This window comes from Aquibium pacificum, from assembly GCF_040839445.1.
Taxonomy (GTDB): Bacteria; Pseudomonadota; Alphaproteobacteria; order Rhizobiales; family Rhizobiaceae; genus Aquibium; species Aquibium pacificus.
The window spans coordinates 280,416-510,519 of record NZ_JBDPGJ010000003.1; the positions used below are offsets into that span (position 1 = coordinate 280,416).

Sequence of the window (230,104 nt, forward strand, 5' to 3'; positions counted from 1 at the left end):
TGGCGGGACTGTCGATCACCGGCGCGGCGATCGTCGGCTTCTTCTTCGGCGGCCTGGCGTCAGCCGCCCTCTACCTTCCCGTCATGGCCGGATTGCCATCGGCCGCCATCGACATCATCAACGCGTCGATTGCGCTCTTCATCACCGCGCGGTCGCGGTACATCGACGCGCTCACCAAGGCTTGGAGGCGACCTTGGAAGACATCGTGATCGCCATCATGCGGTCGGGAACGCCGCTTATCTACGTCACGCTGGCCGGGGTCATCGCGCAGCGGGCGGGCGTGTGGCACCTTGGTCTCGAAGGCCTGATGATCACCGGCGCCTGCGCCACCATCGTCGGCATCGTGCTCACCGGCTCGGTCGTGCTCGCGCTGCTGGCGGCGATCCTCATCTGCATCGTCGGTTCGGTGCTGTTCTGGTTCGTCGTCGAGAAGCTTAAGGCCAACCAGATCATCGCGGGCCTCGGCCTGACCGGTCTCGGCCTCGGCGGTACCTCGCTCGCCATCCAGTCGATCTTCGGCAGCCAGGCGGCCATCAGCGCGCCGTTCGGCCTGCCGCGGCTTGGGGCCGCCTTCGGCGCCTATGGCGTGCTGTCGGTGCTGGTGCTTGCAATGCCGATCCTCGTGTTCCTGTGCTGGCTGCTGTTGTGCCGAACCCGTTTTGGGCTTCGGCTGGCGGCATCCGGCGAGCATCCCTTCGCGGCGCGCAGCGTCGGCGCGAACCCCTCGGCCATCCGCCTCGCGGCGCTCGTGATCGGCGGCGCGCTGTGCGCGCTGGCGGGCGCGGAACTAGCCGCCGGAAGCCTGCAGATTTTCTCGCAGAACATGACGGCCGGGCGCGGTTTTATGGGCTTCGCTGCGGTCATCTTCGGAGCTGGCCATCCTCTGTGGGCGACGCTCGCCGCGATTTTCTTCGCGGTCGTCGGCGCGCTCGGCATCCGCGCGCAGCTCGTCTTCGGCGACCGCGTGCCGCATGATTTGCTGCTTGGCCTGCCCTACATCGCCACCGTCTTCGGAGTCTGGCTCTCTGCGCGGCTGCGCGGGGGAGCCAGGTCCGCGACAGGCGGCTTTGGCGAATTGCGGGATTCCTGAGCGATGAAGAGAAAGCTCATTGTCCTGACGGATCCCGGCCAGGACCAGGCCGCAGCGATCCTCATGATGCTGGGCGCGCCTGACGCGTTCGAGGTGCTGGGTCTCGTTGCGACCGCCGGTAACATCGACTTGCGCCACACAGTGGCGAACTGCCTGAAGCTCCTGGAGCTGGCCGGCCGGCCCGATATCCCTGTCGTTGCCGGATGCCCGCGTCCGATGACGCGCGACCTTGTGACGGCCGTCCATGTACACGGCCCGACCGGTCTCGACGGGCCTGATCTTCCCGAGCCAAGCATCCAAGCGTCGCCCGTCCATGGCGTTGATTTCATCATCGAGACGCTGCGGCGGGCGCAGCCCCATACGGTGACGATCTGCTCGCTGTCGCCGTTGACAAACCTCGCCATGGCGCTGGTCAAAGCGCCCGACATCGCGCCGCGCATCCACGAGATCGTCGCCATGGCTGGTGCCTATTTTGAGGTCGGCAACATCACGCCTTCGGCCGAGTTCAACGTGTATGTCGATCCCGAAGCGGCGCGGATCGTGCTTGACGCCGGCATTCCGACCACGCTGCTGCCGCTCGATGTCACCCACAAAATGCTTTCGACGCGGACGCGGCTCGAGGCCATGCGCGCACTCGGCAACCGATGCGGCCCGGCGACAGCCGAGATGCTCGAATTCTCCGAAAGCTTCGACCTGCAGAAGTACGGCTGGGAGGGCGCGCCGCTGCACGGCCCCTGCGTGCCGACCTTCATGCTCGACCAAACGATCTTCGGGGGCAGGCAGGTCAACGTTTCGGTCGAACTGGCCGGCACTCTGACGCAGGGCATGACCGTTGCCGACTGGTGGGGCATCACCGACCGGCCGAAGAACGCGTTCTGGATACGCGACGGTGATCCCTATCGTTATTACGCGCTGCTTCTCGATTGCCTGGGGCGCCTGCCATGAGCGGGCTGCTCATCCGCGGCGCGTCGATTATGACTATGGATGCGGAGCACGGGACCGAGCCGTTTGACGGCGATGTACTCGTCGAGGGAACGCGCATCGCGGCTGTCGGCGCGGGGCTGGAGGCCGAGCCGGACTCGGAGGTAATCGACGGACGCGGCAAGCTCGTGATGCCGGGGCTCGTCAACGCGCACACGCATTCGAGCGAGACCTTTTTTCGCGGGCGCTATGAGAAGATGCCGCTCGAGGTTTGGCTGCTCTACGCCTACCCGCTGCTAATGGGGCCGGTCATCGACAAGGAACTCCTGCACCTGCGTTCGCTCCTGCTGGCGACGGAATCACTCAAGGCCGGCGTCACCACGATGACCGACTGCTTCTTCGATCCACCGGATCACGATCTCGACCGGTTGGGCACAGTGTTCTCCGCCTACGAACTCGCCGGCATAAGGGCGACTGTGTCCAGCGACGTCATTAACATCCCAACGCTCGCTGCCCTACCGTTCGCACGCGACGTCTTCCCGCCGGATATCCAGCGGATGATCGACTTCGGGCCGATGATCGGTGCACCGGAATACCTTGATTTCTGCCGGGCCGCCATCGCGGCCTTCCACGGCCGCGTCGGGCGATTGAACTTCCAGATCGCACCGTCCGCGCCGCAGCGCTGCACGGCCGATCTCCTGACCGGCTGCTTTGACCTGGCGCGGGCGCACGGCATGCCGTTCCACTGCCATGTGTTGGAAACCGTGACACAGGCCGTGACTGGACAGGAACTCTACGGTGGCAGCCTCGTCCGCTACATGGACGATCTCGGCATACTCGGGCGCAATACCACCATTGCCCATTCGGTCTGGGTGGACGACGCCGACATGGCACTTATGGGGCAGGCCGGCGTCAGCGTGGTGCACAATGCGGTGTCGAACCTTAAGCTCGGCGCGGGCGTCGCGCCGGTTCGCCGGCTGATGGACGCGGGCGTCTCCCTCGCGCTAGGCACCGACGGCGTCTCCTCCAACGACACGGCGAGCATATTCGACGTCATGCGCGCCGCCGGTCTGCTTCATGGCGCGAGCGGGCCCGATTCCAGTACTTGGCTCTCGGCGGCCGAAATCCTGCGGGCGGCGACCCTCGGCGGGGCGCGCAGCGCCATGATCGAGGACGACTGCGGATCGCTGGAGCCGGGAAAGGCCGCTGACATGATCCTGATCGATCTCAACGACTGCGCCTTCATGCCTCTCAATGACGTTGCCAAGCATCTGGTCTACGCTGCCAACGGTTCGAACGTGCGGACAGCCATTGTGGCGGGCGAGGTGGTGATGCGTGATCGCCGTATGGCCCGCTTCGACGAGGACGCGTTATTCGACGAGATTCGGGACCGGGTGCCGGCATATCTGCAGGCACACACGCTAGTCGAGCGGCGCAATGGTCTCTTGGAGCCATATTTCGCCGAGATCCACCGACGTTCCGCGGCCAGCCATTCGGGAGTTTATCGGTACGCGGGTGATGCGCCGCTGCGCCTGCGAAACTGGCTCCCTGCCCGAGCATAGTGTTCTCTGACTTCCGCGCGTTCCCCGACAACCATTCGGGCCCGTTTCCGACTCAGTTTGGCTCAACGGGTTCCGTTCCCGCCAGCGACAATCCGCTCCCGCTCAACCGCATTGCACTCCCGCGCTAGCGAATAGGCGTCCCGAGAAACGGCAATGCCATCCCGCGCGAGAACAATCTGTTCCCATCTAGAGGCAGTCGTTTCCCACCTATCGACAGCGCATTCCCACCCAACGACAATGCGTTCCCGCCAAACCACAACGATCTGTCGCCGAATTCCCTGCTGATGTGGATGCCGCCGCTGCGTTGTATGGAGCGTCTAAGCCGTTGAAGAGGCAGCGCGAATACAGTTTCTGAGGCATGCTTGCCTGGAAAACGCAGAGTTCCCTGTTTTCCGCTGCGAAACAGGGAATATCAGGAGAGACCAGTTAGCGGCAGATTGTACTCGGCACCACCCACGCCTTCTTCCCTACCGGTGCGTTCCGGCGTGGAATAGGGGCTCTAACGCAATCTCGATGATCAGGCGGCGCCGATCAGCCTGGCTTGCAGGAGATCGAGCTTCCCGCGACCGTACATCTGGCGCCTCACCAGCGTGAGCCGTGTGATCTGCCCCTCGGTCTGGCCGTTCGACCACGGCTCCGTTATGGCGGCATGGACGGCGGCGCGGTCGCGCATGATGCCGTTGGCGAAAGACGCGACCAGGCTCTGGCCGGCCTCCGTGACCCAAGCGTCCAGGTCGCTCGCGGCCTTCGTCCGGATCATCGCCTGGAACCTGTCGATCAGACTTCGGGCCTCGACCAGCATGGGCACGCCCGCTTCAATGGCGGCCATGGTCACCGTGTCGGATCTGCTGAGGTGATCGCGGGCCGTCGTCATCAAATGAGCGATGGTCCGGGCTGACGGTACCATCCGAAGCTGCTGGTCGGATGCGCGCTCGGCGCGGCGGCGGCGGGTCGCCCACTCGCCGACCACACGCAGTGAGCCGCGAAAGCCCTTGACCTGCAGGCGTCGCCAGAGTTCGGCACCGTTGCGGCAACCCGCGTTCCACATGTCGTCGAGCATCGGCAGGTGCGCTTCGAGGGAACTCTGCCGGATGCGGAAGACATCCGTTCTCTCGCCGCGGATCACCTGACGGACCTATGGCCGGTGCGGCGCACGATCTCCTTGATGGGAATGCCGTCGTCGGCAAGCCGCGCCATGACGGCATTTATCTCTTCACGTCGCAGGTATCCCTCGTACTGCAGCTTCTCCGCACAGGTCAGAAGATCAGGATTGATCTTGGCTGCACCGATCGCAGTCCGGATCGACCGCATCGACTTGCGTACGGCGTCCAGGAAGGCGGAACTCGCATTCTCCATGAGATGCCAGCGGTCCGCGACCTGGACCGCATCGGGCAGCGCCTTCGTCGCCGCCTCGCCGTAGCCGCCGCCGCGGTCGCGCGACACGACGGTGATCTGCCGGCCAGCCAGGCTCGGACCGTCGCGATCTCGCGGTCGGGCAGGAGAGCGACGATCCGGCGCCGCTCCAGATCGCACACGATGCTGCCGTAGCGATGGTTTCGGCGCCACGCCCAGTCGTCGATGCCGATGACGTTCAGCGGCGCCTCAGGCAGCTTCGACCGCCTGCGGACGACGCGCAGGAGCGTGTCATTGCTGACCGGCACCATCAGCCTCTTGGCAAAGCCGGCGGCCGGTCTGCCACCCAGCGCCAGCCCAAGATGATGAACGAGACATTCGAGACGCGACGTCCGCCGGGAACGCTCGGCCACCACCTTGTCCTCAAACCGCTCCGCGAAGATGCGTCGCCGACAGAACGTCGCCTCGCAGGCGAACCGGCGGGCCGTAAGCCGAAGCCGGACTTTCCTGCCGGCACACGGAAGATCGGCGATGATCCTGACGTATCGGCTGTGGACGCGGCCGGAGAAGCGGCCGCAGAGCGGGCACGCTCGACGCTCGGCAGCCGACCGTGCAGAAACGACCATCATCCCCTCGTCCACGGCGGCACTCTCGACAACCAATCCGGCCGGGATCAGGGACGACAAACGCATGATGTTCGCCATGGCGCTGATTCCCTTTGTGAAAGAGCGCCAATCGGGCACGCAAAATCATCAGATGTGAGTCAGAGCCCTTTTTGGATGCCGATCACCCCTGAAACGAGGGCCTTATTCCACGCCGAAACACACAGCTCCAGCGAACGGCCGAAATGGTGAAGGGTTTCGGGTGCCGGCAGGCGTACGAAAGCCTCTCATGCAGGAACCCGCGGGCCACAGTCGATGGCTATGGGGATTTCGAACTGCGGCCGATTTCGGCGATGGCTCGACCGACGGTGGGAAGTGCGGTGATGGACGCGGACAGGCCGCTTCGTTACGCCTCGGCGCGGTATTGTCGGCCCCGCACGGTGCTCGTCGTAGGCCTGTCGGCGGCGACAGTCACCACGGGCCCGCGCTGGTCCGTTGCCGGAGGCGCAGCGCCTGCGGCTTGAAGCTAAAATACGCCATGCCAGGTCATGGGTCGTTTCCCCGGTTCGTCGACGACGCATCCGGCGGTCCTCGGGCTGCCTCCACCGTTCGAATACCTCGATGACGATGCGTCCGCCGCAGTAGGGGCATGGCGGGCGGAAGTCCTCCGGTTCGTCGGCGTCGCGGGGATCGACCCCCACCCGTCTGCTTGCGGCGGGCTCGCGGCGCGGCTCCCCCGCACCTGCGGGGATCGACCCTCGCATTGATGCTTGCCGCCACCTGGGCTGCCCATACAGCGCCCGCTGATTGCCCCCGAAGTCACTCGGTAATATACTTGGTTAGCGTGCGGGGCAGACCGCACAGTCCTACGACTGCAGCAATGGTCCGGGCGGCTACGACATTTCGCTGGCCTGAATAAGTAGCGACTACGAGGTCCGTCGTGGCTCGCGATTACCCACCCTTGTTTCTTGGACTTTGGATTTCAACCCAATCTAGAAAGCGTACTCGAAGTTCAAGGCCTTGCTGCGCAAGAAGGCCGGCAGAACTTTCGCCGCCATTGCCACGGCGATCGGCGACATTCGCGACTTATTCAATACTTAAGAGTGCAGAAACTTCTCAGTGTTGCCGGATATTAGGCATATCAAATAAATCGCATTCAGATTTAGCCACTAGGCAGAAAATATAGAAGGATATTGATTTCAACAACCACAATCAAAAAGAATATTATCCTTTTCGTATCTTCTTTGCAATCTCGACTGCTGCCTTTAGAAATTCAGCTATTTCGTTCTGGTGTATGTCAGGTGCCGCTTCTCCGTCGAAGGCGCTTCTGATGATCTTCATTCGTTCCTCGAGCGTCAGTTTGCCGTAGTTTTCCTGAGTGGTCGTCCATCTGTCATGACCGAGATTGGCGGCGATGGCTTTCGCGAGTCCCATCGATGCCGCCCGACTGTCGGCGAGTTTCGCGTGCATATGGCGGAAGCTGTGAGGTTTTCGGGGCGTCAACCCCGCAGCGATGAACGCCTTCTTTAAAACTCTGTTGATGATTTGAGCGTCCGACAGAAATTCCTTCGAGAGGGGCCGGAAACTTACTTTCGTCGCCTGGATCCCGCCTATGTCTGCTCTCGGGAACAGAGGATCGCTGTCGACAAAACCCTCAGTTCGTAGGAAGTCCACATACTCACGTATAAGTGAAATCCACCCGGGCTCAATCGGGATCATGACTGTGGTCAGGTTCTTACTGAATTTGGTGCTGACTTCGCGTCCTGGCTGATAGACAATTTCATGTTCGAGATCGATGTGCTTCAGTCTCAGCGTGACCAAGGCAGTCGAGCGGATTGCAGTGAGCCCGAACATAACCACGATCGCTTTGTCTCTTCGCTCCACCGGTGTCCGGACAGGCATCAACTTGAGGACCCGATCGACTTCACCAGGAGAGGGACAATCGACGATCCGTTCCATGCCAGCGCATGATCGGCGTTCCTTGGTTGTGAGGTTTAGGAACTCTATACTGGCAACCGAGATTGACCGCCGATATCCCGGCCGTTGACCAAGCCAAATCAGAAATCGCCGGACAATGGCCAGATTTGCGAGTATGACTGGCAAAGTGAGCCCCTTCTCCTTCAGACGAAGTTTAAAGGCGACCGCTTCTGCCTTCGAGATGCGGCCAAAATCTCGAAAATTGCAGAATTCCTCGAAGCGGAGGAGGCCTGCACGGTGGCTCTGGATCGTCTTGTGGTCATGGCCCATCGCATGCACTTCGTGATCGAAGAAGGCATGTTTTAGTCGTTCGTTGCCCGAATTGCGGGGGACTGTGGCGTTGCGACCATGACCCTTTCCCTGACTGCTTTGCGTTGATCCTGCGTGCCTATCAACCCGCAACCGGGAACTATTGGAGGAAGTATCAGACTCGATGAATCGTCCTAGTCCGTCCAATTGGGCGGCTACCGCATCCTGGAAGGAAGCCAGGTCGCACTGCTTGATACCCCTATTGAGGCGCGTTCCGCACCTGCTACAAAGCGCCTCGGCGTTGAGACCGCCAGTGCTGCGAGTGACGAATCTGACGCTATGAGGCTTCGGCTTGCAAACTTCTCGGCATCCGCAGCAGTAAAACTCTCCCGGCAAAGTACTATGTTTACGCTTCTCCCACCATGACGTGTGCCACGCATTGGCGACATGGCCGTAGATCATGGCGGGCTTCTTGTCGTCGATTGTTGTCAGTCCCGCTTTCAGCCACCCGGAAATCGTAGCCACCGAGCGATCAGAGGCTTCGGCCAGTTCGGCAATGGTGTAGGTTGTAGTATCGCTTACGCCCCACAGCTCGCGACGCTTGCTCGAACGGCTCATCGGGATCTCCCCTTCCGTCCGGATCGTACAAAGGGATCATCCCCGTGGGGATCACGCGAACTGGGGCGCGCATCGACAGCGGCTCCGCATGTGGCTTCGAATCGCTCGATGTCCGAGAGCCTCCACCGCGTACACCCGGAACCAAAGCGGACTGGCAGGGGGAAGGAAGGCACCGTCCCGCTCCACCGCCAGATCGTCGTCGGCGAAACGTCGAACCGTTCCGCGACATGGCGGACAGAAAGGAAAATACGTTGAGGATCTCGCTCAGGCATGATGTGCTCCGGGCTGCGGCGAGCGATAAAAAATCGCTGACCAAGGCCTGGCACTTCATGCGCGCGGCTGGTTCAAAGTCGCAGGCTTGCGCCTACTGTGAAATGCTGCCCGAAGTGGCGGGCTGCGTCGGTTCGCTCCGAATCGATACGAACTTTACAAATGCTGCCGCAGCAGAAGCGTCACGTCAATAGCCTCGATAACCCGAGCTACCAGCCTATGCGGAGCCGCAGAAGCTGGCCCAATCATTCATCATGTGTCTCCGCTTCTCCAACAGATCGCCACGTCTGTATGCAGCCTCAACTTTGTTGGAAATTGAATGCGCCAGCGCCATCTCGGCGACTTCGCCAGAGTAGTCGGTGTACTCGGCTGCCCAGTCGCGGAACGTGGAACGAAAACCATGCGGGACCGCAGCCACATCCATACGCCGCATGACCGCAGAGAGAGACATGTCGGACAACATCCCGCCTCGCGCCGCCGCGAAGATGAACTCCGAACCCTGAAACCGCGGAAGTTCTGATAGCAGCGACATAACCGTGGGCGCTAAGGGCACGCGATGTTCCTTTCCCGCCTTCATCCGCGAAGCAGGGATGGTCCAGATCTTTTGTTCCAGATCCGCTTCGCTCCAGCGCGCTCCGCGAACCTCCCCGGAGCGCGCCGCCGTCAGCACAAGAAACTCCAACGCACGAGCTGCCATCCCCTGCCTCAAGTGAAGCGCCGAGAAAAAGGTGGGCACTTCCTCGACCGGAAGCGCACTATGGTGCTTCACATTCATGACCCGACCGGGCTTGGGAAGAACCGCATCGAGATTGCCCTTCCATCGAGCAGGATTATGTGAAGATCGAAAGCCGGACACCGAAGCCCAGGTCAGCACGCTCTCCATTCGCCCTCGCAATCGGCTGGCAGTCTCGGTCTTGGCGAGCCAGAGCGGCTGAAGCACACCGACCACATTCTTGAGTTCGACATCCTCAACGGTCATTGACCCGATGGTTGGGAACGCGTAGGCCTCAAGTGTGCTGAGAACCTGCGCGGCATGCTTCTCGCTACGAAATTCGTGCCGCTTCGATGCATGCCAGATGCGCGCCGCCTTCTCGAAAGTCATTGCGTCCAACTTCGCTCGATCGCGGGTTCGCTCCTCGCGCCTTTCTTTTACCGGATCGACACCATCTCTGATGCGGATGCGAAGAGACCTGGCATGCTCCCGTGCCGCCGCCAGCGACACATCGGGGTATCCACCCAACCCGATCTCCCGCCGCCGCCCTCGGACCAACACCCGCAGTATCCAGGACTTGGCGCCACTTGGAGAAATCTGAAGACATAGACCAGGTACTCCGCCAACCGCGGTTAGTCCCGCGATTGCCAGACGCTTGATCTCGATCGCAGTCAGTTCGCGCGCGCGAGGCGGCAAGATAAATACCCCCCAAAAAACCCACCAACACATTGTGCGATGAGATGGGGCTGTTTGCAACAAGATGATGCTCAAATGTCCATTTTCTTATTAAGAACAGATGATTACTGCGACGACATGGAACGGCTTGAACACGTGCCATGGCAGACACTCCCTCCGCCAGACACCCTTACCAACTCATTCTCCTGCTCACGCGGAAGCGAAAATTTGTTGTTATTTCCGAGGGATATAGGGCAACGCCTGTTCACCTCCCAATCTTCGGAAGCCGCAATTCCGTTCTCTCCAGCCCCATTTTCTCCAACGCTGGCAACTACGCCGATTTGGTGGACAGCTTCTAAGTAACAGATTTAGCTAGCATTTTCGGATCCACGAACTCGCGTTGGATTTCAGTCGCTGGCGACGCGGAGGCGACCCAGAACGAACCAGAGACTTGCAACGACGGCAAGGGGGCCGACAGGAGACCGTCCAGTGTCCGGCGGCCTCGGCGAGATGGTGCGATGAAGCTTGATATCCATTGACGCTCTCGGAACGGGGTTGAGCTACGCGTCAGACGCTCGCTCCGGCGGGGAGTCACAACCTCAGAGATAAGTACAGCCTTATGGCGCAACCCACACGCCTCAACCATCCTAGGCGACGGCAAGTCCGTTGCGGGAACTTCGCGATCAAGTCGGCCTCCGAGAAATGGCCTCTCCTGAACTGGACACCCGCAAAAGCCTCGGCAGGTTTCATTTTGCTCCCGTCCAGACGTGAACATATCGGAATCGTTGCGGGAACGAATTCGAATCAAACGCGGCGAGCGAGCCGCTCAGTATTCGTGTTCGAGGGTTTTTGCGGGTGTCCTGCTACCCGGGGCATTTCACAACTGAGCATCCTTGATCAGATGGATCAGTGCCAGCTTGTCAGCAGTCCCTAGTGCTGGTGGCGCTGCGCATGGCACCTGAGGCATATCGTTCAAATAAACTCGTAGCAAGGCACCATCTTGCGGAACGATAAGCTGTTTCGAACAGGTGACGCGGCCGGACTGAACGAAGATCTCTCCCACCGACCGGACTTCGCGGTCTCACTTGATGCTCAAGCCGGCCATATCGATATTCGCCACTATCGCGCTCTTGAAAGTACGTCAGATCCCAAACTACGAATATCGCGACCTCTACGTTAACAATCATCGGGTGCTCGTCAATCCGCAGACTCGCTGGATCGTCTGTCTATCCCGCATTTGGTTCGAGCCGCCCGTTAAGCAGGCGGCTCGTCTCTCATATACATGTCTTACTCCCGTCTGCGACCGATCTGGCGGTTCTTGATGAGGATGCCTGCCAGGATCAAAGTGAAGGCAGCGAGCCTCAGCAGATAAAGCCAAGTTCTTTCCTCCAGCGGAATACGGGCGAACGCTGTGAGCGTCTGGTTGACCGCCAGCGCCCAGAACGCCAACGCGAAAAAGAGGAAGAGAGCGTCGGCGGTACGCCTCCAGAACTTAAAGAAGAAGACGCCTGCCACGAAGAACCCCATCGCGATCACGCCGGAAACAAACTCGAGCATGGCGCTACTCCGACTCCCAGACCAAGCCGAAGGTCAAAGACCCCACAGCCAAAAGAGACGCCAGATGGCGGAACACCTGCAGGTCCGAAGAGGGAAATATGATCAGTTCGATTATCACAACGGTGCTGTGGAGAGCGAGGAAGCCAAAGCAGACGGAACTCCACAACAGCAGGCGCGTACCGCTGCGGAAGTAGCCGCGCAACAGCAAGACAAAACAAGCGGCCGCAGTGAGGACACAAAGCAGATAGATGGATATTTTCAGAAGCTCGTTCACGACTACTGTCCTGGCTTCAGTTTGAATGCGTCCGAAAACGTCTTGAGTTTCTCGGCCGGCCCCTGGACGATCATGCGCCGTATCAAAGTCGGCCTTGCCCGGTATTCTTCGTCGAGCAGGCTTACCAGATTGTCGACTTCTGTGGAGGTCGGAGCATAGCGCGCCTTTCCGTTCTCCATGACGATCAGGCCGCTCGCGAGCAGGCGCTGCAGGCTCTCCTGGACCACGACGTCGCTGCTGCGCAGTTCGCCGACGAGTTCGTCATGCGACCAAGAGCGGTCGGGCTTCCGATGTAGCAGGAGGAGCAATTCCAACGCCCAGACCGAGCCGAAGGAATACTCGACCATTTCGATGAGGTCGATTTTCATGGCGCTCGAAGGACTATTTCCTGCCTGGCGGTGCGAAAGTAGCAGCGGTACACCGGGGCGGTTTACTCAGGACGTTCGGCTGTTGCAATCCTCATGGCCGATTTCCGGGAGCTGGAGCCTTATTTTCGCTGGTAGCCAATTCGGAAGGAACAATTCCGCATCCTGTGCGTTTCGAACGGTTCTGGCGGTGCTTGGTGGGTGGAGGGGTCGATGAACAGGATGCCATTCCGGATTCATCCCGACGAGACCGTTCGGGGTTGCGCGATCTAGATCCGGAGAACAGCAGTGAACATCGACGTCAAGCAGGAAAGCCTGGACCGCAGGCAGATTCTGACGGCTCTGAAAACCTTCCGTCGCGGCGACTTTTCGGTCCGGCTCCCGATGCATTTTGACGGTATCGACGGCGAGATCGCCGATGCGTTTAACGAGATCGTCGAACTCAACGACCAGATGACGAAGGAATTCGACCGCCTGTCTCGTGTCGTTGGCAAGGACGGTCGGATCGGCGAACGTGCCAATCTTAGCCGCGCATCGGGCAGCTGGGACTCGAGCGTCCGGTCGGTCAACGAACTCATCGAGGACATGGTGCAGCCGACCGCAGAGGTCGCGCGCGTCATCGGCGCAGTCGCGAAAGGCGACCTTTCGCAGACGATGATGGTGGAGATCGACGGCCGACCGTTGCGGGGCGAGTTCCTGCGCATTGGCAAGATCGTCAACACCATGGTGGGCCAGCTTGCCTCCTTCGCCTCCGAGGTAACACGCGTTGCACGCGAGGTCGGCACGGAAGGCAAGCTCGGCGGTCAGGCCCGCGTGAAGGGCGTGGCCGGCACGTGGAAGGATCTGACCGACAACGTCAACGCCATGGCGACGAACCTGACCAGTCAGGTGCGAAACATAGCTGAGGTCACTACGGCCGTGGCTTCGGGCGACCTGTCGAAGAAGATCACGGTGGACGTCAAGGGCGAGATCCTCGAGCTCAAGAACACCATCAACACGATGGTCGACCAGCTCAATTCTTTTGCATCCGAAGTTACCCGTGTCGCGCGCGAAGTGGGCACCGAAGGCAAACTTGGCGGCCAGGCACAGGTGCCGGGCGTCGCCGGCACTTGGAAGGACCTCACTGACAACGTCAATTCGATGGCGCAAAACCTGACGAGCCAAGTTCGCAATATAGCCGAGGTGACGACCGCCGTCGCTTCGGGCGACCTGTCGAAGAAGATCACCGTGGACGTCAAGGGTGAGATTCTTGAGCTCAAGAACACCATTAATACGATGGTGGACCAGCTCAACTCTTTTGCATCGGAAGTCACCCGCGTCGCGCGCGACGTGGGAACGGAGGGAAAGCTCGGCGGGCAGGCAAATGTGCGAGGCGTCGCTGGAACGTGGAAGGACCTGACCGACAACGTGAACCTGATGGCGGAAAACCTGACGAGCCAGGTCCGCAATATCGCAGAAGTGACGACCGCGGTGGCGTCTGGCGACCTGTCGAAGAAAATCACCGTCACGGTGAAAGGCGAAATGCTGGAATTGAAGGACACCATCAACACCATGGTGGACCAGCTCAACTCTTTCGCATCCGAAGTCACGCGTGTGGCGCGAGAGGTTGGCACCGAGGGCAAGCTCGGCGGTCAGGCGAATGTTCGAGGCGTCGCGGGGACGTGGAAGGATTTGACCGAGAACGTCAACTCGATGGCGCAGAACCTCACCGGTCAGGTGCGAAACATCGCCGAGGTAACCACGGCGGTGGCACGCGGCGATCTGTCGAAGAAGATCACGGTCGACGTGCAAGGCGAGATCCTCGAGCTGAAGAACACCGTCAACACGATGGTCGATCAGCTGAACTCCTTCGCATCGGAAGTCACCCGCGTTGCGCGTGAGGTGGGGTCAGAGGGGAAGCTTGGGGGTCAAGCTCGCGTTGAAGGCGTCGGTGGCACGTGGAAGGATCTAACCGACAACGTCAATGCCATGGCCGGCAATCTCACGGTCCAGCTTCGCGACGTTTCGAAAGTTGCTACCGCCATCGCTACCGGCGATCTTACGCAGAAGATCACAGTGGATGCCCTGGGCGAAATCCTGCAGATCAAGGACGTGATCAACACCATGGTTGATCAGTTGAACTCCTTCGCCTCCGAAGTTACGCGAGTCGCGCGCGAAGTCGGGTCGGAAGGCAAGCTCGGCGGTCAAGCGCAGGTTCCCGGTGTTGCAGGAACCTGGAAAGACCTGACCGACAATGTCAACGCGATGGCTGCGAACCTGACCGGACAGGTGCGAAACATCGCCGAGGTCACCACCGCGGTGGCCTCGGGTGATCTCTCGAAGAAGATCACGGTCGATGTGAAGGGTGAGATCCTCGAGCTGAAAGACACCATCAACACGATGGTGGACCAGCTCAATTCCTTCGCCTCCGAAGTGACGCGCGTTGCACGTGAGGTCGGAACGGAAGGAAAGCTCGGCGGCCAGGCGCAAGTGCGCGGCGTCGCTGGCACATGGAAAGATCTTACGGACAACGTCAATTCGATGGCGCAAAACCTGACGAGCCAGGTTCGCAATATCGCCGACGTCACCACCGCGGTCGCCCGTGGCGACCTGTCGAAAAAGATTACCGTCGACGTGAAGGGAGAAATCCTGGAGTTGAAGTCGACGATCAATACCATGGTCGACCAGTTGAACTCTTTCGCAGGCGAGGTGACCCGCGTCGCGCGCGAGGTGGGTACGCAAGGACGCCTCGGCGGGCAAGCGCGGGTGGAGGGTGTGGCCGGTACGTGGAAGGATCTCACCGACAACGTGAACCTGATGGCGACCAACCTCACGAACCAGGTGCGCGGGATCGCGGAGGTGGTCACTGCGGTTGCGCAGGGCGACCTCAAACGCAAACTTAGCCTCGATGCCAAGGGCGAAATAGCGGCGCTGGCAGACACCATCAACGGCATGATCGAAACTCTCGCTATCTTCGCGGATCAGGTAACGAACGTTGCGCGCGAGGTCGGTATCGAAGGGAAGCTGGGTGGCCAGGCACGCGTGCCCGGTGCCGCCGGGCTCTGGCGGGACCTTACGGACAACGTGAACCAGCTTGCCGCGAATCTTACGACCCAGGTTCGCGCCATTGCGGAGGTGTCAACCGCAGTGACAAAGGGCGACCTCACACGATCGATCGCGGTCGAGGCCTCCGGAGAAGTGGCGGCCTTGAAAGACAACATCAACGAGATGATCCGCAATCTGAAGGAGCAGACACTCAAAAATGCGGAACAGGATTGGCTCAAGACGAACCTCGCGCGCTTTTCCCGCATGCTCCAGGGCGAGCGCGACCTCGCGACGGTATCCAGGCTCATCATGTCGGAACTCGCGCCGCTGGTGAATGCGCAGTACGGAGTCTTCTATATAACCAACCGAGACCGGGACGATGCTTACCTTGAGCTCGCGGCGAGCTACGGTGCCGAGCCCGTTAAGACCACGAAACAACAGTTGGAGCTGCGCGAAGGGCTGCTCGGCCAAGCGGCTGCCGACAAGCGGCCCATCCTGCTCGAGAACATTCCAAGCGATTTCGTCAAAATTACATCGGGGCTAGGGCAGGCACGACCCAACAACGTCATCATCCTTCCCGCTCTGTTCGAGGACGACGTCAAGGCGGTCATCGAACTGGCTTCGCTCAACGAGTTCAGCGACACGCACCAATCGTTCCTCAATCAGCTTATGGAATCCGTCGGTATCGTTCTGAACACAATAGCGGCCACCATGCGAACCGAGGGATTGCTCAAGCAATCGCAGTTGTTGACGGCTGAGTTGCAGGCTCGTCAGTCCGAGCTCACCCGAAAGCAGGAAGAGCTTCACGCCACGAACGAGGAGCTTCAGGAGAAGGCCCAGCTCCTGCAGAACGAGAAGAAGCAGGTCGAGAACAAGAACCTCGAGATTGAAATGGCGCGCCGTGCGCTCGAGGAGAAAGCGGAACAGCTTGCGCTGACGTCGAAGTACAAGTCGGAGTTCCTGGCAAACATGAGCCACGAGTTGAGGACGCCGCTCAATTCGCTGCTGATCCTTTCGCGGTTGCTGGCCAGCAACCAGCACGGGAACCTCGACGACAAGCAAGTCGAGTTCGCGCATACGATCCATGCCGCCGGGACAGACCTGCTCAACTTGATCAACGATATTCTCGATCTCTCGAAGATCGAATCGGGTACGGTCTCGGTGGAGCTAGGCAACGTCGCTCTCAGCCAGTTGCGCCAGCATCTGGATCGGACTTTCCGCCAACTTGCTGCTGACAAGGGACTCGAATTCGTGATCGAAATCGATCCCAATCTACCCGAAACGATCCGCACGGACGAAAAGCGCCTGCAGCAGATCATTCTGAACCTTTTGTCCAATGCTTTTAAGTTTACGGCCAAGGGCCGCGTCAGTGTGCGCTTCGACGCACTGGCCGGGGACGCAGCGAAAAGCTGGGGCCTCCAAAGTGAATGTCTCGCAATATCGGTCGCAGATACGGGCATCGGCATACCGCAGGACAAGCAGAGGCTGATTTTCGAGGCCTTTCAGCAGGCTGACGGGACGACCAGTCGCAAGTACGGGGGGACCGGGCTCGGATTGTCGATCAGCCGTGAAATCGCCCGGTTGCTCGACGGCGAGCTGAAGGTGGAGAGTGAGCCCAATCGAGGCTCTATCTTTACTCTCACAATTCCAGTCCACGGTTCTCACAAGGTCACGCCTGTCGCGCGTACTTCGGATGACCTCGACCTGCTCAGGGCGCAGAGCAATGCAATTGCAGCACACGACGAGATCGGGGACGACCGCGCATCCATCGAGCCGCAGGACAGGGTAGTCCTCGTCGTCGAGGACGATCCTACATTCGGGCAATTGCTCGTGAATCTAGCGCGAAGTGCCGGTCTGAAGGCGGTGCTTTCCTCGACGGGTGCAGGGACCGTCGCACTTGCTCGAAAGATCCTGCCTGATGCGATAACACTCGACCTTGGCCTTGCTGACATCGATGGCTGGGTACTTTTCGACCTGCTGAGACACGATCCGATAACTGCGAGCATTCCTATTCATGTGATTTCCGGATCGGATGATACTGAAGCTCTTGTCGCCGAAGGCGCCGCCGGGGTTGCCATGAAGCCGGTAGACCACGGGGAACTCGTGAAGCTCTTCGAAGCAGTACGGCAGGCGCAAGCGCCTGCGCAGCGGAATGTCTGCGTCTACGAAGCCGATGCTGACAGACACGCAAACCTCCTGGAAGTGGTTAACGATCGTCGGACCGCCATCACCTCGATTAATACCCTCCCCCACGAGGCGGAGGACATCGAGCAGTACGATGCATACGTGCTAGGTCTGGGGGAAATCTCGGAAAGCAACATCGCGCTGCTGAGGGACGCTGTCTCCCGTCCTGGTCTGCGGGACCGACTAATCGTGTGGGGCGCCATGCCCCGGGAGTTGCCGGCCGCGCTCGGCGATCCAACGGAGCTTTCGGGAGTGACGTTCGTCGATAGCTTGCCGGATGTCGCTTCCGCGCTTCTCGATCTTCCCAACGGTGCCGCTGCATTCCCGACGCCTGGAGGAAGCGCTCTCGAAAGCATCTCCGGCGCCAAGATTCTGATTGTCGACGACGACATCCGCAACATCTTCACCCTGACCAGTGTGCTCGAGAGCTGGAACGTGGAGGTGATGCATGCCGAACGAGGTCGCGACGGCATCGATTTGCTGGAGCGGACACTGGACATCGATGTGGCCCTGATCGACATAATGATGCCCGAGATGGATGGCTACGAAACCATGCAGGAGATCAAGAAACGCGCCAGTATCGGACATGTGCCGCTCATTGCGGTCACGGCCAAGGCCATGCACGGAGACCGACAGAAGTGTATTCACGCCGGAGCTTCCGACTACATATCAAAGCCTGTCGATCTCGACCTGCTGTTGGCGCTGCTGCGGGTTTGGGTCGGTCGGTCCCGCGAACGGCGCGGCTTGCCCCCCGCCCTGCGAGAGACGGCGACGGCTCAGTGAGGAAGATGTGAGCCGAAGCCAGCCGGGGCCGATGAGCCGCGCTTTGATCAAACCCGATGATAACGCGACGCGTTCGACAAGTGCGCGCATTCTCGTGGTGGACGACGACGACCGAAACCTTCTGTCCATGGGGGAGGTTCTCTCCGGTCTGGGAGAGCTCGATTATGCTCGTTCCGGTGAGGAGGCGCTGAGATACCTCCTGCGACAGGATTATGCCGTCATCCTCCTCGACGTTATCATGCCGGGTCTCGACGGCTATCAGACGGCTCAGCTCCTCCGCCAGCGGGAATCCTCCAGGAGCACCCCGATCATCTTCCTCACCGCGATCAACAAGGAAGACGCGCACATGCTGCGCGGGTACGACGCCGGAGCCGTCGACTTCCTGTTCAAGCCTTTCGATCCGGTGATGCTTCGCTCGAAGGTATCCGTCTTCGTCGACCTCTACGAAAAGACACGCGAGATCAAGCAGAAGGCGGCCGTGGAGCAGCGCCTCCTCGAGGCGAACCTGCGCGCCAACGCCCAAAAGCTCGAGGCGGTACGTGCGCTGCGTCGCTCCGAGGAACGGCAAGAGGTCATCCTCAAATCTCTGCCCTTGTGCATCCGCTCGCGCGGGATCGAAGCACCTCATCCCACCCGGTTCATCTCCGGCGCCGTGGAGCGACTGACCGGGTTTCCGGCGGAGGCGTTTACTGCAGAGCCGGGTTTCGAAGCCAGCCGAATTCATCCGGAAGATCTGCCCCGGGTTACAGAGGCGCTGGAAGCGGCAGTGAGGACCGGTTCGTACGTGGCCGAGTTCCGTTGGAAGTGCGCCGACGGGAGCTATCGCCGCTTCCTCGATCAAGGGGTTGTCTCCACCGATGAAGACGGGCAGCCATCGGAAATTTCGGGAACGCTGCTGGACGTCACCGAGCGCAGACATCTTGAGGATCAGCTCATCCATGCCCAGAAACTAGACGCAATCGGCAAGCTGACGGGAGGCGTGGCGCACGACTTCAACAATCTGCTCGGATCGATCCTGAGCGGGCTCAGCCTGCTTCAACGGAAGGTCGACATGGGAGACGATGCCGTCCGAGTCTTTGAGATGACCCAGAAGGCCGCAAAGCAGGGCGCGGATCTCATAGCCAGGATGCTGACCTTCTCCCGCCGTCAGCATCTGAAGCCGGAAAACTACGACCTGCTGCGTCTTGCCGAAACCCTAAGCCCGCTACTCGAATCCGTTCTGGGAGGTCGTCTGAAACTCACCTGGGACTTTGAGCCCGACGTATGGTCCGCCTATGTGGATCCTGGCCAGTTGGAATTGGCGGTGATGAACCTCGTCATCAACGCCCGCGACGCTATGCCGGAAGGTGGATCGGTCGTGATCGAGGCTCGGAACCATAAACAGGCCGTGCCTGGGCCCGAGTTGCCGGCAGGGGAATATGCTGTCCTTCGTGTCGTGGATAATGGCAGCGGTATCGAGCCGGAGCACCTTGCCAAGGTGATCGAGCCGTTCTTCACCACCAAGGAGGTCGGGCGAGGCACGGGTCTCGGCCTCAGCACCGCCTACGGATTCGCCAAACAGTCGGGCGGCGCGCTTCGGGTGCAGAGCGTCGTGAACGAAGGCACAACGGTGGAACTGTGGTTTCCGCGTGCTCAGACGGGTAGCATGAATTCGGTGCTGCCGGAGAAAGGCCCGAGACGGTCCTCAACCGCAGGCACGCGTAAGCCTGCCATCCTGCTGGTGGACGATACGCCGGAACTGAGGGAGTTTACACGGGCTCAACTGGCAGAGCACGGTTTTGCCGTCACTGCAGCCGGAGGTGGCGCAGAAGCCTTGATGCTTCTCGAGAAGCATCCGCACAGTTTCGACGTGATCGTCACTGATTTCGCCATGCCGCTGGTATCAGGCCTGGAGGTGATCCGCTTTGCCCGCAACATGCGATCGGGTTTGCCTGCGATTATTATAACCGGTTATGTCGAGACTCAAGTGATCGGCGATCGCCCTTCGGACGTTCCGCTGATTAGGAAGCCTTTCGAGTTTGATGTACTCATCGAGGCGATAGAAAGGGTATGTGCTCGCGATATTGAAGACGCCTCGGAACTGACATGTGGGCGCAGTCGCGGTGATGGGTAGAACCGCCAGCGCTTCCGCGTGCACCGCTTAACCACGACCTACCTCGGCACCGCAAACCGAGACTTTCGAAGCGTGAATCGGTGTCCGCTTTCCGAGAGGTAGCCCGACGTTCGGCATTGTCAGACAAACTCGACCAAGTTTTCAGCAGCAATCGAGCCGCTCCTGCCTCAAGCCACGCAGAGCTGACGCCACTCGGCGAGAGCGGCGGCACGATTGAGTTTAAGGTTGTCTCGGCTGTTGAGGTGGCGCTCCTTGTCAAAGTGGTTGTGGATGGAGGAATGAACAGCGGCGAACTTCTGCAGACTGCCCATTCGCCGAAAGCGCTGCATCGCTCGCTCGCGTAGTCGGAAGGGAAGATGCGAGTTCTCCGCTCGGTTGTTTTCCCAGCGCCCGGTCTCGCGGCGCCTGGCGACGCCGAGCTCCTGGAGTGCGGCGCCGTAGGACCTGCAACGGTCGGTGACGATTACTTCGGGTGAAACGTGCCTGCGAAGAGCTTTCCGAAGGAATCTCAGCGCCGCCTTGCGATCCCGCGTCTTCGCGACAAGCGATTCCAGAACCTCGCCCTCATGATCCACTGCGCGCCAGAGGTAGTGCTGCTTGCCGTTGATCTTCACGAACATCTCGTCAAGATGCCAGCGCCAGAGCAAGTATGCCTTCATGCCCGCGACACGCTTGCGGCGGAGCTCGGCGGCGAAGATCGGTCCGAACCTGTTCCACCAGAAGCGGATCGTCTCATGGCTGACCGCGATACCGCGCTCATGCAGAAGGTCCTCTACGTTCCGCAGCGACAGTGGGAAGCGAACGTACAGCATCACCGCGAGACGGATGATTTCAGGGCTCGTCTTGAAGTAGCGGAATGAACCGGGCTTGCTCATCTGGCAAAGCTACGCGGGCCGCTCTGCCTCCTCAAGTCGGTTTCCTCTGACACCGCCCGAATAGCCCTTGACCGGCTGCACCGGAAGCCTGATCCAGAGCTCCTTAAGCGCGGCAGGGGAGCGGGTTCCGAGCGCGACCACGTACGCGTCAGCTATCCGCACCCCGGGATGTCGCGGCTGACGTCACGGCGCGGCTGTCGGTCACGAGCGAAAGAAGTTCCATGCTGTGGGAGAACGTTACGCCCAGTACTTCCGCCATGGCCGCGAGACGCTCGGTGAACAGCCGGCAGTCACCCGTCTCGTCGTCTGGCAGCCTCAGTCCTCCGACGAACTCGGCCGGAGCTTCGGCAAGCGCCGGTTCGACTTTGATGCAGCCCCTGCGGTCGAGCGCTTCATAGGGTACGTTCAGGTTCCTGAGTACCTCGACGTCTCTGGCAATGCACAGACGCGGTCTTCCACTTGTCCACTTCTGCTTCCTGATCCGACCAGAGGAGCGAGACAGGTTCGAGGAAGTCGATGCTTCCACCCCGGCGTTTGCTATCGAGTATGGCTTCTACAATTCTGGGCGAGAGCAGGGTCAGGCCAAGCTGGCGGGTGACGTAGGAGCGGCTGATCCCTTCCTGACGCGCCAGGTCGGCGATGGTGGCGAACTCCCCAGATTCGAGCATCCGTTTCCACCGGAACGCGCGGGCCAGCGCCTTGACCAGCGTGCTGTCCGTCCTGCGCGGCTGGGTGGCGCTGTCGGGCATCTCCATCTCCTTGCGACCGCCACGCTTCACCATGCGGAACGGGACGTGAAGCTTGATGGTCTCAGGCAAGGATGTACCGTGGTTCATGCGGCGCGCTCCAGGTCACTGCTCCGCATCTCGCGCGCGAGACCAGTCAGTCCGTCGATGCGGAGCCGGACATTCAGGCTCTCAGTGCCGATGTCGACCCGTTCGACCAGCAGCGCCACTATGCGCGCCTGCTCGGCGGGAAAGAGTTCCTCCCACAGCGGATCGAGTTGATGCAGCGCCGCGCTCGCGTCGGCTTCGGTGATGTCGTCGGGATGGATGCGGGCGGCCTTGCACGTACCAGCCACGATTTCGGGCTGGCGGAACACGGCGCAGAGCTGGTCGATGACGGCCGCCTCGATCTCGCCCGCCGGCGCGCGTCCTATCGGGCATGAGCCGGCGCCATGCTTCAGAACCGTCTGGCTGACGTAGTAGCGGTAGAGCCTGCCGCCCTTGCGGGTGTGGGTCGGAGAAAACGCCGCGCCGTCGGGGCCGAACAGCAGTCCCTTGAGGAGGGCAGGGGTATCGGCGCGCGTGCGGGCGGCGCGCTTGCGGGGGCTCTCCTGCAGGATGGAATGCACCTTGTCCCACACATCGTGGTCGATGATCGCATCGTGCTCGCCGGGATAGCTCTGACCCTTGTGAACGGCCTGACCGATGTAGGCGCGGTTGTTGAGCATCCGGTAGATCGACTTCTTGTCGATCACAGATCCGCGCGAGGTGCGGATGTTTCGCTCGGCAACTTCTCGCGCCAACTGCGTACCCGAGCCGATCTCCAGAAACCGGCCGAAGATCCAGCGGACCTGTTCGGCGTGATCCTCTTCGACGATGAGCTTCCGGCTCTCGACCCGGTACCCGAAGGGCGGGTAGCCACCCATCCACATGCCCTTCTGCCGTGAGGCGCGGAACTTGTCGCGGATGCGCTCGGCGGTGACTTCGCGCTCGAACTGGGCGAAGGACAGCAGGATGTTCAGCGTTAGCCGCCCCATCGACGTGGTGGTGTTGAACGATTGCGTCACCGAGACGAAGGTCACGCTGTTCCTGTCGAACACATCGACCAGCTTGGCAAAATCCATCAAGGAGCGGGAGAGGCGGTCGATCTTGTAGACGACCACCACGTCGACCAGCCCACCCTCGATGTCGGACAACAGCCGTTGCAGGGCAGGGCGCTCAAGTGTCCCGCCCGAGATGCCGCCGTCGTCGTACTGATCGCGGACAAGGACCCAGCCTTCCGAGCGCTGGCTGGCAATATACGCCTCGCAGGCCTCGCGCTGCGCATGCAGCGAATTGTACTCCTGCTCCAAACCCTCCTCAGAGGATTTCCGGGTGTAGACGGCGCAGCGCAGCTTGCGGAGCACCTTGGTCTGTTCCGGCGGCTTCGTCATGTCCGCCCCCTGTGGTTCTTCAGGCCGAAGAAGACCCATCCGTTCCAGCGCGTGCCGGTGATGGTGCGCGCGATGGCCGACAGCGACTTGTAGGGTCGTCCCTGCCACTCGAAACCTGTGGCGGTGACGGTGACGATCTGCTCGACGCCCTGCCACTCGCGCAACAGCCTGGTGCCGATGATTGGGCGGTCGCGGTCGAGGCGCATGGTGCGCTTCTTCCTGTCGCCGCCGTCGAGTTCCTCACCTAGCCTCTCCAGCCGCCGGACCGTCTCCGGCTTCAGCCCGCCATAGGTGAGTTCCTGAATTCGGTAGGCGAGGCGGCTTTCGAGATAGCGGCGGTTGAACACAGGCGGCTCCGCATGGAAGAGGTCGCGCCACTGCTGCTTCAGTTCCGGGGTCGAGATTGTCTTCAACGCCGCCAGCCGGGCCGGGATCATGTCGCTCATGGCATTCTCCGTTCGTCGTTTGCGAACGGACCACCGCTCTGGTGGAGGCTGAAGTCCAGCGAACTATTCTCCGGCAGCGCAACTACTCCGCTTGACTGTCGCGTCCGGAGACGAACCAGCCCGGCGGCCAGGATCGCGCAGAGCTCGCGGCGACGTTCACTAGGTGAAAGGCAATCCGCCGGAACGGGATTAGGCCCTGCTCGCACTCTTCTTGATCTCCAGTTCGCTTTCAGTCGCGTCCGAAGAATGTCAGAGCGTCACAACCCGATCCAACAGCTCGGGTACAGCAGAGCACCCGAACGAATTAGCGGGGGAGACCGCGAAAATCTGCTGTCAGTTGTCGGCGGTTCCTTTTATGTTCCGGTGAGTTGCTATTCACGCGGAAGGAACGACTCGCATGCCTTCAATTGCCAACTTTGTACGCAATCTACAGAAGCCAATCCTCAAGGCGTTTCTGTTGCGGTACGGCCTTGAACTCAGCCAGGATGAACTCGCAGCCGAACCCAAGCAGATGGCTGAGGCGATCGTGGCGCGATACGCAGAACACCCTCCGGGGTTCCGAAGCAGGTTCGAATACGAACTCGACAAGATATGCGCTCTGGCCAAAGGAGCCGGGCAGGTCGCGGTCGAGCAGGTCTTCCCACACAGCGAGACTTTAGATCTTCCGATCGGCCTCAATCGTGCTGTTTGGCTCTACCTTCATGATCCTGAAGGCTTCCGGCATGCGGAAGAAGTGCTTTACAATGATGAGCGCCGTGGAACGAAAAAGTGGACCCCATACAAGATCGAGCCAAGCCTCGTGGTCCGGCAGGATGAGGATGCGCTCGAACGGTTCCGACAGAGACTGATGAAGGAATGCGACACGAGCAACGTCCACCTTGATATTTTCGAGAGAGGCCTGGGGAGTGATGACGGGTCCGAAACTGATGAGGTGGAGGACCAACATGCCGGTAGCCGCGTTCTCCAGGTGACCATCTATCGCGAGGGAAAACCCACTGACGATCTCACGTTTGAAGACAGCAAACTGAAGGCAAGCGTTCGGCGACAGGTCATAGAGGCCTCGGTGACATACGAGCCTGCGACTGGCACCATCGAGTGTGTAGCCGGCAACCGCGATGTCCGAGAGCAGATCGTCGCAAACGTGGCGGTCGAACTGCTCGGGTGTGCGTCGGACCTTCAGCCAGTGGAGCAGCGCGCGTATGATCTTACGGTTCTTCGACAGCCGATAGAATTCGAGAGTGAGCCGCTCGATGGTATCGACAGCGTACGAGTAACCAAGATGGTGCTGTCGCCGATCGAAACTCGTGCGGAAAGGATCACTCTTGAGAGTAGACGGAAAGGTCCCGACATGTGGGCCATGGCCACCCAACGGTTGGGGGATGACGCGCTTACATCCAACTACACAATCGACCAGGCTGAACTGTCCATCCGTTATCGACCGCGGAATTCAAACAAGCCACGGATCCTTCGCGTTTCGATCACGCACCCGAGCAGTTCCAACGTGAAGGAGCACACCGACTTCGATTACATGATCTCTCGCAAATATCTGCCGAGGTGGGGGCTGGCGTCTCCTTGATCAGCTCACGCTCATCGGCCGAGCTTCTGCTGCTGCTTTTGGAGTCGCGTGAACTTGTCTACACGCATCACTCGCTGGTGAACCACTTCAGGTCCGCCGGCAAGGAGTTGCTGGACGCACGGCTGTTGGTGGCGCTCGACTACGAAGCTGTCGTCTCAGATGAAGTGGATGGGCCCGTCGAGGTGCGCCCGGGCAATCGCCCCCGCGAGTTGGGCTACCGCGACGCCGCGGGAGCTTGGACCGCGGTGAAACAGGAAGAACTTCGCCGATATCGGCCCGACCTGAAGGTGTTTTTTCAAACGTTGTTCGGGGGCGATCTCCATCACTCCGCTGGCGGCCCGGTGGAGTTGGTGCCGGAATTGTCGTGGGACCTCGGGACCGCCCGTCTCGGCCGGCGGGATCCAACAGAAGTCTGGTTCGTGCGTCGACTATCCCATGAGGGGGCGTGGTCGGAGATCTCTCAGGCAATCCAGCGACGTCCTGCAACATCACTACGACTTATCCTCACCAGCACACCTGGCAGCAAAGCGAAGGACCGAACAGCTCAGATGTGCTGCATCGTTTCGCTAAAGGATGTGCTCGAGACTGATAGGCTTCGGTTGAATGTGCGGACGCTCGGCGCGCGTCTGGCCGGCCGGGCCCCCGAGCAGGTGAGCAGTGATGTCCATCTGTCGGGCGACAACACTCTTCTTATCGTCGCCGGAAACGAAATCCGGTTCGCCGGATCGAAGCACAAGATTGCTATCAGATACATGGTCGACGCCCATTCGCGGGCAAAATCCTTCCGGGCAGCTGAGGTCGCCGACAGGGCGGGCTCGCGGGGGCTCTCACTCGACCAGATCTTCGGGAGGGTCAAATGGCCGCTGCTCCGGCCTCACCTCCACGAGGTTGATGGAAACTGGCGCTTCGCAGTCTGAGATCAACAAATCTGGTGAACGGTCTGGTGTGGAGCCGCATGACCGTCTGGCGACAATCGTTCGAAGGTCCTCCTCGTCGCAATCGCAACGTCGAGGAACTTCGAAATGTCTCCAAACTATCTCGATCAAGCAGAACTTGCCGCCCGGTTCCGCGTAAGTCCCCGCACGCTCGAACGTTGGAGATGGCAAAAGACTGGCCCCAACTACATCAAGCTCGGCGGCAAGATCGTCTACGCGCTCGAAGACGTCGAGACGTATGAACGCCGCCGCCGCGCCGAGACGCACTCGTCCATTCTCGGGTCGTGGAGGTGATCATGACGAGCGCGGAAAAGAAAAACCCGGTGAGGCTGCCAGGCGCACACCGGGTCGATGTCAAAAAGCTGGGGGGCTCAATTGACAGCAACAATGATACTCTCGCAGTGCGCCGTCGGCAAGCAGCCCACCTGCTGAACGCCTACAATCTGTCATTCGACTTGGCACTCGTCCTGGCCGAGCACGCCTTCCAGAGCGGGAGGTAGCCATGACCATCCCGCTATCTGGCATGCCCGATAAGAGATATCGGCGACCCAAAGTCCGCGTCCTGCAGGAGCCTGAGGCAAGCGAACGCGAGCAGTTGTGGATGTTCGCGAGGAGGGCTGCATGATGTCCTCCCGTTCGGAAATCCCGCTGGAGGGGCTGAAGCAGACCGAGATCGACTGGCTCGTGCGCCAGGGCGTGACGGTGCCGGCGATGGTCAAGCGGACCACCATCAGGTCGACGACCGGCGTGAAGGCGGCGGACGGCCGGTTCGAATTCGAGGAAGCCGGCGATCGGTGGCTCGCCTTCGAGCAGGAGGATGACGTGATCTTCTGGCAGCCGCGCGTCGGCGCAGTGGCGACCTATGCCGGACGCGACTTCGCATTAGGCGAGGACGTTCTCGACGACGCGGCGACCTACGCGTTCGACTACAGCCTGAATATTCTTGCCGATCCGCTCGACTGGCTGCGGGCGAACCGCAACGGCATTGTCGTGCTCGACTGGAGCCGAGCATTTGACCGACTGCGAGACGCGCCGAGGATCGCCCTGGCTGAGCAGCTTCTGCCGCTTTACCGCCGGCACATGAAGCCGCTGCGAATGCCCGATCTCATGATCATTCCCGATCGGAGGCGCGCGGCATGAACGACATCGTCTCGATCCCGATCGCCGAGTACGAGCGCGGGCGACGCAGCAGTGCTCGTTTCGTCCGCACCAACACGAACGCCATCATGGCGACCGAGTACCCGCCGATCCGCTGGGTGGTAGAGAACTATGTCCCGGAAGGCCTGTCGATACTCGCCGGGCGCCAGAAGCTCGGCAAGACCTGGCTGGCGCTCGACTGGGCCATTGCAGTTGCCTCTGGTGGGGCAGCCATGGGCTCCATCTTTTGCGAGGTGGGAGATGTCCTTTACATCGATCTGGAGAACGGTCCCCGCCGCATTCAGGGCCGCATCAACATGCTCTTTCCGGGAGAGCGCAATCGACCAGATCTCTCGCGGCTGGACTGGGTGAACGAGGCGCCTGATCTCAACAAGGGGTTCATTCCGGCCCTGGATGACTGGCGCATCTCCGTGTCGGACCCCAGGCTCGTCGTCATCGACGTGTTGCAGCGGATCAAACCCGCCGGCAAGGCCGGGCAGACGTCCTATGAGAGCGACTACGACGCGATGTCCGCGTTGCAGCGCTGGGCGACGGAACACCGGGTCGGGGTGCTGTGCCTCCATCATACGCGCAAGGGTGGCGCCGACGATCCGCTGGAGGCGCTGAGTGGTTCGAACGGCCTCTCCGCCTGCGCCGACACCACCCTGCTTCTCGACCGCGACGGCAACGGCATCACGCTCTATGTCCGCGGCCGCGATGTCGAGGAGAAGGAAAGCGCACTGAATTTCTTATCGGGTGCGTGGAATCTTATCGGTGAAGCCGCAGAGGTAAGGAGGACGGACGAACGCTCTCGAATCTTATCGGCACTTCTTACCGCCGATGCTCCGATAAGCCCCCGCGAGATAGCAGTGGCGACGGGCATGCCGCGGAATAACGTCGATCAGCTGCTGTTCAAGATGGGAAAGGCCGGAGAATTGCAGAAATCGGGCCGTGGGGGCTACGTCCATCCCGATCGCAGAGACCTAATCAAGAACCCCGATAAGATCGATAAGAAGGTAAGATTGGGATGGGGAGAGCCGGATGAATGAGGCATTTCTTATTTTCTTATCGATCTTACCATAGTTGGTTGATACCTTGGGGAACTGCGAAAGACACCCGCGACACGTCTAGATGCCGGCAACAGCATCGCCGTCCCGCGAGCGGTCGGGCCTAGGAATTTCCCTCGTATCAAAGCCCTGCTTCCAAGCCCTTCTGACCTACCGACTCGCTTGTCCGGAACGCCGAACGCCGCACCCACTACCACGCGCATGCTTCCCGCTCCCATGTTAGGCGCCGTCACTGTCGGCCGTACGCAGCGCCATGCCGACGGTTCCACCGCGGCCTGTGGCATCAGAGGTTGCCACGCCCCGGTTGCCCGCCGATCAGGACCGCTGGCAGCGCCACGGAAAAATTTTGGGGCGGCATCTTGAACGGAATTTTTCCCGTTCCCAAATCGATTTCCGTCGAGGCCAAGGAGGCTCGACAGAACAGGCACCGCAAGTGCCCGGTGCCCTTGTACCCATGTTGCTTCAAGGAGGATATGGCTATGAGAACTATCGACTTCGCACCCTTCTACCGCACCACGGTAGGTTTCGACCGCCTCTTCGATATGCTCGACAACAGTGCGCGCCCCGACTGGCCGCCCTACAACATCGAGAAGACGAGCGACAACGAGTATCGCATCTCCATGGCGGTCGCCGGCTTCGGTCCTGAGGAGATCGAACTGACGCAGCACGGCCCAGAGCTTCTGGTGACGGGCCAGAAGATGGTCGAACAGGACGAACGGCAGGTCCTTCACCAAGGCCTCGCGCTCCGGAACTTCAAGCAGACGTTCAAGCTCGCGGACCATGTAAAGGTGGCGGCCGCGCATCTGGAGAACGGCCTGCTTTCGGTCGACCTCGTGAGGGAGGTCCCCGAGGAGATGAAGCCGCGCAAGATCGAGATCGGCGCGTCCGTTGGCACCCTGAAGCAGGACAGCCAGCGCAAGCAGATCGATCACGAGACGGAGCGGCAGAAGGACGCCGCCTGACTGTTCCCTGGACTGCAGCCGCCTCCTTCCGGGGAGGCGGCGACAGCGGAGATCGGAGATGGAAAACGAACTTCATGTCCCGGAAGGGAATCGATGTGCGAGCCAGATGTCGGGTCTCGCTGCGCATCTGGACGACATTCTCAACCATCCTCACCTGACGAAGGCGGAAAAGCGCGCCGTCCTCGCTTCGTGGGCTTCCGACGCAAGAGCGGTTGAAGGAGCGCCTGCGCTGCGCCAGCTCGATAGCGGCGCGGTCGTCGATGTCAGAGATATCATTCAAGCGCTGAAATCTCTCGATGAACCGGAGCCGCTTCAGGCGCGGGAGTCGCGCTGGGCGCTGGCTGTCGTTCGCCAAAGGATGCAGCCTCGTCGGCCACGCGGCATGGACCGACTGCAGGGGAAGGACGCTCCGCCCTGCCCAGCTTTGGCGGCACTCCCGGTCAAGATGTCTTTCGTCCGGGCCTGCAGCGAGTATAGCAATAGAGGTGTCCGCCTGCGCGCAGCGGCCTGAGATCAGGTAGTGACTGCACGCGAGGTAGACCGCAGATAATTGCGGACTGCCGAAAGTGAAGGCGAAGGGCCGTGCGGCCGGCGGGAAGATCCAGTTCGACCGCGGATAGCATCGAGGAAGGATCCGCCCCCGCACCGGTCGACGGGCGTGCCGCGCGTAGTGGGCATTCGCCCCGCCGCCGTTTGCATCTTTCCCTCGATCGAACAGGCCCGTACAAGCGGGGATCGGCGCGACGAATATGATGAAAAACCCAGAGCTTCGTTGCCTTTCTTCGCCTTGTGAGCAAACTGCAAACGCTGGTTTGCAGTCTGAACAGCAGGGCCATTTCCATGTTGCAGCGCGCAATCGCCTACTACCGTGTCTCTACCCAACGGCAGGGCAGGTCCGGCCTCGGTGTTGAGGCGCAGCGCACTGCCGTCGAGCAGTTCGCCGCAGCACAGGACTATGAGATCCTCGATGCCTTCACCGAAGTGGAAACCGGCAAGGGCTCGGATGCGCTGGATAGGCGGCCTGTGTTGGCGGCAGCACTTGCCGCGGCTCGTCAGACACGATGCCCGGTGATCGTGGCAAAGCTCGACCGGTTGTCGCGCGACGTCGCTTTCATCGCCGGACTGATGACGAAGCGGGTCCCGTTCATCGTCACGGAGCTCGGCGTCGATGCCGACCCCTTCATGCTGCACCTCTATGCGGCTTTGGCGGAGAAGGAGCGCCGGCTGATATCGGAACGGACCCGGGCAGCGTTGGCGTCGCGCAAAGCCTCCGGCGCCAAATTGGGCAACAGGACGAATGCAGCGCAGGCTGCGGCACGGGGCAGGGTGGCGGCTGCGCAGTCTGCCGAAGACTTTGCCCGCTCGACCATGCCGTTTGTGCATGCCGTGCAGAAGGCGGGCATCACCAGCCTGCGCGGGATTGCGGCCGAGCTCAATACCCGTGGCGTGCATACGGCGCGTGGGGGCACATGGCAGGTCTCCAACGTCCGCAACCTGCTGGCTCGCCTTGGAGGAGAACGGAAGCGTGCTGATGAGGTGCCGGCCGCGCAAGGTCACTCGCGTTGAGCAAGCGCGGACGTGTTCGGATATGGCAAGGTAACCGGTTCAGCCGGAGGTGAATGGGGTTTGGTTAGATTCGACGTTGATCTGGCTGTCGGCGGCCGGCGTTCCAGCTTCTTGCTGTTGAGGAGCGCTGTTGGCTTCGCCGCAAACGGGCTTCAACTCCCGTGGTCGGCACCACCTTCGAGCAGGGCGGAGAGTTCCCGGCGCAGCTTCTTCTCGTCCACGGGCTTGCTCAGCAGCGGCGCGTCTCTGAGAACGCCGGTGAGATGCCTGGGCTGGTAGGCGGTCATGACGAGGAAGGGACGCTGGCAGGCCCGTAGCGCGTCGCCGACCGGCTCGGAGGTCTCGTCGTTCAGGTGGACGTCCAGGATGGCGGCATCCGGGCAGTCGCGTTCGATCAGTCCCAGCGCGGCAGTGGTGGTCGCGACCGGTCCGAGCACCGTGCAGCCCCACCCTTCGAGGATGTCCTGGATATCCAGCGCGATCAGCCGCTCGTCCTCGACGACGAGGATACGCCGTCCAGAAAGAGCGTGGTGGTGTACGTCTTTGGTCATCGTCGTTCCCCATCCACGGGAAAGGTCAGGTGGTAGCGAAGCCCATGCGTTTCATAAATGAGTTCCGCCTCACCGTTGAGTTCATGGGCGACAACGTCCTCCAGCAGACGCGTGCCAAAACCCTTTCGTTCCGGCGGGGTGATCTCGGGGCCGTCAGCCTCCTGCCAGGTCATCGCGAGGCGGCGGCTCTCGCCTTCGGCCTGCTCGAAATGCCAGGCGACGCGCACGGTCCCGCCGGCAACGCTGAGCGCGCCGTATTTCGCCGCGTTCGTTGCCAGTTCGTGGAGCGCGAGGCCGAACATGCGCGCCTGCCTGGCTGAGAGGCGGGCCGGCTTGCCCTCGATAGCGATCTTCGCCGGATCATCCTGTCGATGGGCCGCAAGGATCTCGTGCGCTAGCGTCAGTGGGTCCGCGCGCTCCTCGCTACTCTCGAACACGAGGCCCTCGGCTGCCGACAAGGCCCGCAACCGGTCGATGAAGGCGCCGCGGAATTCTTCTGCGGTTCGATCCTTCACCGATGTCTGGGAGGCAAGCGCCCGTACCAGGCCGAGCAGGTTCCGCACACGATGCCCCAGTTCTCGGGCGAGCACACCCTGCTCGCGGGCGGATCGTCGAAGTTCGTCGTGGGTTTGGACCCGCTCGATCGCCGCGGCGAGCAAGTTGGCGTAGGTGCGCAGGAATGCCACGTCGTCGTCGCTGAATTCCCGCAGCTCCTGTGCATCGACTTCGAGCACTCCGAAAGCTGCTCCCTGACCGACGATGATGACGTTGACCATGCTCCTGACACCATGGCGGCGAAGGACATCCGGAATAGCGAAGCGATCCTCCGCATCCACGTCCGGGGAGACGACGGCATGGTCGGCTCTTAGCGCATAGCCGCCCGGCGACTTCTCGTGGTCGCCAAAGGTTTCGTGGCCGACAACACCCGGCTGCCAGTTAACGCCTGCCCGAATGAGCATCTCGCCTCGCTCCGGAAGATGCTGGAGCACTTTCACTAGTGGTACCTCGAGTGCTCCCGAGACAAGTTCGGCGGCCCGGTGAAGCAGGCTGTCGATGTCGTCGCAACGGAAGGCAAACAGACCGAAGTCGGCAAGCGCCGCCTGCTGCAGCCTCAACTTTTCCTGCACTGCCTCAACCTGAACTTCGGCCAACCGTCACCTCGTTTCGGGTTGAAACGCTTGTTTCGTGGATGCGTTCCTGACCGAAGCGGAACGTCCACTGCCGATGCAGGGTAACCTGGGGGTGACCTGCTCCCAGTTCGCGAGCGGATGACCGGCCGCCGGCCAGTAAGGCTGGCCGTACGCAGAGCTACGCTATCTCCCGCAGCCTGTTTGCCTTCCGCGCCGATCAGCGGTTTCCTCGGTCATGACGTTCCGGGGATTGATCGAATGGAAACCGAGGCTCCTTCAGATGAGAACGCCGTCGCCACGCACCTCTCCGCGCGTCGATCGGGTGGGGAGTCCGAGCCGGGCTTCGCTAGTTGTCGCCTATCCGTGGAGTACCGTCCTGCTGCGGCACTGATCCCCTATGCCCGCAATGCCCGCACGCACTCGGATGCGCAGGTGGCGCAGATCGCGGCCTCGATCCGCGAGTTCGGCTGGACGAACCCGATTCTGGTCGATGGCGACAGCGGCATCATTGCAGGCCATGGACGCCTTCTGGCGGCGAGAAAGCTCGGCATGGCGGATGTGCCGGTGATCGAACTGGCAGGGCTCAGCGAGGCGCAGAAGCGGGCTTACGTCATTGCCGACAACAAGCTCGCCCTGAATGCCGGCTGGGATACCGATCTGCTGGCGGTCGAATTCGGCGACCTGGCGGACCTCGGCTTCGACCTGTCGTTCACCGGCTTCGGCGAGGAAGAGATCCTGGCGCTGACCAGCCGCGGTACCGAAGGTCTGACCGACCCGGACGATGTTCCCGAGGCCCCCGTCAATCCGGTTAGTCTTCCGGGCGACGTCTGGCTCATGGGCAATCACCGCCTCATCTGCGGCGACAGCACAAATGCCGCCGATGTCGAAAGGGTGCTGAACGGGGTGAAGCCGCATCTGCTCGTGTCCGATCCACCGTTCGGCGTGGAATACGATCCGGCCTGGCGCGAGCGGCTTGGCATCAAGGAAGGATTGGCGAAGGGCAGGGTGCTCAATGACGACCGATCCGACTGGCGCGAGGCGTGGGCGCTGTTTCCGGGCGACGTCATCTACATCTGGCATGCCGCCCTGCATTCGGTGGCATTTGCCCAGAGCCTCGTCGCTGCAGGGTTCGAGATCCGCACCCAGATCATCTGGGACAAGACGCGCCTGGTGATCGGGCGAGGGGACTACCATTGGCAACATGAGCCGTGCCAACCAGCCGGCACGATGGTCCAGAAAGTGGTCGAGCGCCGCACGGGCTCTCAACCAGCAAGGGTCGAAGAGGTGCCGATCGAGACCCTGCGGGCGGGCGACTTCGTGGTGTCCTATAATCCCTACGAGAGCGTCGTTCGCCGACGCGGCCGCGAGATCGCCAGGTTCGGCAAACGCCAGTTCGATGGCCTGATTCACTCGATCTCTGCCGCCGGACGGGTTACACGGGCTACCCCCGAACACCGCTTCTCGGTGCGCCTCAACCCCGAGGCGGCAGACAAGCAGGTTGTCTATCTCATGCGCCGGGGCGACTGGTGGCGCGTCGGGCGGGTCGGCCTTTTCAACACTCGCGGCTTCGGTCTCTCCACCCGCCTCGCCGGCAACAAGGCCGAGGAGGCATGGATTGTCTCGGTCCACGATAGCGTTTGCGAGGCGCAGTGCGCCGAACAGGTGCTCTCATGCCGATACGGGATTCCGACCACGCACTGGGAGGTCGACGAATGGGCGCTTGCACCCGAGCGCGTTCGCTCGCCTCAGATGATTGCGGACATCTATGCGAAGCTGGATCTGGGTGCACTTGCTTCACGGGCGATGCTGCTGCTGCGCGATCATCGTCTCGAGCGTGACCACCCATTCGTCACTGCAGGCGAGCGACTGATGTTCTGGCGCAAGGCAACCCGGCTTGTTAGAGCCTGCAACATATTCGCGCAGATAATGCAGATCCCGAAGCCGGCCGAGGGGGATGCGTTCTCGTGGGTCACCGTGACGGGCAATGATGCATCGCCGTTCAGCGGCCCCGTCTACTCGATGGACGTGGATCGGGACCTTCATTACGTCGCAGACGGTCTGGTCACCCACAACTGCTGGCATGCTGTCCGGAAAGGCAGGAAGGGGCACTGGGCGGGCGATCGCAAGCAGACCACCGTATGGGCCATTCCGCACCGGAAGAGCGAGAGCGGTCACTCCACGCAGAAGCCGGTCGAGTGCATGCGCCGGCCGATCGAGAACAATTCTTCCCCGGGGCAGGCGGTCTACGAGCCTTTCTGCGGATCGGGCACCACCATCATCGCCGCCGAGATGACGGGGCGTGTCTGCCATGCCATCGAGCTCAATCCGGCCTATGTCGACATGGCCGTGATGCGCTGGCAGGATTTTACCGGACAGGCTGCCACGCTCGAAGGCGACGGCAGGATCTTCTGCGAAGTAGCGGCCGAGCGGGCGGCGAGCGGGACATGAACCGCGCCGCCCTCGCTTCTGTGTGGCCGCCCGACGGGTCAGTTGCCGCCAGAGCCGGTCACCAGCGCATCAGTCCCATGCAGGCGATCCGGCGCAAGTGCCTGGACTGCTCCGGCCATCAGCTGGCGGAGGTCAAGCGTTGCGAGGCGGTCGACTGCGCCTTGTGGCCGTTCCGGGCCGGACGGCATCCCTACACCACAAACGCCCTCCAGGAGGCCAGTTCTGATCAGTCTCCCGCTGTAGGCGCTCCGGTACCCGAGAGCAGCTCGTGGTCGGGAATTGGCTTCCAGGGGCAGGATTCCGGCAAAGGCGGGGCATGTGATGGCGACCGGGTCGTTCTGGTCTGTCCGGGAGGATCAGCCTGATGCCCAGACCCCGCCATCAGCCCGATCCCCAGCAGTGCCGGCAAGTCGAAGCTCTCGCCGGCTACGGCACTCCCGAGCACGAGATCGCAGCGATGATCGGCATCGATCCAAAAACGCTGCGGCGACACTATCGGCAGGAGCTCGACCTCGGACACACGAAAGCCAATGCCAGGGTGGCGGAGAACCTCTTCCGCAAGGCGACCGGCGATGGCCGGGAGTCCGTCACGGCTGCGATCTTCTGGCTGAAGACACGAGCCCGGTGGAAGGAAGTCTCGATCCACGAGCTCGGCGGCGTTCCGGGCCAGCCCATCGAGCACGTCGACCAGATCGATCGCATTGTTCTGGTGCCCTTTGACGGGTCGGTGGCTGTGTCAGAACCGCTGTCGCTGCCGTCGACCCCGAGAGATGACGGCCGGACCATACGGCAGGGGCTGCCACGATGAAGAACCTCGTGTTCGATCCGGCCGACGAGAAGCCACACAGCGCGAAGGTCGAGTCGCTGGCCGGCTACGGCATCGCACCGGAGGACATCGCTGTGGTGCTCTCGATCGAGGAAGAGGACATGAGAACGACCTATGCCGAGGAACTGAAGGCGGGGCACATCAAGGCCAATGCCCGGGTGGCCGAGAACCTGTTCCGCAAGGCGACGGGAGAGGGCAGGGAGGCGGTCACCGCCGCCATCTTCTGGCTGAAGACGCGAGCCCGCTGGAAGGAGACATCCGTGCATGAGCTTGGCGCACATGAAGCTCCGACGACGTTCACGATCCGCATCGGTGACAGCGGTATGTGATCGAGCCGAGACAACCGCGGGGGGGGGGGGAGGTCGAATACCTGGGGCCTTCGAGGGTTAGACCGGCGCGATCCCTCATTTTGCACAACCGCGAAATTGGCAGGGGGGTAGCAACGGGATGAAGGCGACGGAAGCGGGCGCTGTTGCGGGCTTGTCGCAGGACAGCATCCGACACTCGGGGCCAACGAGGATCGACCGACCCCGGAGCCCATCTGGCCTGAAAGGGAATGAACCATGCGCGGACGCAAGCCTGTTCCGACGGTCCTCAAACTGATCAACGGCAATCCCGGCAAGCGGCCGTTGAACCGCAACGAGCCGAAGCCGGTGACCGCCATTCCGACCTGTCCGGCGCATCTGTCGCCGACGGGCAAGGCCGAGTGGAAGCGGTTGGCCCGATATCTGCACGATCTCGGCATCATCAGCGAACTCGATCGCGCCGCCCTTGCCGCCTACTGCCAGGCCTATGGCCGCTGGGTGGAGGCGGAGCGGAAGCTGAAGGAAACGCCGACGCTGCTCAGGACCCCGGCCGGATACGTGCAGCCTTCGCCCTGGCTGGCCATCTCCAACAAGAACCTGGAGCTGATGCACAAGTTCATGAGCGAACTCGGTCTTTCGCCGGTATCGCGCAGTCGCGTCGTGACGCGGTCGATCGGACCGAAGCCGTGGGAGACGGCGGCAGACGAGGACGATGAGTTCTTCGCGTGAGCGGACGCCGGCGAACTCTGGCACCGCTCAATCCGCAGGCGCAGCAAAGGAGAACCGCTTCGCGACAGGGCACCTTATTCGCGCAGAATCCGGTCTCCGCCCGGCGCCATGAACTGTTTTGGGCTCAGCCGACGTTCAGCCTCGGTCATGCATTTCCCCTTCGGATATGGGAAGAACATGACATCGCAGTAATGATAACCTTCGTCGCGACATGCCTCGCTTGAGCATTCCGCATCGACGCGCTGCATGCAATCGATGTAGCGAGCTTTGCAGTATTCCAGCCGGGTGTCCGAACCGGGTCCTCCCTTCGGAAGGCGTTCTGCTGCAGGGGAGTTGATCGACGTGATCGCCAATATAAGCAGTGTGCAATAGGAGGTTCGAAGAGGCTGCATGTTGAAATCTCCTTTTCCTCGATCTCTGCTTGAAGCGTCGGCGGTGCGTTCAGGAGGATGGCTTCGATGGCGAGGTTTTTCCCTGCAAAGCCAATGCATGCTATTATGTCGTTGTTCATTCGGGCATCAGGGAGATGAACGATGCGACTTCTGATCCACACAATCACTCCAATGGCGGCACTAGCGGTATTACTTTCGATCGCGGGAAGCACGGCCACGGCCCTTGACAACTCCAGCACGGATTTTGGCACCTGCAAGCCGGCCGCAGGATGCATCAATTCCATCGATGCCACCTGTTCCAAGATCGCCTGTGCCGCGAAGGAGTGTGACGGCAACTATGACTCGGGGCGCTGCAAGGATCTCAAGGAACTTCACGAGGCCGGACAGTGCGGCTTCGCCAAGAAGAAGTGCGGACGGGATCTTCCGAGACGAAGCCTCCTGAAAAACTTGCGGCCCCAAGCACCAGCTGCTGATCGCGCCGTCAAGTAGCCTAATCGTGGATCGCCTTGGGGCTCGTCTGGATCTGCCGGGCCGGGTTGATGGAGCGCGGCGGCTGCCGGCGGATCTTCGTGCATTTGTCGGAGTTCCCTGACCCTTCGCACGCCCAGATCTCACCTTTGCCGGCACATACATAGCCGCCCCCGGTTACGCCGCAGTCGTAACCCTTGTCCTTCAAGTCCTTGACTGTCACATCCTTTGGTTCCGAATCCTTCTGAGCGGCTAAGGCCCCGATGGGCAGGAGGATCACGCAGGCGGTCAAAATGATGCGCTTCATTGGAGTTCTCCCAGTTCTGCTGTTTCTCCTTCGAACGTATTCAAAGCAGAGAACATTAGCGCTTCTTTGAACGCTTCTGTCTTGTTCGAGCAAGATATGGGTTCCGACATGTACCTGGGATGAACACGTGAAGATCGGTGATGTCCCGCGCTACGGTGGAGGAGCGCCGACTTGTTGCCCGAGAGGCGCAGCCGGTCCACCATAGCGCGCTGATCAGTCGGCCGACGGAACCGCGAACAGATCGGCAGCTACACCTTGCTCCGCGATATCATCGACAGAACACCAGGACACTTCGAGGTCCTGATTCTGACAAATTCGCGTCCTGCGATCGACAGCGGGCGAGCCGGAAATATTCGATTGCCAAGTTTTCTCTCTGGGCGCATTCTGTAGTGAAATACGGGTGTGGATCTGTCGCAAGGAGGCAGATGCCCATGAGCGCTGATCGTTTGCGCACTACTTATATTCTCTTGCTGCTGAATCACGTCTTTTGCGATCTTTGGCTGCTTAGGCTGGGGTGAATAGATGACAATCTCGAAGTCGCTTGCCTGCATATTGATGTCGTTTGGCATGATCTCCTTCGCCGACTCGGCCCCCATTAAGAGTTCGAACGGAGAGACATGCACTAAGTCCGGTACAGTGAGAAGGGACGGTAAAGATGCTTCAACAGGCGAGAAGCTGAACTGCCAGTGGGATTTCTGCACCTATTGCGGTACAAAGGACGGCAAGATCGACTGCAGCATCCTGAAAACCGAATACTCCAACCCGACAGACTGTCGCGCTGCCGCCAGCCGGATTCCCAACAGATTAGGTACCACAATTCTGAACAACCCGCCGAAGTTGAAAGTTCGGTGAAGGCGAAGCAGATGCGCTACAGGGTCTCTCGATCTATCATCCTGATTTCAGCAACATTGTCACTGGGCTCGGTTTCGTCGGCGTTCGCGACGAATACGAGCAAAGCTCTTTCGATGTGCGTCTCGCGAGGAACCGATTGCTCGGTGACCAACACAAGGGCGGCTAGGCAATCTGCGTCAACAATACGGGTGGCAAACAATGTGTGCAGTGCCCGGCGCTGACCAGCAAGGATCAGACGTGCACCACGGCTCTGATGCGCGGCCGGAAGGCCGTTGCCGGCGTTGAGGGTATTCTCAAGGCGAAGAAGGACTAGTCTAGAAACACAGGTCGCGCTTTCAGGTCTGCAGTTGAACTGCGCATATCGCCTGCTTAACTGATTCTGAACGGGTCCTTCAGGGCCAGATCATCATCTTTATCCTAGAAGGACCTCAGTCGAGCGGATCGGAGCTCCGTTCGGCGGTCGACTTCGATCATGATTGAGGAGGAACGAATATGCTCACACACCAACGACTGATCGCTACCGGGTTGCTTGGAGGCCTGCTGGCCAACGTGCTGGCCATATCTCCAGCCCTTGCCGAGCAGAAGACGGGTTCGGGGCCAACCAACGAGGAGATCTATTGTCAGAACCGGGCCGTGAACGACTATTACGACAACGTCAAAGCCTGCGAAGCAAACCTCAGTGATCTCGCCGACCAGTTGGCATTGTGCAAGTCGGACGCTCGAGCCGATCTGGATCGTGCGAAGGCCTCGTGCATGGCTGCCCGATCAAGCCCTCTCGCTAAGCTGCCCCGTGCGCCGTTAGGCCGGAATCTCTCCAGACAGTGACTCGAAGAAGAATATTGACTGTGTCTCCGAGCCGGTCGGAACCTGAGGATCCCGGCCGTGGCGAACCGCTGCTGGCGATCTCTTCGCTGCCCGCCCTTGGTTCTGTGTTGATGTTCGCATATGTGGTACGGTAGGAGTTGCGAACGCAGCGTGAGCAGGTTGGTCTAATCCATCTCGGCAACGGTGTTGTAGAGACGTCTTCGCTCACGTCGGGATCTTATCTGGTGCGTGCCCGGACTTGCGGCGGTTAGCTTCCAGTATTTGCCCTGCCAGCACGCATCGAACGTCCGCGTCGCACCAACTAACAGCCGTTCCGACGCATAGTCGGCTACAATCGTTATCTCAACGGCAATCATATCGCCGGAGGACTTCAGCTGCTCGTGGTTGTGTCCGGTCCGCTTGGCCACCATTCCAATGAGGTCGTCGAATTTGCCCAGGGAGGAGTATTGCCCAGGCGAAAGGGTCCCCTGGAACGTCCGCTGCTTTGGATCCGCGTTCTCTACCTCGCCTTCGGCAATCGCGAAGTCCGTCACCGTGCAGGCGAGCGTGCATTCGCCAGCTTTGATACGGACGATGACGCGTTCAATGTAGATCGCTTCGGAGCTCATGTTGCTCACGAAGCATGCGGCGTCCAGGGAGGACCCGGCCGCACGGTTGATCACGATCTTCGGCAGCGTCTGCCGCCGAAAGTTTCGCAGGAACACTTGTAGGTAGACGAGCCAAATTCCCACCATGAGCCAGTTGGCGGCCAAGTTGAGTTCTTCGCTGTTGGTGGAAATCCAGTCGATCATTGTCATGCGCCCATCGGCAGTTCGGCGCCCAACGCCCGTGCCAGCCGTTTGTTGCCTTGAAGAATTCAGTGGATGGATGCTCGAAGCGGAACCATCTGCCTTGAACGAGTCTGATGCGGTGAGCCCTTGCAATCTCCCACGCCCGCCAAGGCTCGTTCACTGTGAAAACGGGCCCGGTCCGCGCGGTCGAACTTCGTTTTCTCCGGGCGGCAGTTGCAACGGCTTAGGCTTGCGCTACCCAGAATGGATCGGCACGTCGATTGTGCGGACCGTCTTTCCAGATTGGTGTTGAGGTTTCCCCGGTTCGGCTGCATTTGCAGCGGTTGACGGTTCGGCGACCATGAATGTACCGGCGCCGGACAAAAGTCTCGGAAACCACGGGAAGCGGGCTAAGAGCCCGCTTTTTTTGTTGCAGTGCACGGGGGGTGGCAACGGGATGAAGGCGACGGAACCGGGCGCTGTTGCGGGCTTGTCGACTGACAGCATCCGACGGTCGGGTCAACGAGGATCGACCGACTCCGGAGTTCATCTGGCCTGAAAGGGAATGAACCATGCGCGGACGCAAGCCTGTTCCGACGGTCCTCAAGCTGATCAACGGCAATCCCGGCAAGCGGCCGTTGAACCGCAACGAGCCGAAGCCGGTGACCGCCATCCCGACCTGTCCGGCGCATCTGTCGCCGACGGGCAAGGCCGAGTGGAAGCGGTTGGCCCGATATCTGCACGATCTCGGCATCATCAGCGAACTCGATCGCGCCGCCCTTGCCGCCTACTGCCAGGCCTACGGTCGCTGGGTGGAGGCCGAACGCAAGCTGAAGGAGACACCGACGCTGCTGAGGACCCGGCCGGCTATGTGCAGCCTTCGCCCTGGCTGGCCATCTCCAACAAGAACCTGGAGCTGATGCACAAGTTCATGAGCGAACTGGGCCTGTCGCCGGTATCGCGCAGCCGAGTGACGACACGACCGATGGGGCCGAAGCCGTGGGAGACGGCGGTAGACGAGGACGATAAGTTCTTCTCCTGAAGCTATTCAATCGCTCACACCCGCAACACATGTTCGTTCACATGGCGCATAAGTGTGCTCAGTCGATGGTTGGCGCAGAGACGCGCCTTCAGTCTACCAGCTTCAGCGGAACAACTTTCCGATTTCGGAGTTGATGCGATAGGAGCTTTGGCATCCCCCCCGCCTTCCTAGCTCCTTATTCGAAACTCGCCTGGCCTCGTGCCGGGCGTTTTTCCCACGGTTCCGCAGATGTTTGAATTCGTGATGGATACCGCAACCCCCTTGAGTTTGATTGTTTTCTGCATTGCCGTGGCGCTTATGATCCCGATCGTGTTGTGGATGGAGCGGAATTAGTCGCTACTCCAGCAGCCCCAAATCAGCCTTTCTGTAGTCCAGCTTTCGACCGGCCACAGTGGCGAGCGCCGCCTCCAGCGTCTCCCGTGCCGCGTCCAGCGCCTTGTACTGCTCCCCGTAGGGATCGAGCCCGGTATGAGCCTGGATGACCGCAGCGCGTAGGCGCAAAGCCCTGCGAAACAGTTCGGCGGCTTGTTCGGCTGAAAGCCTATCGGCGCGGCGTCGGCGAGGCATGAACAGGGATTAGGAACAAATGCCTCTTCGGTCAAGCAGCCGAGTATGTACTACTCGCGCGCTTCCCGGATTGCCTGAATAATTGGCGTGCGGTCTCCATCATCCGTGATGGGAGAGCCTATGGCAGGCGCGGCCCCGCTAGACTAGATCTGGACAATGGAGACAGGCTGGTTCGATGTTTCGATAACGATCTCGATTGAGGGTCTTGGCATTCAAAGCATTCGAAGCGCGAGGGAGGCCGCCGTCGTTCTCGGGGAAACCTGGCCGGCAGAACGCGGGCGAAAGCATGAAATTGCTCTGAAGGCATACCACAACGCGATCCATGGCAATGTGGCACCCGTACTTTGCCGGCGCGCGTTCGAAGCTGCAGCGCGGCAAGCAGGCATCTTACTGGCGTAGCGCCGCTAGTTCGTGGGGAAGAGGAAACATTCGATGCCGGCAGCAGCTCAGGCCGGCCAGAGAGTCGCCAGTCCCAACAATTCGTGCGATGCTTGACCATCGTCGGAAGTTGCGTTGCAGCCGGCGCCAGAGAGACGCCTTCATTCCGGTGCGCACTCCCGCCGATCGGCCAAAGGAGCATCCCTTGTTGGATATAAGGGTAACTTGCAGGATTGCGGGGCAAGCAATCATCTCATGGTGGAAGGCGCTATCCTTTCTAGGGAGGAAGTATGTTGTTCCAAGTGCCTAGCGCCCCTTGGATCGTGGGGAAGCCTGAAGAACGCTAGTCCTGACCCTGGGCTTCAGGTCCGTGGAGTTGCTACCGATCGCGTTTCGGCTTCCGCTTCGGTCAGTTCCAGTCGGGCGTTCTGAAGCCCTGCCGCGCCCGCGACTTCGGCGGTTCCGGTACCAGGATGCCGGCTTCGTCGGCGGCTTCCGCGAATGCCTTCCTCGCGCGCGCTAGTGTCGCGGCGGTGTACGCGCTTTCCATGGCCCTGAGAACGGCTTTGCGCACTGCTAGATGTTTCGCGGTCCAGTTCGTCGGCCAGTCTGTGAGCACTTCAGCGGCCTTTTCTGGCGACGTGACCGCGTGGGTAATATTGCCGGCTCGGCCGAGGGTCACGCGGACGGGAGGGGAGAAATAGCCGGGCAAAAACGCACCTCACTAGAACTGTCGATCTAACCCGCAGGCTTTCGGGTCGGTTCCCCTAACTTAGCGCGCGCCGGTTCCATAAATCCTACTTTCAACGCGGGTCGAAAGGTGAACAACCGCCGAACGCTCTTTGGCTTCTTCATCCGTTGTTCGGAAGTTAAGCAGCGAAAGGAGGGACGGTCATGTCAAGTCCCCACCGTCTAGGCCCCAATGCTCTCCTCCTGGAGGATGAGATGCTGATCGCACTGGATTTCGAGGATGCACTACTGGCCCAGGGATTTACTAGCGTCATGACGTTTGCGGAGGTACAGCACGCGCGCACTTGGCTTGAAACGGAGACGCCTGGTGTAGCCATCATCGATCTTCATTTGCGCGATGGCTCCAGTCTCGAGCTTGTGGGCACCTTGAAATCACGTGGCGTGCCGATAATCATTTGCTCGGGCGAAAGAGGTGACAATTTTCCCGTCGAAGTTCAGAACTTCCCCTCCTTCGAGAAACCGTGCGACTCGGAGAAGGTCGCGCAGATGGCCCTAAGCCTGGTTTTTCGTCCGGCAATCTCAGCGAAACCCGACGCCGACACGACCGACGTTGCCTAGTGCGGTTCAGCCAAATCCGTCGAATTAACCAACCGACCCCAAATTCCGCTACCATTCCGGAACCGAGACCACTGCCGATCGATTGAAGCCCCGCCATAGAGTATGGAACATGTCAGTGCTTATCGCCTTGTCGCTGTCGCTTGTCGTCGGCTTGGTAGTTACGTCGGTAGTTTTGGGCGTTCCATAGGAGTGGGGGAGTCCGCCTAAGGTAGGTCAATGCCGGCATCTGCCTTCCGGCAGAAAGTTGGTAAACCACCTGAGTGTCCCATCAACTGAAGGGGAGTGGCGGCCTGCCCTTCGGTACGCCGCTTGTCGCTTGATTTCGCCCTGCCCGCGCGCCACCTTGGCGCTATGTGCAACCTCTACAACCTCACCAAAGGCCCACAGGCGATCCTTGAGTTCACCAAGGCTTTTGAGAACAATGCCGGCAATCTCCAACCGGGCAACATCTTCCCCGACTACCCGGCGCCGATCGTCCGCAACGGTGCCTCCGGCCGCGAGCTTACGCGGGCGCGCTGGGGCATGCCATCATCCCAAAAAGCGATCTTCGACGCCGCGGCGACGCGGGCCGCCAAGATGGAGAAGAAGGGCGTATCGGTCGACTTCAAGGAGCTGTTGCGCAACGAGCCTGATCCCGGCACTACCAACATCCGCAACACCTCATCGATGCACTGGCGGCCATGGCTTGGCGTCGAGAGCCGCTGCCTCGTGCCGGCGACGTCCTTCTCCGAATACGGCAAGGTGCGCGACCCGGACACAGGGCGCCTGCCGCTGTCCTGGTTCGGTCTCGACGAAATGTGCCCGCTATTCGCTTTCGCCGGCATCTGGACGCACTGGAGCGGCGTCCGCAAGGCGAACGAAGGTCCGGTCAGTGCCGATATCTTCGCCTTCCTCACCTGCGATCCCAACGCGGTCGTGGCGCCGATCCACCCCAAAGCGATGCCTGTGATTCTCATAACGACGGAAGAGATGGATGTGTGGATGCGCGCACCATGGGAAGAGGCGAAGGCGTTGCAACGTCCGCTCCCGGACGACAGGCTGATGATCGTGCCGAAGCCGGAGAGCATCGGGGCAGGCTGACGAGCCGCCCGGCTCTTTCTCCCGTGCCAGCCGACTTGCGCCATTGTTGCGAACGTGGCGAAGGCGCTGGGCAATTCGTTGTATGGGGGCGTCGAGCCCCAGGGTCGATCATTCAGTAAATTTGCGCTGACTTCGTGAACCCAGCGTTATATCCCCTAGCGTAAGGATACGAGTGCTACTTCACGGGTGCTCACCATGATTGGTCTTGCGAGACATTTTTGGACTGAGACAGCCGGCAATTTCGCGATTGTGGGGGTGGTCGCCGCGGTTCCCATCGTCGGAGCCGCTGGTCTGGCGCTCACGTACGGCGGTGCGGTTCTCCAGAAAGGAGAGCTTCAAAACACTCTGGACAGCGCTGTGCTGGCCGCAACATCCCTTGGGTACAGCGCAACGGACAAGGATCGGCTTGCACTCGCCTATGCGCATGCGGGTGTCTTTCAACCAAAATTCGGGTCTGATGGGAAGACGTTTCTGTCCGTTAATTCGGATGCGCCGTCGTTTGTAACCCAGGGAACTATCGTGGCAGGAACTGCGGAACTGAAGATGCCCAACCTGTTCGCCGGGATAATCGGCGCTGACTACATAAGCATCGTCGCTCATGCACGCGCTGAGAAAAGAGAATCGGAGCCAATCTGCCTGCTTGCACTTGACGCCACGAGCGCTGGTTCTCTCTCCGTATATGGCAATGCGAGCGTGAACGCACCGAACTGCACGGCAATGGCGAACTCGAAAAACCGCCAGGCAGTCAAACAGGTTGGCAACAAGGCGGAACTCCGAGCGCTCCGGATCGGGATCACCGGCTCTTCCTCGGGGAAAAATATCTATCCGACTCCTATTGGCGACGTTCATCCAGTTGAAGATCCCTATGTGAACCTTCCCGATCCGAAGCTGGAATCTTGCGCAAGCCTGCCAGGCAAGCTGTCGAAGGGCGAATTCGAGCTGAAACCAGGCACTTATTGCGGCGGCTTATCGATCAGTCCGGGCGCTGCCGTGCGCCTCCTTCCGGGCACGTATGTGATGCTTGATGGGCCGCTCACGATAGGTGCAAACTCGGTCCTTACCGGTGATGAGGTCACCCTCGCATTCTTTGGACCGGGAAGCACATTAAACAGCAACTCCGGTTCTCAGATCACTCTTAGCTCGCCGAAATCCGGCACTTACAAGAATATCCAGTTTATGTCTGACGGCGTGAAATTGCCCGGGAAGATCGGTGAAGAGGTTTTCACACTTTCCAGCACCACCCTAACCTACGATGGCGCAATGTACCTCCCTGAACAGCGCGTCTGGGTAAAGGGAAAGAGCCATGTGAACGTTAGGACTTCGGAAGTCGCGATGGTTGCGGATCGGTTCCGTTTCCAGGACGCCAGCGAAGTGTCGATATTGCAGGAGGATGAAGTTGCCACGCCCTCGCGATTCCGCTACGCAGCACGCCTGACGCAGTGAGAGCAGGACTAAGAAGGGACCATCATCTGCTGTAGTACAGCGGCCCCGAGACCTCTGCTTCCCTGCCTCCGAGTTCCTCGGTGCAGTCGGAGCGCATGATGGAACTGCCCGTCATCTCGATGGTGTCGGCGACGATCCGCAGGCAGTTGCTGGTCGTGCCGTTGTTGCCGGCATAGGTGAGATCGCCTGAAGGAAAATAGAGGTACCCGTTCAGATCCGTCACACCATTGCCGTTGAAGAGGTGGGCCGAGGTGTTGAAGGGATGCGACATGAAGAGCATCCCGGCGTAGTCGCCACTCGTGGGTGCGCTGAGCGAAAGCGAGGCATCGCCGTTCACCGTGACCGAGCCGTCCTTCACGTAGAAGATCACGCCGTCCCCGGTGACCTCTCCTTTGATCGAGAGATCGTTCTCGACATAGTAGAGCCCGGGCTCCAGGTGCTTGGTGCCACTCAGGTCAAGGTTGGTGTAGCGTCCTGCATAGACGATCAGATCATTCCTTTGAGGCGACGTTCGAAGGAAAGGAGGGGTGGGTTCCAGCAGATCTGCGAAGGGGTCTGGAAGCGGCCATGCGTTTTCCCTGGGAGCGGCACAATCCAAAACGAGGCCGCCGGTTGCGACAATCCCGCCGGAACTCTGGAGGCAGTCAGCCTCGAATGAGGCGCTGCCGCCAACATAGATCGCATCCTCGGCCGAGGAGTTCGAGGCCACGACGCACCCGTCCATGATGATCGACGCGGCTCCGGATGCGTCTACTGCGCGCGGGGCGGTGCGGCTGAGTGCGTACACACAAGCCGTATCCCCGGTTCGGACGCTGATCTCGCTCTTAAGATTGAGAATTCGAACTGCACTTCGCTCGAACCCGAAAGGGACGAGGGCGTCTGCGAAGACGAGTTCGTACGGAAACGAGAGGCTGGTGGCGATCCGCTGGATACCGTTCGAGCCCATTGTAAGACCATGATAGCTGAAGTCGAGATATTCCTCTTCATCGAGCAAGTGAACGTCCACATGAGCGGCAAGGTGGTCGCGCCCGATCAGCGCCAGTTGGTCGTCTGAATATTCGTCCGGTACCCGCACCGCGATCGCCATCGTCGCTGCATCCAGCGCAGACTGCAGATCGCTTCGTGTCCGGACCATGTTGCCGACGTCGACGGCAGTGCCGACAGCTGCCATCAGCGGGAGAGCCGATACGGCAGTGACGACAGCTATGTTGGCCCGGCGGTCGCCGAGGAACCCAGAACCAGACATGCAAGCACCCCCATGATACGAGGTGATCTTGAAAGGTTCTCCCCCAAGGTTCGCTTGCGAAAACCGATAGATTCTTATCGATCGCACAAGGATGACGATAGCACTCGTGAGAGCCCGAGTATCCGACTCCTCCTCCAGCATCCCTCCAGGCGACGCGCAGCTAAGATTTGCCGCGGTCAGCTGAGGAAGAGACCACGTTGCGCGCCGGTGACGTTGCCTCCGAGAGTGCCTCGGTTTGAACTGGACTCCGTCGAAAGGAGACGGAGATGAAGAAGAGCCGGTTCACGGAAAACCAGATCATTGGCGTTCTGAACGAGCATCAGGCGGGAATCCCCACGGCCGAGCTGTGCCGCAAGCACGGGATCTCGGACGCGACTCTCTACAACTGGCGTAGCCGCTACGGCGGGATGGAGGTGTCGGACGCCCGGCGGCTTATGAGCCTTGAGGACGAGAACCGACGGTTGAAGAAGCTGCTGGCGGAATCGATGCTGGATGTCGCGACGCTGAAGGAGCGCTGGGAAAGTTCTGACGCCCAAGGCAAGGAAGCGCATCGTGACCTGGGCGATCGAAGAGAACTGCTACTCGGAGCGGCGCGCCTGCGGTCTGGTCGGGCTTGATACGACGACCTTCCGCTATGCGTCGCGGCGTGCGGACGACACTGCCGTGCGGGCGCGGCTGAAGGAACTTGCGCTTGAGCGGCGCCGGTTCGGCTATCGTCGGCTGCACATCCTGCTGCGGCGGGAAGGCATCGAGCTGAACCACAAGAAGCTGTTCCGGTTCTACCGGGAGGAACGGCTGACGGTGAAGAAGCGCGGTGGTCGCAAGCGGGCGCTCGCCACTCGGGCACCCATGACGCTGCCGCAGGGGCCAAACCAGCGGTGGAGGCTGGACTTTGTCTCCGACCACACTACACGACTCTGATTGTTCGATGGTCTGGGTTCGTGCGTCGTCTCCAGATTCGCTGCCACGTTTGGACCGCGATGTCGGGCTGGTAGGTGATCCATTGCCTGAGCGCGTCGAAGCCGGTTCGGAAGCAGGACTTTCGGCGGAAGCCGTGTTTGGCGCGGGGAATGTCGGAGCGGCCGATGAGGGCTGATGCGCATGCCAGGGACCAGGCCATGGCGATGGCGACGAGGGCGAGCAGCAGGGAGAGCTTGGCGGGATTGGTGAGCCTGGTGTCCTCCATGTTGAAGCCGCGCGTCTTGGTCTCGGCGAACAGGCATTCGATCTGCCAGCGGCCCTTGTAGGCGCTGATCGCCTTGCGCGGGTTTCGGTTGGTGGCGACGATGATGGGGTCCTCGGCACGGTTGACGACGCCGAAGCGCAACGCCGTGTCGAAGCGCTGATCCATGCCGGCGAAGCAGCCCCCCGCCGTCCTCAGGCGGCGGCGTCCGGTCGGCGTGCAGGCGAGCCGGCCGAGCGTGCCGCGAAAGCCGTCGGCGAGGCGCAGGTGCAGGCAAGCGGAGACCCTGATGGCGAAGGGGATGTCGTTTTCGACAAGGAATTCAAACCATTGGTTGCCGTCGAACTCGCGGTCGGCCGTGAGCAGCTTGATCGAACCCTCGCCGAACAGCGCGACGAAGCGGCCGATCAGCGCCATGCACTGGGCCATCGTCGAGCCGCCGCCACGGTCCAGCACCTCCCACAGCACCGGTAGTCGCGCACGCCGCGTGACGACCGCCAGCACCAGCAGGTTGACGTCGCGCGCACCGATCTTCCGGTTGGTCCGGTCGAGGATGAGTTCGTAGGGCGGCGCCAGCCTCGCCAGCGCCACCAGCGTGCGCGCTAACCAGTCCGCATCGAAGCGAACGTACTGGAAGAAGCGCTGCAGACGACGGTAGTTCGACGACAGCTTCGCCGGCCCGCAGAACGCGCCGGCAAGATGCGTCAGGTTGACGGTGCGGGCCTGAACGAACCCCAGGATCAGCACTGCCAGCGTCAGACGCCTGTCGTTGCTCAAGTCGGTGTGGCGCGCTAACGTCGCTGCGAGAGCGTCGGGAAGACGAGACATCGGAGGATCCTTCCTTGCAGGGATGAATCCTCCAGTTCAACTGATTCCCGGCCTCTCACCAAGCCACTGTCGTGTAGTGTGATCTCCGACATGCTGGCCGACGGGCGGCGGTTCCGCGTTCTGGTGGTGGTCGACGACTTCACCCGCGAGTGGCTGGCGCTCGTGGTCGACACGTCGCTGTCGGCATGCGGGTGGCGCGGGAGCTGGACGCCATTGCCCAAGCGCGTGGCCGGCCGCTGATGATCGTGTCCGATAACGGCACCGAACTGACGTCGCGCGCGATCCTGCAGTGGCAGGAGGACAATCGCGTCGACTGGCACTGCATCGCACCCGGCAAGCCCACCCAGAACGGTTTCGTCGAGAGCCTGAACGGCCGCTTCCGCGACGAATGCCTCAACGAGCACCTGTTCCGCGGCATGGCAGCTGAGCGCGCGGTGCGAAAACCTACCACGGTAGCGGCGGGATACACGTAGGCCATCTCGAAGGCCTTACCAACTGCGCTCGACAGAGCGATGATGATTGAGCCAACTGCAAGCGTCGGAATTTTCGGGCGCGGCAGCCAGCGCCGTGGCATTCGGATCGGGGCGGATAAGATGACACTGATCATGGGACTCCCTGACTCGCACATTACTGCGCTCTGCGCCGCATCGGACAGATAAGTTCGATTGCTAGTAATCTAGAAGTAGCGCAACCACATGCTCTCAAGCGTATTCTGCCTTTCTTTCAGGACTTTCTCGAGCGGCAGAGGGTGTGGAGGACGACAATCCATAAAGCCAATGTCATGCTGAAGATGCGGCGGAAGTTTCGAGGCGTCGCTTTCCTCTTTCGTTGCATTTGACAGAATGGAAAATTTTTTCCACCGGCCGTAGTAAATCTCCATAGCGAAGAACAAACCGCCAAATAAGCCCGATTTTATCGCTCCGTGATTGATAATCATTTCTCTGTACCTCCTGAATGTGAGGAGGATGGGGTTTCCGCTTGCCGAAGGGAAACGAGTTGCGTGAATGACCGCGATGAGCGAAGTTAATCGGTATGGGCGTCCCCGCGGGATTGGACCTGGACCTGCTGCGAAGCTTTATAGCCATCGCTGAGGAGGGAAGCTTTACGCGCGCGGCAGATCGCGTAGGTCGCACTCAATCGGCGGTCTCTCTTCAGATGCAGCGGCTGGAGGGGGTTCTCGGCCAAATCGTCATAATCCGGGGAAAGGGCGGAAACGTCGAACTGAACCAGCAGGGCTTCTACCTGCTTGGAAACGCGCGAGAACTTCTCGCTCTAAACGACCAGGTCATGCGGGCTATGCGCGCCGCTCCGGTGCATGGAACCATACGGTTCGGCGTTGCGACGGAGTTATCGGAGCAACATCTGCCGAGGATCCTTGATCGGTTTGCACAAGTATCCCCCGCCGTGGAAGTCAACGTCGAACTCGCAACCTCGTGCCTCCTTGCCGTGAAGCTCAAGAAGGATCTGGTGCTCCTGCGAGAAGGTCTAGAGCCGCGCCAGTGGCCCGCCGAGGAAGTCTGGCAAAGCTCCACCAGATGGATCACGTCTGAAACGCATGGCCAGCATTTACGCGATCCACTGCCACTCTCCACATCGCCGCCGGGCTGCCAGTGGCTACCGGACAACCGCGAATGTCCATGGCGCGGGATGGCCTTCAAGGCGTTGGAGCATGCCGGGCGCCGCTACCGGGTTGTTTCGACCTCGGCCACCACGCAAGGACAGACCGCCGCGGTACAGGCGGGACTGGCGGTGATGAGTGCCCTGGCAGACGAACGTCTTCCGCCTGGGCTGAGGCTTGTGCGCAGTGATGAAGGGCTTCCCGAACTGCCGGACTGGAAGTACCTAATGCTAATGGCCCGCGATCCGCGCCAGCCATTGACCGACATTATGGCGACCCAAGTACGGGACGTTTTTCAAGATCTGCCGTGATTAGCGAGCGGAAGAGCGCATGACAAAGGCTGAGCGGTGCTATCCCCGCCACTGGGGCGTTGGGGCGCTGCGGTTTGGCTGTCGTCACAGGCGGAGGAGCCGGCGCGGCGAACGACACCCCCGCACCGGCCTGTGGGAACAAGACAGTGTTGCCTAATTTAATGAACACCAGCACCAGCTAGACAAGGCCGGCCCGGGGTCGGTGAAGACCGTGCTAGGGGCCGTGCGGATCGAGCCGCGCCGCCAGCCTCGCAATACGAACCGGATGTAGTATGCTGTGAAAGTGTAATCTGGATCGAAGGCCAGCCGATGAACCTCGCCGACTCAGGAGCCAAGGGTTCGGGAGCAAGAGTTCCGACGGCTGGTGACGCCATCGCATCCCGCGTCTATGTGGTCCTTTTTGCCGATGCGGTTGATTTCAGCAAGCGCACGCACCGCGACGAACTGTCTGCGTCGCAGGCGATGCATGCGGCGTTCGGGCTGATCGAAAGGGAAGTCGACCGCTGCGGCGGTCGGATCCTAAACCGCACCGGCGACGGAGTGGTCGCCGCATTCGAGAGCGCCGTCACTGGAACACGCTGCGCCATCGAAATCCAGAAGAGGTTCGAGGACATACGCAGAGAGAAAAGCGGCGAATCCTTTGAGTTTCGGATTGGCATGAGCATGGGCGAGATCATCGAGATCGACGGCAACGCCTTCGGCGACAGCATCAACATCGCTGCGCGCATCGAACGGCTGACTCCGGCCGGTTCGGTTTGGATGAGCTCGACGCTCTACGAGGCGGTGCGCAGCCGCAGCGAGTTCGGGTTTGAGTATGTCGGGCCATTCTCGCTGAAGAACATCGCCGAGCCGGCCGACGTCTATCGCGTGTATGACGGCTCGGCGGCGGTGACGCTGCGGCCTGCCAATCGGGAACGGCTTGGCGAGGCCGCCATCGCTGGACGCGAGTATCCGGCGCCTGGCAAGAAGCCGTCCATTGCCGTTCTGCCCTTCCAGAATCAGTCGGGCGACGGCGAGCACGACTTTTTCGCCGACGGCGTAACTGAGGACATCATTCGGAACCTTACCCGCTTCCGCGGGCTCAATGTCATAGCCAGGGGGTCGAGCTTCGCGTTCCGCGGTTCTGCTTTGCCGCTTTCCGAACTGGGCATGCAGATCGGGGCCCGGTACATCGTCAGGGGCAGCATCAGGCCAGCTGGCAGCCGGGTACGGGTTTCCGTCGCCCTAGACGATACGCAGCTGCAGCACTCGGTATGGTCGGAGCGCTACGACAAACCGCTGGAGGACATCTTCGCCATCCAGGACGAGATCACCGAACTCGCCGTGGCGGCAATGGCTGTACGGGTGGAGGCGGCTGAGCGGGAACGCCTGACGGCACTGCCTCCCCGCAGCATCGACGCGTACGGCCTGGTGCTGCGCGGTCAGGCAAAGACGCTGGAATTTACCGCGCAGGCGAACGGCGAAGCGCTGCAACTCTATAGGCGCGCCTTGATACTGGCGCCCGACTACGCTCGCGCGCTGGCGGCCCTCTCACGAGCGCATTCGCTCAACTGGCGGTACGGATGGGGCGAAGATCCCCGGGCGGGTCTCGACCTTGCGACGCGCTACGCCATGGATGCCGTCGCTGCAGACCCCAACGATGCTCGAGGTCACGGCGAACTCGGGTTCGTTCAACTCTATCGCCATGAGCATTCGCGCTCTATCGCCTCGTATGAGCGGGCGCTGTTAATCAACCCCAACGACGCCAACATCATCGCTGAGTATGCCGACGTGCTGACGCATTCGGGACGAGCCGGAGACGCGCTCGCCCACTTCGATCGGGCCATGCGGCTCAATCCCCTCTATCCTGATCAGTATCTGTGGGACCGAGCCGGTGCGCTGATGCTGCTCAGGCGCTTCGAGGAGGCGATTCAGCAGATCCACGCAATGGTCAACCCTGCGCAGGGACGGCGCATACTTGCGGTGTGCTACGCGCATCTTGGACAGCTGGAGGCCGCGGAGCGCGAAGCCGCGCTCATCCGCGCCGAGCACCCCGGTTTTTCCGTGGACGAATGGGCGAGGGTCATCCCCGAGCAGACCGGCGAAGGCATGAGGCTTTTCGTCTCTGGTCTCAGACTTGCGGGACTTTAGGAGGAGGGGACGATGGCGGGCAACGACAACTTCGTGATTGATCGCAGGCAGTTCATCCTGGGAGCCTCCGCCGCGCTCGCTGCAGGCAGCTTCAGCCTCATTCCGACAAGCTTCGCGGAGGCAAAGTCGATCGGCGGGATAGCCGTGGGTGGAAGGCCTTCCGCTGTTGCCGCACAACCGAGCGCTCGGCTGCGCTTCACCGAGAGGCCAATGCCCATCCCGCCGGGCTCCCTCAGCGGTGGGGCGGCGAAGCTGCAGGAACTGAGCGAAGAGGCATTCTCACTCATCCGGTTACCCGAGGCGAACGAGCAATTTCCGGGGATCGATGGTTCGGGTATGGCGGCGGCTGTAATCGACACCGGCGTGCGGCCAACACACCAGATGTTTGTTTTGCAGGGCGATTCACGGATAATCAAGGAGCGGAATTTTTCATCGGAGAACGGCGGATGGGCCGATGATGCTTGGGACACCCACGGGCATGGCAGCCATGTCGCGGGCTTGATTGCCGGCCGGGAACTGGTGGTCGGGGGATTTTCTTCCGGTGGTGTCGCGCCGGGTGCCGGTCTGGTTTCGGTCAAGATACTCGACCGCAACGGCACAGGCGACCTTGCGGCGCTGGCGCGCTCCCTCGTATGGCTGCGCCGCTGGAACGGCGCAAACGGACGCACCGTGACGGCAGTCAATCTGTCGCTCGGAGACCCCGGCAACTACGTGTCGGAAGCGGACGCGCTGCGCCGCAACCAGATTTTCCGGACGATCTCCCGCGAAATCGACCGTATGATCCGGCAGGACGTGGTGGTGGTCTGCGCTGCTGGCAATGCGTATCACTACTACCAGGCCGAGGGCTTGGCCTTCCCAGCAATCATGCGCCAAACGGTATCGGTCGGGGCGGTGTTCGATTCCGATCTAGGTCCTTACACGCACCCGAGCGGCCTGTGGTCCGCCAACGCCGCGGCAAACAAGATCGTCCCCTATTCGCAGCGTCTGAGCCTAGCCAATCCCGGCGGAACTGCGGTCTTCGCGCCCGGAACCCACCTCATCTCGGCGAGCCACCTCTCCGATACCGGCCTCTCCACACTTCAGGGCACCAGTCAGTCCGCCCCGATCGTCACCGGCGCGGTACTGCGGGCGCAGCAGCTCTACAAGTCTATTACCAACCGCCTGCCGGCGCCGGCCGATGTCCGATCCTGGCTAGTTCAGTCCATGACGACACTTGATGATGGCGACGACAGTGTACAGAACACCGGAAAGCATTTCCCGGTACTCGACCTGCCGCAATTCCTCCGTACGGCGGAAATCGCCGCGCGCTTGCCGTAGCTTCTCAGGTGAGGAACAGTTCCGCTTCCTCTATTGCTGCACGCCAGTGTGTCGTCGCAATGAACCGAACGGCAGGCGGCGGCTGCAACGGCCGCAGCATTACGCGAAGCAGTTCCTCCGCGTCTAGCGCCTTCTGGTCCACCCAGTTGGCGCGGGCCCAATCAATCAGTCGCTGCGCATCGTCCCCTGTTCGGCCGTGGCTCGATGACTCCCTGACAATCTTCTCGAACTTGCGTTCGCGAAAGCACCTCGACCTGGCCAGCTGAATCAGGGCTGCTGCATCCTTCTGCCCTATCATGCCCGCTTTTTCGGCAGCCTTGAGGGTAGCCCGGATGTTGACCAGGACATCGACCAGCGGCGCGTATCCCAGTTCCTCCGGCGCATGCAGGATCGCGACCTCGTCGTCACCGGTCAATTCGCCGCTGCGGTAGCCTTCGAAGATCGCGCCAACTCCAACCATGCCGAAAGGGGCAAGCTCCGCGGCACGCACGGCGCCGATGCTGGCAGCGCCGCAAACCGGAATACCCCGCGAGAGCGCAAAGAGGATCTCGCGGTGCAGGACAGCCGGCACGGTGCCATAGTATCCGTCTATGAGTCCGATCGCGGACACTCCGTCCACGACGGCGGCGTGGATCTCGCCACGCCGGGCCGGCGGGCGGTAGTCAAAACCGGCTATTTTCTTAGCGTCCGCCTGCGCAAGAGACGGGCCGACAAAGATGCGGATCGAGTTCATTGCTTCCGCGCAGCAATTCGTGCGCGCACACCTCGCGCGTATTCCGAGTGGCCCGGCACTCCCTCAGCTCCCGGAACGATCACCCGGACCACATGCACGCCACAGATACCTAACGACAGATCGACTACCACAATCGAACAGCCAAGTGCCTCCTCAACCAGGCCTCCAAGCGCATCAATCGAAGCGTTGCAGGAGGAGGGAAGCACGGAGCCTGCGACACTCGTTTCCAGGAGGTGCAGTTTGGCCGACACCAACTGCGTGTCGATGTCTAGGTAGTGGTCAAAATAGAGGTCGTCGCGCGTTCCGGCGATGACGGTTGCGCGGGTCTGGATGGCTTCCAGCAAGGCCGCCAGCAGCGCCGCCTCGCCGCCTTCGCGGCAGGCGCTGCCGGAAACGAGCTTGACGGGTGAGTGCAGGGGCTCGCGTTTATCGACAAGCGTCACGTAGATCGCCGGCACGCCGAGATCGGAGGTGATGTTCCAGGCGTGCGGCTCGATGTCGACAGATCGTAGCCGCTCCACCACCCGGCTGGCGTCGCCCTCGGGAAGCGCATCAAAAGCAACTCGCCACTTCATATCAGTCCAAAGGCCGGCGGCCCGGAAAACCGCCTCCGCATCGCGTTCAAGCACCTCCAACAGGGCATGCAAACCGGAATCAGCAAAGCTACGACCGGCGCCGAGGCCGTTCGAAGAGCAAAGAAAGACGCCAGGTGACGCGCGGCTGGGCAGGCTGTAGTCGGTGTGGACGCACTCGAAGGGCACGAGGGCAGCATCGCCCGACAGGGTTTGTCCCCGGATCCAGAGAAAGCGTTCGTAGGCGCCCACGATACGGCCGCGAACGCGCGGCAGAAGTTGCGGGTCGACCGCACCTGCGTCCTTCAATTCTGCATAGGACGCGTAGTGCAGCGGCCGGTCGATGTTCTCGCCGTGATAGCCTTCCGCCGCTTCCATCAGAGCCGAGCTACGGGCGCCCGCGAAGGTCAGCGCCTTACCTTGGGCAACGCAGTAGCCTCGCGAGAGCGGCCGCACCGCCATGGCAACCGGTATGCCGATACGGTCATACCCCGTGAGGTCCCCGATGCGGGTGACGCCGATGGCGGCTTCGATGTCGATCATTGATCGCCGTCAACGTCGCCAAAATCGTCGTCGAAGTCGCGGATTTCTTCCATCAGGTTCCAGAAGCGGCCTTCTGTGAAGCTTGTAATCGTTCCCGAGAGGTTCGGATTGGTGTCGGTCGCCCCCGCCACATACGCCGGCGAGACACCATCGATATCGTCGCCGCCCATGTCCGTGCTGTCCCCGATCGAGCTTAGAATATTCTTCACGCCAATCAGCCTGGGCGATGGTGAAACCCGCACCCTCTTCGCTGCCGTTCCCGCTTGTTTCGGAGCGTGGCCAAACAGAGCCTTTTCGGCCTTCTGCTTTTTGGCTGGCATATTTTTGAAGACCTCGTACTTGTCCAGGTGCTTCTGCGGAATGAAGTACACGGCATTGTTTCGCGCTAACCGTACCAGCACGCCCGCAACAGACGTTGTAGTCGTTGGCTTGGAAGGCAAGTCGCCCTCGTCCCACTCGTTCTGCGTGTCGAGGTCGTTTTCGACCATGCCGAGATAGCCGAGGTCCGTGAAGCTGGCGATGGTGCCGGTCGGCAAGCTCGCGACCGGCGCGGGCTCTTCAAAGACTTCGCCGAACACCGCGCCGTGAATGCCGACGGTACGCCTGGAGCGGTTTAAGGCTGTTTGATACTTGCGCCAGGCCGCCATGTCGCCAGCGAGGTCACGCCAGGCATTTTCAGGGACTGAATAGTAGCTTCCAACCACTTCGGACCAAGCGAGACTATCGGTAATGAGCGTCTTCGTCCCGCCCGCGGCCGAAGTCACCTTTTCGGGGATCGAAAACACGCGAAAATCGCTGATTGGCCTTCGTCGATTGTTGCCGTTTCGGGATTTGACTTGAAGGAAAGTCAAGGCTTTCATTTCGTCACTCCGACTTGGCCAAGATTGCTGATCACATCCTTGCGGCTGGACTATGCTCAGTGTAGTCGATAGCCGGCTGTGACGCCAGCAGCGTAAGCGCAGTTCCGGTGCCACCTTTCGCGGGTGGTTGTGAGCCGCGATGTTCGAAGCCTTTGAGGACTTCGACAGGGATGACGATTTCAGAGCTTACGCTCAAATCCAGCGATCCCGAGCCCGCGCGGCGGTTTGAGGTGTTTACAGGTTCCGGCCGGCGGCGCGAATGGCTGCCGGAGGAGAAGGCGCGGATCGTGGCGGAAAGCCACGAAGCCGGCGAGAGCGTGAGCGCGGTGGCACGCCGATATGCACTTTCCCCGCAGCAGCTGTTCGCCTGGCGTCGGGCCGCTCGTATGCCGTTGGCGGAATCGCCGGCGCCCGAACCGTTGTTTTGTTCCGGCGGTGGTCGCGGAGCCGAAGTCGGAGTTGGCGGCCACGCGGCCGGCGAAGCAGCAGAAGCGGAAGGCCGCGCGCGACGCCGGCATGATCGAACTGGCTCGGTGACCTTAGATAACGACACCTCCTTCGCCCGCCACATGCTGCTGCGCGGCATGCTCTCCGCCATGACCCATTCCTGCGACGCCTACGCCAGCTGGCAGAAGGGCGGGGTCGAGAACGCCAACGGGCGCATTCGAAGATGGCTGCCCCGAGGCACCGACCTCGAGGAACTCGACGAAGCCGACATCCACGAGATCGCCATGACCATCAATCTCACCCCGCGCAAATGCCTCGGCTATCGGTCCCCGGTCGAGGCGTTCCTTTCGGAACTTGGCAGAGACGTCGAGATCCGCTTCGCTTAAGCCGTTGCGCTTCGCCAAGGAAGCCACCGCCACCTTCTCCGGCGAACATCATCGACTATCTTCCCGGCTGACATCCGCAGGAATTGTGGGGAACGTCTTCGATGCTATGGATGAAGATCGTCTCAAGCTTTATAGCCGTGAGGCGAGGGACCTCTCCGATCCGGATAGGAGCTCCGCACGCGTCGAGATCCTCGTACGGCTGCTGGATCGAAATTGCCGCTTGAGCTCACCAGCCGACTTCGTGCCCGCGGCCGAGCGTTTCGTTCGTGCCGCCTTGTTGGACCGCCTGATCGCCTGGACGGCACTTGAACGCCACGGCTCTGCTGTCCGGACCGGAATGCTGTCGCTCCGCTTCAACCCCTCTGCCCGGACGTTGAGCGATCCGGATCTGTGAACCGACATTGAAACCAAGGTCTGTCGTGCGGGAGCATGTTTCGACCGCTTTGCTTTCGAGATCACCGAGACCGTCGCCGTCACCAGCTTCGAGGTTGCCCAGCACATTGTGAATTGTCGCTCAGGTGCGCCGCGCAGGCTGCAGGATCAGTCTGGACGGTTTCGGCGCCCGACGGAGTTCGTTCGACTTACGCCGGGGGACAACAAGTCTCAATGAAGGTTGTCGGCGGCCACGTCACCGTAGCCGGGCGTTTCGATACGAACGCGATGCAGAGGCAGACGCGTCTTGTGGGTCCGTCCGCACGACCACGGTCTTGACTATCGCCTCGATGTCTTCGCCAGGCATTCCCACCCGTCGAGCATGGTCACGCAGAGACGCCATGTCCTTCGCCTCGGAGATGCAGATCGTCCCCAGCCGGCCGTCGCTCTCCGCGACGACATAGGAACGGATCCAGCGCACCTGATTGGCCATTTCCTCATCACCGATGCGGGCCGATTTCGCGGCTGTCTTCTCGAGTTCGGAAGTATCGGCCCAAGCGCTGCGACGGCGTATGGCAAACAACTCCATGTCCAGTTCCTCCACCTAGAAGCTCCGTTGTCGCGCATGTGGAGTGTAGCACCTTCTGCTGCGGAAGTACCCAGAGAATGAACCCGGCCACGTCTCGGCGGCCGGGTTCCACTGAACGAAGATTGCGGACGCCTCATTGAGGCCGTTCGGCGACCGGGACCATGATGTGCGCGTAGGGCGTTCCTTTCCACATTACATATGGGACTCCCGCGTCCGGATCCGTTGGAATCGCCTCGAGAGCTGCGGGATCAGGAAGGATCACCATCAGGTGTGGGCCTTCTGTCACCCACTCGTTGTCGGGTGTTGCCTCCATGGCGAATGGATCGATGTTGCTCGCGCCTCCGCCGGGCATGTCGCCTGCGAGCATGTAGGCCAATCCCACGCCATTCGGCTGGAAACTGTCCTTCTTGTTCATCCAGGCATCAGCCCATCGCATCCACTCGGAATCGAGGCACATCGGTCCTGGACCACCTTCAACTCCGGGGAAGCAGGTATACGCGCCATCTCCTTCCTTAAGCGTCTCACCCTCCATCGTCATGACTTTGGCGTTCGCCGCTATTTGTGGCGGCGCAGCGCTGAGGGCATCACCGATGATGGCTTGTGTGTCCTGTCCAAAGACCGGCAGAACCAACCCGGCCGAGAAAGCCGGTACCAACGATAGCGCCATTCTAATTCCGGACATCGCGATCTCCTCCCGCGAAGCCAAGGTGGGCTGCGGTCTCATTGCTAACCGCCGCCAGGGGTGAAGTCACCCGATGGATCGATCTCACAAGTCACCCTGGCCGTGATCAATCCGGTTCCATTCTACTCCTCCGGTCTGAAGATGAACAGCTTGCCGAAGCGTCATGTCTGGTCCGTGAACTTCTTCGCAGATGTCACCGCATGAGAGGAGTAAGTTTCCCCTGTGGGCGGATGATCCTTCTGAATGGAGGCTGCCGTGGAACAGAAGCTCGACCTAAACGAGAAGCAGATCGAAGCAAGATTTTTGTTCGCGGATCTGTCATTCTGCGCAGGCGTGCTGCTGGTGATGTTCATCGCCTCGCTCTTTTGAACCGCAGCCGCCCGGGTCGAGAGTTCGGTACCGAGCAAAGAAGGCGTCTGGACTGCCCCCTCACTGGGCTTGAAGTCCGGGCCACCTTCATCATGTCAAGAGCCGTGATGAGCGCGAAGGACTGGTCGAGCAGTTCGTTCATCCGCGGTGAAATAGTGTAGGGATCTTCCCCTCTTGCGGCGATAGTCCACCACACTGCAGTATCGCGATGAAAAACCCCTTCTACGATCTTGGCTTCACGGTCTATGAGATCGAGTCGCTACGCACACGACGATATCGGGCTGGTAGCTTTCGGCCGCAACGCCCTCGTCGCGTAAGCGGCCTTCTATGCGGCGCTCTGGCGGATGCCCGTTCCATGCTGATGATCCGCCGCCGTGCGTGGATTATCCGAGTGGAGACGGGAGCAGCCCTGAAGGAGAGCGGCATCTTCAGCCCAGGGAATCAGCACCGCCCCTTCTTGGCCTGTCCAGGAGGGCAAAAGCCTGGCTTTTTGGCTATCCCAGGAGGCAGCGCCTCCTGTGCGCGCGACGACCTCGGGACCTCCGTGGGATCCGATGAACCGTGATGCTCACCGTTTTGCCATCCTCCGTCTGACCAGCGGCGAACCCACCGGTCGCGTTCATCATACCAAGGTTGATCCTGGTAGTTCCGGTCCCAATAGCCGCTCAGATCAAATCGGATGACGGGAAGGCCGGTGGCGCTACGTCTCCCCTCGATCCGCGCCCGACGTCCGCCATAACGGGCCTCCAGATGTCGCCCGCTCACCCACCCCCTGACGCCAGACCAGTTGGTGTCGCACCATTCCCAGTCCCCTGTGCACCCATAGACAGAGACTGGTTCATCGACGGGAACGGTGACAATCTCTGGAAACTCGATCGATGGGCCAGCTCGGAGGCTCACATTAGCTGTTGTGTAGGCGTCCGCGGCCGCAGCGATCGACGACACAGAACTGGCTGCGAGTATGGCCCATATGACTTTGCGGAGAAAAACCATGAACCGGCTCCTTGTTGCCTATTCTGCAGGCAGTAATCTCCTGGAGCGTAGGGGGTTCCGTACCATTGCAGCTCTGCCTCCGCTGTTCGCAGCCGCGCTCCTAATGGTCGCCACATTCCCGCCTGTCTCCCTCGCAACCGCTGGAGAGATCGGATCGATTGCCGCTCGCTCTCTGCCGTCGACGGTGACACGATCTAGTGTAACGGCCAGAATATGAGGATCATCGGCGAGGGGCGCCGAACGTCTCTGGGATCGATACTCCGGAGATCGGCCGTGCCATTACACGACATACACGGCTGCTCGGGGAACAGGTCAAGCTCCGGCTGTCGGAGTTGATCAACCTGCCCGGTGCCGTGATCGAGGACTCTGGTGGCGAGATAGCCATCCTAGACGAGAGCGACCGCTACGCGGTGGTCATGGAGCCCTGCGGCAGTGGCGGACGGAGGAGGCGCGGTGATCCGGAAACGGCACTCCGAGCCGACTGGGACCGCCGTACGAATTCGGAACGACGAAGGAGGCGCACGACTGGAGCTGGAATCGTAAGGACGTTCTCTACTACTGCCTGCATTGCTGCCTCAACGAGAAGCTCGCCGCCGAATGGGGCGGACACCCGCCCTGCGTTACCGGCTACGATCCCGACGCATCGAAGCCCTGCGCGTGGTACTTCTACAAGCGCGCTGAGGATATTCCAGAATCTTACTACACGCGAATCGGCCGCACGAAACCCGCTCCCGGCACCGGCAGATACTGACCGCCGCCGCCGTCGCCGACTGTTCAATCGTCGATACGCGAGCTCGCAGATTCTACAAAAGTGGAGAAGGTTAGACGTCAGGCCCGTTCCCTCCGCCAGACACCCTTACCAACTCATTCTCCTGCTCACGCCGAAGCGAAAATTTGTTGTTGTTTCCGAGGGATATACGGCAAGGACTGTTCACCTCCCAATCTTCGGAAGCCGCAATTTCGTTCTCTCCAGCCCCATTTTCTCCAAAGCTGGCAACTACGCCGATTTGGTGGACAGCTTCTAAGTGACAGATTTAGCTAGCTTTTCCGGATCCACGAACTCGCGTTGGATCTCAGTCGCTGGTGACACGGAAGCGACCCAGAACGAACCAGAGACCGACTTGCAACGACGGCAAGAAGGCCGTGTCCGGACATTCCGGTCTTGCTGCCAAGGATCAAACAGCTACCGTCGAGCGGGGGTGACCCCACCGGCTAGTTCCGACCACATCATGGCCGCTATCCGCTCCGGTCTGCATTTCTGTGGTACGCTGAAATAGCGGACGCTACGGCTCGCTTCTGAGCACGAGTGCTGTCTTCGTCAGTCTAAACGACCGCCTTGAGGGCGCTTTTTTCCCGTTCGCCGGAGGAGTCTTGGAGCAACGCCGGGCAACAGTTTCCCGATCCGCACCTCTGGTTCATTGCTGATGGTTGAACCAAGATTGTGAAAGGCAGGAACGTTTGGGTTTCCTGCCTTCCAGATGCGTTCTTGAGAAAAGCGTCGCGTGGCCGGCGGCCTTCGCGGCCGCAGACGGCACGCTCACGTTCTCGAGCGCCTGCTTGCGTCCCGGCCATGAAAGCTGGTGATTGACATGATCTCCGAGCGGGTGATGCCGATATCCCGCAGCATGTGGTCGGGCAACTCGTTCAGGTGAGCCCGGTCGTTATGCAGGCGGACGCAGCGCTGTACCATTCGGGCGCCGGCTAGGATCGCGTTTGCGGTGGAGATCGTCGCTGGAGAGGCAGCAAACTGCTGGTAGGTGTTCATGATCGTGTTCATCATCTTTTCTCCGTGTCTGAGGCGCGACTGCCGCGCCTTTCACGGAGCTTTTCGCTCCCCATCGTGAGAACGACCGTGTGCATGAGCATCGAAACTCTCCGCAGGGAGGGACAATAAAAACGCCCCGCCAGTGGGCGGGGCAGGGAAAACGCTCAGTCGATGGGCGGGCGAGGCATCGAAACGGAATTGTACGCGTCAGGCGAGTGGCACGGTGTAGGTCATCGCCGTGCCCTGGAGGCAGACCTCGCCGGACCCGTTTACGATGGTCGTGGCGAGCATGCAGATCGGCTTGTCCTCGCGCACGCTGGTGACCTCGACGCGCGCGAAAATCTCCTCGCCGACGCCGACCGCCTTCACGAAGCGCCATTCGACGCCGAGGAACACCGTTCCCGGGCCGGGAAGATCTTCGGCGACGAGCGCGTTGAGCAGTCCGGACGTGACGCCGCCCTGAACGATCAGGCGCCCGAACACCGAGCGCTTCGCGAGTTCTCGGTCATAATGGAGCGGGTTCCGGTCCCCGGTCATTTCCGTGAAGGCGACGATGTCGGCCTCCCGGGTCACACGTCGGCGCTCGGCAGTGGCCCCGACATGCGGCTTGCCGAAACGAGTCTTCGTCCAGGGGGACAGGATGGTGGATTGGATCATCGTTCTCTCCTTTGAATGATCGGGATCATGCGGTCTGCGCAAGCGGCGTCTGATCCCCGGCCGATCGCGTGCACCGCTCACGAGCCGCCAGAACGGCGGTTTCCGGCTTCATCGCCTCGCTGAACCGCCTGTGCCGTCCCGGCAGTTCGTCCAGCGTTCCGTCGAATGTCGCGATCGCGTCCGTGGCCTCGAGGATCGGAAGCACAAGCTCGTTCCGTTCCTGCTGGAAGCGCCTCAGCGCCGCCTCGTTTCCGGCGAGGAACGCATCGGCTGCGCCTTCGGCGTCGCGCAAGGCATCCGAGATGCCGTGCGAGGTGATCGGATCCCGGAAGAAGCCGGCGTCGCCCACGAGAACCCATCCGGCGCCAAAGGCCTGGCGCAAGTGCCCCGGCGTGCCGCGAAACGCCCTGAGCGGCGTCCGGTCGTTTGTAGCGACGTGCTCGGCGAGTCCGGGGTCCAGGCTGCGCAAGATCTTCATGCGGTTGCCGGCAATGTCCAGGCGGATCTCCGCATCGTAACGCGCGGTCGGAACGGACACGCCGACACAGGCCAGGCCGCCGTCGGTCGGAATGAAAGCTGCCCCCATGCCGAGGTCGTAGTACCAGTGGTAGCCTTCCATGCGGGGCATTTCGGCGTAGCTGTAGATGTGCGCGGCGGACGTCCGACCGCGGACAAGTGTCTGCGCCCCGGCCTGCCGGGCAACGAGGGAACCGACGCCATCGGCGCCGACCACCCAGCCGGCCGAGACCGTCCGACTGTGGCCACCGACATCCTTCAGAACGACCTGCCGGATTCGACCGGAGCTGTCGGAAACGAGGTCCTGAACGACGACGTCATGCACAATTGTCGCGCCGGCGCTGCGCGCAGCGTCGACCAGCATGCGGTCGAGCAGCGTACGGCGTGGTGCGACGAGGCCGGGCAGGCCCGGCTCGGCACGGATGGGCACCTCGACTTTTTCGGGTCCGTAGTGGAAGGTCGTCGATGTGACGACCGGTGCGCCGGCGGCAATGATCCTGTCCAGCAATCCCCAGCGCTTCAGCTGGAGCACCGCCGGGCGCATCAGCGCGTGCGTGGAAAGCGTATCGGATCCATAGCCCTGCCGGTCGATGGCAAGGACCCGTGCACCGCCTTTCGCGAGCAGCATGGCGGTGGCCGCGCCGGCGCAGCGCGCACCGACGATGATGAAGTCGTAGTCGGACTTCAGCTCTGGAATGTAAGTCATTGTCGTCTCCTCAGGCGGCTTCTTCGCCGCGTTGTCCAAGAAAGGAAGAAATCTGTCCGGCGAGTACCGCCGCGTCGGTGCCGACGCCGCCGATGAAGTTGGAATCGCGCTTGCGTAAAAGCCGGTAGCCGAGCGCAAAGAGTCCCGGGACGGGTGTCACGCCCTCCCTGTGAACAAGCTCGCCGTCGGATCCGAGGACAGGTGCCATCAGCCATGGGAACGAGCGCCGGTAGCCGGTCGCCCAGACGACGGAGCGGATGTTCTCGGCCGCCAGCGAGAGGCGTCGCGGCGTGCTCTGCGGGAGCGAAACCGGCATCCGTGCCGATCCGCACCCGCCTTCTCCGACACCCGCGAATGTATCGATCCGCTCGAGCAGGCGATGCATCTTGGCTTCCGCCGCGATGACGTTCACCGGCAGGTCCGGGGCGAAGGCGACCGAACCGCCCTCGGCGGCGACGAGGCGGCCGGCCAGCCGAACACCCCTCGACTGAAGGGCGGCGAGATCGACGCTCGCCCGGTCGGGCCGGCCAGCAAGCTGCAGGGACGGCTGGCGCATGGCCGCAGCAGGATCGGCGATGTCACGCGTACGCTCGGCAAGCACCCCCATGCGATCGAGCCACCAGAAGATGTCGCAGCCGCGCCAGGTCCGGGGCAGCCGCGTGTGGCGGCCGACCGAAACCACCACCTCGCGCCCGGCGGCGCGCAGTTCGTTGGCGATCTGGACCCCGGATGCCGACGCGCCGACCACAAGCACGGCGCCGTCGGGCAAGGCCGCGGGACAGCGGTACTCTGAGGAATGGATGTTTGTGGCGACGCGCTCGGTCGCCCGCGCGATCGCGGGCACCAGGGGCTGATCGCACTGGCCCGTGGCCACGACGACGCAACGCGCGCGCCAGGTGCCGCGGTTCGTCGCAATGCGGAAACCGCCGCAGTGCGCGGCCACGGATTCGACCATGGTCCGCGTCAGGACCGGGGCGGCGAAGGAGGCGGCATATGCCGGCAAGGACGCCGCGAAGTCGCTGCACGGCATGAAACCGTCGGGCTCCGCGCCGCGATAGGGGCTTCCGGGAAGCGCGTTCATCCAGTTCGGCGTGAGCAGCCTGAGGCTGTCCCAGGCGTGGGTCTTCCAGCGGCTGCCGATCTCGTCGCGCTCGAAGACGAGGTGGTCGATGGCGCGGTCGCTCAGGCAGCGGCTCATGGCAAGCCCCGCCTGGCCGGCGCCGATGATGGCGACGTCGGTCGATAGCATCTTCATGTCTCCGGAGTTGGGGAGGCCCGCCGCGGTGGCGGACCTCCGTGGGAGTGTCGGGCTACTGCACCGACTTCATGCCGACCGAGACCGGCACTCCGTTGGTCAGCACGTCGAACACCGCCGACCGGGCGGTTGCCTGCTCGACGAGCTGTTCGAGCTTCTCGCGCGGTGCATCGCCTTCCACTTCGAAGCGGATCGAGATGTTCTGGAAGCCGTTGCGCACCTCGTCCGTGATACCGAGGATGCCGCGCAGGTCGATCTCGCCCTCGATGTGGGACTGCACCTTGGTGAGCTTGATGCCGCGGGCGGCGGCGATGTTGCCGATCCCCGCGGTGAGGCAGGTGGCGAGCGCGTGGAGCAGCCACTCGACCGGCGTCGGCCCGTTGTCGGCACCGCAGAGCACGGCCGGGTGGTCGCCGTCGGCAAAGAAGCTGCGTCCGTGGCTCTGTTCTCCGCCGGCGCCGTTGAAGCTCTTCATGGCGCTGCGGCTGTGCGTCCCCGAGATCCACTCGTTGTCGGCGCGGAACTGGAACTTCGCCAGTTCCGGCTGCCCGGCGACGACGTTGATGGTGGCGAGAAGGGTGGGCGTATCGACTCCGTTGAGCGGCGGGCGGGGAGCCTTGGTCTGGACCTGCATGGATGTTCTCCTGGTTCGAGGTTGATGCTCGGGAACGCGTCCCGTTCAGACGGAGACTGCTTGAGGGCCGACCGTGTGAGTGACAGTGGAAGCGATAGTTGAATTGCCAACGGCTTTGTGGAATACCGCAGCTAGGCGCCGTTTCGGCTGGCGGCCGGCACGCTCTGGCGAACATCGACGCGTTCATGAGGCCGGAAATGCTGACTTTGAACCTGCTCGGGGAGTTGGAAGTGCTGCGTGACGGAGACCGCGTCGCGCTGCCTCCGTCGCGCAAGACACGCGCGCTTCTTGCCTACCTCGCCTCGACCGGGCGCCAGCATCGCCGCGAGCGGCTCTGTTCCATGTTCTGGGAAGTCCCGGACGATCCGCGCGGTTCGCTGCGCTGGAGCATGAGCCGGCTGCGCCCGCTCGTGGACGAACCCGACAGCTCGCGCATCGTGGCCAATCGCGAGTCGGTCGCATTCCAGGCGAATGGCGCCGAGATCGATCTCCTTGCCTTGCGCTCGCTCGTGTCCTCGGGGCTGGAGAAGCTATCGACGGAACAGCTCGAGGCGGCAGCGGCGCGTTTCCGCGGCGAATTCCTCGAAGGCCTCGACCTGCCTGCCCAGCACGAGTTCCAGGCCTGGTGCGTGGCCGAACGCGAAGACCTGCGGCGTCTGCAGATACGCATTCTGGAGGAACTGAAGGAGCGGCATACAGGCAACCCGGAATCCGCCCTGGCCGCAGCAAGGCAGCTCGCGCAGGTCGACCCGTTCAACGAGGCGGCCCGGGCCGACCTCCTGCGCCTGCTTGCCAGGACCGGCCGTCAGCAGGAGGCTGAAAGCCATTTCGAGACTGCCGAGCGGCTCTTCCGGGAAATCGGCCCCGAAGCATCGCAGCGGCTAGCCGGCGCCTGGCGCACGATCCGCCGCGAAGCGGCGGGAGAGCGTGCCCGCGCTCCCTTGGCGATCCAGGGGCCGGAAAGGGTCGAGACACTCCCTCGGGACGGAACCGGAGCCGCCGAAGCCCCTCCGGCACCGTCGGCCCTCGCCGATGCCGCCCGGTTCGTCGGCCGCGAGCGCGAAATGGATGCGTTGAAGGCGGTGGCCGAAGCGGCGGCCAGCGGCGGCAGCGCGAAGGTGGTCGTGCTCATGGGCGAGGCCGGCATCGGAAAGAGCCGCCTGGTACAGGAATTCACGGCATCGATGCGCCGGCGCGGTGCCGGGCCGATGATCGGACGCGCCTACGATGCCCGCCTGTCGACCGCGCTCGGCCCCTGGGCGGAAGCGGTCGGCGAGCTTCCCCTGGCAGAGACGGACGAGGAGGCCGCCTCGGGTCGGGAGAAGCTGTTCGCGGAAGTCGCAAAGCGGGTCTTCGCCGGCGAAGGCCTGCCGATCCTGGTGCTGGACGATTTCCAGTGGATCAACGAGACTTCGGCGGAACTGCTTCACCACGTGGTGCGCAGTGCGCAGGACCGGGCGCTCCTCGTGGTCCTGACCGCGCGCGACGGGGAACTACCGGACAACATCCCCGCCAATTCGGTGCTGCGGTCCCTGCGCCGCTACCGGCTCGTCGAGGAGATGGTGCTCGACCCGCTTCCGCCCGAGGACATCGTGCGCTTGGTGCAGGGGGTGTCGAGCTTAGCCGATGCCGATGCGATCGTCAGGCTCAGCGCCGGGAATCCGCTCTACGCGGAAGAACTGGCGCAGAACGGCGCCGACCGCGCGGGCACTCTTCCCAGGACGCTGAAGGAACTCGTGCGGGACCGCATCGAACGCCTCGGGCCGGAGGCCTCGGATCTGCTGAACTGGGCCAGCGTGCTGGGCCCGGTGATGAAAGGCGACACGCTGCAGACGGTAGCCGGCTACGACCTCCAGGACTTCCTGGAGATTTCAGACAAGCTCGAGCGCCACCGCCTCCTCGTGCCCGTCGATCAGGTGAGCGGACAGGGCGCCTACACTTTCGCACACGAACTGCTGCGCGAGGCGATCTATACCGGCCTGTCGGAGCCTCGACGGCGCGTCATGCACCTGAAGATCGCCCGTGTCCTTCAGCAGGCCCCGGGCGGCGCATCGGCGCTCGACATCGCACGCCATGCGGCCGCGGGTGGCGACGGACGGATGGCGGCACGCGCCTGCGTGCTCGCAGGCCGCCACTGCATGAGGCTCTTCGCGCACGGCGAGGCGATGGCGCTGGTCCGCCACGGGCAGCATTACGCGGAGGCGCTGCCGGATCCGGACCGTCTGGACTGCCTGGTCGACCTCGCCGAAATCGAACTCCGGACAAGCCGCCCGGACGATCCGGCCAGGTTCATGGAACGCCTCGAGGCGCTGGCCGAAGCGGCGCTCAACCATGGCTGCGGCGACGCTGCCGGGCGCTGCTACCGGATGCTGGCGACGCTGCGCTGGGAGGGCGGCGCATGGTCGGACGCGCAGCGGGACACCCTGCGGGGCGAACTGGTGAGCCGGGGCGCCGACGAAAGGCAGCGCGCGGTGGCGCTCGGCGAAGCGGCGCGTTGCCTGGTGATGCTCGAACGCGACCTGCCGCTCGCGGAGGCCCTGGTTCTGGAAGCCGATGCCCTGGCGCGGCGCGCAGGCGTCGAGCCCAATGCAATCGCGGACGCGACGGCCCTGCTGAGGTGCCACCAGGGGGAATTCGAGAAGGGGCGCGACCTCCTGCGCAAGGCGCGGATGCTGGCGTGGCGCGAAGGCGATCGCGCCTGCGAGTTCCTGGCTCTCGAACATCTGCTGACGCTCGAGATCGAACTGGGCGAACTCGAAGCGGCCGCCAGCCTGTGCGAGGAGGCGGTGGAACTGGCCGCCCGCCTGCCGAGCGGCAGCGACCTTCCCTTCGCGAAGTCGCTCGCGGCGCTCTGCCGCTACGTGCATGGCAGGGAGACGACGCTCGCCGCCTTCGATGCCGCCATGGATGATCTTCGCGCGGCGGATGCGAAGCACCGGCTGGCCTTTGCCGCCATGACGGCCGCGCGCATCCTGTTCGGACAGAGCGAAAACCTTGGAGCGGAAAGGCTGGCGCTGGAGGCGCTCGCCGCCGCCACCCTCCTGGAGCGCCACAGCGACATGGTCTCGGCACTTGCAATTCTCGCCCGGATCGCCGGCGCGAAAGGCGATGGCGATGCGCGAACCGGCTACCTTGACCGGCTCGGAGAGGTGATGGCGCTCGGGGTCTCGGAGGCCGCCCTGCGCGCGGCGGAAGATGCCCTGGTGCTGCCGCACCAGGCGATGGCGGAGGCCTGACGGCGATGGCGGCGGTGGCGATGGAACGGACACACCGCAAGGCGCTGTCGATCGACGTTCTCCGGGATCTCGACCGGCAGGCCCGGTGGTGCCTCGACGTCCACCGGTGCAATCCGATCTTCCAGAGCATCACGCAGGACGGGCTGGACTCCATGTGCATCTACGATGCTCCGGACGCGGAGGCGATGCGCCGGGCGGCGACGGAACTCGACGCCGACCCGGCTCCCCGGATCTGGGGTGCGACGTCCCATTTTCCCGCCGGCGAAGCGGAAAACGCACGCCATCAGCTCCTCCAGGGCGAGGCAACCTTCGCCCTCGTCGACCGGTCCTTCGAGGACCCCATCGGGCCCGCAGCCTTCCAGGCCATGTTCGACGCGAAGTTCTCGTGCATGACCATCCACCGGGTCCGCTTCGTGGGCAGCTTCCTTTCGCTGGACAGGCGCCGGATGGCCTGCATCTATGCGGCGCCGGACCTCGAGGCGGTGCGCAGTGCCGTGAAGATCAGCGGACTGCCCTTCGATTCGGTACGCGCCGCGATCTCGCACGCGCCAGTGTCGGATAGGACCGGGCAGGCGCCAGGGTGACGCCCCTCGCCAGGAGGCAGAGAACGCCGATCACGAGGAGGTTGGCGACACCTGACGCGCCGGCTATCGCGAACGACAGGTCGTAGCTGCCCGTCAGGTCGAAGCACAGCCCGCCTTGGTAGCCGCCCGCGGCCATGCCGATCCATGCGAGCAGGCCCACCATGGCCATCGCGGTTCCCAGCCGGTTCGCCGGAACGGCATCGCGGACCGCACAGACCAGCGCAGTCATGACACCGCCAAATCCGAAGCCGTAGATCGCGGCGATCAGGTGCAGCGAAGCCTCGTCCCGCGCACCGGCAAAGGCCAGGACGGCCGCGGTCTGGACCGCCGAGACGAGAGCATAGGCTTGCAGCGAGCCAATGTGGTCGACGACCAGCCCTGTCACGACGCGCCCGGCGCAGGCGACGAGCATGGCCGTCGAAACGATCGCCGCCGCCGCGAGCGGTTCCAGGCCTTGCCCAGCAGCGAACGACATCAGATGCACGGTCGGCATTCCCATCAGGGCGCAGCAGAACAGCCCCGCCGCCGAAAGGAGGCCGATGCCGAGGACGGGATGCCCGGACATCGCCCGGTCTGCCGGAGCCGCATCCGGCGACGATGCGGGAAGGCCGGTCGTGCGCGGCTTGCGCATCAGCAGCATGGCCGGCGCGAAGAGCGCGACGTAGGCGGCTCCGAAAAGGGCGATCGCGTCGCGCCATCCGAAATCGCCGAGCAGCGACTGGAGAACCGGCGGAACCACCGCCTGCCCGACTGCGCCGCCGGCAGTGACGATACCCATCGCCAGACCGCCTTTGCCGCCGAACCAATGAGACACGGTGCTGAGCAGAGGCGAATAGAGGCACGAAAATCCGAGGAGACCTATGACGAGATAGACGGCCTGGATGACGCGGATCGAGGATTGGATGGAAAGCAGCATCATCCCCAGGCCGATGACAACGACGCCGGCGCAGGCGATCGGCCCGGTCGGGAATCTGTCTGCCAGGCGCCCGGCCAGGAGTCCGCCGGCTGCGGCGCCGAGCGACATGAGGGTGTAGGCGATCGAGATGTCCGCCTTCGGCCAGCCGAAGTCCGCCTGAAGCGGGACGACGAGGACGCTGATCGTGCCGATGCCGCCATAGGCGACCGCTAGGCCCAACGCGGCGAGGCAGAGCATGACCCAGCGGTCAGACGGATGATCCGCGCCCCGGTTCCGCATCGCGAACGGCTCCGGGTTTTCCTGAGTGGTCCATGGCGTAGCTCCGCTGTCCTGGAGCCCACGGTCGTCGCGGGCTGCAGCGGCGTTTCTCCCTTCCTCGTTTGAGCGAGCGTGTTAGGCAGGATGGTAAGTTCGGTTCGATGGATCAGTGGCGCCTCGACGGTCACCCGGAATCGCCGGTGGGGGGAATGCCGGAACCCCAATCGCCGACGCTACCACCTCGATCCCATGCTCTCGGGAAAGCACGCTTGATGGCGACGAACAAATGACCCCGATGGCCGACGCAACAAGCGATCCCGGTTTGTCAGGAGGGTCGCCAAGGGCTTCTCGGACGAATGTTTCCCAGACAGCGCCAAGTGATCCTACTGTGACCTTCGCACGCCTTCCGCGTCAGAACCGTCGTTGGCCACTCCAACGCGAGATCAATCCGCCGGAGACCCAAGCAGCACACCTCTGACCCATCTTTCCACGAGCGCGACCTTCTCTCGATCGTCGATCTGGCGATTGTCCAGATCCTCCCATGCGGCATAGGTGACGGCGTGTCCCAGCGTCGCCGCCAGGTGAGGATGATCCTCGCCGAGTGGGAAGCGGGCCGCAAGATCCTTCGAAACCGTCTCCAGAAAACCGAAGAACGCCTGCATCGGGGCCTGTAGTGCGGGAACGTCCGCTACATCGCGATGCGAGACCGACCACATGCGCCGCGTGCGGGAAAAGTAGGCATAAAGAGCACCAAGTGCGGTCCTGAACCGCTGCCACGGGTCCTCGATGGAGTTCCACGAAGCCGGATCGGGCGGGGGATTGAGACCCAGCCAATGCGATGTGCAGGCCTGGAATACGGCGGTCTCATCCGGAAAGTGGCGATAGACCGTGAGCCGCTGCACGCCGGCCTTCTCGGCGATCGCGCTGATGGTGGTGGCCCGGGGACCGATCTCTTCGTGGAGGTGCATGGTCGCTTCCACGATCTTGAGGCGGGTTTCCTCCTGCGATCGCGCGCGTTCAGACATTCGGTAGGATCGCTTCTTCTCCATTCGATGAACATAGGTGTTCAATCAACTGTTGACAAGTCAGATCGATGTGCGTATCGAGAATTCAGTGAACATATACGTTCACTGAATAAGGAGATTTCGATGCCTGCCCCTGAACACCCGACAATGCACCCCGCCCAGCGGGTCACCCCGCAATGGACGGCGTTGCCGTCCTGGCTGCCCGTGCCTGCAATGGGCGCGCTGCCCGTCAACAGCTTCCTCCTGAGGGCTCCGAGCCGGTCCTCGTCGACACCGGGCTTGCCGCGCTCGGTTCGGAGTTCATGGATGCGCTGGAGCAAGAGATCGATCCGGAAGACCTTCGGTGGATCTGGCTCTCCCACATGGATGCCGACCATGTCGGCAATCTCGGCGGCGTGCTGGAGCGGGCGCCGAACGCCAGGGTCGTCACGAACTTCCTCGGCATGGGCAAGATGAACCTCGCGGGATTGGACGTCTCGCGCGTCCATCTGCTGGAGCCGGGAGAGCGCCTCGACCTCGCCGACCGCAGTCTCGTGCCGCTGCGGCCGCCCTACTACGATGCGCCGGAGACGATCGGCTTCTTCGATGCCACGGACCAGGTCTTCTTCGCAGCCGACAGTTTTGGTGCGCTGCTGCCCGACACAGCCGACGAAATCGATGCCGTGGACGATGAAGCGCTTCGCGACGGCCTGGTCGGCTGGTCGTCGATCGACGCGCCATGGCTGACCACGGCCAACCAGGCAACGCTTGGCCGGACGCTCAGAAGCATCGAGCGCCTGGACCCCGAATTCGTGCTGTCCGGGCATTTGCCGCTCGCGCGCTGCGGGGTGCGGCGTCTGACCGGTCACATCGAGCGCGCCTACTGCCGCGGACCCAACAGCGCGATCGATCCGCTCGCCATCGAGCACCTCGAAGCCGCCTTTGCATAACGACACCATCAGGAAGAAAGGACAAGTCCCATGACCACGCTAGAACTCGTCCGGGCGTGTCGCCGAAGTCCGGTCTCGCGCGCGTCAGCCGCATTGCTGGCTGTCGGCTCCGCCATCGCCGGGACCGTTTTGAACGGCCTTGCCGCGCTGGACCGGCAGGCGGAACTGCGCCGTGCCGAGCGCGAACTCGCCGCGATGCCGGATCACATGCTGAAGGACATCGGCATCTCGCGTGGCGCGATCCACAACCGCGTCCACGGACTTCCGGACTGAACCGGAACTGCCGCCGTCGCACCTGGATGCGACGATAGAAACTGACCTCGCCATTGCCGACGCAAGCCAGTCGCCCTCGCGGGCGGCCTGGGACCACGTGCGCCGGAGCGGCCGGTGCGGCCCGGCCGTCGGCGACCTCCAACGCATGAAAGGACCAGAGAATGAGAAACGACAGCATCATCGACATCAACCGCCGCACCGTGGAGCGCTTCCTCGCCGGGACGCACTCGCGGAACATCGCGGACGTTAACATCATCGACGAGACGGTTGCGGAAAAGATCACCTGCCACGGCTTCCCGGGCTTCTCGATCGACGATCACGAGAGCTACAAGACGTTCTTCCGTGTGTTCCGGCAATCCTTCACCGACATGGACTGGACCGTCCATGCGCTGGTGGCGGACGAAACCCACGTGTCCGCGCGCTGGGAGATCCATGCGACCTTCAGCGGCGACTTCGCCGGCGTGAAGGCGGACGGACGGCGCATCCGCTTCGACGGCATGGTGCTCTACCGGATGGAGCGCGGCCTCATCGCCGAGACCTGGCTGCACATCAACGAGATGGTGCTCCTGTCGCAGATCGGCGCCGTTCCGGCGCTCGGCGCCTGAGCGCCAACGGAAAGCCGGTTCGCCCCGCGGACCGGCTCTCCTCTCCCGTTTGAAAGGTTTGAAAGATGTTCGAAACGCCCATCACGCGCGACTTCGGTCTCGCGACTCCCATCGTCAATGCCGGAATGGCCATGATCGCCCGGCCCGAGCTCGCCGCGGCGGTCAGCAACGCCGGAGGGCTGGGCACCATCGGCTGCGACATCAGCCCGCCGGACGTCCTGCGCGACCTCGTTCGCGAGACCCGCAGCCTCACCGACCGACCGTTCGGCGTCGATCTCATCGGCGACTTCGTCACCGGCGAACACATCGACGTCGTGATTGAGGAGCGGGTCGCGCTGGTGATCTTCTTCTGGACGCTGCCCGACGCGGAGCAGGTCCGGCGCATAAGGGCGAGCGGGACGAAGGTCTGGATCCAGGTGGGAAGCGTGGCCGAAGCCGACGACGCCGTCGCGCTCGGCATCGACGCGCTCATCGTCCAGGGTGCCGAGGCGGGCGGGCACAACCGTTCCGAAGCCTCCTCCATGACCCTGTTCCCGCGGCTGCGGCGGCTCCATCCGGACCTGCCGATGCTGCTGGCGGGAGGCGTGGTCGATGGTGTCACCATGGCGGCGGCGCTCGTGCTCGGGGCGGACGCCGTCTGGTGCGGCAGCCGCTTCCTCGCTGCCGCGGAATCCGCGGCTCACCCGGACTACAAGCACCACGCCCTCAAGGCCGACGTCGGCGACACGGTCCTGACGTCCATCTACGGACCCGAGTGGCCCGGCCAGCCGATGCGCGCGATCCTGAACGAGGGTGCGCGTGTGGCAATTGGCGGGCATGCCGACGATGTCCACGAGGCCTCGAGTGCGGCCGTCGGAACGACGCTGCTCCACGGTCAGCGAATTCCGCTGTCGCGATACAGCGCGATCCTCCCCACGCAGGACTTCGACGGAGACATCGAGCAGACTTGTCTGACCGCTGGACAGAGCGTGGGCAACATCGACCGGGTGATGCCCGCGGCGGAGATCCTGCGGACAATGACAGAGGAAGCGACTGAAGCGCTTGCAAGATTCGCAGAGCGGGCGATTGCGTTGTGATCGCAGGAGTCAGTTGGGAGGTTGGCGACTACACAAGTCACCACGGCTTCGGATACTTTATGGCTTCCAGTGGCCGAGTTGCCTCAATCCGCTCAGATTGTCCCATTCCGCCCATGCTTCGGCGATCCTGCCGTCTTCGATCCTGTAGATCGCGATGTAGTCGGCAGTCAGCCTCTTGCCAGATGGCGCAAGGTCGTCGAGGTAGCCAAACTGCGTTCCGGTAAACCGGTGCCGGACGGCCACCTTGTTGCCATCCACGAGCATTTCTTCGATCGTCTCGCGGCGTCGGGGAAGGTTTCGAACTCCCTCTGAAGGAACTCGATCAGGTCGGCGCGGCTGAGAACCGGCCGCTCCCCAGCGGCGGCGCTGTGTCGGGGGAAGTCCTCTGTCACGACATCGCCGACGGCACGCCAGTTCCTCTCGTTGATCGCGTCGACGAAAGCGCGCACCAGCATACGTGCGTCGGATGTGATCGCCATGCCGGACCTCCAAATGTTTCGAATTGCCGCGGGCGGAGGGCCTTGCCTCCGCCCGGAGTGACATTCTAGCCTTCGGCATCCACTCCATAAATCGCGTCGCGGAGTTCAGCCGGGAACTCGCCGATGACGCCTGCGACGGAGGTGTTGGTCAGGACGACGACCGTCAACTTCTCGGCCGGGTCCACGAACCAGTGGCTTCCCAGCGCCCCGCCCCACTGCCAGGTGCCTACCGTCTGCGGCGTTGCGGCCGCCTGCGGATCGAGAAGCACGGCGGCGCCGATGCTGTGACCCCAGCCTTCACCCTCCGTCCATGCCCGCAGTTCCCCGATCACGTGCTTTCCGAACGCCAGGGCGGAAGCCTCCTCAAGGATCGGCCCGCCGCCGGTCCGGATCGCCTCTAGGAACCGCAGGTAGTCGGCGGCCGTGCCGCTCATACCCCCGCCGCCTGATGGATGGGCGTCCGGATCGGTGGCGCGTCCGGGGTAGACCCTCACGCCGGTTCCGAGCGGAATTTCGTCTCCGGCGTCATTCATTCGCACCGCCCTGCCGTCTCCGTCGCGATAGGCCGCCGACAGCCGCACCGGGTCTTTCACGAGGAAGGTCGTATCCGTCATGCCGAGCGGTCCCATGAAGTAATGAGCCACCGCATCGGGAAGCGTCATCCCGGAGACTTCCTCGATAACCGCGCCGAGCACGTCGGTGGACAGCGAGTACCGCCATTCCGTTCCCGGCTCATACACCAGCGGGATTGAAGCGAGCCTGCGCATGCTCTCCTCAAGCGACAGCGCCCCTGTATCATCCAGCCCTTCCGAGATCAGGCCCGATCGGTAGGGGCTCTCGTCCGGCTCGAGGAAGCTGTAGCTCAGTCCGGACGTGTGCGTCATCAATTGGCGGATCGTGATGTCGGGTCGACGACCGTCTGGCAGTGCCGGCGTGAAGTAGGGCAGCCACTGCGCGACCGTGTCGTCCAGCGAGAGCCTTCCTTCCTCCATCAATGCCAAGGCCGTCGCCGAAACGATCGCCTTTGTCATGGACGCGTGCCGAAAGATCGTGTCCTCCGCCACGGGCTTGCCAGCCTCGCGGTCTGCGAACCCAGCGGCTCGGCGATAGATCACCTCGCCGTCTTTTGCGATCATGGCGACGGTTCCGACTATGCGCTCGGCATCGACCCAGCGGTCGATCACGGCATCCACGCGCCGGGTCAATGCGTCGTCCGCCAGCGCCGGAGCCTGCGAGGCCACCGCCGCCGCAATGCCTGCCGCAGCGATCGCGGTGAGATGCTTCCGATCTCGGAGTTCGGTCCAGGTCTTCATCTGTCTCTTCCTTCTCGTCTTGAGGATTGCCTCAGTACGAGAAGGCCTAGGTGTCGCGGCGTACGACCGCGAGTGACAAATTGGACAGAAACGGGGCTTTCGTGCCAGCTTGGCAGCATGAGCCCAGTCGCCCCGCCCCCGGTCGCCGTCAGTCTGCTGGCGCTGCCTGAGACAACGCCGGCGACCTTCTACGGCCTGCTCGAGGTCTTTCGGGCCGTAGGCTCGGCTTGGACTGAACTGACCGGCGAGCCAGCGGCTTGCCGCCGGTTGGAAGTCAGCATGGTTGCGCGCGACACTCAGCCCTATGCCTCGCCCGTCGGCCCGCCGATCGCCCCTGGGAAGGCGCTGGGAGAAGTCAGTAGGGCCGATGTCCTCATCGTTACCGATCTTGCTCTGGCGCCAGACTTCGACGGCTCCGCCTGGGCACGGGAAGCGGCCTTCCTTCGGGAACAATTCGACGCCGGTGCGATGATATGCTCCGTCTGTACCGGATCGCTGCTGCTGGCCGAGGCGGGTCTGCTGGACGGCATCGAAGCGACCACCCATTGGGGCGCCATCGAGCTCCTTCGATCGCGCTATCCGAAGGTGTTGCTGCGGCCAGAGCGCATCCTCTGCCCCGCGGGACCGGAGCATCGAATTGTCACAGGAGGGGGCCCGGCTGCCTGGGAGGACCTCGCGCTCTATCTGATCGCCCGCTTCTGCGGCGAGAAGGAGGCACGCAGGATCTGCAAGGTCTTCTTGCTTGGTGACCGTTCGAGCGGCCAGCTTCCCTTCGCCGCGATGGGTCGGTCGCGCAGCCATGAGGACGCCGTGATCGGCCGCTGCCAGGAATGGCTTGCCGACAACTACGCCCGACCGTCCCCCGTGGCGACGATGACGGCATCCTCCGGTCTCCCGGAGCGCAGTTTCAAGCGGCGGTTCAAGTCCGCCACCGGTTATACGCCGATCGACTATGTCCAGGCCCTCCGTGTCGAAGAGGCCAAACAGCTCCTCGAGACCACGCACGCTCCTGTGGAGGAAATCGCCCTTCTGGTCGGCTATGAGGACCCAACCTTCTTCCGAAGGCTCTTCAAGCGACGAACTGGTGTAACCCCGGCGCGGTACCGCCAGAAGTTCCAGTCGGTCACCCGCCCGCCGCCTCCTACACCATCAGCAGGGACACAGCCAAGCGACGTGACGGCTGGCGGAGTGCTCACTCCGAGCCCACCACCTCGATAGGGGTGCCGCCCCTCCGAAAGTCTGCCAAGGATCGGCGACATCTGAACCCCAGGGCCAATTCCATGTTGCAGCGCGCAATTGCCTACTACCGTGTCTCGACCCAGCGGCAGGGTCGCTCAGGACTGGGCCTTGAGTCGCAGCGTGCCGCCGTCCAGCAGTTCGCCGCAGCACAGGGCTGCGATATTCTCGACGCCTTCACCGAGGTGGAAACCGGCAAGGGATCCGATGTGCTCGAGCGGCGACCGGTACTGGCTGCTGCACTCGCCCCTGCTCATCGATTCGAATCTGCCCGTGGTGCAATCAAATCAATCCGTATCCCGCAGCAATGTCGGCTTCCACGCAGCGACCAAGTCAACCTGAAGGTCCGGAACGGAGGCGCAGTCTCGACGTTCTGCTATCGGACTACCTCGCGGGGGAGTTCTCGTTCTCGGGGACGATTGCCTGCTCAGAAATGGTCTTCCACGTGTCCACTTCTGCTTCCTGATCCGACCAGAGGAGTGAGACAGGTTCGAGGAAATCGATGCTTCCACCCTGGCGTTTGCCATCGAGTATGGCTTCCACAATTCTGGGCGAGAGCAGGGTCAGGCCGAGCAGGCGGGTGACGTAGGAGCGGCTGATCCCTTCCTGACGCGCCAGGTCGGCGATGGTGGCGAACTCCCCAGATTCGAGCATCCGTTTCCAGCGGAAGGCGCGGGCAAGCACCTTCACTAATGTGTTATCCGTCCGGCGCGGCTGGGTGGCGCCGTCGGGCATCTGCATCTCCTTGCGACCGCCACGCTTCACCATGCGGAACGGGACGTGGAGCGTGATGGTCTCAGGCAAGGATGTACCGTGGTTCATGCGGCGCACTCCAGGGCACTGCCCCGCATCTCGCGCGCGAGACCAGTCAGTCCGTCGATGCGGAGCCGGACATTCAGGCTCTCGGTGCCGATGTCGACCCGTTCGACCAGCAGCGCCACTATGCGCGCCTGCTCGGCAGGAAAGAGTTCCTCCCACAGCGGATCGAGTTGGTGCAGCGCGGCGCGGGCATCAGCCTCGGTGATGTCGTCGGCATGGATGCGAGCACCCTTCCACGTCCCGGCCACGATCTCGGGCTGGCGGAACACGGCGCGGAGCTGGTCGATGACTGCCGCCTCGATCTCGCCCGCCGGCATGCGGCCCACCGAACATGATCCGGCACCGTGCTTGAGCACGGTCTGGCTGACGTAGTAGCGGTAGAGCCTGCCGCCCTTGCGGGTGTGGGTCGGAGAAAACGCCGCGCCGTCGGGGCCAAACAGCAACCCCTTGAGGAGGGCAGGGGTATCGGCGCGCGTACGGGCGGCGCGCTTGCGGGGGCTCTCCCGCAGGATGGAATGCACCTTGTCCCACACATCGCGGTCGATGATCGCATCGTGCTCGCCGGGATAGCTGTTGCCTTTGTGGACGACCTCTCCGATGTAGGTGCGGTTGTTGAGCATCCGGTAGATCGACTTCTTGTCGATCACCGTTCCGCGCGAGGTGCGGATTTTTCGCTCCGCAACTTCTCGCGCCAACTGCGTACCTGAACCGATCTCCAGAAACCGGCCGAAGATCCAGCGGACCTGTTCGGCGTGATCCTCTTCGACCAGCAGCTTTCGGTTCTCAATCCTGTAGCCGAAGGGCGGGTAGCCGCCCATCCACATGCCTTTCATGCGTGAAGCCCGGAACTTGTCGCGGATGCGCTCGGCGGTGACTTCGCGCTCGAACTGGGCGAAGGACAGCAGGATGTTCAACGTTAGCCTGCCCATGGAGGTGGTGGTGTTGAACGATTGCGTCACCGAGACGAAGGTCACGCTGTTCCGGTCGAACACATCGACCAACTTGGCAAAATCCATCAGCGAGCGGGAGAGGCGGTCGATCTTGTAGACGACCACGACGTCGACCAGCCCTTCCTCGATATCCTGAAGAAGCCGCTGCAGGGCAGGGCGCTCAAGTGTCCCGCCCGAGATGCCGCCGTCGTCATACTGATCTCGGACGAGCACCCAGCCTTCGGACCGCTGGCTGACGATGTACGCTTCGCAGGCATCGCGCTGGGCGTGGAGCGAATTGAACTCCAGTTCCAGCCCCTCCTCGGAGGATTTCCGGGTGTAGACCGCGCAGCGGAGCTTTCGGACAACAGGGGCTGTCATGCTGTCCTCCGGTGGTTCTTCAGGCCGAAGAAGACCCATCCGTTCCAGCGCGTGCCGGTGATGGCGCGCGCGATGGCCGACAGGGACTTGTAGGGCCGCCCCTGCCACTCGAAACCTGTGGCTGTGACGGTGACGATCTGCTCGACGCCCTGCCACTCGCGCAACAGCCTGGTGCCGATGATTGGGCGGTCGCGATCGAGGCGCATGGTGCGCTTCTTCTTGCCGCCGCCGTCGAGTTCCTCGCCCAACCGCTCCAGCCGCCGGACCGCCTCCGGCTTCAGCCCGCCATAGGTGAGTTCCTGAATTCGATAGGCGAGGCGGCTTTCGAGATAGCGGCGGTTGAAGACGGGCGGTTCGGCTTGAAAGAGGTCGCGCCACTGCTGCTTCAATTCCGGCGTCGAACTCGTCTTCAGCGCCGCCAGCTGGGCCGGGATCATGTCGGTCATAGCATTCTCCGTTCGTCGTTTGCGAACGGACCACCGCTCTGGCGGAGGCTGAAGTCCAGCGAACTGTTCTCCGAACCGGCAACTACACCGCTTGACTGTCGCGCCCGGAGACGAACCAGACCCGCGGCGAGTATCGCGCAGAGTTCGTGGCGCCGTTCCGCGGGTGAAAGGCGATCCGGGGCGAGGGGGTTCGGACCGGACTTCCAACTGTTCGCGGAGTTGTACATGACGACACGCTTACCGAATGCCACCTCCAACTCCACTCTACCGCGAAGAGGCAGGTAGCGGTGCGTACGTGTGGGTAAGTCAGCGTGTAAGCGGTGGAAACTGCTCGCGAATCTAGCGACAAGGAAAGTGTTCCTCTATACTGTTGCCATGAATCGAAACAACGAACCTGCTTCGAAATTCGCGTTCCTCGATCAAACGGAACTGGCAGCCCGATGGCGGCTCAGCCCAAGGACGCTGGAGCGCTGGCGCTGCTTTAAAACCGGTCCCTGCTTTTTTAGGCTTGGGGGCAAGGTGCTCTACTCGACCGAAGATGTACTTGCCTTCGAGCGGCGCCGCCGCGCCGAGACACATTCCTCCATCATCGGCCGGTGGTGAGATCCATGGCCGATGTGAACCTAGATGCTCACGCTGACGACGCTGCACATCCGCGACTTTCGGCGGAACTCACCACGCTTATGACCCAGCTCTTCTCGGCGGGTTTTTCCCTACTGCCTCTGGGTGGTTCGAACGGCAAGAAGCCGATCGTGGAATTCAAGGGAAGAAAGCGGCTTCCGCTCGGGGTGATCGTGAACCGGATGGCGGCGGGGGGCAGCCTGACCTATGGCATCCGGCTGGATGGGCTTCTTGTGATCGATGTGGACACAGACACGCCCGAAGCGCGCGCTTACGTGGAGCACCGTTTCGCTGCATCCGGCGCCCGCACGCGGACGAAAAGAGGCTTTCATCTCTACTATCAGTTTATCGATGGCAAGCCGCCGAAGGCAGTCCGCCTCCCAAACATCGCCATCGACTTCAAGACAGGAAGGAATTCGGTGAACTCTGGGGCGCAGACTACTCGCGCTTCTCCGTGTCGCGGCAGGTCGTCGACTACATGTTGGCCGAAGGCCACATCGTCCCTTTGTCGCTGTGTCTGCTTCTGGAATCCAACCACCGACACAAAGGGGATGTCCGTTTTGCGGTCGTTCCCAATGCCCTTATCCTATCGGGCGCCCTGAAGATCGGACGCCGCCAGATCTATGACGCGATCGAGGTACTGCTGAAGTTCCGCCTGCTGGAGCGATGTGGTGATCGAGCGAGCAGGCGCCATCCTTATCAGTATCGCCTTACCGCATGCAGGAGGGGAGAGGAGGAGAGAGAGGTCTGTACTTACATTGGTGTCCTCTGGGGATACACAAAATCTGGCACGGCCGGGAGAGGCAGCTGCATGAAGAGGTTATCTGTCAAACTCACAACTGACGGGAATGAGGTGGCTCACGGAGTGGTCATCGACTGGTGCGTTCCGTTCGCGCGCAAGGTCCTTTCGAGGCTGCACGAGTACGATGACGCATGGCCGCGTTCTGCCAAGCCCGGAATTGTGATCAGTATGTCTACGGCCGCCGACGGCTCGATCGTCGGTGACGCCTCCGACGTCCGGCGGTCGGAAGAGCGCCGGGCCATCCTGGATGTCCTGCGCACCGGTCTGTGGCCGATGACACCCTCGGATGTCGCCGCCGCTCTGGGCAAATCATCCGGTTCCGTCAAGAAGATGATGTTCGTGATGGCGAACGCCGGTGAGATAAGGCGCCAGTCTCGCGGTCTCTATGTCCTGGCAATCCCCGGTAACCTTGGTAACAGCGGTAACCCATGCGAAAATTCTCATGAAAATCAGGTGGATGATGAGTGGCAGGGAGGTTACCGCCATGATCTGCCCCGGTAACTTCGGCTCCGTGCGGTAACCGGGAGCAGGGAACAGGTTACCAAGGTTACCGCTGCTCCAATGGTCGGTAACCTTCTCGACATGAACAAACTCAACAGGTTGGGCTACCCCAGTTACCAAGTTACCAAGGTTACCGGGGGTGGCGGAGGACCAACCCAGGGCTACTCGGGCCCAGCCAGGGCTACTTTGCTTCGGTGGGATCTTGTGGATGGGAGAATTCGCGAATTTCGCATCATCCGCATTCCCGCGCCGCCGTGCATCATTCCGCCGTGGTGCATTCCTTGCCTACGATCATGCATCCCTCCGCTGCGGTCCTTCATTCCTGCTCCGGCTCTGTCACCTCGATCTTGCCAACGGTCGCGTCCGCCGCGCAATTCCTGCAACGAGCTCTAAGTCGGCCCAGCCTGCCTGACGTCGCGCCGGCCGACCAGGAACCAGGTCAGCATCCGCCCCTTGCCCTTGATGTCGACCGCCCCCCGCGGCTCGAGGCGGAAGTACTGATCGAGCCGCGCGGCCATCGCCTTCGGCACTTGGATGCGGCCTGCTTCGCCGGTCGTTTCCATTCGCGCGGCGAGGTTCACCGCGTCGCCCCAGACGTCGCAGAAGATCTTCTTCGTGCCGACGACGCCGGCCACGACGGGGCCGCCGGCGATACCGATACGCATCGGCACGGCACGTCCGAGGGGGTCGCGCAGGTTTTGCGCCGCGTCTCGCATGGCCAGGGCGAAGTCGGCCAGCGCCTCTGCATGGTCGCCCCGCGCTGCTGGCACGCCGCTGACCACCATATATGCGTCGCCCGTCGTCTTGATCTTCTCCAGCCCGTGTCGTTCGACCAGCAGGTCGAATTCGGAATAGGTTCGGTTGAGGAAGGCGACCAGCTCGTCCGGCGAAAAGTCGCCGGTGAGCGTAGTGAAGCCGGCCATATCGGCGAACAGCACCGAGGCGTCGTCGAATCGGTCGGCGACGACGCCGTTGTCCTTGAGGCGAGCGGCGATTGGGGCCGGCAAGATGGAGAGAAGCAGCGATTCCGATCGCTGGAACTCGCGCTCCGCTGTCGCCTCGGCGCTCGCGAGTTGCCGCAGTACATAGACCATCACCGTGAAGAGCAGTACCGTGTTGATGACCGCGCTTGTGACGAAACTGCCCCAGAACTGGACTTCTGGCGAGACCAGCCCCGTGTCGTAGGGCGCGACAAGGCGCAGCATGATGAGCAGGCCGGCCGCAACAGCGCCGGCGAGGGCGGCAAGCACGATATGCTCGGTGCCGATCAGCAGCACAAAGAGCGCCGTCGCGGTCAAATAGAACATGTCGCTGCCGCCACCGGTGCCGATCTGGTAGGCAGAGCGGAAGATGGCCCAGTAGGCAAATGCGAGAAACACCAACGGGGCAGCCAGCGGGCTTAACCGGTGCAACAACGGCAGCGCGGCGAATGCGGCGGCGATGCCGGCGTTCGTCAGCCCGCGCGTGAACATCCCGGGCGCTGGATCGAGCATGCGCAGGATCGCAAAATATCCCGCCTGTGCTGCACAAATCCAAGCCGCGATGTTCATGGCGCGCAGCCGACGAGCGACCTTTTCCGGGTAGCCCTTGGTGCCGAACGCGATGTTCGGGACCCAACGCATCGATGCGTCTCCGCGACCTGCAAGGGCCAATTTCTCCATCGTCGGCCGGCGTTGGTCAAGCTGCCCGTTGCGGAGATCAGTGGGTCGCGTCGGAAGACGCAGGTGAGCTCGTGGGATCCGCCAAACGTTTCGGCCAGAACCCGGGAGAGCCGGAGCTTCCTGCTGCATCGAAAGCGGGATGGCCGCGAACATCTCGGACTGAACTTCGCCATCCCCAGCCGCTGAGTATCAGCGCCGAAGCAACCGGACTAAGCCGTGTGACGCACGTGAATGTCATGCCTGTCGTAGCTTGGCTGAGATGGTATCGTCTCGCTTGGCATGTGGAACCAGGGTGACCGCATGGCGGGTCAAAACTTCGGGCGACCTTCATCCCTGGACCGGTGCAGCCAGCATGCACAGATCTTTTTCCCGCCTATGAAGGAGCGCGGGGCCAGGAAGGCCATGACCCAGTGCGGCGGACCCTCCTACGAATCTTCCGACAAGGACCGGAGGGCAGTACCAGGTATTGTGCGGCAGCACGTCGCTGATAGTGCGACGCGCCCATGGTAGGCGCCGTCACTGTCGGCCGTGCGCAGCGCCATGCCGACGGTTCCACCGGCCTGTGGCATCAGAGGTTGCCACGCCCCGGTTGCCCGCCGATCAGGACCGCTGGCAGCGCCAAGGAAAAATTTTGGGGCGGCATCTTGAACGGAATTTTTCCCGTTCCCAAATCGATTTCCGTCGAGGCCAAGGAGGCTCGACAGAACAGGCACCGCAAGTGCCCGGTGCCCTTGTACCCATGTTGCTTCAAGGAGGATATGGCTATGAGAACTATCGACTTCGCACCCTTCTACCGCGCCACGGTAGGTTTCGACCGCCTCTTCGATATGCTCGACAACAGTGCGCGCCCCGACTGGCCGCCCTACAACATCGAGAAGAAGAGCGACAACGAGTATCGCATCTCCATGGCGGTCGCCGGCTTCGGTCCTGAGGAGATCGAACTGACGCAGCACGGCCCAGAGCTCCTGGTGACGGGCCAGAAGATGGTCGAACAGGACGAACGGCAGGTCCTTCACCAAGGCCTCGCGCTCCGGAACTTCAAGCAGACGTTCAAGCTCGCGGACCACGTAAAGGTGGCGGCCGCGCATCTGGAGAACGGCCTGCTTTCGGTCGACCTCGTGAGGGAGGTCCCCGAGGAGATGAAGCCGCGCAAGATCGAGATCGGCGCGTCCGTTGGCACCCTGAAGCAGGACAGCCAGCGCAAGCAGATCGATCACGAGCCGGAGCGGCAGAAGAACGCCGCCTGACTGTTCCCTGGACTGCAGCCGCCTTCTTCCGGGGAGGCGGCGACAGCGGAGATCGGAGATGGAAAACGAACTTCATGTCCCGGACGGGAATCGATGTGCGCGCCAGATGTCGGGTCTCGCTGCGCATCTGGACGACATTCTCAACCATCCTCACCTGACGAAGGCGGAAAAGCGCGCCGTCCTCGCTTCGTGGGCTTCCGACGCAAGAGCGGTTGAAGGAGCGCCTGCGCTGCGCCAGCTCGATAGCGGCGCGGTCGTCGATGTCAGAGATATCATTCAAGCGCTGAAATCTCTCGATGAACCGGAGCCGCTTCAGGCGCGGGAGTCGCGCTGGGCGCTGGCTGTCGTTCGCCAAAGGATGCAGCCTCGCCGGCCGCGCGGCATGAACCGACTGCAGGGGAAGGACGATGATGACGACCCTCCGCCCTGCCCAGCTTTGGCGGCACTCCCGGTCAAGATGTCTTTCGTCCGGGCCTGCAGCGAGTATAGCAATAGAGGTGTCCGCCTGCGCGCAGCGGCCTGAGATCAGGTAGTGACTGCACGCGAGGTAGACCGCAGATAATTGCGGACTGCCGAAAGTGAAGGCGAAGGGCCGTGCGGCCGGCGGGAAGGCCTACGCGGTACAAACTTCGATCAGGCACTTGCCCGCGGGCACCGACTCGAGCGTGACCGGACGAATGAGGCAGGAACCGGCAGCGGTCTCGCCATCGTGAAGGAAATTTCCGACGCTCAGGGTTGGAAGGTATTCTCATGCGACCACCGCCGCACCGGCTCGAGCATTTGCCTGCTCTTGCCGCGTTGCCCACGAGAGACCTGATATCGAGCGGTCATGCGAGAGACTGCGGATGACCGCTTCGACCGCAGACGCCTGGCCTTTTTACCGACCTCGAATATTGCTCCGGTTCGTCAGCTATCCGTCGAGGAGATCCAAGACCAAACCGTCCGCTGTCGGCCCCAGACCCGTCGGAAGATCAGTTGGCGAGGCTGCGTACGAAGGAACAGGTCGAGCGTGCAGTTCGCATTTTGCGTAAACCGAAGTGTCAGATCCTAGGCATTCCTCTTGGCCGCGTCGTACGTTTCTGCGCGGCGATGCGGAACGGAGCGTTCGGTCCGCCGTAGCCGCGATAGGGGCCCCGCCGCTCGACGATCTCGAAGAAGAAGCCCTCGCCAAAGTTCTGACTGTAGAACTGAAAGAACTCGCCGGTCTCGTCGCGGTCGTAGAGGATGTCGAACGCGCGCAGCCGCTCCGTCTGCTCCGGAGCGAGACCGAGGCGGGCCTCCAGGTCGTCGAAGTAGTTCGGCGATATCTTCAGCGGCATGAAGCCGTTCTCGCGCAGTCGCGCCGCGGTGGCGAAGATGTCATCGGTTGCGAAGGCGAGGTGCTGCACGCTCGACCCGAAGGTTTCCGCGATGAAATGGCCGGCCAAAGTCTTGCGGTTCTCGGCCCCGTTGAGGGTAAGCCGCAACGCACCGTCATCGCTCTCGATGACCTGGCTGCGCACAAGGCCGGACGGGTCGACGACGTCGACCATGGGCGATTTCCGCGTCCTGAAGATCGATGTGTAGAAGAGCAGCCAGGTCAGCATCTCCTCGTAGTTCATCGTCTGCGCGATGTGGTCGATGCGCGACAGCCTCGCGGACCCGTGCGGCGCTGGTGCGAGCGGCTCGAACTCGACGTCCCACACGTGCGCCGTCCGCCCGTCGATAAAGTAGATCACGCCGCCGCCGACGCCCCTGATGGCGGGGATGGCGAGTTCACCCGGCCCGTGGCGCTGTTCGAAGGTCTCCGCGCCCAGCGCGCGGGCACGCTCAACTGTCGCGACCGCGTCCGCGACACGCAAGCCGATCGCATAGGCCGACGTGCCGTGGACGATATAGGAGGAGTGGGCGAAGCCGTCGCGCTCGGTGTTGACGACGAGGTTGATGCCGCCCTGGCGGTAGAGCGTGACCTCCTTGTTGCGGTGACGGGCGACCGCGGCGAAGCCCATCGCCTCGAACAGCCTGCCCAGCTCCTCTGCCTCCTGCTCGTCGGCGGCGAACTCGACGAACTCCACGCCCTGCGCCTCGATGCGGTCCGGGATGTCCGGGACCTCGATGGCCATAGCCGGCTCCAGCCGGGCAACCTGGTCCATCAGGTAGATCAGCGACCGCCGCCCATCGACCGAGATCGACCGCGGCGAGCCGCCGCGAAACTGGTCGTTAAAGATTTCGAGCGACAGCGGCCCGTCATAGCCCGTCGCCGCAACGGCCCGCATGAAGTCCGTCACGGCCAGGTCGCCCTCGCCGGGCATGCTGCGGAAGTGGCGGGACCAGTAGAGCAGGTCCATGTCGATGCGGGGCGCGTCGGCGAGCTGGACGATGAAGATCCGGTCGCCGGGTATCGCTCGGATCGTGTCAGGATCGATTTTCTTCGCCAGGGTATGGAAGGAATCCAGGATGAGCCCGATGTTCGGGTGGTCGGCGCGTCGCACGATCTCCCAGGCGTCGCGGTGGTCGCTCACGTGCCGTCCCCAGGCGAGCGCCTCGTAGCCGACACGCATCCCCCGCCTGGCCGCCCGTTCTCCGAGCTCGCGAAAATCAGCCGCCGCGCGGTCGATGCCGCCGAGCGACAGCGGCGACACGTTCGAGCAGACCAGCATCAGGTCCGTACCGAGTTCCGCCATCAGGTCGAACTTGCGCTCGGCGCGATCGAAGGTCCGCGTGCGGTGCGGCTCCGGCATTCCCTCGAAATCGCGAAACGGCTGGAACAACGTGATTTCGAGGCCATGGTCGCGGACCATGCGGCCGACCTCGGCTGGCGTGCCGTCGAAGGCGAGGAAATCGTTCTCGAAGATTTCGACGCCATCGAAGCCGGCCGCGGCGATCGCCGCCAGCTTCTCGCGCAGGTCGCCGCTGATCGAGACGGTGGCGATCGAGGTTTTCAAGGTCCGCCGCCTTCGATCATGTCGACCAGCGCCCGCACCGCAACCGGATAGCCCCGCGGGCCGAGCCCGGCGATGACCGCCGTGGCTGCCTTCGAGACCAGCGAATGATGGTAGATCTCCTCGCGGCGGTGGATGTTGGAGATGTGCAGCTCGATGATCGGCCCGGAAAACATCTTCAGCGCATCGAGCAGCGGAATGGAGCGGAAGGACAGGCCGGCGGGATTGATGACGATGCCTGCGCCCTCGTCGATGGCCTCGTGCACCCAGTCGACCAGCTGGTGCTCCGCGTTCGTCTGAAGAAAACGGATCGGCCGATCCGCGGCTGCCTCCCGGCACATCGCCTCGATCTGGCCCAGCGTCGTCGTGCCGTATATCTCCGGTTCGCGCTTGCCGAGACGGTTGAGGTTCGGCCCGTTGAGGACGTAGATCGGCTTCATGGTCTATCCCTGGTATCCGAGGAGGCGAGGCAGCCAGAGCACGAGGTCCGGCACGAAGGTGATGAGTGCGAGCGCGACCAGCATCGACATCAGGAACGGCATCGTGTCCCGCACCAGATCGCGCAGCGGCACTTCGGCGATGCGGGTCATGATGAAGAGCAGGAGGCCGTAGGGCGGCGTGATCAGGCCGATCATGATGTTGACGACGACCATCACCCCGAAATGCACCATGTCGACGCCGAGCGCCTGTGCCGTCGGGATCAATACGGGAATGATGACCAGCAGGATTGTGGTGCCTTCCAGGAGGCAGCCCAGCAGCAGCAGCACGACGTTGACCAGGATCAGGAATCCGGTCGGCGACAGGTCCCAAGCCCGCAGCAGGACGGCGAGGGACTGCGGAATGTTCTCCACCGTCACGACGTAGTTGAAGACCAGCGCGCCGGCGATCAGCATGCCGATGGAGGCGGTGGTTCGGGCGCTATTGAGCACCGAGCGGTAGAACTCGCCGAAGCTGACGCTTCGGTAGAGCACCACCGAGATCAACAGGGCATAGGCGGCCGCGATGGCCGCAGCCTCGGTCGGCGTGGTCGCCCCCGAATAGATGCCGCCCAGAAGCACGACGGGCATCATGAGGGTGGGCAGCGCGCGCCAGGTCACGCGCGGCAGTTCGCGCAGCGGCGTTGGCCGTTCGACCGGAAACCCCTTCCGCCGCGCGTCGAAGACCACGATCACCATCTGGGCGAAGGCCATCAACAGGCCGGGAACGACGCCTGCCAGGAACAGGTAGCCGATCGAAGCGTCCGAAACGAGTGCGTAGATCACCATCGGGATCGAGGGCGGGATGATCGGTCCGATCACGGCGGTTGCGGCGGTCAGTGCGGCGGCATAGCTCGCCGGATACTTTCCGTCCTTGGTCATCAGCAACTGCATCATCTTCCCAGTGCCGGCGGCGTCGGCGATGGCCGAGCCCGACATGCCGGCGAAGATGATCGACTGCAGGATGTTGACGTGCGCCAGCCCGCCGCGGAACCGGCCGACGACCGCGTTGCAGAAGGTCATCAGCCGGTCGGTCATCGAGCCGATGTTCATCAGCTCCGCTGCGAGGATGAACAGCGGCACGGCCAGGATGATATAGTTGGAATACATCCCGTTGAGGAACTGCTCCGCAGCCGTTCCCATGTCGAGGCCCGCGAGCGCGAGGTAGAGGATCGAGCCCGCGATCATCGAATGGCCGATCGGCAGGCCGAGCAAGGCGAGCGCCGTGATGGCGATCAGCGACAGCGAGAAGGGGCTGGCCAGGTTCATACGCCGGAACTCGCCTTCGTCGGGTCGAGCCGGTCGGTTTCATCGCCTCTGAGCGCGTGGAAGCCGAGCCAGAGATAGCGGAGAATGCTGGCCACGACGAAGACGATGTAGATCGAGAAAAGCCAGTCGAAGCGTATCTTGAGATAGGCGGTGCTCTCGACCTTCATGAAGGTGACGTAATCGAGGACGGCCGGGAACGACATGCCATAGAGCACGATCAGTGCCGCGGCCGATACCAGCGTCATTGCGCGCCGCGTGCGGGGCCCGACCCCGCCATAGATCAGGTCGAAGCGGATCTCCTCCTCCTCGCGCACGACGAAGGCCGCGCCGAAGAGCACGATCCAGATCCACAGGACGACGCTGATCTCGTTGGTCCAGCCGATCGGCAGGTTGAGAACGTAGCGGAACGTGATCTGGAGCAGGAAGGCAGCGAACATCGCAACGAGCATCGCCGCGAGCAGGTTTTCGGCCCTCCGGTAGAGCCATGCGCCGAGGGGCGCCCATCCGCTGGCCATCAGGTCATCCTCCGGAGAAAGTGCCGCCGGAAGATCTGCTTCCGGCGGCGGCGGCCGCGTCGAACCTCAGAGGGCGTTTATCTTGTCGACCATGCCGGCAGGCCACGCCTTGGCCTGTTCGGAAGCGAGATACTTGTCCTGCACGTGCTTGCGGAAGGCGGCGACGTCCGGCTCGTAGATATTCAGGCCCTTGGACTTGAAACTTTCCGCCAGTTCCTTCTCGCGGGCGAGGTGCTTCTCGGTAGAGAAGTCGATGGCCTTGTCGGCGGCGGCCTGGAACGTCGCCTGCTTCTCCGCGCCCATGTCGTCCCACACCTTCTTGGAAACGGAGAGCAGGTCGTAGCCGACGAGGTGCGAGGTCAGCACGATCTGGCTCATCACCTCGTAGAACTTCATGTTCTCGACGTTCGGGAGCGGGTTGTCCTGTCCGTCGATCGCCCCGGTCTGCAGGCCGGTATAGACCTCTGCATAGGCCATCGGAGTGGGATTCGCCCCGAGCGCCTCGCCGAGGAACTGCCAAGCGTCGCCGCCGGGCATGCGCAGCTTGATGCCCGCCATGTCGGCCGGCGTCTTGATCTCCTTGTCGACCTTCAGGCCGACCTGGCGCACGCCGAAATAAGTCGGGCCGAGCACCTTCACGCCGAGCTGGTCTTCGGTCATCTGCTTCATCTCCGCACCGGCATCCGAGGCGAAGAAGGCCTTGAGGTGCGCCGCGTCGCGGAAGAGGTAGCCGGCGGTAAGGATCGACCAGGCCGGTATCTGCTTGGAGATATCCTGCGGGGCGATGTTGCCCATCTCCAGGTTGCCCCGCTGAAGGGCCACGAGCTCGGTTCCCTGCTTGAACAGGTTGCCGCCATAGTAGCCTTCGAACGCGAAGTCGTTGGCGATCGCGTCGGAGAACATCTTCATCATCTCGGCGCGGATGTCCTGCTCCGAGAAGACCGCCGAGAAGCGCAGCTTCGGCTTGTCCTGCGCAAACACCGGAATGGCTGCGGTAGCGCCGATCGCGGCGGCGCCGGCAAGAAACGTTCTGCGGTTGGTCATGATATTCATAGGTCTTCCTCCCTGGTTGATCGTCAAAAAGCGGTGATCCTCGCCTCGACCCTTTCCGGCAGCTTTGCGGAACGCGGGCATGCGAGATTCTTCGTACGCGGGCAGATGTGCCGGGCTTCCAGTGCGGGAGCCGAGAAGGGCGGTGGTGCCACGCGCGTCGTCATGCCGCCGCCTCGAAGTGTCTCTCCATGGCCGAAAGGTCCGCGGCGCGCCCGGTGAAGAGTTCGAAGGCGCGCGCGGCCTGCCCGATGGCCATGCCGATTCCGGGCAGGGTGCGACAACCCAGAGCCTGCGCCTGCCGCAGGAGCTCTGTCTCCTGCGGAAAATAGATGACGTCCGACACCCACTGCGACGAATGAAGATGCCGCGTGTCGAACGGCGTTCCGGGGAACTTCGCCATACCGACGGGGGTGGTGTTGACGACGCCGTCGGCGTCGGCCAGTGCGGTCCCGATGTCGGCGACGGCGAGCGCGGAGATGCCGGCGCCCCCGAGACGCGCGGCGAGGGTCCGTGCCCGGGAGACGTCGGCATCCACTATCGAGATGCGGCGCGCGCCGAGCGCCACCAGCGCGTAGGAGACCGCGGATCCGGCGCCGCCCGCGCCGACCAACACCACATGGCCGAGCGCCGCACCCGACATCGCGGCACGGAAGCTCTCTGCGTAACCCCAGCAGTCGGTGTTGTGACCGGTACGCCGCTGCCCGAACACCACGGTATTGACCGCGCCGATCGCAGTGGCGTCCGCGTCGATCACGTCGAGAAGCGGCATGACGCTCTGCTTGAACGGGTAGGTGATGTTGAGGCCGTGGAAGCCGAACAGCGCCGCCGCGTCGATTGCGGCGCGCAGGTCATCGTCTGCCAGTCCGATCGCGTCGAAGTCGATCAGGACATAGGCGCAGGAAAGGCCCAGTCGCGCCGCCTCGCGTTCATGCATGTCTGGAGACCGCGACAACTGGATGCCGCGGCCGGCAAGACCCACCAGCACGTCCGGACGGGCGCCGGGTACCGCCATGCGGCCTCGCATCAGTCCTTCGATCGCCTTCGCGATCGCGGCATTCCCCGGCATCGTTCCTCCCGGGCCGCCCGCAGACGGCTTGTCTTCGTTCGGCTCGACCCGGTAAATGGGATCCAGCCTGCATGGCACTATGTACGAAACAGTTAGTTTGTCAACGCCATGCGCCGCCGATGGGGAGTCCATGTCCGATCCGAAACCGAGCCGAAAGGACCGACCGCCGCCGAAGCGACCGCAGGATCCAGACGGGACGCGGCGCGACATCCTGGATACGGCGCTGCGCGAATTCGCCATGAACGGCCTGTCGGGAGCGCGCATCGACGAGATCGCCGCGCGGACGAAGTCCTCAAAACGGATGATCTACTACTATTTCGGCGACAAGGAGGGTCTCTACCTTGAGGCGCTGGAGAACGCCTATCGTACGGTGCGGGAGGGCGAGGCGAAGCTGGAGACCGAAGGCCTGCCCCCGCCGGAGGCCCTGCGGCGGCTGGTGGAATTCACCTTCGACCACCACCACGAGCATGAGGATTTCATCCGCATGGTGATGATCGAGAACATCCATCATGGCCAGTACCTAGAGCGGTCCGACGTCATACGGGGACTGAATGTCACGGCGATCGACAACATTGCCTCCATCTATCGCCGCGGAGTCAATTCAGGCGATTTCCGGCCGGGATTGGATCCGCTCGAACTTCACTGGCAGGTCAGCGCCCTGTGCTTCTTCAACGTCTCCAATCGGGCGACCTTCTCCAGCATCTTCGGCCGCGACATGGGGGCGCCGAACGAGCAGGCGAAGCTCCGCGAGAGCACCGTCGAGATGGTGCTTCGTTTCGTCTCGCGGTGAAGAACGTGTCGGTCGCTTGGTGGGATCGCGGTAGGACACCAACTCATAAACGGGTAGCGGTTCGCGGCGAAGGATGATTCAAGCTCCGAAAGGAGTTTGGCATGTCTCAACGCCGCTACGAACTGACCGATTTCGAATGGTCGGTCATCGAACCGCTGCTTCCCAACAAGCCGCGTGGCGTGCCGCGGGTCGATGATCGCAGGGTGCTGAACGGCATCTACTGGCGTTTGAGGACGGGATCGCCCTGGACCGATATCCCGGAGCGCTACGGCCCGGAACCACGTGCTACAATCGCTTTGTGCGCTGGCGCAAGCTGGGCGTTTGGGGCCGCATCTTCGAGGCGGTCTCGACCGCTTACGACGGTGACCTGCAATCCGTCGATTCCTCATCCATCAAGGTCCACCAACACGCCAGCAACGTCCGGCGGCCAAAAAAGGGGGTGCCGAGACCGCCGGCCTGGCACGATCCGGCACCGTCTGCATGGGGCGTTCGCGAGGAGGATTGACCACCAAGATCCACGCTCTCGTCGATGCGGCCGGCCTGCCGGTGAAGCTGAAGCTCACCGCCGGACAGGCCCATGATGGACGCAGCGCCGCCGACATGCTGAGCGGGATCGGTTCGGGCCAGGCGCTGTTGGCGGATGCGGCCTACGACAGTGACGCATTGCGTCGGCAGATGAAGGCCCAAGGCGGGTGGCTCTGCGCCAAGCCGGTGTCCTACCGGCGTCAGAAGCCGCCCTTCAGTCGCTGGCTCTACCGCTTCCGAAACGTCGTCGAGCGCTTCTTCAACCGCATCAAACACTGCCGCGCCATCGCAACGCGCTACGAAAAGCACGACGACAACTATCTCGCACCACTTCGATATAACCCAGCCCTCGTTGCGACGACTGATGAGAGAACCCAAGGTCCCGGCGCGCATGATGAAGGCAGAAAGATCAAGCTTGGCCAAGGCGATTGGAGAACATGGGACACCATCCCACCGACTTTCTCGAATCGACCGCCGTTTCGCGATGACGACGTCGATTACGTCAGGGCTTTACGCCAGGAGGACTGACTACTAGTGTCGACATAGTCGCCATCGAACTCTACGTGGCGTCTTGCTTGAACGCCCCCCACCAGGAGTATCCGAGTGTCCGGCCTTCACTATCAAATCACCGGGACCGGCCCGCTTCTGCTGCTGCTCCATCCGGTCGGCCTAGATTCGCGGTTCTGGGGTGCCATCCCCGATGCACTTGCTCAGAGGAATCGGGTCGTGACCATCGACTTTCGCGGCCACGGCAAATCGCCCGATGCCTACCGTCCGGGCCGCATGGAGACGCATGTCGATGACATAGTGCGGCTTATGGGTGAATTCGAGGCCGGACCCGCAGCCATTGTGGGCATCTCCTTTGGCGGCATGGTAGCGCAGAACCTGGCCTGCCGGCGGCCCGATCTGGTGTCGGCCCTGGTGCTTGCCGCCTGCCCTGGCGTCATTCCGCAGACCGCGCGTTCCGCGATTCTGAAGCGTGGCGCGGACGCGGAGAGTGGCGGCATGAAATCGGTGGTCGACGGGACTCTGTCGCGCTGGTTCACGCCGGATTATCTGTCGACAGAAGCGGTCGCTGATGTGCGTGCGCGGTTGCTCGCGGATTCACCTGCGAATTGGGCCGCGACCTGGGAAGCGGTGTCCGAGCACGACGCGCTCGCAGAACTTGAAGCGATTCGCGCGCCGGCACTGCTTCTTGCCGGCGAACTCGACGAGGCGACGCCGCTAGAAGCCAAGCGTGCGCTAGCGGCGGCGATTCCCGGCAGCCGGCTGGAGATACTCGCCGGCGCGCCGCACATGATGCAGATCGAATGCGGAGCCCGCCTTTCCGCATCGCTCAGCACCTTCATCGGTGAGCTGGCGGAGGGGGAGCGATGAATCCTAAGAACGGTTTGCTGCTCGTGCTGGTCGATCCCGCGCCCTCGCTCGAGGAGGAACTAAATGCCTGGTACGATAGCGAGCATCTGCCGGAGCGCGCGTCCCTACCCGGTTTCGTATCGGCACGGCGCTTCACTTCGCTCGGCGATGGCCCGCAATATGCGGCGCTTTACGATCTCCGCGATCTCGGGGTCCTCGAATCATCGGCCTATCTTGCTGTGTCAGGCGCTAATTTTAGCCCCTGGACCCGGCGTGTCACGGCCCTATCGCAACCTGTCCGGATCACGGCGCAGCAGGTCGGCGGACCAGTCGGGCCGACAGGCGAGGCGCCTCGGCTGCTGATCCTCAAGTTTCGCGGGACGACGTCCTTCGACGCTGCGGCCATCGCCGGCGGGCTCGAGGCCAACTTCGCAGGCCGCAGCACCTGCCGGACCTGGCGGGTGTTTGAAGGCGTTGGGCCCGAACCCGGTTTCATGCTGGCGCTTGTCGAATTCGGCGGTATCCACGTTCCCGAACTCGATCTGGAGGTGTTCGGTCCGTGCGCGCGGCGCATCGATATGGCGGCAAGCTACCGACCCTACCGCGGCTGAGCCGGCGCTCTGGTCGACGGCGAGTGCCATCGCCGGCGAAGAAATGTCTCGATCCGGTGGTTAGAGAGCGCACCCGGATTGGCATCATGCTCGGTGAAGAGAAGGCCGTGCGGCGGCGGTGCATGGTGTACCGGCCAGCAAAAAGCCTTCCGCTGGCCAGTTGGAGCATGACCACGTTCGACCCTTCGGCTGAGGCAATGCGGGCGATCGTCGGGGAATGAAGCATGCCGAAGCCAGCCGCAGGCAGCGGTTCGGCCATGGCGCCGAGTCCTATGAATGCCGTCCGCTGGAAATCGGCCTCACCGCCATCGAATTAATGTCGACACAATATAGGTCCTTATCTTTACGTATGGGAGTGGCGTCAAGGGTCGAAACTTAGCTCGGTCCAGGCGCTCCTCACCGAAGAGATGTCGTTTCAGGGGAAAGCCGGCGCCCCAACATGCGAGAGTTGATCTCTCGACCGCGCGCAAATCGATTGGTCCGTCACTCTTGCCGCGAACTGTCGGTATGAAACTCCGCCGAAGGAAAGGGCCGTTCCAATTTTCTCCCACCAAAGTGTCGACACATGTTGACCTTTTCCAATCTGCGTGAAAAGCTGCCCTTATGACGAAGCCCCGGTCTAAACCTCGACCGCCCGGGCAAAAGGAGGAAATGCATGTCAGCACTCATGACTGGGAGCATGGAGTATCTCCGCCGGCCGCTGATCCGGAACATCCAGTCCGGCGACCGCGCGCTCGTGCTGACCGACACGGCGCACGACCCGCGTGTCTGGCAGGCCGTGATGAGCATCTTGCAGGAGATCGGCGCTGAGGTGACCGTCGCGCTGTTCGAGCGACGCCCGGCCGACTATTACGATCCGCCGTCCGCCGTCTGCGAGGCAATGATGAAGTCGGACGTCAACATTCTGCTCGCCTCGACCGGCATGCTTCACTCGCCTGCGAGTTTCCGCGCCATGGAAGCGCGTATCCCGTCAATCTGCATGGATGGCGGAATGACGCTCGAATGGTTCCAGTCAGGCGCCGTTACCGAGGATATGAAGCAGGTTATGGTGCGCAAGCACTATGTCGCCAAGGATATTTTCGGCGCCGACGCGAAGGAATGCCGCGTTACGTCGCGCTACGGCACCGACTTCACATACCGCGTCGACGACCGCATTTTCGTACCGCCTTTGCCTGGCAAGAATTTCGACCCCTACAAGATCGTCGACTTCGACAAGGACGAGAACCGCAAGGGCGGCAATCTCTACTATTACCTGTTCCCCACCGGCGAATTCAACGTCGCCCCGATCGAGGGAACCGCGAACGGCAAGCTGGTGATCGACCTGACCATGCACCATATCGGGCGGCTTGAGGATCCGATCGAACTGCATGTCGAGAACGGCCGCGTCATAAGGATCGAAGGCGGCGCCTCTGCCCGCGTCCTGCGCGACTATCTCGTCGAGTATGGCGACGAGAACGCCTATATGTGCCCGGCCGAGGCCTCGATCGGCGTCAATGCCAAGGCCCTGATCCGCGGCGTTCAGCGCGAGGACAAGAACGTCTATGGCGCTATGCATTTCGGCCTCGGCACCAATATCGATGTCGGCGGTTCGATCCGGTCCAAGATTCACATGGACGGCGTGATCCTCGAGCCGACACTCTACGTCGACGGCGACGTGCGCATGGAGGATGGTCGCTTCCTGCGGCCGATCGAGGGCAATGGCTGATGCCTGCCGATAGCAGAACGCACGTCGCGGCGCGACCAACCTGCCGCGACGGACCGGACCGCGAATGCGCAAGCGCGGCATCTGGACTCTACCCTTGTTGCGCTGGACCGACTGGGAGGATACGGAATGCTTCGGACGATTAGGAACTTTGCACTGGCGCTTGCCGCGTGCAGCGGAATGACCGCGACGGCAAACGCAGAGACGGTGCTGAAATGGGGCGAGCATCTGCCTCAATGCTGCTCGATGTATGCGGCTGCCGCGCAATGGGCAGTAGACGAGACCGCTAAGCGCTCCAACGGCGAGCTAAAGATCGACATCAACTTTGGTGGCGTGCTCGCCACCGTCGGCGAAATTCCGAGCGCCGTAGAGAACGGCGTCATCGATATGGGCAACTTGGTCACCCCCTACTTCCCCGACCAGTTCGTCATCAACAATGCCATTCCGTTCTTCTGGCCCCAGCCGAAGAGCCAGCAGCAGCTCGGCGAACTGATGCTCAAATGGCATGAGGAAATTCCTGCTTTCGGCGATGAACTGGCGAAGTACAAGCTGAAGCTGATTGCCGTGCGGCCGCTCCCCCCCTACGGCCTGATCTGCAACAAGCCGATCCGCACGCTAGAGGACTTCAAGGGCAAGCGTGTTCGCTCCTATGGCGTCGCTCTGCCCGCCATGCTCGAGGCGCTTGGCGCGGTTTCGGTCGGCATGCCCGACGTCGAGGCCTATGAGGCGATGAGCAACAACATTCTGGACTGCTCGGCTGCCGATATCGCACTGGTCGACGCCTTCAAGCTCAACGAAGTCGCCAAGTACTTCATCGACGTTCCGATGGGCGCTTCGTGGGGCCACATCATTGTAATGAACACCGACAAGTACGCTTCGCTGACGGACTCCGAGAAGAAGGTCATCGACTCGCTCAAGGGCGATCACCTGACCGAATTGCTCAAGCTGTTCCGCGCCAAGGAAGACGAACTCAAGGCGCAATGGACCGCCGACGGCAGCGTCGAGATCATCAAGTTTCCGGCCGACGAATTCCTCAAGGCGACGCTCGGCAGCCCGAAGGTTCAGGCCGTCCGCGACAGCTGGAAGGATCGTGCCATCGCCGCCGGCATGCCGGCCGCCGACGCCGAGCGCGTCGTCAACGAAATCAACAACTGATTGAGTTGGGCGGGCGCGATTCGGGTCGCGTCCGCCATTTCTGCCAGGTCGGGAGGGCCGCTCGTGCACGACACATTCCTCAGGATCTATGGCTACTACGGCAGGATATTGTGGGCGTTTGCACTTCTCGCGGGCATCCTGACCTTCGCCATCATGTGCGTGATCGACGCCAACGCGCTGACCCGCAAGCTGTTCAACTGGCCGCTGCCGGCGGCGCTTGAGATTACCCAGGAACTGCTGGTCGGCGCGATCATGCTGCCCTTCGCCTTCACCCTGCTCAAGCGCGAGCATGTCAGCACCGTGTTCCTGACCTCGCGGCTGTCGTCCGGTTCCCGCCGCTGGCTGCATCTGCTGTGGGCAGTGGTCGGCCTGCTCCTGTTCGCAGCAGTGACCTATGGCACCTTCCAGTACGCGCTCCGCTCGTTCCGGATGAACGAACAGATCTGGGGCGCCACGATCCAGTTTGCCGTCTGGCCGGCCAAGATGGCAGTGAGCCTCGGCACCCTGCTGATCACTATCCAGTTTCTGCTCGACGCGCTCGGCTTCGCGCTCATTCCCGATTTCCGGGACCACGACGAAGAGAACGCGGAGCTGCACGGTAATGTCTAGTCTCAGCATTGGATTCGCCGGAGTCTTTTTCCTGCTCGCATCAATCCTGTTCGGTGCGCCGATCATGGTGGCGCTGACGGGCGTCGGTTTCGTTGGCCTGATCCTGCTCAGCAATTTCGCGGGCGCCATCTCGATCCTCGGGACGATTTACTATTCGGTAGTCAGCAGCTTCCATTTCAGCGTCATCCCGATGTTCTTGCTGATGGGCTTCTTCGCCATGCGCGCCGGCATCGGTGGCGACCTCTTCGACGCCTGCACCAAATGGCTGGGACGACTGCCCGGCGGCCTGGCGCTGGCCAGCACCGGAGCGGCGGCGGCGTTCGGCGCTGCCTCCGGCTCGAGCGTCGGAACGGCGACGCTGTTCACCAAGCTGGCCCTCCCGGAAATGATCAATCGCGGCTACGACCGAGGCTTCGCCGCGGCCTCGATCGCCGTCGCCGGAACACTGGCGGTGCTCATCCCGCCGAGCGCGCTGATGGTCGTCTACGGCATCCTGACAAACTCCTCGATCGGCAAGCTTCTGATAGCCGGCATCGTGCCCGGCATCATCTTCGCGGCGATCATCGCTGCCACCATCTTGATCGTCGCCCTGGTCGATCCGGAGAAGGCTCCGGCCGACGACCGTCTCTACAGTTGGCGCGAACGGCTGTGGTCGCTGCGCATGGTCGGGCCGTTGTTCCTGGTCATCGTCATCATGCTCGGCGGCCTTTATGGCGGGGTCTTCACGCCGACCGAGGCCGGCGGCATCGGCGCCCTCGTCACTTTCGTCATGGCGGTCGTGCGGCAGCGCGGGTTCGGCGGCATCGAACTGGGCCGCACCCTGCTCGACACCGTCGTACTGACCGCGATGATCTTTTCCATCATCATCGGCGGACTGCTGTTCGCGCGCTTCCTCGCCCTGAGCGGCGTGTCCGGCGCCATCCAGAGCGTCCTCATCGACGGAGGCTTCCGGGTGTGGACCGTGGTGGCCATCGTCACCGTCCTCTATCTGGTTCTTGGCATGCTTATGGACGCCCCGTCGCTGCTCGCGATATCGCTGCCGATCACGCATCCGGTGATGATCGGCCTCGGTTTCGATCCGCTGTGGTTCGGCGTCTACGTCATCGTCCTCGCCGAGATTGGCGCCATCACGCCGCCGGTCGGCATCAACTGTTTCGTGGTCAAGGGGGCCGCTGGCAACCTGGTCAGCCTGGAGGAAATCTTCACGGCTCTGACCCCCTTCATCGTCGCCTCCTTCGTCATGCTCGCGATCATGCTGCTGTTTCCGCAGGTCGCCCTCTATCTGCCGAGCCTCATGTAATGGAACCACATTCCCGATCATCTATCGCCGAGACGGTCCTCAGCCCTCCGTATGCCGGCATTCGCGTCCTCGACATGACCCATGCGCTCGGCGCCTATGCCGGACGGCTGTTCGCTGATTTCGGCGCCGAGGTCGTCCGCGTCGAGCCCCCGGGCGGCCTTGCCGACCGACGCCTGGTCGCCGATGGCATACCCGGCGCGCGGGCGCGCTTCCTGTTCCTCAATGCTGGCAAGCGCAGCGTCGAGATCGATCTCGATGACGAAGATCGCCGGATCGCCCTGTCACGACTGGCGGGCGGGGCACAGATCATCCTTGTCGAGCGTGACGGCCCGTTCTACGACCGCATCGGCGAATTGCAGGCGATGGCGGCGGGCGCCGTGATCACCGCGATCTCGCCCTTCGGCATGACCGGGCCGCTCGCCGACGCCCCAGCCAGCGACCTGACGCTTCAGGCCGCCGGCGGCATCGCCTGGATGTCGGGACGCATCGAGGACGCGCCGCTCAGCCTGCCCTTCGACCAAGCGACCATGGTCGCTTCCGTCTACGCGGCCACGGTGACCGCGATCGCGCTGGTCGACAGCGAGACCACTGGCGCAGGTCATCTGATCGACGTCTCGGCGCAGGAGTGCATCGCGCATTCGCTGCAGAACGCGATCCAGGTCTGGGACCTGGAGCAGCGCATTTCGATCCGCGGCGGCATCGGCACGCGCGACGCCACCGAGGACATCTTTCCGTGCGCCGACGGATTCGTCTTTTTGGCGGCGCCGCTGGCGCTCGGCGCCTCGTTCCGCGCGCTGGTGGGCTACATGAAGGACAACGAGCATCCGTCCGGCGAGCGCCTTTCCGAACCGCGCTGGCAGGACCGCGAATGGCGGCTGACAAGAGAAGCGCGCGATGCGTTCCGCGCCATCTTCACCGATTTCGTTGTGGACATCGACCGCGAGACCCTTACGCGGGAGGCGATTGCCCGACGCATAGTGCTCGGCCCGGTCAGTCGTGTCTCGGACATCTTCGACGATCCGCAATTGGCCTACCGCGAATTCTTCACGCAAATGCGCGTCGACGGCGACGGCTACATCCGCTTTCCTGGAGCGCCCTACCGCACGACGCCGCAGGTCTGGCGCGCCGGCGTCGCGCCGCGGCTGGGTGAACACGGCAAAACCATCGCGGGGGTCGCGCCATGAAGCCGCAGTTCCTCAAGGGCGTACGCTTCGCCGACCTGACCTGGGCCGGCGCCGGACCTTTCTGCACCAAGATCTTCTCGGATTTCGGCGCCGACGTCATCAAGATCGAAAGCGCGACGCGGCTGGATTCGGTGCGTACCGGCGGACCGTTCAAGGACCGCCGGTTTGGGGTCAACCGCAGCGGCTATTTCGCATCGCGCAACACCGGCAAGAAGAGCGTCGTGCTCGATCTCAAGTCGAAGGAGGGTAGGGCGCTTGCCTTCGACATCATCCGCCGCTCAGACGTCATTTCCAACAATTTCGGGCCTGGCGCCATGGACCGAATCGGCCTCGACTACGAGTCCGTGCGGGCCGTCAAGCCCGACATCGTCTACCTCTCCATGCCGATGTATGGCGAGGACGGTCCGCGCTCCGAACTGCTCGGCGTCGGCATGACCATCAGCGCGGTTACCGGCCTGATGTGGTCGACGGCATATCGTAAGGACGATCCGGTCGGCCCCGGCACGCATTATCCGGATCATGCCGCCAATCCCTATCACGCGGCCTTCGCCGTGCTGGCTGCACTGCGTCGTAGAAGGCTCACCGGCGAGGGCATGAAGATCGACCTGTCGCAGGTCGAATCGACTATCAACTTCATCGGATCGGCTGTCGTCGCCAGCGCCCTGGAGGGTGCAGACCGGCCGCAGATCGGCAACGCATCGGAGGCGATGGCACCGCATGGCATCTACCGCTGCGCCGGCGACGACGAGTGGTGCGCGGTGGCGGTGCCCGGCGATGCACAATGGCGCGCCCTTGCGGGGCTTCTCGGCCTTGCCGACGACGGTCGCTACGCCACCGCGGCTCTGCGGGTCGCCGCGTGCGGCGAACTCGACGCGGTGGTGGAGTCCTGGCTGGCATCGCGCACCGCCGACGAGGCAGCGGAGCAGCTGCGCGCGGTGGGAATACCGGCTGCACGCGTCGCCAGTGCGCGAAGTCTGGTCGAAGACGATCCGCAACTGCGCGCCCGCAGCTACTGGCAGCGCGTCGAGCATCCCGAACTAGGCAACAGCCTCTACGCTTCGCCGCCTTACCGAATCGATGGCGAGCGGGTCGAACTGTCGCGCCCGCCCCTGCTGGGCGAACATACGAGCGAGGTTCTCGGCGAACTGGTCGGCCGCTCGCAGGCCGAGATTGCTGAGCTCGAAACCCGTGGAGTCTTCAAATGAGCACTCGAGATCGCGTGGCTGCTGTGGTCGGCGTCGGCCACAGCGACTGGGTTTCGGACTGGCACCGGGTGCGCGCCGGCGAACGTCCCGACGACTGCTATGGCTACGCCGCCAGCGCCTTCCGCAACGCACTGGCTGACGCCGGCATGACCCGGGACCAGATCGACGGGCTGATCGTCGGCCCGACCACCGCCTATGAGCGGATGGCCGAGGTGCTGGCCATGAATGTCCGCTGGGGCGACCAGGCCGACGCGGTCCTCTCGGTGGTCCAGGCCTGCATGGCGATCGAAACCGGCCGCGCCGACGTAGTAGCGCTGACTTACGGCAACGACCAGCGCTCGGTCGGCACACAATATGGCGGGCCGCAGGCGATGGGCGGCGATGCCTTCCTCTCCTATATCTATCATGCGCCGTGGGGCATGACCTCGCAGGGAGCGCTCTACGCGCTGATGTTCAGGCGCTACGCCGAACTCAACGGCATCACCGAACGCGACCTCGGCCATGTCGCCGTGGCGCAGCGCGAGGGCTCGTCGCGTAACCCGAACGCCATCCAGCGCAAGCCGATCAGCCTCGAAGACTATATGGCCGCGCCCTACATCACCGAGCCGCTGCGGTTGTTTGATTACTGCCTGATCAACGATGGCGGCGTCGCGCTGATCATCGCCGAGGCGGGGCTGGCGAAAAGGCTGTCGCCGAGGCCGGTCTTCATCGAGGCGGTCGGGCGTTACGATCTCAACGCCGGGGCGACCAGCCTCGAGCCGCGCCTCACCGATTTCTACCGGCCCGCCCAGCAGGCCGTCGCCGAGCAGATCTTCGGCGGCACCGGGCTCGATCCGACCGACATTGACGTCCTGCAGGTCTACGACAGCTTTTCGGTCCATGTCCCGCTGGCCCTCGAGGGCTACGGCTATTGTGGGGTTGGCGAATCCGGAAAGTTCATGCGCGAGCAGGGCATCGGGCTGTCCGGCAGGCTGCCCACCAATACCAGCGGCGGCCATCTCTCGGAATCCTACATGCAGGGCTGGAACCATCAGATCGAATGCGTGCGCCAGGCGCGCGGCGAATGCGGAGACCGCCAGATCGCCGATTGCCGGCGCGTACACTACACCTCCGATGTTGCCGGCAAGGCCGTTTCGATCATCTACGGCGTTTGAGGAGAGCTTCTATGCAGACGCAGACCACGCCGCCGCGGGTTCTCGGCCTTTACAACGAGCCGTTCTGGGCGCTGCTCAAGAGCGAGGGACGTCTGCACCTACAGTGCTGCGCTGATTGCGGAACCTGGCGCTATCCGCCTGGCCCGGTCTGCCAGGCTTGCCTGTCGCCCCGTGCGGAGTGGAAGCCGGTCGGCGGCGGCGGTGAGTTGCTGTCCTGGGTGATCTTCCACAGGCAGTATCTGCCGGCCTATCCGGCGCCCCACAATGTCATCGCGGTCCGGCTCGACGAAGGCCCGACCATCATCAGCAATCTCGTCGACAACCCGCACGGCGAAGGCATCATCGGCAGCCGCGTCGAACTGACGGTGGTCGAGATGGACGACGGCGTGGCGCTGCCGCGCTTTCGGCGGTCGGTCTGACGCAAAGCGACAATCCAGGAGTACCCGCATGCCCATCGTCAAAGCCGTTCGCGTCCATGAATATGGGGGACCCGACAAGCTGCGCTACGAGGATGTCGAGGTTGGCGAGCCGGGTGCCGGCCAGGCCCGTGTCCGGCATACCGCGATCGGCCTCAATTTCGCCGACGCCCATAACCGCGAGGGGCGCTACCCCCTGCCCAGCCTGCCACATGTGCTGGGCGGCGAGGCAGCCGGCGTGGTCGAGGCGATCGGGCCCGGCGTCACCGATGTCAAGGTCGGCGATCGCGTCGCCTATGCCGCCGGCGGACCTGCCTTTCCGCCCGGATCCTATTCCGAGGCGCGACTGTTCGACGCGACGCGACTGGTGCTGCTTCCCGAGGAGATCGATGACGTCACCGCTGCCGGGATGATCGTCAAGGGATTGACCGCGCAGTACCTTCTCAAGAGCGTGTATCCGGTCGGTCCGGGCGACACCATCGTCGTTCACGCCGCGGCCGGCGGCGTCGGACAGATCCTCACGCAATGGGCGCACTACCTTGGCGCGCGCGTCATCGGCGTGGTCAGCACCCCGGAAAAGGCGCGCATCGCGCTGTCCAATGGCTGCACCCATGCCCTGATCTCGGGCGACGGCAACTTCGCCGAGCGGGTCCGCCAGCTGACCGCCGGCGAAGGCGTGCCCGTCGTTTTCGACGGTGTCGGCCGCGATACTTTCGAAGCGTCGCTCAACAGCCTGCGGCCGCGCGGCACGCTTGTCAGCTTCGGTACTGCCTCGGGACCTGTTCCGCCATTCGATCTGTTCACCCTCAACCGGCTCGGCTCGCTGAGCATCACCAGCGCCGCCTTCGCCTGGTTCGTGCGCAGCCGCGCCGAGCTTCTCTCGCGCGCCAGCGATTTGATGGACGTAGTGTTGCGCGGCGCCATCAAGGTGCAGGTCAACCAGACGTTCGCGCTCGCCGACGCCGCCGAGGCGCACCGCGCCCTGGAATCGCGCAACACCCAGGGCGCCAGTGTCCTAATCCCCTGAACGGCTTGCGGACGCGGCACGATGACCACGGCAGCTAAAGCGCGGCACATCCCGATCCGGCCGGAATGGCTGGCACAGCACGTCGAGGCGCCGATCGAGCCGGATTTCCCGATCATCGACGCGCACCATCATCTCTGGGACAAGCCTGGCGCCCGCTATCTCTTCGAGGAAATGGCGGCCGATCTCGCCAGCGGCCACAATGTGGTTGCCACCATCTCCGCCGAGGGCAAGACCGGTTTCTGGACGGGCGGGCCCGAGCATCTGCGGCCGGCTGGGGAGACGGAGATGATCGCGGCCCTCGCGCAGCGCTGCGTGGCGGAGACAGGAAGCAGGGTTCGGATCGCCGCCGGCATTGTCGGCTATGTCGATCTGTCCGTCGGCCAGGCCGCGGGCGACGCCCTCGACCGCCATGCCGAAGTGTCCGGCGGACGACTGCGCGGCATCCGCGACACTTCCGCCTGGCACGCCGATCCGGAAGCGCGCGGCTCAGTCATCCTGCCGCCCCCTGGCAAGCTCTACGATCCCGGCTTCCGCCGCGGTCTCGCTGAGCTGACTCGCCGCAACCTCGTCTTCGATGCCTGGATGTACCACACCCAGCTCAACGAACTGGCTGATCTCGCGCACGCGGCGCCCGACACGCGCTTCGTGCTCAACCATCAGGGCGGCCCGATCGGCATAGGCCCCTACGCCGGGCGGCGTGCCGAGGTGTTCGATGACTGGCTGTATTTCATGAAGAAGCTTGCCGGCTTCGACAACATCTCGGTAAAACTCGGTGGCTTTGGAATGCTGATGTCCGGTTTCCCGTTCGCCGAGCATCCGGTGCCGGCTGACTCCTCGCAGCTGGCCGACGCGTGGGCGCCCTATATGCGGGCCTGTATCGAACTGTTCGGCGCGGCGCGCTGCATGTTCGAAAGCAACTTTCCCGTGGATAAGGGAACTGCTTCCTATTGCACGGTGTGGAACGCGTTCAAGAAGATTGTCGCGGATGGTTCGCCCACCGAAAGGCATGAATTGTTCTTCGGCTGCGCGAACCGCACCTATGGCCTCGGATTGGAACTCGACGAAACAATTCCGCGAGCGGCGGGCTCGGAGGCGAGCGGGAGATGACGGCGATGGCACAGACTCCGATCAAGCGGCCAACCCGGCCCGCGCTGTCTGCCGCGAAGCCGGTCGCCGTCGGCGACTCCGGCGAAGGTTCCGGCGATCCGCGGATGATGGACCGCTCCACGTCGATGGCCCAGGCCCAGCATGTCATCCGCTCGATCGTTGCCAGCCGGCACGACCGCCCGTCGCTGGTAGCGCAGATCGCCTGCGAGGTCGGCGCCGAGATTGTCGAGGCCGTGATCCCCCCGGGGCATGATCTCAACACGGTCGAACTGGCGCGGCGCTACCAAACCAGCCGGACCCCGGTCCGCGAGGCGCTGATCCTGCTCGAACACGAAGGTCTCGTCGACATCCCGCCGCGCCGCCGGCCGCGCGCGCATCTCCACACTCTGACCGAGGTCAGCGAGGTTTACCGCACCCGCACCGTTCTTTTCGAGCTGATGGCCATCGACACCGCCAAGCGCGCCACCGAGGCCGACATCGAAACTCTCCGCGCCATTTTGGCGCGCATGCAGCGCGCTGCGGATCTCGGCGACGTCACGGCATTTTCCTGGCTGAGCGTCGAATTCCACGACACCGATACGCGCCTATCCGGCAATGCCACTGCCAAACGCATACATGATTCGCTGCTGTTGCGCAGCCTGTCGATCCGCCGCCTGAGCCTTTCCCAGCCTTCGCGCATGCGCAAGTCCATGGAAGACCACACTCAGCTGGTGAAGGCCTATGAAAACCACGATTCCAATCTGGCCGGGGCGATTTTGCGCGGCAACCACACGGCGGCGCTGGTCAGCCTGGAAAACTACTTCCAAAGAGTCGGCACGCTGAACCTTCCCTACCGGCCGGTCGATGACAATGTGCCGGACGCCCGCTAACGATGGCGCCGCCGTGCACGCTTCTTCGCTGAGTTTTACCGAGGCAGGCGCCGCGGGCGGGCTTGTCCTGCTGCTGATACATCCGATGGGTGCCGACAGCCACTTCTGGGATGCTTGCAGCGTTTTCCTGCAGCAGCGTCACCGCTGTATCGCCGTTGACCTGCGCGGCGCCGGCGGCTCGCCGGCGTCGGGCCGGCCGATCTCCGTCGATGCGCATGCACGCGACCTGGCAGCGCTCGTGGCCGTTCGCGGGGCCGGAAAGGTCGTGCCTGTCGGGTGCGCAGTCGGCGCGATGGTCGCCACCGCATTTGCTGGCCTGCATCCCGAGCTCTGCGACGCGCTCGTGCTTTCAAACCCCGGCTACCGCACACTGACCTCCGCACGCGTCATGCTGTCGGAACGCGCCGACCGCGTGCGCCGCGAAGGGATGCGGGCGGTAATGCCGGGCGCTGTCGACAATGCCTTCGTAGGATTTGAGGACGAAGCTCGCCTGAAGGACTATGCGAGACGCTTCGCGGCGCAGGACCCGGTCGGCTACGCCTTACAGATCGAAGGCATGCTCGATGCAGACATCTCGTCACACCTGCAGGCGATTCACTGCCCAGTCCTCATCCTCGCCGGCGGCCGCGACGGCTTGCTGCCGCCCGAACATGCGCACGACATCCATCGTCACCTGGCAACGGCCGAGTTCGTCGAGATCACTGACGCTGCGCACTTCATTCCCTACCAGCGGCCGGAGCAATTCTCCGGCACAGTGATCGAATTCCTCGACCGCGTTACAAAGGATACCGACTGAATGCCCGACACCGTAAAACCGCACCGTCCAATTATCATTACTGGCGCATCGCGCGGTATCGGCGCGGCGACGGCGCGGCTCGCGGCGGAAAGGGGCTATAGCGTCTGCGTCAATTATCTGCGTTCGCGCGCCGAAGCCGAGGCCGTTGTTGACGAAATCGAGTCGCTCGGCGGTGCGGCCTTCGCCTTCCGTGCGGATACTTCGGTCGAAGCAGAGGTGCGCGATCTGTTCGACGCCACCGCCGGGCGCTTCGGCGGGATTGAAGCGCTCGTCAATAGCGCTGGCATCATGGGCGGGCCAACGCGCCTCGACGGGCTTTCGGCGCAGGAAATGGTGCGGCTGTTTGAGATCAACGTGTTTGGCTGCATCCTGTGCTGCCGCGAGGCGGTGCGGCGCATGTCGACCGGCAATGGCGGCAAGGGAGGCAGCATCGTCAACGTGTCCTCCGTCGCTGCGACCAACGGCAGCTCCGGCGAACGCGTGCACTACGCCGCCAGCAAGGGCGCGGTGAACAGTTTTTCGGTCGGACTGTCGCGCGAGGTGGCGCGCGAGGGCATTCGTGTCAACTTGCTCAGCCCCGGGCTGACCCGCACCGCGCTCAATCCACCCGAGCGACTGGCGCGTCTGGAAGGAACCGTTCCGATCGGCCGGGTCGCCGAGCCTGCCGAGATCGCGCGGGGCATCCTTTGGCTGCTTTCCGCAGAAGCCGACTACTGCGTCGGCGCGAACGTCGTCATGTCCGGCGGCAGATAGGCACATCGCAGTTCGTGGAAAACATGATTGCGGACGGCACTTCGACTACTCATCGCCGGTGCCGGTTCCGCTTCTTGGCATGCTGGCCGACCGACTCTCGGCCGATCTGAACAACCATGTGCAGAGTTGGCTCGTGAGAACTGGACACTCGAGACAAGTGAAATTCTGCCTGAAATTCGGCATGATGCCGTGAACCGGAGGGACCATGAGTAGTCGACCGCGCCAGTTGCTTCGACATTCTGTCGATTTCGTTCCCGCCGCGCTGGTATATCCGCAGTCGCGGCAGGTGGCCGCCGTACATGGAGGCAATTACACCCCTCAGAAGTGCTTCAGCGCCGCCTTCTTCATGTCGGCTGCGAGGGTGTCCAGATCGTTCTTTAGCGCCTGGATCTGCCAATCGATCTCGGGGTCGGTCCAGGCTCCAAGCGTCACGGGTTCCTTGAAGACGATCACCTTGATGTCGTCCAGGCACATGTCAAATCCGAAGACCTCTCGCTTGCCTTTTTGTGATCCATCCACCGGATATCTCTCCGAAGGTTCAGAGCCTCATCGGCAAGCCTCGGCGTCGGTTGCCGGTGAGGCTTTCAGTGGCGTTCTGATACCCGGAACACAATCAGACGCAGGGTAAGAATGCACCCGAACGTCTAACGTCTGGCTAACCACGAAGGCGAATGCCCCCGGCGATAGGTAGCTAGGCGCCACGAATGTTTCTCCAAACGCGGCTCTACGTAGAGCTCGTACAGTTTAGCGAAGGGATTTGCCTCCTCGACGATGTTGGCAGTGGTCGGCGTTGTGCCGTCGAGACCTTATGCTCGCGCATGATCTTCCGTGCCTCGGACAGAGCCGCCACGTTGATCGCTGCGCTCGTGCCGATGTTGTTCCGGTCGGCGTGAAAAAGCGTCTTGCCGTCGTCTAAGGTCGGTCCAAGCCCGCTATTGGCCAGGAGAGGGTCGGCCATCAACTGCACCTCTGTCTCCGCTGCCGCCCGGCCGAACGCGGCGAGCGTATCGGCGAACGCTACCAGGTCGCCATTGATCAGAGCCTGCCGCGAGTTCGAAATCTTCGCGTAGGTTTTCACGCCGAAGGTCTCTTTCGCCTCCGTCCGACTCTGCTCGGAGTATCCAATCCACCGTTTTGCGATCATTCGTTTCTAAAGGCACTATGGCGCCATGCGGCAGGGGACACGCCAACGATTTTCTTGAACGCCCGGCTGAACCCGGCTTCAGATTCATAGCCAATTTCGCGTCCCACCGCTGCGACCTTGGTCGAACCGTCGGCAAGGAGACGAGCAGCGATCTGCATGCGCCAGAGCGTCAGATACTGCATCGGGGCCTGCCCGATGAGATGCGTGAAGCGAGCGGCCAAGGCCGCGCGTGACATGCCGGCGCGGCTGGCCAGCTCATTCAGGGTCCACGGATACGCGGGTCGCTCATGGAGCATGATTAGGACCTTGCCGATCGACGGGTCGCGCAGGCCCGATAGCCAGCCTGTCTCATGGGCGGGCAAGGTCTCAAGATACCGACGCATCACCTCTACGAAGACCAACTCGCTCAGCCTTAGCCGAATGGTCTCACCACCGACCCGCGGCTGTCGCGCTTCGAGAAGAGTGAGGTCAATGAGGTGGCTAAGCAGATCGTCACTTCCGGTTTCGGACCGCTTGACGCGCAGGATGTGCGGCAACGTGGAAAGCACGGGATTGAATGGCTGCATGTCGCAGCCGAGAAAGCCGCAAACAAACTCGCTGCGCGGCTCGCCTCCGCCGCCTTCCTTGCTCACGAAGGGCAGCTTGCCTGCCGCCATCTCGCGGAAATAGGCGATTGTAGCTTCGGCATCGAATTCCGGCGGTTGGTCTGATCCACTGAGCATGGAATAGGGATCGCCATGCGGAAACACCAGCACGTCGCCCGCTTCGAACCAGGTTGACGCGACGCCGGGCACGTTCGCCCATCCCGCGCCCTTGAGGATGATGTGATAAGAGACCACATGCTGTGCGCGCGGCAGGATGATTGGAGAGAAGGCGTCGGCGTGCGGCACCTCCACGCCCCAAGGGAAAGACGCATCGACCAGGAAGAACAGCGCGCCCGTCAGCTTGACAGCGCGTAACACGTCCGAGAGGGGGTCGGTGCCCCGCGTCCGGCATGAAGCTGGTGGTCCTTCCACCTTCGAAACGTCGTGCGACTGCTCCGCATCCAGAACTTTGGACGATGCGGCAAGCGAGAAAGACGAACGGTCATGGGCTTGCGGCATGACGCTACGATAACCTTCCCGCACTGGCATATCCAGCGATTATGCCCTTCTTGGGCAACCAGCGTGGAGGGAGGAAGGCAATGAACACAATCAACGAAGTCCGCAGTCCCGCCGAAATTTACGATGCCCGTTTCGTACCGGCGCTGTTCGCCCAATGGGGGCCGGTTGTCGCCGCGGAAGCGGAATTGCGCGAAGGCGACCGCGTGCTCGACGTGGCCTGCGGCACCGGCGCGCTGACGCTCGCCGCGGACGAGATCGTCGGCCCGTCCGGCTCGGTCGTCGGGTTGGACGCCAATCCGCAGATGCTCGCGGTAGCACAGCGCAAGCCCGTAAACATCGAATGGTTGGAAGGCAGGGCCGAAGCTTTGCCGCTGCCAGACAGGAGCTTCGACGCCGTCGTCAGCCAGTTCGGGTTCATGTTCTTCGATGACAAGGCGCAAGCTCTCCGAGAGATGATGCGGGTTCTGAAACCAGGTGGGAGACTGGCGGTTGCCGTGTGCGATGCCGTCGAGAACTCTGCGGGTTACGGCGCATTCGCGTTGTTGCTCGACCGGCTCTTCGGGCGACGGGTGGGTGACGCCTTCCGCGCCCCCTTCAGCCTCGGCGATGCCGGCCAACTCCACGAAATCTGCCGCGAGGCGGGTATCGAAGACGCCGAGGTCGTGCAGCGCAATGAAGAGGTGCGCTTCGAGTCGATCGACGCGATGGTATCAACTGAGCGTGCTTGCGTGTGGACGCTCGGAGGCGTGCTCACCGATCAACAGTTCGAGCTGCTTCTCAAGGAATCAGAGACGGCTCTCAAGCCGTTTTTGACCGGCGATGAAGTCATCGAATTCGACATGCCATCGCTCATCATAAGAACGCAGAAGCGCTAGCGCAGCCCGGGGGTTTCGGGCTTCAGCGACAGCGAGGCAAATCGGCACGTGGGCCTTGCATCACGGGAGTCTCACAGTGCTAAAAAGCGCGACACTGGAGCTTTCGACACTCGCCCTTGCCGCACTCTTCCGATCGGCCATCCAAGCAGCGGCCAACGAAGAACGATCGGCGGCAGTTATGCTCAATCATTACGTGCGAGCGTTCTTAGATGTCGCGCATGTGGAGTGTAGCGCCTCCCGCGGCGGAAGTACCCGGAGAATGAACCCGGCCACGGCGAGCGCAGGTGCGAAGGATTTCTGATAAGCGATGGGTAAGGTCTCCTGTGGAGGAGGAACGTTCATGCTGGTAGCATGCACAATACCATCAGCACCGCCGCCCGGCGTCGTCGAGCGGGGTGTCTTCTTATGCGTACGAGATCCGAGGCGCAGGCCAGCCCGAGCAGCCCCTGAGAGCCTGCCAAGCTTCTTTGCCTGCAGGTTCCAAGCGGCCGATCGCTCCAGGAGCAGCCGGTTGATGCCCTTCGGCGGCGGGCAGCCATGGGTCTTCTGCCACAGCACGATGAGTTCTTCCCGTGAGAGGTCGCCTATCGCGGCGACCTCTCGTTCCCGATTGTCGTTGCCGCGCATGGCAATCAGTCCACGGCCACGGTGCTGATTCGGTAGCGGCGCACCCCCAGCTTGCTCACCTCACTCGACAGGTTCAGGCCCAGCTTCCTCTTCACCGTCCCAGACAAGAAACCTCGCACGGAGTGCGCCTGCCAGCCGGTTGCCTCCCGCAGATAAGAGAGCGCAGCACCATTTTTTCGGCGCAGGAACTTCAGTGCCGCTTCCGTCTTCGAGACCTTCGCACTCCTTTGGGCCGCAGTGCGAGCCGACTGCATGCGGGCAGGCTTGACTCCGCTGCCCTCCTTTTTCGTATGCTCCAGAACTTCGTTCTCGGCGAGTATCGCAGCGCCGCGTTCGTCAGGCCGCTGGTCGGCTTCATCCGCCCGAAACTGTTCGTCTGCGCTGGCGGCCTGTGTTGCGGTGTCGACTGCATGCCGCGAACCCTCGACAGATGTCGAAATCGTATTGCTGGCTGTCATGGCTTGGCTCCTTTGCCCCAGGGCGCAGAACCATCCTGCACCGCTATCACAACAAGCCCGGCAAGTTGCCAGGCGGATCTCAGATATCGCGCGGGCCGCAACGACGATCGAACCAATGCTTGCTTGGTGATGAAATCGAGTGGAATCTTCGCATTGCCAGCACAACGAAAATGGGAATCGAGCCGCCGTCCGGAATGGCGGCAAAGGGGCCAACGCCGGGCCGCAAGTTCTTCGCGCGGAACCGCAGCAATCGGGCGTTCGCCGCCACCAGTACCCGTCAAGGGAACGGATGATCCCCGCAGGACCAAGATTTATTGGCAACGCGTCTGGTCGATTTTCGGAAAGATTTTGGCGGACTTGCGGCACTCCGACTTTCCCTCTCTGAACTTAGGCGGAGCCAAGCTCCCGCGTTTGCCCTGCACACCCCTTTGGCGTTATCAAACGGCGAAAACTCGGAGACAGGAAATGGCGGTGTTTGGCGGCACGAGCGAAGCGCAAAATCCGCAGTCGATCCACCTGTACCAGCAGCGTTTCAAGCTCCATGCATGGATCCGCACCAGACTGTGGGCCCAGGTATTGGTCGGCATGGCGCTCGGGTTTGCTGTCGGCACCATCCTATCTCCCGATATCGGCGTTCTGGATGCCGCGACGGCCGAACTGCTTGGAGCGTGGCTCGCCCTGCCCGGGCGGATTTTTCTCGGTTTGATCGCGATGGTCCTGGTGCCATTGATCTTCGCCTCTATCGTCGGCGCGCTGAACGGTGCGCAGTCGGGCGCGGAGTTGCGTTCGACGGGCCTCAGGCTGGCCGGCTTCATCCTCGCCACCACCTTCGCCGCTGCGTGGATAGGCGTCTGGCTGGCCGGGTGGCTGCAACCCGGCGCATCGGTCCAGGTATTGTCGGGAACGGACAGCGCGGCGATACCGGAAGCCGGCGATTCGCCTTTCGACGGCGCCCAGGCTCCCGACATCATCGCCGGTATACTGCCCACCAACCCCACCGCCTCGATCGTACAGGGTGACCTGCTCGCCGTCGTGGTGCTTGCGATGCTGGTCGGCATAGCTGCAACACAGGTCAATCGCGACAAGGTGGCACCCTTCATAGCTCTCCTCGACGCGCTGCTCGCCATTGCCATGACCATCGTCAAATGGGCGATGTTTCTGGCTCCTATCGCGGTGTTCGGGCTTATGGCCCAACTTGTCATGCGAGTGGGACTGGAGACCGTTGCCGCAATGTCGACCTATGTCGGCACCGTATTACTCGGGCTGGCGCTGTTGTTGGTGCTCTATCTCGCGATCGCGGCGCTGGTTGCCAAGGTGGCACCGATGCACTTCCTTAAGACGGCGGGTGGCACGCTGCTCCTGGCTTTCTCCACGTCAAGCTCGTCGGCCGTCATGCCGATGACCATCCAGACGGCGCGGCGTCTCGGCGTCTCGGACGCGACGGCCAATCTCGTCGTGCCGATAGGTGCGACCATGAACATGGCCGGCACCGCGCTCTATCAGTCGGTCGCGATCCTGTTTCTCGCCCAGATAGCCGGCATCGAACTGTCGCTCGGCGACATCGCCATCATCACTGCAACGCTGGTCGCCTCTTCGATCGGTGCGCCGGGCACGCCCGGGGTCAGCATCGCGATCCTATTGAGCGTCGCGGCCGGATTTGGCATTCCCACCGCCGGCATGGTCATCATCCTCGGCGTCGACCGCATCCTCGACATGAGCCGCACGGCAGTCAACGTTACCGGCGATCTGGTGGCGAGCATGGTGCTGAGCAATCGCGTGGCTGCCGAAGCAACCGACATGGCCCCGATGGCGACTTGACGCAGGCAGCGTACAAGCATGGCAGAGTACAGGGTGATGAACGGGATCGCCGGCTCGAACGCGGCTGCTGTGGACGGACGATAGCCTGCACCGACGCCGTTCGGTGGTAGACGGAGACGCGGGGGAGGGATGACCGGACGCTTGGCCGAACGGATAGCGGCAGGCATCAATCCCTCGATGGGTCGCACCTTCCTCAAAGCTGTCGCGGTCGGCATGAAAGAGCGATGGCCGAAGCGGGGACAGCTCCTGCCGAGTGCGCCACAACCCCCGAGGCTTGCTCTCATCGCTGCCGACGATTTCAGGTGAGCCAGCGACTCTGTGACCAGCTCACGGGATGTAACGTCCGGGCACCGGCGGCGGGTATCTCTGCAGTCACCGCGATGTGGTGAGAGGGGCATCGCCCCACCGTTTTTCCAGCGATTGAGGCGCTGAGGCCGTATCCATCGGCCTACACCACGGCAGCGCAGGCGGACCGGCGGAGCCGCCGCCTTAGCTGGCGAAATTCCACGCAAGTACCGCAAGGTCGACCGACAGGACCGCGCCGCCTCGTTCCACTGTTGTAGTCATCGCGAATACCGCGAGAGGTTCAAGCCAGCGGTCTCCACTTCTGGCGTTTCTCCGTAGATGATGTCGGACAACACGCGTCCGCAGCCGCATGCCATGGTCCAGCCCAGGGTGCCATGGCCGGTGTTCAGGAAGAGCCGGTCAAGGGGCGTGTTCCCGAGGATGGGCGGTCCATCTGGCGTCATGGGATGAAGGCCGTTCCAGAACGTGGCCTTCTGCATGTTCCCGCTGAAGGGGAACAGTTGTCCCACTGAATGCTCGAGCGCCGCCCGTCGAAGGGTTCGCAAGGTCGTATCGAATCCGGCCAGTTCTGCGGTGCCCCCCGCGCGGATCCTTACTCCGAGACGCGTGATGGCGGTCTTGTAGGTTTGGTCCATGAGAGTCGACACGGGCGCCATAGTCTCTTCGACTATGGGGATGGAGAGCGAATAGCCCTTGACCGGATGCACCGGAAGCCTGATCCCGAGCTCCTTGAGCGCGACAGGGGAGCGGGTTCCGAGCGCGACCACGTACCCGTCAGCTATCCGCAGGCCCCGGGATGTCGCGGCCGACGTCACGGCGCGGCCGTCGGTCACGAGCGAAAGAAGTTCCGTGCTGTAGGAGAACGTTACGCCCAGTACTTCCGCCATGGCCGCGAGACGCTCGGTGAACAGCCGGCAGTCACCCGTCTCGTCGTCTGGCAGCCTCAGTCCTCCGACGAACTCGGCCGGAGCTTCGGCAAGCGGCGGTTCGACTTTGATGCAGCCTCTACGATCGAGCGCTTCACAGGGTACGTTCAGGTTCCTGAGCACCTCGAGCGTGTTTCGTCGATACATACCGATCGTCTCGCGACATTCAATATCTTGACTATGGATGTATACCCGAAAATATGGACGTACATGTTTGGGAGGAGCCCGATGGCGGATATCGAACTGGCTAACGTTTCCAAGAGCTTCGGCAATGTGCAGGTGATCGATAACCTGTCGCTGACCGTCAATTCTGGCGAGCTTGTGGTGTTCCTCGGGCCTTCCGGTTCAGGCAAGTCGACCCTCCTTAGAATGATCGCAGGGTTGGAAACGATTGATCGTGGGACGCTGACCATCGGAGGCAGGCGCAGCGAGCATTTGGCGCCTGGTCAGCGCGGCGTGGCAATGGTGTTCCAGAACTACGCGCTCTATCCCCACATGACGGTTCGCGAAAACATGGCATTCGGGCTCCATAATATCGGAATGCCGGCCGACGAAATCGAGCGTCGCGTCCAGGATGCCGCGCGCATCCTTGAAATGGGTGAACTGCTCGAACGGCGCCCTTCCGAGCTTTCTGGAGGCCAGCGACAGCGCGTTGCGATCGGCCGCGCGATTGTGAAGGTACCGAAGGCGTTTCTGTTCGACGAACCGCTTTCGAACCTGGATGCCGCGCTGAGAGCCCGCACCCGTGTCGAGCTTGCCGAACTGCATCAGCGCATCAAGGCAACGATGATCTATGTCACGCATGACCAGACCGAGGCGATGACACTCGCCGATCGCATCGTCGTTCTCAACGATCGGAAGATCGAGCAGATCGGAACGCCGATGGAGGTCTACCTCAAACCTGCATCGCGGTTTGTGGCGGGGTTCGTCGGCAGTCCGGGCATGAACTTCGTGCGAGCCGACATATCGGGCGGAGATCGGGCAATCGCGCGACTTGGAGATGGCACCTCGATGCCGCTCTACCTCGACAATCCGGTCTCCGGTTCCTACGAACTTGGCATTCGTCCCGAAGGTATCAGGGTCGTCGATCCCGGCAAACGGAATGCGGCAACCATCCGGGCCAAGGCAGGCGTGGTCGAGCGGCTTGGCGAACGGACGCTGGTTTACTGCACCCTCAAGGACGGCACCGAAGTGATTGCCCAGGACAGTGGGCGTTCCGACGTGTCGCCTGGCGACGACGTCGATCTCGATTTCGATCCCTCGGCGGTACACCTCTTCGATCAGTCGGGGCAAGCCTACCACGCGCGTAACTGAGCCTGCCGGCGGTTTGCCGGCGGATCAGAGAGCTTTTGTGCTCGCATTCTGAAAGACCCGGTGACCGCCGTATTCGGTCGTCCGAGAAGGGTGGTTTCTCGGCCGGCTGCATCGCAAACCTGTCGCCGGACTGCTTGCGTGTGTCGAATCTGTTCGGAGAACCGCTCCCTGCCGTGGTCGCGGCCGCCTCGGTAACAGCCTGACGCTCGTCGGCTATTCCACGGGGGATGAACTGCCGGCATGCTGCGGGCAGGCTTTAAGCAGATAGGATCCCTCCGGGTCCGGATTCGGTGATGCTATCCCTTGATGCCGGCGCTCAGTGTGATGGCTTCGGTCACGCGGCGCTGGAACAGCAGATATGCCAGGGCAACCGGGAACCCGGCGAGGACCGCGGCCGCCAATTCGCTGGCGTAATAGATGCCGAAACTGTCGTTGGTTTGGGTAATCCCGACGGTGATGGTCATCATCTCGGTCTTCGTAACCGCCAGGAACGGCCACAAGAACGCGTTCCATGCCCAGATGAACGTGACGATCGACAGCGCGGTGGTGACGCCCCAGTTCATTGGCATGTAGACCTTGAACAGGATCCGCCATTCCGACGCATTGTCCATGATGGCAGCCTCACGGAAATCCTTGGGCACCTGATCGAAGAACTGCTTGTAGACGATAATGATTACGGGATGGATCAGCTGCGGCAGAATTATGCCTGCCCAGCTGTTCAAAAGGCCCATATTCGCCATCAGAACGAAGTGATTGATGATCAGGACCTGCGTCGGGACCATGAAGCTCGCAAGAATGAACCACCACAGCGCGCGCCTGAACGGAAAACGCAACTGGGAGATGGCGTAGCCGGCAAAGATGGAACTTCCCACCGTCAGGACCATCACGCCCAGGGCCGTGGCGATGGAATTCAGATACCAGTAGCCGATCTGTGTCTGGGTGAGGGCGAATACATAGTGCTCGAAGGTCAGCGTATCGGGCCACAGCTCGATATAGGGCCGCACTACCTCATTGTCGGGTTTGAGCGAACTCACGACACCCCAATAGATTGGGAATGCCCATAACACAGCCAGAACCACCGTGAGCAACGTGATCGCCAGTCCGGCGATACTAGCCCGGCGGGCAGTGGCCGGGTTCATCGCCTGCCGCTCCCGGAAAACCGGGTGAGTTGGTAATTCAGAATGGAGACGACCACGACGATGACGAACAGGACCACGGCGATCGCGGCAGCCCGTCCTCCATGGTTGGATTGGAAGGCTCGCTGGAAGATGTAGTAGACCATCACCAGGTTGTCGTTCGGCCTCCCTCCTGTCGAGAAGAGATAGACCTGGTCGAAAATCTTCATCTGCAAAATCAGCTGGATTGTGAGGTTCAACGCTGTGATCGGCCACAGCAGCGGCCACGTCACTTTGCGGAACGTCGTCCACCGCCCGGCATTGTCGAGCGATGCCGCCTCGTAGATTTCCTGCGGGATGGCGCGAAGGCCAGCCAGGAACAGGAGGATGTTGAAACCGCAGGTCCACCATATCGTGATGAATGCGACCGCCGGTATGAACCAGGTCGTCGTCTTGAAAACCGGAACCCTGTCGATGCCCAGCATGTCGAAGACGTGCATGGCGATGCCGAACTGGAAGTTCATCGTCCAATCCCAAAGGCGATAGACAACCGAAACGGGCAGGATATAGGGCAGAAAGAACAGTGCCAGGATCAGGGTCTGCATCCGGCCTGTCAGTCTGCTAACGCCAAGCGCAATGGCGAGTGCGACTGCAGTGCCGGGAACGACCGACATGGCGACGAAGTAGGCTGTGTTCCAGATCGCGGTACCGAAGCGTCGGTCGCTCGCGAGGCGCGTGTAGTTATCGAGCCCGACATAGTCCCCGTCACCGATCAGCGGTGCGTCCGTGAAGGACAGCAGGAACATGTCGATCGTAGGATAGACGAAGATCAGCCCGTACACCGCCAGGAAGGGTGTAAGCAAGACAAAGGCGATCAGCCACTCATTCTTGGAATCGCGTATCAAGGCGAAACTCCAGGCGTGCAGGGTGCCCGCTATGCGAGCGCCCTGCCGGGGAGGATCACAGGTCGTTCAGTTCGACCTTGATTTCTTCAACCGCTTCCGCGGGGTCCATTTCGCCGTTTAGCGTCGGAACGAAATAGGTCGACATGACGTCGAAGATCGGGCCGGCTATGCCTGCCAGTGTCGACTTGGGATCGAAGATCATGTTCTCCGTAAGCGGCGAATAGGTCGCGTTGGGCTCCATCGCCTTGTACTCGGCGCTTTCGGTGACCGGCCCATAGGCCGGGATGTGGCCTGCGGTCGCCCAGAACAGCGAGTTCTTGGAGATCCAGCTAATCACCTCAAGTACCTTCGCACGCTTTTCCGCGGTCATGTCACCGGCGGGAATCGCGAAGGTGTGGCTATCTGCATAGGTCGACGGATGATCGAAGATAACCGGCAGTTCGACTGCGCCCCACTCGAAGAGCTTGCCCTCCTTGTGCAGGTCGGTCATGGTCGGCACTTCCCAGACACCGTTGATCATCATCGCGGCTTCGCCGGACGTGAACAGCGCAACTGTTGCGGGGTAGTCGGTGTAGGTCGACTGCAGGCCCTCATTGGTCCATTCGGCGAGCACGGCAAGCGCGTTCTGCAGCTTCTTCGCATTGTCGCCGGCCAGGAACTCGCCGTCAGTCATCAACTCGCCGTCCTGCTGGCCCATCAGCGAATAGACGGTGCGGAACATGAAGTTGCCGTCCGCGGTGACCGAGCCGAGTGGGAACGTGACATCGGCAGACTCCTTGAGGGCGTTCAAAGTTTCGGTGAAGCCCTCGCGGCTGTCCATACCCATCGGCGTGCCGTCGTCGCTGAGTCGGCCGACCTTCTCGAGCAGTTCCTTGTTATAGTAGAGAACGATCGGGTGCGTATCGAGCGGGACGGCATACTGCTTGCCGTCGACGGTTACGGCGTCCCAGGTCGACGGAGCATAATCTGACTCGCTGATGCCCATCTTCGACCAGTCGTCAGCGGTGATTTCCGAAAGCAGATTCTGGTCGACCGCCAGCGGAATGCGGCTGGCGTGATAGGTCATGATGTCGGGCGCCTCGCCGACTGGCACGGCCGTCTGCACCTTGGTATAGAAGGGAACGCCCCACTCCAGCGTCGTTGCGTCGATGGTGATCTCGCCTTTGTGCGCCTCGTTGAAGTCAGAGATCATCTGCTTCATGCGGACGCCGTCGCCGCCGCCGAGAAAATCCCACCACACCACAGTTTCTTGAGCATAGGCGGCGGACGACATCAGCATCGTCGCTGCTAGCGCAGTTGTCTTAAGAGCACTCAGGTTCAACATCTGCTTCTCCTCCCTTCGCTGTGCGGCCATGGCGCCGCGGTGAAGTCATTCCTAAAGCTGTACGCTGATCATCGAGTAGGAATGTGCCGGTACGCTGACAGACAGCTTGCCGCCTGACAGCTTCGCTCCCTTTGCTTTTGCGGGTTTGACGTTTTCGGGATTGTTCTCTGTATTCGTCGCTTCCAAGTCGTCGTGCTTGATCAAGGTATGCGCGACTGACTTCGCTGCGCCGAAGCCTTCGATGGAGATTTCAATCTCCATCGGCTCCGAGCCGTTCCGATTGACGGCAAAGAAGTTCAGCGTTCCGGTATCGCTGTCGTGCACCCCTGCGATGTCGAGATACTCAACGCCGGCGGCAATGTCGGCATCATATGCGGGGCAATCGATATCCAGGTGAAGTGCAGTTCCGCGGCCGTGACGCGACGCGAGCTGGAACGGATAGTAGATTGTTTGCCTCCAGGCCGGGCCGCCCGGGACTGTCATGATCGGGGCGATGACATTCACGAGTTGCGCTATGCATGCGATGCGGACCAGGTCCGATCGGCGGATAAACGTGTTGAGTATGCAGCCGACCTGCAGCACGTCTTCGAAATTATAGATGTCTTCCAAGAGCGCTGGCGCATGGGGCCAACCCCACTCTTTCACACGTTTCGCGTCGTTCTTTCGCTGGTGATACCAGACATTCCACTCGTCGAAGGAGATCTTGACGTCGTTCTTGGCCCGCCGCTTCGCCTTGATATAGTCGATGACGCCGCCAACCGTTCCGATATATCGGTCGAGCTTTTTTGGAAGCGCGAGGTACTCGGCGGCGTTCTTCTCGTAGTTCTCGAAATACATGTGAAGCGAAATGTAGTCGACTTGGTCGTAGGTGCTGTCCAGCACGGTGGCTTCCCACTGCGGGTAGGTGGCCATGTCGGAATGGGATGAGCCGCATACGATCAGTTCCAGCTTGTCGTCAAATGCACGCAGCGCCTTCGCCGTTTCGTTCGCGAGATGCCCGTATTCAGCGGCGCTCTTGTGTCCGACCTGCCAAGGGCCGTCCATCTCGTTGCCCAAGCACCAAAGCCTGACATCCCACGGATCTGCGCGGCCGTTTTTCTTGCGCAGGTCAGACCAGTAGCTGCCACCGGGATGGTTGACATATTCAACGAAGTTGCGCGCGGCATCGAGCCCGCGCGACCCGAGATTGACCGCCAGCATCATCTCGATATTCGTGGATTTGGCCCAGTCAGCGAATTCGTGGATGCCGACTTGATTGGATTCGGAGGTATGCCAGGCAAGGTCCAGCCGTGTGGGCCGCTCCTCCTTCGGCCCGATCCCGTCTTCCCAATTGTAGGCGGAAACGAAATTGCCGCCGGGATAGCGGCAGATCGGCGTATCGAGTTCGCGAACGAGGTCGATGACGTCGCGGCGCATACCATTTTGGTCGGCAGTGGGGTGATCAGGTTCGTAAATGCCGGTGTAGACAGCTCGCCCAAGATGTTCGAGGAACGACCCGTAGAGACGATTGTCGATTTCGGCGACCACATAGCGCGCATGCGCCGTGACGTGCGCTTTCACGCCGCTCCTCCCAGATTTATAGCGTCACTTCTGGTTTATACCAGATTTGACGTTATTGTAACGATGAGAAAAGGCCGTTCGTCAAGGCGCTTTTTCCAAAGCGGCGGCCCTCACGTGGCTATACGCAGCACGATATCCTGATCGTAGTTGCCGAAACCCTTGCCGAATATGTTCATACCACCAGGATGTTCGGCGTCCTCCTTGACCCCGACGCGCATCCGGATCGAGCGGTGCTGATCGATGAGCAGGTCATCCAGGGTCACGTCGGATATCTGCATGCCGTCGATGAAGCTGCCTTTGCCGGTTATCCGCCAGTTTTTCAGCTTTCCGTATTGGGAACCCGCAAGCTTCCACCAGTCTGGCGTGTAGACCCCGCGTTTGTCTCCGAAGTCGCCCGGCGAGGTCCAGGTTCCGATATCGACTCCGTTGACCTCTAGGAAAATGTCCGACGGCCAGTCAGCCGCCGTGCCGGGCACTTCGGAGCTTAGCTCCATCGAGAATTCCAGCGCCTTGGGTCTGGTGCGATTGAGCTTTGTATTGTTGGGAAACTGGTATTCGACATATCCCCTGGTGAACCAGAGAAGCCCGGCTTTCATGCGGTTCGGATCAAGGAATGTGTCGGGAACGTCAAGCAGACCGATTACCCCGTCCGTAGAGCAGAGCCCGCAAGGCCCTGTTACGTCGCAACTGGTGTAGAGACCGAGTGGCATGGAAACCTCGATGGCGCCATCCCCGGCCTCCGGCAGGTTGTCGCGAAATCCCACGAGGATTTCCGTGAAGGCCGTTTTGCAGACTTTCTGACTGCCCTTGCGCGCCTTGCGGGTGACGGTCGTGATGAGCCCCGTATCTTCCAGTACCTGCAGGTTGGACGAAACGGTCGACTGTGGCAGCCCCAGCTGTTCGGCGATCTGGTTGACGTTCTTCTCTTCACCATTGCGCAGCAGCTTGAGAATGGAAACGCGTACCTCGCTTGCCAGCCCTCGAATAAGGTCCAGTCGTTCCGATGGGTCAATGACGAGCACTCTGCCACTCATGCGGTCGGTCCGTAGCTAGGGGATGGATGCCGCTGCATATCAGCATATCTGATACAAATAAAGGTTTGCGCCCGGCATACAAGTATGAGCGCAGGCTGCCGACAGTCATGTGCGAACCGCGGGCCGGGTCTCGGGGTTCGCGTGATTGCAGCTTTCACTGAACTGGTGTGTACGCCCTGAGATGTGCACTGCAATCCCGGTTGACCCCCTTGCTCTCGCGCTACTCTTATCGCGCTTTTGAGTTTCTGAGGATCATCGGTGGACGACCTGTCCGACCGCTGTCGGGGGGAGGGGGGGAGCTATCCCACGCAGAGGGTAGACTGGCAGCTTATGTGAGGGCAGCCTTGCCGCATTAGCGGCCGATATTGGGGGCGTGTTGCTGACCTACGGGATGGGGGCCGTGTTGGGACGGTGGAGCCAGGCTGGCAGTCCATGCGAAATGACCGAGGAATGAAGGGATCAGTAGATCCCCCTCCACGGGAACCGCGCGTTTCATTGAAGAAGCCATGGCATTTCCAAATACCGCCCACTTCAAAAAAAAGGAAGTAACCTTGATCTGCGTCAAGGAGAGGTCCTGCGAGGAAGTCCAGACAGGATGCCAGTTGGCGGGAACCGGAGAACGATGTGAGTCGCACCAGCCTGCTTGGCCTGCTCTGCGCAGTGACCCGCGCCCTCGCGCTGGTCACCGTGGTGCTCGTCATCGGGTTCGGAACGTCGCCGCACGCCCACGGCATCGTGGTTGGCGACGCGGTGACTCACACGGGCATCCTTGTCGACGTGGGCCATGACGGCTCGCACCAGGACGTCGGAGTTCATCCCCCTTCGGCGACACATTGCGGGAGTGGGGTCATCTGCGTCGCGGCCCTTCCATTGGCGCCTGTGCTCCTGCCGGCACCCGAGACGAGTCTCGTTCGTTTCGCGATCGTCGATTCCGCCGCAGCGTCATCTCCGACTTTCGGGCTCCTGCGGCCTCCCCGTCGCGGTTAGAACCACGCGCGTCAGATTGTCGTCCAGTCTGGGGCCTGACCTCTCGACACGACGGATCCTCAGCGGTCTCACTGCGTGAAACGTCACGCCTGGTAGTGTCGACGCTTCAGACCTTCAGGCGACAGACGAAATCACGCCGCCCGTCAGCGGTCGCAGCGAAGACGCTAACCCCTGCAGATTCAACTATCGACAGCTCTGTCCCCAAGCAGCTGATTGCACCAGCTACCTGGCCCGCAGAGTCACCGAACCATACACGAGGAACCAGACATGAAGACGATAGCTACCCTTGCAGCCGCGCTGAGCCTCTCGATTGCCGCTGCAGGCCATGCCGCTGCCGACAGCGATCATGGTCATGGCAGCGGGCCGCTGGCGAAAGACAGCAGACCCTCCGTCGGCCAGGGCGAGATGATGCAGGATATGATGCGGATGATGGTACAGATGCATGGTCAGATGACGGGCGCCTGTCCAGGCAGCGGCGTGTCGATGATGGACGGCGACATGATGCGCATGATGATGGGGCCGGGCATGATGGGCGACGGCATGGCCGGAGAGCCCGAGCCCGAAGCTGCGCGCGAGGCGATGCTGGCCCGTCTTGCCGAATTCGATGCCGATAGCGACGGGACCATGTCGCTGACGGAATTCGAGGCTCTACACGCGGCGATGATCCGCGAAACCACAGTGGACCGGTTCCAGCATCTCGACGCCGACGGCGACGGAAGGATCACCGAGACCGAGATGGGCGCACCCGCTCGGCGGATGGAGATGCGGCGCGGGATGCCCGGAGCCTCGGACATGATGGACGGGCGGATGCCGTCCGACAACTGACACCGTCACGACCCGGTCCCGACCCGGCTGGACGAGCTAGGTCGGGACCGGGTCTGGCCAGTACCGAAAGGAACCGGGCCATGATGCCAATCCTCTATTTCGCCGGTATCGCCGCAATACTGTTCTTCGCGCTGCGGTTTTCGTGCGGCAACCGCGTGATGGGACATGCCGCGAGCGGCAGCCACAACAGCCTCCCGATCACCGATCTCGGCTGGGCGCTGAGCCTCTTTCTGTCCATCACCTATGTGGTCTGTGTCGCCTTCGACCTGCTGTTCCCGCGCTACGTGATGTACGAGACCTGGGCCGGATTGCTGCCCGGTTTCGTGTGGCTGACACCGACCGGTTTCGCCATCGGTCTGGTGGAGAGCTTCCTCTACGGCTGGTATGTCGCACTGGTCTTCGGTGGTCTCTACAACGCGCTCATAGCGCGCCGGAGGGCCGGTATGACCCGCCTTGCCCGTCCCAGCCTGCGTTTCCTCGGGGCGGCGGGAACCGTCACAGGGTCCCGCTATCTCGTGGAGGCCGGGTCGCGCCGCATTCTTGTCGATTGCGGTCTCTTCCAGGGCTTCAAGACGCTGCGGGATCGCAGCCGCAAGCCGTTCCCGGCGCGGCCCGCCGCGATCGACACGGTACTTCTGACTCATGCCCATCTCGACCACTCGGGATATCTTCCGGCCCTGATCCGCGCGGGTTTCGCGGGGCGCGTGCACTGCACCGAAGCGACGGCCGAACTTTGCGGGCTCATCCTGCCCGACAGCGGTCATCTGCAGGAGGAAGAAGCGCGCTATGCGGCGCGCAAGGGCTTCTCGAAGCACCGGAACCCGATCCCGCTCTACACGCTGAAGGATGCCGAGAAGGCGCTTGAGCGGTTCGACGCCGTTGAGTTCCGTCGACGGATCGATCTAGGAGACGGCATCGCTGCCACCTTCATTCCCGCCGGGCACCTTCTCGGAGCGGCGCAGATCCGGCTCGAGATCGGCGGCTCAACTGTCCATTTCAGCGGCGATCTCGGCCATGATCCCGATCCGCCTATGCGACCGCCTGCGCCGTTCGAAGGCGCCGACGTGGTTGTCTGCGAGTCGACCTACGGCAACCGGCGCCATCCCGACATCGACCCCGAGGCAGAGCTTGCCCCCGTGCTCAAGCGCACCTTCGCCCGCGGCGGGACAGTCCTCATCCCGTCCTTCGCGGTCGGCCGCGCGCAGGGGCTGATGTATCACGTCGCTCGTCTCATGGCGCGGGGCGAGATCCCGAGGGTGCCGGTGTATCTCAACAGTCCGATGGCGATCGATGCGACGGCGGCCAAGGCGCGGCTAAGGCGGGGCGAGCCGACCCGTCCCGCGTGGGAACATTCCGGCATTGGGGGAGGCGGCGCATGAAGGTCGTCCTCTTCGAGATGGAGCCACGCGAGTTTCCGGTGTTCGCCGCCATGGGGACAGACCATGACGTCAGTCATACGGAAAAACCTCTCGACTTTGAGTACGCGGGAGCACATGCGACTGCAGAGGTCGTTTCGACCTTCATCTTTTCCCGGCTCGACCGGCAGGTCTTGGAACAGATGCCGGCGCTCAGGCTGATCGCCACGCGATCGACCGGGTTCGACCACATCGACCTCGACTATTGTGCGGCGCACGGCATCGCAGTGGCGAACGTGCCGAGCTATGGTGAGAACACCGTGGCCGAGCACGTTTTCGCGCTGCTGCTCGCGATCAGCCACCGCTTGCCCGAGGCGATGGATCGGGCTCAGCGCGGATACTTCTCGCCCGAGGGGCTGCAGGGCTTTGACCTTGCCGGCCGGACGCTGGGGGTCATCGGCACAGGGCGGATCGGCCAGCACGTCATCCGCATCGCCCGCGGCTTCCAGATGCAAGTGCTTGCGCATGACGCGGCGCCGCAGGCGCGGCTCGCGGCGGAACTCGGGTTCCACTACACCGACCTGGCAACGCTCTACGGCGAGGCGGACGTCATCAGCCTCAACGTGCCCTCGCTCCCCGAGACGCGCCACATGCTGTCGGCCAACGCCTTCGCGCAAATGAAGGACGGCGTCGTGGTCATCAACACGGCGCGCGGCGATCTGATCGACACGCGGGCGCTGATCCAAGCGCTGACCAGCGGCAAGGTCGCGGCGGCGGGCCTCGACGTGCTGCCCGACGAGCCGCTGATCCGCGAGGAGGCGGAGCTGATCTGCTCCATATACTGCGAGCAGCACGACCTGCGCGACCTCGTCGCCAACCATGTACTCCTGCGCATGAAAAACGTGATCGTGACGCCGCACAGTGCCTTCAATACCCGCGAGGCGGTGCAGAGGATCGCCGTGACGACGGTCGAGAACATCCGCGCCTTCGCGGAAGGGCGGCCGCAGAACCTGGTGGCGGCGCCTGTCGGCTCTGCGACGAAGGAGAAGGAGTAGAAACATGGCCGAACAATCGAAAATCCGCGTCGCAGTAAATGGCTAGTGAGTTATCGGCAAGCGCGCGGCGGGGGCGGTCGCTGCGCAGAACGACATTGAGCTCACGGGCGACTCAGACATCACGGCATGTTGCGGATGAAGATGGCGGCGAGGGTAGCCGGGCTCGGCCTCGCCGGCGCACTGGACGGCCCGCTCGGGACCGCAGACCTGATCGCCGACGGAGGTGGCTGCCAGGAACGTGAAGACCTATCGGGGAGGCGGCAAGAAACCCATCCTCCAAGGCGGCGAGGATCACGCGGTCACCGGTCACTCCCTTGTCGTCGATCCGGCTCCGACCTTCGCAAGATCGCAAAACGAGGAAGTCACCAACCGCCAGAGCATGTGCCGCGGGGCAGGGGATGGAGGCTGCGGATATGGGGGAGTATGGGGGTCTGACTGATGGCGGCGGCCGCACGTCTACCAGTCGATTTCTTCGGGGTCTTTTCTGGTCGCGTTGCGAACGACGTCACGGATCCGTCCGTCTGCGAAATGGATCAGCCGGTCGGCCATTTGCGCCCTGGCGGCGGCGTGGGTGACAATGAGTATGGTCGAGTTGAGGCGTCGGTTGACGTCGCTCAGCATCTTCAGCACGCCGCGGCCCGTCTTGCTGTCGAGAGCGCCGGTCGGTTCGTCGCAGAACAGCACGTCGGGCTGCTTGGCGACGGCACGGGCGATCGCGACCCGCTGTTGCTCTCCGCTGGAAAGCTCGGCCGGGAAATGATCGGCGCGCTCGGCAAGCCCGACAAGTTCCAGTGCCTCGCGCGAATCCAGAGAACGGCGCGCATTCACCGTGACAAGTTAGATGTTCTCACGGGCAGAGAGAGTGGGTATCAGGTTGTAGAACTGGAAGACGAAGCCGACATGGTCATGGCGGTAGGCGACGAGCTGGCGGTCGGTCATTGCCGTCAACTCCCGGTCGCGGAACCAGACCCGGCCCTCGCTGGCTTGATCGAGCCCCCCGATGATGTTGAGCAAGGTCGATTTGCCCGAGCCCAACGGCCCCAGCAGAAAGACGATCTCGGTTTCTGGGATCTCGAGGTCAACGCCGCGCAGCGCATGGACCAGCGCGGTACCTTCGCCGTAGACCTTCGTCAGTCCTTTCGTGCGAAAGACCGTCTTCGACCGCGGCGTGGCTTTGTGGCTGTCTTCCATCGTCTTCCTCTTAATTCGCCACACCAATGCCGTTTCCAGGGACGGTGATCCTGGCGCCGGAAGGCTGCGCTGCACGCGGCTTCAGCCGTCGACGCGGACTGCAACCCGCGTTCCCTCGGCGATCCGCTCGTCGGGGTAGAGGATCACCCGCTGACTGGCCGCGAGCCCACCCTGGACCGATGTAGAACTCTCATTCCCCGGTCCGATCTCGACCTTGCGCAGCTGGGCGCGCCCTTGTTCGAAAACGAAGACCGCCCAGCCATCGCCGCTTCGAAAGAGCGCGGCCGAAGGCAACAGAAGCGCATTCTCGACCCTTGCGAGCGTGATTTCCGCTGTCACGCGGAAATTGTGCTTGAGCCGCGACCATGTCTCATCGGGGCTGGTCAATTCAAGGATGACCGGGACGCGTAGCTCCTCGATCCCGAGCGCGGACGTCTTCTCGAGCCCGGCCGGATCCAGACGGGTCACGCGCGCCTCGAGCGGCGGGCCGCCCCAATCGAGAATCCGAGCCGTCGCGCCGACCTCGACCTGGACCGCGTCGGTCGACAACAGATCCGCCCTGATTTCCAGATCGCGCGTGTCAGCGATCTCGATTAGGGGTGTACCGGCCGCGACGACCGACTCGCTTTTCTGGACCACCCGCAACACCTCGCCAGAGACGGGGGCGGTCAGATGCAGTTCCTGAAAGCCCTGGCCATTCTGTTTGAAATCCCCGGGCTCGGACAATTGCGCCGCGATCGCGGCATATCTGTTGCGTTGGACCTCAAGCTCCGCGCGGGCCGCAGCGAGCGCGTGTTCGCGGGCCTCGGTCGCGCGGCGGGCCTTGTCGAGGTTCTCGACGGAGACGACGTTTCTGTCGGCGAGAGCCTGAGCCCGAGCCAGTTCGCTGCGGGCCAGCTCGGCTTCGGTTTCGATGCGCCCGACCTCGTGCCGAACGTACTCGATACCGGCTTCGGCTTCAGAAAGTGCCGCGCGCAGCTCTTCTCTGGACCGCTCGTCGATGAAGGCGGGCATGGTTGGGCGCAGGATCGCCACGACGGTTTCATTCCGTGTCACCGCGTCCCCCGCAACCAGCGCATTGCGCACCACCCGCCCTGCTACGGGTGCAGAAACCGTATAGATGGCGCGCGCCCGGGTGCGGGCCTCCTCGTCCACGGTGATGGCGAGCGTTCCGATCCTGGTCTCGCCGATATCCACCAGAACCGGCTGCGGCCGAAGGAACCAGATCACGAAGCCAAGCAAGGCAACACCGCAGAGCCCGGCGAGAAGCGATTTGATCCCGATTTTCGTCATGCCTCAATCCCTCGTCTTCAGGACCGCGACGAGATCGAAGTCCTTGATCCTACGCCAAGCGAACATCGCTGACAGCACAGCGGCCGCGACCACCGCCACGCTGGCCACAACGTAGGTCCCCCGATCGATCACCAGAGGCATCCGCATCAGATCGGCATCCATGGCATTCCCCATGATCGCCGCGTTCACGTATCCGGCCGCCCAGCCAAGCGGCAGCGAGACCACCAGAAGAAGCGCGAGTTCGCCGGCGAGGACCCAGAAGACCTGCCCTTCGCTGAAGCCCAGCACGCGAAGCGTGGCCAGTTCCGCGGCGCGTTCAGACAGCGAAATCCGCATCGCATTGTAGACCATTCCGAACGCGATCGCGCCCGCCAGACCGGTATAGATCGACGCCATTGCCGTGACGATGATGCCGAGCGCGGTCTGAAAATTTGCGAGGGAAATGCCTTGCAGCGCGATGCCGCCGACAGCAGGTGAGGTCTTGACCGCTTGATAAAGCCGGTCCATCCTGGCCGGGTCGATCCTCAGCTCGGCACGGTCCATGCTTGGACCCTCGCGCAGAAGCCGCGAAAGCGCCGAGAGCTCCATCGTCGCTTGCAGGCTCAGGAATTCCTCCGTTAGCGCGGTCACTGGCAGCGAGACAGTCCGGCGCCGCGCGCCCAGCAAGTCGATCTCGACGCGGTCTCCGATCCCGACTTCCAGCACGCCCGCGAGCCAGGCGTTGATCGCAACGCCATGCGTCGGCGGCGTGACCATGCGCAGCTCTCCATCGACGATACGGCCGAGCATTGCATCGGCGGGGCGGCCGTACAGCCCGATCCGCCGTTCGGTCGTGCCGTTCCGGATCCGGGCGGGCACCAGTCTGACCGGCTCGGCGGCAAGCACCCCCGGCAACCGCTCGACGGCACCGAGCGCGGCGACAGGACGCTCAGCGGTGAAGACGAGGGTCGCATCCTGACGTTCGGACAGCATGAACTTGACGTCCACCAGATACTCCATCGAATCCGCCAAGTAGAGCGACGCGATCAGGATCGCCGAACTCATGGCAAGCCCGATCATGGTCATGGCCGAGCGAAGGCGGTTCTGGATCGCGCTGCGAAACGCGAGTTTCGTGAGGGGCGGAAAACTTCTCGTGAGTTTCGACAGCCTGCTTTGGTCATGCCGGAACCGCGGTGGTGCCGCTGGACGCATCGCGGCAGCCGGCGAAAGCGCCAGGACCCGCGAGACCGCCTGAAACGCGCCTGCAACTGCGGCCAGCGCCGGCAGCAGGGCAGCCAGAAGATAGATATCGGCGGCCGGGGCGAAGATCAGCAGCGGAAACCGGAAGTAGTCGGCGTAGAGCCGGGTGACGTATTGGCCAAGCAGCACGCCAGACGTCATACCGGCCAATATCCCAAGAAGGCAGATGCACGCGACGAACTTGAGGTAATGCCCGGCGATCTCTGCATCTCCATAACCGAAAGCCTTCAGCAGACCAATCTGGCCGCGTTCGAGCAATATGATGCGGTTGAGCGTGAGGTAGATCAGGAAGAACGCGATGCCGAAGAAGACGGGCGGCAGGGTCAGGCTCATACTGTACAACATGTCGAGCCCGTGGTTCAGGAAGGCATGCGAGAACTGGTCGCGCCGGCCATGCGCGGCCTGGCTGCCATAGCGCTCGAGCAGGACATCGATGCCCGAGAGCACACCGGCCTCGTTGGCGCCGCGTGTCGTGCGGACAAGCGCGGAGGTGAAGGCGCCCTCCAGATCGTAGATCGCCGCAAGGGCACTTTCGTTCATCCAGACGATGCCGAAGCGGCGATTGTCCGGCATGATGTCGCCTGGCCCGGCGGCATAAACGAATTCGGGGGAGTAGACGGTGCCGACAATCCGGAGCGTGTACTTCCGCCCGTTGAGGATGGCGCCAAACCTGTCGCCGGGCCGGAACCCGTGCGCGTCGGCGAAGGCCTGGTTGACGACAACCTCGTCTGCTGAAGCTGCAGCCGGCATGCGTCCGAGTTTCCGGTAGGGCCGGTTGAGCACCGGCATCGCCCCGTCCGGGACCGAGACGAAGAGGCCCATGGCCGGCTCTTGCATCCGGTCGATTTCGACAAGCGCAGAATTGACGATTCTGGTCTCGACGGTCGCGACACCCGGGAGCCTGGCAATCCGGTCCGCAACGCTGCGCGGCGCGCGATCGACGCGGACGAACACATCCGCGAAGCGCTGACGCTCGTAATAGGCGATACGTGTTTCCTCGAGCGAGCGATAGGAACCGATGGCCAAGAGTACCGTCGCGACGCCCGCCGCCATCACGAGCGAGATCGCGGTGACCTGGGCCCAGAGCCGCCGGACGTCTCGCAAGAGCTTCTTGTCGAGCGGATGCATCCAATCCCCCCTTCATGAAGCCGCGAACCCTGCCAAGCACACCTGTGCCCTCAGGGCGTACTCGAGCCTCGGAATCGGGTTAACCCGGTCAGGGCGGCGAGACTATGTGACCGGCCTGCCCAACCGAGTTTGCCGGAATGCCACTCATTCTATCAAAGTTCTTATACGGGTTCGACATGTATACGCGCTATTCGCTGGCGTGGCAGTCTCACGTTAAGTGGCTGGCGGTCGCACTAGGCCGCCAGTATTGGAAACCATGCGCCGAGTTTCCTACGCCTGCCACCGTTTCCCGCCAGTGATTTTCCATCGTGCCGTCTGGCTCTCCTTCGGCTTTGAAATCCCATGTGGTCGGCTCCTCTCCTGTGTTGGCTGTCACACAGCACCAACATGGCAGAATGCGATGCCGTTCGGGTGGAGCCGTCCACACCATCAGACAAACTCGGCTTGGGACGAGACAGGGCGCTGGCTAGTCTGCGCGCATGACCAAGCGCACACCTTTCCAGTACTTCAAGATGAACGAAGAGATCATCCGCCTAGCGGTGATGATTTATGTCCGCTTCCCGCTCTCGCTCCGAAACGTCGAAGACCTGCACGATGAGCGCGGCATCAATGCACGCCACGAGACAGTCCGGTTTTGGTGACACAGGTTCGGCCCGATGTTCACCTCTGAGATCCGCAAACGACGGATCGAAGGCATGCGATCCAGCCCCTAGGTCGTTAGGTTCGTTGCCAGTTCCATTTGATGCGCTTGGGATTCCAACCCTAGTGCAGTGGTAATAATATCAGTGACTTAGGAGGCAGAGAACGTTCGATCCCGGTCCCGTCCCGTCCCGTCCGCCATTGCTTCAATGAAATCAGCAAGTTAAAATATAGTTGTTTACGACGAAACCGATCTCGTTGAGGATATCCCGATAGTGATCCTCGTGGTGTCGTGCGTGTTCACAATGGTTCCAAAGCGTGATTGCGCTCGATCTGGCATTCCACGACATTGCTTCCACGTAGAAGGTGGAGAAATTCATGCAATCTTTGAAGCAAATCCGGTCGGAAGGAATACACTTGAGATTTTCCCTAAACTCCGCGCGTCCTCGGGCACGCCGAACACGCCTGATCCTGCGCGACGCTGTCCGGAACAGGACCGTATGCGGAGCCGCCGGGTGAGTTCGAAGCCCATTGGGGTCTAAGAGATGTAGCTCCCGCAATTGCCTGACCAGGGAAACGAGTTGCTACGCGGGGTCTCCGGCCACAGGTGCTCTTACGCTCATCAGAACGTCCAGGATTCGAACGCCGTCGCCCTTGGCGTAGACGGCAATCGGATTGATCTCGACCTCCGAGATGTCCCCGTCTTCCAGGATCAGGCGGCCAAGCCGGTCGAGCAGGTCCACAACGGCTTCGACATCGAGCGCGCTGGAACCGCGATAACCGTCGAACAATCGAGCCCCCCTGAGGCTCCGCAGTGCAACTTCGATGTCGGACCGCGGCGATCCTGCCGGAACCAGGGCAACATCGTCAAGCAACTCGGTGAGCACGCCGCCGAGACCTGCCACGAGCACTGCGCCCCAAGACGGATCGCGGCGGGCGGACACAACCATTTCCAGGTCCGGACGCGGCGCCATTTCCTCGACGAGCATCCCATCCGGTCCAGCGTCGGCGGTTGCCGCAGCGACGCTCATTGCCACCGAGGCGAAGGCCTCCCTAAGCGCCGCCTCGTTGGCGATCCCGAGCCGGACGCCTCCGACGTCGGTCTTGTGGACAATCGCCGCCGACTGGACTTTCAGAGCGACTGGATAGCCGATTTCGCTCGCGATCCGGACCGCCTCGTCGGCGTCGCGCGCCAGCGCTCCTCGCGGAATTCCAAAGCCCGCCCGCTCCAGGCGTCGCTTGCCGCGATACTCGGCCAGCGCCTCGGCCTCGCCGGATGCCGCGAGAGCCGCTGCCGGAAACTGCCGGGCTTCCCGGAACCGTGCGATACCGGCAAAAGCCCGCATCGCGCGTTCCGGCGAGCGAAAGAATGGCACACCGGCCGCGCGCACGTCGGCCATGAACGCGTCGGACATGGGCAGTTCGTCGCCGAGAAACGCGAGGGCTACCGGTTTGTCCGATGATGCAAGCACGGGCTTCAGCGATTCCCATTTTGCAAGGACCTGTTTGGGCGCTCCCCCCATGGCAGCGACCAACAGTGCATCGACCGAATCATCGGCGAGCATCGCCGCGCAGCTGTCGCCGAACAGGTTGGGCTTGCTCATTCCCATGGCCGTTATGTCGAGGGGATTGTCGATGGTTGCGAAGTCGGGCAAGATTCCCGAGAGCGCCTGCGAGGTCATCGGACGCAGGTCCGGCAGAGCCAGACCGATCTCCTCGCAGAAATCGAGACAGAAGCCGCGAACAGCGCCGGAGTTGGTGACCACGCCGAGACCGCGGATCCGCGCCGAGGGGTAGCGGTGCCGCAGCAGCGTCGTGTCGAAGAGTTCGTCGAAACTGTCCACGAGCGTGACCGCGGACGAGCGCACGAAGGCCTCCATGACCTCATGGTCTCCGACCATCGCACCGGTGTGAGACTGTGCCGCCTCCCGCGAGCGCTGACTGCGTCCCGGGTGCATCAGCACCACCGGTTTGCCGCGCTGCCATGCGCGCTTGGCGAAATCAAGGAAAGCGGCGGGGTCCCTGATCTGCTCCACGAACGCCGCGAACGTGGCGACGGCGGGATCGTCGAGCAGCCCGGTGAGTACCTCCTCTGCCGAAAGTACCGCTTCGTTGCCGGTCGAGATTGCGTAGGCGACGGGCAGGCCACGGCTGCGCAACGCATCTCGTATATTGCCTGTCATCGCACCGCTCTGGGCCACGACTGCCACACCCGCTTTGGTCAACGCAACCGGCTGCATCCGCTCGAAGGTAACCGGCACCCCGGCTACGTAGTTCGTGAAGCCGAGGCAGTTCGGACCGAGGACCGCCATTCCCGCCGCGCGGGCGATGCGGGTTATCTCCGCCTGTTCCTCGGCCCCTGCGGTGCCAAGTTCTGCGAATCCGGATGCGAAGATAACCGCTGCGCCGACACCTGCGGCGGCGCATTCCGCTATCGTCTGGCGCACCGCGGCGGCTGGCACGACGAGCGCCGCGAGATCGATTCCCTCCGGCAGATCGGCGACCGACCGAATGCAGGCGATGCCGTCGATGCTCTCGAAACGTCGGCTTACCGGCAGAATCTCGCCCTCGTAGCCGAATGCCGCCAGGTTGGCCATGACGTTGTTGCCCAGGCTGAACGGTTCCGCGGAGGCGCCGATCACCGCAATCGAACGCGGTCGCAACAGCTTCTCCACACCCGGCACCACCGCCATGGGGCTAACCGTTTCGTTCGTAGGTCTGCAGCCCCGGACGATAGGATTTTTCGTCGAGGAACTGCCTCATGCCCGCCTGGTCGCCCTTCTCGGGGTCGCGAAACTTGGTCGCGTCCGACTTCGCCATCAGGTACTCGAGCGCCGACTCCCATGACATCGACTTGACGTGGTGATAGGCGGTCTTGGCGGCGCGAAGAACGAACGGGTTCTTCGCCTTCAGCGTCTCTGCCAGCGCCCTGGTGCGGTCCCGAAGTTCCTCACGCGGCACCGCGATGTTGACGAGGCCAAGTTCCTTTGCGCGACGGCCGTCGAATGTTTCACCGGTCATGATGTAGTAGAGGGCGTCGCGCTGCGACATGACCTCCGCAACCGATTTGGTGACGATACCGGCGGGGATGATCCCCCAATTGATTTCGGAAAGGCCGAAGACCGCATCGTCCGCCGCGACGGCCAGGTCGCAGCCAATGAGGACCTGGAAGGCGCCACCGAAGCACCACCCGTTCACCATCGCGATCGTCGGCTTGCGGAAATACATCATTCGGCGCCACTGCCAGGCCGCATTCGATGCATAGAGCCGCTCCCGATCGAGTGGTGGTCCCGCATCGGGCACGCGGAAGTACTCCTTCAGGTCTTGGCCCGCCGAGAAGGCGTCGCCGGCCCCGGTGATCACCACCACGCCAACGGAATCGTCCTCCTCCATCGCATCGAGCACCGCAATCATTTCACGGACGATGCCGGGATTGATCGCATTCTGCTTTTCGGGACGGTTGAGGGTGATCCACGCAATCCCGTCTTCGGTTTCGACCGTGACGAATTCCCCCCAGCCGCGACCGCTTCCCTCCTTGGCCCCGCCCGTTGCGATTGCGGCTGTCATCGGAATCCTCCATGGACTACATTAATCAAGGTCCCATAAATAAGGTAACCTGATATTGTCAAGCGAGAGACCTACCCGAGAAGGCCGCAAGGGATTGCGGCCGCGATCGATCTACCTCCTCAACCAAACGAATCAGGCCATGCGCACGCAGCTCGAGCAAGAGTTGCGGGCAGTCGGTCTCACCGGAATCCAGTACACCGTGCTCAGCATCGTCGGCTCCCGTGAAGGGATCTCCTCGGCGGAGCTGTCGAGGCGTTTCTTCGTCACGCAGCAGTCGATGATCGAGATCGTTGCGGGGCTGGAGCGTCGCGGTCTGCTGCACCGCTCTCCTAACCCTCAGAACCGGCGCATTCTCGCTGCCGCGCTCACCCAAGCCGGGCGGGAGATTCTGGCCGAGGCCGACGCCATCGCCGACTCTGTCGAAAGCTCGGCTTTCTCGTCTCTGTCCGAAGATGACTTTTCGGAACTGCGCAGAATCCTTTCGGGACTGCTCCGCGAACTTCGCGCCTCCCACGCCAAGACCGCATCCGAACAGCGCGACGTGCTCAGATCTCTCGGATCCTGATCTGGCATCGGCAGCCGGCGGCGGTTGATTCCCATGGAACCGAGGCCGGGCCGACGGCAGATGCAACGGCGAAGAGCATTGCACTTACCCTTGACAGGATTGAAATAAGCAATCCTTATATCAGACAACCTTACAAGGGAGGACGAGTGATGCTGGGCACATTGCGCCGTATTTTGACTGCCGTAGGGCTCGCCGGTGGACTTGCCGTCACCGGTGCCGCGGCAGATCCCATCCGGGTGAATTTCGTACCGATCAGCGATGGTCTCCCGCTCTTCGTGGCCGAGGACCAAGGGTTCTTCGACAAGCGAGGGCTGGACGTCGAACTGACGGCGGCGCCGAACCCCTCGGTGATGATCAGCGCGATCGCGTCGGGGTCGGCCGAGGTAGGGCACACCGTGCTCATCCCGGTCCTTGCCGCCTGGCAGGCAGGCATAGAACTCTCGGTAATCGCGGGAGCATCGGCCTTCCCCTCGGTCCAGCCGCCGGCTGTCGGCGTGCTCGCGCGCAAGGACAGCAACATCAAGTCGCCAAAGGAACTCGAGGGCAAGACGGTCGGCGTAGTCGGCCTGGAATCGTATCACCAGGCGATGGTGCAACGTTGGATGCGGGAAAACGACAGCGACTACTCGAAAGTCCGTTTCGTGGAGGTGCCGTTCCCGCAGATGCAGGACCTGCTGACCAGCGGCAACGTGGATGCGGTCGTATCCGTCGATCCCTTCTACTCGAAGATGATCAAGGAGGGCGCCGGCTATGACTTCGGCGACTTCGTCGCGACGATGCCCGACGGGGCGCCCATCGTCATCTTCGTTTCTTCCCGGGAATGGGCCGAAGACCATCCAGAGGAAGTGAAGGGGTTTCGAGATGCCCTCGCGGAAGCGGCCGAGTTCATCAAGGCGAATGACGCGGAGGCACGCAAGAGCTTCGCAAAATGGACCAAGCTTCCGGAGCCGGTAGTGGCGACCTCCCGTTGGGGCACCTTCACCTCCGTGGTGCCGGCTGAGGGGATCCAGTACTGGATCGACACGATGAAGGATCAGGGGATGTTGTCATCGGACGTCGAGGGGAAGGATCTGATCCCGTCCTACTTCAGGTAGCAGGCGACGGTGGCGGTCGACCTCCCTGGCCGAGCGTCCAATTTCGAAAGACCCAGAGTGGCAGACGATTTTTTCAGCTCGGCAGCGACGCTGGCCCGCCGGATTCGGGCCAGAGAGGTTAGCGCGGAAGAGCTCCTCGAGGGCTATCTGGACCGTGTGGACGCTTACAATCCCTCCATAAACGCCATCGTCGTGCTCGATATCGAGGAGGCGAGACGCGCCGCGAAGGCAGCCGACGATGCGGTCGCCTCGGACGGTCCGCTCGGCCCGCTCCACGGCGTGCCGATGACGATCAAGGAATCCTTCAATCTCGCCGGTACTCCGACGACCTATGGCCTGCTCCCCTTCCGCGACAACGTCGCGGTGACAGACGCGGTCGCCGTCTCCCGCCTCAAGGCTGCCGGTGCGGTCATTTTCGGCAAGACGAACGTACCGCCGGGTCTTGCCGACGCCCAGAGCGCCAACGAAATCTATGGACGCACGCGCAACCCATGGAACCTGGACAGGACGCCTGGCGGTTCCTCGGGCGGTTCCGCCGCGGCGCTGGCGGCCGGCCTCTCGGCTCTGGAGCTCGGCAGCGACATAGCCTCGTCGCTTCGCAACCCGGCTCATTACTGCGGCGTGTTCGCCCACAAGCCCACATACGGGCTCTGTTCCTCCGCCGGCCACTCCCTGCGAACGCGACACGCCGCCGGCGACATTTCCGTGATCGGTCCGCTTGCCCGAAGCGCTGAGGATCTCGAGACAGAGTTCCGCATATTGGCCGATGCCAGTCACGAACGGTTCCCAGGTCAGTACCGGCGCGCCGAAGAACGGAAGATCGACTCCTTTCGCGGGTTGAAGATCGGGGTGATCCTCAACGACGATTATGCCGAGGTCGATAGTGCGATAGAACGCCAGCTCTCCCGGTTGGCTGAATTCCTGCGTGGTGAGGGTGCGGACGTTCGCGTCGGCTGGCGCCCCGGGCTCGACAGCCAGCGCGTCCATGAAGTCTACGAGCTGTTGATGCGGGCGGCGATCTCGCAGGACATGACCGATGCGGATATCGCTGCCTTCGAGATCGAAAAGTCCGACCTTGCGGGTCCGAAAAGCCAACTGCGCACGATGTTCCTCCAGGGTGTCACCATGAGTCACCGGGAATGGCTGCGGCTGAACGAGGAACGACACGCGATCGCGGCAAGCTGGCGCGGCTTCTTCGAGGAATGCGACATCCTGCTTTGCCCCGTACTGGCGACCACAGCGTTCCCGCATGACGAGCGGGCACCGGCATGGCGCACGCTCACCGTCAACGGCCGCGATGTGCCGTTCGGTCGGCAGCTCTTCTGGGCCGGTTATACAGGCGCGTTCTTCCTGCCCTCCACCGTCGCACCGGTCGGATTTTCCGACGATGGACTGCCGATTGGGGTCCAGATCGTCGGCGATCAGCTCGACGATATCCTTTGTATCCGCTTCGCAAGACTGATGGAGGAGCGCTACCACGCCTTCGTGCCACCGCCCGCCTACGCCGCACCGGTCGGGGCTCCTTCCTGAGATGACTCCGCTGATCAGCTTTCGGGACGCCGGAGTGGCGTTCGGCAGCAAGCAGGTGCTGGAGGGCCTGAACCTCGACATCGCGGAAGGAGAGTTTGTCTGCGTGGTCGGGGCCTCCGGCTGCGGCAAGACGACGATGCTGCGTCTCATCGCCGGACTTCATCCACCGAGTGAAGGGGTGGTCTCCTATGCGGGTCAGGCCATCGCCCGGCCGCGGCCCGAGATCGCGATTGTCTTCCAGGATTACGGAAAGGCGCTCCTGCCGTGGCGAACGGTTTCGGGGAACATCGAGCTCGCGCTCGAGGCCGCAGGCACGCCGCGTGCGGAGCGGGGAGCGATCATCGCAAACCTTATCGCCCTGATGGGCCTGGAAGGCGACGGCGGCAAGTTTCCGTCGGAGCTCTCGGGCGGCATGCAGCAGCGCGTGCAGATCGCGCGCAGCCTGGCGCAGAGGCCACAGGTGCTGCTCATGGACGAGCCCTTCGGCGCGCTCGACGCCATGACCCGCCAGGGATTGCAGGACGAACTGCAGCGGCTGATGATGCAGCAGCGCATGACCGTCTTTTTCGTCACGCATGACCTCGAGGAGGCGATCTATCTCGGGGATCGCGTGATCGGCCTCAGGCGCAATCCGGGACGGATCGGCAAGGTGTTCGACGTTCGGATCGGCCGGCCCCGCGACCAGGTCGCGACTCCGGAGGACCCGGAGTTCCTGCGGATCCGCCGCGAGTTGTATGACTTCATCAGGGACACGGAACGCGAGCCGGCGTCATGAACTGGAGGGGCGCCATCCTCCCCGTATCCGTGATTGCCGCCGCCCAGTTTGCCGCCACCACATACGGCATCCAGAGCGACGCCCTGGCGAGTCCCGTGGAGATCCTGGCATCGCTGCTGCAGGCGCTGGCGGATGGATCAATGATCCGAGCCACGCTCGAGACGTTGGGCGCCGCGCTTGGCGGCCTGCTCGTGGGCGGTTCCGCTGGGATTCTCGCCGGCATCGTTCTTGGCCTCTCCGGCGTGCTCAACAGGTTGATGACCGTTTCGATCGAACTCGTCCGGCCGGTGCCTTCCGTCGCCATCATTCCTCTCTTCATGCTGGTCTTCGGGCTGGGCTTCCGGCTCGAGATCGCGGTCGTCGCCTTCGGCGTCGTCTGGACCGTTCTCGTGCTCACGCGCGCAGCGGTCGCCGGTATCGAACCGCGCCTGCTGGAGGTGGCGCGCGTGCTCGGGATGTCGCGCGCTCAGGCGATCTGGAAGATCGTTCTGCCTTCCGCCCTGCCGCGGATCTTCGTCGCGCTCCGCCTGGCCGCCACCGTTTCGCTGATCGTGGCGGTCACCGTCGAAGTGGCGGTGAACCCGCTCGGCCTCGGCTACGGAATGCAGATCGCGCAGCAGGCGCTGCGGCCAGAGTGGATGTTCGCCTACCTCGTCTGGCTCATCATCGTCGGATGGAGCTTCAACTACCTGCTGGTGCGGATCGAAGGCATCGTGCTGCGCCGCATGAACTTCACTGGACCCAGGCGATGAGGCAGCGCGACCTCCTCTGGGGCCTGGCGAGCGTGTGCTTTGCGGCGCTGCTCGTCTTCCTGTGGCATCTGATCAGTGCCTACCGGCTGGTGGCGCCGGTGTTTCTGCCGCCGCCGCTCGCCGCCTTCAACGCCCTCGCCAATGGTTTCGAAGACGGCCGGCTGGCTTCCGCCACCGCGGAAACGCTGGAGCGCATCTTCCTGGGATGGCTGCTGGCGTCGGTGCTCGGGATCATGGTCGGCGCATGGATCGGTATCTCGGCCTTCGCGCGGAATTATGTGATGCCTACCCTCGAACTGCTGCGGCCGCTGCCGGCCTCTGCAGCGATCCCCGTGGCGATCACCTTCTTCGGCCTGTCCGACGCGATGGTTCTCGCTTCGGTAGGTTTCGGCGCGGTGTGGCCGATGCTGCTCGCCACTGCCTACGGCGTTGCCGCCGTCGACGTGCGCCTGGTCGAGGTCAGCCGCATGCTGCGGCTTGGCCGCTTCAGCTACCTGCGGATCATCGCGCTGCCGAACGCGTTGCCGGACATCCTGTCCGGGATGCGGGTGGGACTGGTGGTCGCGCTGATCATTACGATCGTGGGAGAAATGCTGACCAGCCGCACCGGACTCGGACAATGGATCATGCTGGCCGCTCGCAGCTTCCGCTCGGCCGACCTGTTTGCGGGGATCGTCATACTCGGGCTGATCGGGTTGGCTTCGGCTCTCATGCTGTCGCAGATCGAGCGCTGGTTGCTGCGCTGGCGACTGCAGGCATGACGCCGCATGACCTTTCCCTCGGTCTCGAAGTCGCAGTCCATGGGGAATTCATGAGCGCGGTCCGCCCCGACACCCGGGCTGCGGACCGCGCGAACTCCCATCCCAATGCCAGCTTCTATTCGCGGAACGGCATCATTCCGCGTCCGAAGCCGCGGCCATGGCCCATGCCCATCATCGGCAGCACCACGTCGTCGGCCGCATTCTTCTGCTCGTCATCCAGCACGGCATAGAGCGCGTCCGCCTTTTCCTTGACCTGCCTCACCTGTTCGAGACGGGCTTCCAGATGTGTTTCCTGGATTGATAGGCGCTCCGGAAGCGGTTTCTTCTGGAAATCACCGCTCCAGACTTCCTCCATCGTGGAACGCATCAGCGTATTGTGCGTCTCGGCCGTGTCGCGCACGACGGACGCGAATGCCTCCCAGGCGGGCGTCTGCTCGTCGGTGATCTTGAGCTCCGTCCGCATGAAGGCAAGTCTGCCATCGATGCGATCGAGCATCGTATCCGGGCCGCCCCAGCCATAGCCCATCATCGGGCCGCCGCGGCTCCCCATCATGTGACCCATGCCCCAGCGCGGACCCGACCCGCTCCAATCGTCATCGTCGTCGGCCGCGACGGGACCGGCCACCATCATCAACAGCGCACCGGCCATGAAGGCCTTCTTCAAGCTTGAGACTGACATCAGCGTATCCTTCCTGTTCGGGAAACGGAAAGGAAGCACCTCCGGAAGGCGGATTCGTTGATGCACATCAATAACGCAACAGAACTCCTCCATTCGGGTGCGGAAGCGCGGACCGTCGATCCTCGGACCGCGCCTCAGCCGGTGTTCTTCGCCTGCAACGAAGCAAGACAGCCCGGGCCGCCTCGCTTGCGGGGCTGGCTAGCTTGCCAGCGCCTCGACGGGAGGACAGGAACAGACGAGATTGCGGTCGCCGGCGACGTTGTCGATGCGCGAGACCGGCGGCCAGTATTTCGCTGACGCCATGTCGCCCAGCGGGAAGGTCGCCCGTTCGCGCGAATATGGGTGCGGCCAGTCTGCGGCGAGCGCCTCGGCCGCGGTGTGCGGGGCGTTGACCAGCGGATTGTCGTCCTTCGGCCAATGCCCGTCCGCGATCCTCTGGGCTTCCTCGGCGATCGCGATCATGGCGTCGCAGAGGCGGTCGATCTCCGCCAGCGGCTCCGATTCGGTCGGTTCGATCATCAGGGTTCCGGCGACCGGCCACGACATGGTCGGCGCGTGGAATCCGTAGTCGATCAGGCGCTTGGCGACATCCTCGACGCTCACGCCGGCCGTCTCCTTGAGGACGCGCGTGTCGATGATGCATTCGTGCGCCACACGGCCGTTGCGGCCCGAATAGAGCACCGGGAAACGGTCCTTCAGCCGTTCCGCGACGTAGTTCGCCGACAGGATCGCCGTCTCGGTGGCGTGCTTCAGGCCGGCCGCGCCCATCATGCGGATGTACATCCATGTGATCGGCAGGATGGAGGCGCTTCCATAGGGCGCTCCCGCCACGGCGTGGCTGGAACCCCATTCGGCATGGCCCGGCAGGTAGTCGGCCAGGTGCGCCTTGACGCCGATCGGGCCGACGCCGGGACCGCCGCCGCCATGCGGGATGCAGAAGGTCTTGTGCAGGTTCATGTGGCAGACGTCGGCGCCGATGTCGCCCGGCCGCGCGAGGCCGACCATGGCGTTGAGGTTGGCGCCGTCGAGATAGACCTGTCCGCCATGCGCATGGACCAGCGCGCAGATGTCTTTCACGCCTTCCTCGAACACGCCGTGCGTGGAAGGATAGGTGATCATCAGGGCGGCGAGCGCGTCGGCATGCTGCTTCGCCTTCGCCTCGAGATCCGCGACGTCGATGTTGCCTTCGGCGGTGCATTTGACCACCACCACGCGCAGGCCGGCCATGGTTGCGCTCGCCGGATTGGTTCCGTGGGCGGAGGAGGGGATGAGGCAGACGTCGCGCGTCTTGCCGCCGTTCGCTTCGTGGAAACGGCGGATGGCGAGCAGCCCGGCATATTCGCCCTGGCTACCGGCGTTGGGCTGGAGCGACACCGCGTCGAAGCCGGTGATCTCGGCCAGCCAGCGCTCGAGATCGTCGGTCATGCGCTTGTAACCCGCCGTGTATTCGGCCGGCGCGAAGGGGTGCATGGCGCCGACACTCCCCCACGAGACCGGCATCATCTCCGCCGCGGCGTTCAACTTCATCGTGCAGGACCCGAGCGGTATCATCGCCCGGTCGAGCGCGAGGTCCTTGTCGGCAAGCCGGCGCAGGAAGCGCATCATCTCGGTTTCCGAACGGCTTTCGTGGAAAACCTGCTGGGAGAGAAACCCCTTCAGCGGACGCGTGGAGGGCAGGGTGGCGGGCGCTTCCTTTGGTGCCGTGGCGCCGAAGAGGGCGCAGAGCGCGGCGAGATCCCCCTCGGTCGACGTCTCGTCGAAGGTGACGCCGATCCGGTCGGGATCGATCACGCGCAGGAGTCGGCTGTCCTTGCGGGCGGCCAGCGCCAGTTCCGCTGCCTTGCCCTTCGCGTGCACGACGACGGTATCGAAGAAGGCGTCGCCGGCGGTGCCGTGGCCTTCGGCGCGGACGGCGACAGCGAAGCGGCAGGCAAGCGCGTGCACGTGGCGCGCGACCGACTGAAGTCCTTCGGGGCCGTGCCAGATCGCGTAGGCGGCGGCCATGTTGGCCAGCAGCGCCTGCGCCGTGCAGATGTTGGACGTCGCCTTGTCGCGGCGGATGTGCTGTTCGCGGGTCTGGAGGGCCAACCGGTAGCCGGGGCGACCGTGGCGGTCGACCGACTGGCCGATCAGGCGGCCTGGCATCAGGCGGGTCAGCGGCTCCGACACGGCGAGATAGGCGGCGTGCGGCCCGCCGAAGCCCATCGGCACGCCGAAGCGCTGCATGGACCCGGCCGCGATGTCGGCGCCTATCCTTGCCGGCGCCTCGACGAGCGTCAGCGCAAGCGGATCGGCGACGGCGATGACCAGCGCGCCGGCCTTCTTCGCCGCTGCGATGGCGGCCGTGTGATTGCCGAACACGCCGAAGGTGTCGGGCCACGGCACGACCAGCGCGGCGGTGTCGGCGTCCGCCTCGCCCTCGACGACCGAGACGCCGAGCGCTTCCATGCGCGTGCGCACGACATCGAGCACCTGCGGGTGCAGGGTCCCTGCGAGCGCGACGCGGGCGCGCTTGTCCTTGTGGTGCCGAAGCGCGACGCCGATCGCCTCGGCCACGGCGGTGGCCTCGTCGAGCAGCGAGGCGGACGCTACGGGCAGTCCGGTCAGTTCGGTCACCAGCGTCTGAAAGTGGAAGAGCAGTTCGAGCCGTCCCTGGCTGATCTCCGACTGATAGGGCGTGTAGGCCGTGTACCAGGCGGGATTCTCGAACAGATTCCGTTGGATGACGGGCGGAACGAAGGTTCCGTGATAGCCCTGGCCGATGAAGCTTTTCGCGACGACGTTCCTGGTCATCATCGTCAACAGCTCGGCCAGCGCCTCGGCTTCGCTGGCCGGCTGAGGCAGATCGAGCGGGCGGTCGAGCCGGATCGACTTCGGGATCGCCTGGCTGACCAGCGTCTCGCGCGAGGTGAGGCCGAGCCTCTTCAGCATTTCGCGTTCGTCTTCCGGGCGCGGGCCGATGTGACGGTCGGCGAAGGTGGCGGCGTGGTACGAGGCGGCCATCGAGTTCTCCCTATGCGACGTGCTTGGCGTAGGCGTCGGCGTCCATCAGCCCGTCGAGCTGCGACGGATCGGTAAGCCGCATTTTCCAGAGCCAGCCGTCGCCCTTGGCGGCGGAGTTAACGAGGGCCGGTTCGGATGAAAGCGCCTCGTTCACGTCCGTGATCTCGCCGTCGCAGGGCGCGTAGACATCCGACGCCGCCTTGACCGATTCCACGACAACGGCGGTATCGCCTTTGGCGAGCTCCTTGCCCTTTTCCGGCAGGTCGACGAAGACCAGATCGCCCAGCTGTTCCTGTGCATAATCGGTGATACCGACCGTGGCGATGTCGCCGTCGAGGCGGATCCACTCGTGGTCTTCGGTGAAGTAGGTCTTGGCCATGCGGTTCATCCTCTGCGGTAGCGATGCGGCGTGAAGGGGAGGGGTGCGACGGAAAGTCCGACCCGATTGCCTCGGATCTCGGCGATGAGCTGCGTGCCGGGAGCTGCGAGGTCGGCGCGGACGTAACCCATGGCGACCGGGTGGCCGGCCGACGGACCGAAGCCGCCGGAAGTGACCTCGCCGGTCGGCTCGCCGTCTGCATCCATGAGTTGCGTGCCGGCCCGGATCGGTTGTCGGCCCTCGGCCTTCAGCCCGACGCGCCGGCGCGCCGGCCCTTTGGCGATCGCCGCGGCCAGCGCTTCGGCGCCGACGTAAGGTCCGCCCTCCCGCAGCGGCTTGGGGATCGCCCAGAGCAGCCCGGCTTCGACCGGTGTCGTTGCGGACGTGATGTCCTGCCCGTGCAGGCAAAGGCCCGCCTCGAGCCGCAGCGAATCGCGCGCGGCAAGCCCGATCCACTCGACGTCGTCGTCGGCGAGTAGCATGGCTACCAACGCTCGCGCGTCGGCTCCGGGCAGGGCGATCTCGAACCCGTCTTCGCCCGTGTATCCCGAGCGGGACATGAACCAGTTTTCGCGCGGTTCGATGCCCTGCATGAAGTGCAGATCGCCGGTGTCCACGCCGGCGCGGGCAAGCGCTGCCTCGGCGGCGGGACCCTGAAGGGCCAGGAACACACGGTCGAGCGGTTCGATTTCCGCGTGAAGCCCCTTCGCGCGCGCCTTCAGTTCGGCTTCGTCGATAGCCGCGTTCCCTGCATTGGCGACGATCATGAAGCGATCGGCGCCCAGCCGCGTGACGATCAGGTCGTCGATGATCCCGGCGTCCGGGTTCAGGAGGAAGGTGTAGCGGGAGCGCGAGACGGCGATGTCGGCCGGAACGAGCGGACAGGATTTCGAAAGCGCTGCCTCGCAGTCCGGGCCGGACAGCACGAACAGGCGCATGTGGGAGATGTCGAAGAGCCCGGCCTTCTGACGTGCGTGAAGATGCTCCTTCATGACGCCGAGCGGATAGGTGATCGGCATCGACCAACCGGCGAAGCCGCCGAAGCGGGCGCCTGCATGTTGGTGAAGATCCCCGAGCGGGAGGGTTTTGAGGCTTTCCTGGCCGGTCATTGCTTCTCCAGAGGCATGCACGATCGGCCGCGGAATGCGGACGATTCGTGCCCCTCTGTCGGAAGCCTGAGAGACTTGCGCAACCGGAACCCTGTCGGCTGCGCTTACACCTTCGGCGCGGGCATGACCCCGACTTTCCAGAGCGTCCTTCCGGCTGACGGTTCTTTTGCCTGAGAGATTTCGGGCGATTTCCCCTTCGGCGGCCTTTCGGCTCTCTCCCGCAAACCAGTGGGCGACTTAGCCCCGGACGAGTCGGACCCTAGCGGAAGGAGCCGCGCTTGTCACGCGGCGGAAGGCTGGAAGGTGACTGGAAGTTTCCGGATGGTGGGCGCGACAGGGATTGAACCTGTGACCCTTCGCGTGTGAAGCGAATGCTCTCCCGCTGAGCTACGCGCCCGCCCGCGGGCCGAAGCCCACGACAGGCGGCGATATAGGTGCGTGCGCGGCTTCAAGTCAAGCGCCTGCAAACGCCCGAGTGGGGAAAGGAGGTCGTGCGCCGCGCATCAGGAAAAGTACGACTGCAGCGGCCGTACCTCCAGGCTGCCCGCCTTCAGCGCCGCGATGGCTTCCGCCGCGGCGGCGGCACCGGCCATGGTGGTGTAGTAGGGCACCTTCTGCATCAGCGTGGCGCGGCGCAGCGACTTCGAATCGGAGACGGCGGTCTGGCTGTCGGTGGTGTTGAAGACGAGCTGGACCTGGCGGTTGCGGATGGCGTCCTCGATATGGGGGCGTCCTTCGAGCACCTTGTTGATCTTTTCCGCATCGACGCCGTTCTCGCGCAGGAACCGTGCCGTGCCGCCGGTGGCGAGCACACGAAAGCCGAGATCGGCCAGCCGCTTGACTGGGGGCAGCACGGCCGCCTTGTCCTCGTCGCGCACCGACACGAACAGGCAGCCCGAGCGCGGCAGGTCGACGCCCGCGCCGAGCTGGCTCTTGGCGAAGGCGAGCGCATAGTCGGTGTCGATGCCCATCACCTCGCCTGTCGACTTCATCTCGGGGCCGAGAAGCGTGTCGACGCCGGGGAAGCGGGCGAAGGGGAAGACGGCCTCCTTGACCGCGATGTGACCGAGCGCGCGCGGGTCCGGCTTGTCGCCGTAATGCGCGAAGGCGTCGTCGAGGCTCTCGCCGGCCATGATGCGCGCCGCGATTTTGGCGATGGGCTTGCCGATGGTCTTGGCCACGAAGGGCACGGTGCGCGAGGCGCGCGGGTTGACCTCCAGCACGTAGATATCGCCGTCCTTGACCGCATATTGCACGTTCATCAGGCCGCCGACGTGAAGCGCCTTGGCGAGTGCCGCCGTCTGGCGCTCCAGTTCGTCGACAAGCGACGGAGCCAGCGAATGGACCGGCAGCGAGCAGGCCGAATCGCCCGAATGGATGCCGGCCTCCTCGATGTGCTCCATGATGCCGGCGACATAGGTGGAGGTTCCATCGCACAGGCAGTCCACGTCGACCTCGATCGCGCCCGACAAATAGGTGTCGAAGAGCAGGGGGTTCTTTCCCAGGAGCGTATTGATCTGGCCCGTCTTGTCGTTGGGATACTTCTGCTTGATGTCCTCCGGCACCAGGCCCGGCACCGTGTCGAGCAGGTAGGATTGCAGCATGCCCTCCGAGTGGATGATCTGCATGGCGCGGCCCCCGAGCACGTAGGAGGGGCGCACCACCAGCGGGAAGCCGAGTTCGCCGGCCACCAGCCGCGCCTGCTCGACCGAATAGGCGATGCCGTTGCGCGGCTGCATGAGGCCGAGCCGGGTCAGGAGCTTCTGGAAGCGATCGCGGTCTTCCGCGAGGTCGATCATGTCGGGCGAGGTGCCGAGGATCGGTATGCCGGCCTTCTCCAGCGCCTCGGCGAGCTTCAGCGGCGTCTGGCCCCCGAACTGCACGATGACGCCCACCAGCGTGCCGGCTGCCTTCTCTACGCGCAGGATCTCCAGCACGTCCTCCGCTGTCAGCGGCTCGAAATAGAGCCGGTCGGAGGTGTCGTAGTCGGTTGACACCGTCTCGGGATTGCAGTTGATCATGATGGATTCGTAGCCGGCTTCGGCGAGCGCGAAGGCTGCGTGGCAGCAGCAGTAGTCGAACTCGATGCCCTGTCCGATGCGGTTCGGTCCGCCGCCGAGGATGACGACCTTCTGGCGGTCCGACACTCTGGCCTCGTCGGCCGGTTCGCCGGCAAAGGGGCTCTCGTAGGTCGAGTACATGTAGGCCGTCGGCGAGGCGAACTCGGCCGCGCAGGTGTCGATGCGCTTGTAGACCGGATGCACGCCGAGCCGGCCGCGCAGGCGCGCGACGTCCTGTTCGTCCTTGCGGGCGAGCGAGGCCAGCCGCGCGTCGGAAAAGCCCATCGACTTGAGCATCCTCAGGTTCGCCGCGTCCTGCGGCAGGCCGTGCTCGCGCACCCGCGCCTCCATGGCGATGATGGCGGCGATCTGTTCCAGGAACCACGGGTCGATGGCGCACATGGCATGCACCTCGCCGACGGAGGTGCCCATGCGGATCGCCTGCGCGACCATGCGCAGCCGGTCGGGCGTGGCGGTGCCGAGCGCGGCGCGAATTGCGTTGCGGTCGTCGCCGACGCCGATGCCGGGGATCTCGATCTCGTCGAGGCCGGTCAGCCCCGTCTCCAGCCCGCGCAGCGCCTTCTGCAGGGATTCGGCGAAGGTGCGGCCGATCGCCATGACCTCGCCGACGGACTTCATGGCCGTGTTGAGCACCGGCTCCGCGCCCGGGAATTTCTCGAAGGCGAAGCGCGGGATTTTCGTCACCACGTAGTCGATCGACGGCTCGAAGGCGGCCGGCGTCGCGCCGCCGGTGATGTCGTTTTCCAGTTCGTCCAGCGTGTAGCCGACCGCGAGCTTGGCCGCGACCTTGGCGATCGGGAAGCCGGTGGCCTTGGAGGCGAGCGCGGACGAGCGCGACACGCGCGGGTTCATCTCGATGACGACCAGCCGCCCGTCGGCGGGATTGACCGCGAACTGCACGTTGGAGCCGCCGGTCTCCACCCCGATCTCGCGCAGCACCGCGATCGAGGCGTTGCGCATCACCTGGTATTCCTTGTCGGTGAGCGTCAGCGCCGGGGCGACCGTGATCGAATCACCGGTGTGCACGCCCATCGGGTCGAGGTTCTCGATCGAGCAGATGATGATGCAGTTGTCCGCCTTGTCGCGGACAACCTCCATCTCGTACTCCTTCCAGCCGAGCACGCTCTCCTCGATCAGCACCTCGGTGGTGGGCGAGGCGTCCAGACCGTTGGCGACGATGTCGAAGTATTCCGCCCTGTTGTAGGCGATGCCGCCGCCCGTGCCGCCAAGCGTGAAGGAGGGGCGGATGATGGCCGGCAGTCCGACATGGTCGAGCGCCTGGGCCGCCACCGCCATGGCGTGGCTCATGTAGCGCTGCTTGCGGTCGCCCTCGCCGAGGTTCCAGCGCGTCTCCAGGTCGTCGAGCGCGGTGTCGAGATCGTCCGGCGCCGACGCCTTCAGCGCGGCGCGTTCGGCCTCGTGGCGCGTGCGGTCCTCGTTCTTGACCTCGCTGGCGTTGGCGAGCCAGGAGCGCGGCGTCTCGAGCCCGATGCGGGCCATGGCCTCGCGAAACAGCGAGCGGTCCTCCGCCATGTCGATGGCGTCCGCGTTGGCGCCGATCATCTCGACGCCGTAGCGCTCCAGCACGCCCATGCGGCGCAGCGACAGGGCGGTGTTGAGCGCGGTCTGCCCGCCCATGGTGGGCAGCAGCGCGTCCGGCCGCTCGCGCGCGATGATTTTTGCCACGACTTCCGGGGTAATGGGTTCGATATAGGTCGCGTCGGCCAATTCCGGGTCGGTCATGATGGTGGCCGGGTTGGAATTGACCAGAATGACGCGAAAACCTTCCTCCTTCAGCGCCTTGCAGGCCTGGGTGCCGGAATAGTCGAACTCGCAGGCCTGGCCGATGACGATGGGTCCCGCGCCGATGATAAGGATGGAGGAGATATCGGTGCGTCTTGGCATGGGAATCCGCTTTGCTAGCCCTGCGCGTAGCGCCGGACGCGGGGAAAGGCCCGGCCGGTGCGCGAGGGGAATCTGTCAGGCTAGGCGGGCCTTATAGGGGAGGACGAAGGGGGAGGGAACCCCGGAAATATGGGGGTAGGGCGGACTATTCGCCGGGTGGAGAAGCGGCCGGTTCTGGGGGTTCGAGAGGAGCGGGACCGCAGCCTCGGGGTGGGGGATGGAGGCATAGCCGATAAGTTCAGATAGTTTGTCGCCATTTAGGGCACGCCAACCGCGCCAGCCGCCAAAAAGCGCTTCCTCCGTCAGTTCTTCTGATTTCCATTGGCATGGCAATTCGTAACTCATTGGTGCTTTCACAGAACCGTCTCCAAAGCTTGTACGGAACTCCTGCAATTCCCGTACATCTACCGCGCTTATGTCGACGCTCTTCAGAACTGAGAACCTCCATAACGATGCCCTCAAGGAGGTATGGTTGAGGGCAAGTGGATGTCCGGGTATCCCGATCAGCGACGCGTAGCTGAGGTTTGCGCCGTCAAGGTTGGCACCTACCAAATCTGCGCCATCAAGGCTTGCGCGTTCCAAACTTGTTCCGTTGAGAATTGCGTCATTTAGTCTTACCTTAACAAGGATTGCGCTGGTGAGATTTGCCCGAAAAAGATTCGCGCGTTCTAGGCTTGCTCCGCTGAGGTCAGCGCCTTCTAGATTTGCCTGGCTGAGGCTCGCGCCGTCGAGGGTTGCTCCGCTGAGATCCGCACCTTCAAGGTCTGCTTGGCCAAAGACGGCACCGCTGAGGTTGGCTCTGTAGAGGTCTGCGCCTTCGAGCCTAGCTCCGCTGAGGTCTGCACCCTCGAGAATAGCCCTGGTTAGATTTGCGCCTTCTAAACTTGCTCCAGTAAGTATTGCCCCACGCAGGTCCTTTCCGCGCAAGTCGGGCTTTGTCATGGCGTCTAGTAAAGCACTCCGACGCCTTTTCCACTCCCTTTGAAAAAGCTCTTCGTCGTATGCAGCTAAGGCGCCGTGGCCTATTGCCAGCGGATTGGAGCAAGAAACGCCACGCTTCTCGTTGCACCAGCGGACTCGGAATTCTGCCTCGGCAATTTCGAGGCCGAGCCAATCCTTTGGCTTTTCTGTGAAGACTACTTCTCTTAGATCCGCCCGCGCGGGACGCAAGAAGTCAATTCGGAGCTGCACCTTACTCCAACAAATATCCCTCTTCTTCTCGGTTGAGTCACATTGGAATAGTTTCATTACCGTCGTCCGGTCTTGTCCGCTCCACAAGTCGATACTTGTTCTTAGAAGTGTAAGTCCCGCTATCGTTATCGCGGCGGGAACAAATATTGCCCACCAACGAGGGTGCGGTATTCGCTGAGCTAGATAGGCATATGCAGCAGTGCCACTGCGCAAGAAGACTCCCATCGTTACTACGAATACGACGGCTATCCACCCTGTCATGGTCGGATCATGCGCAGGCATTGAACGCCACCAGAACCAGGCGATGATGAATAGCCCGAACATCCACACCAATACGATGGCGGTCACATTGCCAACAATCGCCACGGCGCGCGGGGCGGACGCTCGGTCTTCGTCTGCGGCGTTACGCAAGCTGTCGCGCCAGCGGAGTGCAGCATCTGTGACGAGCCAGGGATGAATCCGATCCGCGATTGGCTGGCGATCCACAAGGGGGGGTATAGTACCGAGCGCCTGCCACAGTCGCTCTATATAGACGTGAAAATGAACATAGAGTGCAGCTATGATCAATGAACCGGTCAAAAAGAAAGAGGCGACTGGAACTGATATATTTATAATGGGCAATTGCGTGCGTTCTGAGGTCGAGAAAAAGGCGATGTCACGCACGCTGGCGAGCGTAATGCTGGCGAAGACCAGTGCGCCAAGTAATGCGACCCAAGCAGCTCGTGCATTGTGTATTATCTCGTCGATGCGATGGAGATCCGCTTCGGCGCTCCTACCAACTGTGTCTGCAAACTTCTGTAATCCGGGGATGGCGCGCGTGCGCTGGTGAGAACGCGCGGCAGGATTTGTTGACATTCTTTTACAATCTTGCTGTTTCTAACAGAATTATGGAAGAATCACGAACAGCAAGCAAGGTGGATGATGAAAAATCCACGCATCGGTAGGCCAAATGCAATTAGGGTCGTTTGTTCAATACGAGAGTATATAGAGTTTTTTTGCGGGAGACGAAAACAGAAACCGCGTCGCGTTCAATCCCCTAAATTCTCCAACAGTTCTAACGCCCGTTCGACGCTCGTCTTCGCCGTTTCGACCGCATCCGTCTGCTGCGCGGCGGTCAGGAGCTCAAGCGCGTGTCGGCACTCGGCCAGTGCCTCCTTCGCGATGGCAAGGTCGCGGTCGTGGCGGGCGCGTTCGGTGCGGATTTCGCAGGTGGTGTTTTCCAGGTAGCCGGCGAGTTGCGGCATCGCGGCGAAGCCGGCGCGGGCTTCGGCGGCCAGCTCTTCGGCGCGGGCGAGGCGGGCGGGGTCGAAGTCGAGACGCAGAGCGGTCACCAGGAGGTAGGCGAGACCGTTGGCGGCGAGCGCGCTGCCCTGGACGTTGCCGATCTCGCCGAACATGGAATGCAGTTCCCCGTGGGCGGCGATCGCGGTTTCGAGTTCGGCGGGGTCCTTCGTCACCAGCGCCAGCGCGGCGGCGGCATCGGCGTAGTTCTGGTAGAGTTCTAGGAAGGGCCCGATGTTCGCGGTGCGAGCGCCGAGGGCTTCGTTGCGGGCCACGCTTTCGGCCAGTAGCTGCGTGCCGCGGCGGAGCTCCGCCGTGTCGCCCGACAGGCGGGCGAGTGCTGCGAGCGTCGTGCCGAGTTCCATGTCGAGGCGCAGCGTGCCGTCGGGAGTGCCGGGCGCAACCGCCTGCTTCAGGCGCTCGAACGTTTCGGCAGCTTCCCGCAGCCTGTCGGGATCGGCCGTCTTGCGCCCGAGGGCGGATCGGGTACGGGCGGCTTCGAAGTCGACCTGATTTCTCAGCCCCGCGTTGGCGCTCGCGGTGGCGATTTTGCCGAGCCGTTCGAAGATGTCGATCGCCTCGCGCAGGCGCTCGTTGCCGGGTTCGCGCCGGCCTATTGCCGAAAGCGTCATGCCGAGCCGCCATTCGGCCTCCCCCGCCGGCGCCGCGGCTTCGGCCTGGCGGAAGGTTTCGAGTGCCGCCCTCTGAACCACTTCCGCCTGCAACAGGCCCGAGCCGTCGCCGAACCGCTCCGCCCATTCGAGCGCGATGCGGCCGGCCATGCTCTTCAATTCGGCCGCGATGAGGGGGAAGCGGTCGTCCGGAAAGATGTCGAGCGCCGCTCCGTTGATGTCGCCGGCGATCGAGAGTGCATCCGGCGTGTTCTGGCGCATGGCGACGTCGAGCGCGATGTAGGTGGCGTTGGCGATGTAGCGGGCGGCCAGCGCATCGGCCGTCTCGTCGTCCGGCAGCAGCGTCATCATGCTGTCCATATGACCGATCACGTCCTGCAGCAGCGCCGGATCGGGCGCCGCCGCCCAGCGGAAATACAGCGACTGCACCTGCCTGAAGCGCGCCTCCGCCTCCAAAGCCTCGTCGCCTGCCTGTCGTGCCAGCGAAGCTGCCTGTTCGAAGTCGGCTTCTGCACCGGTAAGTGACGAAAAATCCCCTTTCGCAAGGGCGATCTGGCCGACGGCGCGACCATGGTCGAGGCGGATGCGGCCGCGTTGAGCCGGTGCAAGATCTTCGCCGACCGAAAGCGCCCACGCCAGGAGGCCCAGCGCTTCGTCGAAGGCCGACATGTCGCCCGCGCGCGAACTGCGCAGCAAAAGGATCAGCGCGAGCCTGTGGGAGAGTTCCGCTTCGATCGCGGGGGGAATCCCACTGCTCGATCCAAGCGCCTCGCGGGTGAGCGCCTCGGCGCGATCGAGCGATCCGGACGAGCCCTGAAGCTCCGAATGGGTGAGGTAGGCGTCGATTTCCTCGAGGCCGTAGCGCAGGGCCTTTTCCCGGTCGACCTCGGCGACGATCTCGCGCGCCCCGCCGTAGTCGCGGGCAGCATCCTCGAAGCGGAACAGGAGCTTTTTCGTTTCGGCGCTGCGGGCGAAAACCTCGGCATCCTCGAAAAAGCGCTGGCGAAGCGCCTCCAGCTGGTCAAGCCGCGTGTCACGCAGGGAGGCGACGCGTTGCTTCGCCTGTTCGCGAAAATCGTCGGCGGCGTGGAGCGCGCCTTCGAGTTCGGCCTCGTCGGCTAGGCGCGTCAGGCGCTCGATCTCGGGATCGGGGTTTTCCATTGCGTTGCGGGTGCGGCGAAGCTCGGCGAAGCGTTCGAGCTCGGCCTTCAGGCGAGCCTCGATCTTCTGGGGGTCGTCGGTGGGGTCGAGCCCGGCGGCGCGCATCATGGCGTAGACGACGCTCATGGGAACCTGCCCGCTGCGGGCCAGGGTTTCGGCCTGCGCGCGCTGCGGGTCGGGCAGCGCGGCAATGTGGACGAGCAACTGCCGGCGCTCGGTCAGTATCTCTCCCTCGGCGCCCTCGACCGGGTCCGGCCGGTCGCCCAGATAGAGGAGCCGCCTCAGGCTCTCGTTCGTCCAGGGGCGTTGCCGGCCGCCGGTCTTCAGATAGACCTCCTCGGCAACCATGCGCATGACGGTGCCGAACTCCTCGCCGGCCATGGCGTCTATGTGGCGCAGCAGCGCGGCCGCGTAGGGGCTGTGGCCGCCGATGTCGCCGTCGAGCGCCGGCATGCCCGGCTCGGCCGCGAAGCCGATCACCATGCCGAGACTGCCTGTTTTCGGCGCCGCCGCATCGAGCGCGCGTACGCCGCGGGTCTGGCCAAGACCGCCGGCCGATAGCGGCTCGGCCGGCGCATCGGGCCGGACCCGCAGGGTCGCCGTCGGGGGAAACGGATTGTCGCGGCAGGCATCCAGCAGAAGGATCGTGACCGGGACGGTCTGTCGCAGGCGGTTCAGGATATCGGAGAGCGGAACCAGGCGTTCGCCGGCGGCGTCGAGCGACGCGAGATCGGCGTCGACGGGGACGAGAAAATTCTCGCCGCCGGCTTCGATGCCGTGGCCGGCGTAATAGAGCACCGCCACGTCCGCGTCCCCCGCATCCTCGACGAAGCGGTCGAGGTCTTTGCGCAGGTCGTCCGCGTCGCGGTCGGTGCGGCGCACGGCATCGAAGCCGAGGTCCGACAGCAATTCCTCGATGGCGTCGGCGTCCTGTGGCGGATTGGCGAGAGAGGGGAGGGCCGCGTAGTCGCCGTTTCCGATGGTGAGCGCGACGCCGCGCAGGACGGGCGCCTCGCCGTAACCGGATGCGCGCGCAGCGGCGAACCCGTGAACGAGAAAGAGGAATGCTGCCAGAGCCCCGGCGAGGGCTCGGCTGCCCACCCATCCGCGCAGCGCCTCAGTCAGGAACATGGCCTGTCCCATACTTCCGTGACCGCAAGTATAACCCGCCGAGGGCGGGTCGGTACAAGACTATCGCCCGAGCGGAAGGGCGTCGAGGATCTCGAACCGCTCGCCGACGCCTATCCGGATCATGTTGAGGTCGGCTTCCCGGGTAAAGCGGAATTCCTGCAGCGTGTTGGACCCGTCCGGCTTTCCGGACCGGAACCGGATCACCCTCGACCCGCCGTCCGGCCACAGCACCGTCACCTCGGCGTCTCCGTTCTGGCTGCGTGCGATCCTGGCTTCGCAACGGGTCATCGGCTGGCCGACATAACGCGCGCAGGGAATTTCGGTGGATGCATCCTGCGCCTGCTGCGGCATCGCGACCGCCGTCTGCGCAACGATGATGGGATCGGGCTCATCGGCCGCCGGCGGTTCGGCGGCGTTCCCGGACGCCTCTGTGGCGGGGACTCCGGCGCCGTCAGCAGCGGCGATGCCGGCGCCGGCCCCGCGCGGAGCGGCTTCCTCGGCAACCGCGGCCGGCGGCGACTGCCGCTCCTTCGGGAAAAGAACCGAAAGCGCCGCATCGACGAGTCCCCTGGGAGCCTCTATCGGCTCCAGCGCGGCCATCTCCCGCACGGGGACGTCCACAGCCTCCTCCGCGGATGATTCGGCCGCGGCTGGTGCGGGAACCTGCGCCACCTCCGGCGCCGCCGCATCCGCGATCCCCGACGCCGGGGCGCCTGCGACTTCCCGCTCATAGACGTCCATGGCCTCCTGCGTGGGGAGTTCGGCTGCCTCCTTCAGGGCGAATTCTGCAAGATCCTGGACGGGGATTTCCGGCGTCTCCGGAGCTGGGGTCTCGGCCACCGGCTCCTCGCCGTACCGGAGCGGACGCGGAGTCGGGATCGGAACGAGGGAAAGGGTGCCGTCCGTCCCGTCAGCCGCTTCAGGCGGTGTCGCGGAGCCGCCCTCCGGCGTGAACACTTCGGCCGCGAAGGGCGCATTCCTCGCGGCCATCGCGAGCGCGAAAGCGGGGGCAGCCGCGTCGATCTTTCGGCTTTCCCGCTCCTCGTCGAAGGCAAGCATTGGGTCTGAGCCCGAACCGGGTGACGGGGAAAGCAGCACGGTGCGGATTTCGTCCTGACCGGAGGTTTCGTCCGCTTCGAGGCCGAGGCTCGGCAGGGGATCGGGCAGGATGCCGGCGACGATCTGCGAACGGTCGAACTTCTCCACCGGGGGCGGCTTGACCCCAGCATCGTCTTCGTCGGAACCCGGCGCCGCGCCGACCCTCAGGTATCGGGAAGGGGTCCAGCCGACGAGGTGCTCCGGGTAGTCTATTTCCACCCGGCACCACTCGTAGCCCCTGAAGTCCGCGCAATCCAGGCGCCGCAGGAGCGATCCGTTGGGAATGCGCGCAAGCACGAGACCGGTCGGGGAGGCGGTGGCGCGGACGTTGAGGAGGTCGTCCGGCGAAAGTCCTCGAACCTCCGCCTCGACCGCATCGCTCTCTCCGGGCGCGACCATTTCCGTGGCATGCGCGGGCAGCCGCGCGACGAGGCAGAAGATGGCCAGCGCGAAGGCGGAAACGAATGCGCTGGCAGGCTTTCGCGGCATTCGGATGCTCAAGGAACCTTGTTCGGCGTCGTTTCGGGTTTCGTCCCGCTTATTATGCGCCCCGGCTGCCCGCTGTCACCCCCCATTCGACGGTGCGGACCCATCGCCTTTCGTACCTGTGTCCGGGCCGCAGCGGCGCCAGCGCGAGCAGGCCCCGGAACCAGAAGGGCAAGCCCACGTTTCCGACGATCACCGCTCGGTCCGAGCCGCGAAAGCATGGAGGAAACGATGGGCATCGAACAGGCACCGACACCGCAGGGCAAGGAAGGCGCGCGCGAGCTTCGCGAAAGCACCGCCCGCGAAGAGAAGAAGGTGGAGTCCCAGAAAGGCAGCGACCTCAAGAAGGGAGCCGACCGGATGGAGGAGCGGTCGCGGAGCTCGGACGGGAAAAGCGTCGAGACGAAGCAACAGGACTGATATTTTTGCGAATACGAAGGCGGGACCCGCTACCCCCGCCTCCGAGCGGGTCCCGCCTGGCAGCCCCCCGCCGCCGCACTGGAGCACTAACCCGGGGGAGTTTTGGGCACTTTGCGCTAAGTCAAAAGTTGGGGCTACCTGACGATTCTTGTGCAGTCAGCCGCTACGCCTTGCCAGGACGGCTGACCTGAGCGGCTCGCGCACGATGCAGAATCGTCATGACTTCGCAGGCGTCGGACATTATTCATGAGCCGATGCCTGACCCGCCGCACCATCCGGTTCGGCGTACACACGAGGAGACCGCGATGCGCTGGAGAGGCCGTCGTCAGAGTGCCAATGTCGAGGATCAGCGTGGCCGCAGCGCAGGCTTCGGGCGCGGCGGGGGTTTTGGTCGCGGCGGCATCCGCATCCCCGCCGGACGATCGATCGGAGGCGGAGGCATTTCGGGGATCGTCATCCTTGTCATCGTCTTCTTCGTGCTGCGCTTCCTGGGCATCGACCCGCTCGAAATGATGCAGGAAGAGCCGCGCGGCGGGACGCCAGTCCAGAGTGCCGCCTCCGACGAGACGGCGCAGTTCGCCGGGGTGGTGCTCGCCGAAACCGAGGATGTCTGGAACGGCATCTTCGAAGCCGGTGGCCGGGACTATCCGGAACCGACAATGGTTCTCTTCTCAGATCAGGTCCAGTCAGCGTGCGGCTTCGCGTCCGCGGCATCCGGCCCGTTCTACTGTCCGGGCGATACCAAGCTCTACCTCGATCTATCGTTCTTCGCCCAGCTTGCGACCCAGTTCGGCGCGTCGGGCGATTTTGCGCAGGCCTACGTCATCGCGCACGAGGTGGGACATCACGTCCAGAACGTCACGGGCGTCCTGCCGAAATTCAACCGGGCGCGCCAGGGCATGAGCGAGGTCGAGGCGAACCGCATGTCGGTGCGGGTGGAACTGCAGGCGGACTGCTATGCCGGCATCTGGGCGCACTACACGGAACAGAAGGGGCTTCTGGAGCAGGGCGACATCGACGAAGCGCTGAACGCGGCCAATCAGATCGGCGACGACACACTGCAGAAGCGATCGCAGGGCTACGTCGTTCCCGACAGCTTCAACCACGGCACGTCCGCGCAGCGGAAGGAATGGTTCCAGCGCGGTTTCGAGAGCGGCCGCATGTCGGATTGCGACACCTTCGACGGCGATATCTGACCAGCCATCCCGAGAACGTCTGCCGGTATCTCGACAAATCGGGAAGATTCCTTCATGCGTCGCTAAGCATTCGGTTTAGCTCCACCTTAACCCGGGACGTCTAGTCTTGCCCCATCGACAATGGAGTGGGGTAGAGTGATGTTGGCGTCTTCTGTCCGCCGCCTGCTGCGAAACGAAAGCGGGAATATTGGCATCATGGCCGCGTTTGCCATGGTTCCTCTCGTTCTCGGCGCCGGTATCGCCCTCGACTTCTCATCGCTGAGCAACAGCAAGGCCGAACTCCAGAACGCTCTGGATGCCGCCGTTCTTGCCGTGGCCCGAGAAGGCAAGGAGATCAGCGACGCGGATGCCAATGCAATCGCGCAGCAGTTCATTCGCGCGAACTTCGATCCCGAGGACGTCGACCTGGATCTCAAGCGGAACGGTACCCGGGTCACGCTCAAGGGCGGCCTGCGTCAGAAACTCGCCTTCGCCGGCCTCATCGGCTACGACACTGCCAAGGTCGGCGCCGAATCCTCGGCCGATATCGCGTACAACAAGTACGAGATCGCCCTCGTGCTCGACACGACCGGATCGATGAAGGGCGGCAAGCTCGCCTCCATGAAAGACGCCGTCGTCGGGCTCGTGGACACGATGTCCACCCAGATCAAGGACGATGAAAAGCTAAAGTTCGCGGTTGTCCCCTTCGCCAATTTCGTCAACGTCGGCAAACATTTCGGCCCGGAATTCGACAAGCACGGAAGGTTGGTCAACAAGACCGGCGCCGATTGGCTCGACCTGAGAGGGAGAGCCGAGCTCCCGCAGCTCGAACTCAAGAAGGGTGTCAGCCGGTTCGAGGTCATGCACAACCTCAAGGACGACTGGAAGGGCTGCGTTGAGACCCGCTACAGTGGCCCTGGCGAAGACTACGACGTCTCCGATCGGGAAGCCAAGAAGGGCGACACGAAGAGCCTCTTCGTCCCTTCGTTCTCCATCGATGAGCCCGACAACGGCTACGGCAACAGCTACATCGCCTCCTGGGTCGATCCTCTCGACAACAGCGCGGTTGCCCAGATCAGGAAACTGGTCAAGTACGGCGTCACCAGCTTGGTCACGGATAGTGGGACGCTTGTTCCGATCAGCGGGCTGGGCGAATGGTTCGTTCCCGCCACCAACATGAGCGGCGGAAGGGGTCCCAACAGGGACTGCGTTACCCAGCCGATCGTGCCGCTCAACAACGACTACTCCAGCATCAAGAGCAGGGTGAAGTCGCTGGAAGCCAATGGCACGACCAACATCATGGAAGGCGTTGCCTGGGGCATGCGGGTGCTGTCGCCGCACGAGCCATTCTCGGAAGGCCGGGTGAAGGAACCTGGCGTCGAGAAGATCATGATCGTATTGACCGACGGCTCCAACGTGTTCGGCAACAACAACACCAGCCTGCGTTCGAGCTATTCGAGCAACGGCTACCTGGTCGACGGCCGCATCGGTATCGCGAACGGGTCGTCCTCCGACACCAACAAGATCATGAACGAAAAGACGCTGGCCGCCTGCGGCAACGCCAAGAAGGAAGGCATCATCGTCTACACGATCAGGCTCGAGGAGCCGGACGTGAAGACGGGAATGATGCTGAAGGACTGCGCCACGAGCGCCGCCCACTTCTTCGACGCCCCATCGCGTAGCCAGCTGGACGACGTGTTCCAGGAAATCCGCGAAAACGTCGTGAGGTTGCGCATTTCGTCGTAACCGCGGCGCTTGGCGACGCGCCCCCAGCGGGTTCTACCGTTCCGCGAGGGCCGGTTCGCCCTTGCGCTCGCGGATGAGGTTCACGAAGCGGCGGAACAGGTAGTGCGAATCCTGCGGCCCGGGCGAAGCCTCCGGATGATGCTGGACCGAGAAGACGGGCTTTCCGGCCAGCGCGATGCCGCAATTGGATCCGTCGAAGAGGGAGACGTGGGTTTCCTCGACCCCTTCCGGCAGACTGTCGCCATCCACCGCAAAGCCATGGTTCATCGAGACGATCTCGACCTTGCCGGTGGTGTAGTCCTTGACCGGATGGTTGGCGCCGTGATGCCCCTGGTGCATCTTGGTCGTCTTGCCGCCGACCGCGAGCGCCAGCATCTGGTGGCCGAGGCATATGCCGAACATGGGAAGGTCGGCGTCGAGGAGGTCGCGGATGACGGGTACCGCGTATTCGCCCGTTGCCGCCGGATCGCCCGGACCGTTGGACAGGAATATGCCGTCGGGGCGCATGGCGAGGATGTCTTCCGCCGGAGTATTCGCGGGCACCACCGTCACCTCCGCGCCGAGACCGGCCATGAGCCGCAGGATGTTTCGCTTCACGCCGTAGTCGATCGCCACGATGTGCATGGAAGGATCGGTCTGTTCGCCGTAGCCCTCGTTCCAGGCCCACGCCGTCTCCTTCCAGGTGGAACTCTGGCCGGACGTGACTTCCTTGGCGAGGTCGAGGCCGACAAGGCCGTGCCATTCGGCCGCGCGCTTCTTGAGGTCTTCCACGTCGAAAATGCCGTCCGGCGAATGCGCGATCACGGCATGCGGGACGCCGAGATCGCGGATGCGGGCGGTGAGGGCGCGCGTGTCGATGCCGCTGATCGCCACGATGCCGCGCCGTTTCAGCCAGTCGTCCAGGTTCTCGGCAGAGCGGTAGTTCGACGGGTTGGTCACGTCGGCACGGAACACCGCCCCGACGGCGCCCGCCCGCGCGGCAGGTGTGAGATCCTCGATGTCCTCGCCGTTGGCGCCCACATTGCCGATGTGCGGAAAGGTGAAAGTGACGATCTGTCCCGCATAGGATGGGTCGGTCAGGATTTCCTGATAGCCGGTGAGCGCCGTGTTGAAGCAGACCTCGCCGATCGCGTCGCCCGTGGCGCCCAGCCCACGGCCTTCCACGACAGTTCCGTCGGAGAGCACGAGCAGAGCCGTGGCTTTTTCCGCGCCCCAGGGCGCCGTGGATGCGATCATGCGGGTTTCTCCATCGAAGGCGGCCATGCCGGGCTTGATATCCCTCGGCGAAAGGGCCATATCGCGCGCCAAATCCGGCCCGGCATGACTTGCCCGCCCTGACCGTGCGCTAAATGTATGTCCATGCAGGATGCGGACAATAGGCAAAACGGGCGGCGCGGTCAATCGTGGCAATGAGGCCCGAAGAGAAAAGCTTTCGCAAACGAAAACAGCGGCTTGGTGCCGCAAAATCGGTTTGCGTCAACAATTGGGCGGCGCTATTGTCCAGTGCCGCCAAAGGAGTCTTGTCCCAATGCGCGAGATGATCGCGAAGGCGTTGAAAGATGCCCTCAAATCGAACGACAAACGCAGGATCTCCACGATTCGGCTCATCCAGACAGCAGTCAATGACAGGGACATCTCCAACCGCTCCGCGGGGAAGGACCCCGTCAGTACGGAGGAGATAGCGCTGATCCTCGTCAAGATGATCAAGCAGCGTCAGGAATCCGCACGGCTCTACGAGGAGGGCAACCGTCTCGAACTCGCCGAACAGGAGCGCGAGGAGATCGGCATCATCCGTGACCTCCTTCCCCGGCAACTCGAGGAGGAAGCCGTGAAGCAGGCCTGCGCCCAGGTGATCGACGAGGTCGGGGCCGACGGACTGCGGGACATGGGCAAGTGCATGAATGCCCTGCGCGAAAAGTTCCCGGGCCGCATGGACTTCGGCAAGGCCAGCGGCATCGTCAAGGGCATGCTCCGGTAGCGGGATCATCCAATTGATCGCATACGCCCGCATCGGCGGCCGATCCTCCTCCCGGACACAAAACCTCGAATGCAACAAATCGATGCGGAGCCCGGGCTGACAGCGTGGGGTGTTCGCGCCGTTCAGCTGGCCTTCAGCCGGCTGTCGCGCAACAGTCCCTGATCCTCCAGCACCGGGTAGGCGATGGATGCGAGCAGGGAATTGATCTGCTTCAGATCGCGGATCGTGTCGAGGTGGATGGAACTCGTCTCGAGGCTCTTGACCGAGCCGTCGCGCAGGCGCGCGAAATGGTTCTGGTTCGAGGACTTCTCCATGTCGCGAAGCCGGTCTTTCTCCAAGACGAGCTGGCGCGCCGTTTCGCTGTCGCGCGAGACCAGCACGTTGAAGGCCAGCCTTGCATTCGCCGCGACGGAGGCGTGGAATTCGACGAGTTCGCGCCAGCCTTCCTCGGTGAATTCCAGGCCGCGATCCAGCTTCTTCCGGACGTGGACCAGCATGTTGCGCACGATGATGTCGCCCACCTGCTCCAGCTTGACGCAGGCGCCGATCAGTTCCTGGCAACGCAGCGCTTCGTCCTCCGAGAGCGGATGGACCGTCATCCTCGCCAGGTAGAGCTTGATCGCGGCATGTCTGCGGTCCACGCGATCGTCCAGCGCAGCCAGGGCCTTGATGCCTTCCTCGTCGGCATGCACGTAGAGTTCGATGACCCGCTTGATCATCACCTCGATCGCCTCGCAGACGCGCACCACCTCGCGGGTGGCATTCGCAAGCGCCTGCGCCGGCTTGTCCAGCGCATTTTCGTTGAGTGCGCTGAGTTCGGCGACAGCGAGGTTTCCGGTTTCCGGGACCGACACTCTGACGAGCCGGGTAGCCAGCGCATGGATGGGACCTGCGATGGGGATGCCGACGAGTGCAAGTGCCGCATTGAAGAGGATGTGGGCATGTATCAGTTGCGCCGGCACGCCGCTGCCGAGCATATGGAGCGGCGGCTCGAACAAAACGATGCCCGCCAGCACTAGGACCGATCCGGATCCGCGCAGGATCAGATTGCCGATCGGAACAGTCCGGGAGGCCGGGGGCGAAGCGCGCGACAGCACCGCGGCGATGGCGCAGCCGCCGAGGTTTGCGCCGAGCACGAGAACGACCCCGAGTTCGGCCGGAACCAGGCCGCGCGCGGCCAGCGCCGCCACCAGCAGGACCGCCGCGACGCTCGAATGGAAGAGCCACGTGACCACGGCCGCGATGAGGAATGCGGTAACGGGGTCGCCCGCGAGGTACCCCACGATGACGGGCAGCAGGCGGCTGTCGCGAAGCGGCTCGGATGCATTCCCGATCATCTGCAGCGAAAGGATCAGGAGCCCGATCCCGATGAGAATGCGTCCGATCTGGCGCCATTTCCTGGCCGCCGTGGTGAGGAACATGCCAGTCCCGGCGACGAGACAGAGAGGAACGAGCAGACCGAGATCGAAGGAAAGCAGCTTGACCACCATGGCCGAGCCAACATCGGCGCCGAGCACGGTGATCAGCCCCGCGGTGCCGGAAATGATGCCCGCGCCAGCGAAGGAGCCGATCAGGAGCGAGGTTGCCGTGGCGCTCTGCAGCGCCACCGCGAGCCCTGCACCGGCAAAGACGGCGCTCACGGGATTGCGCAGGATGCGCCGCAGCCGGTGGCGCAGGATGTCGCCATAGGCGCGCTCCACGCCGGTGCGTACCATCCGCGTAGCCCAAAGCAGGAGCGCCACCGCGCCCGCGAGATTCAGAAGGACGAGCGAGCCGGTCATTCCCGAACACCCCGGAAGGTACGCGAATCATGAGATTTCGAGAGAATCATAGTGCACCAAACCGTTCGAATCGCAGCTGGTTCCGCGTTGCATTCTTTTAGCCGGATAATGATCCGAACCCCGCGAAATGTCGATGCGCCGCGCGACACCGAGTGGCGGTTCTGAGCCATTCCGACGCGGCGACCGGAGTCGATGCCCTGTGGAAACCGGGGCCGGACGGAAGAAGGAGTCGTGCGTCCACGTGCGAACCATTATGTAAGGGGACAGAGAGATCGTCCCATGCGCTTCCCCAACCAGTTCCTCGACGAGATACGCGACCGCGTGCCGATATCCACGGTGATCGGCACGCGCGTGTCGTGGGACAAGCGCAAGACGAACGCGTCGAGGGGCGACTACTGGGCCTGCTGCCCCTTCCATGGCGAGAAGACGCCGAGTTTCCACTGCGAGGACAAGAAGGGGCGCTACCACTGCTTCGGCTGCGGCGTCTCGGGCGACCATTTCCGCTTCCTGACCGAGCTCGACGGCGTGAGCTTCCCGGAAGCGGTGGAGCGGATCGCCGAACTGGCCGGGGTGCCGATGCCGGCGCGCGATCCGGAAATGGAGAAGCGCGAGCGGCAGCGGGCGAGCCTCCACGACGTCATGGAAATGGCGACGCGATTCTTCCAGGAGCAGCTGCAGGCTTCCTCGGGCGCGAAGGCGCGCGCCTATCTGCGCGAGCGCGGTGTCGCATCGGGGACCCAGCAGGCCTTTCGCCTCGGCTATGCGCCCGAATCGCGCAACGCGCTGAAGGAGCATCTTGCCGCCAACGGCGTGGCGAAGGAGCAGATCGAGGCCTGCGGGCTGGTGCGGCACGGCGACGACATCCCGGTCTCCTACGACTGGTTCCGCGACCGCATCATGTTCCCGATAGAGGACGCGCGCGGGCGGGTCATCGCCTTCGGCGGCCGCGCCATGTCGCCCGAGGTGGCAGCCAAGTACATGAATTCGCCCGACACCGAGCTCTTCCACAAGGGCGACGTGCTCTACAACTTCGCCAAGGCCCGCAAGGGGCAGGGGAGGGAAGGGACCGTCATCGCAGTCGAAGGATACATGGACGTGATCGCGCTGGCGCAGGCCGGCTTTCCCAATGCCGTCGCCCCGCTCGGAACCGCGCTGACCGAGAACCAGCTCGAGCTTTTGTGGCGCATGGCACCGGAACCGGTGCTGTGCTTCGACGGCGATCCGGCCGGGCTCAAGGCGGCCTGGAGGGCGGCCGATCTCGCCCTGCCGTCGATCCAGGGCGGACGGACGGTCCGCTTCGCGCTTTTGCCGCAGGGCCAGGATCCCGACGATCTGGTCAGGGATGGCGGGCCGGAGGCCTTCCGCAGCGTGATCGCCGATGCCAGGCCGCTGTCGGAACTCCTGTGGCTGCGCGAGACATCGGGCGGTGTGTTCGATACGCCGGAGAGGCGATCGGTGCTGGAGAAGTCGCTGCGTGACCTGACCTCGCGCATCCGCGACGAGAACGTCCGCCGGCACTATGGCCAGGAGATGCGAGAACGGATCGAGGCTTTCTTCGGGTCGGCGCGGCAGCAGCGGAAGAACTATCCCGACAGGATGGGCGATCGCGGCGGCAGCACTCACAGCCGGGGCAGGGCGGGGCAGGCGTCGGGACGCCTCGCCGTATCGGACAGCCTCGCGCGTTCCTCCCTCGTGCGCAGTTCGGCAGGAACCATGCCGATGCGCGAAACGGTGATCATGGTCGCGCTGATCAACCATCCCCTGCTGATCGACGAGTATTTCGAAGCGATCGAACGGTTGGAGCTGAAACACCAGGACCTGAGGCGGCTTCACGCCGGGTTGCTCGACGCAATCGCGGAAGGGCAGGCGGCGGACCGCGAAACCATCCTCGCGCGGCTGAGCCAGGTGGGTCTCGAAACGGTGATGGAAACCGCGGTCACGCTCGTCCGGCGCGCCAGGCAGTGGCCGGCGCTGGAGGATGCGGCACTTGACGACGCGCGCGACGCCTTCTGCCAGGCCCTGCACTTGCACCAGTCGGCCGGCGTTCTACATAAGGAGCTCAAGGCGGCTGAAGCGGCCCTGGCTACGGACCCGACGGAGGAAAACTACCGGCAGCTCCTCGAAGTCCAGACGCAGTTTCGCGACGTGCAGGCCACCGAGGCGCTGATCGAAGGCTTCGGAGTGTCGTCCGGGCGGGTCGCGAGAAGCTGACGGGTGATTCGCTTTTCCGGGACGAATCGTGCAAGGGCGGCTTGACCTGACGGTGAAATGACGGAATCAGGACGGTCGACGATCATTCTGATTGGGGCGGAGACGCATGCCGGCGCCAAGGCGCGGCATTGGTGACATCGGCGTTCGGGGGGCGAACGGGTGAGACGCGCCGGCCAAACAGGGTTAATGGTGCATTTACGCGAGATCGCTACTCGCTGATACGGGGCGGGCGCATACGCGTCCATCGACGGTCCGACAGACTGGCCGTCCGAATGTTCCCCGCATGTTGGAGACAGACAAGCATGGCGACGAAAGAAAAGGAAGAGGCCGAGAACGAACGCGAAGGCGCCGCCGACGGTCCGCTGCTCGATCTTTCCGACGATGCCGTCAAGAAGATGATCAAGGTCGCCAAGAAGCGCGGCTACGTGACGATGGACGAGCTCAACGCCGTCCTGCCGTCCGAAGAGGTCACGTCCGAGCAGATCGAGGACACGATGGCGATGCTGTCGGACATGGGCATCAACGTGGTCGAGGACGACGAGACCAGCGACGACGCCGAGGGCGAACAGCCGGCGGACGCCGAGGAAGAAGCGACCGAGGTTGCCGAGCAGACCGGCAGCGCGGTCGCGACCGTCGCCAAGAAGGAGCCGACGGACCGCACCGACGATCCCGTGCGCATGTATCTGCGCGAGATGGGCTCGGTGGAGCTTCTGTCGCGCGAGGGCGAAATCGCCATCGCCAAGCGCATCGAGGCCGGCCGCGAGACGATGATCGCGGGCCTGTGCGAGAGCCCGCTGACCTTCCAGGCCATCATCATCTGGCGCGACGAACTCAACGAGGCCAAGATCCTGTTGCGCGAGATCATCGATCTCGAGACCACCTACGCCGGGCCCGAGGCCAAGCAGGCGCCGGTGGTCGAGCGCGTCGAGGAGGACGCCAAGCCCAAGGTTGACGAGCGCGGCCGTCGCTCCAGCGGTCCGCGCGAGGACGACGACATCACCAATGTCGGCGGCGAATCCCGGGTGGAGGAGGACGACGACGAGGACGACGAAGCGAGCCTGTCGCTTGCCGCCATGGAAGCGGAACTGCGACCGCAGGTCATGGAGACGCTCGACCTGATCGCGTCGACCTACAAGAAGCTGCGCAAGCTGCAGGACCAGCAGGTCGAGGCGCGCCTCGCGGCCGCCGGCAACCTGTCGTCCAGCCAGGAGCGTTCCTACAAGAAGCTCAAGGAAGAGCTGATCACGGCTGTGAAGTCGCTGTCGCTCAACCAGAACCGCATCGAGTCGCTGGTCGAGCAGCTTTACGACATCAACAAGCGCCTGGTGCAGAACGAAGGCCGCCTGCTGCGGCTCGCCGAAAGCTACGGCGTGCGCCGCGAGGAGTTCCTGCGCGAGTACCAGGGCACCGAGCTCGACCCCAACTGGACGCGTGCCATCGCCAACCTGACGACCCGCGGCTGGAAGGAGTTCACCCGCAACGAGGGCAATTCCATCCGCAACCTGCGGTCGGAGATCCAAAACCTGGCGCAGGAGACCGGCATCTCGATCGGCGAGTTCCGCAAGATCGTCAACCAGGTGCAGAAGGGCGAGCGCGAGGCGGCCATCGCCAAGAAGGAGATGGTGGAGGCGAACCTCCGCCTCGTCATTTCGATCGCGAAGAAGTACACGAACCGCGGCCTGCAATTCCTTGATCTCATTCAGGAAGGCAACATCGGCCTGATGAAGGCGGTGGACAAGTTCGAGTATCGCCGCGGCTACAAGTTCTCGACCTATGCCACTTGGTGGATCCGGCAGGCGATCACCCGTTCGATCGCCGATCAGGCGCGCACCATCCGCATCCCGGTCCACATGATCGAGACGATCAACAAGATCGTGCGCACCTCGCGCCAGATGCTGCACGAGATCGGCCGCGAGCCGACGCCGGAGGAATTGGCGGAAAAGCTCGCCATGCCGCTCGAAAAGGTGCGCAAGGTGCTGAAGATCGCCAAGGAGCCGATCAGCCTCGAGACGCCGGTCGGCGACGAGGAAGATTCGCATCTCGGCGACTTCATCGAGGACAAGAACGCCATCCTGCCGATCGACGCGGCGATCCAGGCCAACCTGCGCGAGACCACCACCCGCGTGCTCGCCTCGCTCACCCCGCGCGAGGAACGCGTGCTCAGGATGCGCTTCGGCATCGGCATGAACACCGACCACACGCTGGAAGAGGTCGGCCAGCAGTTCTCCGTCACCCGCGAACGCATCCGCCAGATCGAGGCCAAAGCGCTCAGGAAACTGAAACATCCGTCGAGGAGCAGGAAGCTGAGGAGCTTTCTGGACAGCTGACGGCGGTGGACTTGGAAACGACAGGACCCGGCGGCGACGCCGGGTTCATTCGTTTTGGGGCCCCTCTCGTCGGTTGCATGGCGCTTGATCCGCTCGCTTTGGTTTGCCACGGTGTGGACGGAGCGGGAGGAGTGCCGAGGCCGTGCCGAAGATCTCGTCGCCGAAAGATCTAGAAAAATGGCTTGAAGGAAAGCCGGCGGATTGGGCGCGGGCGATCGCGGCGCGGACGGCATTGCGCGTCTTTCCGGTGCTGCCCGTGATATGGTGAGGGCATGAAAGAGCGTTACCACATTGCCGTGCGCCTCAATGCACCGGCCACGCAAGCAAGCCGATGCTTCGCGATCCGAATTCACCGTAGATAGGCAGGGGCGGGCGTGCGCGGGGCGGCGGGGCGTGGTATGGTTCGGCCATGAACGAGCATCTGCGACATGGCCAGCGTATGCTTGGGGTGCGGCCGGACCTGCAGCGGCCAAGGCTGCCTTGGCCACCGACGACACAAGCCGCCGAGGGCATGCCGCGGCGCGTTTGGACGCGCGCCGAGATCGAGGCGATGGTTGCCGCCGGCATCATCGACGAGGACGAGCGCTTCGAATTGATCGGCGGGGAGGTGGTGCCGATGTCGCCAAAGGGCGCCCGGCACGAGCTGGTGAAGGTCGATCTCAACCGGCATCTCCAGAAGATCGTAGCCGACGACTTGTCCGTCGGTCAGGAAACCACGCTATGGCTGGACGAGACCAGCTTCGTCGAGCCTGATTTCTGTATCTGGCCGCGCTCGATCGCGCCGGTGGAGCAGGGCGGCCATGACGTGCTGTTGGCGATCGAGATCGCCGACACGAGCCTTGCCTACGATCTCGGCCGCAAGGTCGGCATCTATGCCGCATACGGCGTGGCGGAGGTCTGGGTGGTCAACGCGCTGACGCTGGTGACGCGGGTGCATCGCGCGCTAGGCGCGGAAGGATACCGCGACATCTTCGAGGTGGCGCCGGATGGCGATCTCGCTTCGGTTCGTCGGCCGGAGATCCGGCTCAACCTCGCCGGTCTGGGCCTCGCGCCGGATCCCGAAGGCTGAGCCACAAGCCCGCATGCCCCAATCCCGCCTGACGATCTCTACCAACGGTCCCGGCCTGACCGAACTCACCGACCGGGCAGCGGCGTTCGTGCGCGAGACGGGCGTCGAGGAGGGGCTGCTCACGGTCTTCGTGCGCCACACCTCCTGCTCACTGCTGATCCAGGAGAACGCCGATCCCGACGTGCGGCGCGATCTGGAAACATTCTTCCGGCGCCTCGTGCCGCCCGCCGACGATCCTTCGATGCGCTGGATCGTGCATACGACCGAGGGGCCCGACGACATGCCCGCGCACATTAGGGCGGCGCTGACGCAGACCTCGCTTTCGATCCCCGTCGCCGGCGGCCGCATATTGCTCGGCACCTGGCAGGGAATCTACCTCTTCGAGCATCGCTCCCGGCCACACCGGCGCGAGATCGTGCTAAATTTGATGCAATGACCGGCGCGCTTTCCGAGGCGGGCCGGACCGACATGAAGAGGAGAGGGCGCCGATGTCATTCTTGAAACGGCTGTTCGGCATCGGCGGCGGCGGTGATGCCGGTCCCGAAGAAGCAGCGACCGCGGGCGAGCAGGAATACAAGGGCTACCTGATCCGCGCCACGCCATTCAAGGCCGACGGCCAGTACCAGACCTGCGCCATCCTCTCCAGGGAGGTCGGCGGGGAGATGAAGGAGCACCGGCTGATTCGCGCCGACCGTTTCGCCTCGCTAGACGATGCGGTCGACGTCTCCTTCCGCAAAGCACGCCAGATGATCGACGAGCAGGGCGACCGGCTCTTCGGCTGAGCGGCTGGAACCGGGCCCCATTCTTTCGCCCGATCAACCGTCACGCGCCGCCGCGCCGCGATCCCGGTTGAACTCCTTCCGGCATCGTGCACATTAGGACGCCCATCGGGGTGGGGTAGGGCGCCCCTCCGGGGATGAGGGCGAAGGCACCGCGACTTTGGAACGCAATCTTCTCAAATTCATCTGGAAGAACTCGCGTCTGAAGCAGGCGTGGCTGCTTCTCGTCATCATCGCGTCCATGCCCTTCTATTTCCTCTCGCTCGAACTGCCCAAGCAGATCGTCAACGGGCCGATCCAGGGCGAAAACTTCGACGCGATCGGCGCGACCCAGCCCTTCCTCCGAATCCCGATGCCGTATGGAGAGACATTCTTTGGCCGCGAGGTGATCCTGTTCGACGGGTTCCAGTTCGGCCGCATCGAGATGCTCTTCGCGCTCTGTACCGCCTTCATGTTCTTCGTCTTCCTGAACGGCTGGTTCAAGCTCTACACCAACACCTACAAGGGCAAGCTCGGCGAGGAGGTGCTGCGCCAGCTGCGCTACACGCTGCTCGACCGCGTGCTGCGTTACCGCGTCGCGCGCTTCCGCAACCTGAAGGGCGCCGAGGTTTCGTCCGTCATCAAGGACGAAGTCGAGCCGCTCGGCGAATTCGTCGGCGACGCCTTCTCGCTGCCGCTGTTCCTCGGCGGGCAGGCGGTGACCGGGCTGCTCTTCCTGTTCCTGCAATCGATCTATTTCGGGCTCCTGACGATCGCGATCGTGGCCTTCCAGATCTGGATCATCCCGCGCATGCGCCGCAAGCTGATCGCGCTCGGCCGGCAGCGGCAGATGCAGGCGCGCAGGTTGTCGGGGCAGGTGGCCGAAACCGTCGACATGGCGGCCGACATCCACGTCAACGATATGTCGAACTACGCGCGCGCGCGCCACTACGGGCTGTTGCAATCGATCCTGAGCATCCGCTTCGAGCTCTACCAGCGGAAGTTCACGGTCAAGTACATCAACAACCTGTTGATGCAGTTCCTGTCGTTCCTTTTCTATCTGATCGGCGGCTATTTCGTCATCACGGGACGGCTGGACATCGGCCAGCTGGTGGCCGTCATAGCCGCCTACAAGGACCTTCCCGGGCCGATCAAGGGACTGATCGACTACGACCAGATCCGGCTGATGAACGAAGCGCGCTACGAGCAGACCGTCGACAGCTTCCGCGACGACGGGCTGATCGAAGCCGAGCTCCAGCGCATGCCGCACGAGCCGGTGCCGCGCCTCACGCAGGGCTTCGAGCTGGACCATGTGCGGCTCGAGGACGAGACCGGACGCACGGTCGCCGACAATCTCCGCATGCGGATCGCGCCGTCCGACAGGATCGCGATCGTGACGAACGGCCAGGATGCGGCCCGCATCGCGGCGAACGTCTTCGCCGCCTCGCTGGTGCGGCTGGTGCAGCCGGCCGCGGGCACGATCGCCCTGGAGAGCCGGCCGCTCGAGGAACATCCCGAAAGCCTCACGGGCCGGCGGATCGGCTATGCCGACAGCGGCAGCTATTTCCCGGCGGGCACGATCAACGACAATCTGCTGATGGTCGTGAAGAACCAGCCTGTCGGCTCGGCCACGGGCCGCGAGCCGCCGCCGCAAAAAGTCTCGGCCGGCATGCTCAACGAAGTTCCGCCGGACCCGAACGCGGAATGGATCAATCTCGCCGACCTCGGCCTCGCCGATTCGGAGGCGCTCGACCGGCACGTCGCGGGCGTGCTCGAACTTTCGGGACTGTCGCGGCAGATCCAGGACCTCGGCCTCATCGGCACCGTCGATCCGGCGGCGAACCCGGTCTTCTGCGACAAGATCGTCCAGGTGCGGCGTGAGTTCCGCGAGAATGCCTCCAGCCTTGGCGTCGAGGGCATCGTGCAGTCCTTCCATCCCGATCTCTACAACGTCCAGGCGACCATCGGCGAGAACCTCCTGTTCGGAACCGCCAGCGATCCCGCATGGACGCCGGCGAACCTCAACAGCAATCCCGTCGTGCTGAAGGTCCTTGAGAAGCACGGCCTGCGAACGGCCTTCCAGGACATGGGCCAGCGCATTGCCGAAGCGCGGATCGAGCTCTTCGGCGATCTCGCTCCCGACAGCAAGATCTTCGAGACGGTCGCCGACGTGAGCTTCGAGGAGGTCGCACGCCTGAAAGCGATCGTGGCGCGCCTCAAGATGGCGGAGCGGCAGGAGCCCGGGCGCGACAGCAAGACCGAGATGGCGCGCGGCAAGTCCGCGCGCGGCACCGACGACCGGCAGGAGGTCTTCAAGCTCGCCTTCGATTATTGCGAGGCGCAGAGCCGCTTCGGCGTGCTCGACGCCGCGACCGAGCAGGAAATCCTCGCCGCGCGCCGCGACCTGCACGAGGAAATCCAGGCCATGGAGGTCGCGCCGGTCTTCTTTCACGATCCCGACCGCTACAACCCGACCGCGACCGTGCTCGACAACATCCTGCTCGGCCGCATCTCGTCGACCGTTGTCGACGGCAAGGAGAAGGTGTTGGCCGCCGTCCAGGAACTCGTCGGTCAGACGGGCATCTCCGGCGGCCTGCTGCGTGTCGGCCTGGGCTTCGAGATGGGCAATGGCGGCCGCCGGCTCTCCGATACGCAGCGCCAGAAGCTTCACGTCGCGCGCGCGCTGTTGAAGAAACCTGATATGATTATCTTCAACGAGGTCCTGGGGTCGATGGACACGCCCGGACGGCGCGAGATCATGCAGCGGCTGCTCGAAAGGCCGCTGCTGTCCGGACAGGACTGGTCGCCCGGCTATGTCTGCGTGCTGCTCGACGACGAACTCGCGGAACATTTCGACCGTGTTCTGACGTTCTCCAATGGTGCCTTCCACGAGACCGAACCGGAACGCCCGGCCGAACCCGGGAAGGCAGAAGTCGACGGCTCGCTCGCGGGAGCGGCCAACTGAAAGGGCACTGGTGATGAGCACTCTCAAGGACGAGGTGGAGGTTCTTCGCAAGATCCCGCTCTTCGCGGCGATGGATCCTTCCAAGCTCAAGCTCCTGGCCTATGCGTCGGACAAGGTCGAGTTCGAGGACGGCCAGGTTCTGTTCCGCCAGGGCGATGCCGGCGACAGCGCCTTCATCGTGCTGAGCGGGGTGGCCGACATCATTTCCGAATCGGGCGGTTCCGAGGTCGTGGTGGCACAGCTGCGGGACCATGCGTTGATCGGCGAGATGTCGGTCTTCTGCGACATTCCGCGTTCGGCAACGGTGCGGGCGAACGGCAGGCTGACGGCGCTGAAGATCGGCAAGGGCTATTTCCTTGAACTGATCAAGGAGTTTCCGGAACTTGCCCGCCGCATCATCCGCGAGCTTGCCTTCCGGCTCGCCAAGACCACGGCCGATCTCGCCGCGGCGGAGCGTGCCGCGCGTCACTGAGCATGGATGCCGGCTCCGGTCAGACAAGTTGGGCTTGCCTCACATTCCGTTTGCGCTGCCTCAACGTCCCGCATTGCGCGAAAGCGGGGGCAGGGGATGGGATGCGCCTGGGCGCAGGCCCTCGAGGCCATCCAGTCGCGTTGGGTCGGCCGGCCGAGGATGCCTTGAGTCGCGTAGTACGGCGCGCCGGTTGGCTCGTTTACTCCAACAACGGCGGCGCCATCCACGGTTGGTGCAGCGCCGAGACGACACACGTCCCCGCACTACCCTGCGCCGAGGTACTCTGGGACCGAACGGGGACAATGGAACCTGACAAAGCCCCGAGGGTTCGTTGCGTGGCCGGGCGGTTATGGGCATGTTTCCGCTCGTCGTCGCCGGGTGATTAAGCCTTGATCGCCTGATCGGATGTGATAAAAGGCCCGCCAAGACGAGCGTGCCCCGGCGGTCTCGCTAGGCACCCGGCGGCGCAAGCCGCGTGTTGGGGAATAGGTTAACGGTAGACCCACGGACTCTGACTCCGTTAGTCCTGGTTCGAATCCAGGTTCCCCAGCCAAACAAAATCAAGCACTTAGCAGCCAAAACCGCCAAAATCCATGTTACCGTGCCTCGGAAGGCGTGGTAACACAAACCCTTGATTTGTAAGGATTGGGAATGGACGGAGGCTGCGAATAGCAACATGAATAGCAACATGCCGCGCATAGAAAAGCCCGCGCGAGGCGGGCTTTCCGGGTCGCAGGTGCGCGGGTGGAGCTATTCGATAACCGCGACGACGGCCGCGTCGATCCAGTCGCGCCGCACGCCTTCTTCTGTTTCGAACGCCACAACAACGTTGCCGTTGATTTCGTCTCGCGCCTCGACCGTGCCGGTCAGCGTGACGCGCACCAGAGAGCCAAGCGGGACGAACGGAATAGCAGCCTCCACATAGTCTGGCGCCTGGATCGCGGCGGCAAGCGCGGACGGAATGTCGTTCGCCGAAAGGTCCGCTTCAACTGTATGCATCGGTAGTCCCCCTTTGAGAAAAGCCTCCCCAGCGGCGGCTTTCATTGAGGAACATGGCAGCAGATGCTGTCGGAATCAAGCCGTTTAGCTCCACTATGTCAAAAATATACTATCTGTTTTCGCACATTTACTTTTGCCAAAATGTGCGAAAACGGATAGTTGCTTGCTTCGTTGCAAGCCGGCGCCGCTGCTTTGCTCTGCGTAAAATTCGACGGAATAGCGGAACCATTTTATGATTTCAGAGTTTGTGCGTGAGGAGCCGCGCCTCCCCGCCCGTCGCGCGGCCTCTGAGTGAAAACGCCTGGCAAAATGCCGGGCGTTTTCCTAGTGGATCGAACCGTGCTGGAGTTTGTGATCTACACCGCGGCACCTATAGCCATGCTGAGCATCGTGGCGGTTTTCGTTGTCCTTATCCCGCTCGCCGCCTGGTGGGACCGCCGGTAGGATCTATTCGAGCAACCCGAGATCCGCCTTCCTGTAATCCAGCTTCCGCCCCGCTACCGTCGCGAGCGCGCGGTCGAGTGCCTCGCGTGCGTCCTCTAGCTCGCGGTACTGATCCGCGTATGGGCTCAACCGCGAGTGCGCTTGTATGACCGCGGCGCGCAGATGTAGCGCGCGCCGGAAGAGTTCGGCAGCGTCTTCGGCGGAAAGGGTGTCGGGACGGCTTCTGCGGGGCATGAGAACAAAATAGGAACAAATACCTAGAGCTGTCAAGCGGTCACCTATCCCGCTTCAGCCTCCCCATCGGCCGGTTCCAATCCGGCGTCTTGAAGCCCTGACGCGCGGCTGAATTCGGCGGCTCTGGCAGGAGGATGCCGGCCTCGTCGGCTGCGGCGGCGAACGCCTTCCGAGCTCTTGCCAGCGTAGCCGTCGTGTAGGCGCTTTCCATCGCCTTCAGGACGGCCTTGCGCGCGGCCAGGTGTTTCGGTGTCCAGCCGGTCGGCCAGTCCGTGAGCAGGATCTCCGCGGCCTTCTCTGGCGACGTGACGGCATGGGCGACATTTCCGGCGCGGCCAAGACAAACGCGAACGGGAGGGGAAAAGTGGCCAGGCATGTACGCGCACTCACATGAACAGCCGGACTCAACATCGCCCCTGGGGTAGTCGTTCCACCGATGCAACGGACTATTCAAACAACTCGGTTTCGGGAAAGATGGGAATGCCAGACGAAATCGACCCTGCGGATCATGTTGCGTCGCTATCTCGCCATTGGAACTTCTGGACGGAGTGAGCGGGACGTACGCCGCGTCGAAATCCTAAACGGTTTGGCCGCGATTTCCTTTCTGAACACACTGGTCTTCGTATCGATTGCCATATTCCTAGGCAGCGATTTCCTGTTGATCAACGCCAGCGTTCTATTCTCAGGAGCCCTGTTCCTCATCGCCCCCTCGTTGCACCGCTTTGGAATGGTCGTGGCTGCACTGTACTTCCTCACCGTTCTTGCGGTGGCGATCACTCTCTGGACTTTCGCGGCCGGCCTACGGACCGGGTCGCACTACTTCTTGCTCGCTGCACCACCCATGACGGTACTGTTGTTAGGTCACAAGCGATGGCCACTTGAGACGCTTCTGTCCGCAATCTGCGTCGCCCAATTTCTGGCGTTGGAGAAGCTCGCCCCCGATACCTCTCCCTATCTGCATCAACCAGAATGGTTTTTGGATTTCAGCTTCACTTGGGCTATCGGGACTGCGGCTGCCGTACTCCTGGGAACGGCCTACTTCGCCTTTCGGAGAGCTGAAACCGCCGAGGATGCTCTTGAGTTGGAACACCAGCGATCAGAAAACTTGCTTGTGAACCTGGTCCCCGCGACCATTGCTGAGCAGCTAAAAGCATCTCCCGGCACAACGATCGCGGAACAGTTCGACGCGGTAACGATACTCTTTGCCGACATAGTGGATTTCACACCAAGAGCCGAGCGGTTGCCTCCCCACATTGTGGTGCAATTTCTCAACCAAGTGTTTTCGGAGTTCGATCGCCTGGTGGCCTTCCATTCGCTGGAAAAGATCAAGACCATCGGTGATGCGTACATGGTGGCGGGAGGCCTCCCCGACCGACGACCGGGTCACTTGGAAGCTGTCGCTAATATGGCCTTGGACATGCTTCACGCTGCGGACCGCTTCTCCGACGCTCTAGGTGAGAAGGTACAGATCAGGATCGGGATCAGTACCGGTCCCGCCATAGCCGGTGTGATCGGCACTCGGAAGCTGTTCTATGACGTGTGGGGCGATACTGCGAATACCGCCGCCCGTATGGAGTCGCATGGCACTCCCGGACGGATTCAAGTTACCCCGGCGGTCCGCAGCGGACTGGAGTCCGCCTATCTTTTCGAGGACCGTGGGCCAGTAAATGTCAAGGGGAAGGGCGAGATGGCCCTGTCCTATCTCGTGGGTCGGAAGCCGGAGAGCCTGGATGCGGCCTGACGACCCACCCGGTTTCTTCTCCACCGCCAGCCGCCGCGCATTCTTCGCGGGGACATGGTTCGCGCTCGCGGTGATCTTCGTCGCGTGGATGGTGATGGGGTGATGCCCAACATCGAGGAAATCGCCCGCACGATCGCCAGGGCCAGGCACGGCACGGACGCCATGTGGGCGAATTACGTTAGTGCGGCGGAAGCGGTGCTCGAATTGTTCAAGAGCAAGCGAAGGCAGTGAACGCCCTCGGCGCTTCTCAGCGGCGCGCTGCATCACCCAGTTAGCTGCGTGTGGGCTGGATATTGGCAGCGGGCGGAATGTGTTTCTCGCCTTGCCAAAAGACCCGAGTAGGAGCGAGAAAACAGCATCAACTGTCCTTCAACGCCCCCTTGTTCGTGGGATTGTGTGAGTAATCCCCGGATAGAAGCTCCGACTGCACCGCAAAATGAGGATCTTCGTGATTGGTATCTGTCGATTCCCAATTGAACCCTGAGTTGTAGGTGCCATTGATGGCATCCACAAACTCAGTTTTAGACCTTATAGGCGGCAGTATAATGTGAGTTTCGTACGCAGATGTCATTTCTCATCTCCTCTTTGTTAGTAGGCGGATACGATGTGCTTAACACCGCGTTGATCCAGAAGTCCGAGTACCGTTTTCATATGAACGCCGCGACCGACGTTTAGAAACTGTGGCACATTATCGCGCGAATTCGGTGACACTCTCGCGTTGAACCCCAAAGGCATGTGCGCAGTATTGGCTTGGATAGCCCATATCGTCCCCTGTGTGTCGAATGTCGGACCTCCGCTTTGACCCCGTAGACCAGGCGAGGAACTCTCGACCCACAAGTGTGGGATCGGAGGCGGCGGCGCTCCATTGAGCACAATTTGCGCTACTCTCGTAAAGATACCCTCAATAGGGAAAAACGGTATTGGGATGGCCCCGGCAGGAAGGCGGAAGCTACACGTTTGTGTCTCCCATATAGGTGTGATCGAGTGGAACGGAAAGCCAAGCTTACACAGACTTGTTCCCGGTTCATAGTCCTTGCCGGGGTCTTTAAATGTCGGGTAAACGGAAACTGAATTCGGATCAAAGTTATCCAACTTAGCTAGGGCTAAGTCCGCATGAGGCAATAAGTGAGCTTCTTGTACCGATTGGTGACTGTGGCTCCACCATACCGAGCAGTTGATTGTATGATCATTTGAATATTTGGGTAGTGCGTGGAGTTTTTTCCGTTTTTCCTTCGAAGAAATGTCTAATTTCTCTATTTCTTGTTGCTCAAGTTCTGTTTTCTTGAATGCAGCTTCCTGAGCTAAGAGTTCAGAAATCTGCGTCATCACGTGTGCGGCAGTGAGTATCCACCCTTCTTCGTTTACGACAACAAATGCGCCGATGCTGCTTGAACAGGCCCCGTTTTTTGCTTGACGCGAAATGACAACAGGACGTGTGAAACCCATCGCCGTCGAAACAGCATTTCTGAACACAACCCCTCCCGATTGACGTTCCATTTGTATGTCACGAACAAGAGCACAATCATAAGGCGCATTGCAACACTGCTTTTAGTGCCCCATCATCACCGGCTACCTCCGCGCCGCCCAAGCCTAAGCACTCGCCACAATCGAAATGCACACCGCAGAATGGTACTGGCGGCTTTGCGAACGCGACTGATCCACACTTTCGACCGTTTAGCTCGCCTTCATTTCGACTCGCCTTCCTGCGGCAGTCACCCTTCGCCGTCACTGGGTCGAACCGATTGGATCGATAGGCAAGCCGATCTGGTCTTCCGGCCAGGTATGCAGCCGCCGCGTCGTGGCGCCTTCTGGCGTCACGGTCGTAAGGTCGGCGTGCCCGCCGACGCCGTAAACCAGATGGCCGCCCGCGTTCTCGTGCGGCATCTTCGTGGCGCGCAACACAGTGAACATATCGGCGCCGCAATCCGACAAAGGTTCGGTTAGCAGCCGCTCCGGGAACCCGTAAGCGGCGAATGCTTCCTCGGTTGGTTCCGAGCCGCAGCCATGAATAGGCGTGACGTTGTACAGCACGAACGGGTCAAAGCCCGCCACTGTGTCGGCCGTAGTGAAGTAGTAGATCCCCGGCCCGTCAGCTTCGCTAATGGCGCAGATAACGCCGTCGATCTTGGCGCCTCGCAAGCGCGGCAAGCCTGTTTCCAGTTCATCGATGAACGCCGCTAGCGTGCCGTCGACAGTGCCGCACGCGGCAAGCATGCCCAACGTTACGGGTCCAGTCATGATTAGTGCGCCGACGTTGCCTCGCCCAGCGAACGCAATCGGCAGGGTATCGCAACGCCACGCCTTATCGGCCAGGTTTGCTATCGTTCCATCGTCGCGAACAACGGAGCCATCCGTAAGCAGTTCGATACGATCTTCATAAGCCGCCGCAAAGAATGCCGTCATGCCGCCACCTTCATGATAATAACTCCACCACCGAAAGGCGTGTTAAGCGCCATATCGAGAAGCTTGTCGGCTATCTTGTCGATGGCGTTTGCGAGCGCTTCGGCGCCAGTCTTGCCCGCCCGCAGGTCTCGAATAAACCCGCCCATGACGTCCTTGCCGACGCCTGATAGTTCTTGTGCGGCGTCAGATGCAGCCTCGGTTGCGGCCTTCTGCTCATGAAGAGCCTCGACAAGTTCACGGATCTTCTGCTTCTGCTCTTCCGTCGCGTTAGCTCCGGCCTGCCGCAATGCATTAGAAACCGCTAACTCGACGTCGCTAGCGCCGACAAGCTCAAGCTCGCGCTCAAGTTCGGCGATAAGTTCCCGAACCGCCTTGCCCTCATCGATAGCCGCTTTGGCTCGCGCATTGCGGCTTCCACCGCCACCGCCTCCACCGACGTCCGGAATAGGTGAGCCGCTAGGGATAGGGTCCAGCGGCTTGCGATTGGCAAGGATGCTTTCAATCGTCGCGCCCTTGGCCGTAAGTGCGGCAAGCTCCTCCTGTTTCGCCTTTATCGATCCGTCTAGCAGGCGTCGCTCAGCTTCAGCCGTTGCGCCGCTAATCTCAGCTTGCTTGCCTTTTAGGTCGAGGATTTCATTCTCGATACGAAGGCGTTCACGGTCGACGTCGGTCACGCCGCCAGACAGACTTTGCGACGACTGGTTTTCCAGATCCCGCATGCTGTCGATAAGACCGCGGATATCACCGGCCAAGCGTGCCGCACGTTCCGCGATGCCGATCATGATAGGCGCGAGGTTGATTAGAGCCTGCTTGAATTGCAGGTCCATAATCTTTGTCGCGGTGCTGAATTCGTCGTTAAGTGTCTCTGCGCTAGCGATAAGTTCGCGGTCGACAATAAGGCCAAGCTTGCGTGCTGTTCGCGCCGTCTCGTCTAGTGCAGCCGAGCCGCCTTTCAGCATCTCGACCATGCGGATTCCCGCGTCGCCGAACGCCGCCGATGCAATCGCAGCCTTGCGGCTTGCGTCCGTTTCCCTATCCAACGCGTCTGCCACAAGGCGAAGGCGTTCTTCCTGACTGGTCGCGGTCTGAAGGTTCTTGAGCAGTTCCGGATTAAGCGCCTTGAGTGCGCCTACCATCTTGCCCTTGCCCTCGGCTGCCAAGCCGCTTGCCTTCGCAAATGTGCCTAGCGCCGCCGCAAACTGGTCCGTAGCAACGCCGCCGAGTTCGGCCGCGTATGCGTAAGCCTGATACGCTTCCGCGTCCAAGCCGCCAGCCTTGGCAGCCTTAGCTATGGCGTCGAATTCGCTAAGAGCTTCCTTCGCACCATTCAACGCCGCCGTAACGGAAAGCACGGGAGCCAACGCAGCCGTTGCGGCAAGCGCGAAGGGTGCAAACGCCATCTTGCCGATACCGGACAACTTCGAAGACATGCCGCTGGCGCGCTTTTCAATATGTCCCATGCTCTTGTCGGCTACTTTTTGAGCCTTATTTAGTTGACGCTCGAAGTCCTTTAGTCTGGCCTCCAATCGCACAACTAATTTTGGATCGTCATTTGCCACTAGCGTAAGCCTCTTTGACGGATTTACTTATGGCGCGCTTAGTGCGTGCATTCATTTTCTTGCGCATAAGCCTGTACCCAGGCCAGAAAAAACTCTGCCCAGGCTGTTCTTTTGTTCCGAATTCTTGCGCTAGAGCGTAGTCGTATTCATATGCGCCGCCCTTGGCCTGCCGCGTGGTCGTCTCGCCGCCGGCCTCGACAACAACCGCAATCTCGCCGTCGCGGCTCCACCGGATAGAAGCCTGGAGGTCGCCATCATCGCGCGGCGCAAGTGCGCGTTGTGTTCGCACAAGGTCCGCAGCGTTAGCCTCTAGCGCCGCGCCTGCGGCTCGCCTTACGGACTTCGGAATATTGGCAAGGCGTCGCTTGAAGTTTGCCAGACCGTTGTTAGGAGCCATCGCTAAAGCTGGCCTCTTCCGGGTCGAGACCGAACAGCGACGCGCCGATAATCGACACGCAAAGGGGCACGTAGTCACCGGGAGCGTTAGCGGCCAAAGTCTTGTCGACAAGGTTGTTCTTGATGCCGTCGAGTCGCGCCGCTGGTGCGCCAGTTAGCGCCAGCGTACGATACAGGCGCCTCTCGCTGGCGTTCGCCATGGCGAATTTAAGGACGCGCGACACGTCACCGAGCCCCCAGGTCTTGCCCGCAAGCGACGTGAACAATGCAAAGGAATTCTGCCCGGTGTAGGACTCGAAAGCCTCAAGGTCTGCGCGGGGGATCTTGAACGTAACATCCTTGCCACCGAACCTTGCTTTTACGTGGTCAATCAGCAAGGTAGTCTCCAATCACGTCCAGCTTCTCGACCGTTTCAGCATCGCCATTGACGAGCCGCCCGAGCGCCACGCCCTGCACAAGAAAAGCTTCCGCGATGTCTTCCGCCTGGTAGCCGGCGCGCATCATTCGCCGCGCATAGCTGGCCGCAATCGCTTCCGCGATTTCGTAATTACTTGTCATGTTGTGAAGTCCTTTCACGCACCCAGGGGCACGCTCAAATCGTTGCAATCTATGGGTTTGGGGGAACGGTCCGGCTAGTTTCCGCACGCGTCCGCGATTGAAAACACGGGCCGACCCTCATGATTTCAATCGGAAATACGTGCGCTGTTGGGGACGCGCGTTCCCGGTTGCGTAGCCCTGTAGGGATGTCGACATACCCCTGGCCTCGCGCTTGCGCGCGCGCGAGGGGATGCTGTCGAATTATCGCAACTTGCGATAATTGAGACGCGCGTGAGGGGATGCCAATGCGTCCCAGTCTGGGACGCATAAGACGCTCGGGAAACCGTCGCAGGTTGCGACAGTTTGGCGTCCGCAATTGGCACAACCTGTGCCAATTGTTCGGAAAAGGCAGAGTTGCCGAAACCGAACAAATCAGCAGCCGAGCGCGCGGTTTAATAAGTATCGGCAATCTTGCCAAAACTGATATTTCCGCAGCTAGTCTCGTCCTCTTACGTTTTCCTGTATTAGCCAATTAAGGAGAGGACACGCGCGTTCCGCGGTGCGTAAGGCGGTAGGGAATTGCCTATACCGTGGCGTGTGCTAGAACATTCGGCTATGGCTCAAGAACCTCACCTTCACGGTGTCCGATGCCCTTCGACAGGCATCATGATTCCCATTGTGGACGATCCCAGCAAAGGCGAAAATCGTGCAATAGGTGAGGACAGTATGATCTTCGTCTACTGTAGCCATTGCGATACGCATCACTCATATCGCCCGTCTGCTGTCGTCAGCTACGAGGCCGACGAAGACGATCAGCCGATACAACCGTCAACGCCGTCAGCGTAGACCTATGCCGTGGCCTGTGCCGGCACGGGTGCCGCAGCCTGTGCTGTCCCTCCCGCTATGCGCTCTAGTGGCGCATAGGTGCTGTTCATGGTGCGCATGCTGCCCTCGATGCCACCGATCGGGTTCATATCGATACGATCGCGGATTTCGTCGGCACTAATCACGCCCATTTCTCGATATATCTTGAAGCCTTCCGCTCTTGTCTTGAAGTCACCACGGAGCGTTTCCTCCATATCCAAGCGGGAATAATAGCCACGCGGGTTTATACCGAAAAGCTTATAGTCAGCTTCGCATTCAAGCCTGGCAACCCAAGGCGCAAGGCACCGTTGTACAGCCTCGATGGACTGGTGCTCGATGTTGCTAAAGGTGCTTCTAGAAAGTTCATTTGCGATATGAGGAGGGACTCCAAACCACCTACTGACTTCGTCCACAAGGAAGCGGTTGGCTTCCACCATCTGGCTGTCGGCCGGTGACGTGCCTACGGACTCGACGTCCGTATCGTTGTCCACATGCGCAGTTCGGTGCGATTTGTTGACGCCTTTGTAAAGTTGGTCAAACTCGCTACGCTGAAATGCAAGAGCTTCGGGAGAGAGGGCGGTCTTGTTTTTCACAATCAGCGCGACGTTAGCGCCGTTGCCGAAAAAGCTCGCCCCAAATAGGCTTGCCGCCATGGCCCAGCCTATCGACTGTGCGGCGTATTCCGCGACGCTGTAACCCACGACGTCGTCCCCGAAACCCCGTATGTGGAGGACGTCCATAGCGTCTAGATCGACCGTTCCACCGATGCCGTTGCTTACGCGATAGAAGAGCACGCCGTTGTCATCGCGGAGCACTTGAACCCTGTCCGGGTGGAGCAAATGAAGTGCAAAAGGCCGGCCGACCGTGTCCCTCTCAATTTCGCAGAATGAATTTCCCCAGCGCAACGCTTGATGAATTAGCGTTTCCTTAAGCTGGAAAGTCGAAAGTTCCGGATTCGGTCGAATGTACAAAATCTGGTCGACGGGATGCCGCTTGTCGATCTCGGCGCCGCCGCCCGGCAGTTCGCGGAAGGCGCGCCATGGCATCATGGCAATCGACTCCGAAATAAACCTGCAGCACGCCCACGCTACGGAGGAAGTCAGGATGTTGTCGGGATTTACGTGGATCCCCGATATTGTTCGCGACGCCACATGCACGCGGCTTTTTTCCGGGTGCTTCGTCGGGACTGTCGCCCTATTGAGCAACGCGGCCCTTAGCCGGGCCAGCAGGCCAGGCTTGGTTTCATTATCCATGTCTAAAATTCCTTATGCCGCGCAAGCGGCTAAATAACTGTCCGAAAATCGATAGCCGTTCGCGCCGAAAGCAATGGTGCGGCTTGCCGACATTGCGGCCCGTGCCTTCTCAGGCCAATCCTTCGATAGTGGCTGGGTCAAGCCGGGCACAAAATGCACTATGCCTGTCGAGACAGCCTTGTGAATCGGCATGTCAGCATCGTCGTCTAGCTCGCCGTCGAGAACAGACGGGTGCATGCCGGTTTGGCCTAGGATGATTGTGCGTGCCGCGTTATCGGCTTCGCGAATAGCGTCTGCATGAATCTGATAGCGGTCGGCTGTCCAGCGGCCCGTGCCTTGCATTTTGATTGCTGCGGCATGCAACATGAAGCGCGCGCCTGGTTGCGCGTTGCGAACGTCACCGGCCAGATAGGGCAAGATGGCCGCACTGGCGACGTCTCGATAAGCGTTCGAAATGACTTTGCCGGGATGCTCGCGTAGCGCCCTATAGCAGGCCACGGCAGCGCCGACGTCGCCGCCTAGGCTGTCCACCACTAACCAAACCGTCTTGGCCGCTGGCGCCGCCCGTAGGGCACGCTGGACGCGTTTCGCGGTCGCCGGAGTAATGTCGCCCTTGATGTCTAGCCGGAGGAACCGGCTGGCGCCCTGTGGCGCCGTCGCGGCAAGCGCCGCACGGGCCGACGCGAGCGCCGGCCTCGGGAATGGATCCATTAAAATGTCCTAATAGAAAAGACCGCGGCGCGCTCCGCGCATCAACCGCCATATAGGAAAAACGGGTGCAGCGGGCGCGCCGCAGGACGCGCGGCAATAGGATAGAAACCGCGCGTCTGTTCGATTACTGGAAACGGAGCCTGCGGCTGGCCTCGTCTAGCGATGCCGCGTGATCGATCGACCGATGTAACGGCAGGTGATTTGCGGTCGCATACTTGGCGATTGCCCACGACTTATCGCGCAACTCGTCAACCGCCTTAGCGAGTTCCGCGGTAATAGCCGCAACCGCGTCGGCCGTCGCGGTCATATCGCGCAAGAACAGCTTGCCATACCGCTTGCGCTCCGCATCCAACTTAGCCCAGGCGTCGCGCATTGCCGCCTCCGCAGCGTCGAGCACGGCCTGTGCGCGGTCGGTTGCTAGGGAGGACTGCAATAGCCCGCACTCGCGGTCGTCGGCCTCGCAAGCCTTGACGTCGTCACGTGCGTAGCGTGCCGCCTCGCGCGTCTGCCGGTATGCCATGTCGGCGGATTCAAGTGCGGCATCGCCACGGGTCGGCGCGCCGGGTAGGGCGCGAATTCTGTCGAGAACGTCCATTAGGTTTTCCATCTGTCTTGTGCTTTACGCCTGCCCTTTTTGACGGGAGGCGCGGTTTTGATTTCGTGCGCGATCCTGCGGAGAAGTTCTCCGCGTATCGTCGCTGTTCGTTCGAAGGCGGGTCGCGGCCAGGCATCCGTTGTGCGGTAGTGCTCAGGCAAGCCATACGGCCCGGTTGCGACGAGTAGCGTTGCGGCGGGTGCGCTTAGGTCAACCTCCAGCGACACAACGAAGGAGTCGCTTGTACCGGCCAGGATTGCCGCCAGCCGATCGCCAAGCCGCACGCCGCCGTCTTCCAGGTCGGCATAAGCGGTTGCGATTGTGGGTTGATGCCTCATCGGAGTGCCGACAATCGCGGTAAGCAGGATAAGCGCCGCTTCCTGTGGCGTGGCCTGTGTCGGTTCGGCCTGGTTAGCCGATAGGACGCCTGCCGCGCGGAGCTTATCCGTGTTTGCTGTCACGCTGCCACTAGGCAGCATAAGAATACGTTCGCAAATCTCGACGACTTGCTTTGCGGTCGCCATATGCGAACCTCCTAATTTGCGAAAATGCCGAACTTTTGGGGGATAAAAAAGGACGCGCTAATGCGCGTCGACATCTGTTCACGATGAACAGATGCCTGTGGCCTCTACCCCTCCCTTCCCGGAAGGGTGGTTTAGTGCGCACTCGCTGCCTCTACCCTCTATACTTTTCGGCGGGCTTTAGTGCGCACTAGGCGCCTCTACCCCTCCCGTTCCGGGAGGCAGGTTTGCGCATGCGCTGGCGAGCGAAATAGCACCTCACCATACTCCGAACGAAATCGAAGAAAGGGACGCTACCCCCTACATACCTCACCATGAAAACGAAAAAAGCGGCAGTACCCTCTACTATACCTCACCATGAGAATGCATAAAGTACCACTTTTCTTAATCACTTTTTGTTACAATGCGTTTTTCTTTCGCCTTTTTGTTTTCGTTCGCTGGCCGCAAATCAGGACGCAGCCGGTACAGCTTCTCGCGCGTGATCTTGCGCACCACTACGGTTTCGGAGTCGTCTTCCGGTTCAAGCTTTGTCATGCAGGCTCCTTCCGGATCATGTCGGCACGGTCGACGTAAGACGAACCTTTAGTGAATATTTCAACCAAGTACTGCGGCTCGTCCTTCGTGGCGTCTATGCCGACAACCCGGCACTGCTCCCACGACTCGACGGTCTTTCCGTCCTTCATGCTGATTACGTGCCGCAAGGCCGAATAGGGTGTAACTGCGAACATTCTTTCATTTCCATTTTCAAGCCTCCTAATTGCTTTCAAGGGTGGTAGCGCCGCTGGGCCTTCCAGCCCAGCAAGGGTGCTTCCACCCTGCCGGGGGTATAAGGGGGTGGAAGGAACAGGGGGGTGGTAGGGGGGTGGTATAGGGGTGGAACGGGGGTGGAAGCGGGTGGTGGAATATCCCGCTATCTAGTCCGTTTCGGCCTCATCCGGCCCGAAGTCTTCCGCCGCCACTATCAACCGCTGGCGCAATTTCGATGGCGGGCCTTCGGTCTTCACCTTGATAAGGTCCGCGGCAAGCAACCGCTGCATGGCGGCTTCCAACTGCTTTTTTGTCGTCCCTTCCGCGTCCGGTCTTGCCGCCATGATTGACGGTGCGTGATTCACGCCTTTTGTCGGCGCGACGCGCTGGCCGCTGCGGTTGATGGCGGAAAGCAAGGTTCGGAATAGTTCGTCGTGACGCTTGTTAAGCAGCCCGAGCGCAGGAGACGCCTTACCGTCGTCTAGGACGAAAGCGCCATCCTGCCAGCGCAACTTAATCTCGCCGCCAATCTTGCCGTAGTTGGCTTTCTTGGTCGTGAGAACGCGACAGTCCGGATCGACAAGGTCGCCGCTAGCCGCCGTAAGGTATAGGCGGCTCCGCACGCTGTTGTTCCAAGCTGTGCTACCGGACGAGCCGCTGCCGCTACGCATACCGTCCAAGGAGGGGTGAGCTAGAAGGATGACAGCACAATCAATCTCGATCGCCAGATTTCGAAGCATGCCGATAAACTGGCGCACTTGGCCGCGTTTGATCTCGTCGCCGCCGAACAGGTCAGCTGCCGTATCCAGGACGACTATGCGAGGTCGAAATTCCCCTGCAAAATTCGCGACGTCATTCCATAGCGCAGTTGGCCGCATGACGCCGCTACGGTCTGGAACGGAAAGCAATGCGTCCTTGTCCGCAAGAGGGACGAGGCGGAACCGGCCCAAGTCGTTCATTTGGAAGCCATGGAGCGCGACGATATCCCAAAGCCGCCGGTGGAATTCTTCCGCCTCATCCTCAGCGCCAAGGTAAAGCGCGGGTCCGGCTAGCGGATCGAGTTGAAGCGTGTCGCAACTCAGCGCCGATGCCGCGGCGATCTGTAGTGCGAGCAGTGACTTCCCGACGCCGCCGTCGCCGTTCAAGATTGTCACCTGCCGCATGGGGATAAGCCCCTCGACAAACCATTGCCTTTGCGGAACCGGCAAGCCGTGCCAGTCAGCCGGGTTTATTTTCGGGACGTTGTCGTTCGCGGCTTCGTACTTGCCAGGCTGGCCGCTATCATCATACCGCCAAATCTCGCCGTCGAGTTGGTGAACAACGTATGTTCCGTCTTGCAACTTGCTAATTGTGCCGGGGAAGAACTGAGCGCGCGCAATGGCTCCGGTTAGTGATGGAGACGCCTTACTCTTTGCAGTCGGCATTGTCGGGATTCTCGCGCTTGAAGATTTCGTATGCGGCGTTCGCCATGCGCTCCGCTAGATCGGCTGAGAACGTCGCCGTGCTTCGGCCAAACGCCATAGGCGCGTAAGCCCTCAACCCGCCTTCGCGGGTGCGAACTAACTTCATGTTGATGAAGCGAACATCGGGTGTAACTTGCACGTCAAAGCGCGCGATTGTGACACCGGGTCCGCCCTGCGGCTCCGGTCTAACTTCAATAATTTTCAAGGGATTCGGTCCCATTAGAATAAAAGGGTGCGCCGGGTTTGTGCCGGTCTTCTGTTTGCCGTCGTTGCCAATTGGCAACGACGGGGAGGTGCCGGTCAGGTGTAAGATTTCTTACAACAGGATCGACGGTATCAATTGATACCGTCGATGAACTTCGTCGCAAATTTGCAACGAAGTTGAAAGTGGCTATTTTAGCCACTTTCAACTGGGGAAGTTCAATTATCGCGAAGTTCCGCGGTCGCGGTCAGGCTGCTTGCCTTTCCTGCTCCGCAATCCATGCGGCAAGCGTCGAGCGCCTGGCACAAACCGTCTCGCCGACTCGGAAGGTCGGAATGCTGCCTTTCGAGACAGCGTGATATATCGCGCGTCGTTCGAAGCCGAGAAACTCGGCTATCGCACCGGCGCCGCGAAGGATGTCCGCGGCGAGTGGGGTATTGTCGTTCATGCTTTTTCCACGAAAGTTTGTTGGCGGTATTGGCGGATCGGCTCACCCTTCGTGAGCTAATATGCCTATATATCCCGCCCGCGCCGCTCACACACTAAATGCACCACAAATTTCGCATGTTGCCAAAAATCCGTTAGTCGTGCTATGGGTATCCATCCAAACGGAGGGCAGGGCAGTGGCATTGAAATTGCGCGAGTGGAAAACATCCAAAGGCGAGGAGCGAACCGCTTGGGTGGTCGACTACTATGACCAGAACAAAAAGCGTCACCTCAAGACCTTCGCGAAGAAAAAGGACGCGATGGCGTTCCAGGCAGGGACGCACCTTGAAGTGCGCGATGGCGTCCATATTGCCGATCGCCAAGCCACTACCATCAAGGAGGCTGCTGCCAATTGGCTTGCCTCGTGCCATGAACTTGAGCAGAGCACGCGAGCGCAATACCGCCAGCACGTCGAGTTTCATATTGTGCCGTTCGTTGGCGACGAGAAGCTAACCGACGTTTCGGTGCCGTTCGTCCGCAAGTTCCTAGACCGGCTCAGGGCAGGGGACTCCAGCCTGCCCCTAGACGACAAGCGGCGGGCGCCACGGTCTAGCGCCATGGTGCGGAATGTGCGGGTCAGTCTCGGCGCGATTTTATCGGACGCACAGGAGCGTGGTGACGTCATGCGCAACGCGGTAAACCTCATGACGTCACGCAAGGCACGCGCAAAGGCCAAGGAACGCCACCAGCGGCTGTTAGTGGTCGGCAAGGACATTCCGACGCTCGCCGAGGTCAAGGCTATTCTAGCCGCCGCAAAAGGCACGGCGCGGCCTTTCCTCATGACTGCGGCTATGACCGGATTGCGCGCCTCCGAACTTCGCGGCTTGCGATGGTCGGACGTGGATCTAGATCGAAGCGAACTTGTCGTGCGGCAGCGTGCCGACGCATACCAAGAAATCGGTTCGCCGAAGTCCAAGAGCGGACGCCGGACAGTGCAGTTTATGGCCGTGCTTGTGTCGACTTTGCGCGAGTGGCAGGCAGAATGCCCCAAAGGCGATCTCGACCTAGTGTTTCCCAACGGCAGCGGAAATATTGAGTGGCACGCCAACATCATCAAGCGATGGCTTCTGCCCGCACAGGTCGCGGCTGGCGTCACTAAGCGGGACGGGGTCGACGACGAAGGCAAGCCTCGCATGGTCGCCAAGTATCCCGGCCTGCATGCGCTACGCCACTTCTATGCGTCGTGGTGCATCAACCGCCCGGAAGATGGCGGACTAGGCTTGCCGCCGAAAGTCGTTCAATCACGCATGGGTCATTCGTCCATAACCGTGACGTTCGATACCTATGGGCACCTGTTCCCAAACACGGACATAGCCGGGACTATGGACGCCGCCGCCGCCGCATTGGTCGCATAGTTAGTTTAGATGGTTCTAATAGTTACATATTGGCGACACGACGGTGAATTATCAAATGATTTCAATGCTTCATAACGGACTCTGACTCCGTTAGTCCTGGTTCGAATCCAGGTTCCCCAGCCAGACTTCTTACTAAACCATTGAAATCATTGGACTTTTCGGGTTTTTGAGCCGACGCGCTTTGCGTCGAATCGGCCTTCCGCAACTGGTGCCCACAACTGATGCCCAGAGCTGGTGTCCATCCGCTCCGGGCCGACGGAGCATGGGGCGGATGGGACTGCGCAGGCATCAGGTCGAAAACCTCGTCCTCAGGGGGCCGATCTTCTACTGGCGGGCGCGCATCCCCGTCGGCTTCAGAGGCACCGGAACAAATGCAAGGCTTTCACTGAGCCTTAGGCTGTCGGACCGTAAGAAGGCTTCGCTCGTGGCACGGCGCTTGAACGCCATGCTCCTCGAACTTGAGATGGTGCCGAAGGCCAGGATGGCGACAAAGGAACAGCTCGCGAGAATCTTCGCGCTCGAAGCCGAAGCGATGCGCGCCGAAATCGAGGCGCTGGACCTGGCCGCAAAACGGACGGGTACCCTGCGCGATCCCGAACATCGCGAGGCAGACCGTCAGGTCGGCTGGGCCTACCGCCTCCTGCACACGTTCGGGTCGGGAGAGGACGTTTCCTTTGACGAAGGGAGCGAAACGCGGGAAGCGTTGATCGAAGCCGGCGCCCACGCAGACGACCTCCCCTTTATCGAAGCGACCTATCGGTCCGAACGCGAAATCACCAATTCGGACAGGAAGGGCGTGACGCGCAGCCCGTTCCTTCGAGACGTTCTGCACCGCATGGCACAGGCCGAACTCGACGACACGCCGCTGCATCGGGACGCTGCGATCGAGGAGATTTTCCGGGCGCGGGCCGATACCCTGCTTGCTTCGGCCGAAGACACGAGAAAGCCAAAGCTCACTGGAGAACGTCCGCCGGATCGTCAATCGGTTGCCGCCAGCGCCGGGTCTCCACCTCCTCGCCCGGCAGTTCTCTGGTCTGAAGAAAAGCCCGTGGCGCGAGCGGCGGCCGAGCCAGATCTTAGGCCGGAGCCCTCAGTTGTCCCTGTTGAGCCGGTAACCGTTCAGCCACCGGTCGCTGAAGCCAAGCCACCCCAGCCGAAGACGGCTCGTAAAGATCTCCCTCTCACGGATTTCGATCGAGAGTTGGAGAACCTCATCTCGAACAGGAAGAACGAGTGGGAAGACGACACTGCCTCGGACGTTCGGGTACTGGTCGGAATCTTTCGCGGCATCCTGGAAGAGCATGGCGTGGCGCATTCCGGCGAGATCACGCAGGAACATGTCGCTGCGCTCCGCCAGCACTTCAATCACATCCTTCCCCTCTACGGTCGCAGTCCGCGCCTGCGCGCGCTTTCGCCTGCCGCGTTGCGAGCCGAGAGCAAACGGCGCGCCGACGAGGCAGCAGCATCGGGCGAGAAGATCGAGCTTGGACTCTCGCGTGCGACGATCCGCCGACACCTCGGCAATCTCGACCATTTCCTGAAGCACTTGCGCGCATCGCATTTCACCGTCCCGGAATGGACCTTCGAGGGGTTGCGACCCAAGAAGCCGCCAAAAGGCGAGATCAGGCTCCAACAGGTCAAGCCGAAGCCGGAGGACATCCGGCCGCTCTTCGACATCCCGTTCTTCACTGGTCGAAGAAGCGTGGAGGCACCGGAAGTCGCAGGAGACCTCGTGTTCCATTCCGCCAACTACTACCTCCCCATGCTCTTCACCTACCTCGGTTCCCGACGGAAGGAATTCGCTGGCCTCATGGTCGACGAGATCGTGCAAAGCGAAGGACACTGGTCGATTCAGATCAAGGCGAGCGAGGTCAGGCGCATCAAGAATGCCCAGTCACATCGACTGCTGCCGGTGCCGAACGAGCTCCTGCGGCTCAATTTCATCGAGTATGTCGAGCGGCTGAAGAAGGTGGGGCACAAGATGCTGTTTCCGGAACTCTTCTCTCCCTACCTGCAGAAGAGCGATCCCGGTGACCGATTCTACAAGGACTTCGTGCCCATCGCCAAGAAGTGCATGCCGGGCGGTCTCTGGCAGCGTCCTTTCCATGCGCTCCGACATGGCTTTGCCAATACGCTCAAGCAGGCGGGCGTTTCCGACGGCGTGATCGAAGACATTTCGGGGCGGCTTGGAGAGACGGAAACTGCGACGCGGTATACCAATCCGGCGGGCCTTTCACTGATCCAGCTGATCATTTCCCGATATCCCGTCATCACCGGGCACCTCGAACCGAAGCCGATCAGGCTGCTTCCTTGGGTTGAGAAGATGGAGCCACCGCCATGGGCGGGCAAGAAGAGCGGCGACCGCTTCGGCAACAAGCGCGGACGGCGACCCAAAAAGGCGGCGTCCTAGTTGCCCCTGTCGAGTTCAATCCGATGATGGGAGGATGACGACCTTTGGCCGCTCAACCGTCCTTCAAGGTGATCCAGACCGGAGCGTGATCGCTCGCACCGTCTCGTCCGCGGACGTCACGGTCGACGCCAGAGTCGACAAGCCTGTCTCTGAGGTTGCGGCTCAGAAGCAGATGATCGAGCCTGAGGCCGGCATCGCGTGGCCAGCGCATGCGCTTGTAGTGCCAGAAGGTGTAGACGCGCTCCTTTGGATGCCGGTGACGCAGCGCGTCGGTCCAGCTGCGGCCGACGAGCTTTCGGTAGGCTGCACGGCTGTCCGGGTGGATGAGTGCGTCATCGTCCCAGGACGAGGTCGGGTAGATGTCGAGGTCGGTCGGCGCGACATTGTAGTCTCCGGCAAGCACGATCGGCGCGCCGGACTTGCGCAATGTCGTAGCGTGCTTCCTCAACCGTTCAAGCCAGGTGAGCTTGTAGGCAAACTTTGCCCCTGGCTGCGGATTGCCGTTCGGCGCATAAATCGAGGCGACGAGGATGCCGGCGACGGCCGCCTCGATGTAGCGGGCCTGTACATCGGTAGCATCACCGGGAAGGCTGCGGCGTGTGACGACCGGCTCGCCAACGCGCGACAGAATGGCGACGCCGTTCCAGCTCTTCTGCCCGACCCATGCCGCATCATAGCCGGCCGCAGCGATCGCCTCTTCCGGGAACGCGTCCTGTGCCGCCTTCAGTTCCTGCAGGCAGACGATGTCTGGTTGGGCCTCGGCAAGCCAGTCGAGCAGATTGTCGAGCCGCCTGTTGACGCCGTTGATGTTGAAGGTCGCGATCTTCATCGCGCCAGAACGCGCTCGACCCAGTCCCGGGTTGCCTCGGCGACGGTGGCCAGATGATTAGCTGCCGTGAAGCCGGAGATCGTCTTGCGAGGCTTCAGGTCATGATCGCCATCCTCCAGCCAGAGGATCTCGATCGAGGGCGAGAGGCTGTAGGCAGAGACCTCGTCGCGCGTGCCAAAGGGATCGCGCGTGCCCTGGCAGATCAGCGTCTGCGTCCGCAGGGCCCCCAGATGCTTGGTGCGAAGTTGCTGCGGCTTGGCGGGCGGATGGAAGGGATAGCCAAGGCAGAGCAGGCCGGCGATGCGGCCGTCGGCGTGGAGCTCATTCGCAACCATGGACGCCACGCGCCCGCCCATGGACTTGCCGCCGATGATGAGCGGGCCGGAAGCGGCGAGAGCATTGACGGACTGACGATACTCGTCCTGCAGCAGCTCGGCCTTCGGAGGCGGTCTACGGCTGCCGGAGCGGCGCGCGGCCATGTAGCCGAACTCGAAGCGGGCGACGCGGAAGCCGGCTCCCGCCAGCGCCTCCGAGATGCCGGTCATGCCGGCAGAATCCATGGGCGCGCCTGCGCCATGGGCAAGCAGGATGGTCGTAAAGGCGTCTTCCGGGCCGGTGATCAGCATCGTGTCGTCGTTGGGCATTGGCGGCAGCAATTGGTGTGGGGACATCATGTTCCACGGGATGGTGACCCGCGTCCAACGCTGAAGACGTGAATCGCGTTTCCAGAGTCTTGAATCGCCTCCCGTGCAAACAACGTTTGGTGAAGTAATGGGGGGAATACGAACAGGTTGGTGATAACGGGGTTTGCACGAGGCCTTTCTCCATGGGGGCAGACCCCAGCCCCGGGACCATGGGACCGCGCCCTGATGGGGTGGCAGCCGTCGCCAAGGAAAGACGCCGGGCAGGTCCGGCACAAGACCGCGCCAGTGCTGCCCGACGGCGGCCGCGGCCGAGCAACTTGCAGCCTCAGCCCGTGCGGTCGCCGTCGCCTCCGGCCGCCTCGTCCCCGTCGCCGCCGGGATGAAGCCTGCGCTGGAAATTCCAGCCAGCCTTATAGCGGTCCACGATGGCCGAGAAGGTCTGCTCGGTGGCCGCGCGATCGTAGTCGCGGGCAACCAGCCGTTCGATGACCGACGCCGCCAGCGTCCACAGTTCCTCCTCGCGTCCCAGCCGAAGGTTCTCGGTGATCGCGTAGTGAAGCAGCTCGCGCGCGATCGCGTCGCGGTCCGGCGCGCGCGCTTTAGCGATGCGCCTGTTATAGGCGCGCTGGTATTCCCGTTGCTTGCGCAGCCCCTCCTCGCGGCTCTGTCTCTTGCGTCCTGGCATCGTGGCCTCCCTGTCCGTCCTCAATCCTGCAGCCATGGTCGCCGTCGGCCTCGCAAGGAACAAACGCCGTTTGCCGACAGGCACTCCGCCAGCTTGAATCGCGCATCCGCATCTCTGAATCGTGTGCCCGGATCATTGAATCGCGGACCCGCAGTTTCGCAACTTTGCCAACGAGTTTTGAATCGCCTGCTCAGACCTTAGAATCAGATGACCGCAAATTGTTTCGCTTCGATCCGACGTGCGGCCACGTCGAGATGCTTCAGCCTCCGGATGGCGCGACTGCCGTAACGGATATCCGGCGTTCTGAATCGCGGCTGGGCAGTTTTGCAACGTTGGCGTCGAGGTTTGAATCTACTGCATCCGATCCTGAATCGAGATTGCGCAAATCGAGATGAGGTGCGGGCACGTCAGGATGCATTAGCGCGCATCATTCGCCGCCGACGGCGTATTGTAAACGGATTGCAAACGCGGACGATCGCAATTTAACTAGCTGATTATGCTTCACTTTCTGCTATTTTACCTGTTGCGCGGTCCGACCTCTTCGTCTATACGACCGGTCCGCGCTGCCGGGATCCACCCAGCAGCCTGCCACGGAGGCAGTGCCTTGAACCCCAACAAGCGAATAGCCCTGCTCGGGTAGCCTGCTCCGTCGTCGCCCGACGGATCGGGCTCCCTTGTCGTTTCTGCCGATCGCCGTGCCCCTGCGGGTGCGGATGGGTTCCTCGGCGCTCCATCGCCTCTCGGACTGATCGTCCGAGGGCTCCGTCGGTCGCGGCCCTTTGTGCCGCAAAAAGGGAGTGTTCACGTTGAACACGCTTCACCCCTTCGCTCGTCCCGAGCGGAGCCGTCAATCCATGTCGTTCCGGTCCTCGGAGCCTAGCTGGCTGCGCGTTGCAGCCTGCCCGGCTGAAGCTCCGGCGCGTCCGCCCGCCGACCCGGCTGCAGCACAGCGGCTGCCGCGCCATGTCCCCCAACCTCAAGCTGCTGGTGCCCGCATATGCCCGAGAGTTCCCGGGTGGCCGCCCTGACGGACGGTCGGTGCCTGTGTCTAACGCCAGCTGAAAGGATATCGCGATGGCGAAGAAGAACGAGCAGAACGCAGTCGAGACCACGACGGACGTCGAGGCGACCGAGAACGCAACCACGAAGAGCGTGACGGACGTCACGGGCGATGCCGAGGCAACGGGCGACACCAAGTCGTCCGAATTCGAGGCGGGAACGCCCGCGGAAGCCGCTTCCGAGGCGGGGGTCGCTTCGACCACGGAAGCCTCAGCAGATCTGGCGGTCGAGGCCGTGGCCGCGGCCATGGGTGAGGTGGCGCCCAAGAAGCAGAGCCGCAAGGCGAAGCTCAAGTCCAGCGCTGTGAGGGACGAGATCGCGGCCGCGCCCAACTACGCCGCCTATGGTCTCTCGGAAGAGGACGCAAGCAAGGTCGAGGCGCTGCGCCTCGCCTACACCGAGCTCGGGCGCCGCTCGACCGAGCACGTCTTCGAGTGCGGCGCGGTGATGGATGCGGTGCATCAGATCGCACCGGACCAGAAGACCTTCGGCAAGCTGGTGAAGGGAGCCTTCGGGATCTCCCGCACCGGGGCGGAGAACCTCGCGCGGGTCCACCGGAACCTGCGCGAACACCGCGCGCGGCTGGCACTGCTCGGCATCGCGGCGAGCTCGCTCTACGTGATGGCGACCGCCGGGACCGACAAGGTCGAGGAGGTGCTGGTCGCAGCCGAGGCTGGCGAGAAGCTCTCGGTCAAGCGGGTCAAAGCCATGCTGGGCCAGGCGCAAGCCAAGCCTGGCGCCGTCCCGGACGATGGCGGCATGGCAGGCTTCAGGGCGCGAATCGCCGAGCGGACCGCGATCGAGGTCGGCAAGGTCATGGATGAGGCCGAGGCGCTGCTCACGCTGACGCTGGTGACGCTGGAGCCGTACCGCCGGGGCAAGCGCATCGTGGTCAAGGACGCACAACGCCCATTCATCGCGCCTGCCCGGATCCTGCGCAAGCGGATCGAGCGGACCACCTGGCTCACGGTCGAGGACCTTAACGGTCCGCTTGAGGGGGCAACGCAGGAGGAGCCGATCACGAGCGACGATCGCTGGTACGCGCTGTGGCGGACGCTGGTGCAGCTCGGCGCCTTCGAGGGCTGGCCCAAGGCTGGCGAGGTTGGTGGGTGGCTCGCCGACACGGTGGTGCCGCAGCTCTCCTGGCTGCTCGGCGACCGCTCTCAGCGCAGCCATGCGGTCATGGAGAAGATGGAAGCCGAGGCGGAAGCCGAACGCGTCAAGGCCGAGCAGGCGGCGGCGCGCGCGAAGGCTGACGCGAAGAAGGCCGCCGAGAAGGCCAAGCGCGACAAGGCGAAGGCCGACAGCCAAGCCCTGCGCGCGGACCGGGCAGCAGCGAAGGCAGCGACGACCGCCGACGACGCTGCGGTCGACGGCAACGCCAACACCTAACCGCCCATCGACAGACGTCCGGGCCGTGACCGGCCCGGACACGTCTCTCCCCGATCAAGGAATCCGACATGAGCAACTCCTCCTCCCCCAAGAGCCGCAACGCATCCAGGACTGCAAGGAAGACACCGACCACCCGCGGCAAAACCGTCCGGCGGCGCAAGCGCAAGGAGCCTGTGGACCAGACGCCCTGGCTGTCCGGCCGCAAGCCGGAACTCCACCTCCATCTCTTCGAGATTCCGATCAGCAGGGCATGGTCGGGAGCCGACTACCTGGTCCTCATGGAGGGGCAGCCGGGCTGGCATCGCGCCATGCTGGAGGGTCGCGCCTGGTGGGTCGGTGACGAGTTGCTCGGCCGCCTTGCCGACAGCGCCATCATTCTACCGACGCCCGAGCGGCTCCTCCATGCGCTCGAGCACGTCGCGTGGAGGCTGTCTGCCGCGCCGGACGCATACGACACTGCGGGCGACAGGCAGTACTATATCGAGCGCGACGTCATCGACTTCGGCAACAGCCTCATCTGTCACCGGGGCGGTGAGGAACTGAACTCGCCACAGCAACTGACCATCTTCCGCCATCTGCAGGTGGAGGCGGCAACGATGCTGGTGACCCCTCCCGGCCTCGACGAGATCGTGGTCGGGCACTGCGTCCTCGATGCGGACGGTAACCGCGTCTTCGAGCATGTGCTGCTGGAAGAGTGCTGGCTCCATGCCAGGGACCGCAAAGGCGACTGGCTCGATCGCCTCGGCGTGGTCTTCGCGGATGGAAGTGTCAAGGTCGGGCACGAACTCGCGCAACGGCCCTGGCTCGAGATGTTCGGGCAGAAACGCAAGCCGCGCGCAAAGGCAGCGGCGTCCGCCGCCAAGTCCACTCGCAACGAACGGGGCTGATCCCTCGACGCATCGGCGTCCGGCAGCCGCCGGACATGTCTCCTCTTCCTCATCCAGTTCAAGGAACCAGTCTCATGAACCTCTCCCCATCGACCGTCGTCGCCGATGCCATCTACGCCGACACGCCCGACGGCGTGCCCGTTGCGATCGACTTCCACCAGATCATCGGCGAGCACACGCTGGTCGCCGCACAGACCGGGCAGGGCAAGAGCGTCCTGTTGCGCAAGATCGAGGAACTGGCGCTGGCTGCCGGCTATCCGATCATGGTGTTCGATTCCGATGGCGACATGTCGAGCCTGCGGAACGCGGCTCCCAACGGCATCCTGGTCGTCGGTGGTGACGATGGCGATCCCGCAATCACCATCGATCAGGCCATCCGCCAATTGCCGAAGATCGTCGCCGGACGCGCCTCGATCGTCTTCGACATCCGTGCGCTGGACGATGACCAGCGTGCCTCGGTCGTGAAGCGGGGCCTGGCCGTGATGCTGAGACTGCGCCCGGAGCTCCAGCAGCCCTACCTCGTCGTCATCGACGAGGTGCAGCGCTTCGCGCCGGAACGCGGCGCCGGCAAGGCGGCCGGCATGATCGTCAATGCAGTCAAGGAGGGCCGCAGACTGGGCCTGACCGTGGTCGTGGCGTCCCAGCGCATTGCCGATGTGGCCAAGGCCGTGACCTCGCAGACAGAAAACCGCATCTTCGGTCATGTCTCGGATGCAACCGACCGAAAGCGCATCGCGGAAGAATTGGGCCTCGGACCGCGTGAGACCGCGTTCCTCTCCGGCTTCGACAAAGGCGACTTCCTGGTGCGCGGCGCAGCCTTCGGCGGACCGCTCGACAAGGTCCGCGTCCGGATGCCGGTGACGGGCAAGGCAGGCAAGGATCACATGATCGAGCGGCTGAAGAACCCGATCCTGCCGATCGAAATGATCCGCGAGCAGCTTGGCGGCCGTCCCGAGAATGAGGGGACGAGAACTCCTCCTTCGACAAGGCAGGCGATGACGTCCGGTGCCATGATGGCGGACCCGGTTCGGCTGGACGTCGTGCTCGACGCTGACGCTGAAGACGCGTCGATGGAGATGGTGCTGCTGGAGATCCTGACGCAGCAGGGACGCGGCGGCATGGCGAAGGTTGTGCTGGCGCTGCTGGCAGGCACGACCGAGCGCCGCGGCGCCTTCCAGCAGGCGATCTCAAACCTGCTCGCGGCGAAGATGATCGGGGTGGGGACTGGCGCCAAGATTCGCATCGCGCCGCACGGTCTTGAGGCGGTGGCCAACGGGAGGCCCGCGAAGACGCCGGCCGAGCGGCTGGCGGTGCTGCGGGCGGCGCGGGAGAATGCTGACGAGCGGATCGTCGCCTGCCTCTCGGCTGCGGGACATATCCCGCTGGAGACGGCCGAGATCCGGGCTCGCACCGGGTTGGGACCTCGCGTGGCGAAGGCAGCCCTGCAGCGCCTCAAGCGGGATTGCTGGGTGATCGAGCGTCGAGGCACATTCGCCACGTCCCCCGCGCTGGCGCGGTTGCTGGGCCGCTGATCGCAGCAGCTCGCCCGATGTCGAAATGGCCCCGCCCCTGCGCGGGGCCGTTTCCGTCTGGAGCCTGCTCCGACAACGAGCCCCGCATGCCGAGCTTGTTGCGGCTGGTCTGGTCGACGACGAGAACGCGCGAAGACCTGACGCGCGTCCAGCCACTCCGCCGCCCGTTAACCAATCGATCGCAAAGATTCCAAGTCGCTCATTTTGCGGGCTCCGATCGCCCGCGGATCCTGCCAGGGTGTTTTTGGCGTCGGGACGGTCCCGGCGTTTTGGACGGCCTCCGCCGATGCGCTAACATCGACGAAGGCCTGACCCGCAACCTGCGTAGAGGTCTTGGGCTATGGATACCGTTACCTGCAACTCCCCATGGAATGAAGCCGTCCTTGGCAAGAGCCCCCAGCTTGCTGGAGGGGATGCTGATGTCGATGCCACGCTGGAGCTGGCAGCTCTCTCGGCCGGGCAGCTCTCGGCAGTCGCCGCACTGATGCTTGCCTTCGAGGCGGCAGAAGAGCGCGCGCGTTCGGCCGAACGGCAGCTCGCTGACCATCATCGCCACTGCATCTGCCGCGCGGCACAAATCGCCGCCGAGCATGCGGCCGATGACGCCTGCGTGTCCGTCAGCCTCCGCGCCGCGGCCTGACCACGTCCGGCGCCGCCTGATCAGGCAGTCGCCTCCAGCATCATCGGGAGATCACTCCATGGCTTACCACACCGCCGCCGGTCGGCGGCCGACCGCCGACGTCCAAAGGTCTGCCACCGCCCCTCAACCTGACATGACCGGCAGTCGAACTGTCCGGTCCGCAGTCGGCAGTTCAGACACGCCTGCCGCCCGGCGCGATGCCGACTTCGAGGTTCTGATCGATCGTGCCATTGCCGCGATCAGGGCCGCAGGCGATCGCGCCGATCCGGTCTTTGGACCCTTCGCCGAACTCAACTCGATCGTGCGGGCCGTCACCTATCATGAGGGCAAGCTGCTCGAATGGGGAGTGTCGCGCCTTGCCACCGAGAACCTGTCCCTGGTGTTGATGCCGCCCGAGACGGCGCTGCCGATCGTTCCGGCGGCAGTCGAACTCCTGAAGCGCAACGACTGGGTTGGTCTGGAAGGTCTGCGGCTTCGTTCGGAGGTGCACCACGCGACGAGCTACGTCCCCGACCTCTTCCTCGTCGATCGTGACCGGCACCTGGCCCTGCTACTCGACGTCAATCGCTCGCTCGCCTCCTATGCCGAGCGACGTCTGAATGCGCTGCGCAGGCGCATGATGGCGGCAGCCCTCATTGCCGGAGACTGGCTGCACATCGAGGGTCGGGTCGCTGGCGTGTCCCAGGTGGATGTCGCCATCATCGATGGATCGAGCGAACGGCGCGACCAGAAGAACGGCGTCTTTGCGCTCGACGAGGTCGGTGACCTCATCGGCGTGCCGGATGCCGGAGAGGCGATGCTTGGGCTTCGGGCAAAGTTTGCCCAACGGGTTCAGGCGGAGGTTCGCGCCGCGTGTCTGCGGGCGGTTGGCGCCAGCGATGATGGTCCGGGATCTGTGTTGGCCGCTGATATCGAGCCGAGCGATGAAGAACACGACGACGACGACGGTTCGGCGGCACTGGACGAGGACGATGAGGAGGAGGACGGCGCCGCCAGCATCGCGATGAGCAGGTCGCGCACGCGGCGGAGCAGCGCGACGACACCCCATCGCACCGAGCGGCGTCCGATCGTTGTCGGCTTTGCGCGAGGTGGCGGACCCTGATCGGCCCGGCGTCGCAGCTTCCAACCACTCACATCACCAACCTTGACCTCACGCGCCGTGACGCGCCACGGGAGACCCATGCCGTGAACGACAACCCATCCCTGCAACCCGACCTCAGATCCGATCCCGCCTCCGCCGAAGCGGAGACCGCTGACACCTACGAGCTCTCTTTGAACCCTGCCGAGCACAGCGACTTGAAGGCGGCACTAGCGTCGAGCCCGCTTGCCGTGCTGTTGGATGCAGCCGGCCATAGCGAGCCCTGCATCCGGCGCGTCCGGTCCGGCCGCAGTCTTGGCTGCTCGTGCCAGACCGTGCCGCAGCCGCTGGACGATGCCGCAACCGCCATCGGGCTGGCGATCCGCCTTGCCCAGATGGGGGCCGAGCGGCAGATCCCGATCCCGCGTGGCGTGCTCCAGGCTCTGGTGCGCCAGGTCGATGCGAAGAACCCGGCCGCAATTCTGGTCTGGCACTGGCTCGCCCGCCGCGGCCAGGTCCCGGCACGTGCAGACGTCCGGCCGGAACTGCGTCTGGTCTGCGAGCGCACCCAATGACGGCGAAGGACGATCCGATGACGCCGTTGGGGACGCGGCTGGTCCGTCACTGGCTGCGGGGCCTGCGGCGGCATGCCGAGCTGGTTGCAATCGACCGCGCCGTGACGGTCGGTGCGATCGATCGGCTCGAGACCAGGTCGGGCATGGTGATCTTCGCCATCGGCGAGCGCGTCAAGGGCTGGGTCACCGGCAAGGTTCGGCTTTTGCTACGCCAGGCCTTCGGCATTCCGGCTTCAGGGCTGGAGCGCTCGCCTTACCCAGGGCGCTACGTTGATGGGACCGCAACCCAAGACGATGACGAGAGTGACTGGCTCCCACTGACCAGCAGCAGGAGCGAACCGGACAAGGCCAAGCGGCCCTCGCGGTCAAAGCGCTCTGGCGGCAAGGGTGCAGCGTCGGAAGATGAAGCGAAGGCGGCTGCTGCGCGCGCGGAGGCGATCCAGCTTATGCTCGAGGATCGCGCAGAAGTGGTGCCGGGATCCGTCCCGGAAACATCGGCAGCACCGGCTGGTCGCAAGCGTGCTGGCGGACCTAGCGGCGGCAGCGGATGTATCGACCGACAGCCCATCGACCGACCCGATGGCCGAGCTCTGCCAGAAGCTTATAGCCGCGCAGGCCGAACGCGGTGCAATCGCTCGGGACGAAGTCGCGATCTTTGTTTTTCGAAGCGGTCGAGTTCTTCGCAAGTGCGTGCCGCCCATCTTCACATTGTCCGCCGCCGCCCGGTCTTTTTAGTTCGCAGTTGTCGCTCTTCGGATTATCGCGTTCGATCAGGGTTTCGCGCTTCGTCACTTTGCTCGGCGCCGGATCAGACTCGGCCAATTTATTTGTTACCGAGTTACAGCCGCTCAAGCTCGCTACCGTAGCAACTATGACAATCATTCCGTATATTGATTTACGCATATGGACCGCTCGCCCTCTAAGACTATCCTAGCTGAAATCGATACGTCGAAAGCGAGTCAAGCGACTTTCGCGCTGCTGCGCCAAACGCACTCCACGATTGCGGGCGGCAAGAAAAGCGCCGTCATCCACGCCACAGACCGCCACCGCGTGAGACGCGCCAGCACGACTGCGCCGGCGAGGTGTCGGAAAGCGAAGAGCCGGCCAAGGCAAATCGCACCGGTCAGCGTTACGGATATGGAGTGTCGGAGACCGGGCCTCCGAGTAACCATTCTTTAACCATCGCCTTCGTAGGCTGACACCAATATGGATCGCCTCTACCGGTGACCACGGATGTACTGGCATCGGAGGTTGGGGCGCTAGAGAAGGGTCGGGATGATTTCCCGGCCTTTTTCTCTGTCGCTGGATAAGGCTGCCAGCCTCACGTCGGCACCGTTGCGTCTTGCACGGTCTATCGCAACAGATCTTCGACAAGCTTCATGATCTTTGGCCGTCCTGCGGCGTGCGAATGGACGTCCATGAAGGTCCGGTATCCCGCTTTGGAGAGACGCCGCCACAAACCGTCGTCGCGAATGAGGCGAACAACTGCATCCGCCATTTCCTGCGGATCGTCGCCAATCAACACATTCAGGCCGTCGACCAGGCCCGTCCCCTCGGCCGCGATCCGCGTTGCCACGACGGGAACTTCGTAGCTCAGACTCGAGATGATCTTGCCTTTGACGCCGGCGCCATAGCGGAGCGGAGCAATGCTCATGCGGGCGGTCGAGAACAGATCGCGAAGGTCCTGGACATATCCCAAAGGGGTGATTGTATCGGAAGCAAGCGCGGCAATGTCCGGCGTGAGATTGGACCCCGCCACCACAAGCCTACCGCCAGGTTCCGCGTTCAAGACCTTCGGCCATACTTGTGAAACGAACCAATGCACCCCGTCGCCATTCGGTGCGTGCTCGAATCCTCCAATGAAAACAATGTCCCGTCGCTGGGGCAGCGAATCCCGCCTCCTGAAAAGGCCGGAAAGCCGCGCTGCCCAGCCACCGCCGCGCTTCGGCGCTTCGCGCAAGAGCGGGATGTGGCGAATATCGGCATCGGCGACGAGGCCGCGGAGCACGACATGTTCGAAGCTGCTGACGACGATGGTAGCATCGGCGCGTGCGACAAAATCCAGTTCGATGAGCCGCATAGCATCGGATGCGTTTGCCAATTCCGGATCGCCCGCGAGTTCCGCCTGCCGGCGCATGCGCAGATGATGAAGGTCGACGGTGTGGAATATGATCTTCGCCTTGGGTGCAACGCGGCGGACGTGGTCGAACACCCGTTGCGCGATGGGGGCGCGGAAGATGATGACGAGGTCCGCCTTGGGTGCGAGATGATCGACCGCTGCGTCCAGCGAGGGATATGTCGTCGCCTTGGGCACCGCAATGCCCAAGGCCCGGATCGCCTCGGAGTAGCGGCCGGCATCGCCCAATACGGAGGGCAGGAACGTCACGTCCAGGCCGGCTCCCGCGAGAATCTGGAGGTAGGCGAATGTACAGGCCGATCCGCTGTCCCGGTCAGGCGTAGGCGTGCGGTCGTCGATGACGAGAAGCTGGGGAGCCATCTGCTACAGCCGGTTCAGGAAAAGGATGGAGGTTCTTGCATATGGTCCGGAATACGGCAACGGAGTTTCCGGGCAATTGAACGGGGGGGAGGGGGATACCGGCCTCGTCCGCGGCCTTATCGGATTGGCTCGCTCAGCGATCAGCATAGAGCAAGGTTTAAAATGAACGGTTGGCTCTGCGACGTTATCGTGCCACGTTGTAAGATCAGGGGCGTAGCCAGGGAGGCTCCCAATGCGAATTTCACCAAGTAAAATTTTGTTTACATTTATCTTCATCATTCCGACCGCCGATGCGGCGCAGAAAAACCCCAGGACGCAGGCCGGAAAGGTCACGTGTAATTGCCACTGCAAGGTAAATACATCGGAAGGAACGAAATCTTACACAAAGTACATCTATGGCATAGGCGGCTGGACCGGGACGCGCGCAGAATGCAAAGCGTTTGACAACAGCACGTGCGATCCCGGCGGCTCCCTTCCACCCGGCCAACTGGATAATTGCGACACATGGGTCCACAAGTCCCCGGTACGATCCAGACCCGAACTAAAAACGCCTGCACAAAAGATGACGAAATAGCATTGGTGCTGTTGCCCTAGCCATTGCAGGATGCGCCGATGTGCAACCTGTACAACGTCACCAAGGGCCCGCAGGCGATCCTCGAGTTTACGCGCGCCATGCTCAACGAGGCGGGAAATCTGGAGCCGGGAGACGTCTATCCCGACTATTCCGCGCCCATCGTCCGCAACAGCGACCGGGGGCGCGTGCTTCCCCGTGCGAGGTGGGGTTTGCCGTCGTCCCGCAAGGCATTGATGGACGCGGCGTCCAGGCGCGCAGAGAAGCTTCGGGCAAAGGGCAAGGACGTGGATTTCGACTTGCTCCTGAAGATGGAGCCGGACGGCGGCACCACGAACGTCCGCAACACTGCAAGCCGGCATTGGAAGCCGTGGCTCGGGGTCGAGAACAGGTGCGTGGTGCCGTTCACAGCCTTCGCCGAGCCGGACCCTGCAAACAAGCCGGAAGGTGGCCGGACGCCTGATGCGTGGTTTTCCACCGGGTCAAATTATCCTCTCGCGTTCTTCGCCGGAATCTGGGTACCGAGTTGGGAATGCGTCCGCAAAGTGCGTGAGGGGCTGATCTGCACCGACTTGTTTGGCTTCCTGACGACGGAGCCGAACGCAATCGTCGTGCCCATTCATCCAAAGGCGATGCCGGTGATTTTGACCACGGCCGATGAAATCGAGACGTGGCTGACCGCACCTTGGGACGAAGCGAATGCTCTGCAACGTCCCCTGCCGGACGCAATGACAACGAGCGTGCCGAAGCCTGAGAGCGAGGACGCTAAATGAAGAAGCGGAGAAGGGCTGCGAACACACTGAGGTGGGCGATCCTGATCCTGCCGTGCCTTGCGATGCTGGCGCTGCTGTATTGGGCTGTCGATCAATGACGGATGATCCGCCCGCCTGCTTCTCCGCCACAAGCCGGCATGCGTTCTTCGCCGGCCTGTAACCGTTGATGCCGTTCCGTTCCTGCTGTGGATGGTTTCCGGGTAGGAAGGCGTCACGCGCACCGTTTCGCGCTTTGCCCTAGCCGTAATGCCAGTGGGGTTTCGGTTCGGTGCCCTTGAAGGAGACGCCGATTCGATCTCCCCGCCGCCATCGAATGGTGCACCGATAAGCGATTTCGTCCACCGAGATGTAGAGTAGAAACTCGTCCGGCACGGCGGTTGACGGCGGAAGTTCAATCTGCGCGCCTTTGTCATGCATGTTCCGCACGACGCAGCGGATCTCCGAATGTTTGATGCCCAGTAGGATCGATGCGCCTTTTAGAACGCGCCTGCGATGCTCTCTGGCGCCTTCCAGGTTGGGGTTCGGTATCATGACGTCACGGGTAGCACCGAGATGTTGAGAACTGATTTATTGACGGAACCGGTGTGCCCTTGTCGCCGGCATGGCATTTGCGCTGGCCTGCCCAAGCTTGGCGTGGATGCCGTTCGGCTAGCCGTCCGCGTTCGATCGGGTAGGCGCTGGAAAGTCTCCCCATGTCGGCGGATGAAGGATGAAACCCACGTCCTTTCCTTTGCATCTATCGCAGCGCAACCCGCGCCTCGCTCTGTTGGGTTATCTTGCGCGGAAACCCACTCCTTAAACGCCTATTGTGAACATCGCCAAGTTGGATCAGATTAGCGAGACCTTGATTAATAGCTCGGGAGTGGAATCGTTGCGGGCAGGGGGGAAGAATTCGCTCCGGAGGCTTATCTTGGCAGCCATCTTGCCGGGACCGGCGCTGGTATCCACGCCCGCCGCAGCACAGAACGAACCGTTCCTCGCGCAGCTCATGGCAACGGGAGCCAGTTTCTGCCCAAGGGGATGGGCGCGGGCGATGGACAGCTGGTACCCATAAATCAGAATCAGGCCCTTTCTTCGCTTCTCGGCACGACCTATGGCGGGAACGGCCAGACGACCTTCGCCCTGTTCGTCGGGCAGCCGACCCGCAATGGCTTTCGGCCGGCCAACGCTCTCCAATCTTCTAGCGCCGATGTACCCAAAAAAGCGCTCAGCCCTTGCTGACGGTGCCTTCTCCCGCCACTGAAGACCCGCCCGGCTTCTTCTCCCCCGCCAGCCCCCGCGCGTGCTTCGCGGGGCGTTGGGTCGCGCCGGCCTGCGTCGTGGTGCTGTGGGTAGCGGCGTAGGGGGAGGCTGTCTCTGCGATATCCGGACGTGATCGTTCCCTACATTTCGACGCAATCAAGAAACCCGGGCTTCATTGACGCAGCGTAAGTTCCCCTGGTCTTCAAGGGGTACATCGCATGCGCAATCTGCTGCGACGCTTCCATACCGATTGCCATGGCCATTTCGCCGTCATTGCCTCGATCGCCGCGGTGCCGATCATTGGGGCCGCCGGGATTGCGCTGGTCTACGGAAGCGCCGCCCTTCAGCGGGCGGAGCTCCAGAACTCCCTCGACGCGGCGGTGCTGGCCGCAACCTCGCTTGGCTACAGTGCGAGTGACGAGGAGCGACTCGCCATCGCCTATAGACACGCGGGATTCCTGAAACCGAAGTTCGGCTCCGATATCGAATGGAAAGCTTCGGTGCAGAACGGCCAAAAGTCCTTCCTCACCGATGGCACTGTCGTGAGCGCGTCCGCCGAACTGAAGATGCCCAATCTGTTCGGCGGGCTGATCGGCACCGACTTCGTCGATCTGAAGGTAGAGGCGCGTGCCGAAAAGCAGGAATCGGAGCCAATCTGCCTGCTTGCACTTGACGACACGAGCGCTGGTTCTGTCTCCGTATATGGAAATGCCACCGTGAATGCGCCGAACTGCACGGCAATGGCGAATTCGAAGCACCGTCATGCCGTCAAACAGGTCGGCAGGAATGCGGAAATCCGGGCGCTGCGCATTGGCATCACCGGCTCATCGTCGGGAGAAAACATCTTTCCGACTCCCATTGGAGATGTTCATCCCGTGAAGGATCCGTACGAGGACCTTCCCAACCCGAAGCTCGGTTCCTGCGCCAGTTCCAAAGGAAAGCTGTCGAAAGGAGTGTTCGTACTGGAACCGGGCACCTATTGTGGAGGGATATCGATCACTCCTGGCGCAACCGTGCATCTCCTTCCTGGCATATATGTGATGCTGGATGGACCGCTGATCATCGGCGCGAACTCGATCCTTTCCGGTGATGAGGTGACTCTCGCATTCTTCGGATCGGGGAGCACATTGAACAGCAGTTCCGGGTCTCAGATCACCCTTAGTTCGCCTAAATCTGGCACTTACAAGAATATCCAGTTTATTTCTGATCGGATCAGAGCACCGGGGAAGATCGGCGAGGAAGTCTTCACGCTCTCCAGCACGACGTTAGTCTACGATGGGGCCATGTACCTTCCCGAGCAGCGTGTCTGGGTGAAGGGAAACAGCCGTGTGACGATCACGACTCCCGAGGTCGCCATGGTCGCGAACCGGTTCCGCTTTCAAGATGCAAGTGACGTCTCGATCGTGCAGGATGATGTAATCCCAACGCCTTCGCGGTTCCGCTACGCAGCACGCCTATCGCTGTGAAGAAGGTGCGGGCTCGTCGTTGAAGAAGTCGGTACGGCGGGGCTGGCTACGGCCAAGCCGCCCGCGACCGGGAACAATGACGCCGGTCCCGGTGGCCGCTCGGCCTCGTCGCCGATAGTCGCGATTACCCCTAAACCGAATGTCTCCGCCCATACGGAATCCTCAACCACGCGCGTTCGTGCAGGTAATACAGGAGCGATTTGGTCACGACTTCCGTAAAGCCGATCGCGGCGGCGAGTTCGATGCTGCCGGTTATCACCCACGAGATGATCATGGTGTCGATCGTCCCGGTAATTCTCCACGAAAGTGCCTTTGCGAAGCTGCGAGAATGCGTGTCCATGTACCCGTCCCGATGGCCGACCCGTTGCGCAGGGAATAACAGGAAAGCGGGCGGATGATGCAGCGATTTTTTGCTTGCGCCCGATCGGCCGAGACGGCCTATGGGCCGAAAAGGTTTTTGGCCGCCGGTGCATCGACGCCGTGAGAGCCGGCCCGCAGGAGGAACATGACGATGAGCGACTATCTGTTCGACCCGCCGGAAATCGCGGCGGTGCCGGTGGTCGGGGAGGGCGCTCTCTTTCCGGTGCGGCGCATCTTCTGCGTCGGGCGCAACTACGCCGCCCATGCCGCCGAGATGGGTTTCGAGGTCGACCGCGAGGCGCCTTTCTATTTCACCAAGTCGGCCGAGGCGCTGCAGGCGTCGGGCACGACGATCCCGTATCCGCCCGGCACGAAGGATTTCCACCACGAGATGGAGCTCGTGCTGGCGATCGGTGCGCCGGCCTTCCGTGTGGAACCGGCCGCGGCGATGGATGCGATCTACGGCTATTGCTGCGGGCTCGACATGACCCGGCGGGACCTCCAGATCGCGTCACGCGAAAAGCAGCGGCCGTGGGATCTGGGCAAGGACGTCGAAGGCTCGGCCGTCATGGCGCCGATCACCAGGCGCGCCGATTTCGGCGCGATCGGCGATCAGCGCATCCATCTCGAAGTGAACGGCGCGCCGAGGCAGGACGCGCGGCTCTCGGACCTGATCTGGAAGGTCGACGAGATCGTCAGCCATCTCTCCGGATTCTACCATCTGCGGCCCGGCGACCTGATCATGACCGGAACGCCGGCCGGCGTCGGAGCGGTGAAACCGGGCGACCGGATCACCGGAGGCATCGAGGGGCTTTCGGACATCGCGCTGACGATCGGCGATCCGGACTGACGCAGACGGCGGTGACGGTACGCTGGGCGCTTGGAACGTGAATCGCCCAGTTCCGTCGCCGCGAGGGTTGTTCGGGCGAGGATTGGTGGGGAGAGGGCCAGCCAGTGTGGCGCCAGCGGAAAGCGATATCGAGCCGTCTTTGCGCATATCCCTTTGCCGCATAAGATAGATTATGGAACTTTTACTTGCAGCAAAAGCCCGGAAATGCGGGGTTTCGCGGCGGTCCCCGGTGCTATGATGCCCGTTCCCGGCCGCACCGCCGCTCAGGCGCCGATGTCGGCGACTTTGGCACCGGCGGCCGCGATCAGCGCTTTGGGGTCGCACGAGAACACCGCGTCGTGCGCGCCCGCCGCTGCCCAGACGATGTCATAGGATGCCAACCGGGCGTCGGCGAATGCCTCGACCGGTCCCATGTGGCCGATCGGCGCGACGCCGCCGATCGCGAAACCGGTGCGGTCGCGAACCTCGCGCGGGTCGGCGCGTACCAGCGCCTCTCCGACCAGCGCGACGGCCTTTTCCTGATCCAGCCGCCGGTCACCCGGCACCAGGAACAGATAGAGCTTCGCGCTGTCCGAGCCCTTGAAGATCAGCGATTTGACAATCTGGCCGACGCCAACGCCGCACTGCGCGGCGGCTTCCTCGGCGGTGCGGGTGGATTCGCCCATGCGCCGTACTTCGATCTCCAGCCCGCTGGCCGCCGCGGCCTGTCGCACCCGTTCCACGCTCTTGCTCATCGTGCCTCCGGAATATCCATGCGATTCAATTGGTAGGAGCCGGAACCTCGATCACCATGCCATCGAATCCGGGCACCACGTTCGAAGGCGTCTCGCGCATCACCGTGTCGTAGTCGAGCGGGATGTGCATGTGCGTCAGCACGGCGTTCTTGGGACTCAGCCGATCGATCCATCCGAGCGCCTGCTCGAGCGACAGGTGCGAGGGGTGCGGCTTGTACTGGAGCGCGTCGATCACCAGCGTGTCGAGGCCCTGGAGCCGTGCCACGGTCTCGGCCGGAATGTCGCTGACATCCGGGCAATAGGCGATGCCGCCGATACGGAAGCCGAGCGAAAGAATGTCGCCATGGATCTGAGGCAGCGGTACGAAGGCGAGGGAACCGCCCTCTCCTTCGATCGTGAACGGCACGTCGTGAGCGATACGCACCGGGTTGAGGATCGGCGGATAGGAACTTCCGGGCGGCGTCTCGAAGCAGTATCCGAACCCGTGCTCGAGCCGCTCCATGGTGGACTTGTCGGCATGGACGTCGATCAGCCGGCGCTGGGCGAGCGCATAGCCGCGCAGATCGTCGATGCCGTGGATGTGGTCGGCGTGCGGATGGGTGAACACCGCCGCGTCGAGCCTGCGGACGTCGGCCCGGATCATCTGTTCGCGAAAATCGGGCCCCGTGTCGATGACGACCGTCGTCCGGCCGTTTCCCGTGATCCGCTCCACCAGCGCGGCGGCGCGGCTCCGCCGGTTTTTCGGATTGGCGGGGTCGCAGCGCCCCCAATCGCCGGTGATGCGCGGCGTGCCCGGCGAAGAGCCGCACCCCAGGATCGTCAGGCGCAAAACGTCCGCGCCGTCCATCAGGCGCCTGCATCCACAGGTCGCACCACCTTCTTGAACAACCCGAAGAAGTTTTCGCTGGTCTGCCGCGCGATCTCGTCCGGACTTGTTCCCAGCGTCTCGGCGAGCACGGCGGCGGTGTTGGCGACGAACGCAGGTTCATTGCGCTTGCCGCGATGGGGCATCGGCGCGAGGTAGGGCGCATCGGTTTCAACCAGCAGGCGGTCGCGCGGGATTCCGGCTGCGATCTCGCGCAGTTCCGTCGATTTCCTGAAAGTCAGGATACCCGAGAACGAGACGTGCCCGCCCAGCCGCACGCCGGTCTCGGCAAGGGCGCGGCCGGACGAGAAACAGTGCAGGATGAAGGGGAAGGCCCCCTTCCCCGTTTCCTCCTCCAGAATGGCGGCCATGTCGTCGTCGGCGTCGCGCGAGTGGATCACCAGCGGCAGGCCGGTCTCGCGTGCCGCCGCGATGTGGCGGCGAAAACCCTCCGCCTGCGCCTCGCGCGGCGAGCGGTCGTAGAAATAGTCCAGCCCCGCCTCGCCGATCGCTACGACCTTCGGATGCGCCGACAGGCGCACCAGATCGGCCGTGGAGACGTCGAGTTCCTCGGCGGCGTTGTGCGGGTGCGTGCCGACCGAGCACCAGACGCTGTCATGCGCCTCGGCAATCGCGCGAACCTCGTCGAACCGCTTCACGCGCGTCGAGATCGTCACCATCAGGCCGACGCCGGCGGCGTGCGCACGCGCGACGACGTCCTCGCGCTCTTCCGCGAAGTCGGGGAAATCGAGATGGCAGTGGCTGTCGACGAGCATGCCGTCAGCCGTCGACCGCTTCGACGTAGCGGGGGAAGACGCCGGCGGGCGCAGGCAGCGGCGTGCCCGGGGCCAGCGCGTCGGCCTCGCCGACCGCATCGAAGCCGCGCCTGTCGCCGGCCACGGCCAGGAGGTCGAGCAGCTTGCCCGCCGAATTCGGAACGTAGGGCTGCAACAGGATGGCGATGCGGCGCACCACCTCGGCCGTGGTCCATAGCACCGTCGCCATGCGCGCGGGATCGGTCTTGCGCAGAGCCCAGGGCGCCTGTCCGGCGAAATAGCGGTCGGCCTCGGCAACGATCTCAATGACTTCGGCGAGCGCCCGGTGGATCGCCTGCTCGGCCATTGCCTTGCGCGCCGACCCCATGGCGTTTGCCGCAACCGCGAGGATCGCCTCGTCCTCGGCCGCTAGGTCGCCTTTGTTCGGCACCTTGCCGTCGCAGTTCTTGGCGATCATCGACAGGGAGCGCTGCGCCAGGTTGCCGATGCCGTTGGCGAGATCCGCGTTGGTGCGGGCGACGATCGCGTCGTGGCTGTAGCTGCCGTCCTGGCCGAACGGGATGTCGCGCAGGAGGAAATAGCGCATCTGGTCGAGGCCGTAGTGCTTGGCGAGCTCGAACGGATCGATGACGTTGCCGACCGACTTCGACATCTTCTCTCCGCGATTGAACACGAAGCCGTGCCCGAAGACGCGCTTTGGCAGCTCCACGCCGGCCGACATCAGGAATGCGGGCCAGTAGATGGCATGGAAGCGCACGATGTCCTTGCCGATGACGTGCACGTCGGCCGGCCAGCGTTCCCACATCGCCGCGTTGCGGTCGGGATAGCCGACGCCGGTTATGTAGTTGGTGAGCGCGTCGACCCACACGTACATGACGTGTTTCTCGTCGCCGGGAACCGGAACGCCCCAGTCGAACGTCGTGCGCGAGATGGAGAGGTCTTTGAGCCCCGACTTCACGAAGCTCATCACTTCGTTGCGCCGCTCCGGCGGAGCGATGAAGTCCGGCTGGTCCGCGTAGAGCTTCAGCAGCGGCTCCTGATAGGCCGACAGGCGGAAGAAGTAGCTTTCCTCCTCGACCCATTCGACCGGCGTGCCCTGCGCTCCGTAGCGCACGCCGTCGTCGCGGACCTCGGTCTCCTCCTCGCCGTAGTAGGCTTCGTCGCGCACGGAATACCAGCCGGCATAGCCGCCCTTGTAGATGTCGCCATTGGCCGCCATCGCGCTCCAGATCGCCTGGCTCGCCGTGTAGTGACGCTTCTCGGTCGTGCGGAAGAAACAGTCGTGCGAGATGTTCAGCGCCTTGGCCATGCGCTCGAACTCGTCGGAATTGCGGGTCGCCAGTTCGCGTGTCGGAATGCCTTCCTTTCGCGCCGTCTGGAACATCTTGATGCCGTGCTCGTCCGTGCCTGTCTGGAAGTACACGTCCTTCCCATCGAGGCGCTGGAACCGCGCGATCGCATCCGTCGCGATCATCTCGTAGGCATGGCCGATATGCGGCTTGCCGTTGGGATAGGAGATCGCAGTCGTGATGTAGAATTTTTCTCTGGACATTTTACCGGGCGGCTTCGCGGGTGGAGCCGAGCAGATAGCGCATCGCGGCGGTGAATTCTATCCCTGCAGGCGGGCGCCGGCGCCAAGTACCTCGTGCATGCGCCGCACGAGACCGGCGACATGCTGGCGCTTGTCGAGATTGTAGGTCTCGGTCTCGTCGATGGTGCGGCTCGCTTCTTGCCATAGCGCCGAAATCCGCTCCGCCCTGGCGAGGTCACCCGCCAGCGCGGCGGCTGAGGCATGCGCACCGAGATGATCGAGCACATGCCTGTTGAACAGCGCAAACTGGATGGACTGGTCGCGCCCGGAGACCGCGTCCGCCAGTTTCCAGGCGGCACCGGTATCGAAAGCTCCGGCGCCGACGAGGTTTTCCAGCGCCCCGGCGATCTCCAGCCCGCCGTATTCGGTGAGAAGGATCGCCTCGCGCACGCTTCCACCCGTACGGGCGGCGAGAGCCGCCATGTCGCTTCCCGCGGCCATTCCCAGATGCGCGAGCACTGCGTCGACCTGATCCGACGACAGGCCATGGAACCGCACCGTTTGGCAGCGCGAGCGTATCGTTGGCAGCAGTCCGCCCGCGGCGTGGGAGACCAGCATAAAGACGGTGCGCCCCGGCGGTTCTTCCAGGCTCTTGAGCAACGCATTGGCGGCGTTGGCGTTCATGTCGTCGGCCGGATCGATGATGACGACGCGGTAGCCCCCATCATGCGCCGTCATCGACAGGAAGCGGTTGACCTTGCGGATTTCCTCCACCGTGACCGCGCCGCGGAAGGCTTTGGTCTTCTCGTTCACGGGGCGCGTCAGGTAGAGCACGCCGGGATGGCTGCCGCCGGCGATCATCCGGAACAGCGCGGAAGCCGGATCCGGTGCGACAAGACCTTCCGGAGCGGTGGCACGGTCGGGATGCTTCAGAATGTGATGGGCGAGATGGAAGGCGAAGGTCGCCTTGCCCACGCCGCGCGGGCCCGAGAGGATGAGCGCGTGATGAAGCTTTCCGGTGCGGTAGGCCGATGCGAGCTGCAACCCCTGCGCCTCGTGCCCGGCCAGCATCGGGTTCTCCGCCGGCTCCGGAACATCCGCCAAGGTGTCATACTGTTCCGGCGCGATCCTCTCGAAGATCATTCGGCCGCCGCCTTTTCCTGGCGTCTCTCGAGCAGGGCATCCACCGCCGCCGCGATCCGCTCCGCGACGGCATCCTCGCTTCGCGAGGCATCGATGACAACGCAGCGCTCCGGTTCGCGATGCGCGATGTCGAGAAAAGCCTCGCGCCGTTGTTCGTGGATCGCCAGCGTCTCCTTCTCGAAGCGGTCCGCCGTCTCGTCGCCGCGCCGCTCGCCGGCTCGTCGAAGGCCTTCTGCCGGGTCGAGATCGAGGATCAGGGTGAGATCGGGCATCATTCCATTGATCGCGACGCGTTCCAGGGCCTGCATGAACCCGGCATCGAGGCCGCCCGTCACGCCCTGGTAGACGCGGGAGGAATCGAGGAAGCGATCGCTTAAAACGACGGCGCCGCGTTCGACTGCCGGGCGGATCACCTGCTCGACATGGTCGGACCGCGCGGCGGCGAATAGCACCGCCTCCATCTTCGAACCGAACGGCTCTGCGGCGCCGGACAGGAGAACATGGCGAACGGCTTCAGCGCCGGGCGAGCCTCCCGGTTCGCGCGTGACGACGACGTCGAAGCCCCGCCCGCGCAGCGTCTCCGCGAGACGGCGGATTTGCGTCGACTTCCCCGCGCCTTCACCGCCTTCGAAACTTATGAACGATCCGCTTTGCAAACGGCGATCCTTCGGCACCAAGCCATGCCGTCTACATAGTCCCACGGGGGCCGAAGGTCCACGCCGGCGCGGCTCAGCGCAGCCAGCCGATCATCAGTTCCTCGACGGCGTCGATCGCGCGACTGTAGAGCGGTCCAGTGCCCACGCTTTCGGCGGCATAGAGAGGCGTTTCCTGGCTCAGCGTCTCGCCGATCCAGATTTTCAGGGCACCGACCGGCGTCCCCTCCTCCACCGGCGCTTCGACCGGTCCTTCATAGACGATCCTCGCGATCAGCCGGTCGCGATTGGTGATGGGCACGAAGATGGCGATCGGCTGCTTCGCCTTGAGTTCGACGCCGCCCTTGGCACCGCCGTAGAGTTTGGCTTCGCCGACGATCTCGTCGGCGGCGAAGATCTGCAACTTGTCGAAGGCGCGGATGCCCCAGTCCAGGATCTTGCGCGCCTCTTCGGCACGAACGGCCTCGCTCGACATGCCGCTGAGCGCTGCAAAGAGTCGGCGCCCGTCGCGCTCGACGGATCCGACGATGCCGTAGCCCGATTCTTCGGTGTAGCCTGTCTTCATGCCGTCCGCGCCGATGTCCATCTTGAGCAGCGGATTGCGGTTGGCCTGCCGGATGCCGTTCCAGGTGAAATCTGGCTGCGAATAGTATTTGTAGAACTCGGGATACTCGCGCCAGATATGGAGTCCCAGCATCGCCAGCTCCCGGACCGTTACCACCTGGCCTTCCGCAGGCAGTCCCGTCGAGGTCTTGAAGACTGATTTGGTTAGGCCGATCTGGCGCGCCCGCTCGGTCATGAGCTGGGCGAAATTTGCCTCCGAACCCGCCATGCCTTCTGCGATGACGATGCATCCGTCGTTCGCCGACTGCACGATGACGCCCTGGATCAGATCCCTCAGGGGAATGGAGGATTTGAGCTCGGCGAACATGGTGGACGTTCCCGAAGGCGCGCCCCCCGTGCGCCAGGCATTCTCGCTGACCAGAAACTGGTCGTCCAGCGACAGGCGCCCGGTCTTGAGCGCGTGGAAGACGACTTCCATCGTCATGAGCTTGGCAAGCGAGGCCGGCGGGATCAGTTTGTCGGGGTCCTTGGCGAACAGGATCGTGCCGGTCTCGGCATCGATCACGAAGGCCTGCTCGGCCCGCGTCTCGAACAGCTGGGCGCGCGCGGGAGCGCAAAACAGCAGGGCCATCGCGGCGAAGGCGGTAATCGCCTTCAAGAAAAGGGGCATGTTCGCGATCCTGTGACGTGGACGATCAGACGCGGGATGGCAGGCCGGCAAGCGGCCCATCCACCACCCATCCAACCTAACAAGGTCGCGGAAGGGGAATCAACGTCTTATCGCGGCGACCGCGATCGGAGGACCGCTCAGTCGCGGACCGGCATGGCATCGGTGGCACCGAACGACCAGGCAAGCGTCAGCATGCGGTCGAGCGGTTCGCGGCCGTCGGCATGAAGGTTGACCGTGTACCAGACTTCGCCATCGGAAGGTTCGGCGACGATTTCGGGTCGGCCGAACTTCGACAGCTGCAGGGCCATCGCATCCGCCTCCGCGCGATCGGAATAGGTTCCGATTGCAAGATATTCCTGGCCCGCCGCCGCGACCGTCCCCTGCCCTCGCTCCCACGAGGCCACGATCTGCGCCGGCGTCATTCCCGCGGCGAACACGCTGAACGGTTCGCCCGCCCGGCTTATCCGTTCTTCGGCATATGACAACGAAGCCACGGTGACAGGCAGGTCGCCGCCGTAGGCTGGTCGTTCGGGAACGGCCGGACCGATCGAGGGAAGCGAAGGATCGGTCGGATCGACGCCTGCCAGCAACGGATTGCCGGTGGCCACGACCGGCTGAGCCAATGTCGGCTGCGCCGACAGGGTGCCGAGCGATCCCGCGAATGCCACCGTCGTCGTCTGGACCGGAGCGGTCGGCGTAGGACCGTTCATTGCGATCATCACGCCCGTAGCGATCACTCCGCCAGGAACCGGATCCGCGCCGCCGGGCCGGTAGGAAGCCATCAGGAAGCGGTCATCCTGGCCGTGCAGCGGGGCACGTCCGACATATTCGACCTTCACCTGGGCGACGCCGGAATGCGTGTAGTCCAGCAGGTCGGCAGCGCGCTTCGAGAGGTCGATGATCCTGTCGTTGGCGAACGGGCCGCGGTCGTTGACTCGCACGATGACGGAGTTTCCATTCTTCGTGTTGGTAACGCGTGCATAGCTCGGCAGCGGCATCGTAGGATGCGCTGCCGTCAGATGCGTCATGTCGTAGATTTCGCCGTTGGCTGTGAGCCGGCCGTGGAACGCATCGCCATACCAGGACGCCCTCCCCACCTTAACGTAGTTCGGATCTTCCTTCGGCTTGTACCACTTGCCCTTCACCTTGTAGGCCTTGCCGAGCTGGTCGCGTCCGCCGCCGCGAGGCAGCAGGGCGTCCTTGGACGTCAACCGGGGGCTCGCCTTCACGCCGTATTCGGATTCGGCGAAATATTCCTTCGACTTGGCCAGCTTGGCCTTGGGAGTCGGCTGGGAGGCACAGGAGGCGAGCAACACGCCCGCCGTCGCAACACATATCAGGGACGTCGCGCGAAATACGCGCCCGGTCGTCCGTCTTTGCATCATTGGCGTCCCCGAAGTCCCTCATTGCAAGACGCTGTCCGGCGCGAACCTGGACAGCAACGCGCCGGATGAGAACCCCCCAGGTCGTCATGACCGGCACGTAATCCATAGACCGAAATTGTTTAGCAGCCTGTAAAGCTCTTGTGGCGAGAACAGGGCGATATTGTGACGAGCCACCGCTGGTCGGAAAATAGGGAAATTTCCTCGCAGCGCCGGCGCCGGGGAGCCACTTCAGCCTCGGTCCTGAATCCGTGTAGGTCCTTCCGAACGGTGACACGAAGCGGAAAAAGACTCTTTGCGATTCGAAACGGTATCCGGAAATGAAACGGCGGCCACCGGAGTGGCCGCCGCCGCGTCTTCGTCGGTTTTGGTCGAGCTATTGAAGCGAACTCTGCGTCAAGGCTACGGATACCGATGGAGTGCCGCTCCCGGAGGATACGGATGCTCCTGTCGTTCCGCCGGGCGCGATGAAGTTGTAGTCGTTGTACGCCCATGCTCCATTGTAAAGCGTCCAGAGCCGCATGTAGATGGCTTGGCCGCTGAAGTTGTTGAAGTTGAGCGTGGTCGTAGTCGCCGTACCCTGCGAAGCATTATAGTAATTGGACCCGCCAACGGTAGAGCCGAAGTTGATCCAGTACTGAGTGGCCCCGCTAACCGCCGACCATGTGAACTTCTGCGAAGTCGCCAGTTTGCTACCATTCGCCGGTGAAAGAAGAACGGACTTCGTCCCGCCACCGCCGGCCTTGTAGGTGTAGTCGTTCCACTGCCAGCTTCCGGAAATCAGCGACCACAGCCGCACGTAGATCGTGCCGGTGGACGGCAGACCCGTCACGGTCTTCGACGTGCTGGTGCCCTGGCTGGCCTGGTAGATGTTGAACGAACCGACACCCGTCGAGCCGACATAGAGCCAGTACTGCGACACGCCACTACCCGTGGTCCACACGAACGTCGCAGAGGACCCGAGGGTGGAGCCCGGGGTCGGAGACGTCATGACGGCCTTCGCGGTGCCGCCGGCCTTGTAGGTGTAGTCGTTCCACTGCCAGCTTCCGCTGATATACGACCACAGCCGCACGTAGATCGTGCCGGTGGAGGGCAGACCCGTGACGGTCCTGGTCGTGCTGGTGCCCTGGCTGGCCTGGTAGATGTTGTACGAGCCGACGCCGGTCGAGCCGACATAGAGCCAGTACTGCGAAACGCCACTACCCGTGGTCCATACGAACGTCGCAGAGGAGCCGAGGGTGGAGCCCGGGGTCGGAGACGTCATGACGGCCTTGGTGCCGCCGCCGGCCTTGTAGGTGTAGTCGTTCCACTGCCAGCTTCCGCTGATATACGACCACAGCCGCACGTAGATCGTGCCGGTGGACGGCAGACCCGTCACGGTCCTGGTCGTGCTGGTGCCCTGGCTGGCCTGGTAGATGTTGTACGAGCCGACGCCGGTCGAGCCGACATAGAGCCAGTACTGCGAAACGCCACTACCCGTGGTCCATATGAACGTCGCAGAGGAGCCGAGGGTGGAGCCCGGGGTCGGGGACGTCATGACGGCCTTGGTGCCGCCGCCGGTCTTGTAGGTGTAGTCGTTAGACTGCCAGCTTCCCGAAATCAGCGACCATAGCCGCACGTAGATCGTGCCGGTGGACGGAAGACCCGTCACGGTCCTGGTCGTGCTGGTGCCCTGGCCGGCCTGGTAGATGTTGGACGAGCCGACGCCGGTCGAGCCGACGTAGAGCCAGTACTGCGACACGTTCGTACCCGTGGTCCATACGAACGTCGCAGAGGACCCGAGGGTGGAGCCCGGCGTCGGAGACGTCATGACGGCCTTGGTGCCGCCGCCGGTCTTGTAGGTGTAGTCGTTCCACTGCCAGCTTCCGCTGATATACGACCACAGCCGCACGTAGATCGTGCCGGTGGAGGGCAGACCCGTCACGGTCCTGGTCGTGCTGGTGCCCTGGCCGGCCTGGTAGATGTTGGACGAACCGACACCCGTCGAGCCGACGTAGAGCCAGTACTGCGACACGTTCGTACCCGTGGTCCATACGAACGTCGCAGAGGACCCGAGGGTGGAGCCCGGCGTCGGAGACGTCATGACGGCCTTGGTGCCGCCGCCGGTCTTGTAGGTGTAGTCGTTAGACTGCCAGCTTCCCGAAATCAGCGACCATAGCCGCACGTAGATCGTGCCGGTGGACGGCAGACCCGTCACGGTCCTGGTCGTGCTGGTGCCGTTGCTGGCGTTCCAGATGTTGGAAGAGCCCACCCCGGTCGAACCGACATAGAGCCAGTACTGCGAGACGCCACTACCCGTGGTCCATACGAACGTCGCAGAGGACCCGAGGGTGGAGCCCGGCGTCGGAGAGGTCATGACGGCCTTTGCGGTACTGCCGCCGAGTGCTGTCAGAGCACTGTCCACCTTGATGCGTGGCTTCGTCGTGCCGGACGAGGAGATGGCGACGCCGGTCGTCTCGAGAGCCGTCTCTATCTGCGATACCGTCGCGGCCGGCTTGGCGGATTTCAAGGCAGCGAAGGCGCCCGCAACGTGCGGAGTGGCCATCGAGGTACCGTTCAGCGAAGCATAGAAGGAGTTGCTCGCCCCATTGAGATACGGAGCCAGGATTGCGGAACCGGGGGCCACGACATCGATCAGGGTTCCCCAGTTAGAGAAGGATGACCGGACATCCGACTTGGTCGAGGACGCGACGGTAATCGCGCTCGATATGCAGCCGGGGGCACCCACGCTGGTGTTGAACCCGTCGTTGCCGGCGGCGATCACGGTAGCGATGCCCGCCGCACGCAGTTGGTCGATGATGGGCTTCAGCGCGTTGGTATCGCAGGCGGAAAAATGCTGCCCGCCGCCGAGGCTCATGCTCGCTGCGCCAATGTTGTACGTGTTGCGCAACGCGTAGACCCGCTCGAGACCCTTGATCTGGTCAGAGCTGAAGGAGAGTACGCAGCCGTTCGACTTGATGTTGGAGCCGCAGTTCGCTGTGGTCGTGAACCGCGAGAACACGTTGATCGTAATCAGCTTGCCATTGCGGGCAACGCCGTTCGTCGGCTCGCCGGAGCTTTGGCTGGTGTTGAAACCGGCCGCCGTACCAGAAGTATGCGTACCATGGCCACAACCGGCAATGGTTGCCTCATCGCAGTCCATTGCCGAATTGATATCCGTCGACGCGCTCACCCCGCCGGGGCAGTAGCTGAATGACGGATAAGTCGAGTTGGTCGTGCTGTAGCACGCCGCCGAGGCGACGCTCGAAATCAGAAACTCGTGGGTCCGGCGCGCGCCCGTGTCGAGCACGGCCACATACCACCCGTTGCCGGTTGCACCGGCCGCGTAAGCGTTCGGCATTCCGATCAGCGGAAGGGATTGAAGGAGATCAGGCTTGGCGAGCGCGTCCTCGTGAATGCGCACGACCGCCGGATCGGCGGCGAGTTTCTCCAGCGTCTCCTGGTCGACCGTCGCCGCGAACATCGGCGAGAAGTCCATTCGCTTGATGCCCAGGTCGTCGGACGCCAGCGCACCGGAGAGCCCGCCCTGCGTCGAGAAGACACGACCCAGGATCTCGTCCTGCTTCTGGTGCACGGCCAAGGTCTGAGCCTCGTCCAACGCTTCGGCACTGGCGGATTCCGCACTCGCTACAGTCGGCGTGCCGAACTCGACGATGACCCGCACCTTGCCGCTGTTTTCAGCAATCCTTGCAAGGACCTGGTCCGATTCGACCAGCTTGTCCATCGCAACTTTTGAAAGCCCTGCTTCGGCCGAGAATGCGAATCCACTAGCCGTTGTCATCAACAGCGCCGCAGCCAATGCGCGCCGCAGGGTCTTCGATACTATCGAAAATAGCATCTCCCACCTCCTCTTTTTAAGCTTGCCCCAAAGGAAGGCTATCAGAAGCGCGGCGCAATGAACAAGGAATTGTGGGCGGTCGTGATACATTAGCAAGGCGGGCGCAGGTTAAGGATAACGGAGGCTGAGCTGCGGTTTCGGGCGAACACGTCCGTCATCGCGGCAACGACCTTGCCCGCGCTCGCGCCGGAACCGGCGCGAAGTACAGTATGCGGATGTCGAAAGAGAGCGTGCTGATTCGGGTCGATTGCCGGGAGCAGAACTTGGAGGAGCGTAGAGCTTCCCAGCGCGGACCGTGTCGTCGGATTCAATACCGTTCAAGCGGATGTAATGTGGCTGCAACAGTATCCTCCTGTCCGGAACCTCCTCTCCGTGACAGTTTTCGAAGACTCGTTGCTGCACCGCTCGTGGCTCCCGCACTCGAAGCGGAAAGGGTGGACGAAACGCAAGCGGGAATGGTTCGATGGAAACGATGGATTTTCCCCGCACCCCCGATTCGGTCATTCGCACCAGTATCGAGGCCGCCTTGCGGCGGTTGCCGGACCAGGGCGCCGCGAACCGCCATGCGATCTACGCCCGAGCCCGCAAGACGATCGCCGAGAAGTCCCCCGAACACCTTCCCGTTCTGGAGGAGATCATCGCCGATTTCGAACGGGAGTACGCCCCGGAGGGTCCCGAAGAACCTGCCGGTCCGGAACACGATGTGCCGGAGCCCAAACGGCTGCGCCGTCGGTGGCGCAAGCCCGGCGTCGCATCGGTGTTGTTCGCCGGCGCCGCTGTGATCCTGGTCCTGGCCACGGGCGTGACGGCCTGGTGGCTGTACCAGGCTGAAAACGCGATACCACAAGCGAGTTTCGCCTCCACGCCGGAAGGCGGCTATGTCCTGACCGCTCAGGATTTTCCGCAAGCGACGATGTTCGTCCCCGAAGGTCTCTCGGTCAGCCGCGAGGATGCCGCTCTGCGGTTGTCCGGCAATTTCGAAGGTGCTTCTCCGGCAGGTCGGACCGGCGGAGTGTCCTTCGCTCTTCCAGAAGAGATCGAAAGACAGGTCTCCGGCAAGACCGCGACCATCATCATCGTCGGCACTTCGGAGAAGCAAGCCGCGATCTCGGCCGCTTATTCCACGAACGAAGTCGGCAACAGCGGCTGGCACAGACTGGATGTCGGCCGCGATGCCGACGGAGTATCCTTCACCTACCAGATACCGCCGGCTGCGAATTATCAGGGCGACTTCATCGGCATCCTTCCGGATCCGGAGAGGACGGGCAATACGTTCCTGCTCGAGGCGATCAGGCTCGAATTCGAGTAGAACCTGTGATGCCGCCGGAAATCGGTCGTTCCCGCCATCGCCAGCTCAAGGCGGCGCTTTCATTGGCCGGACGTCACACCAGACGCGACTGCTCCACCGCCGCGCCGATGAAGCTCGCAAACAGCGGATGCGGCTCGAAGGGGCGCGACTTCAGTTCGGGATGGTACTGCACGCCGACGAACCAGGGATGGTCGGGATACTCCACGGTTTCCGGGAGCACGCCGTCGGGCGACATGCCAGCGAAGACGAGTCCGCACTGTTCCAGGCGTTCCTTGTAGTCGATGTTGACCTCGTAGCGGTGGCGGTGGCGTTCGGAGATCGCCGTGTCGCCGTAGATCGTGGCGATCTTGGAGTCCGGGGCCAGCCGCGCCTCGTAGGCGCCGAGCCGCATGGTGCCGCCCATGTCGTCTGTCTCGCGCCGCTTCTCCAGCATGTTGCCCTTCAGCCATTCCGTCATCAGGCCCACGACCGGTTCCTTCGCCGGGCCGAACTCGGTCGATGACGCTCCCTCGATGCCTGCCAGCGACCGCGCCGCCTCGATACAGGCCATCTGCATGCCGAAACAGATGCCGAAATACGGCACCTTGCGCTCTCGGGCGAACTTGGCCGCCAGGATCTTGCCCTCCGAACCACGCTCGCCGAAGCCGCCCGGCACCAGAATCCCGTGCACCTTCTCCAGCCAGGGTGCAGGGTCTTCCTTTTCGAACACCTCGCTCTCGATCCAGTCGAGCTTCACCCGCACCCGGTTGGCGATGCCGCCATGGGACAGCGCCTCCATCAGCGACTTGTAGGCGTCCTTCAGTCCCGTATACTTGCCGACCACGGCGATCGTCACCTCGCCCTCGGGATTGTGGATCCGATCGGAAACTTCCTGCCACCGCTCCATGCGGGGCTTGGGCGCCGGATCGATGCCGAAAGCCGCCAGCAATTCGCCGTCCAGCCCTTCCTTGTGATAGGCCATCGGCACATCGTAGATGTGCGAGACGTCGAGCGCCTGGATCACGGCCGATTCGCGCACGTTGCAGAACAGCGAGAGCTTGCGTCGCTCTTCCTTCGGGATCGGCCGGTCCGCGCGGACCAGCAGGATGTCGGGGGCGATGCCGATCGAACGCAGTTCCTTGACCGAGTGCTGCGTCGGCTTGGTCTTCAGCTCGCCGGCCGCCGGTATCCATGGCATCAGCGTGAGGTGGATGTAGACCGCGTTGTTGCGCGGCAGGTCGTTGCCGAGCTGGCGGATCGCCTCCAGGAAGGGCATGGCTTCGATGTCGCCGACCGTTCCGCCGATCTCGCACAGCACGAAATCGTAATCGTCATTGCCTTCGATGACGAAGTTCTTGATCTCGTCGGTGACGTGCGGAATCACCTGGACGGTGGCGCCGAGGTAGTCGCCGCGGCGCTCCTTCTCGATGATGTTCTTGTAGATGCGGCCGGTGGTGATGTTGTCCTGCTGGTTGGCGGACCGGCCCGTGAATCGCTCGTAATGGCCGAGATCGAGATCGGTCTCGGCCCCGTCGTCGGTCACGAAGACCTCGCCGTGCTGGTAGGGCGACATCGTGCCCGGATCGACGTTGAGATAGGGATCGAGCTTCTTGATGCGCGCGCGGTAGCCGCGCGCCTGCAGCAGGGCTCCCAGAGCCGCCGCCGCGATGCCTTTGCCAAGCGAGGAAACCACGCCGCCAGTAATGAATACATATCGCGCCATGGGAGTCAGGGCTTAACGCCGGCACTCCGATTCCGCCAGAGGAAAAATCCGGGCTGCCAACCTTTCCACCGGCTGCTTGCGGACGTGCGTCGGCAAGGGCGATTGCCGATGATCTGAATATGTGGTTCCACCGTGGCAACGTCCCAGCAGTTCTCGCCGCAACCCGGGAGTGAAGAAAGCCAGGAGGAAGCCCGATGACCGCCCTGCCCTCTTTCGAGACCCATGAGGTCCTGAACCAGCCGCCCGCGCTGGAAGATGTCGATCTCTTCGCCACCGACCGCGCGCTGGCCAACGCGGTGAAGGCCATGGGAGCGGGCGACGCCGCCGGCCGCCTGTCCGCCTATGGTTCGAGGCTCGGCAAGGCGGAGACGATCGAGCTCGGCCGCACCGTCCATCGATTTCCGCCGCAGTTGAAGACCTTCGACCGGTTCGGCCACCGGCGCGACGAGGTCGAGTTCCACCCGGCCTGGCATGCGATCATGGACATGATCATCGGCGAGGGACTGCACTCGGCGCCCTGGTCAGATCCGGCGCCTCGTGCCCACACGGCGCGCGCCGCCGCCTACATCATGCACGCTCAGGTCGAGCCCGGCAGCCAGTGCCCGACGACCATGACCTATGGCAGCGTTCCGGCGCTCCGGGGTGAGACCGGCATCGCCGCCACGGTCCTGTCGATGGCCCTCACCCGTACCTATGACCGCCGCGACATCTATGTGGGCGAGAAGAACGGCGCGCTCGTGGGCATGGGCATGACGGAAAAGCAGGGCGGATCCGATGTCCGCGCCAACACCACAGTCGCGTCTCCGGCCGGTCCGGACGGCGAGTACGTAATCACCGGGCACAAATGGTTCTTCTCCTGTCCGCAGATCGATGCGCACCTGGTTCTCGCGCAGTCGCCCGGCGGACTGTCCTGTTTCCTCGTGCCTCGCCGGCTGCCCGACGGGTCCCGCAACGCGGTGCGCATCCAGCGGCTCAAGGACAAGGTCGGCAACAAGTCGAATGCTTCCTCGGAGGTCGAATTCCAGAACGCGCATGGCTGGCTGATCGGCGAACAAGGGCGCGGCATTCCGACCATCCTCGAGATGGGCACCTACACCCGCCTCGACTGCGCGCTCGGTTCGGCCGGCCTGCTACGCGGCGCGGTGGCGCAGGCTCTGCACCACGTGTTCCACCGCCGCGCCTTCCAGCGTCACCTGATCGACCAGCCGCTGATGACCAACGTCGTCGCCGATCTCGCGGTCGAATCGGAAGCCGCGACGCTGCTCGCGCTGCGGCTTGCCCGCGCCTTCGACGATGCCGCGCAAGGCGATGCCGAGGCGGCCGCCTTCGTGCGGCTGTGCACGCCCGCGGTGAAATACTGGGTGTGCAAGCGCGCCCCGAACGGCGTCGTGGAGTCCATGGAGGTGCTCGGCGGCAACGGCTATGTCGACGAAGGTCCGCTGGGGATGCTCTACAAGGAGATCCCGCTTAACTCGATCTGGGAAGGGTCGGGCAACGTCATGTGCCTCGACGTGCTGCGCGCCCTGCAGAAGACGCCGGACGCGATGGACGCCTACATGGCCGAGATCGCGCCGGCGCTGAGCGACGACCGCAGGCTCGCCGCGGCAGCGCGCGCGCTCGAAGAGGAATTTACCGACCGCGGGGAGATGGAACACCGCGCGCGACGCCTCGTCGAGCGGATGATGACCGTGCTCCAGGGCGCCGTGCTCGTCAGGCACGCGCCGGCCGCGGTCGCCGACGCGTTCTGCGCAACCCGCCTCGGAGGAGACTGGGGGCACGCCTTCGGAACACTGCCGCGAGGCGTCGACGCGCGGGCCATCGCCGAGCGCGCCCGGCCAGCCTGAACCGCCCCGCGCGCAGACACCATCGTCTGGCGCAGCAAGCAATGCTCGGGAACAAGCGGCCTGCCCGATGCAGGCCGTTCAAACGGGTGTCAGAGTACCACGACTTCCGTACCGACGCTCACGCGGCCGTACAAATCCATCACGTGCTCGTTGATCATCCGGAAGCAGCCGTTCGAGGAATTCGTCCCGATGGTCTGTGGCTGGTTCGTGCCGTGGATGCGGATGTGCGTGTCCTTCTTGCCCTGGTAGAGGTAGATCGCGCGCGCCCCGAGCGGGTTTGCGGGACCTCCCGGCATGCCGTCCTTGTATTGGCCGTACTTCTTCGGTTCGCGCTTCTGCATGTCGAGCGTGGGGATCCAGCGCGGCCATTCCTGCTTGTCGCCGACCTTGGCGGAACCCTTGAACTCCAG

At 62.8% G+C, this 230,104-nt stretch carries 201 protein-coding genes, 3 tRNA genes, 12 pseudogenes and 1 riboswitch (2 of these 217 only partly in view); of the genes and pseudogenes, 108 read left to right on the top strand and 108 right to left on the bottom strand.

The features are described 5' to 3' along the window. The 4 genes in view from ABGN05_RS13855 to ABGN05_RS13870 are tightly spaced (at most 3 nt apart) and all read left to right on the top strand, a layout consistent with a single transcriptional unit that may run on beyond the window. Positions 1–209 carry the final stretch of an ABC transporter permease gene (locus tag ABGN05_RS13855; RefSeq protein WP_367954630.1) on the top strand. 838 nt of this gene lie to the left of the window's left edge, so 209 of the gene's 1,047 nt are visible here — the last part of the coding sequence; its start codon lies off the left edge, out of view; the stop codon is at positions 207–209. Beyond that, entirely contained in the window at positions 194–1,090 is an 897-nt protein-coding gene (locus ABGN05_RS13860; RefSeq protein WP_367954631.1) for an ABC transporter permease, read from the top strand. Before ABGN05_RS13855 ends, ABGN05_RS13860 begins: the two co-directional genes overlap by 16 nt. A gap of 3 nt (positions 1,091–1,093) precedes the next feature. After that, on the top strand, positions 1,094–2,035 hold the full coding sequence (locus ABGN05_RS13865; protein ID WP_367954632.1) for a nucleoside hydrolase: 942 nt from the start codon (positions 1,094–1,096) through the stop codon (positions 2,033–2,035). Beyond that, positions 2,032–3,573 (top strand): amidohydrolase family protein, encoded by a 1,542-nt coding sequence (locus tag ABGN05_RS13870; protein WP_367954633.1) that lies wholly within the window; start codon positions 2,032–2,034, stop codon positions 3,571–3,573. Before ABGN05_RS13865 ends, ABGN05_RS13870 begins: the two co-directional genes overlap by 4 nt. A 517-nt stretch (positions 3,574–4,090) precedes the next feature. On the opposite strand, the pseudogene ABGN05_RS13875 reads toward ABGN05_RS13870, so the two are convergent. The 3 genes and pseudogenes from ABGN05_RS13875 to ABGN05_RS13880 all read right to left on the bottom strand — a co-directional run bounded on the left by ABGN05_RS13875 (position 4,091) and on the right by ABGN05_RS13880 (position 8,372). Beyond that, positions 4,091–5,630, bottom strand: a pseudogene (locus ABGN05_RS13875) (ISL3 family transposase). Between the two features lie 444 nt (positions 5,631–6,074). Beyond that, positions 6,075–6,202, bottom strand: a pseudogene (locus ABGN05_RS30245) (IS91 family transposase); the annotation flags it as partial. Between the two features lie 550 nt (positions 6,203–6,752). Continuing rightward, positions 6,753–8,372: a tyrosine-type recombinase/integrase gene (locus ABGN05_RS13880; RefSeq protein WP_367954634.1), complete on the bottom strand. Its 1,620-nt coding sequence runs from the start codon at positions 8,370–8,372 to the stop codon at positions 6,753–6,755. 251 nt (positions 8,373–8,623) lie between these two features. Here ABGN05_RS13880 and ABGN05_RS13885 point away from each other — a divergent pair, with 251 nt between their 5' ends. Further along, positions 8,624–8,836 (top strand): hypothetical protein, encoded by a 213-nt coding sequence (locus ABGN05_RS13885; RefSeq protein WP_367954635.1) that lies wholly within the window; start codon positions 8,624–8,626, stop codon positions 8,834–8,836. Positions 8,837–8,859: 23 nt separating this feature from the next. On the opposite strand, the gene ABGN05_RS13890 is transcribed toward ABGN05_RS13885, so the two are convergent. The 4 genes from ABGN05_RS13890 to ABGN05_RS13905 form a co-directional block, all read right to left on the bottom strand. Continuing rightward, complete coding sequence (locus ABGN05_RS13890) at positions 8,860–10,083, bottom strand: tyrosine-type recombinase/integrase (protein ID WP_367955133.1); 1,224 nt, start codon at positions 10,081–10,083, stop codon at positions 8,860–8,862. 1,233 nt (positions 10,084–11,316) lie between these two features. Then, positions 11,317–11,586, bottom strand: a complete 270-nt coding sequence (locus ABGN05_RS13895) for a DUF5985 family protein (RefSeq protein ID WP_367954636.1) — start codon at positions 11,584–11,586, stop codon at positions 11,317–11,319. Between the two features lie 4 nt (positions 11,587–11,590). Further along, the gene (locus tag ABGN05_RS13900; RefSeq protein WP_367954637.1) at positions 11,591–11,860 is read right to left on the bottom strand and encodes a DUF5985 family protein; all 270 of its coding nucleotides are present in this window, start codon (positions 11,858–11,860) and stop codon (positions 11,591–11,593) included. A gap of 2 nt (positions 11,861–11,862) precedes the next feature. Beyond that, positions 11,863–12,228, bottom strand: coding sequence for a hypothetical protein (locus ABGN05_RS13905; protein WP_367954638.1), 366 nt, complete (start codon positions 12,226–12,228; stop codon positions 11,863–11,865). A 291-nt stretch (positions 12,229–12,519) separates the two neighbouring features. On the opposite strand from ABGN05_RS13905, the gene ABGN05_RS13910 reads away from it, so the two are divergent. Then, on the top strand, positions 12,520–18,216 hold the full coding sequence (locus ABGN05_RS13910; RefSeq protein ID WP_444876173.1) for a HAMP domain-containing protein: 5,697 nt from the start codon (positions 12,520–12,522) through the stop codon (positions 18,214–18,216). A gap of 43 nt (positions 18,217–18,259) precedes the next feature. Next, positions 18,260–20,329: a PAS domain-containing hybrid sensor histidine kinase/response regulator gene (locus ABGN05_RS13915; RefSeq protein WP_367954640.1), complete on the top strand. Its 2,070-nt coding sequence runs from the start codon at positions 18,260–18,262 to the stop codon at positions 20,327–20,329. Between the two features lie 167 nt (positions 20,330–20,496). Here ABGN05_RS13915 and ABGN05_RS13920 read toward each other — a convergent pair whose 3' ends face one another. From ABGN05_RS13920 to ABGN05_RS13940, 5 genes are all read right to left on the bottom strand, one after another. Then, positions 20,497–21,204: an IS6 family transposase gene (locus tag ABGN05_RS13920; RefSeq protein WP_367954641.1), complete on the bottom strand. Its 708-nt coding sequence runs from the start codon at positions 21,202–21,204 to the stop codon at positions 20,497–20,499. Positions 21,205–21,352: 148 nt separating this feature from the next. Then, positions 21,353–21,706 (bottom strand): FAD-dependent oxidoreductase, encoded by a 354-nt coding sequence (locus ABGN05_RS13925; RefSeq protein ID WP_367955134.1) that lies wholly within the window; start codon positions 21,704–21,706, stop codon positions 21,353–21,355. Beyond that, positions 21,597–22,040 (bottom strand): ParB/RepB/Spo0J family partition protein, encoded by a 444-nt coding sequence (locus ABGN05_RS13930; RefSeq protein WP_367954642.1) that lies wholly within the window; start codon positions 22,038–22,040, stop codon positions 21,597–21,599. The genes ABGN05_RS13925 and ABGN05_RS13930 overlap by 110 nt, the downstream gene beginning before the upstream one ends. Then, a complete protein-coding gene (locus tag ABGN05_RS13935; RefSeq protein ID WP_367954643.1) occupies positions 22,037–23,362 on the bottom strand; it encodes a recombinase family protein in 1,326 nt (441 codons plus the stop codon). The genes ABGN05_RS13930 and ABGN05_RS13935 overlap by 4 nt, the downstream gene beginning before the upstream one ends. Next, complete coding sequence (locus tag ABGN05_RS13940) at positions 23,359–23,808, bottom strand: DUF2924 domain-containing protein (protein WP_367954644.1); 450 nt, start codon at positions 23,806–23,808, stop codon at positions 23,359–23,361. Before ABGN05_RS13940 ends, ABGN05_RS13935 begins: the two co-directional genes overlap by 4 nt. Positions 23,809–24,205: 397 nt before the next feature. Between ABGN05_RS13940 and ABGN05_RS13945 the strand changes: the two genes are divergently transcribed. From ABGN05_RS13945 to ABGN05_RS13985, 9 genes are all read left to right on the top strand, one after another. After that, positions 24,206–25,384 (top strand): hypothetical protein, encoded by a 1,179-nt coding sequence (locus tag ABGN05_RS13945; protein ID WP_367954645.1) that lies wholly within the window; start codon positions 24,206–24,208, stop codon positions 25,382–25,384. Further along, on the top strand, positions 25,381–26,301 hold the full coding sequence (locus ABGN05_RS13950) for a hypothetical protein (protein ID WP_367954646.1): 921 nt from the start codon (positions 25,381–25,383) through the stop codon (positions 26,299–26,301). The genes ABGN05_RS13945 and ABGN05_RS13950 overlap by 4 nt, the downstream gene beginning before the upstream one ends. Positions 26,302–26,406: 105 nt before the next feature. Then, entirely contained in the window at positions 26,407–26,613 is a 207-nt protein-coding gene (locus tag ABGN05_RS13955; RefSeq protein WP_367954647.1) for a helix-turn-helix transcriptional regulator, read from the top strand. Positions 26,614–26,615: 2 nt separating this feature from the next. Continuing rightward, positions 26,616–26,819: a hypothetical protein gene (locus ABGN05_RS13960; RefSeq protein ID WP_367954648.1), complete on the top strand. Its 204-nt coding sequence runs from the start codon at positions 26,616–26,618 to the stop codon at positions 26,817–26,819. 121 nt (positions 26,820–26,940) lie between these two features. Beyond that, positions 26,941–27,459 carry a hypothetical protein gene (locus ABGN05_RS13965; protein WP_367954649.1) on the top strand — a complete coding sequence of 173 codons (519 nt, stop codon included), beginning with the start codon at positions 26,941–26,943 and terminating at the stop codon, positions 27,457–27,459. Further along, positions 27,456–28,505 (top strand): AAA family ATPase, encoded by a 1,050-nt coding sequence (locus tag ABGN05_RS13970; RefSeq protein ID WP_367954650.1) that lies wholly within the window; start codon positions 27,456–27,458, stop codon positions 28,503–28,505. The genes ABGN05_RS13965 and ABGN05_RS13970 overlap by 4 nt, the downstream gene beginning before the upstream one ends. A 497-nt stretch (positions 28,506–29,002) precedes the next feature. Then, positions 29,003–29,485 carry an Hsp20 family protein gene (locus ABGN05_RS13975; RefSeq protein ID WP_367954651.1) on the top strand — a complete coding sequence of 161 codons (483 nt, stop codon included), beginning with the start codon at positions 29,003–29,005 and terminating at the stop codon, positions 29,483–29,485. 58 nt (positions 29,486–29,543) lie between these two features. After that, positions 29,544–29,996, top strand: a complete 453-nt coding sequence (locus ABGN05_RS13980) for a hypothetical protein (protein WP_367954652.1) — start codon at positions 29,544–29,546, stop codon at positions 29,994–29,996. A gap of 329 nt (positions 29,997–30,325) precedes the next feature. Continuing rightward, positions 30,326–31,051, top strand: a complete 726-nt coding sequence (locus tag ABGN05_RS13985) for a recombinase family protein (protein WP_367954653.1) — start codon at positions 30,326–30,328, stop codon at positions 31,049–31,051. 152 nt (positions 31,052–31,203) lie between these two features. Here ABGN05_RS13985 and ABGN05_RS13990 read toward each other — a convergent pair whose 3' ends face one another. Together ABGN05_RS13990 and ABGN05_RS13995 are read right to left on the bottom strand one after the other, a co-directional pair. Beyond that, the gene (locus ABGN05_RS13990) at positions 31,204–31,602 is read right to left on the bottom strand and encodes a response regulator (RefSeq protein ID WP_367954654.1); all 399 of its coding nucleotides are present in this window, start codon (positions 31,600–31,602) and stop codon (positions 31,204–31,206) included. Continuing rightward, positions 31,599–32,753 carry a sensor histidine kinase gene (locus ABGN05_RS13995; protein WP_367954655.1) on the bottom strand — a complete coding sequence of 385 codons (1,155 nt, stop codon included), beginning with the start codon at positions 32,751–32,753 and terminating at the stop codon, positions 31,599–31,601. The genes ABGN05_RS13990 and ABGN05_RS13995 overlap by 4 nt, the downstream gene beginning before the upstream one ends. 237 nt (positions 32,754–32,990) lie before the next feature. Between ABGN05_RS13995 and ABGN05_RS30280 the strand changes: the two are divergent. The 5 genes and pseudogenes from ABGN05_RS30280 to ABGN05_RS14020 all read left to right on the top strand — a co-directional run. Continuing rightward, positions 32,991–33,533, top strand: a pseudogene (locus ABGN05_RS30280) (ParB/Srx family N-terminal domain-containing protein); the annotation flags it as partial. A 1,272-nt stretch (positions 33,534–34,805) separates the two neighbouring features. Beyond that, positions 34,806–35,180: pseudogene (locus ABGN05_RS14005) on the top strand (DNA methyltransferase); the annotation flags it as partial. Positions 35,181–35,544: 364 nt separating this feature from the next. Next, positions 35,545–35,988 (top strand): hypothetical protein, encoded by a 444-nt coding sequence (locus ABGN05_RS14010; RefSeq protein ID WP_367954656.1) that lies wholly within the window; start codon positions 35,545–35,547, stop codon positions 35,986–35,988. After that, entirely contained in the window at positions 35,985–36,335 is a 351-nt protein-coding gene (locus ABGN05_RS14015) for a hypothetical protein (RefSeq protein WP_367954657.1), read from the top strand. Before ABGN05_RS14010 ends, ABGN05_RS14015 begins: the two co-directional genes overlap by 4 nt. A gap of 234 nt (positions 36,336–36,569) precedes the next feature. Then, complete coding sequence (locus ABGN05_RS14020) at positions 36,570–37,040, top strand: phage terminase small subunit P27 family (protein WP_367954658.1); 471 nt, start codon at positions 36,570–36,572, stop codon at positions 37,038–37,040. Between the two features lie 74 nt (positions 37,041–37,114). Here the strand turns inward: ABGN05_RS14020 and ABGN05_RS14025 are convergent, their stop codons facing one another. Beyond that, positions 37,115–37,432: a hypothetical protein gene (locus ABGN05_RS14025; protein WP_367954659.1), complete on the bottom strand. Its 318-nt coding sequence runs from the start codon at positions 37,430–37,432 to the stop codon at positions 37,115–37,117. A gap of 141 nt (positions 37,433–37,573) precedes the next feature. Here ABGN05_RS14025 and ABGN05_RS14030 point away from each other — a divergent pair, with 141 nt between their 5' ends. Then, positions 37,574–37,921, top strand: coding sequence for a hypothetical protein (locus ABGN05_RS14030; RefSeq protein ID WP_367954660.1), 348 nt, complete (start codon positions 37,574–37,576; stop codon positions 37,919–37,921). A gap of 1 nt (position 37,922) precedes the next feature. On the opposite strand, the gene ABGN05_RS14035 is transcribed toward ABGN05_RS14030, so the two are convergent. Beyond that, the gene (locus ABGN05_RS14035) at positions 37,923–38,207 is read right to left on the bottom strand and encodes a hypothetical protein (RefSeq protein ID WP_367954661.1); all 285 of its coding nucleotides are present in this window, start codon (positions 38,205–38,207) and stop codon (positions 37,923–37,925) included. Positions 38,208–39,551: 1,344 nt separating this feature from the next. Here ABGN05_RS14035 and ABGN05_RS14040 point away from each other — a divergent pair. Continuing rightward, positions 39,552–39,884 (top strand): hypothetical protein, encoded by a 333-nt coding sequence (locus ABGN05_RS14040; protein WP_367954662.1) that lies wholly within the window; start codon positions 39,552–39,554, stop codon positions 39,882–39,884. A 164-nt stretch (positions 39,885–40,048) separates the two neighbouring features. On the opposite strand, the gene ABGN05_RS14045 is transcribed toward ABGN05_RS14040, so the two are convergent. After that, positions 40,049–40,681, bottom strand: a complete 633-nt coding sequence (locus ABGN05_RS14045) for a hypothetical protein (RefSeq protein WP_367954663.1) — start codon at positions 40,679–40,681, stop codon at positions 40,049–40,051. A 545-nt stretch (positions 40,682–41,226) separates the two neighbouring features. On the opposite strand from ABGN05_RS14045, the pseudogene ABGN05_RS14050 reads away from it, so the two are divergent. Continuing rightward, a pseudogene (locus ABGN05_RS14050) lies at positions 41,227–41,696 on the top strand (phage terminase small subunit P27 family). 336 nt (positions 41,697–42,032) lie between these two features. On the opposite strand, the gene ABGN05_RS14055 reads toward ABGN05_RS14050, so the two are convergent. Continuing rightward, a complete protein-coding gene (locus ABGN05_RS14055) occupies positions 42,033–42,197 on the bottom strand; it encodes a hypothetical protein (RefSeq protein ID WP_367954664.1) in 165 nt (54 codons plus the stop codon). Between the two features lie 222 nt (positions 42,198–42,419). On the opposite strand from ABGN05_RS14055, the gene ABGN05_RS14060 reads away from it, so the two are divergent. Further along, positions 42,420–42,662 (top strand): DUF982 domain-containing protein, encoded by a 243-nt coding sequence (locus ABGN05_RS14060; RefSeq protein ID WP_367954665.1) that lies wholly within the window; start codon positions 42,420–42,422, stop codon positions 42,660–42,662. Positions 42,663–43,050: 388 nt separating this feature from the next. Here the strand turns inward: ABGN05_RS14060 and ABGN05_RS14065 are convergent, their stop codons facing one another. Beyond that, positions 43,051–43,353, bottom strand: coding sequence for a DUF982 domain-containing protein (locus tag ABGN05_RS14065; protein ID WP_367954666.1), 303 nt, complete (start codon positions 43,351–43,353; stop codon positions 43,051–43,053). 182 nt (positions 43,354–43,535) lie between these two features. On the opposite strand from ABGN05_RS14065, the gene ABGN05_RS14070 reads away from it, so the two are divergent. The 3 genes from ABGN05_RS14070 to ABGN05_RS14080 all read left to right on the top strand — a co-directional run bounded on the left by ABGN05_RS14070 (position 43,536) and on the right by ABGN05_RS14080 (position 46,472). Then, complete coding sequence (locus tag ABGN05_RS14070) at positions 43,536–43,949, top strand: response regulator (RefSeq protein WP_367954667.1); 414 nt, start codon at positions 43,536–43,538, stop codon at positions 43,947–43,949. Positions 43,950–44,300: 351 nt separating this feature from the next. Further along, positions 44,301–45,029, top strand: a complete 729-nt coding sequence (locus tag ABGN05_RS14075) for an SOS response-associated peptidase (protein WP_367955135.1) — start codon at positions 44,301–44,303, stop codon at positions 45,027–45,029. Positions 45,030–45,224: 195 nt separating this feature from the next. Beyond that, positions 45,225–46,472: a Tad domain-containing protein gene (locus ABGN05_RS14080; protein ID WP_367954668.1), complete on the top strand. Its 1,248-nt coding sequence runs from the start codon at positions 45,225–45,227 to the stop codon at positions 46,470–46,472. A gap of 22 nt (positions 46,473–46,494) precedes the next feature. Here the strand turns inward: ABGN05_RS14080 and ABGN05_RS14085 are convergent, their stop codons facing one another. Then, positions 46,495–47,559, bottom strand: coding sequence for a hypothetical protein (locus ABGN05_RS14085; protein ID WP_367955151.1), 1,065 nt, complete (start codon positions 47,557–47,559; stop codon positions 46,495–46,497). Positions 47,560–47,574: 15 nt separating this feature from the next. Then, positions 47,575–47,859: pseudogene (locus ABGN05_RS14090) on the bottom strand (pilus assembly protein TadG-related protein); the annotation flags it as partial. Between the two features lie 125 nt (positions 47,860–47,984). Here ABGN05_RS14090 and ABGN05_RS14095 point away from each other — a divergent pair. Further along, positions 47,985–48,621, top strand: a pseudogene (locus tag ABGN05_RS14095) (transposase); the annotation flags it as partial. 4 nt (positions 48,622–48,625) lie between these two features. Here ABGN05_RS14095 and ABGN05_RS14100 read toward each other — a convergent pair. Then, a complete protein-coding gene (locus tag ABGN05_RS14100) occupies positions 48,626–49,729 on the bottom strand; it encodes an IS4 family transposase (protein WP_367954669.1) in 1,104 nt (367 codons plus the stop codon). A gap of 69 nt (positions 49,730–49,798) precedes the next feature. Between ABGN05_RS14100 and ABGN05_RS14105 the strand changes: the two are divergent. Continuing rightward, positions 49,799–50,163 (top strand): annotated as a pseudogene (locus tag ABGN05_RS14105) (DDE-type integrase/transposase/recombinase); the annotation flags it as partial. 242 nt (positions 50,164–50,405) lie between these two features. Here ABGN05_RS14105 and ABGN05_RS14110 read toward each other — a convergent pair. Continuing rightward, positions 50,406–50,666 (bottom strand): hypothetical protein, encoded by a 261-nt coding sequence (locus ABGN05_RS14110; RefSeq protein WP_367954670.1) that lies wholly within the window; start codon positions 50,664–50,666, stop codon positions 50,406–50,408. A 113-nt stretch (positions 50,667–50,779) separates the two neighbouring features. On the opposite strand from ABGN05_RS14110, the gene ABGN05_RS14115 reads away from it, so the two are divergent. The 3 genes from ABGN05_RS14115 to ABGN05_RS14125 all read left to right on the top strand — a co-directional run bounded on the left by ABGN05_RS14115 (position 50,780) and on the right by ABGN05_RS14125 (position 55,105). Continuing rightward, complete coding sequence (locus tag ABGN05_RS14115; protein ID WP_367954671.1) at positions 50,780–51,658, top strand: LysR family transcriptional regulator; 879 nt, start codon at positions 50,780–50,782, stop codon at positions 51,656–51,658. Between the two features lie 309 nt (positions 51,659–51,967). After that, a complete protein-coding gene (locus ABGN05_RS14120; protein WP_367954672.1) occupies positions 51,968–53,788 on the top strand; it encodes an adenylate/guanylate cyclase domain-containing protein in 1,821 nt (606 codons plus the stop codon). 12 nt (positions 53,789–53,800) lie between these two features. Beyond that, positions 53,801–55,105 carry a S8 family peptidase gene (locus ABGN05_RS14125; RefSeq protein WP_367954673.1) on the top strand — a complete coding sequence of 435 codons (1,305 nt, stop codon included), beginning with the start codon at positions 53,801–53,803 and terminating at the stop codon, positions 55,103–55,105. Between the two features lie 4 nt (positions 55,106–55,109). On the opposite strand, the gene ABGN05_RS14130 is transcribed toward ABGN05_RS14125, so the two are convergent. Genes ABGN05_RS14130 through ABGN05_RS14140 form a run of 3 tightly spaced genes read right to left on the bottom strand, consistent with a single transcriptional unit; the run spans position 55,110 to position 57,813 of the window. Further along, positions 55,110–55,838, bottom strand: a complete 729-nt coding sequence (locus ABGN05_RS14130; RefSeq protein WP_367954674.1) for a TfuA-like protein — start codon at positions 55,836–55,838, stop codon at positions 55,110–55,112. After that, a complete protein-coding gene (locus ABGN05_RS14135) occupies positions 55,835–56,953 on the bottom strand; it encodes a YcaO-like family protein (RefSeq protein WP_367954675.1) in 1,119 nt (372 codons plus the stop codon). The genes ABGN05_RS14130 and ABGN05_RS14135 overlap by 4 nt, the downstream gene beginning before the upstream one ends. Continuing rightward, complete coding sequence (locus ABGN05_RS14140) at positions 56,950–57,813, bottom strand: hypothetical protein (protein WP_367954676.1); 864 nt, start codon at positions 57,811–57,813, stop codon at positions 56,950–56,952. The genes ABGN05_RS14135 and ABGN05_RS14140 overlap by 4 nt, the downstream gene beginning before the upstream one ends. A gap of 170 nt (positions 57,814–57,983) precedes the next feature. Here ABGN05_RS14140 and ABGN05_RS14145 point away from each other — a divergent pair, with 170 nt between their 5' ends. Beyond that, a complete protein-coding gene (locus ABGN05_RS14145; protein WP_367954677.1) occupies positions 57,984–58,646 on the top strand; it encodes a transposase in 663 nt (220 codons plus the stop codon). 4 nt (positions 58,647–58,650) lie between these two features. After that, complete coding sequence (locus tag ABGN05_RS14150; protein ID WP_367954678.1) at positions 58,651–59,040, top strand: hypothetical protein; 390 nt, start codon at positions 58,651–58,653, stop codon at positions 59,038–59,040. Between the two features lie 234 nt (positions 59,041–59,274). On the opposite strand, the gene ABGN05_RS14155 is transcribed toward ABGN05_RS14150, so the two are convergent. The 8 genes from ABGN05_RS14155 to ABGN05_RS14190 form a co-directional block, all read right to left on the bottom strand. Then, positions 59,275–59,622, bottom strand: coding sequence for a nickel-binding protein (locus ABGN05_RS14155; RefSeq protein WP_367954679.1), 348 nt, complete (start codon positions 59,620–59,622; stop codon positions 59,275–59,277). A 118-nt stretch (positions 59,623–59,740) separates the two neighbouring features. After that, complete coding sequence (locus ABGN05_RS14160) at positions 59,741–60,289, bottom strand: hypothetical protein (protein ID WP_367954680.1); 549 nt, start codon at positions 60,287–60,289, stop codon at positions 59,741–59,743. A gap of 810 nt (positions 60,290–61,099) precedes the next feature. After that, positions 61,100–61,651: an SH3 domain-containing protein gene (locus ABGN05_RS14165; RefSeq protein ID WP_367954681.1), complete on the bottom strand. Its 552-nt coding sequence runs from the start codon at positions 61,649–61,651 to the stop codon at positions 61,100–61,102. 1,537 nt (positions 61,652–63,188) lie between these two features. Then, the gene (locus ABGN05_RS14170) at positions 63,189–63,431 is read right to left on the bottom strand and encodes a DUF1127 domain-containing protein (protein ID WP_367954682.1); all 243 of its coding nucleotides are present in this window, start codon (positions 63,429–63,431) and stop codon (positions 63,189–63,191) included. A gap of 192 nt (positions 63,432–63,623) precedes the next feature. Further along, on the bottom strand, positions 63,624–64,073 hold the full coding sequence (locus ABGN05_RS14175; protein ID WP_367954683.1) for a MaoC family dehydratase: 450 nt from the start codon (positions 64,071–64,073) through the stop codon (positions 63,624–63,626). 25 nt (positions 64,074–64,098) lie between these two features. Continuing rightward, the gene (locus tag ABGN05_RS14180) at positions 64,099–65,295 is read right to left on the bottom strand and encodes an NAD(P)/FAD-dependent oxidoreductase (protein ID WP_367954684.1); all 1,197 of its coding nucleotides are present in this window, start codon (positions 65,293–65,295) and stop codon (positions 64,099–64,101) included. Between the two features lie 10 nt (positions 65,296–65,305). After that, positions 65,306–66,544, bottom strand: coding sequence for a flavin-containing monooxygenase (locus ABGN05_RS14185; RefSeq protein WP_367954685.1), 1,239 nt, complete (start codon positions 66,542–66,544; stop codon positions 65,306–65,308). 61 nt (positions 66,545–66,605) lie between these two features. Continuing rightward, positions 66,606–67,184, bottom strand: coding sequence for an OsmC family protein (locus tag ABGN05_RS14190; protein ID WP_367954686.1), 579 nt, complete (start codon positions 67,182–67,184; stop codon positions 66,606–66,608). Positions 67,185–67,381: 197 nt separating this feature from the next. Between ABGN05_RS14190 and ABGN05_RS14195 the strand changes: the two genes are divergently transcribed. Next, positions 67,382–70,420: an ATP-binding protein gene (locus ABGN05_RS14195; RefSeq protein ID WP_367954687.1), complete on the top strand. Its 3,039-nt coding sequence runs from the start codon at positions 67,382–67,384 to the stop codon at positions 70,418–70,420. A 20-nt stretch (positions 70,421–70,440) separates the two neighbouring features. Further along, positions 70,441–71,004 (top strand): nickel-binding protein, encoded by a 564-nt coding sequence (locus ABGN05_RS14200; RefSeq protein WP_367954688.1) that lies wholly within the window; start codon positions 70,441–70,443, stop codon positions 71,002–71,004. On the opposite strand, the gene ABGN05_RS14205 is transcribed toward ABGN05_RS14200, so the two are convergent. Together ABGN05_RS14205 and ABGN05_RS14210 are read right to left on the bottom strand one after the other, a co-directional pair. Then, a complete protein-coding gene (locus ABGN05_RS14205; RefSeq protein ID WP_367954689.1) occupies positions 70,922–72,199 on the bottom strand; it encodes an MFS transporter in 1,278 nt (425 codons plus the stop codon). The genes ABGN05_RS14200 and ABGN05_RS14205 overlap by 83 nt on opposite strands. Positions 72,200–72,621: 422 nt before the next feature. Next, positions 72,622–73,158 (bottom strand): TetR/AcrR family transcriptional regulator, encoded by a 537-nt coding sequence (locus ABGN05_RS14210; protein WP_367954690.1) that lies wholly within the window; start codon positions 73,156–73,158, stop codon positions 72,622–72,624. A 221-nt stretch (positions 73,159–73,379) separates the two neighbouring features. On the opposite strand from ABGN05_RS14210, the gene ABGN05_RS14215 reads away from it, so the two are divergent. From ABGN05_RS14215 to ABGN05_RS14230, 4 genes are all read left to right on the top strand, one after another. Further along, positions 73,380–74,132, top strand: a complete 753-nt coding sequence (locus tag ABGN05_RS14215; protein WP_367954691.1) for an oxygen-binding di-iron domain-containing protein — start codon at positions 73,380–73,382, stop codon at positions 74,130–74,132. Positions 74,133–74,162: 30 nt separating this feature from the next. Beyond that, positions 74,163–74,405: a DUF1127 domain-containing protein gene (locus tag ABGN05_RS14220; RefSeq protein ID WP_367954692.1), complete on the top strand. Its 243-nt coding sequence runs from the start codon at positions 74,163–74,165 to the stop codon at positions 74,403–74,405. 161 nt (positions 74,406–74,566) lie between these two features. Further along, positions 74,567–75,010, top strand: coding sequence for an ester cyclase (locus ABGN05_RS14225; protein WP_367954693.1), 444 nt, complete (start codon positions 74,567–74,569; stop codon positions 75,008–75,010). A 65-nt stretch (positions 75,011–75,075) separates the two neighbouring features. Next, positions 75,076–76,086: an NAD(P)H-dependent flavin oxidoreductase gene (locus tag ABGN05_RS14230; RefSeq protein WP_367954694.1), complete on the top strand. Its 1,011-nt coding sequence runs from the start codon at positions 75,076–75,078 to the stop codon at positions 76,084–76,086. A gap of 57 nt (positions 76,087–76,143) precedes the next feature. Here ABGN05_RS14230 and ABGN05_RS14235 read toward each other — a convergent pair. Next, positions 76,144–76,565: pseudogene (locus tag ABGN05_RS14235) on the bottom strand (ester cyclase). A gap of 65 nt (positions 76,566–76,630) precedes the next feature. Further along, on the bottom strand, positions 76,631–77,878 hold the full coding sequence (locus tag ABGN05_RS14240; protein WP_367954695.1) for a serine hydrolase domain-containing protein: 1,248 nt from the start codon (positions 77,876–77,878) through the stop codon (positions 76,631–76,633). A gap of 279 nt (positions 77,879–78,157) precedes the next feature. Between ABGN05_RS14240 and ABGN05_RS14245 the strand changes: the two genes are divergently transcribed. Continuing rightward, a complete protein-coding gene (locus tag ABGN05_RS14245) occupies positions 78,158–79,096 on the top strand; it encodes a GlxA family transcriptional regulator (RefSeq protein ID WP_367954696.1) in 939 nt (312 codons plus the stop codon). Between the two features lie 62 nt (positions 79,097–79,158). Beyond that, positions 79,159–79,380 (top strand): annotated as a pseudogene (locus ABGN05_RS14250) (recombinase family protein); the annotation flags it as partial. Between the two features lie 118 nt (positions 79,381–79,498). Here the strand turns inward: ABGN05_RS14250 and ABGN05_RS14255 are convergent. From ABGN05_RS14255 to ABGN05_RS14265, 3 genes are read right to left on the bottom strand one after another with little or no spacing between them, the layout of a single operon-like run. Then, positions 79,499–79,936, bottom strand: coding sequence for a ParB/RepB/Spo0J family partition protein (locus ABGN05_RS14255; protein ID WP_367954697.1), 438 nt, complete (start codon positions 79,934–79,936; stop codon positions 79,499–79,501). Next, complete coding sequence (locus ABGN05_RS14260) at positions 79,933–81,243, bottom strand: recombinase family protein (RefSeq protein WP_367954698.1); 1,311 nt, start codon at positions 81,241–81,243, stop codon at positions 79,933–79,935. Before ABGN05_RS14260 ends, ABGN05_RS14255 begins: the two co-directional genes overlap by 4 nt. Further along, positions 81,240–81,689 carry a DUF2924 domain-containing protein gene (locus tag ABGN05_RS14265; protein ID WP_367954699.1) on the bottom strand — a complete coding sequence of 150 codons (450 nt, stop codon included), beginning with the start codon at positions 81,687–81,689 and terminating at the stop codon, positions 81,240–81,242. Before ABGN05_RS14265 ends, ABGN05_RS14260 begins: the two co-directional genes overlap by 4 nt. Before the next feature lie 354 nt (positions 81,690–82,043). Between ABGN05_RS14265 and ABGN05_RS14270 the strand changes: the two genes are divergently transcribed. The 3 genes from ABGN05_RS14270 to ABGN05_RS14280 all read left to right on the top strand — a co-directional run bounded on the left by ABGN05_RS14270 (position 82,044) and on the right by ABGN05_RS14280 (position 83,613). Then, positions 82,044–82,292, top strand: a complete 249-nt coding sequence (locus ABGN05_RS14270; RefSeq protein ID WP_367954700.1) for a helix-turn-helix transcriptional regulator — start codon at positions 82,044–82,046, stop codon at positions 82,290–82,292. Positions 82,293–82,297: 5 nt separating this feature from the next. Beyond that, the gene (locus tag ABGN05_RS14275; RefSeq protein WP_367954701.1) at positions 82,298–82,912 is read left to right on the top strand and encodes a bifunctional DNA primase/polymerase; all 615 of its coding nucleotides are present in this window, start codon (positions 82,298–82,300) and stop codon (positions 82,910–82,912) included. A 263-nt stretch (positions 82,913–83,175) separates the two neighbouring features. Beyond that, complete coding sequence (locus tag ABGN05_RS14280) at positions 83,176–83,613, top strand: hypothetical protein (protein ID WP_367954702.1); 438 nt, start codon at positions 83,176–83,178, stop codon at positions 83,611–83,613. Between the two features lie 389 nt (positions 83,614–84,002). On the opposite strand, the gene ABGN05_RS14285 is transcribed toward ABGN05_RS14280, so the two are convergent. Further along, complete coding sequence (locus ABGN05_RS14285; protein WP_367954703.1) at positions 84,003–85,427, bottom strand: adenylate/guanylate cyclase domain-containing protein; 1,425 nt, start codon at positions 85,425–85,427, stop codon at positions 84,003–84,005. A 611-nt stretch (positions 85,428–86,038) separates the two neighbouring features. Between ABGN05_RS14285 and ABGN05_RS14290 the strand changes: the two genes are divergently transcribed. Continuing rightward, positions 86,039–86,521: an Hsp20 family protein gene (locus ABGN05_RS14290; RefSeq protein ID WP_367954704.1), complete on the top strand. Its 483-nt coding sequence runs from the start codon at positions 86,039–86,041 to the stop codon at positions 86,519–86,521. A 58-nt stretch (positions 86,522–86,579) separates the two neighbouring features. After that, positions 86,580–87,044: a hypothetical protein gene (locus ABGN05_RS14295; RefSeq protein WP_367954705.1), complete on the top strand. Its 465-nt coding sequence runs from the start codon at positions 86,580–86,582 to the stop codon at positions 87,042–87,044. A gap of 517 nt (positions 87,045–87,561) precedes the next feature. Here ABGN05_RS14295 and ABGN05_RS14300 read toward each other — a convergent pair. From ABGN05_RS14300 to ABGN05_RS14325, 6 genes are all read right to left on the bottom strand, one after another. Next, the gene (locus ABGN05_RS14300; protein WP_367954706.1) at positions 87,562–89,445 is read right to left on the bottom strand and encodes a bifunctional sugar phosphate isomerase/epimerase/4-hydroxyphenylpyruvate dioxygenase family protein; all 1,884 of its coding nucleotides are present in this window, start codon (positions 89,443–89,445) and stop codon (positions 87,562–87,564) included. Continuing rightward, positions 89,442–89,882, bottom strand: a complete 441-nt coding sequence (locus tag ABGN05_RS14305) for a type II 3-dehydroquinate dehydratase (protein ID WP_367954707.1) — start codon at positions 89,880–89,882, stop codon at positions 89,442–89,444. Before ABGN05_RS14305 ends, ABGN05_RS14300 begins: the two co-directional genes overlap by 4 nt. 3 nt (positions 89,883–89,885) lie before the next feature. Beyond that, positions 89,886–91,187, bottom strand: a complete 1,302-nt coding sequence (locus ABGN05_RS14310; protein WP_367954708.1) for a TRAP transporter large permease — start codon at positions 91,185–91,187, stop codon at positions 89,886–89,888. Then, positions 91,184–91,702: a TRAP transporter small permease gene (locus ABGN05_RS14315; RefSeq protein ID WP_367954709.1), complete on the bottom strand. Its 519-nt coding sequence runs from the start codon at positions 91,700–91,702 to the stop codon at positions 91,184–91,186. The genes ABGN05_RS14310 and ABGN05_RS14315 overlap by 4 nt, the downstream gene beginning before the upstream one ends. Positions 91,703–91,768: 66 nt before the next feature. After that, complete coding sequence (gene dctP, locus ABGN05_RS14320) at positions 91,769–92,755, bottom strand: TRAP transporter substrate-binding protein DctP (RefSeq protein ID WP_367954710.1); 987 nt, start codon at positions 92,753–92,755, stop codon at positions 91,769–91,771. A gap of 160 nt (positions 92,756–92,915) precedes the next feature. Beyond that, the gene (locus ABGN05_RS14325; protein ID WP_367954711.1) at positions 92,916–93,821 is read right to left on the bottom strand and encodes a shikimate dehydrogenase; all 906 of its coding nucleotides are present in this window, start codon (positions 93,819–93,821) and stop codon (positions 92,916–92,918) included. 130 nt (positions 93,822–93,951) lie between these two features. Between ABGN05_RS14325 and ABGN05_RS14330 the strand changes: the two genes are divergently transcribed. The 17 genes and pseudogenes from ABGN05_RS14330 to ABGN05_RS14410 all read left to right on the top strand — a co-directional run bounded on the left by ABGN05_RS14330 (position 93,952) and on the right by ABGN05_RS14410 (position 110,380). After that, positions 93,952–94,611: a TetR/AcrR family transcriptional regulator gene (locus ABGN05_RS14330; protein WP_367954712.1), complete on the top strand. Its 660-nt coding sequence runs from the start codon at positions 93,952–93,954 to the stop codon at positions 94,609–94,611. A 101-nt stretch (positions 94,612–94,712) separates the two neighbouring features. Continuing rightward, positions 94,713–95,472: pseudogene (locus ABGN05_RS14335) on the top strand (IS5 family transposase); the annotation flags it as partial. A 267-nt stretch (positions 95,473–95,739) separates the two neighbouring features. After that, complete coding sequence (locus ABGN05_RS14340) at positions 95,740–96,513, top strand: alpha/beta fold hydrolase (protein ID WP_367954713.1); 774 nt, start codon at positions 95,740–95,742, stop codon at positions 96,511–96,513. Then, positions 96,510–97,103 carry a hypothetical protein gene (locus ABGN05_RS14345; protein WP_367954714.1) on the top strand — a complete coding sequence of 198 codons (594 nt, stop codon included), beginning with the start codon at positions 96,510–96,512 and terminating at the stop codon, positions 97,101–97,103. The genes ABGN05_RS14340 and ABGN05_RS14345 overlap by 4 nt, the downstream gene beginning before the upstream one ends. Positions 97,104–97,758: 655 nt before the next feature. Continuing rightward, the gene (locus tag ABGN05_RS14350) at positions 97,759–98,808 is read left to right on the top strand and encodes an aminopeptidase (RefSeq protein WP_367954715.1); all 1,050 of its coding nucleotides are present in this window, start codon (positions 97,759–97,761) and stop codon (positions 98,806–98,808) included. Between the two features lie 126 nt (positions 98,809–98,934). Continuing rightward, positions 98,935–99,960, top strand: coding sequence for a TRAP transporter substrate-binding protein DctP (gene dctP, locus ABGN05_RS14355; protein WP_367954716.1), 1,026 nt, complete (start codon positions 98,935–98,937; stop codon positions 99,958–99,960). Between the two features lie 63 nt (positions 99,961–100,023). Beyond that, a complete protein-coding gene (locus ABGN05_RS14360) occupies positions 100,024–100,569 on the top strand; it encodes a TRAP transporter small permease subunit (protein ID WP_367954717.1) in 546 nt (181 codons plus the stop codon). Continuing rightward, positions 100,562–101,869: a TRAP transporter large permease gene (locus tag ABGN05_RS14365; RefSeq protein ID WP_367954718.1), complete on the top strand. Its 1,308-nt coding sequence runs from the start codon at positions 100,562–100,564 to the stop codon at positions 101,867–101,869. Before ABGN05_RS14360 ends, ABGN05_RS14365 begins: the two co-directional genes overlap by 8 nt. Beyond that, the gene (locus ABGN05_RS14370; protein WP_367954719.1) at positions 101,869–103,053 is read left to right on the top strand and encodes a CoA transferase; all 1,185 of its coding nucleotides are present in this window, start codon (positions 101,869–101,871) and stop codon (positions 103,051–103,053) included. Before ABGN05_RS14365 ends, ABGN05_RS14370 begins: the two co-directional genes overlap by 1 nt. Further along, positions 103,050–104,258 carry a CaiB/BaiF CoA transferase family protein gene (locus tag ABGN05_RS14375; RefSeq protein ID WP_367954720.1) on the top strand — a complete coding sequence of 403 codons (1,209 nt, stop codon included), beginning with the start codon at positions 103,050–103,052 and terminating at the stop codon, positions 104,256–104,258. The genes ABGN05_RS14370 and ABGN05_RS14375 overlap by 4 nt, the downstream gene beginning before the upstream one ends. Next, positions 104,255–105,412 (top strand): thiolase family protein, encoded by a 1,158-nt coding sequence (locus ABGN05_RS14380; protein ID WP_367954721.1) that lies wholly within the window; start codon positions 104,255–104,257, stop codon positions 105,410–105,412. Before ABGN05_RS14375 ends, ABGN05_RS14380 begins: the two co-directional genes overlap by 4 nt. A gap of 11 nt (positions 105,413–105,423) precedes the next feature. Beyond that, positions 105,424–105,831: a Zn-ribbon domain-containing OB-fold protein gene (locus ABGN05_RS14385; RefSeq protein ID WP_367954722.1), complete on the top strand. Its 408-nt coding sequence runs from the start codon at positions 105,424–105,426 to the stop codon at positions 105,829–105,831. A gap of 34 nt (positions 105,832–105,865) precedes the next feature. Continuing rightward, positions 105,866–106,855 carry a quinone oxidoreductase family protein gene (locus ABGN05_RS14390; protein ID WP_367955136.1) on the top strand — a complete coding sequence of 330 codons (990 nt, stop codon included), beginning with the start codon at positions 105,866–105,868 and terminating at the stop codon, positions 106,853–106,855. A gap of 21 nt (positions 106,856–106,876) precedes the next feature. After that, the gene (locus ABGN05_RS14395; RefSeq protein ID WP_367954723.1) at positions 106,877–107,962 is read left to right on the top strand and encodes an amidohydrolase family protein; all 1,086 of its coding nucleotides are present in this window, start codon (positions 106,877–106,879) and stop codon (positions 107,960–107,962) included. Continuing rightward, the gene (locus ABGN05_RS14400) at positions 107,959–108,831 is read left to right on the top strand and encodes a GntR family transcriptional regulator (RefSeq protein ID WP_367954724.1); all 873 of its coding nucleotides are present in this window, start codon (positions 107,959–107,961) and stop codon (positions 108,829–108,831) included. The genes ABGN05_RS14395 and ABGN05_RS14400 overlap by 4 nt, the downstream gene beginning before the upstream one ends. A 13-nt stretch (positions 108,832–108,844) precedes the next feature. Beyond that, complete coding sequence (locus ABGN05_RS14405; protein ID WP_367954725.1) at positions 108,845–109,627, top strand: alpha/beta fold hydrolase; 783 nt, start codon at positions 108,845–108,847, stop codon at positions 109,625–109,627. Continuing rightward, complete coding sequence (locus ABGN05_RS14410) at positions 109,628–110,380, top strand: SDR family oxidoreductase (protein WP_367954726.1); 753 nt, start codon at positions 109,628–109,630, stop codon at positions 110,378–110,380. A gap of 318 nt (positions 110,381–110,698) precedes the next feature. Here the strand turns inward: ABGN05_RS14410 and ABGN05_RS14415 are convergent, their stop codons facing one another. The 3 genes from ABGN05_RS14415 to ABGN05_RS14425 all read right to left on the bottom strand — a co-directional run bounded on the left by ABGN05_RS14415 (position 110,699) and on the right by ABGN05_RS14425 (position 112,651). Beyond that, positions 110,699–110,899 (bottom strand): hypothetical protein, encoded by a 201-nt coding sequence (locus ABGN05_RS14415; RefSeq protein ID WP_367954728.1) that lies wholly within the window; start codon positions 110,897–110,899, stop codon positions 110,699–110,701. Positions 110,900–111,104: 205 nt separating this feature from the next. Continuing rightward, the gene (locus ABGN05_RS14420; RefSeq protein ID WP_367954730.1) at positions 111,105–111,458 is read right to left on the bottom strand and encodes a phage major capsid protein; all 354 of its coding nucleotides are present in this window, start codon (positions 111,456–111,458) and stop codon (positions 111,105–111,107) included. A 62-nt stretch (positions 111,459–111,520) separates the two neighbouring features. After that, positions 111,521–112,651 carry an AraC family transcriptional regulator gene (locus ABGN05_RS14425; RefSeq protein WP_367954731.1) on the bottom strand — a complete coding sequence of 377 codons (1,131 nt, stop codon included), beginning with the start codon at positions 112,649–112,651 and terminating at the stop codon, positions 111,521–111,523. Positions 112,652–112,707: 56 nt separating this feature from the next. Here ABGN05_RS14425 and ABGN05_RS14430 point away from each other — a divergent pair, with 56 nt between their 5' ends. Then, positions 112,708–113,502 carry a class I SAM-dependent methyltransferase gene (locus tag ABGN05_RS14430; RefSeq protein WP_367954732.1) on the top strand — a complete coding sequence of 265 codons (795 nt, stop codon included), beginning with the start codon at positions 112,708–112,710 and terminating at the stop codon, positions 113,500–113,502. A 189-nt stretch (positions 113,503–113,691) separates the two neighbouring features. Here ABGN05_RS14430 and ABGN05_RS14435 read toward each other — a convergent pair whose 3' ends face one another. Both ABGN05_RS14435 and ABGN05_RS14440 read right to left on the bottom strand, forming a co-directional pair. Further along, complete coding sequence (locus ABGN05_RS14435; protein WP_367954733.1) at positions 113,692–114,129, bottom strand: DUF2924 domain-containing protein; 438 nt, start codon at positions 114,127–114,129, stop codon at positions 113,692–113,694. A 5-nt stretch (positions 114,130–114,134) separates the two neighbouring features. After that, the gene (locus ABGN05_RS14440; RefSeq protein WP_367954734.1) at positions 114,135–114,587 is read right to left on the bottom strand and encodes a DUF3489 domain-containing protein; all 453 of its coding nucleotides are present in this window, start codon (positions 114,585–114,587) and stop codon (positions 114,135–114,137) included. A gap of 348 nt (positions 114,588–114,935) precedes the next feature. Between ABGN05_RS14440 and ABGN05_RS14445 the strand changes: the two genes are divergently transcribed. After that, a complete protein-coding gene (locus tag ABGN05_RS14445) occupies positions 114,936–116,405 on the top strand; it encodes a dicarboxylate/amino acid:cation symporter (RefSeq protein WP_367954735.1) in 1,470 nt (489 codons plus the stop codon). A 563-nt stretch (positions 116,406–116,968) separates the two neighbouring features. Here the strand turns inward: ABGN05_RS14445 and ABGN05_RS14450 are convergent. Further along, entirely contained in the window at positions 116,969–117,784 is an 816-nt protein-coding gene (locus ABGN05_RS14450) for an FAD-dependent oxidoreductase (RefSeq protein ID WP_367954736.1), read from the bottom strand. An 81-nt stretch (positions 117,785–117,865) separates the two neighbouring features. On the opposite strand from ABGN05_RS14450, the gene ABGN05_RS14455 reads away from it, so the two are divergent. Next, on the top strand, positions 117,866–118,951 hold the full coding sequence (locus tag ABGN05_RS14455; protein WP_367954737.1) for an ABC transporter ATP-binding protein: 1,086 nt from the start codon (positions 117,866–117,868) through the stop codon (positions 118,949–118,951). A 296-nt stretch (positions 118,952–119,247) separates the two neighbouring features. Here ABGN05_RS14455 and ABGN05_RS14460 read toward each other — a convergent pair whose 3' ends face one another. The 5 genes from ABGN05_RS14460 to ABGN05_RS14480 all read right to left on the bottom strand — a co-directional run bounded on the left by ABGN05_RS14460 (position 119,248) and on the right by ABGN05_RS14480 (position 124,889). Beyond that, on the bottom strand, positions 119,248–120,090 hold the full coding sequence (locus ABGN05_RS14460) for a carbohydrate ABC transporter permease (RefSeq protein ID WP_367954738.1): 843 nt from the start codon (positions 120,088–120,090) through the stop codon (positions 119,248–119,250). Beyond that, positions 120,087–120,971 (bottom strand): carbohydrate ABC transporter permease, encoded by an 885-nt coding sequence (locus ABGN05_RS14465; RefSeq protein ID WP_367954739.1) that lies wholly within the window; start codon positions 120,969–120,971, stop codon positions 120,087–120,089. Before ABGN05_RS14465 ends, ABGN05_RS14460 begins: the two co-directional genes overlap by 4 nt. Before the next feature lie 55 nt (positions 120,972–121,026). After that, positions 121,027–122,295, bottom strand: coding sequence for an extracellular solute-binding protein (locus ABGN05_RS14470; RefSeq protein WP_367954740.1), 1,269 nt, complete (start codon positions 122,293–122,295; stop codon positions 121,027–121,029). Positions 122,296–122,346: 51 nt separating this feature from the next. After that, complete coding sequence (gene arfA, locus ABGN05_RS14475; RefSeq protein ID WP_367954741.1) at positions 122,347–123,855, bottom strand: arabinosylfuranosidase ArfA; 1,509 nt, start codon at positions 123,853–123,855, stop codon at positions 122,347–122,349. Between the two features lie 110 nt (positions 123,856–123,965). Next, positions 123,966–124,889 carry an ArsR/SmtB family transcription factor gene (locus tag ABGN05_RS14480; protein WP_367954742.1) on the bottom strand — a complete coding sequence of 308 codons (924 nt, stop codon included), beginning with the start codon at positions 124,887–124,889 and terminating at the stop codon, positions 123,966–123,968. 624 nt (positions 124,890–125,513) lie between these two features. Between ABGN05_RS14480 and ABGN05_RS14485 the strand changes: the two genes are divergently transcribed. From ABGN05_RS14485 to ABGN05_RS14500, 4 genes are all read left to right on the top strand, one after another. Continuing rightward, the gene (locus ABGN05_RS14485) at positions 125,514–125,876 is read left to right on the top strand and encodes a hypothetical protein (RefSeq protein ID WP_367954743.1); all 363 of its coding nucleotides are present in this window, start codon (positions 125,514–125,516) and stop codon (positions 125,874–125,876) included. Between the two features lie 267 nt (positions 125,877–126,143). After that, on the top strand, positions 126,144–126,701 hold the full coding sequence (locus ABGN05_RS14490; RefSeq protein WP_367954744.1) for an EF-hand domain-containing protein: 558 nt from the start codon (positions 126,144–126,146) through the stop codon (positions 126,699–126,701). Positions 126,702–126,781: 80 nt separating this feature from the next. Then, positions 126,782–128,080, top strand: a complete 1,299-nt coding sequence (locus ABGN05_RS14495) for a DUF5676 family membrane protein (RefSeq protein WP_367954745.1) — start codon at positions 126,782–126,784, stop codon at positions 128,078–128,080. Then, positions 128,077–129,111, top strand: a complete 1,035-nt coding sequence (locus tag ABGN05_RS14500; RefSeq protein ID WP_367954746.1) for a hydroxyacid dehydrogenase — start codon at positions 128,077–128,079, stop codon at positions 129,109–129,111. Before ABGN05_RS14495 ends, ABGN05_RS14500 begins: the two co-directional genes overlap by 4 nt. Before the next feature lie 456 nt (positions 129,112–129,567). Here the strand turns inward: ABGN05_RS14500 and ABGN05_RS14505 are convergent. The 3 genes and pseudogenes from ABGN05_RS14505 to ABGN05_RS14515 form a co-directional block, all read right to left on the bottom strand. Further along, positions 129,568–130,302 (bottom strand): annotated as a pseudogene (locus ABGN05_RS14505) (ABC transporter ATP-binding protein). An 81-nt stretch (positions 130,303–130,383) separates the two neighbouring features. Next, positions 130,384–131,595: an efflux RND transporter periplasmic adaptor subunit gene (locus ABGN05_RS14510; RefSeq protein ID WP_367954747.1), complete on the bottom strand. Its 1,212-nt coding sequence runs from the start codon at positions 131,593–131,595 to the stop codon at positions 130,384–130,386. A gap of 3 nt (positions 131,596–131,598) precedes the next feature. Then, on the bottom strand, positions 131,599–133,962 hold the full coding sequence (locus ABGN05_RS14515; protein WP_367954748.1) for an ABC transporter permease: 2,364 nt from the start codon (positions 133,960–133,962) through the stop codon (positions 131,599–131,601). 479 nt (positions 133,963–134,441) lie between these two features. On the opposite strand from ABGN05_RS14515, the gene ABGN05_RS14520 reads away from it, so the two are divergent. Next, positions 134,442–134,603, top strand: coding sequence for a hypothetical protein (locus tag ABGN05_RS14520; RefSeq protein WP_367954749.1), 162 nt, complete (start codon positions 134,442–134,444; stop codon positions 134,601–134,603). Between the two features lie 582 nt (positions 134,604–135,185). Here the strand turns inward: ABGN05_RS14520 and ABGN05_RS14525 are convergent. Both ABGN05_RS14525 and ABGN05_RS14530 read right to left on the bottom strand, forming a co-directional pair. Next, positions 135,186–137,264: an acetate--CoA ligase family protein gene (locus ABGN05_RS14525; protein ID WP_367954750.1), complete on the bottom strand. Its 2,079-nt coding sequence runs from the start codon at positions 137,262–137,264 to the stop codon at positions 135,186–135,188. Between the two features lie 34 nt (positions 137,265–137,298). Beyond that, the gene (locus tag ABGN05_RS14530; RefSeq protein WP_367954751.1) at positions 137,299–138,168 is read right to left on the bottom strand and encodes a p-hydroxycinnamoyl CoA hydratase/lyase; all 870 of its coding nucleotides are present in this window, start codon (positions 138,166–138,168) and stop codon (positions 137,299–137,301) included. 139 nt (positions 138,169–138,307) lie between these two features. Here ABGN05_RS14530 and ABGN05_RS14535 point away from each other — a divergent pair, with 139 nt between their 5' ends. The 6 genes from ABGN05_RS14535 (at position 138,308) to ABGN05_RS14560 (ending at position 143,645) form a co-directional block, all read left to right on the top strand. Continuing rightward, complete coding sequence (locus tag ABGN05_RS14535; protein ID WP_367954752.1) at positions 138,308–138,733, top strand: MarR family winged helix-turn-helix transcriptional regulator; 426 nt, start codon at positions 138,308–138,310, stop codon at positions 138,731–138,733. Positions 138,734–138,882: 149 nt separating this feature from the next. Next, positions 138,883–139,827, top strand: a complete 945-nt coding sequence (locus ABGN05_RS14540; RefSeq protein ID WP_367954753.1) for an ABC transporter substrate-binding protein — start codon at positions 138,883–138,885, stop codon at positions 139,825–139,827. A gap of 57 nt (positions 139,828–139,884) precedes the next feature. Beyond that, a complete protein-coding gene (locus ABGN05_RS14545; RefSeq protein WP_367954754.1) occupies positions 139,885–141,357 on the top strand; it encodes an amidase in 1,473 nt (490 codons plus the stop codon). A gap of 1 nt (position 141,358) precedes the next feature. After that, positions 141,359–142,132, top strand: a complete 774-nt coding sequence (locus tag ABGN05_RS14550) for an ABC transporter ATP-binding protein (RefSeq protein ID WP_367954755.1) — start codon at positions 141,359–141,361, stop codon at positions 142,130–142,132. Continuing rightward, positions 142,129–142,884 (top strand): ABC transporter permease, encoded by a 756-nt coding sequence (locus ABGN05_RS14555; protein WP_367954756.1) that lies wholly within the window; start codon positions 142,129–142,131, stop codon positions 142,882–142,884. The genes ABGN05_RS14550 and ABGN05_RS14555 overlap by 4 nt, the downstream gene beginning before the upstream one ends. Next, the gene (locus tag ABGN05_RS14560; RefSeq protein WP_367954757.1) at positions 142,881–143,645 is read left to right on the top strand and encodes an ABC transporter permease; all 765 of its coding nucleotides are present in this window, start codon (positions 142,881–142,883) and stop codon (positions 143,643–143,645) included. The genes ABGN05_RS14555 and ABGN05_RS14560 overlap by 4 nt, the downstream gene beginning before the upstream one ends. Before the next feature lie 115 nt (positions 143,646–143,760). Here the strand turns inward: ABGN05_RS14560 and ABGN05_RS14565 are convergent, their stop codons facing one another. From ABGN05_RS14565 to ABGN05_RS14605, 9 genes are all read right to left on the bottom strand, one after another. Next, positions 143,761–144,324, bottom strand: coding sequence for a Spy/CpxP family protein refolding chaperone (locus ABGN05_RS14565; protein WP_367954758.1), 564 nt, complete (start codon positions 144,322–144,324; stop codon positions 143,761–143,763). Positions 144,325–144,522: 198 nt separating this feature from the next. Further along, complete coding sequence (gene gcvP / locus ABGN05_RS14570) at positions 144,523–147,327, bottom strand: aminomethyl-transferring glycine dehydrogenase (protein ID WP_367954759.1); 2,805 nt, start codon at positions 147,325–147,327, stop codon at positions 144,523–144,525. Positions 147,328–147,337: 10 nt separating this feature from the next. After that, positions 147,338–147,706 carry a glycine cleavage system protein GcvH gene (gene gcvH, locus ABGN05_RS14575; RefSeq protein WP_367954760.1) on the bottom strand — a complete coding sequence of 123 codons (369 nt, stop codon included), beginning with the start codon at positions 147,704–147,706 and terminating at the stop codon, positions 147,338–147,340. 5 nt (positions 147,707–147,711) lie between these two features. After that, positions 147,712–148,815, bottom strand: coding sequence for a glycine cleavage system aminomethyltransferase GcvT (gene gcvT / locus ABGN05_RS14580; protein ID WP_367954761.1), 1,104 nt, complete (start codon positions 148,813–148,815; stop codon positions 147,712–147,714). A 148-nt stretch (positions 148,816–148,963) separates the two neighbouring features. Next, positions 148,964–149,046, bottom strand: a riboswitch (glycine riboswitch). Between the two features lie 91 nt (positions 149,047–149,137). Further along, positions 149,138–149,212 (bottom strand) — tRNA-Val (locus ABGN05_RS14585). Positions 149,213–149,318: 106 nt separating this feature from the next. Continuing rightward, a complete protein-coding gene (gene carB / locus ABGN05_RS14590) occupies positions 149,319–152,801 on the bottom strand; it encodes a carbamoyl-phosphate synthase large subunit (RefSeq protein WP_367954762.1) in 3,483 nt (1,160 codons plus the stop codon). 75 nt (positions 152,802–152,876) lie between these two features. After that, positions 152,877–154,847, bottom strand: a complete 1,971-nt coding sequence (locus ABGN05_RS14595) for a pentapeptide repeat-containing protein (RefSeq protein WP_367954763.1) — start codon at positions 154,845–154,847, stop codon at positions 152,877–152,879. Between the two features lie 173 nt (positions 154,848–155,020). Then, on the bottom strand, positions 155,021–158,197 hold the full coding sequence (locus ABGN05_RS14600; RefSeq protein ID WP_367954764.1) for a caspase family protein: 3,177 nt from the start codon (positions 158,195–158,197) through the stop codon (positions 155,021–155,023). Positions 158,198–158,257: 60 nt separating this feature from the next. Then, complete coding sequence (locus ABGN05_RS14605) at positions 158,258–159,784, bottom strand: hypothetical protein (RefSeq protein WP_367954765.1); 1,527 nt, start codon at positions 159,782–159,784, stop codon at positions 158,258–158,260. Positions 159,785–160,012: 228 nt separating this feature from the next. On the opposite strand from ABGN05_RS14605, the gene ABGN05_RS14610 reads away from it, so the two are divergent. From ABGN05_RS14610 to ABGN05_RS14620, 3 genes are all read left to right on the top strand, one after another. Next, positions 160,013–160,201, top strand: coding sequence for a hypothetical protein (locus ABGN05_RS14610; protein WP_367954766.1), 189 nt, complete (start codon positions 160,013–160,015; stop codon positions 160,199–160,201). 305 nt (positions 160,202–160,506) lie between these two features. After that, positions 160,507–161,397, top strand: coding sequence for a KPN_02809 family neutral zinc metallopeptidase (gene ypfJ, locus ABGN05_RS14615; protein WP_367954767.1), 891 nt, complete (start codon positions 160,507–160,509; stop codon positions 161,395–161,397). A gap of 138 nt (positions 161,398–161,535) precedes the next feature. Then, positions 161,536–163,122 (top strand): pilus assembly protein TadG-related protein, encoded by a 1,587-nt coding sequence (locus ABGN05_RS14620; RefSeq protein WP_367954768.1) that lies wholly within the window; start codon positions 161,536–161,538, stop codon positions 163,120–163,122. Between the two features lie 33 nt (positions 163,123–163,155). Here ABGN05_RS14620 and carA read toward each other — a convergent pair whose 3' ends face one another. Beyond that, complete coding sequence (gene carA / locus ABGN05_RS14625; protein WP_367954769.1) at positions 163,156–164,358, bottom strand: glutamine-hydrolyzing carbamoyl-phosphate synthase small subunit; 1,203 nt, start codon at positions 164,356–164,358, stop codon at positions 163,156–163,158. A gap of 292 nt (positions 164,359–164,650) precedes the next feature. On the opposite strand from carA, the gene ABGN05_RS14630 reads away from it, so the two are divergent. Next, on the top strand, positions 164,651–165,100 hold the full coding sequence (locus ABGN05_RS14630; protein WP_367954770.1) for a GatB/YqeY domain-containing protein: 450 nt from the start codon (positions 164,651–164,653) through the stop codon (positions 165,098–165,100). 122 nt (positions 165,101–165,222) lie between these two features. On the opposite strand, the gene ABGN05_RS14635 is transcribed toward ABGN05_RS14630, so the two are convergent. Continuing rightward, entirely contained in the window at positions 165,223–166,881 is a 1,659-nt protein-coding gene (locus ABGN05_RS14635; RefSeq protein ID WP_367954771.1) for a Na/Pi cotransporter family protein, read from the bottom strand. A 279-nt stretch (positions 166,882–167,160) separates the two neighbouring features. On the opposite strand from ABGN05_RS14635, the gene dnaG reads away from it, so the two are divergent. From dnaG to ABGN05_RS14675, 8 genes are all read left to right on the top strand, one after another. Further along, complete coding sequence (dnaG, locus tag ABGN05_RS14640) at positions 167,161–169,092, top strand: DNA primase (RefSeq protein WP_367954772.1); 1,932 nt, start codon at positions 167,161–167,163, stop codon at positions 169,090–169,092. Positions 169,093–169,394: 302 nt separating this feature from the next. Further along, positions 169,395–171,419, top strand: a complete 2,025-nt coding sequence (gene rpoD, locus ABGN05_RS14645; RefSeq protein ID WP_367954773.1) for an RNA polymerase sigma factor RpoD — start codon at positions 169,395–169,397, stop codon at positions 171,417–171,419. A 511-nt stretch (positions 171,420–171,930) separates the two neighbouring features. After that, positions 171,931–172,488: a Uma2 family endonuclease gene (locus tag ABGN05_RS14650; protein ID WP_367954774.1), complete on the top strand. Its 558-nt coding sequence runs from the start codon at positions 171,931–171,933 to the stop codon at positions 172,486–172,488. Between the two features lie 13 nt (positions 172,489–172,501). Beyond that, entirely contained in the window at positions 172,502–172,924 is a 423-nt protein-coding gene (locus ABGN05_RS14655) for a secondary thiamine-phosphate synthase enzyme YjbQ (RefSeq protein ID WP_367954775.1), read from the top strand. Positions 172,925–172,976: 52 nt separating this feature from the next. Further along, positions 172,977–173,270 carry an HlyU family transcriptional regulator gene (locus tag ABGN05_RS14660; RefSeq protein ID WP_367954776.1) on the top strand — a complete coding sequence of 98 codons (294 nt, stop codon included), beginning with the start codon at positions 172,977–172,979 and terminating at the stop codon, positions 173,268–173,270. A gap of 157 nt (positions 173,271–173,427) precedes the next feature. Next, the gene (locus tag ABGN05_RS14665; RefSeq protein ID WP_367954777.1) at positions 173,428–176,211 is read left to right on the top strand and encodes an ABC transporter transmembrane domain-containing protein; all 2,784 of its coding nucleotides are present in this window, start codon (positions 173,428–173,430) and stop codon (positions 176,209–176,211) included. Between the two features lie 13 nt (positions 176,212–176,224). Continuing rightward, on the top strand, positions 176,225–176,683 hold the full coding sequence (locus tag ABGN05_RS14670; RefSeq protein ID WP_367954778.1) for a cyclic nucleotide-binding domain-containing protein: 459 nt from the start codon (positions 176,225–176,227) through the stop codon (positions 176,681–176,683). 479 nt (positions 176,684–177,162) lie between these two features. Then, positions 177,163–177,236: transfer RNA gene (locus ABGN05_RS14675), tRNA-Gln, on the top strand. A gap of 197 nt (positions 177,237–177,433) precedes the next feature. Here the strand turns inward: ABGN05_RS14675 and ABGN05_RS14680 are convergent. Further along, a complete protein-coding gene (locus ABGN05_RS14680; protein WP_367954779.1) occupies positions 177,434–177,727 on the bottom strand; it encodes a hypothetical protein in 294 nt (97 codons plus the stop codon). Between the two features lie 673 nt (positions 177,728–178,400). Beyond that, a complete protein-coding gene (locus ABGN05_RS14685) occupies positions 178,401–178,736 on the bottom strand; it encodes a DUF982 domain-containing protein (protein ID WP_367954780.1) in 336 nt (111 codons plus the stop codon). A gap of 132 nt (positions 178,737–178,868) precedes the next feature. Between ABGN05_RS14685 and ABGN05_RS14690 the strand changes: the two genes are divergently transcribed. Both ABGN05_RS14690 and ABGN05_RS14695 read left to right on the top strand, forming a co-directional pair. Further along, entirely contained in the window at positions 178,869–180,101 is a 1,233-nt protein-coding gene (locus tag ABGN05_RS14690) for an adenylate/guanylate cyclase domain-containing protein (protein ID WP_367954781.1), read from the top strand. Positions 180,102–180,203: 102 nt separating this feature from the next. Next, positions 180,204–180,332, top strand: coding sequence for a hypothetical protein (locus ABGN05_RS14695; protein WP_367954782.1), 129 nt, complete (start codon positions 180,204–180,206; stop codon positions 180,330–180,332). A gap of 357 nt (positions 180,333–180,689) precedes the next feature. On the opposite strand, the gene ABGN05_RS14700 is transcribed toward ABGN05_RS14695, so the two are convergent. The 13 genes from ABGN05_RS14700 to ABGN05_RS14760 form a co-directional block, all read right to left on the bottom strand. After that, the gene (locus ABGN05_RS14700) at positions 180,690–181,574 is read right to left on the bottom strand and encodes a trypsin-like peptidase domain-containing protein (RefSeq protein WP_367954783.1); all 885 of its coding nucleotides are present in this window, start codon (positions 181,572–181,574) and stop codon (positions 180,690–180,692) included. A gap of 252 nt (positions 181,575–181,826) precedes the next feature. Further along, the gene (locus ABGN05_RS14705) at positions 181,827–182,504 is read right to left on the bottom strand and encodes a hypothetical protein (RefSeq protein ID WP_367954784.1); all 678 of its coding nucleotides are present in this window, start codon (positions 182,502–182,504) and stop codon (positions 181,827–181,829) included. Then, positions 182,501–184,063, bottom strand: coding sequence for a hypothetical protein (locus tag ABGN05_RS14710; protein ID WP_367954785.1), 1,563 nt, complete (start codon positions 184,061–184,063; stop codon positions 182,501–182,503). The genes ABGN05_RS14705 and ABGN05_RS14710 overlap by 4 nt, the downstream gene beginning before the upstream one ends. Further along, complete coding sequence (locus tag ABGN05_RS14715; RefSeq protein ID WP_367954786.1) at positions 184,053–184,460, bottom strand: HK97-gp10 family putative phage morphogenesis protein; 408 nt, start codon at positions 184,458–184,460, stop codon at positions 184,053–184,055. The genes ABGN05_RS14710 and ABGN05_RS14715 overlap by 11 nt, the downstream gene beginning before the upstream one ends. After that, a complete protein-coding gene (locus tag ABGN05_RS14720) occupies positions 184,450–184,836 on the bottom strand; it encodes a GTA-gp10 family protein (protein WP_367954787.1) in 387 nt (128 codons plus the stop codon). Before ABGN05_RS14720 ends, ABGN05_RS14715 begins: the two co-directional genes overlap by 11 nt. Beyond that, the gene (locus tag ABGN05_RS14725; protein WP_367954788.1) at positions 184,826–185,017 is read right to left on the bottom strand and encodes a hypothetical protein; all 192 of its coding nucleotides are present in this window, start codon (positions 185,015–185,017) and stop codon (positions 184,826–184,828) included. The genes ABGN05_RS14720 and ABGN05_RS14725 overlap by 11 nt, the downstream gene beginning before the upstream one ends. Before the next feature lie 827 nt (positions 185,018–185,844). Continuing rightward, the gene (locus ABGN05_RS14730; protein WP_367954789.1) at positions 185,845–187,113 is read right to left on the bottom strand and encodes a phage portal protein; all 1,269 of its coding nucleotides are present in this window, start codon (positions 187,111–187,113) and stop codon (positions 185,845–185,847) included. 12 nt (positions 187,114–187,125) lie between these two features. Next, complete coding sequence (locus tag ABGN05_RS14735; RefSeq protein WP_367954790.1) at positions 187,126–187,824, bottom strand: ATP-dependent Clp protease proteolytic subunit; 699 nt, start codon at positions 187,822–187,824, stop codon at positions 187,126–187,128. Positions 187,825–187,948: 124 nt separating this feature from the next. Then, complete coding sequence (locus ABGN05_RS14740) at positions 187,949–188,419, bottom strand: hypothetical protein (RefSeq protein WP_367954791.1); 471 nt, start codon at positions 188,417–188,419, stop codon at positions 187,949–187,951. Next, positions 188,419–188,943, bottom strand: coding sequence for a hypothetical protein (locus tag ABGN05_RS14745; RefSeq protein WP_367954792.1), 525 nt, complete (start codon positions 188,941–188,943; stop codon positions 188,419–188,421). Before ABGN05_RS14745 ends, ABGN05_RS14740 begins: the two co-directional genes overlap by 1 nt. A gap of 381 nt (positions 188,944–189,324) precedes the next feature. Then, on the bottom strand, positions 189,325–189,474 hold the full coding sequence (locus tag ABGN05_RS14750; RefSeq protein WP_367954793.1) for a hypothetical protein: 150 nt from the start codon (positions 189,472–189,474) through the stop codon (positions 189,325–189,327). 380 nt (positions 189,475–189,854) lie between these two features. Beyond that, positions 189,855–191,111: an AAA family ATPase gene (locus tag ABGN05_RS14755; RefSeq protein WP_367954794.1), complete on the bottom strand. Its 1,257-nt coding sequence runs from the start codon at positions 191,109–191,111 to the stop codon at positions 189,855–189,857. Further along, positions 191,092–191,355, bottom strand: a complete 264-nt coding sequence (locus ABGN05_RS14760; protein ID WP_367954795.1) for a hypothetical protein — start codon at positions 191,353–191,355, stop codon at positions 191,092–191,094. Before ABGN05_RS14760 ends, ABGN05_RS14755 begins: the two co-directional genes overlap by 20 nt. Positions 191,356–191,975: 620 nt before the next feature. On the opposite strand from ABGN05_RS14760, the gene ABGN05_RS14765 reads away from it, so the two are divergent. The 3 genes from ABGN05_RS14765 (at position 191,976) to ABGN05_RS14775 (ending at position 195,603) form a co-directional block, all read left to right on the top strand. After that, positions 191,976–193,193 carry a tyrosine-type recombinase/integrase gene (locus tag ABGN05_RS14765; RefSeq protein ID WP_367954796.1) on the top strand — a complete coding sequence of 406 codons (1,218 nt, stop codon included), beginning with the start codon at positions 191,976–191,978 and terminating at the stop codon, positions 193,191–193,193. A gap of 41 nt (positions 193,194–193,234) precedes the next feature. Continuing rightward, positions 193,235–193,316: transfer RNA gene (locus ABGN05_RS14770), tRNA-Gln, on the top strand. 148 nt (positions 193,317–193,464) lie between these two features. Next, on the top strand, positions 193,465–195,603 hold the full coding sequence (locus ABGN05_RS14775; RefSeq protein ID WP_367954797.1) for an integrase: 2,139 nt from the start codon (positions 193,465–193,467) through the stop codon (positions 195,601–195,603). A 52-nt stretch (positions 195,604–195,655) separates the two neighbouring features. On the opposite strand, the gene xth is transcribed toward ABGN05_RS14775, so the two are convergent. The 3 genes from xth to ABGN05_RS14790 all read right to left on the bottom strand — a co-directional run bounded on the left by xth (position 195,656) and on the right by ABGN05_RS14790 (position 197,761). Continuing rightward, positions 195,656–196,432, bottom strand: a complete 777-nt coding sequence (gene xth, locus ABGN05_RS14780) for an exodeoxyribonuclease III (RefSeq protein ID WP_367954798.1) — start codon at positions 196,430–196,432, stop codon at positions 195,656–195,658. Next, positions 196,429–197,076 carry an alpha/beta hydrolase family protein gene (locus ABGN05_RS14785; RefSeq protein WP_367954799.1) on the bottom strand — a complete coding sequence of 216 codons (648 nt, stop codon included), beginning with the start codon at positions 197,074–197,076 and terminating at the stop codon, positions 196,429–196,431. The genes xth and ABGN05_RS14785 overlap by 4 nt, the downstream gene beginning before the upstream one ends. Positions 197,077–197,401: 325 nt before the next feature. Continuing rightward, positions 197,402–197,761, bottom strand: a complete 360-nt coding sequence (locus ABGN05_RS14790) for a hypothetical protein (protein ID WP_367954800.1) — start codon at positions 197,759–197,761, stop codon at positions 197,402–197,404. Positions 197,762–198,835: 1,074 nt separating this feature from the next. Between ABGN05_RS14790 and ABGN05_RS14795 the strand changes: the two genes are divergently transcribed. The 6 genes from ABGN05_RS14795 to ABGN05_RS14820 all read left to right on the top strand — a co-directional run bounded on the left by ABGN05_RS14795 (position 198,836) and on the right by ABGN05_RS14820 (position 204,924). Further along, complete coding sequence (locus tag ABGN05_RS14795; RefSeq protein WP_367954801.1) at positions 198,836–200,212, top strand: hypothetical protein; 1,377 nt, start codon at positions 198,836–198,838, stop codon at positions 200,210–200,212. 68 nt (positions 200,213–200,280) lie between these two features. Beyond that, positions 200,281–201,099: a hypothetical protein gene (locus ABGN05_RS14800; RefSeq protein ID WP_367954802.1), complete on the top strand. Its 819-nt coding sequence runs from the start codon at positions 200,281–200,283 to the stop codon at positions 201,097–201,099. 74 nt (positions 201,100–201,173) lie between these two features. Next, positions 201,174–202,631 carry an ATP-binding protein gene (locus ABGN05_RS14805; protein ID WP_367954803.1) on the top strand — a complete coding sequence of 486 codons (1,458 nt, stop codon included), beginning with the start codon at positions 201,174–201,176 and terminating at the stop codon, positions 202,629–202,631. A 340-nt stretch (positions 202,632–202,971) separates the two neighbouring features. Then, complete coding sequence (locus tag ABGN05_RS14810; RefSeq protein WP_367954804.1) at positions 202,972–203,271, top strand: hypothetical protein; 300 nt, start codon at positions 202,972–202,974, stop codon at positions 203,269–203,271. Positions 203,272–203,329: 58 nt separating this feature from the next. Then, a complete protein-coding gene (locus ABGN05_RS14815) occupies positions 203,330–204,373 on the top strand; it encodes a hypothetical protein (protein ID WP_367954805.1) in 1,044 nt (347 codons plus the stop codon). 83 nt (positions 204,374–204,456) lie between these two features. Then, on the top strand, positions 204,457–204,924 hold the full coding sequence (locus ABGN05_RS14820; RefSeq protein ID WP_367954806.1) for a hypothetical protein: 468 nt from the start codon (positions 204,457–204,459) through the stop codon (positions 204,922–204,924). Positions 204,925–205,455: 531 nt separating this feature from the next. Here the strand turns inward: ABGN05_RS14820 and ABGN05_RS14825 are convergent. Both ABGN05_RS14825 and ABGN05_RS14830 read right to left on the bottom strand, forming a co-directional pair. Next, positions 205,456–205,746, bottom strand: a complete 291-nt coding sequence (locus tag ABGN05_RS14825; RefSeq protein ID WP_367954807.1) for a hypothetical protein — start codon at positions 205,744–205,746, stop codon at positions 205,456–205,458. 529 nt (positions 205,747–206,275) lie between these two features. Next, positions 206,276–207,310, bottom strand: coding sequence for a glycosyltransferase (locus ABGN05_RS14830; RefSeq protein ID WP_367954808.1), 1,035 nt, complete (start codon positions 207,308–207,310; stop codon positions 206,276–206,278). 723 nt (positions 207,311–208,033) lie between these two features. Here ABGN05_RS14830 and ABGN05_RS14835 point away from each other — a divergent pair. Continuing rightward, positions 208,034–208,765, top strand: coding sequence for an SOS response-associated peptidase (locus tag ABGN05_RS14835; protein WP_367955137.1), 732 nt, complete (start codon positions 208,034–208,036; stop codon positions 208,763–208,765). A gap of 237 nt (positions 208,766–209,002) precedes the next feature. On the opposite strand, the gene ABGN05_RS14840 is transcribed toward ABGN05_RS14835, so the two are convergent. Beyond that, the gene (locus ABGN05_RS14840; RefSeq protein WP_367954809.1) at positions 209,003–209,296 is read right to left on the bottom strand and encodes a PilZ domain-containing protein; all 294 of its coding nucleotides are present in this window, start codon (positions 209,294–209,296) and stop codon (positions 209,003–209,005) included. 489 nt (positions 209,297–209,785) lie between these two features. On the opposite strand from ABGN05_RS14840, the gene ABGN05_RS14845 reads away from it, so the two are divergent. Beyond that, positions 209,786–209,986: a tail fiber protein gene (locus tag ABGN05_RS14845; protein WP_367954810.1), complete on the top strand. Its 201-nt coding sequence runs from the start codon at positions 209,786–209,788 to the stop codon at positions 209,984–209,986. Between the two features lie 239 nt (positions 209,987–210,225). Next, positions 210,226–211,473 carry a TadE/TadG family type IV pilus assembly protein gene (locus tag ABGN05_RS14850; protein WP_367954811.1) on the top strand — a complete coding sequence of 416 codons (1,248 nt, stop codon included), beginning with the start codon at positions 210,226–210,228 and terminating at the stop codon, positions 211,471–211,473. 130 nt (positions 211,474–211,603) lie between these two features. Here the strand turns inward: ABGN05_RS14850 and ABGN05_RS14855 are convergent, their stop codons facing one another. Next, positions 211,604–211,813, bottom strand: a complete 210-nt coding sequence (locus ABGN05_RS14855) for a DUF2061 domain-containing protein (protein WP_367954812.1) — start codon at positions 211,811–211,813, stop codon at positions 211,604–211,606. A gap of 171 nt (positions 211,814–211,984) precedes the next feature. On the opposite strand from ABGN05_RS14855, the gene ABGN05_RS14860 reads away from it, so the two are divergent. Beyond that, positions 211,985–212,683 carry a fumarylacetoacetate hydrolase family protein gene (locus ABGN05_RS14860; RefSeq protein WP_367954813.1) on the top strand — a complete coding sequence of 233 codons (699 nt, stop codon included), beginning with the start codon at positions 211,985–211,987 and terminating at the stop codon, positions 212,681–212,683. A 263-nt stretch (positions 212,684–212,946) separates the two neighbouring features. On the opposite strand, the gene ABGN05_RS14865 is transcribed toward ABGN05_RS14860, so the two are convergent. From ABGN05_RS14865 to ABGN05_RS14905, 9 genes are all read right to left on the bottom strand, one after another. Next, complete coding sequence (locus tag ABGN05_RS14865) at positions 212,947–213,417, bottom strand: YbaK/EbsC family protein (protein WP_367954814.1); 471 nt, start codon at positions 213,415–213,417, stop codon at positions 212,947–212,949. A gap of 25 nt (positions 213,418–213,442) precedes the next feature. Further along, the gene (locus ABGN05_RS14870) at positions 213,443–214,264 is read right to left on the bottom strand and encodes an MBL fold metallo-hydrolase (RefSeq protein ID WP_367954815.1); all 822 of its coding nucleotides are present in this window, start codon (positions 214,262–214,264) and stop codon (positions 213,443–213,445) included. Beyond that, entirely contained in the window at positions 214,264–215,058 is a 795-nt protein-coding gene (locus ABGN05_RS14875; protein WP_367954816.1) for a TatD family hydrolase, read from the bottom strand. Before ABGN05_RS14875 ends, ABGN05_RS14870 begins: the two co-directional genes overlap by 1 nt. A gap of 4 nt (positions 215,059–215,062) precedes the next feature. Continuing rightward, entirely contained in the window at positions 215,063–216,610 is a 1,548-nt protein-coding gene (gene metG / locus ABGN05_RS14880) for a methionine--tRNA ligase (RefSeq protein ID WP_367954817.1), read from the bottom strand. Between the two features lie 57 nt (positions 216,611–216,667). Next, on the bottom strand, positions 216,668–217,732 hold the full coding sequence (locus ABGN05_RS14885; RefSeq protein ID WP_367954818.1) for a DNA polymerase III subunit delta': 1,065 nt from the start codon (positions 217,730–217,732) through the stop codon (positions 216,668–216,670). Continuing rightward, entirely contained in the window at positions 217,729–218,388 is a 660-nt protein-coding gene (gene tmk / locus ABGN05_RS14890; RefSeq protein WP_367954819.1) for a dTMP kinase, read from the bottom strand. The genes ABGN05_RS14885 and tmk overlap by 4 nt, the downstream gene beginning before the upstream one ends. Positions 218,389–218,461: 73 nt before the next feature. Further along, positions 218,462–219,619, bottom strand: a complete 1,158-nt coding sequence (locus ABGN05_RS14895) for a D-alanyl-D-alanine carboxypeptidase family protein (RefSeq protein ID WP_367954820.1) — start codon at positions 219,617–219,619, stop codon at positions 218,462–218,464. Between the two features lie 137 nt (positions 219,620–219,756). Further along, on the bottom strand, positions 219,757–221,001 hold the full coding sequence (locus tag ABGN05_RS14900) for a septal ring lytic transglycosylase RlpA family protein (RefSeq protein WP_367955138.1): 1,245 nt from the start codon (positions 220,999–221,001) through the stop codon (positions 219,757–219,759). A 376-nt stretch (positions 221,002–221,377) separates the two neighbouring features. Continuing rightward, a complete protein-coding gene (locus ABGN05_RS14905) occupies positions 221,378–224,839 on the bottom strand; it encodes a S8 family serine peptidase (protein ID WP_367954821.1) in 3,462 nt (1,153 codons plus the stop codon). Between the two features lie 463 nt (positions 224,840–225,302). Between ABGN05_RS14905 and ABGN05_RS14910 the strand changes: the two genes are divergently transcribed. Further along, positions 225,303–226,148 carry a hypothetical protein gene (locus tag ABGN05_RS14910; RefSeq protein WP_367954822.1) on the top strand — a complete coding sequence of 282 codons (846 nt, stop codon included), beginning with the start codon at positions 225,303–225,305 and terminating at the stop codon, positions 226,146–226,148. A gap of 73 nt (positions 226,149–226,221) precedes the next feature. Here the strand turns inward: ABGN05_RS14910 and pyrG are convergent, their stop codons facing one another. Continuing rightward, entirely contained in the window at positions 226,222–227,850 is a 1,629-nt protein-coding gene (gene pyrG, locus ABGN05_RS14915) for a CTP synthase (RefSeq protein WP_367954823.1), read from the bottom strand. Between the two features lie 194 nt (positions 227,851–228,044). Between pyrG and ABGN05_RS14920 the strand changes: the two genes are divergently transcribed. Next, the gene (locus ABGN05_RS14920) at positions 228,045–229,694 is read left to right on the top strand and encodes an isovaleryl-CoA dehydrogenase (protein WP_367954824.1); all 1,650 of its coding nucleotides are present in this window, start codon (positions 228,045–228,047) and stop codon (positions 229,692–229,694) included. A gap of 89 nt (positions 229,695–229,783) precedes the next feature. Here the strand turns inward: ABGN05_RS14920 and ABGN05_RS14925 are convergent, their stop codons facing one another. Then, a protein-coding gene (locus ABGN05_RS14925) for a L,D-transpeptidase (protein ID WP_367954825.1) crosses the window boundary here: on the bottom strand, positions 229,784–230,104 show its end. It continues 558 nt past the right edge of the window; 321 of the gene's 879 nt are visible here — the last part of the coding sequence; its start codon lies beyond the right edge, outside the window — the gene reads right to left on this strand; the stop codon is at positions 229,784–229,786.

Bases quoted from the DNA above. Each gene is read 5' to 3' on its own strand.
- ABGN05_RS13865 (WP_367954632.1), top strand. From the start codon at position 1,094: ATGAAGAGAAAGCTCATTGTCCTGACGGATCCCGGCCAGGACCAGGCC.
- ABGN05_RS13870 (WP_367954633.1), top strand. From the start codon at position 2,032: ATGAGCGGGCTGCTCATCCGCGGCGCGTCGATTATGACTATGGATGCG.
- ABGN05_RS13880 (WP_367954634.1), bottom strand. From the start codon at position 8,372: ATGAGCCGTTCGAGCAAGCGTCGCGAGCTGTGGGGCGTAAGCGATACT.
- ABGN05_RS13890 (WP_367955133.1), bottom strand. From the start codon at position 10,083: ATGTGTTGGTGGGTTTTTTGGGGGGTATTTATCTTGCCGCCTCGCGCG.
- ABGN05_RS13895 (WP_367954636.1), bottom strand. From the start codon at position 11,586: ATGCTCGAGTTTGTTTCCGGCGTGATCGCGATGGGGTTCTTCGTGGCA.
- ABGN05_RS13905 (WP_367954638.1), bottom strand. From the start codon at position 12,228: ATGAAAATCGACCTCATCGAAATGGTCGAGTATTCCTTCGGCTCGGTC.
- ABGN05_RS13920 (WP_367954641.1), bottom strand. From the start codon at position 21,204: ATGAGCAAGCCCGGTTCATTCCGCTACTTCAAGACGAGCCCTGAAATC.
- ABGN05_RS13930 (WP_367954642.1), bottom strand. From the start codon at position 22,040: ATGAACCACGGTACATCCTTGCCTGAGACCATCAAGCTTCACGTCCCG.
- ABGN05_RS13935 (WP_367954643.1), bottom strand. From the start codon at position 23,362: ATGACGAAGCCGCCGGAACAGACCAAGGTGCTCCGCAAGCTGCGCTGC.
- ABGN05_RS13940 (WP_367954644.1), bottom strand. From the start codon at position 23,808: ATGAGCGACATGATCCCGGCCCGGCTGGCGGCGTTGAAGACAATCTCG.
- ABGN05_RS13945 (WP_367954645.1), top strand. From the start codon at position 24,206: ATGCCTTCAATTGCCAACTTTGTACGCAATCTACAGAAGCCAATCCTC.
- ABGN05_RS13955 (WP_367954647.1), top strand. From the start codon at position 26,407: ATGTCTCCAAACTATCTCGATCAAGCAGAACTTGCCGCCCGGTTCCGC.
- ABGN05_RS13960 (WP_367954648.1), top strand. From the start codon at position 26,616: ATGACGAGCGCGGAAAAGAAAAACCCGGTGAGGCTGCCAGGCGCACAC.
- ABGN05_RS13965 (WP_367954649.1), top strand. From the start codon at position 26,941: ATGATGTCCTCCCGTTCGGAAATCCCGCTGGAGGGGCTGAAGCAGACC.
- ABGN05_RS13970 (WP_367954650.1), top strand. From the start codon at position 27,456: ATGAACGACATCGTCTCGATCCCGATCGCCGAGTACGAGCGCGGGCGA.
- ABGN05_RS13975 (WP_367954651.1), top strand. From the start codon at position 29,003: ATGAGAACTATCGACTTCGCACCCTTCTACCGCACCACGGTAGGTTTC.
- ABGN05_RS13980 (WP_367954652.1), top strand. From the start codon at position 29,544: ATGGAAAACGAACTTCATGTCCCGGAAGGGAATCGATGTGCGAGCCAG.
- ABGN05_RS13985 (WP_367954653.1), top strand. From the start codon at position 30,326: ATGTTGCAGCGCGCAATCGCCTACTACCGTGTCTCTACCCAACGGCAG.
- ABGN05_RS13990 (WP_367954654.1), bottom strand. From the start codon at position 31,602: ATGACCAAAGACGTACACCACCACGCTCTTTCTGGACGGCGTATCCTC.
- ABGN05_RS14010 (WP_367954656.1), top strand. From the start codon at position 35,545: ATGCCCAGACCCCGCCATCAGCCCGATCCCCAGCAGTGCCGGCAAGTC.
- ABGN05_RS14015 (WP_367954657.1), top strand. From the start codon at position 35,985: ATGAAGAACCTCGTGTTCGATCCGGCCGACGAGAAGCCACACAGCGCG.
- ABGN05_RS14020 (WP_367954658.1), top strand. From the start codon at position 36,570: ATGCGCGGACGCAAGCCTGTTCCGACGGTCCTCAAACTGATCAACGGC.
- ABGN05_RS14025 (WP_367954659.1), bottom strand. From the start codon at position 37,432: ATGCAGCCTCTTCGAACCTCCTATTGCACACTGCTTATATTGGCGATC.
- ABGN05_RS14030 (WP_367954660.1), top strand. From the start codon at position 37,574: ATGCGACTTCTGATCCACACAATCACTCCAATGGCGGCACTAGCGGTA.
- ABGN05_RS14035 (WP_367954661.1), bottom strand. From the start codon at position 38,207: ATGAAGCGCATCATTTTGACCGCCTGCGTGATCCTCCTGCCCATCGGG.
- ABGN05_RS14040 (WP_367954662.1), top strand. From the start codon at position 39,552: ATGCTCACACACCAACGACTGATCGCTACCGGGTTGCTTGGAGGCCTG.
- ABGN05_RS14045 (WP_367954663.1), bottom strand. From the start codon at position 40,681: ATGACAATGATCGACTGGATTTCCACCAACAGCGAAGAACTCAACTTG.
- ABGN05_RS14060 (WP_367954665.1), top strand. From the start codon at position 42,420: ATGGAGACAGGCTGGTTCGATGTTTCGATAACGATCTCGATTGAGGGT.
- ABGN05_RS14070 (WP_367954667.1), top strand. From the start codon at position 43,536: ATGTCAAGTCCCCACCGTCTAGGCCCCAATGCTCTCCTCCTGGAGGAT.
- ABGN05_RS14075 (WP_367955135.1), top strand. From the start codon at position 44,301: ATGTGCAACCTCTACAACCTCACCAAAGGCCCACAGGCGATCCTTGAG.
- ABGN05_RS14080 (WP_367954668.1), top strand. From the start codon at position 45,225: ATGATTGGTCTTGCGAGACATTTTTGGACTGAGACAGCCGGCAATTTC.
- ABGN05_RS14085 (WP_367955151.1), bottom strand. From the start codon at position 47,559: ATGGCGATCGCGGTGCGGGTACCGGACGAATATTCAGACGACCAACTG.
- ABGN05_RS14100 (WP_367954669.1), bottom strand. From the start codon at position 49,729: ATGTCTCGTCTTCCCGACGCTCTCGCAGCGACGTTAGCGCGCCACACC.
- ABGN05_RS14110 (WP_367954670.1), bottom strand. From the start codon at position 50,666: ATGATTATCAATCACGGAGCGATAAAATCGGGCTTATTTGGCGGTTTG.
- ABGN05_RS14120 (WP_367954672.1), top strand. From the start codon at position 51,968: ATGAACCTCGCCGACTCAGGAGCCAAGGGTTCGGGAGCAAGAGTTCCG.
- ABGN05_RS14125 (WP_367954673.1), top strand. From the start codon at position 53,801: ATGGCGGGCAACGACAACTTCGTGATTGATCGCAGGCAGTTCATCCTG.
- ABGN05_RS14130 (WP_367954674.1), bottom strand. From the start codon at position 55,838: ATGAACTCGATCCGCATCTTTGTCGGCCCGTCTCTTGCGCAGGCGGAC.
- ABGN05_RS14135 (WP_367954675.1), bottom strand. From the start codon at position 56,953: ATGATCGACATCGAAGCCGCCATCGGCGTCACCCGCATCGGGGACCTC.
- ABGN05_RS14140 (WP_367954676.1), bottom strand. From the start codon at position 57,813: ATGAAAGCCTTGACTTTCCTTCAAGTCAAATCCCGAAACGGCAACAAT.
- ABGN05_RS14145 (WP_367954677.1), top strand. From the start codon at position 57,984: ATGACGATTTCAGAGCTTACGCTCAAATCCAGCGATCCCGAGCCCGCG.
- ABGN05_RS14160 (WP_367954680.1), bottom strand. From the start codon at position 60,289: ATGTCCGGAATTAGAATGGCGCTATCGTTGGTACCGGCTTTCTCGGCC.
- ABGN05_RS14165 (WP_367954681.1), bottom strand. From the start codon at position 61,651: ATGGTTTTTCTCCGCAAAGTCATATGGGCCATACTCGCAGCCAGTTCT.
- ABGN05_RS14170 (WP_367954682.1), bottom strand. From the start codon at position 63,431: ATGATGAACACGATCATGAACACCTACCAGCAGTTTGCTGCCTCTCCA.
- ABGN05_RS14175 (WP_367954683.1), bottom strand. From the start codon at position 64,073: ATGATCCAATCCACCATCCTGTCCCCCTGGACGAAGACTCGTTTCGGC.
- ABGN05_RS14180 (WP_367954684.1), bottom strand. From the start codon at position 65,295: ATGACTTACATTCCAGAGCTGAAGTCCGACTACGACTTCATCATCGTC.
- ABGN05_RS14185 (WP_367954685.1), bottom strand. From the start codon at position 66,544: ATGCTATCGACCGACGTCGCCATCATCGGCGCCGGCCAGGCGGGGCTT.
- ABGN05_RS14190 (WP_367954686.1), bottom strand. From the start codon at position 67,184: ATGCAGGTCCAGACCAAGGCTCCCCGCCCGCCGCTCAACGGAGTCGAT.
- ABGN05_RS14195 (WP_367954687.1), top strand. From the start codon at position 67,382: ATGCTGACTTTGAACCTGCTCGGGGAGTTGGAAGTGCTGCGTGACGGA.
- ABGN05_RS14200 (WP_367954688.1), top strand. From the start codon at position 70,441: ATGGAACGGACACACCGCAAGGCGCTGTCGATCGACGTTCTCCGGGAT.
- ABGN05_RS14205 (WP_367954689.1), bottom strand. From the start codon at position 72,199: ATGCGGAACCGGGGCGCGGATCATCCGTCTGACCGCTGGGTCATGCTC.
- ABGN05_RS14215 (WP_367954691.1), top strand. From the start codon at position 73,380: ATGGACGGCGTTGCCGTCCTGGCTGCCCGTGCCTGCAATGGGCGCGCT.
- ABGN05_RS14220 (WP_367954692.1), top strand. From the start codon at position 74,163: ATGACCACGCTAGAACTCGTCCGGGCGTGTCGCCGAAGTCCGGTCTCG.
- ABGN05_RS14225 (WP_367954693.1), top strand. From the start codon at position 74,567: ATGAGAAACGACAGCATCATCGACATCAACCGCCGCACCGTGGAGCGC.
- ABGN05_RS14230 (WP_367954694.1), top strand. From the start codon at position 75,076: ATGTTCGAAACGCCCATCACGCGCGACTTCGGTCTCGCGACTCCCATC.
- ABGN05_RS14240 (WP_367954695.1), bottom strand. From the start codon at position 77,878: ATGAAGACCTGGACCGAACTCCGAGATCGGAAGCATCTCACCGCGATC.
- ABGN05_RS14245 (WP_367954696.1), top strand. From the start codon at position 78,158: ATGGTTGCGCGCGACACTCAGCCCTATGCCTCGCCCGTCGGCCCGCCG.
- ABGN05_RS14255 (WP_367954697.1), bottom strand. From the start codon at position 79,936: ATGAACCACGGTACATCCTTGCCTGAGACCATCACGCTCCACGTCCCG.
- ABGN05_RS14260 (WP_367954698.1), bottom strand. From the start codon at position 81,243: ATGACAGCCCCTGTTGTCCGAAAGCTCCGCTGCGCGGTCTACACCCGG.
- ABGN05_RS14265 (WP_367954699.1), bottom strand. From the start codon at position 81,689: ATGACCGACATGATCCCGGCCCAGCTGGCGGCGCTGAAGACGAGTTCG.
- ABGN05_RS14275 (WP_367954701.1), top strand. From the start codon at position 82,298: ATGGCCGATGTGAACCTAGATGCTCACGCTGACGACGCTGCACATCCG.
- ABGN05_RS14285 (WP_367954703.1), bottom strand. From the start codon at position 85,427: ATGTTCGCGGCCATCCCGCTTTCGATGCAGCAGGAAGCTCCGGCTCTC.
- ABGN05_RS14290 (WP_367954704.1), top strand. From the start codon at position 86,039: ATGAGAACTATCGACTTCGCACCCTTCTACCGCGCCACGGTAGGTTTC.
- ABGN05_RS14295 (WP_367954705.1), top strand. From the start codon at position 86,580: ATGGAAAACGAACTTCATGTCCCGGACGGGAATCGATGTGCGCGCCAG.
- ABGN05_RS14305 (WP_367954707.1), bottom strand. From the start codon at position 89,882: ATGAAGCCGATCTACGTCCTCAACGGGCCGAACCTCAACCGTCTCGGC.
- ABGN05_RS14310 (WP_367954708.1), bottom strand. From the start codon at position 91,187: ATGAACCTGGCCAGCCCCTTCTCGCTGTCGCTGATCGCCATCACGGCG.
- ABGN05_RS14315 (WP_367954709.1), bottom strand. From the start codon at position 91,702: ATGGCCAGCGGATGGGCGCCCCTCGGCGCATGGCTCTACCGGAGGGCC.
- dctP (WP_367954710.1), bottom strand. From the start codon at position 92,755: ATGAATATCATGACCAACCGCAGAACGTTTCTTGCCGGCGCCGCCGCG.
- ABGN05_RS14325 (WP_367954711.1), bottom strand. From the start codon at position 93,821: ATGCCGGGGAATGCCGCGATCGCGAAGGCGATCGAAGGACTGATGCGA.
- ABGN05_RS14330 (WP_367954712.1), top strand. From the start codon at position 93,952: ATGTCCGATCCGAAACCGAGCCGAAAGGACCGACCGCCGCCGAAGCGA.
- ABGN05_RS14345 (WP_367954714.1), top strand. From the start codon at position 96,510: ATGAATCCTAAGAACGGTTTGCTGCTCGTGCTGGTCGATCCCGCGCCC.
- ABGN05_RS14350 (WP_367954715.1), top strand. From the start codon at position 97,759: ATGTCAGCACTCATGACTGGGAGCATGGAGTATCTCCGCCGGCCGCTG.
- dctP (WP_367954716.1), top strand. From the start codon at position 98,935: ATGCTTCGGACGATTAGGAACTTTGCACTGGCGCTTGCCGCGTGCAGC.
- ABGN05_RS14365 (WP_367954718.1), top strand. From the start codon at position 100,562: ATGTCTAGTCTCAGCATTGGATTCGCCGGAGTCTTTTTCCTGCTCGCA.
- ABGN05_RS14370 (WP_367954719.1), top strand. From the start codon at position 101,869: ATGGAACCACATTCCCGATCATCTATCGCCGAGACGGTCCTCAGCCCT.
- ABGN05_RS14375 (WP_367954720.1), top strand. From the start codon at position 103,050: ATGAAGCCGCAGTTCCTCAAGGGCGTACGCTTCGCCGACCTGACCTGG.
- ABGN05_RS14380 (WP_367954721.1), top strand. From the start codon at position 104,255: ATGAGCACTCGAGATCGCGTGGCTGCTGTGGTCGGCGTCGGCCACAGC.
- ABGN05_RS14385 (WP_367954722.1), top strand. From the start codon at position 105,424: ATGCAGACGCAGACCACGCCGCCGCGGGTTCTCGGCCTTTACAACGAG.
- ABGN05_RS14395 (WP_367954723.1), top strand. From the start codon at position 106,877: ATGACCACGGCAGCTAAAGCGCGGCACATCCCGATCCGGCCGGAATGG.
- ABGN05_RS14400 (WP_367954724.1), top strand. From the start codon at position 107,959: ATGACGGCGATGGCACAGACTCCGATCAAGCGGCCAACCCGGCCCGCG.
- ABGN05_RS14410 (WP_367954726.1), top strand. From the start codon at position 109,628: ATGCCCGACACCGTAAAACCGCACCGTCCAATTATCATTACTGGCGCA.
- ABGN05_RS14430 (WP_367954732.1), top strand. From the start codon at position 112,708: ATGAACACAATCAACGAAGTCCGCAGTCCCGCCGAAATTTACGATGCC.
- ABGN05_RS14435 (WP_367954733.1), bottom strand. From the start codon at position 114,129: ATGCGCGGCAACGACAATCGGGAACGAGAGGTCGCCGCGATAGGCGAC.
- ABGN05_RS14440 (WP_367954734.1), bottom strand. From the start codon at position 114,587: ATGACAGCCAGCAATACGATTTCGACATCTGTCGAGGGTTCGCGGCAT.
- ABGN05_RS14450 (WP_367954736.1), bottom strand. From the start codon at position 117,784: ATGTATCGACGAAACACGCTCGAGGTGCTCAGGAACCTGAACGTACCC.
- ABGN05_RS14455 (WP_367954737.1), top strand. From the start codon at position 117,866: ATGGCGGATATCGAACTGGCTAACGTTTCCAAGAGCTTCGGCAATGTG.
- ABGN05_RS14460 (WP_367954738.1), bottom strand. From the start codon at position 120,090: ATGAACCCGGCCACTGCCCGCCGGGCTAGTATCGCCGGACTGGCGATC.
- ABGN05_RS14470 (WP_367954740.1), bottom strand. From the start codon at position 122,295: ATGTTGAACCTGAGTGCTCTTAAGACAACTGCGCTAGCAGCGACGATG.
- ABGN05_RS14480 (WP_367954742.1), bottom strand. From the start codon at position 124,889: ATGAGTGGCAGAGTGCTCGTCATTGACCCATCGGAACGACTGGACCTT.
- ABGN05_RS14490 (WP_367954744.1), top strand. From the start codon at position 126,144: ATGAAGACGATAGCTACCCTTGCAGCCGCGCTGAGCCTCTCGATTGCC.
- ABGN05_RS14495 (WP_367954745.1), top strand. From the start codon at position 126,782: ATGATGCCAATCCTCTATTTCGCCGGTATCGCCGCAATACTGTTCTTC.
- ABGN05_RS14500 (WP_367954746.1), top strand. From the start codon at position 128,077: ATGAAGGTCGTCCTCTTCGAGATGGAGCCACGCGAGTTTCCGGTGTTC.
- ABGN05_RS14510 (WP_367954747.1), bottom strand. From the start codon at position 131,595: ATGACGAAAATCGGGATCAAATCGCTTCTCGCCGGGCTCTGCGGTGTT.
- ABGN05_RS14515 (WP_367954748.1), bottom strand. From the start codon at position 133,962: ATGCATCCGCTCGACAAGAAGCTCTTGCGAGACGTCCGGCGGCTCTGG.
- ABGN05_RS14520 (WP_367954749.1), top strand. From the start codon at position 134,442: ATGACCAAGCGCACACCTTTCCAGTACTTCAAGATGAACGAAGAGATC.
- ABGN05_RS14530 (WP_367954751.1), bottom strand. From the start codon at position 138,168: ATGACAGCCGCAATCGCAACGGGCGGGGCCAAGGAGGGAAGCGGTCGC.
- ABGN05_RS14535 (WP_367954752.1), top strand. From the start codon at position 138,308: ATGCGCACGCAGCTCGAGCAAGAGTTGCGGGCAGTCGGTCTCACCGGA.
- ABGN05_RS14540 (WP_367954753.1), top strand. From the start codon at position 138,883: ATGCTGGGCACATTGCGCCGTATTTTGACTGCCGTAGGGCTCGCCGGT.
- ABGN05_RS14550 (WP_367954755.1), top strand. From the start codon at position 141,359: ATGACTCCGCTGATCAGCTTTCGGGACGCCGGAGTGGCGTTCGGCAGC.
- ABGN05_RS14555 (WP_367954756.1), top strand. From the start codon at position 142,129: ATGAACTGGAGGGGCGCCATCCTCCCCGTATCCGTGATTGCCGCCGCC.
- ABGN05_RS14560 (WP_367954757.1), top strand. From the start codon at position 142,881: ATGAGGCAGCGCGACCTCCTCTGGGGCCTGGCGAGCGTGTGCTTTGCG.
- ABGN05_RS14565 (WP_367954758.1), bottom strand. From the start codon at position 144,324: ATGTCAGTCTCAAGCTTGAAGAAGGCCTTCATGGCCGGTGCGCTGTTG.
- gcvP (WP_367954759.1), bottom strand. From the start codon at position 147,327: ATGGCCGCCTCGTACCACGCCGCCACCTTCGCCGACCGTCACATCGGC.
- gcvH (WP_367954760.1), bottom strand. From the start codon at position 147,706: ATGGCCAAGACCTACTTCACCGAAGACCACGAGTGGATCCGCCTCGAC.
- gcvT (WP_367954761.1), bottom strand. From the start codon at position 148,815: ATGACCGGCCAGGAAAGCCTCAAAACCCTCCCGCTCGGGGATCTTCAC.
- carB (WP_367954762.1), bottom strand. From the start codon at position 152,801: ATGCCAAGACGCACCGATATCTCCTCCATCCTTATCATCGGCGCGGGA.
- ABGN05_RS14595 (WP_367954763.1), bottom strand. From the start codon at position 154,847: ATGTCAACAAATCCTGCCGCGCGTTCTCACCAGCGCACGCGCGCCATC.
- ABGN05_RS14600 (WP_367954764.1), bottom strand. From the start codon at position 158,197: ATGTTCCTGACTGAGGCGCTGCGCGGATGGGTGGGCAGCCGAGCCCTC.
- ABGN05_RS14605 (WP_367954765.1), bottom strand. From the start codon at position 159,784: ATGCCGCGAAAGCCTGCCAGCGCATTCGTTTCCGCCTTCGCGCTGGCC.
- ABGN05_RS14610 (WP_367954766.1), top strand. From the start codon at position 160,013: ATGGGCATCGAACAGGCACCGACACCGCAGGGCAAGGAAGGCGCGCGC.
- ypfJ (WP_367954767.1), top strand. From the start codon at position 160,507: ATGCGCTGGAGAGGCCGTCGTCAGAGTGCCAATGTCGAGGATCAGCGT.
- ABGN05_RS14620 (WP_367954768.1), top strand. From the start codon at position 161,536: ATGTTGGCGTCTTCTGTCCGCCGCCTGCTGCGAAACGAAAGCGGGAAT.
- carA (WP_367954769.1), bottom strand. From the start codon at position 164,358: ATGATCGCATCCACGGCGCCCTGGGGCGCGGAAAAAGCCACGGCTCTG.
- ABGN05_RS14630 (WP_367954770.1), top strand. From the start codon at position 164,651: ATGCGCGAGATGATCGCGAAGGCGTTGAAAGATGCCCTCAAATCGAAC.
- ABGN05_RS14635 (WP_367954771.1), bottom strand. From the start codon at position 166,881: ATGACCGGCTCGCTCGTCCTTCTGAATCTCGCGGGCGCGGTGGCGCTC.
- dnaG (WP_367954772.1), top strand. From the start codon at position 167,161: ATGCGCTTCCCCAACCAGTTCCTCGACGAGATACGCGACCGCGTGCCG.
- rpoD (WP_367954773.1), top strand. From the start codon at position 169,395: ATGGCGACGAAAGAAAAGGAAGAGGCCGAGAACGAACGCGAAGGCGCC.
- ABGN05_RS14650 (WP_367954774.1), top strand. From the start codon at position 171,931: ATGCCGCGGCGCGTTTGGACGCGCGCCGAGATCGAGGCGATGGTTGCC.
- ABGN05_RS14655 (WP_367954775.1), top strand. From the start codon at position 172,502: ATGCCCCAATCCCGCCTGACGATCTCTACCAACGGTCCCGGCCTGACC.
- ABGN05_RS14660 (WP_367954776.1), top strand. From the start codon at position 172,977: ATGTCATTCTTGAAACGGCTGTTCGGCATCGGCGGCGGCGGTGATGCC.
- ABGN05_RS14670 (WP_367954778.1), top strand. From the start codon at position 176,225: ATGAGCACTCTCAAGGACGAGGTGGAGGTTCTTCGCAAGATCCCGCTC.
- ABGN05_RS14680 (WP_367954779.1), bottom strand. From the start codon at position 177,727: ATGAAAGCCGCCGCTGGGGAGGCTTTTCTCAAAGGGGGACTACCGATG.
- ABGN05_RS14685 (WP_367954780.1), bottom strand. From the start codon at position 178,736: ATGCCTGGCCACTTTTCCCCTCCCGTTCGCGTTTGTCTTGGCCGCGCC.
- ABGN05_RS14690 (WP_367954781.1), top strand. From the start codon at position 178,869: ATGTTGCGTCGCTATCTCGCCATTGGAACTTCTGGACGGAGTGAGCGG.
- ABGN05_RS14695 (WP_367954782.1), top strand. From the start codon at position 180,204: ATGCCCAACATCGAGGAAATCGCCCGCACGATCGCCAGGGCCAGGCAC.
- ABGN05_RS14705 (WP_367954784.1), bottom strand. From the start codon at position 182,504: ATGACGGCATTCTTTGCGGCGGCTTATGAAGATCGTATCGAACTGCTT.
- ABGN05_RS14715 (WP_367954786.1), bottom strand. From the start codon at position 184,460: ATGGCTCCTAACAACGGTCTGGCAAACTTCAAGCGACGCCTTGCCAAT.
- ABGN05_RS14725 (WP_367954788.1), bottom strand. From the start codon at position 185,017: ATGACAAGTAATTACGAAATCGCGGAAGCGATTGCGGCCAGCTATGCG.
- ABGN05_RS14730 (WP_367954789.1), bottom strand. From the start codon at position 187,113: ATGGATAATGAAACCAAGCCTGGCCTGCTGGCCCGGCTAAGGGCCGCG.
- ABGN05_RS14735 (WP_367954790.1), bottom strand. From the start codon at position 187,824: ATGGATCCATTCCCGAGGCCGGCGCTCGCGTCGGCCCGTGCGGCGCTT.
- ABGN05_RS14740 (WP_367954791.1), bottom strand. From the start codon at position 188,419: ATGGACGTTCTCGACAGAATTCGCGCCCTACCCGGCGCGCCGACCCGT.
- ABGN05_RS14745 (WP_367954792.1), bottom strand. From the start codon at position 188,943: ATGGCGACCGCAAAGCAAGTCGTCGAGATTTGCGAACGTATTCTTATG.
- ABGN05_RS14750 (WP_367954793.1), bottom strand. From the start codon at position 189,474: ATGACAAAGCTTGAACCGGAAGACGACTCCGAAACCGTAGTGGTGCGC.
- ABGN05_RS14755 (WP_367954794.1), bottom strand. From the start codon at position 191,111: ATGCCGACTGCAAAGAGTAAGGCGTCTCCATCACTAACCGGAGCCATT.
- ABGN05_RS14775 (WP_367954797.1), top strand. From the start codon at position 193,465: ATGGGACTGCGCAGGCATCAGGTCGAAAACCTCGTCCTCAGGGGGCCG.
- xth (WP_367954798.1), bottom strand. From the start codon at position 196,432: ATGAAGATCGCGACCTTCAACATCAACGGCGTCAACAGGCGGCTCGAC.
- ABGN05_RS14785 (WP_367954799.1), bottom strand. From the start codon at position 197,076: ATGCCCAACGACGACACGATGCTGATCACCGGCCCGGAAGACGCCTTT.
- ABGN05_RS14790 (WP_367954800.1), bottom strand. From the start codon at position 197,761: ATGCCAGGACGCAAGAGACAGAGCCGCGAGGAGGGGCTGCGCAAGCAA.
- ABGN05_RS14795 (WP_367954801.1), top strand. From the start codon at position 198,836: ATGGCGAAGAAGAACGAGCAGAACGCAGTCGAGACCACGACGGACGTC.
- ABGN05_RS14800 (WP_367954802.1), top strand. From the start codon at position 200,281: ATGAGCAACTCCTCCTCCCCCAAGAGCCGCAACGCATCCAGGACTGCA.
- ABGN05_RS14805 (WP_367954803.1), top strand. From the start codon at position 201,174: ATGAACCTCTCCCCATCGACCGTCGTCGCCGATGCCATCTACGCCGAC.
- ABGN05_RS14810 (WP_367954804.1), top strand. From the start codon at position 202,972: ATGGATACCGTTACCTGCAACTCCCCATGGAATGAAGCCGTCCTTGGC.
- ABGN05_RS14815 (WP_367954805.1), top strand. From the start codon at position 203,330: ATGGCTTACCACACCGCCGCCGGTCGGCGGCCGACCGCCGACGTCCAA.
- ABGN05_RS14835 (WP_367955137.1), top strand. From the start codon at position 208,034: ATGTGCAACCTGTACAACGTCACCAAGGGCCCGCAGGCGATCCTCGAG.
- ABGN05_RS14840 (WP_367954809.1), bottom strand. From the start codon at position 209,296: ATGATACCGAACCCCAACCTGGAAGGCGCCAGAGAGCATCGCAGGCGC.
- ABGN05_RS14845 (WP_367954810.1), top strand. From the start codon at position 209,786: ATGGGCGCGGGCGATGGACAGCTGGTACCCATAAATCAGAATCAGGCC.
- ABGN05_RS14850 (WP_367954811.1), top strand. From the start codon at position 210,226: ATGCGCAATCTGCTGCGACGCTTCCATACCGATTGCCATGGCCATTTC.
- ABGN05_RS14855 (WP_367954812.1), bottom strand. From the start codon at position 211,813: ATGGACACGCATTCTCGCAGCTTCGCAAAGGCACTTTCGTGGAGAATT.
- ABGN05_RS14860 (WP_367954813.1), top strand. From the start codon at position 211,985: ATGAGCGACTATCTGTTCGACCCGCCGGAAATCGCGGCGGTGCCGGTG.
- ABGN05_RS14865 (WP_367954814.1), bottom strand. From the start codon at position 213,417: ATGAGCAAGAGCGTGGAACGGGTGCGACAGGCCGCGGCGGCCAGCGGG.
- ABGN05_RS14870 (WP_367954815.1), bottom strand. From the start codon at position 214,264: ATGGACGGCGCGGACGTTTTGCGCCTGACGATCCTGGGGTGCGGCTCT.
- ABGN05_RS14875 (WP_367954816.1), bottom strand. From the start codon at position 215,058: ATGCTCGTCGACAGCCACTGCCATCTCGATTTCCCCGACTTCGCGGAA.
- metG (WP_367954817.1), bottom strand. From the start codon at position 216,610: ATGTCCAGAGAAAAATTCTACATCACGACTGCGATCTCCTATCCCAAC.
- ABGN05_RS14885 (WP_367954818.1), bottom strand. From the start codon at position 217,732: ATGATCTTCGAGAGGATCGCGCCGGAACAGTATGACACCTTGGCGGAT.
- ABGN05_RS14895 (WP_367954820.1), bottom strand. From the start codon at position 219,619: ATGCCCCTTTTCTTGAAGGCGATTACCGCCTTCGCCGCGATGGCCCTG.
- ABGN05_RS14900 (WP_367955138.1), bottom strand. From the start codon at position 221,001: ATGCAAAGACGGACGACCGGGCGCGTATTTCGCGCGACGTCCCTGATA.
- ABGN05_RS14905 (WP_367954821.1), bottom strand. From the start codon at position 224,839: ATGCTATTTTCGATAGTATCGAAGACCCTGCGGCGCGCATTGGCTGCG.
- ABGN05_RS14910 (WP_367954822.1), top strand. From the start codon at position 225,303: ATGGAAACGATGGATTTTCCCCGCACCCCCGATTCGGTCATTCGCACC.
- pyrG (WP_367954823.1), bottom strand. From the start codon at position 227,850: ATGGCGCGATATGTATTCATTACTGGCGGCGTGGTTTCCTCGCTTGGC.
- ABGN05_RS14920 (WP_367954824.1), top strand. From the start codon at position 228,045: ATGACCGCCCTGCCCTCTTTCGAGACCCATGAGGTCCTGAACCAGCCG.